The organism is Bacillus cereus group sp. MG9, from assembly GCF_040459995.1.
GTDB lineage: Bacteria > Bacillota > Bacilli > Bacillales > Bacillaceae_G > Bacillus_A > Bacillus_A mycoides.
In genome coordinates, this window is record NZ_JARVHC010000001.1 from 3,255,199 (window position 1) to 3,485,884 (window position 230,686).

Genomic DNA, 230,686 nt, shown 5'->3' on the forward strand with positions numbered 1-230,686 from the left:
CACTGTAAACTGTGTCGCCTTCTTGTACATCAACCTTTTTCGCACCTAATAAGTATCCTTCATGACCTTTTACGGAGATAGTGACTTGTTTCGATTGCGGTTTCGGTACTGGTACTGGTTTTGGTGGTTCAGGAGTTGGTACTACCGGAGTCGGTATCGTTTTCTCCTCTTTATTCGGATCTTCCTTTTGCTCCTGCTTTGGTGTTTCTTTTGGCTGATTAACAACCTTTGCTTCTTCTTTTACTTCTGGTGCTTTCGGCTGCTGTGGTTTCTCTTCTTGTACTTTTTGTTGCTCTGGTTGTTTATTTGCAGCAGGCTGTTCCTTTGGTTTCTCTTCTTTCTTTACTTCAGGTTGTTCCTGCGCTTTTTCTTCTTTCGGTTTCTCTTCTACTTTTTGTTCCTGTTTATCTTTCTGCTCTTCTTGTGGTTTTTGTTCCGGTTCAGCTTGCTTCTCTTCCGGTTTCGGTACATCTTTTTGTTCTTCCTGTTTCGCTACTTCTTTTTGCTCTTCTTGCTTCGGTTCTGCCTTCTTCTCAGGTTTTACAGCCGTTTCTTCACATCCGGCTAATAATCCCAATGAAAGAACTAAAGAAATGAACCATTTCATCTTACTCATGCTGTCCCTCACCTTTCATATTAAAGTGAAACTTTAATGAGTGGAGATTTTGTTCATCCCCACTCATTATTAGCCCTCACTTTTATAATAAAATTAGGAGCAAATGATTGCTCCTAATTTTTGTTAAGCTGCTTTACGTCTCCATAATACATATGCAGAAGCGATACATAATACACCCATACCTACTTGTGTAGCTGCACTATGAGAAGATGCTCCTGTTTGTGGTAATTGATTCTTATTCTTGTTTGTTTCTTTATTAACTCGTTCGTTATCTACAACAACTTTTAGATTTTCATCTTTTGGTTGTTTTTGTAACTCTTCTTGTTGTTTCGGCTGTTCTACAACTTCTTTTTCTTCTACAGTTGTCTCTGGCTCTACAATTGGTTTCGTATCAATTTCATTCTCTACTACATTTGACCAATCATAAATCGATTTTCCAAGATCTTTAAACTGAAGTAACGCTAAAAATGCTTGCTCTGTAGCCATTCCGCTACCTTTTTGATCACTTGGTAACCATTTAAACTCACCATTTGGAAGCTGGTATGACATTAAATTTTGTACTGCTTTATTAAGACGATCGTGATCTACATCTTTAACTAGCGATAGTCCAATAATTGCTTGTGCAGTACTATTAGAATTCTCTTGTCCATCAGCGGTAAAACCACCATTACCTAGCTGCTGCTTGTATAAATAATCAACAGCTTTTTGAATAGCTGGCTTTACATCTGCTTGATCTTGATAAGGAGCTAATGCTGCTAATACCATACTTGTTACATCAACGTTACTAGCACTTTCTTTACTACTTGAACTATCATATGTCCAGCCACCGTCTGTATGCTGCGCTTGTAAAAGTGCTTGTACTAAAGCAGCTCGATTCCATTTTGCTTCGGCCGGAATCTCATATTTCTTTGTATCTAATGCAAGTAATGTAAATGCGTATCCTGTAACAGAATTCACTTTATCTGATTCAAATAAATTTTGTACTAAATTTTGTCCCTCTACCTTTGTAGGATCAACATTCATTGCATTCATCATAATAATCGTTCTAGCTAAATCTGTTGCTGAAAAACGATTTAAACGCTTCTTAACCTTTTCAGCTACTGGCTTAACATAGTTTATTTTCGTTTCAAGCGGAACATTTACACCTGAACGAGCAAGTCCAATCGCAACCCAATCACTACCAATTCCATCTTGTAACATCTTTTCTGATGTTTTAGAAATCGCTTCGTTTAATTGTGCTGCTGGAATTTCAACTTTCTCTTCCTTTGGTTGTTCTGTTACTTTATCTTCTGGTTTACCATCTGGTTTTTCTGTTTTCGGTTCCTCTGGTTTACCATCTGGCTTTTCTGTTTTCGGTTCTTCTGGTTTACCATCTGGCTTTTCTGTTTTCGGTTCTTCTGGCTTACCATCTGGCTTTTCTGTTTTCGGTTCTTCTGGTTTACCATCTGGCTTTTCTGTTTTCGGTTCCTCTGGTTTTGGCTCTTCTACAGTTTTACAAGTGCCAAATTTATCTAACGTTTGTTGCAACGTTTGTTGACTCATATTGCTCCAGTCTGCAACGTAACGAAATGCAACAACATCCCCAGACTCTAATTTATAACTATCCGCCCCAACTTCTGCAGATTTATCATTTACATCATACAACCAACCGCTCGTTGCTCCGGCCATTAATCCATCGATGCCCTTTATATACGTTCCAAATGACATACTTTCAGATGTTACTTTGTCACCCATAACTTTTTGTAACAAACTAAAAGCTGTTTCTCCATCTTCAATGGAAACTTCTTTCGGACATAACATAATTCCTTTTTGTGATTCACCAATAATTGCAAGTTTCGCTGTCTTTCCTTCAGCAAACGTAATATGTACTGTATTCGCAAAAGAAACAAATACAAGTGCCACTGCCATTAATGATGTAAGCAGCCATTTCTTTAACATTGCCATCCCAAAATTCCCTCCCTTTACTAACATTCACACAAAAAAAGACCCTTTAAGGGTATGCGGTTGACACTCTCTTTTTGTAAGTGTCGAACAAAAATGTACAACACCTCCTACCCGCATTATTCGCGGCTATATTTGTATAGGAAAAATAATTTCGTTTATGAACGCACCATTGTGATAACATTCACTTTTCTAGGCAAAATTTAATCCCTTTTCAAGTTATCCCGCTATTCGCCGAGCAGTAAGACCCCCACCTCAAATTCAGCGAAAGCAAAGAAGTTAAGTGGGGATCAACTGCCCGTAAATGCCCGATTGGTGAAGGCTAATAATCAGTGTGGATGAACAAAATCCCCACTGATTAAAGTTTCACTTTATCGTAAATCGATAAACCTATACATTCTGTAATTTTTAAATTCTGTATTATTTTACTATTGACAAAGAATTTTGTCCATGCTTTATCGGATTTATTTTCTAAGAATAATAGCTTAATAGCCTTCCATTATTAGAAGTCATCCCTCACTATGTAAGCTTTTATCACTAACTATAATTCCATCTTCATCTACATAAACATATTCATTCGGTTTCCATTCGACTTCACCAAATTGCAATGAAATATTTCGCTCTCCTTTTCCTTCTTTTACACTTCTATTTGGCATCGTCCCTAACGCTAAAATACCAATATTAATATTTTTTAATTCACTAGAATCGCGAACATATCCATTTACAATAATCCCTGCCAACTTTCTTTCTTCCGCAATAGCTGCCAAATTATCACCGAGTAACGCACAATTTTTAGAAGCTCCGCCATCAACAACTAATACCGTTCCTTCTGGTAATGTTTGCAATCCTTCCTTCACTAGTACATTATCATCCTTCACTTTTACCGTTGCGATTTTCCCATAGAATTGTTTTTTCTTCCCGAAAGACCGAAAAGACTGGCGACATATTTGTAATTCCTTTTCAAATTCATCACATAGATCCGTAGTTTTCCACATCTCTTTCCCTCTTTTCTTTTCCTTTTATATTACATATTCTTGGATTTTTTTCGTTTCCCTGTCTAATGCTGCAAGAATTTGTATGTGCAGAAAAAGGATAGAAAAACTATTGCCTTAAGAAGCCACCTTTATTATAATCTATTTCACAGATAAATTTCAGAATATTTAAAATTAACCAGGTGAAAAAGGAGGGGTTTTATGCAATTACAGACCGAGGTAAAAAAACAGCCGAGTAAACGAAAGTTTAAAATGCCTGACGCGTACGTACTACTATTTTTTATCGCCTTACTTTGTGCCATTGCTACATATTTCGTTCCTGCTGGAGAATTTAAAAGAGTTACAAACGGTACTGTTACAACGACAATACCAGGAAGTTATCATTCTGTTCCACAATCGCCGGTAGGGTTTGTTTCTTTTTTTACCGCTATTGAAAAAGGAATGACACTTGCTGCTCCTATCATCTTCTTAATTTTATTTACAGGTGGAGCTATTGCGATTCTTGAAAAAACAGGTGCTCTTGACGGTTTAATCTATCATGTGATTAACAAATTTCGTAATCAGCAATTACTTTTCATTTGCATTGTCGCCGCACTCTTTTCTATTCTCGGCACGACTGGCATTATCGTTAACTCAGTTATTGGCTTTATCCCCATCGGCATCATCGTTGCGCGCACATTAAAATGGGACGCTATCGTCGGCGTAGCAATTATTTATTTAGGCACTTATGCTGGTTTTAATGCTACTATTTTATCTCCCTCACCTTTAGGCATTTCACAAAAAATCGCAGAACTCCCGATGTTTTCAGGAATTGGTTTACGTACGGCAATTTATATCTCTTTTTTAATTGCTACCATTTTGTATATTAATTGGTATGTAAAACGCTTAAAAAAATCGAATAAAGGAAGCATACTCGGAGATAACTGGTTTCCAAGTAATGCTCTTTCAAGTGAGAAAGAAACAGAGAAAACAGAAGTTCCTTGGACAATACGTCATAAATTAATTTTACTCGTTTCGGCTTTATCATTAATTGCATTTTTAATAGGCGCTTTTCGTCTACATTGGACGGACGCAGAAATGACCGCTACTTTTATATTCATAGCAATTACAGCGGGAGTAATAGGTGGTATGAAAGCAAACGATATCGCTTCTACTTTTCTAGCAGGCTGCCAAAATCTCATATACGGTGCTTTGATCGTCGGAATGGCTCGTTGTATTTCAGTCATTTTAGAACAAGGCAAATTACTTGATACAATCGTTAATCAACTCGCACAGTCTCTCGAAGGACATAGCCCTGTATTTGGCGTTCTCGGCATGTATGTAAGTAGTGCCGCATTACATTTCCTCATTTCATCCGGGACAGGAGAATCTGTTATTTTCATTCCGATATTAGCTCCATTAGCCGATTTCATGCATATTACACGCCAAGTTACAGTACAGGCTGTTATGCTTGGAGAAGGTGTAGTGAACTGCCTCAATCCAACTTCTGGTGTTTTAATGGGCGTTCTCGCAGCGAGCTTCATTTCTTATGGAAAATGGATTCGCTTCATGGCTCCACTTGCATTCATTTGGTTTATCATCGGACTTATTTTTCTTATTGTTGGTGTGAATATTGAATGGGGACCGTATTAAAAGACTCTTATTATACTTAACTTGATAAAATATCTATCCTATTCTCCAATCCTATAAAAATCACTTATTCTAGTATAGATATAAACAGGGATTGATCATAGTGATCAATCCCTTCTCTCAAAGCAAAATACCTTTAAATATTTTAATTCCAAATTTTATTTACCCATTCTGGATGATCAATAAAAGGATTGCGATTATGTTGATATTTTGTAAAAATCACTTCATTACGCTTTCGCTCTAAATCATCTACCGGGTCTTGTTCATTCCATTTTAGTAAAACGGATAGTTTACCCATGTATGGATCTTTATTGTTATTCACCTTTTCATTTAATTCTAAGTCTATTTCGCCGTTGTCTCCTTCATAACGAACAGCCATGTAAAATAGCATTCTAGCGATATCTCCTTTTACACTATCACGAGGTTCCCAAGAATCACTATCGTACTTACATTCTGTCGCTTCTGAATGATTCACACCACCATTATCAAAATCCAGATTTCCACGTGAGCTATTTACAGATACATCCGTCGCTCTTAAATGATGCAAATCTGTTCCAGCTCCTGCAGTCGTTCCAAAATCACCGTGAGATTTTGCCCAAACATGCTCTCGGTTCCAATTATCAACTCCTGAACCATTCGTAAGTTTCCCTTGCGAACGCCCAGTATATAAGAGTAGCACATTGTTTTTATTATTTGGATCTTCATCAGTATCTCTTAGTGCTTCCCAAACCGCACTGTATGATAACTTTGTATGATCATCAATAATATTATGAAGTTCCTTCTTTAATTCTAAACCCATTTTTCCTATTGCATTATTATAATATGTATCGTCATAGCTTTTTACAATAATCTCTTGTGGTGATGCAGAAGCTACTTCACCGTGTATGATATCTGTGAATGATAGAGATGCAGTACCTAAAATAAAAAATGAAGATAGTGTAACCATAGCAAGCCTTGTATTTCTAAACTTCATATACCCATTTCCCCTTTAAAATATAATTTGAAGCTATTAACTAAAAAATGCTTTCTAGCCCCCAAAAACTTTTAGAAAGCCATACCCATCCTTTTCTTTTTATTTAATACAAAACTCTATTGAGTCTGTATTATTTCCACACTTTTTGTTTATCTACTTTTCACAAGGAATATCCTTCTCTAGTAAAGATTATTAAAATATTCTTTACAATTAAAAAGTAGTTTAATGTTAACTTATAAATTTCAATTTTTTTATGCAATTATGCATATTTGATAAATCGTTCGACTTTTCTTTTTTCTATGACTGTCTTTATTTTTTGTGTAAAACCCTTCTTCCTCTGTAGAATAAGTACAAAAATAGATTGGATACCATGTAAGGCACCAATCTATTTTAATTAAAGAAACTTTGGTAATTCTGAGTTCACAACACATTGTGAAGTAATGATAACATTTTTATATTGAGACAGAACTACTACTATTTATTTGGTATCGAATCTATATACTTTTTAACTACTTCATATACATATTCTTGATTTGCCGCCGCTGTATTTGGATTGTATTTTCCGCCGTTTGTTTTATTGTTAGATAATACTCGAATCCCTAAAAATGGTACGTCATAAGCTTTTGCGATTTGCGCTGCTGCTGCACCTTCCATTTCTTCTACAGATGTACCGTATTTTGTATGGAACCATTTAATTCTATCAACTTCATTATTCCAAACGTCTGCTGAACCTATAGTACCTTCGACCACTTTACCTTTTGTATATTTATCTTTTACTGCATTAGCTGCTGCAAGTAAATCCTTATCTCCCTCGTAGTATCGGATTTTCTCAGCATTTGGATCTTCTCCTGCACTCCCTTCAGAAGCCATCAGGTCCATAGATATCCATTTTTCCGGTTCAATTCCTTGGTTCTCATTCATATTTGTTGTTTTTAGTGAACCTATATTCGCGACTTGTTTTCCTAACACAATATCAAATACATTTAAATTAGGATCATGTCCACCTGATGTTCCTTGGTTAATAATCGCTATAGGCTTATATTTTTCAATAGCCACTGCTGTAGCGGCTGCTGTATTTTCCATTCCTTTACCTGTTTTCGCAACGATTACAGGATAATTGTCTACAGTTCCTTTATAAAATACGAAACTCCCAGATTTTTCTTCTTTCACATTTTTTAACCTTTTTGCAAATTTTTCAGCTTCTATTGGCATTGGACCTTGAATTAAGATAGGGTTTTGAGTGCTTTTTGCCTCTGCTGCTTGTTTTGGACTAGCATTACATCCTGCAAGTATTGAGAATGATAATGCGATAGTAGTTGCTAGGGCACCATATTTTTTCAACAGATTTTTCTTCATAAATAATCTCTCCTCTTTCTCTTGTTGTTTTCTATACTCGATGTTTTGGTCCAAAGAAAAAAGCTCTAGAAATTGTAGAAAAATCTCTACTTTCTAGAACTACGGTAGTCAAAGTTAATTAAGCAAAAGATGAGGCCAATGCTAAATTATAGAACGGTAGCGGCTCAATACAGAAAGCGACCGAATACTTTAACCCGTAGTCCAGTTCTTTCATTGGGAACTAGGTAGAAACGCTCGGACCATATTACCGAGTATATACGAGTGATGTTATTTAAAATTATTATATTGGTAATATAACAAACTTTTAGTGTATACGCAATCTAAAAGTGAACATTTTTAATAAAAATAATAAAAATGTTCGTTTTTACAACCTAAATAGTTAGTATTTATCATTCCTAAATGGATAACGACGCTAAAAAACTCACAACCCATATACTAAACTAGATTAACCTACAACAACCGATCTTTTACAGACAATTACTCTACCTTTTCAGCGTTTGAGGCATTTACTACTACATAATTCGGTATTGTCGCAACGAGTTGTATTAAATGTTGATACATACTAATTTGCATCATTTCATTCGCCTTTTCAGCATTTCCAAACATTTGATACGCCTGCGCAATTAGATCTTCCTCTGGAAAGTTAGGACGTATGGTTTCGCCAAGTAATTGAAGCACCTCATTTGGTCTATTGAGTATAAGATAGCAAGTTGCTTTAAACGATACCGCCTCTTTCACAAGAGAAACATCTACACTTTCTCCCTGCACTCGGCTAAAGAGATACATTGCCTCTTCTAAAATTTCAATTCTTCTATCCATATCCTCTGTTAACATGTGGTGATTAATAAAAAGTAGCCCCATTTGAATTAATAATGGAAAACAAGAATAATATTTTTTTGTCACTTCCCTGCACTCCATCATTACTTCATCAAACGGTTCTTCACTAAAAGCTTCCGCTAGTCTATGATATAAATTTTTATTATCTTCCTGTTCCATTTGCAGTGTATAACAGATTAATTCATCTATACTTATGTTAAAGTACGATGCTAACAGTGGCAAAAATGTAATATCCGGATAACTCTGCCCAGTCTCCCATTTGGAAACAGATGCTTTCGTAATACCGATATACGCCGCTAACTCTTCCTGTGTAATTCCTTTTTCTTTTCTCTTATCCGCAATGATTTTATGAATATGAATTTCTCTCACTGTATCACCTCATACTTTTATTATATGTACTTTATTTCACACAAAATATAGATTTAAAGTCGACTTTCGTTAACAAAATCAACTGTTAGGAAACATCTCTCTAAAATAAAAGAAGCTCCAAATTTTATTATATTTAGGTCATAGATATTAAACTTAATAAAATCAAAGGCAGGAACATATTTGATATGTTCCTGCCTTTGATTTGTGGGGTACCGATACATAGCCATCTAGCTAAGATTTTGAAGTGCTTCAAAATCAAAAATTTCATCTCACCACAGTTTTCTATGAGAATCCAGTGAACAGCTTATTTACATAATTTTCGAAAGTGGAAGTTATTTTTCTTAAATAATAATATATTTTTCTTGAAAATTAGAAGTAACGCCTCCTACGTGAACATCTGTAATATTATTAAAATCAGTTGATACATTTACAATAATCTCTGAAGGCTGATCCATTACATATCCTTGCTCAAAAGTGAAGATATTATGTTTTTTTAAATTTTTATTTTGTTTTATTAAATAACATGCTAGTGCTGCATTTGATGTACCAGTGGCACTTTCTTCTGGAACATTAAACAAAGGTGCAAAGTTTCTGCAATGAGCTGTAGAATTATATAGTGTTTCCAGTGTAAATACATGATAACCAATTACATTATATTTCTTACTTATTTCAGCAATCCTCTTCATATCAGGAATAATCTTTAACAGGTCTGAAAGTTTTCTGACAGGTATAATAATATCGTGTAAACCTGTAGATACGATTTGAATAGGCATATCAGGTATTAGTTGTTCTTCATCTAGATTTAAAGATTCAGTAATTTCTTTACAAGGAAGTGTTGTAAGGAAATCAGGGAGATTTTGTTGTAAAGATATCATTTTATTTTCGTCAATTTTTACGTTAAGCATCCCCGCTTTAGTCTTTATTGTATACACTTTTGAATTTATTTCTTTCATTTGGGCTAATAAGGAAAAAGTAGCAATTGTAGCATGTCCACATATAGCAACTTCTTCATTTGGTGTAAAATATTTAATTTCGTAATCTGAATTTACAGAAGGAAGTACAAAGGCAGTTTCGGAGAAATTTAGTTTGTTTGCAATAGCTTGCATATCTTTTGTTGTAAGATCCTTTGTGTCTAAAACAACCCCAGCTGGATTCCCACCTTTTGTATTTTTAGTGAAGGCGTTTAACATATATGTTTTAATCTTCAATCCAATCACTTCTTTCCCTTTTTTACCAGTATATCATGTTGTAGATATAAAAAGTGGCATGTACATTCCATACATCCCTAATTAACATAACGTCCTATTATCGGAACTCAATGTATTTAGAAAACTATTAAAAGTCCTTCAGATTGTTTAACTGGAGGACTTAAGTGATTTTGAGTTGCAAGAGGTTTTATTTTTTCTCACTAATTTTAAGCCGTTTTGCATTTATGAAAAATGCGCTTCCAATTGTGAATATAACGGAAGAGATATACATTGTTATCCCTGAGTATTTATTATCAAACATTGTAATATTAAGTAAATTAATGAACATCATCAATATAAGTGATATGTACAATCCATTAATATATTTCACTTATGCCCCCCCTTTACTTTTTTTCTTTTTCATCTCTTTTTTTCGGTAACTCCTATGTGATAAATAGTGGTTTCTAAAAGTATTATTTAGAATATCCTTTTCCCCTATTTTACCATTTGAGAGAGGTGATATGTTGTTTGTTTTCGGTTGAATATTGTATACATACTCATACTCGGTTAACATAACGTCTCATTATTGGTAGCAAGGAAAAAGAAGAACCCTGCTCTCACAAGGGAACCTTCCTTTTTAGTTCTATGAATCTATACATTTTTTTATACATTCCTATCCTGGCACGGTTTTAGGGTTCTTGATTGTTACTGGATTAGCCAAAAAACTGTATAAAATCTTGCATGCTCTTAGCGTGGGGGTTTTCCAAAATACTGGCATCCCCCAATATGTGCTTTCTTATGGGTATTTCTTGAATCCTCATTAAAACACTTTCCCGTCCTTTGTCTATCTTTAAAAGTAACTCTGCTTGTTTATTTAAAGTCCTTGAAACGAGGCATTGTACTCCTCCTAAAGCCAAACAAATGATTAAAATTACACATCCATATTATACTGATTAAACTAAAAATTCAATCTCTTTTTATTTCATTCATTATGTAAATAAAAAAGGATAATCCGCCCTCATAATGGACTAATTATCCTATAAATCTTTATCTAAATTTAATAAAATTAGAACTTCTTTTCCTATGTATACTTATTTCGTTATTTCACCAAACTGCGCTCTCGTCACTTTCGCCAAGTCATCAACTTTAAGCTCAATTTGTACTCCAATTTTCCCGCCACTTACAATGATCGTTTCAAGCGATTGAGCACTCGCATCAATACATGTAGAAAATAACTTCTTCATTCCTACTGGTGAACAACCGCCGCGAATATACCCTGAAACTTTCGTAATATCTTTAACAGGAATCATTTCTATCTTCTTTTCACCGACCGCCTTTGCGGCTGCTTTTAAATTTAGTTCCTCATCTACTGGGATAATGAACACATGATAATCCTTACTATTCCCTTGAGCGACAAGTGTTTTATATACCTCTCTCACTTCTCTACCAATTTTCCCAGCAACTGATACGCCATCAATTTTCCCATCGTCCGGATCATATGACATCATCGAATATTCAATTTTTTCTTTATCTAATATTCGCATCGCATTTGTTTTATCTTTTTTCATAGTGTTCTCCTTAAAAAGTTATTTCATATTATTAAGTTTTCTTTTATTATACACTCTTTTCAATTTCTCCTACATAACTTCACGTATTCTTCAAAACTGAAAATATTGATATTTCCAAATTCATCTGATATAATTTGGAAAAACTTATGTTAAGGAGAGATTTGCAATGCGAACTTTTAATACTTCTTTCCAACTTCATCATCATACGTAACGCCGTGTATCCGAAGAAAAATTTTTCTTCGTGGGTACAGGGCTTTTCCTGTTGACCCACGAAGCGTTCATAAAGCTATGTGGGTATTTCTATACCTGCATAGCTTTTTTTAATTTAAAAGAGGAGTGATTATGGTGGAAATGAAAAATGTAAAAGGAACAAAAGACTATTTACCAGAGGAACAAGTATTGCGAAACAAAATTAAAAGAGCGTGTGAAGATACATTTGAACGATATGGCTGTAAACCGTTAGAGACACCAACATTAAATATGTATGAACTTATGTCTTACAAATACGGTGGTGGTGATGAAATTTTAAAAGAAATATATACACTTAAGGATCAAGGAAAACGCGAGCTTGCCTTACGTTACGATTTAACAATTCCATTCGCCAAAGTTGTCGCGATGAATCCAAGTATCCGCCTTCCTTTTAAACGATATGAAATTGGAAAAGTATTTCGAGACGGTCCGATTAAACAAGGGAGATTTCGTGAATTCATTCAATGTGATGTTGATATAGTTGGTGTAGAGTCTGTCATGGCAGAAGCTGAACTCATGAGCATGGCGTTTGACCTATTCCGAACGTTAAACTTAGAAGTAACAATTCAATATAATAATCGAAAATTATTAAATGGTATTCTCCAGTCTATTAACATCCCTACCGAATTAACGAGTGACGTAATTTTATCATTGGATAAAATCGAAAAGATTGGGATTGATGGTGTACGAAAAGATGTATTGGAGCGCGGGATTACTGTAGAAATGGCCGATACAATATGTAATACTGTTTTATCTTGCCTAAAGCTCCCTATAGCCGACTTTAAAGACACTTTCAATAATACACTTGTTACCGATGGAGTAAACGAATTGCAACAATTACAGCAATACTTACTCGCTCTCGGAATAAATGAAAACACGCTATTCAATCCGTTTTTAGCAAGAGGACTCACAATGTATACAGGCACTGTGTATGAAATCTTTCTACAAGACGGCACGATTACATCCAGTATCGGTAGCGGTGGTCGTTACGATAATATTATCGGCGCATTCCGTGGTGATAATATGAACTATCCAACTGTAGGGATTTCATTCGGTTTAGATGTTATTTATACAGCTCTATCACAGAAAGAAACAACATCATCTAAAGCGGATCTATTTATCATCCCACTTGGGACAGAATTACAATGCTTACAAATTGCAAAGCAATTACGTAACACTACTTCCTTAAAAGTTGAACTCGAACTAGCAGGACGTAAATTGAAACGTGCCCTTAATTATGCAAATAAAGAAAATATCCCGTATGTGCTAATAATTGGTGAAGAGGAACTATCTACAGAAACAGTTGTATTGCGTAATATGAAGGAAGGTACTGAAGTGAAGATTCCCCTCTCTTCCTTGGAAAATAACACATTTAATAACTATATATAATAAGCGCCACCCTCATTTGGGTGGTTTTTCTAGTGCATAAATAAAGAGTCATTCAGTTTACATAATATAATTATTGATTTCTATAAATGTAATTTTCAACCATATACAAAAAAAGAGGGCAGATATGCATCTCCCTCTTTTTTCTAACTCTTTTTATTATTATTCTTGTTCTTGCTCGTCCATAATCTTCTCGAACGCCGCAGATACTTTTTCAAATTCCTCGTCATTCTCTATGTATGAGAATTCATTATCTTCTTCTACTTTTAAAAAGAAGATATCAATGTCTTCCTCAGTTTCTGTTTGAATGTCTTCTACAAAGGCAACTGCAATGTATTCTGCACCTTCGACATCCATCGCTCCAAGTACTTCAACTTCCTGTTCTTCATTATTCTCATCGGTAAGACTAAAAATTTCGCCTACTTCAATTGCTTCCATATTCATTCTCCTCCTATCATACTCTAAAAAATAAAACGTTCAAATTGCACACTTACTAACATATCTTTCCATAAAAAAGTTGAATTCATACAGAAAGAACAACAAATTCTTGCTGATTCAGCAAAAGTATTCAACTATAAGGATATCATTTATGAATAGGAATGAACATATTTTAAATGAGATAATTGGATTAATTAATTTAAAATCCTTCTTTAGATTTCCGAAAGACCTCCATGTTCCATAATGATTCTTTCATATAGGCAGCTGGAATACCACCTTTCAATCTGTAAGTAAATACTAAAATAGCACCTCCTATCCTGATTCCTTTCCGTACGTTTTTAGGTTGAGAGATAAATCCTTCTATATACACTAAAGAGACTTATGCAGCAATTCCAATACATCTTTCATCGCAAAAGGACCGTCTTTTTTTACATGCTCAGCGAATTCAGAAACGAGACGTAATGTTTTCACACTTTCGATTGGATGATCTCCTGACGCACTTTCAGCAGAAAGCATAACAGCATTCGTTCCGTCCAATACAGCTTGAAATACATCTGTCACCTCAGCTCTTGTAGGAATAGAATGATCTACCATAGATTGAAGCATTTGTGTCGCTGTAATGACATATGTATTCGTTCGATTGCACTCACGAATCATCATTTTTTGCAAAAGCGGAATAAATTGATACGGCAATTCCACACCTAAATCTCCCCTTGCGATCATAATGCCATCCGCTTCTTTGCATATGTCTTGAAAATTCTCGATTGCTTCCATCGTTTCTATTTTTGCAATTAATTTAGGAGATGTTTCTTTATGTTCATGTATAAAACTTCGTATTTCCTTTATATGACTAGGTTTTCGAACGAAAGAACACGCAATAAAATCAACTTCCTCTTCTAGAAGAAATTGAATATCTTTTTTATCTTTCTCCGTAATAGCTGGCAAACTAACAATTGTACCTGGTAAGTTCACCCCTTTATGAGAGGAAATATTGCCACCTGTTTTTATTCTCGTTTCTATTTTTTCCGAACTTATCTTTTCAACGATTAACTCAACTTCTCCATCATTAATAAGAATTCTACTTCCAACTTTCACGTCATTCGCGATCCCTACATAATCAACACTTGCTTCTTCTTTATTCCCTTGAACTGGATTGGTATGTAAAGTAAATAACTCCCCTGCTTCAAGTGTAATTTGTTCCTCTTTCATTTCACCCAATCTTATTTTAGGACCTTGTACATCCCCTAGAATTTTAATAGAATCGTCTAACGATTTTACTAAACGAATGATGTCTTTATGACTTTCATGCGTACCATGTGATAAATTTAACCGAACAATTTTCATACCATTGTTTATTAACTGCGCTAACGTTTCTTCATTATTACTCGCTGGCCCAATTGTACAAACTCGATCAATTGTCATGTCCCCACCATCCTTTTTTAAATGTTTCCCATAAAATAAAAAGAAGATTCTTTTTATAGGAAAGACCGTGTAACTAAGGGTGCAAAGAGGTTTTATATGAAGAGAATATTTTGCTGAAGAAATAGCTTGAATTTAACTTTTTGTGCCCAACATTTTGACTCAATCGTTATTGTTAGTTTCGTTGCAATGGGGTACTACTAATAATAAATCTTGTTTACATACGAACGTTAGATTGGGATATCGAAAACGACCTATGGAGGAACCACAATGACTACTCTTCGAAAAAAAATAATGGGACTAACATTAGCGGGAACGGTAGCACTATTTACATTAGCAACAGGAATCATAATGAACGATAATGAGGTAAAAGCTGAGGTAAAAAAAGCAGGAAAGCAACCTAAAAATGTGATTTTCATGGTTATAGATGGGACAAGTTCTTCTGCTACAACATTAGCCCGGTGGTACAAAGGTTCACCTCTTGCGCTAGATCAAATTGTATCCGGAGGTGTTCGTACATACTCAGCAGAATCGGCTATTACGGACTCTGCACCAGCAGCCACAGCTTTAGCGACAGGAAATAAATCAAATTCAGGCTACGTGGGCGTATTACCTTCTGTTGTGAATTCACCTGGCTTAGAACCAGTGAAAGAAGAATGCAAGTTTCGTCCAGTTGCCAACGTCTTAGAAGGCGCAAAACGTTCCGGCCGCGCGACAGGAATCATTGCTACATCAGAAATTCAACATGCTACTCCGGCTAGTTTCTCTGCCCACCACGTTAACCGTAAAAATTTTGAAATACTTGGTGAACAGCAAGTTTATCAAAATATAGAAGTTGTATTAGGTGGTGGAAAAGCAGCACTTCAGCCTACGACAAGCAACGGAATTCGTAAAGACAACGAAGATTTAGTAAAAGTGATTCAAGACAAAGGGTATGACTTTGTCGAAACAAAAGATGCGTTATTAAACTCCAAATCAAATAAAATCTGGGGTTCTTTCTCTAATACTGCCCTTGCGTTCGATATGGATCGTAGAATAACTAATCCTAAGCAGCCAACTCTTTCCCAGATGACGAGAAAAGCAATTCAAACATTATCAAAAGATAAAGATGGTTTCTTCTTATTTGTAGAAGGTAGTAAGGCAGATTGGGCAGCACATGCAAATGACCCAATCGGGATGATTAGCGATGTATTGGCATTTGATGATGCAGTTACAGAAGCATTAGAATTTGCGAAGAAAGACGGTAACACTATGGTCATTGTATTAGCGGATCATGGTAATAGCGGTATTTCCATTGGCAACAGCAATACCACAAAAGGATATGATACCACACCAGTATCAGCTTACATTGCCCCACTGAAAAAGGCGAAAATGACACTTGAGGGTGCTACAAATAAACTAAAAGATGATTTATCTAATATAAAAGAGGTCGCTGCACTTTACGGTTTAGACGACCTAACTGAGGATGAAAGAGAAAAATTAAACGCTGCACATAAGAAAGCTGATGTAGGTCCAATCCTTACTAAATTATTGGCCAACCGTGCGAACATCGGTTTTACAACTGGTGGTCATACGGGTGAAGATGTATTCTTATACTCTTACGGTCCTCAAAAGCCATACGGTTTAGTCCAAAATACAGACATTGCGAAAATAATGGCCAAAGCAATGGGCTTTCAATTAGGAGAATTATCTAAGAAATTATTCTTAGATGCTGAAACATCCTTTAAACAAATTGGTGCAACTGTAACGATTGACAAAAAAGATGTACGAAACCCGGTGCTTGTAGTAAAACGCAATAATACGGAGGCCAAATTGTTTGTTAATAAAAACATTATCTGTATCGGTGGAAAAGACCATGAATTAGGAAGTGTTGTTGTAGAAAGCAACGGGAAATTCTATGTACCTGAAAAAGCAATTCAACTATTCACTAAGTATTCTCGCTAAATTTAAAAACAGACATAAAAAAACGCTATCCTTTCTATAGAAAGGGTAGCGTTTTTTTCGTTATATGGATACAAATTTATCTTATTAAATCCATTCAACAATAGTATCCATAGTTTGTCTTGTTTTATTAAATTGTGGTTCTCCTTTACGGTATCCAAATGCAACCATAACTGACACCTCAAGATTATCATCTTTTAAAATTCCTTCTTGACGAAGTAAAGAATCTACTTTTTCTTTATCGAATCCTTCCATTGGACAAGAATCAATACCGATTTGAGCTGCACTAGTCATCATATTAGCTAAAGCAATATAAGATTGCTTTGATGACCAATCAAATACAGCACGTTCGGAGTCTAACAATTTAAAATCCGATTCTTGGAATTTTTTGAAGAATTCATATCTCATTTGTTGGGCTTCTTCAGGCAATCCAATAATATCTTTCATCATGTGCTGAATATACTCTGCATCATAGTGCATATCTTTGATGTTTCTTGAAAGAACAATGACAAAATGACTTGCTGTTGAAAGCTGCCCACCTGCTCCCCATGAATATGGTAATAGTTTTTCTCTTAATTCTTTATTTTGAACCACAATAAATTTCCAAGGCTCATATCCAAAAGAAGAAGGAGATAATCTTCCTGTTTCTAAAATAAATTTAAAATCATCTTCTGAAATTTTCTTCATAGGATCAAATTCTTTACATGCATGTCTAAAGTTAAAAGCCTCAATAATTTTTTGTTTTGTATTTTGTTTTGTGTTAGTCATAAAAGATCCCCTTTTCATTAAATTATTATTTAACCAAATTATATTTTTAAAGTAACAATGATACAAGTACGCACATTTATGTGCTATAGTATCAAAAAAGATACTATTGTTAAGGGAGAGTCTTTTTATGATTAGTTCAAAAGAAGATGATGTAAATTATCCATTTTTAAATAAATATTCTTGTCCAGTAGAAGCTATCGTCGAGGTTATTGGCGGGAAATGGAAAGGTGTTATTCTTTATCATTTATTAGATGGTAAGAAACGATTTAATGAATTAAAAAGATTAAAACCTAATATCACCCAAAGAATGTTAACACTTCAACTTAGAGAACTTGAAGCAGATGGCATCGTACATCGGGAGGTATATCGTGAAGTGCCCCCTAAAGTAGAATATTCGTTAACTGGACTTGGCGAGTCATTACGTCCAATTATCCTTTTAATGATGGAATGGGCGACTAATAATATGGAGCAGGTTTTGGAAAGTAGAAATAACACTAAATAGTATTTAAAACCTGTAATTAGCCATTACAAACAACTCAAAAAAGATTGCCTCTTAGTATACAGGCGATTTTTTTTGAGTAGTTGCGATAGGTAAGACTTTGAAGTTATCTCCATCTTTTCCCCCGCTTAACACTGTACGTGCGACTTTCATCGCATACAGCGTCCCATCTTATTCTTCTATACTAAAGCAACTAGATTACAAACAATGTTGTACTCACCAACGTATTAATTCCCCTTTCTTACGAAAGGTCACATCATCTTACTCGATCCTGTGAGTTACATCTAATTGATTTAGTTTTCAAAGAACAAGACTAGGGACTATCCCTCCACATTCGTTACATGCTTCGTCGGTACTGTGTCCCCACCTTCACAAGAATGAAGCAATTTCGGTTCGTTAGAACCTTATTGCCTCTGTCCGCTAGTAGGCGTTGGTGACAGTTTCTTCCTTACCACGTTCCGATTGACCTAGCTATACATATATCCTTAGGTGCTTGCTTTAAGCCTGTTATCTTTACATCCTCATCGTTAGATGTTCCGAATTTCACATCCTTTACTCTTACTTTCCGGTAGATAACGTCGTCATTGACGACATACACATTTCTAATGTATTAATAATTTAGACCCGTACATTCGCAAGTTCGCCAGTCCGTTAGGACATTCTCACCATAGATATTTTGTAGCATCCCGACCTATCCATTACCCTATGATTTCTCACTTAGGTTTTGTTCAGCCAACTTCACCTAGCTTCATACAATTTGTGACTACTATCACGCCTTGCATGTAGGAGTATCAGATAAGTAGTTTCAGCTCAACCTGACGGCTTTCATTCCTACTTTCAGTCAATCAGTTGTTGTTATCAAATTGATAACCCTCCTATTTCGTGTTTGCACACTTATGAGGAAACGTGTCGCACAAAGGATTATTTTGGTCAGATTCTGGAAAAGTGTTAATATTCTTCATAAAGGAGGTCTACTGATGAAAAATTTATGGAAGAAAGTTTCTTTAATTGCTTTCATAGTAATTGTCCTTTTAATAATTTTATATTTTTATGATATGTCACTTTTCTGGAACCAACCCATCGCTATCAAGCTAATATTTTTAATTACCCCCATAACGAAAATTTTATACATCGTTGACTATTGATAATGATAGGTTATGTTAATAAAAATTGTATGGGTGATATATCATAAGTATTTGTATTTCAAGTTATAAATTGTTATGATAAACTGGTTAATTTAGGGAAATGAAGGAGGAACATGGATTTAATCAAAGAAGTGACTTTATTAAGATATCAATTTAGACTTATGCAAAGTATGATTCAGTCAGATGAATTCCCATTTTATAGATTTGTTATAGATTATGAATTTGAAGAAGAACAAGTAAATGCTTTAATAAAAATTTTAATTGCATTTCATGATCGATTAACTAGAGAAGAAGTTTCGATTTTTGTCCAAAATGATCATTTATTTTCTAAATTTAAACTTCCTTTAGATATGCTATACAGCCCAAAAAAACCTAATTTAGATGAGTTTAAACTATATATCACTAAGATTTTTCATCAAGAATTTGAATTGAAATACTTGTTATTAAGTTAAAAAAAACAATGTATTTTTGTGAATGTCTGTGATTATCTTTTAGAGCAATTACAAATTAGTAATAAAGTTTGATTATGTGAATAAAAAGCCCCTTCAGATATTCTAAAGGAATTTTAATAGGATTCTAGATAGATTGAATGCTGATAACATTGATTATGTAAATATATAAAGGTAACAGAAATAATTATTAAACGGCTAGATGAGGCATCGCTATAAAGCTAAGGTTTTGCACTATCCATAAAGCAAAAAAGGCGTTATCCTTTCTGTAGAATTATAGGAAAGGATGGCGTTTTTTATGTCTGTTTCTGTGTCTGACGAATTAAAACTATTTGCTCAAGAGATTCAAAGTTTTTTATCTCCAAATACCTTACGGGATCTTGCTAGAGATGTTGGTTTTGTACAAAGAACCAGTAAATACCAAGCAAAAGATTTAGTAGCTTTATGTGTATGGGTGAGCCAAAATGTAGCTATGACTTCTTTAACTCAGTTATCTAGCTGTTTAGAAGCATCAACAGAAGTACTCATCAGTCCTGAGGGACTGAATCAACGGTTTAATAAGGCGGCCGTCCAACTTTTACAACACCTACTAGCCGAACTACTAAGCAAAAAATTGGCCGCATCTATGCCGATTTCTTCTCCATACACTTCTGTTTTCAAGCGTATTCGTATTTTAGATTCAACTGCATTTCAACTCCCGGATGTATTTTCATCGGTTTATCCAGGTGCAGGAGGATGCAGCCATACAGCTGGGATAAAAATTCAACTTGAGTATGATTTGCTAAGTGGACAGTTCCTTCATATTCATACAGGTCCAGGTAAACAACATGATCGCACTTACGGCTCTCTGTGTGCCCCAACTGTGACAGCGAATGATTTATGTATCCGAGATTTAGGTTATTTTCATTTAAAAGACCTTCAATATATCCAAGATAAAGAGGCCTACTATATCTCTCGTATCAAGTCGAATACACGTATTTATCAAAAAAATCCTAACCCTGATTATTTTCAAGATGGAAGAGTTAAGAAAGGTACAGAGTATATACAGATAGATATGGAGACGTTAATGAACTCCCTTCAACCAGGACAAACATGTGAAATAGCTGATGCTTATGTAGGAATGATTGATAAAGTGCCAGCTCGTGTAATTGTTCATCGATTAACAAAACAACAGCAACAAAAACGATTACAAGATCAAGCTGTAAGAGAAAAAAAGAAAGGAATGAAGTATTCTCCTCGTAGTAAACGACTCAGTGGTATCAATGTATACATGACAAACACCCCTACAGATATTGTCCCGATGGGACAGGTACATGATTGGTATTCTTTACGTTGGCAAATCGAGATTTTATTTAAAACATGGAATTCATTCTTTCATATTCATCATTGTAAAAAGATAAAACCAGAACGATTGGAATGCCATTTGTATGGACAACTGATTGCCATTCTACTCTGTTCTTCTACCATGTTTCAAATGCGGCAATTACTTCTTATGAAGAAGAAACGAGAACTGAGTGAATATAAGGCCATATATATGATTAAAGATTATTTTCTTCTTCTTTTCCAAGCTATACAGAAAGACACCCAAGAGCTATCAAAGATTTTAATTCGCCTGTTCAACCTCTTACAGCAAAACGGGAGAAAATCTCATCAATATGAGAAGAAAACAGTCTTTGATATATTAGGTGTCGTTTACAATTGTACCATGTCTGATAATCAAGCCGCTTAATTCAAAAAAGTGAAACCCGTTAGGGTTTATTTCGTATGCAAATCTTTCAATCACCTACACTTGCCCTTTAGAAAAAAGAAACAATCTCGCCTGAAATTGACTTTGCATAAGCTTAGGTTTTAAAGTACCCCCTGAACGAAAATTTTGTGTTTTTTATAGCACCGGAGTAGTTCTGTTGCAAAGTTTTCTAAATGAGAATACACTCTAGAAAAAAGAGTAAGGAGAATCACAAATGCGATATTTTAAAGGGAAACAGTTCAAGAAAAATATTATTTTTGTAGCCGTGGGCTACTACTGTCGTTTTTCTTTAAGCTATCATAATGTATCTGAACCTTTGAGAGAGCGTGGAATATCGATTCATCCAACAACGATTATGCGTTGGGTTCATGAATATGGGAATTTAATCTATCAAATTTGGAGAACGAAAAACAAAAAGGTACAATCGTCGTGGAAATTAGATGAGACTTATATAAAAGGAAAAGGAAAATGGTGTTATTTATATCGTGCGATCGATAAAGATGGATACACATTGGATATTCAACTCCGAAAAACACAAGATCCTCAGGCGGCATATGCCTTTATGAAAGGGTTAGTAAAAACGTTTGGAAAGCCAACAGTTCTCATAACAGATAAGGCACCCGCATTACTTTGTGCGTTCAAGAAATTAATGGAAAATGACTTCTGTAAACATACGACTCATTGCACAATCAAATATTTAAATAATCTTATAGAACAGGACCATCGGCATGTGAAGCGTTGTTTTTCCAAATCCGCAGGATTTCAAAGTATTCGTTATGTTTCACGTACGATAAAAGAAATCGAAACCGTTCATGCCCTATATAAACAAAGGCGAAGACTTCAAACAGACTCTGCCTTTTCGGTGTATCATGAATTGCAACAATTACTAGTAGTTACATAATCTTTCCTCATACTGTCATGTTTCTGTTTATCTCTTAGGAAACTTTGCAACAGAACCCATACAAGTATATCACTCTAGCTAAATGAGGAAAGCCCTGCAGGGGATGCAGGGCAGTACTAAGATCATCGAGTTGTCGATTCTATAAGAACTTCTTGGAATGTAATAAGTTTAACACATAATTTTAAAAAACTTTATATAAGAATGTTACGAAATTTTGAATAAAAAAATGTGAAAAAAAGTTGATAATCCATAGAAGTTATCAGGACTTATGTTTACAATAGTGCTCTTATAAAGGTAATAGGACAAGCTTTCTCTCGTCGGAATATTCAGGGATTACATAAAATGAAAGTGCTAGGTGACCTCCACCAATAAAAGTGTTCCTGGATATTCCGATGCACTTAGATTAGAAAGGTAGATATTTATGGGTAGAGTGTCTTCATACAATAATATATGCTTGTCCAGTTTAAACATGAAAAGTTTTTTAACAAAATAGTTATTTTAATTAAAAGAGCAGCTAGCAAAAGCTAACTGCTTGTTGAAAAAAGAATCCCCTCCAGGTTATTTACTGCCAGAGTTTCAAGAAATAAATGATTAAATTAATTTAACTTTTCAATTGCAATTGAAGCATTTACATTTGTTTGTGTTCCACCTGCCAAAGTCTGCAAAGTAACCGCAGCAGCGGAAGTATGATTGTGAAGGGTAAGAACATCACCTGCGGCTAAAGTGAGGAATGTTTGCCCGTTGTTTGGCTGAGTTCCTGCACCTGATCCATAAACTGCGTTGGTAACTGGAGCACCATTTAAAAATAGCGTAAATTGATTAGGCTCAACTCCTGATACAGAAAAAGAAATCTTATAATCTCCTGCATTAATAACCATAATCTGAGAAGTTCCAGGAGTATGAGTAAAACCAGGTGTCATTAAACCATTTGAATTAAAAAGAATAGGTGCTTCTAAGGCAACAACTTGAGCTGCTGTATTGAAAACATAAGCATAATGAGATAACCCAGATACTGTAAGTCCGGTAGGGCCAGTAGCTCCAGCAGGTCCTGGTAATCCGGTAGGCCCAGTAGGCCCTGGAGGTCCACCAGAAGGCCCTATTGCTCCCGTTATTCCAGTAGGGCCAGTAGCTCCAGCAGTTCCTGGCAATCCGGTAGGTCCAGTAGGCCCCGGAGGTCCACCAGAAGGCCCGGTTGCTCCTGTTATTCCAGTAGGCCCTGGAGGTCCACCAGAAGGTCCAGTTACTCCCGTTATTCCGGTAGGTCCAGTAGGCCCCGGAGGTCCACCAGAAGGCCCGGTTGCTCCCGTTATTCCGGTAGGTCCAGTAGGCCCCGGAGGTCCACCAGAAGGTCCGGTTGCACCTGTTATTCCAGTAGGTCCAGTAGGCCCTGGAGGTCCACCAGAAGGTCCGGTTGCTCCCGTTGTTCCGGTAGGTCCAGTAGGCCCCGGAGGTCCACCAGAAGGTCCGGTTGCTCCCGTTATTCCGGTAGGTCCAGTAGGCCCTGGAGGTCCACCAGAAGGTCCGGTTGCTCCCGTTATTCCGGTAGGTCCAGTAGGCCCCGGAGGTCCACCAGAAGGTCCAGTTGCTCCCGTTATTCCGGTAGGTCCAGTAGGCCCCGGAGGTCCACCAGAAGGTCCAGTTGCTCCCGTTATTCCGGTAGGTCCAGTAGGCCCCGGAGGTCCACCAGAAGGTCCAGTTGCTCCCGTTATTCCGGTAGGTCCAGTAGGCCCCGGAGGTCCACCAGAAGGTCCAGTTGCTCCCGTTATTCCGGTAGGTCCAGTAGGCCCCGGAGGTCCACCAGAAGGTCCAGTTGCTCCCGTTATTCCAGTAGGTCCAGTAGGCCCTATTTGAGGCAAAGGAAATACACATGGAAATGGGATGTGACATTTCTTTTTAAATTTACTCATTTTTACACCTCCCTTATAAATTAACTAACCAATTTATATTTATACTTTAACAACTTATGAGTAAACAACCACACGGGTGTAAGGAAAAAACCTATAAAAATCACATGAAAGGTTTTAAGAGCAAGCCTCTATTTCACATTCCATACCAAAAAGAGCACCATATATAAGTGCTCTTCGGACCAAAACTCTTAATGTAAAAGAGTATGTGATATCATATGTAATTTTTTCATGGGCGTGAAGTATTGAAACAAAAATGCTATTTAATCACTAAGTTATCGAGATGAAAAATAGTGCACAAAGTTTTTTGTGCACCACTATATATAAACTATGTCTTGTCTTGTTAATATATGTCCACCTCATAAAATCGTGAACAGATTAAAGTGGAATTTAAAAAGAGCGCTTTCCAAGGCACTCTCTGACCAAAACTTATATTGAAAAAGAATACACATGATATTGTATGCATGTTGTTTAGGTAGGTGCAGTTTTATGACAAAATCGTTATTTGGATAATTCCACATCGCTATCAAGCTAATAAAAAGAAATGCTCCTAAAATGAAAAAATACGCTATTCTTTCTGTAGAATCATAGGAAAGGATGGCGTTTTTTATGTCTGTTTCTGTGTCTGACGAATTACAACTATTTGCTCAAGAGATTCAAAGTTTTTTATCTCCAAATACCTTACGGGATCTTGCTAGAGATGTTGGTTTTGTACGACGAACCAGTAAGTACCAAGCAAAAGATTTAGTAGCTTTATGTGTATGGGTGAGCCAAAATGTAGCTATGACTTCTTTAACTCAGTTATCTAGCTGTTTAGAAGCATCAACAGAAGTACTCATCAGTCCTGAGGGACTGAATCAACGGTTTAATAAAGCGGCCGTTCAACTTTTACAACACCTACTAGCCGAACTACTAAGCAAAAAATTGGCCGCATCTATGCCGATTTCTTCTCCATACACTTCTGTTTTCAAGCGTATTCGTATTTTAGATTCAACTGCATTTCAACTCCCGGATGTATTTTCATCGGTTTATCCAGGTGCAGGAGGATGCAGCCATACAGCTGGGATAAAAATTCAACTTGAGTATGATTTGTTAAGTGGACAGTTCCTTCATATTCATACAGGTCCAGGTAAACAACATGATCGCACTTACGGCTCTCTGTGTGCCCCAACTGTGACAGCGAATGATTTATGTATCCGAGATTTGGGTTATTTTCATTTAAAAGACCTTCAATATATACAAGATAAAGAGGCCTACTATATCTCTCATAACAAGTCGAATACACGTATTTATCAAAAAAATCCTAACCCTGATTATTTTCAAGATGGAAGAATTAAGAAAGGTACAGAGTATATACAGATAGATATGGAGACGTTAATGAACTCCCTTCAACCAGGACAAACATGTGAAATAGCTGATGCTTATGTAGGAATGATTGATAAAGTGCCAGCTCGTGTAATTGTTCATCGATTAACAAAACAACAGCAACAAAAACGATTACAAGATCAAGCTGTAAGAGAAAAAAAGAAAGGAATGAAGTATTCTCCTCGTAGTAAACGACTCAGTGGTATCAATGTATACATGACAAACACTCCTACAGATAGTGTCCCGATGGGACAGGTACATGACTGGTATTCTTTGCGTTGGCAAATCGAAATTTTATTTAAAACGTGGAAGTCATTCTTTCAAATTCATCATTGTAAAAAGATAAAACCAGAACGATTGGAGTGCCATTTATATGGTCAATTGATTGCCATTCTACTCTGTTCTTCTATCATGTTTCAAATGCGCCAATTGCTCCTCGTGAAGAAAAAACGAGAGCTTAGTGAGTATAAAGCTATATATATGATTAAAGACTATTTTCTTCTTCTATTCCAAACTATACAAAACATACTAAGATTAGTAGTGCAGACCAAGGCATTGGTTCGCACTACTATTTTTTATATAGTAGAAGTGAAGAGAAGGTCGTGGGTGTTTTGGGATCCTGAATCCGTATACAAAACTGACCTTCTTCACTTACCTTATTTGAATCAGTTTTTAGTATGTTGGTCTTCGAGATCGTGTATAAGAAATGAGAATCGATAAGTGTAAGTTGAAGACTTCAATTCCACCTGAGGAGGAGCTATATGAAACACGTTATTGCATTTGATGTCAGTATGGGTAAAAGTTATATGGTAATTTATAATGTACAAAAACAATGTGTATTCGAAAGTGAAATCAAGCATACTAAGCCTGATTTTAAAAAGCTACAAGAAAAGATACATAAGCTTACAGATGAAACCGGAGAATCACCTGAAATTGTGTTCGAATCAACAGGAATCTATTCCAGACAGCTAGAACGATTTATGCAAAATAACCAGTATACATATTGTTTATTAAACCCACTAGAAGCCAAAATACAATGTGATTCCTTGCGGATTCATAAGACAGACCGAAGCGACGCACACCGATTAGCTCTCACTCATTTTACAGTTACCCGAAGGGTATCTACCGGAACTGATAATTTATTCTATCAGTTAAAATCTCTTTCTAGATTATATAGTGAACTGGATGGTGAATTATCAATAATTCGCGGCCGTATGCATAAAGTAATCCAATTAACATTTCCAGAATTGGAAAGAATATTTACTAGTAGATCTGATTTGTTTTTAAATTTTGTTCAACTATTTCCCCACCCAGATTGTGTTTTAGGTCTTTCTAAAACCATTATAAAAAATCGTATTCGTGCCAACACCAATAAAAAAATATCAAATATTACGGCGGAGAAAAAAGCGATTCAGATACTTGAAATAGCGGAAATTTGCTATCCTGCTGTTTCTCAGAACGATGTTCTGTGTGACCAGCTCAAATTATACGCAAGGCGCTATCAAGAGCTTCTTCACCAAAAAGAAAGCTGTATTAGCAAGATGGTGTATGTAGCTGAGCAACGTGAAGAATACGATGTCATTCGCAGTCTTCCTGGGATTGGACCGAATACTGCAGTACGCTTGATGGCTGAAATAGGAGATATTACTCGTTTTAACAATAACAAGCAACTCAATGCATTTGCTGGTATTGATATACGCCGTTTTCAATCAGGTAAAACCTTTTTTAAAGATAAAATCAATAAACGTGGAAATAAACATTTGCGGAAGCTCCTTTTCCTCATCATCCAGAACATGATTAAACAACGACGTTACGGACAAAATCATATTGTTGAGTATTACGATAAATTAAAAACGCAACCTTATAACAAGTGTCATAAAGTTGCGTCCATTGCATGTGTAAATAAATTATTGAAGCTTCTCTTCTATCTCATTACACATAATATGCACTATGATTATCGGTTAACCGCCTGAAACCATAGTTTCATCCAGCATACCATATCTTCCCCCTAGTAAAAAATGGACACATATTAGGGGTATTTGATTTGTATTCTAATTGGCTTAAAATCTCTAGCATTTAATCAATTATAACTCTAAAAAACAGTTGACTAATCGTAAGAAAAACACCCAAGAGCTATCAAAGGTGTTACTTCGCCTGTTCAATCTCCTACAGCAAAACGGGCGGAAATCTCATCGATATGAGAAAAAAACGGTCTTTGATATATTAGGTGTCGTGTACAATTGTACCATGTCTGATAATCAAGTCGCTTAATTTAAAAAAGTGAAACCCGTTAGGGTTTATTTCGTATGCAAATCTTTCAATCGCCTACACTTGCCCCTTAGAAAAAAGAAATAATCTCGCCTAAAATTGACTTTGCATAATCTTAGCTTGATAGCGATGTGGAACCAACCCTAAATTACATTTAAAAATAAGCCCCTCTTGAATAAAATTCAACATTCCGTCAATACTGTACATGACATTAGATTTTCTCCTTGTTCCGTATTTCATAATTTGAGCAATTGATTGTAACTGCTGAATGCCTTCTTCTTCATTATGTTCTCCCTGAACAATTGCTGACGAACAATATAATGGTTGAACAGCCACTGTATGGAGACTCTTCCGCTAAATAAAATTGTGCGACCATTGGAAGTTCTTCTCGTTTACATATTTCTAGGATTTTCTGCGATACTGGTGCAATTTCTTCATCATAAACTTCCTCTTTATCGTACATCTCAATTCATTCTCCTTTTCTACAAAATGAAATTTTTGTAGAAAATAATGAACTTTAAAAACTACTAAATTGCAAATATAAATACAAGGGAGCGTTTTATATGACTTCCTATCAAAAAATATCTTTAATAGTTATCACTCTTTTTTATCATTGGGATGTTCCTTTCAAATGAAGTCTTTATTTCTTAACACCCACCGAAAATGAACAGTAACTAAAAAGATTTAGATAGAATACGGTGAACCCCATATTCTATCTAAACAAACTAAAAAGGCCTACTCACACGAGTAGGCTTTTGAAACTATGAAAGCTTCGTCAATAACTGATTTAAATCTTTTTTCGTTTTCGCCGTTAATGACTTCATTTTATTAACATCTATCTTTTCTTTTTCCGCTCTTATAATTAATGGATACAAACTTTGTTCAATTGTTTTGTATTCAGTTGGATGTGATGCTTCTATATCTTTTTCAATTACATCCCACTTCTCATTAATTTGTTTTCCAAGTTTATTTACTGTTTCTAATTTAGGATTTGCAGCTAATTGCTTATCTAGGCTTTCAATTAATGTAACGACTTCTTTTACATTTGCTTTCACAGCGACGTTTTTCTTCGGATCTTTCGTTGTCTTTCCGTTATTGTTTGTACTTGTGCTTTGATCTGTTGTTTTCCCGCTAGTAGTTTGATCATTCGTTTTTCCTGTCGTTTCTTTATCTGTTGTTTTTCCATTTTGGTTTTGAGTTGACGTTTTGCCGTTACTTTCTGTTCCTGATGATTCCTTTGTATTTTTTGCATCCTTATCTGTTTTTTCATTCGAAGAAGTATTTGTGTCTTTTTCACTATCTTTCGTTGTTTTTGACGCTTCATCTGCACTTGTCATTTTTGATTGCTCTTCATTTTGTGCAGTTGCTGGATCCTTCTTCGCTTCATCTTTATCTGTGAAGGTACTACAAGCTGCCATTGTAAGCATTGTACCAATTGCTACTGATGCGATAGCGACCTTTTTCATTTTCATAAAAATCCCCCTATGTTTACAATTTTATCCTTCTCTTTACGATTCTATTTCCCCTTAAAAAATCCCTTTTCATACGAATCACTATCTTTCCGACAGTAATCTTCATAATAATACGTACAAAAAACGATAAATTCATTTTAATATTCGAGTTTTTTCTACTACATTTCCCTCCTCTGTAGCAAAAGAAAAAGAGTATGTTGTCACATGAAGATTTACAATCTACAAATGACAACATACTCCCCTATCAATTTTTTATCTTTCTTGACATTTTATTTATACAAAAAACAAAATAATTACTAATTTTTTTATTTCTCAACAATTGTTAACATAATATTTTTATGAATAACCACCGTTCGAATGAATGACTTGCCCAGTAACCCACTTCGCTTCTTCACTTACTAAAAAAGCAATTAAGCGTGCCGCATCCACCGGTTCTCCAACTCTTCCTTGCGGGAATTTCCATACTAAATGATGCTGTAATTCCTCTGTAATCCATCCTGTATTCGTTGGTCCTGGATCAACAGCATTGACTGTAATCCCCTTCTCCATAGCAATTGGTGCAACTGACTTTGTAAATGCTTCTATTGCTCCTTTCGTTGCTACGTATGCTAGTTCATCTGGCATCGGGCCTAATGACTGCCCAGAAGTAAGATTTATAATACTTCCACTCGTTTTAAGTGAAAAATGTTTAATAAATAATGAACTTAATAGCATAGGAGCACGAACATTAACCGTATAATGTTTATCTAGCTGTTCTACATCTAACTCTTCAATTTTCGTAGGAGTAGAATACGCCGCATTATTAATAAGAATAGATGGATCCCCTAAACGTTCTGATACCATATACAATACACGATTAGGCGAATAAGACTGCGATAAGTTGATTTCTGCCATTTCACATCGAACGCCGTAACTTTCAATTTCCTTTTTCAACAAAAAGGGCTCTTGATCATTCATTCCCCATGGCATCGCTTTATCATACCGAGGCCAGTACGTGAAAAAAATGTCTATCCCATTTTGAGCAAGCACCTTGCATACAGCTGCACCAATTCCATTCAGACGAGTTGCCCCTGTTACAATTGCTATTTTCTTCACCTTTTCTCCTCCATCTATGGATAAATCCCCTGCACGAATACAGAGGATCTACCTTTTTAATTAATATTTGACAATATACGCTCAGCGCCTAATTTTAAAATTTTAATAAAGATATAATTTACAATCGTAAACATTACAAATAAAACGATAAACATAATCCAAAGTCCTACTTGAAGGAAGAAGTATAATACACTTACACCCGCTACAATAACTAAAGCTATTAAAATATTAGCTAAAAAATTCCACAAAGTTGTATATCGACTTTTAAATAATTTCTGTTCTGTATCCCAATGAATATCTGCAGTTTGTGCATCCCAGCGTGTACCGATTAAATTAATTAACAATAAACCGTTCGCACTTAGTAAGAACCAAAGTATCATGAAGACTGGCGAAATACCTGCTACAAATGCCATTGTAATACCGAATACTCCTAAAATGACTACATTAATTAACCAGGCCGTTATCGCTTTCGCAAAAAAGATATCCGAAGCCTTTACTGGTAAGTAACGATTAACAAACCAAGAGCTTCCATCTCGTGAGAATGACGTTGTTGCAATAACGTTACTCCCCATTAAAAATAAGGATGCACAAAGGCCAACACCAATTGCGAAACCTGCTGATTCTGGATTATCAATATATTCCATAATCCATTTTAAATTTCCATCTTGTACAAACAAAACAAAGAACAGCATAATTGGCATAACGAAAGTTTGCACAATACAGTTTAAGAAAAATTGTGGTGTACGGAATAACGTTTTAAATTCTTTTTTCACATATGCTTTTAAATGAGAACTTTGTACTGTTGATTTCTGTAAACCTTCTGCTGAAATTACCTCTTTCTTTGCTGTACTCGTTGAAAGTCCAATAACCCCTTTTAAATATGTACGCTCTGCAATGTAATAAAACAAACCGAAAAATGCGATAGAAATAAGAATGTATATTAGTACGTATAATATTCCCTTCCACGATGCATTTTCTACTAATCCCATTGCACCAAAATATGTAGTTGGAAAATAATTTGTCATTTGTATGAAAAGGGAGGATTGATTATTTGTAAGATAATTCGCAACTGAATCTCCAGCTCCAGATACTGCACTTTTATTTCTCCATTGCATAAATACATTGATTCCGACGATAAATAGTATACTTACGATTCCAATAAATATACTTCCTCGATCTTTATTTTTCGCTATATTCGTATACCTCATAATAATTGTCATAATTAACGAAGCTAAAACTAGCGGAATGATCGGGAAGAATAAGTAAATGACAATCATATAAATGTAATATGTAATGAAAGCACCACTCTTTAAACCGTAAGTAATAAAGATAGGCAATAAAATAAACGAGCTCATTACGTATTGTGTAATTAACACTGTAAAGAACTTTGCCGAAATAATTCGCGCTGGTTTTAACGGTAACGGTAGCAACATTTCAACATCATTACTATAGTAAAACACTGTTAAAATGTTCATAATACTCATCAAAAATACCCATATACTAGCAACTGCTAATCCCATCGCAATAACAATTCCTGGATCCTGTCCGAGGTGTATCATTCCTTCATATATTCCATGGGTCATCGAACCGAATATTAAAAAACCTACAAATAAAATGGCTGCAAATGAAAATAAATACGCCCATCTTTTCTTTTTATCTGTTATGAAATCTGCATAATTTAATTTCAATAATACTTTCGTTAACGTCCAAATTTTACTCATTGCCCGTCATCTCCAAGAACATTTTTTCAAGTGATTCATTGGATTCAAAATGATCTCTCATTTCATTTAAATTCCCTTTAAACTGAAGATTTCCCTTATTAATAATCGCGACGCGGTCACATATTTTTTCAGCTACTTCTAATACGTGTGTCGAGAAAAATACAATCTTCCCTTTATCAGCATGTTCTCTCATCATTTCTTTTAAAATATATGCAGATTTCGGATCAAGACCTGTTAACGGTTCATCTAAAATCCACACATCTGGTTCATGTACGAGCACACCGATAATAACAATCTTTTGTCTCATACCGTGTGAATAACTTTGAATTTGATCAGATAAAGCATTGTACAGATCAAACTTCTTCGCTAATGACTCTATTCGTTCTTGTCTTACTTCCTTCGGTACTTCATACATATCAGCCATAAAGTTTAAATATTCAATCCCTTTTAATCGTAAAAACATATCCGGGCTATCTGGAACATAGCCAAATGTTTTCTTCGCTTCCATCGGATTTTTCATAATATCTTTACCGTTGATTGTAATGATTCCTTTGTCCACCCCATGAATACCAGTAATCATCTTAATTGTCGTTGATTTACCCGCACCATTCGGTCCTAAAAACCCAAAGATTTCTCCGCTCGGTACAGATAAACTTAAATCTTTTACTGCATAGGTAGATCCATTATAACTTTTTGACACATTCAAAATTTCGATCATTACATCCAATCCTTTCCTTAATTACCAATTAACTATATTAACATTATAGCATAATTATATTTTTAGATTTTTACATTTTTCAGTTTTTTTAACCTTTAAAATAAATATAAACTCCTAATCCAACGATTAAAACAACGGCTAGTATTATATAAATCATCGTAAGTCGTTTAATATTTCCTTTTGTCGCTTTACTATAATTCGCATCACCATTTCGCCCGATTAACACCGTTCCAATTACAGTAATAACTACAAGTAATATAACGATCATTATCCCAGTTAACATTTCGTCCTCCCCCTTCTTACATCCATTTTACGATATTTCCCTTTTTATTTTACAGAATATTTAACCTTTTTTACTATTATTATGAAATAAATCGCAAAACTATTATTACTATGAATTTCCATATGTGATATATTTATAACATATAGTGATTTATCCCGCATTAACTGGCAGTAATACTCCCACCTCAAAATTCGCCTGGAGCAAAGAAGTTAGGTGGGAGCCCTGCTGCCCGTAAACGCCCGATTGGTGAAGGCTAATAATCAGCGGAGGATGAACACCCCCCACTGATTAAAGTTTCACTTTATTTCTAACATCGAAAGGAGAATCTATCATGAAAACGACTTGGATAAAATATTTAGGATTTCTCGGTTTCTTTGGGTTTCTCGGATTTTTTTATGAAAAAGGATTGTTTACTATGTTTTGTTTTTTCTCCTTTTTCACGACGTATAGAAAAGTTCATCACGATGAGCTTTTTGAACAAATCGTCAATAAATCTTGCCGCAACGCCTTTATCGTTACGTTATTAACTACCGCTATCATTATCTTTATTGAAATGTTATTTCCGAATCCTACACTACAAGAGATTGATATTGCTCTTATTTTCAGCACACTCATTCTTACATTCGGATTCTCTATCTTCTTTTACGATAAACCAGTTGATGAAATGGAAGATGCACCATGGCGTTCGTAACGAAGATAAAAGAATACCGTGCCAAAGTACATATGACGCAGGAAGATTTAGCGAAAAAGGTTGGTGTACGTCGTGAAACGATTAGCCATCTTGAAAAAGGAAAGTATAACCCTTCCTTACAGCTTGCTCACGATATAGCGAGGGCACTACATAGTACGATTGATGAGGTTTTTATTTTTGAGGATTAATAAAGAGCACCAAGTTTAATATATAATACTGAATCGTGAGCGGAAAACATATCAACAAAACCACAGCCTAGATGCATAGTGCTCTCCTTTCAAATTTGATAGGTTCTTCTCTTATCTAGTTTACTTTTTACACATTAAAAAAGAGCGAATCTACATTCGCTCTTTTCCACATATTTATGGCGTAAAGCTTATCATCCAACCTAACATAAATCCAAATACAGCAAACAGTAACATAAAAACAAATAAACTACATGCCCACAATGCATATTTTCGACTTTTGCTTTTTGTGAGCATGCCTACGACTGAACACATCAATCCAGCTCCAACTATTTCTCGAAAACCTTCGCCTATAAATATTTCTTGAATAAGCAATGTAATGTTCAAATACAATAACGCTAGAAAGGCAATAATTAATGAAATAATACCCATCCACGTTTCCTGTTTATAAATATGACTCTTTCTTTTTTTTAAGAATGCCAATTCCATAATCTCGCTTCACCTACTTTCAAGTTTCTAACTTTTTCATGGCTCATCAATTTTTCAACTTCTCCTTTAGGTCCAGTTACAACTGCCCCGTATGTTTTTATCCCATTTTTTTCAAGGAAAGAAATACGCTTTGACAACTCTAATGTTTTCGCTCTAGATAGCTTCACCGCTAAATCTTCATGCTTCCGTAATGACTTTAACACATCAATAAATTGTTCCTCATGAGGTGAGTCACTTAAAAAAGGACCACTTGGACTTGAAATCATATCTGCTGGAAAACCGATTGGGGCAACATACTGACCCTCATCATTCTTTTGCTTCTCCTCTAATCCTGTATTCACGGCATACCAAACAATATCAATAGTAGGAAACGTATCCGTTACCTCTTGTACACTTAATAATTCTCTAAAAGATACATATGCTTCTACAACAGATTCTTGTGGAAGACCTTTTAATACCTGAGCTTCCTCGCTACTATTATAAGACACATTATAATTATTAGGATGAGATAATACCTCGTTATCTATATATGGGACTTCCGGAATTTTTTCATCTGTTGTATATTCACGGCTTACTTTCGTTGCTCTACTTAATAAATAATCTGTTTTCTCTTCTCCTATTCGAATATCTTTCTTTCCTACCCTTTTATACAAATCAAAATGCAATTGTAAACTAAGCGGTAACAATGTTTGCTCCATGTCCCTTTCTTTCATAAATACATTAGGTTCTGTTACACTTAATGTTTGATTTACTACATTCCGTATCTCCATCGCGTTTGTAGGTGCCAATGTATAATATAAAAGTGTAGATATATATAAAATAGGTTGAATAAGTAATAAAAAAGTAAATACAATCAACACATTCGTAATTCGAGCTCTTTTTTTACCTATTTTCAACACTTGCTGCTGTTTTCCATCAGGAAGTGAATCTGGTCTTTGATGAAGAGCTTCTTGTAACAATTCTTTATAATCATCTTGTTCAGAATGAGGTTTATCATTTGTCATTTTGACTCTTTTCCTCCTTTAACAATTCTTTTAATCTCTTTCTCCCACGAAATATGTGACTTTTATAAGTATTTACCTTTAAATCTAATACAGTAGCACCCTCTTCGTACGTTAATTGATGTACGTCACATAATAAAATAGCTTGTGCCTCTACCACTGGTAAAGTATGAATAATCTGAATTAATTTTTCATAACTATTTTTTGCGACTACATACTCTTCTGTAGATTCCCCTGCTTGTATTGTCTCTAATTCCTCCGTTCCTACAAAAGATACTTTTTTCTCTTTCCTTACAAAATCAATAAACGTATGATATGCCACTTTAAAAAGCCATGATTTTACCTTTTGGTTTTCATAGTCTTCTAGATAAAGATACGCCCGATAAAAAGTCTCCTGCATCAAGTCCTCCGCTACGTGATGGCTACGAGAAAGGGAAAATAAATACCGGTACACATCGTTTATATAAACCTTATATATTTCTTCAATTTCCATCCCCCTCCTCCTTTCATATATAACACGAATAAGCGTGTTATAAAGTTGCATTATTTTTCCTTTTTATATTTTTTATTTATTAAAAAAGAAATAACATTTATACATTTTAATAACTATTTACAATTATAAACAAAATATGAGATGTTATAACTGTAAATTCCTAAAAAAAGAAAAGCGACAAAATGCAATCTTCACACCAGAACCACATAAAAAATACCGGTATCCTTCCCATGAAGAATACCAGTACTTTTCATTTATCACCCATACAAAACCGCATGAAATACACCTAACAGTAAGTATTGATCCGCTATATAATCCTCATCATATACATCCATCTCGATATAATACATATCTTCCTCAAGACGAATATTCCAATCTGCGATTACATAGCCGTTTCGTAATAATTTTCCAAGCCCAATTGAAGTTTTGTGAACAACATATTCTTCTGTCTTATATGTAAAAGTAAATAAGAAATTTGCATCTAATAACTTTCCGTCACATACAAGTATTTCATGCTCTGCATCATTATTATCGATGTACGTTACTAAAATCCTTCTTTGACGCTGCCTACTTACATCCTTTGCAATGACGCGAATATTGTTCTTACTATCCTTTATTTCATAAATGATATTACTACCGACTTTCGGAATGAAGTCTAGCACTTTCATCAACGTATTTTTATAATAGCCCCGTACTGCGCCTACTCCTTCGCTTCCATTGTAAACCTCTATTGAAGTCGTATCCGCTTTACTATCACACAGTCGTTTATAAGAAAGCTGCATCATTCGCTCTCCTCTTAAGTACTGATCAAACGTCACAGGATATCCTATCGCGCGCAGCTCCTTATTGAGCTCATTCAAATAACGTTGAACGCTCTCTACTAATACTGTAGTCGATATACGCTCTTGAAGTTCAAATTGCTGCCAACTGGAAGCAACTCTCCACTGATCTTCCTCTTCATATACGAATCCGAGAATTACTTCCTCACGGTCACTCGTTTCATAATTCAACTGTTCGTTCTTCCCATGTTGCACTTGTTCCATCCACTGTCCTAAATAAATGCCGAGCTCTGCGACCTTCATACATGACTTCTGAAAAAATACGCTGTCACTCGCGCGAATTGTTAAATCCCCTTCAATAAAGCCATTTGCATAAGCGGCATACCGTGGCTCATCCTTCTGCGGGATAGCCTTGTCTAACTCAAATAAAAACATTAACATCCTTCACTCACCTCTAGTTGTTACACAGCTCATACATGACATCGCATCACTCTGAGAAACTATGTATATATGAATATTTAATTATCGCATTATAACACGTGAATGACCTTAGTATAGTAGCGCTATTTTTGCTTCGCGAACTCCCTCATAATAGAATAACTATCCTTTTATTATTTTTTTCTTGACTTAGAGTTCACTCTAATTATTATAATCAACTCATAGTTCATTCACAATAAAATCAATTGGATAAAATTCAGGAGGGATCGGAAAAGCTAAAATCAAAAGTGGCTGACATTAACGCAGACCTGAATGTTGTCATTCGAACCTTTGATTTATCTGTTAATACAATTGTACATTAAGGTACTAATTAAATAAAAACCTACGATTTCCTGTACGTTAAGAAGTCAGTGATTCTTGCATTATTTTACTTTCTCTTAATAGTCGTAAAGCTTCTATAATTTATTTAGTACATATAAAAAAGACGGAATCATAAAATCAGCAAATTAGAAAATAAAACAGGATGGGAGTCAGTTATTATGGAGCAATCAAATAAAGCGTTTAGCCAGGCATTAGTAAAATCGTTAAGAGGAGAACGAGGACATCTTCCCATCAAGAATGCTTTGTCGGATATAGACGTGGCGCTTGCGGGAAAACGCAGAGAGGAACTGCCTTATTCTATTTATCAATTAGTGAAACACATGACCTATTGGCAAGATTTTCTCTTATTATCCGCTCAGGGGAAGAAGCCTGCATTGCCTGCCCATGTAAAAGAGAGCTGGCCTGAAGAAGAATGCCCTGGCAGTGAGGAAGAGTGGCAACAGATTATTCAGTATTTTCTTCAAGGGATTGAACAGGCATGCACGATCGCCCAAACTGTTCAATTGGACAAAACATTGGAGGAATGGCCTGATGAAACCCCTGGCGGTGTTCTACGGAATATTGCATCTCATAACTCCTACCATTTAGGAGAAATTGTGCTGATTCGCAGATTATTTAGTGCTTGGCCACCGCCAACAGGCGGATATCCGGTCTAAACAAGGAAAGGGTTCCACCTCATGCCCATTAACTTAAGATTTTGAATTACCCCAGAACGAAATTTTTACCGAATTTACGATACGGGAAAGCCCACGCAGGACTTTAGTCCGTCTTTAGACGTGGGATGGAAGCATCGTTTTTGCATAGCAAAACATGGTATAATTTATTTATAGTCATGCAAAAGACTCTAAAACGACTGTTCTCTGAAAACAGAATACATATGAGGTTGGGGTAGCAAATTCTTCTACTCCGTAAAATGTATTAAGTCGTCATGCAAAAGACGTAAAAACATGTGAGAACCAACAATCTGTACGGTATGGTCACAGTACCGTAGCCCACGAACCTATATGGTCTGTTGTGGGAGTGGTGATGGCACACCGCAATCTTGCACGTCAGCGATACCAGAAATGGACTTCGCCTTTGGTAGCAAGAATCCCACTGACGTTAGTCAGCTGGCCCCTTTAGGGGTGGGAGTGTCAACACTTTACAGTTATTTATGAGAATTAAATTCATTTTTTTCATTACTGGGGAACAAACATTTTTTAAACTTGATGGAGATAGGGTATAAAAATACAAATTTCATCTCCGAAAAAAATAAAAAGAACGATTGCTTGGATCCTAAGAGGCAATCGTTTTTTTTAGCTGTTTGTAATGACCAATTACAAACAGCTAAATATATTATTTAGTGTTATTTCTGTTTTCCAAAACCTTCTCCACATTAATCCTCAATTTCAATTCCAGCTTGTTTAAATGGTTCTAATTTTATTTCTGTTTTCTTTCAGTAAAATTGTTTTGACTTGGTGCCATCTTTTTTGTCTCATATCTTAGTATATGAAATTATATGCACGATTTTCAAATACATCTACCGTAACTTACAATATATCAAATATTCGACAAATCTTAACAAGATTAAAATGAGACTACCTTTTCTTCCGCAATTTCTAAAATTTGTAGCAGGTTCTCCACTTCATAGGTCGGCTTAACGCCTGCCGTATTTTCTTTCAGACTCGGATTATACCAACACGTATCAATACCGTAATCTTCTCCGCCTTTCATATCAGAAGTTAGCGAATCTCCAACCATTAGTACACTTGATTTATCCGTAATCCCAAACTTCTCAAAAGCATAATCAAAAATCTCACGCGCTGGTTTTTGATGGCCGACTTCTTCAGAAATAATAATATGATCAAAGAAGTTACATAAAGGGGAATTTCCAATTCTAGATTGTTGCACTTTTGTATATCCATTCGTAATGATACCTAACTTGCAATCTTGAAGGTTCTCACATAATTGCACTGCACCATCTATAAGATGTACTTCTTTTCCTAAGTTTTCAAGGTATACGTCACTAAAATGCTGCGCGTCTACTTCTATATTATGAAGAGCAAATAATTGTCTAAATCGATCTACCGCTAATTCACTTAGCGTAATCATTTTATTCTCTAAATCTCTCCATAATCCATTACTAATCTCTTTATAACTTGCAAGATAATCATTATATCCTGTAGGCATGCCAAATTGTACAAACGCGTTATGTAATGCGTTTCTTTCTGTTTCAGGGAAATCTAATAATGTATCGTCTACGTCGAATAGTATTACTTTGTATTTCATGATGTTCGCCTCAATTCCTATATTCTCATAGCTTAATTATAGCAACAATAATAAAAGGAGGCTAATCCAATCAGCCTCCCTTCTTCTTATTTATCTTCTAGCAATAACACTTTCATTTCCTCTAACGATTCTTTCGTAAAGCCAAGAGCTTTTTCAGCGTATGCTTCCACTGATCCATATTGCTTTTTAACTTCATCAATCGCAGCTTGTAAATACTCAGCACGTGCTTCAAACATTGCACCTAATATTGCTCTACTTTCGTCGTTCTGTAATTTCGCACCTAAAAAGGCCATCATTTTTTCATTTAACTTTTCACGGAAACCGTTACTTAGTAAGTAGTCTTCCATTACTGTTTTTTCCGGTACACCTAGTAAAAGTAATAATAATGCTGAGCCAAATCCTGTACGGTCTTTTCCAGCTGTACAGTGGTTTACTAACGGTAAGTTTTCCGGGTTTTGCGCCAGTTTTAAGAAGCTCACGAATGCTTCATTACCACTTACGAAATCTTGATTCATTTTCACAAGATACTCGCCTGGTTTCCCTAACATAGAAAGGTCACCAACTTGGAAAAATTCATTTATATTCAAGTCTTTCGCCAAGTCTTGCATAACTGGTAAGCACACTTGACGAGCACCTGTAACACTTGGGTTCGGCTTATGCTTCACTTCAAAATCTGTACGGTAGTCACAAATTAATTTTAAGCTAGACTTCTGTAAATACTCGATATCCCATTCTGTTAATCCTGCTAATTCTTCAGAACGATACAATTTACCCCATTTTACTTTACGGCCTTCAGTCGTTTCATATCCTCCCATATCACGGAAGTTAAACGCACCTTGTAATGGTAATCTACGCTCAGCTACTGTCACTGCTTGTCCATTACTTCCTACTAACCTAAAATATGGACGCTCATTTTCACTCGGGTTTTCAATTGTACATGCTGAATCCCCACTTACTGTTACAAGTAATTCTCCATTTTCTTCAATATGATCTGGTGAAGTACTCCAATAAATACGAACTTCTTCTATATTATTTTCCCACTTTATATGTAATGTATTATCTTCATTTCGTTCTACAGTTGCTTGTAGCCAATTTCTTTGTTGCTTCATACTTTCACCAACGCTTTCTTCGTATAGTCTAATCCTTCTCTATTGTATTATAGGAAAGCTTACTTTGTCGTTTCGATTTTTCTTTTTATCTTACAAACATGCAAAAAGTTCTTTTATTTGTTCATAAGTTGTACACGGATTCCCGCTAAATGAGTTCGAGAGAGTAAGCCATCCATCCTTCTAAAACCTTCTCACATATCGCTCAGTAGAGCTCAGCTGCTGACATCCGTTCTTTTCAAAGACATCCTTCATCCACTCGTTTTGTACATTTGTCTCGCCAATATAATAAGATGCACCTATTTCTTTTAAGACAAACATTGCCCCTGTAAAGAATGCTGCTTCATACCCTTTATTTCGCATATTTGGAGCGACTGCGAAATACATAAGTTTTCCTTCTTCTAACGTACCTCTTTCAATATGCGGGATTACAATTCCTATTGGCTCTTCATTTGCAATCGCTGTTAAACAATGTTCTTTCCATTGCCCACCTATTTCTTGTAGCATCGTATTTACAAATTGATCAAAATCGATTTGTTCTCCCGTCACTTCATTCCACAGTGAATAAAAAGCAGCTTCGCCTATCTCTTCAATAAGCTTAAAATCAATTTCACTTTCTATATCTTCTACTTCATATATATCCTTAAATACAATCATGTTTTCAGTAATATATTCAAATGAATACGTTTCGAAATATTTCTTATACACATCATAATTTGGGCTTTTTGAAGAAATCTCAAATTGCAATTCTTCTATTCCATCTTTTTCAGCTTCAGCAACGCAATATTGCATTATCTCTTCTAATTGCGCTTCTGTAAAAACCTCTGCATCATTTTCTTTTATCATTATAGAAGAAGCATTTCTTCTTATTTTAAAATGTTTTTCTAACTGTTCTATAGTCATCATATACTTCCCTCATCTATGTCATACTCGAATTTCTACTTGTTCTCCTTGCATGAGCAGGATTGTCCTTGAATATATAGAATACTAGAAAACATCGCATCTTTAAAGTGCGGAGGAGGTTCTCCATTGGATATTACAGCATTGCAACAACAGTTAGAGCTTATACAACAAAATGACTATACGCAACTGCAACATATAGATATTAATGAGTTAACGCTCAATATGCTTCAGTATATCGGAACAACTGATAGTTACGTTCGTTACCAACTTATATATAAATGTTTTGCACATTTCATTCATCATGAATTCCTTATGGATGATCAGTTGAAATTACTTCTACAAACTTGTTTAAGTGATGAGTATTTATATTGTGACATCCACTCCCCACTTACGGATGGGGTTTTCACACGTTCTTATACTGTTTCGTTAATTGCATTAATACTCCAATTCGCTAACTCGCACTACTTTTTTACAGAGGAGGATATCGAAGAAATAAAAAACAAACTCATTACATACACAAACTTAGAAATGGATTTTCGAGGCTATATTGAAAATAAAGGATGGGCTCATTGTCTTGCCCACGTATCTGATGCCTTTTCTGAAATTGTTCACAATTCCTATACGACCTTTGAATGGTACGAGGAATTAATTCATTGTTTATTAAATAAAATTTTCATCCCATCGGATCTTTTTCATAATAATGAAGATGAACGAATTGTTACACCGTTACTATCTATGCTATATCATGACTTCCCGCAAGATGAGTTAATTTCAATTATTTATAAAAAAATAAAAAGGCTTCCTCAAATTAGAAAACGCCTTTCCCTTAATGAGTATTGTATTTTATGCGCAAACATTAAAATCTTTTTACGCACATTATTTTTTAGAACAAAAGATGATCATAACTTAGCATTTACAGCACGTAAAACAGAAAAAATGTTAAAAGAACTGCCTAATTATTATTAAATATAAGGAGAAGACATATGGGCTATATTGAAGACATGAGAAATCTAGTAGGAAATCATCCACTCATTTTAATCGGATCACACGCCATTATATTAAATGAGAAAAATGAAATATTACTGCAGCTCCGTACAGATTTTAATCGCTGGGGCATTATTGGTGGCGCCTTAGAATATAACGAAACGTTAGAAGACGCTTTACAACGAGAAGTATATGAAGAAACTGGACTTATCATTAAAAATCCAGAACTATTCCGTACATACTCAGGACCTGATTTCTTTCAAATCTATCCAAACGGTGATCAAGTACATGGTGTACTCGTTGTTTATATTTGCCGAGAATTCCACGGTGAGCTTGTATGCGATCAAACGGAATCGAAAGAACTGCGCTTCTTTTCACTTGATGAATTACCTAGTAATCTCCCTCCTGTTATTGAGAGAATTATTAAGGCGTTTCAGCGCTCCAATTAAAAACATTACATATTAAAACAACCTCATTTCCCGTTATTATAACGAGAAATGAGGTTGTTTTATTTCACTGTAAATCCTAATTATTACCTTAATAGTTAGATTGTTATCTCAATCTGGTTTCCTTCAGGATCACTTACTACACTTTCATAGTAACCATCCCCTGTAGTACGTGGGCCGTTTAACACAGGGTATCCTGCTTCTCTTAATGTATTAGTTAATTCATTCACTTTTTCTTTACTACCTACAGAAAAAGCAATATGCGCATATCCTATTGTTTGTGTTTGTGTATTATCGTCTATCCCTACTTGCCTCATAAGTTCTAGACGCGCACCACCTTCAAAAGTTATGAAATAAGATTCAAACTGCTTTTTCGGATTGTGATATAAGCTATTTTCTTCACCATTAAAGTACTGTTTATAGAAATCACGCATTCCTTCTAAATCATTCACCCAAATTGCTACATGTTCAATTTTCATAATCGACACCTTTTCTTTTATGTTATTCAACCGACAATTGGATGCTTCATTGCCAGCACATTTAATTTTCTTTATTTGTTCTAGTAATCATAAGATCAAGCCCAAGGCTTTTTAACCCAAATAAATAATCTTCTTTCCAATTACTCACTGTTATTTTCGGAATATGTTCTTCTGGAATGTACTGCGGACAACTTTTTACAATTTGCTCTATTACGAATTGATTCACTTCATCATCACAGAAGATAAACGCATGCGGGTTAATAATAGCTATACATGTAGCTATTAAACGAGTAATAGCATCTATATTATATTTCTCTGGATTATTTGCATCGTTAACTTCGTCTCCACTTCTTAAAGCTTGTAAGAAATTTTTATTATCGTACTGCGGAACGAAAGATATCTCTCCTGAGAAAAAGGTGCTTCCTCGCACTACATCTCCATTTATCATAATCCCTGCCCCTGGGCCATTTTGACCTGAATACAAATACACAAGAGATGAATTGTCGTTATTTCCAGTGCTTTTATAATAACCAAGCACTGCTGCATTCATATCGTTTTCTATTACTACAGGTATTGAAAACAGATCCTCCAAGTGACTTTTTAAATTAAAGTTTTGGAACTTTTCATAACCAGGAATATAGAAAATACGACCATTATCAACCGAACCAGGCACACCAATTGATATAGAGCTGATTTTCGGAAATGTAGCTATAAGACTTTCTATATGTTCTGTTAATAAATGTACGCCCGTATCCATCAATACACTTGAAGTACTTCCTTGTTCTTTTACTTCCCCTAAACAGTTGAAAATTGTATAGTTTGTCTCATTTTTTTCTAAAAATATCGCTAAACCTAACATATATTCCGGATTATACGCATATCGTTTCGCTCTTCTTCCGCCACTTGAATCATCTAAACCGACTAAAGTGACTTCACCGTCTTGTTTCATATTTTCTATAAATTTACTTATCGTTGGAAAACTAATTTCTAATGTATTACTAAGCTCAACTTTCGTCGCACTTCCTTGCTCTAGAAGAGCTGTACGAATGCCGCGAAGGATCGTCTCTTTAATCGATTTTTGAGTAACAAATTGTTCACTCAAATCGCTCACCACCTTAATCAACATACTTATTAAACTCTTTTAATAAGTTGCGTTGACAATATATCATACATCATTTTCTAAAGCAATAGAGATGATATATTTCCGCTGCATGCCATTCTTATTTAACTCGATGTATTCTCTCTCGTAATAGACGATACAATTCCAGACAAAAGAACAAATAATAAAACAGCTAGCAAGGCATTACGTATTCCGAATGCTTCCCCAAGTATCCCTAAAAATGGCGGTCCGACTAAAAAGGCTGTATAACCAATGATAGAAACTGCAGCAACATTAGAAGTCGCATTTTCACGGTCATCTCCAGCAGCTGACAGACCAATTGGGAACCCTAGCGCTGCACCAATCCCCCACAGTACTACACCAAATGCTAGAAAATACGAATTACTCCCAAATATTACGATTGAAATTCCTAGAATCGCCATCATAATGGTGGCACGTACGACAGCGACACGACCGAATCGATCAAGGAAATAGCTGCTACACATACGAGTTAACGTCATTGCTAATACAAAAATTGTGTACATAATAGAACCTGCCACTATACTTTGCTCGTGTCCATCTACCATCACGATAGGTAGCCAATCATTTGCACTACCTTCTGCAAATGCCATTCCGAGTACAAAAAGACCAATTAAAAGCACCTTTTTTTCCACACGTAAGGTCGTATGCTTCTCTCTCCTTTTGTTCCGCGATTTCTCCTTCTTTCCTGTTCCATGCGGAAGAAAACGATACACCATACATACAAGTAATACAAACACGACCGAAATCGCAAGAAACTGATACAGAATCGGGATGTGAAGCGACGCTGCGACAGAACCACTGAGCGCGCCTACTAAAGTTCCTACACTAAAAAAGCCATGGAATTTCGGAAGAAGAGTTGTTCCTAATTTCTGCTCAATGGAAGAACCTTCTACATTCAATGCGACTTCCGCCAATCCGTAGCCTACTCCAAATACTAGTAAGCTACTAAAAGCCCCCATACTAGAAACAAAATAAATATTTATACCTAAACAAATCAATCCAACAATCATAAAAAACATACTGCCTATAATAACGTCTCTAGCTCCCTTACAGTCAATGAAGCGGCTTGCACTCAGTAAACCAATTATTGAACCGACAGATAGTCCGAATAAAACCCAGCCCATTTCTGCATTTGACACTGCTAACATATCTCGAGTAGCTGCTGTTCTTGAAATCCATGTAGCAAACGCGACACCTGGCAAAGCAAATAAGAGAAAAAGAGCATTTCGAGAGGCACGTAATGTCTTTGTATGATTGTCCGCACTATATTTCTCCATATGAAACACCTTTCACATTGTCTATACGATAATTTACGAACTAGTGAAAACGCCCTTTATTCGTCTATCGTTTTAATAACTTTAGCTGGATTACCACCAACTACTACATTATGAGGTACATCTTTTGTCACAACTGCCCCTGAAGCAATTACAGCGTTGTCTCCAATTGAAATACCAGGGTTAATTATAGCTCCCCCGCCAACCCAAACATTGTTACCTATCTTTACCGGCTTTCCATATTCTTTGCCAGAGTTCCGCTCTACCGGATGCAACGGATGCGTAGCAGTATAAATGTGTACACCAGGTGCAAACATACAATTATCACCGATTCGTACTTCACAAACGTCCAAAATCACACAATTAAAATTTGCGAAAAAGCTCTTTCCAACATGGATATTGTAGCCGTAATCACAACGAAAATCAGGATTAATTTGGGCTTTCCCATCAACTGAAGAACCTAAAAGCTGATTTAATAACGTAAAACGTTGTTCATCTCCTGTCTCCATCACCTCGTTATAAAGGCGTGTTAAACGTTTTGCCTCCACCCTATCAGCCACTAATTCTTCGTCATCCGCAATATACATTTCTCCCGCTAACATCTTTTCTTTCTCTGTTTTCATCCAATCATCTCCCTCGTTATAGAATGAATTACACTTATTAAACAACTTTAATAAGTGACTTTAATTATACTTATTAAACACATTTAATAAGTATCCCTATATTAGCATATTTTTTAATATGTGCAACTAATAAGTTTTGAAAGGAAATGTGAACTCCTTACTTCACCTAACGAAATGACGAAGAAATAATTAAAATTTATATCGGAAAATAAGGGAACACTCAGCGTTCCCTCTCAAATCCAATTCGTTTTTTTATTTCCGCTAAATTTACCTTTGCGATAGCTCGTGCCCTCTCAGCACCTCTCTCTAACGCTTCATATAATAAATGTGGCTCATTCATATACATCTCATATTTCTCACGAGGTCCGGCTAATTCACGGTCTACAACGCGAAACAACTCTTTTTTCACATCGCCCCATCCAATGCCAGTTTCATACTTTTCACGCATTGACTGCATTTCATCTTCTGCCGCAAATTCTTTATATATCGTAAATAACGTTTCTAGCTCTTTCAGTTCATTTGGAAGTGAAGAATCGGTTTTGATTTTAAATATTAACTTTCGTAGCTTTTCTTGCTCTGCAAATAACGGGATCACATTTCCGTAACTTTTACTCATTTTTCTTCCATCAAGACCAGGTAATATTGCACCTTCTTCTTGTATGACATACTCCGGAAGTGTAAATGTCGTGCCGAATGTATGATTAAAATACGTCGCAATATCACGCGCAATTTCAATATGCTGAATTTGGTCTTTTCCAACTGGTACATGAGTAGCTTGAAATAGTAATATGTCAGCTGCCATTAAAATCGGATACGTATATAATCCCATATTCACACCTGCATCAATTTCTAATCCCGCTTCTTTATTTTGCTCTACCTTCGCTTTATACGCATGGGCACGGTTCATAAGCCCTTTCGGAGTTAGACAAGCTAATATCCAAGCTAATTCTAGAATTTCCGGCACTTCCGTTTGTCGGTAAAAAATAACGTCTTCGCTAAGTCCAAGTGATAACCAAGTAGCTGCTACCTCTTTCGTATAACTACTGAACTTTGCTGGATCATGCACAGCATTTAACGCATGATAATCAGCTATAAAGTACAATGCTTTTCCCTCATTATTTTTTGACATTTGCAATGCAGGTTTAATTGCACCAATATAATTTCCTAAATGCGGATAACCTGTCGGCTTAATTCCTGTTAACATTATTTTCCCACTCATACTAACTCCTCCTTTCTCAAAATAAAAAACAAAAAGAGCCTCTCATCCTTAAAAAAGGACGAGAGACTCCCGCGGTACCACCTTTATTAGCTATCATTAGCTCACTTCATACTTCGATAACGTGAAGTAACCGTCTTTACCTACTCATTTCAGTTAGAAGCTCCAGAGCCCATTCCATATTCATCCCTTACTGATTCCCACCACATATCAGCTCTCTGAAAAGTTTTGAACATGTACTCTTCTCTTTCATTGCTTTTTCGTTTTTTACAGTTTATCACATTCCCTTTCCAATTAAACCCTAATTTTCTGTTTTATATAGCAGGAATTTCCACCTTGATTGTCTAATAATATATAGGTTTGCAGAAATACTTGAAACAACTTTGGAGGTTTTTTCATGGTAAAATATATATCCATTTTAGGTTCAACAGGATCCATTGGCACATCTGCATTAGATGTCGTTTCCGCTCATCCTGAACATTTTAAAATCGTCGGTTTAACCGCGAATTATAATATCGATCTTCTCGAAAAACAAATCGAATCGTTTCAGCCTCGTATTGTAAGCGTAGCGACAAAAGAATTAGCGGATACATTACGTTCTCGTATTTCAACAAATACAAAAATTACATATGGAACTGATGGTTTACTTGAAGTATCTACCCATCCTGATACAAATCTTGTATTAAGTTCAGTTGTCGGTGTTTCAGGTTTACTCCCAACAATTGAAGCATTAAAGGCGAAGAAAGATATCGCTATCGCTAACAAAGAAACTTTAGTTGCAGCTGGACATATTGTCACCGAACTAGCGAAACAAAACGGATGCCGCCTAATTCCAGTTGATAGTGAACATTCAGCCATTTTCCAATGTTTAAATGGGGAAAATAATAAGGAAATCGAAAAATTAATTGTTACAGCTTCTGGCGGCGCTTTTCGTGATAAAACACGTGAAGAAATGAAAACATTACAAGCGAAGGATGCTTTAAAACACCCAAACTGGTTAATGGGCGCAAAACTAACGATAGATTCTGCCACGTTAATGAATAAAGGGTTTGAAGTGATGGAAGCTAAGTGGCTATTCGATATTCCTTATGAAAAAATTGATGTTATGATTCATAAAGAAAGTATCATCCACTCTTTAGTGGAATTTATTGATGGATCAGTCATGGCACAGCTCGGTGCTCCTGATATGAGAATGCCGATTCAATATGCGTTTCACTACCCTACTCGACTACCTTCATCCTATGAAAGATTAAATTTATTAGAAATTGGTAGTTTGCATTTTGAAAAACCAAATTTAGAGAAGTTCCCCTGTCTACAATATGCATTTGAATGTGGAAAAATTGGAGGTACAACTCCAGCCGTATTAAATGCAGCGAACGAAATTGCAAATGCACTATTTCTTAAAAATGAAATTGCATTTTTCGATATCGAAAAAACAATTTACAATACAGTTGAAGCTCATCATAACGTAAAAGATCCTTCACTCGATGATATATTAGAAGCTGATCAATGGGCACGCCAATACGCAAATCAATTGTTAATGAAAAAGAGCTAAAACAGGTTTCTCTGTTTTAGCTCTTTTTTCACGTATTCAACTTCACAAATCTATAACCGTGCGTAACTAAAACTTTTAATATCGCATACCCTGGAATTGCTAAAATAATCCCCATAATTCCAAATAAATTTCCCGCAGTTAAAATGATAAATATAATAGTAATCGGGTGAATATCTAACTTTTTCCCCATGACTTGCGGAGAAATAAATTTACCTTCTGCTAATTGTACAATCATCATAACGATAATTACTTTTAACACCATTGATGGCGAGTCGATAAATGCGATAATTAAAGCTGGTGTAATTGCAATGATTGGTCCTACGTACGGAACGATATTTACAATCATCGCTAAAATAGCAAGTAGTACCGCATATTTAATACCAATAATAAGATAACCGATTAATAGCATAATACCGATAAATAAACTAACAATAATTTGCCCTCTAATATACGAACTAATCGCATAATGCATATCATCTAGTATTCTCTTCGCAGCTGGTTGTCTTTGCTCAGATATAAACTTTAAAAAATGATTCGGTAATTGCTCACCATCTTTTAAAAGATAGAACAAAATAAATGGAACCATTACAAATGTTAAAACAACTTCAGTAATTGTACTTAAAAATCCAGTTACATTTCCTGTTACTGATGATAATGATTTTGTAAAGTTCATTGTAGAATCTTTTACGATATTAGCAAAATCAATATTTAAACTTTCCTGCATTCTACCAATTACATTACTTTCTCCAAATTTACGTGCTGCCCTTTCGATTTCATGCCCGAAATATGGCAAGTTATCTATTAAAGCATTTACTTGATCTTTAATAATTGGAATAACCGTGACCGCAAGAAAAACAAATAATCCAAGAACAATTATATATATCGAGGCAATTGACACAATTCTCGACACACCTTTTCTTTCTAAAAGAGAAACGAATGGATGCAATATATAAAATAGTACTCCCGCTAATAATACTGGGAAAAAGATTGTTTTTAAAAATACGACGAACGGTGTAAAGACGAATGATATTTTTGTAAGTAATAATATATTTACAAACAGCAACGCGAATCCAAGTAGTACAGCTAAATAATTTTGTTCTTTAAAAAACTTTTTCAACTTATCTCTTTTTCTTATATTTACTTTCTCCAAGTGTACCACCTCTCTAATTAGGAAAAGCCCTAAAAGGGCTTTATAAAACAATCAGTAATAGCCTTTATTTTCTTGCAACTTTTACTACAAATGATACAATAAGAATTAACACAATTGCACCTAATAATGCTGGTACGACATGAATCCCACCAAACGATGGCCCAAAAGATCCAAATAATCTACTACCTAACCAAGCTCCTAGTAAACCAGCAATTATATTTCCAAACATACCAGCTGGAAAATTTTTACCCGTTATAGAACTAGCAATTATACCTATAATAGCACCAACTATTAATGTAATAATCCATCCCATTTTTAGTCCCTCATTTCTATTATAGTTTGTATTATCAAATACAAGAGTAGCTAAACTCTTATATAAGATTACGTATTTATCTACGCTAACCATATCCTACTATAGAAATATACCTACGAACATTTTATGTATGGAGATACATATATTATATGCAAAAAAGAAAAAAATTGTCAAACTTACCCACAAATCAATTATATTAATATATCATATTTAAAGGAGGCGTTATTATCTATGATTCATAAATTACTTCCCACTTCTTATGAAGTAGCATCATCCATTTTAAATGTTCAAATTCCAGCTTATAAAATTGAAGCAGACTTTTTAAACAGTACTGCAATACCTCGTTTATATGATACTGTAAACGATATTCAAAATTGTGATGAAACATTCTATGGATATTTCTCTGAAAATAAACTCGTCGGCTTTATTTCTTTTATACAAGAAGAAGAACTAATCGATATCCACAGATTAGTTGTATCGCCCGATTTTTTTCAAAAAGGAATCGCAACGAAACTGCTACTTTATATATTTAACATGTTCTCGTCTTCAATGACATACATTGTACAAACAGGTAAAGCCAATACTCCAGCTCTCGCATTATATAAAAAACACAGCTTCATTGAAGTAACAGATACAACACTACCTGATGGCATGATTCTTACGCAACTTAAAAGACAGAAAACACAAAATAGTTTGACTTAATTATTTATTTATGTTATTTTTTACTTTATACAACCTTTTGCTGAGTCCAAATTTTGGAGCGGGGGAACCATTTTTGTAGCTATGCTACTTGGGGCGAATCTTTTTCAAGTAGGGAAACTCTCACTTCCCGAGTCCGACAGCTAACCTCGTAAGCGTAATGGGAGAGGAAGGTGCTTTTTGCCTATGTTACACACTTTGCCTCCTTAGTTATAAATATGGAATCGATATCAATCAGAAAACTATATTTATAGAAAAGGAGACTGGTACAATGTTACGTTTATCAGATCACGCAATAAAAATGATGGAGCAAAGACTTCGACTCGAACAACACCGCACATATCAAGCAAATAAAGTTGTAGATAACTTACATCACAAATACTTCTTTCAGCATATTTTTCAGCCAAAAAGATAAGCAATAGCTCAATAAAAATACAGAGTACACCTTTTTCAGTGTACTCTGTATTTTTAATTACTTCCTCACCTTAATAATAAAAGTTGTCGGCAACATTCTAGCTTTATATAAAGAATAATATTTTATAGAAGGCTCTGCTATGTCTCCATTAAATATAATAGACGGTTCAGGTTCTTCTATTCTCTCAATTGTAAATCCTGCTTTATTTAACTCATTTATGTATGTACTCATTTTTCTCTTATATAATGTCGCTTGTACTTCTTCCCCTTTAAATGTTTCAAACGTAATAGGAGTTTCTTCATGATACGAAGACTTTAAAACAATTTCTTCTGTACCATACTGTAAGTTTGAATATACCGGATGCTCCCAACTAAAAATAAAACTTCCTCCTGGCTTTAAATACGAATAAATCAGTTCCAATGTTTTTCTTAAATTAGACGTCCATCCTAATGCATAGATGGAATACACTATATCAAAATGCTCTGTCGGTATATTTACTTCTTCTTCCATTGCCCCGCGTATTAACTTTGGATTCCAATGCTTTAACGTTTCATTTGCTGTTTCAATTTGCGTCTCTGAAAGATCGAGTCCCCATAACTCTTTCGCACCGCGCTCTGCCATATATCGCAAAGAATGTCCACTACCACATCCGATATCAAGAATACTTTTATTCTCAATGGAATCAAATAAATGGATCTCGTCTTCTGAGGCCGTATACGGTCCATATTTAGGTAAACAATCTACTTGAAAAAAATGAGGTGCTACTACGTCCCAACACTTTCTATTTAGCTCTAGCATTTTTGTTTGTTCCATCACTTTTACATTCCCCTCTCTTTTTTCTTCCCCCTATACGAATTAACCGTTATAACCTGATCTTCCTTTTCTTTTAGCTCGATAATTTTTCACTTTTGCGATTGTACCACAAGCTCTGCCTTCTTCCCCTCCTGCATACATGCCACACCATCTTTTACTTCCATTACGAGAATGGTCGTAAAAGACCCAGCGGCAATCCGGACATGCTTTTAATCGCCCCCATTGTTTTTGATTAATAGCCTTCAAAATAATTTGTAACATCTTCGTATACAAATTATTTTCTCCTATCGGTTCATATGTGATATCTTCCATATTTTCTGCCACACATACTCGGAATGAGTACTTCTCAAACCACTTTTGCAACATTCCCTGCTCTTCAACAGCACTACGAATATCCTCTCTAAATTGCTTTAATTCGTCCAAGGTATGAAACGCAAGCTCTTCGTTCCAATATTTCTCCCTAAATGTTATAACATCATCTATCATCTGAAACTGATCTATAGGATTTCTTGTATCATTTGGTATTCTCCATGTATTTAAAAACTCCCTAATTATTTCAAGTTGGTTAGGAGCCTCTTGGTTTTGACTCAAAGGTATTCACCATCTTTCTAAAATTTACTTTTTTCTGACTTTATGTATAATTATAATATAAAATAGTTAACCAGTAATTGATTTTAATGGTTACATACCTAGGAGGAGTTCTATGAAAAATTTCTCAATGCCAATACGTTTTATGCTCATTTCTTCATTCTTTATGTCTTTTGGATATTTTGCGGTATATGCATTTCTAGCTATTTATCTATTAAATTTTCTCCACTTTTCAGCCGTGCAAGTAGGAACAGTTTTAACGGTTATGACAATTACATCAAGAGTTATCCCTTTATTCTCAGGATTAATCGCTGACAAAATAGGCTATATCCTTATGATGATAGCCGGATTGCTTTTAAGAGGAATCGGATTTATTTTCTTAGGAATATGCTCAGATTTCTATACAATTTCTATTTCCTCCGCTCTCATCGGATTCGGGACTGCATTTTACGAACCTGCTGCTCGCGCCATATTCGGTTCACAACCAGCTCATTTGAGAAAAAATTTATTTACATACTTAAACCTTAGTTTTAATTGCGGTGCGATAATCGGACCAATTGCAGGAGGTTTCCTACTCTTTTTAGATCCGATATACGCTTTCGCACTAACTGGCTCTCTTATGCTATTATTTGCTCTTATCTTTTATTTTCTTAAAAACCACTTCCAAGTTTCTACTGAAAACACGTCAATTACATTAGGGATACAAGCCATCTTACAAAATAAAATCTTTCTATTATTTTCATTTATTATGATTTTCTTCTACATTATGTTTACTCAGCTTACTGTCGCACTCCCACTTCATATGAAAAACATTAGTCATAGTAACCAGCTCGCTACTTTAGTTATTACAATAAATGCTATAACAGGCGTCATGTTTATGGTGTTATTCCGAAAGCTATTTCATAAATACAACACACTTTCTATTATTAAATACGGTGTTTTATTAATGGGAATTTCCTTTTTACTCATTCCTTTATTTCAACACCCTTATTGGCTATTTCTTTGTGTGATTTTATTTACAATAGGTGAAACGCTCGTATTACCTAACGCTGACATTGTTATTGCAAATTATAGTAACGAATCGTATACAGCTACTTATTTTGGGTTTTATCAATTATCACTCGCATTTGGTTTTATCATTGGTAATTATACCGGTACATGGTTTACATCGAACTTAAACGGAATGTATGCACCATGGCTTATTTTCGGCGGAATAGGACTTATTGGTTTTATTTCACTCCATATTTTAAATATTAAAAAAGAGAGCTCTAAAGAGGATATATACCTATGTAATGCGACGAAACATCTTTAACACATTACAATTGAGATGGTACCTTTAGACAAGAAGCCTATAATAAAAAATTCGACCATCATATGTGACGGTCGAATTTTTTTATTCTTCATATTCAAGATGATTATGTCTTTTACAGCCAAATAAATAGCAAGCCCCTATATAATCAGTTTCAAATTCTAACCCTGGAACATATCCAGATTTGATACGTTCTATCATTTTTTTATAACAATTATTCTCTTCTGTATATTCCTCAATTAACTCTTTCTTATCTTTTTCTGTCCAATTTTCTTCTACTTCTTCATTCTGAACATCTTCTATTTCTGCTGTTTTCGCTTCAATAGATTCTCGTATGACTTCATTTATACGGGAGAAATTATTAGCTTTATATAGAGCATAAACAAATCTACCAATCCAATTGGGACTTTTCCAGTATTCTTTGTATCCCTTTTCGAACCATTCAATTGCTTCTTTATAGCAATGCAACTCAACATATAAATCTGCTACATTAATTTCTCCTACAAAATCATCAGATTTCCTGTTAAAAGCATCTAACTTCTCTTTCGCTTCTGTCGTTCGCCCTAAATCAATTAAACATTTTACATAGTTATACATTATATAGTCCGAATCCCCTACAACTCGCAAGAAAAATTCCGAAGCTTTTTCCAGCTCTCCAAGATTATAATGAGCTACAGCTACATTGTGATATGCTTCATTGGATGGTTGAATCGAAATAGATTTTTGTAATGCTTCTTTCGCTTCTGCCCACTTTTTTTGTTTCATGTAAATTTCCCCTAAGATGTTATAAGGAAAGTATGAGGAAGGATTCAACTTAACAACTTCTTTTATTAATTCCAGAGCTTTATCATCATTCTCTTCCTCATAAAAGTACATCCAAGCAAGATTATTGAGAGATTGTACACCTCTAGATTCATGTACTGCTTAATGAAACAGTTCCATTGCTTCCACATATTTATTTTGTTCAAATATTTCAATTGCCCTCTCGTTAATGTTCAAGTAACTACCTCCGAAGTGAATGAATCCATCTATTCCCTATCATCATTTTAATATGTAAAAATTGTAATTTCTATAAAAATAAGATTGCTTCGTATTAAGCTCTTTCTCCTGTCTACATTTCATCATATATTTGGATATCCAATTCGTAATGATTTTATCAACACCGCTTTGTAAAGAAAATAAATACCTACTGTAAAAATACTGATTCTCAACAATAAGTAAACTTTTCAATCTCCCTTAAATTGGATATATAACCTATTTAAATTTACATATTATGGTACAATAAAAAAGTGCTAGCTAAACATTTACGTTCCACACTAGCAGTCTAGCAATACCAAAATCAAAAATCACTTGAAATTGGGGGATGTTATGAAAAAGAAATTAATTGTTCTTCTATTCATCGGAATCATTTTATCCGGATGTTCAACTATAGTAGAAAATTCTTTAGAAACCGGAAGCGGCAGTATTGAATTATTAACACCAACGATTACAACAAAAGATAATGAATTAGAAATTAAGACTGAAGGTATTGATGAAAATAAAGTAACTTTTATTTATGTTGCCAATAAAAAAGTATTGGAACAAAAAATAAATAATGGTGAATCCTACAAACTTAACATTAAAGATATCGAGCACGCTCATAGGACAGACTACAAGCCAAGAGTTCAACTTTTGCAAACGAAAGATGATAACGAAGATGGAGACATGGCAACCTTTAAACAAGTTAGATATACAGTTAAAAAAAAGTAGTTTTATAGTTATTTCATTTAAATATAACAACCGAAAATATACTTTTAACAGAGGGTAAATATAAGAGGTGCTAATATGAAAAGACGATGGATTTTTTGGTGGATTGGTAACATATTTCGGATTACCATTTTTGGGATATTGGCAGCTATCATTTGGCTAAGAGAGGTTGATGGTGCTGGTGTTACTCAAACACCTGAGCTGAAATTAATAGCATTTATCGTTTTATTAATTGCATTTATATTACCACTAATTATTCAAGTTGTATGGTTAATTGTTAATCTGAGAAAAAGCAGAAAAAAATAACGCAGAAAAAAAGAGAGGAATCCTTTTCAATATAGATTCCTCTCTTTTTTCTATGGGGATTATGCCGTGCTTTTAAAGCTGCACTACTCCCTTTTCTTTACAATGCATGTTCATCTTTCTTCTTCAACAATGCTCTCTTTTTCATCGCCTTCGTTAAATATCCACCTTTAAACGAACGGATTTCATAAGAAGACATAAACGCTTTCGGTGCAATTTCATTAATAATTTCTAACAGTTCTTTTTCTCTAGAACGCTTTGCAACGATATCTAAGCGATAACGTATAGAATTTATTCCTTCACCTTCAAATACTGTAACGCCAAATCCAAAATGGCGTAATTCATTTACTAATTCATTACAACGGTCTAGCAAACTAACTTGATACGTAATATATCCAATTGCTAATTTATTTTCTATATAACCGCCTAATAATAGTCCCGCACTAAAGCCGATGACATAGGCAACAATGTTCATCCAATTTGATAAATCTTGAAACACAATACCTAAACTGACAATATAAATTGCTCCTTCTAACAATCCTACACCTGCAGCGGATCTTGTTTGATTCTTTACAAGCAAAATCGTACGGATTGTTAAAGTTGGAACGTAAATAATTTGAAGCACAAAAATAAGTAAAGCTTGTAACATTGGTATCCACCTCTTTCGCAAATTCTTTTGTCATGATAACATACATAAGCTTTAGAAATCGATGGGTTTTTTAATTTTTTTTAATTTTTTTTCATACTATTGAAATGCCCCAAAAATAAGCGTATTATGTTTGGCGTAAATTCGATAAGTACCAGTAAATCATTCGTATTATATCATTTATTTTTAAACGCAAAAAAGGAACCTGATTAGGTCCCTTTCATCAGAGCTCTATGTTTTTCGAAGCTTGTTCTCTTTGCTTCTCTTCTTCTTTTACTAGCTGCATATTTGCATAGGCTAAATTCGCAATCATTAAAAAGTGTCCACCCAATATTCCAGTACCAAATGCCCACATTTCCATTTCATGCTCAATTTCAAACATAATGATAGCCCCTAATATTGCGGCTGCAAATCGGTTTAGAACTCCTAATCCAGGAGCCTTTTCTTTCATCACGATACTTCTTCCTAATTTCTCCACTCTGCGAGCTAATAGCCAAAGACAATATGTGCTAACTGCTAAACCAATACCGAACCCTGTCACTTGTTTCCCAAACGGAGTAACCGCCCACATTAGTAGTAAACCACTAAAGATCGTATACAATTGTAATCGATATACACGTAAGGCTACTTGAATCAAAATATCCGCTCCTAATTTCACATTTTATTATGTGTCAGAAGAAAAGCAGCAACTTACACAGTTGCTGCTTTCTCTTGTTCTTGTTCCATTTTTTGAATTTCAACACGTTTAATTTGATAAGCATCTTTTTCTAACACTTTAAATTCATAGCCTTCTGCTTCAACGTATTGTCCTTCTTCGATTTCATGATTTTGCATCATAATCCATCCACCGATTGTATCCACATCGTCTTCTTCAATGTGTAATCCAAACAAATCTTTTACTTCTGAGATAAGCACTTTTCCATCAACAATTTTATGATACTCGTTCACATGTTGAATTGGTGGTGCTTCATCTTCATCATATTCATCACGAATTTCGCCGACGATTTCCTCCAATATATCTTCAAGCGTTACAATTCCAGCTGTTCCTCCGTACTCATCATATAAAACAGCCATTGGAATTCGCTTCTTCTGCATTTGCAGTAATAAATCATGAATTGGAGTCGTTTCCATAACTTCAATAATCGGACGCATATACGTGCGAATCGATGATAAATCTTCTTGATCGTTGTTCATATATCGAATAAAGAAATCTTTTACGTTGACCATACCGATAATATCATCTTTATCTTCTCCAAAAATCGGATAACGTGTGTATCGTTCATTTTGGATTACTTTCATGTGTTCTTCTACTGAATCTTCAAGATAGAAACCAACGATTTCTGTACGCGGTACCATTATCTCTTTCGCGATGCGATTATCAAATTCAAAGATATTATTTACATACTTGTATTCAGCTTGATTAATTTCGCCACTTTCATAGCTATCTGAAAGAATAAGACGTAATTCTTCTTCTGTATGAGCTACTTCATGTTCAGAAGCTGGTTTCAAACCGAATAAACCAGTTATAACACGAGCTGAACCGTTCAATACCCAAATAAATGGATACATGATTTTATAGAACATCATTAACGGAGTTGCCAATAACAACGTTACTTTTTCAGCCTTTTGAATTGCCAGCGTTTTCGGAGCTAATTCCCCTACTACAACGTGTAAATATGTCATTAGCATAAAAGCAAGACCAAAAGTTAATACTGATGAGATAGAGGGATTTACGTTCCATTTCTCAAATAACGGGTGTAATAACTTTTCGATTGTCGGTTCACCTAACCAACCAAGTCCCATCGCTGTAACTGTAATACCTAATTGACAAGCAGATAAATATTCGTCTAAATTTGTTGTTACTTTTTTCGCTGCTAACGCACCGCGTTTCCCTTCCGCAACAAGCTGATCAATGCGACTTGAACGTATCTTAACAATCGCAAACTCTGCTGCTACGAAAAATCCAGTAAATGCGATTAAAATCGCAACCATGACTAAATTAAATATTTCCAATGAATCCCCTTAGTTAAAAAACTAAGGTGTCCACCTCCTGTATACTATAATGTTTTCTTATTTGTTCGTTAGAAAACATAGCCCGATACAAAAATTAAAGAGGTCGGATTTCACTTATTCTATAATAATAGAGCAAGTGCCTGTATTAAAGCTGTCGTTTGACCTGATAAAGATTTCGATATTTTTTCACGTTGTGAATCAGTCAATTCATCTAAAAGAGGCTTTAACTCCGTTAGCTCTGCTTCTAATCTATGAATATGGTCTGTCACTTCATTCACTTGTTTCGAAACGTGTTCATTGATACCGAGCAGCTTCTTCTCCTCGATCTTCTCTTTAATCTCACAAAGCGGCATATGCATTTCTTTGCACTTCTCAATAAATTGTAATGTCTCAAATGCTGTTTCGTCGTAATAGCGATAATTAGATTGAGATCGCTCCGCTTTTAAGATACCTAGATTCGTATAATAATCAATCGTTCGTTTCGACACGTGAGCCATGAGAGCCAACTGTCCGATTCGATACACCTTCCCAACGATCTTCCCCCCTTGTTTATATTACTATTATCATACAATACATAAACTGTACAGTCAAACGTGATGGTTATCATTCACAAATTATACAAATTTCTAAATTTCATCCTTTATTAATAAAAACAATTAATCTATAACTATACAGCTTTTTCCTTTCAACCTTTCTTATTTAACAGCATACCTTACTAATAACGATTGCTTGTATAGGAGGAGATTAATATTAAAAAAACTATCATTTCTCATTTTTATAATGAAGAATACCTACTTCCATGGTGGCTTATGCATCATACAAAAATATTTGATCACGGCATATTAATTAATAGAGGTTCTACTGATCGTTCCGTAGAGATTTGTAAATTATTCGCACCCCACTGGGAAGTGCGAGATTCCAGATTTCTTGAGTTTGATCCAACAAATACTGATATTGAAGTGATGGGAATTGAAAGAGAAATTTCAGGTTGGAAAATCGTTTTAAATACTACTGAATTCTTTTGTTGTAATAATACAGAAGAGTTTTTCTCATCTCTTCATGCACTAGGACAAAATATGTATGCGATTAGAATGATTTTAATGATAGATAGCCATAAGTACAATTATTCAAAGCCAAGATACTCTATCCCATTAGTAGAACAACGATACCACGGCGTCTTCCCTTATAACCCAAAACTCGGATGTGCCTGGAGATTTATTCACAATCATCTAGATGGTGCATATTTACCTGGTAGACATTATTCGCGGCACGGGAATATAGTTTATGACTATCCTTCATTTATTTTAAAATTTTATTTTAGCCCTTGGAATGAACAGTCAAAGGCAAGAAAATTACAAATTACACCTACCCTTTCAAAAATAGGTGTTCAAATGGGACTCCAAACACATTACGGTCAATCTCCTGAAGAACTGGAAACACGTTTTTTAGAGCTTAGTAACGTAACTCAAGACCTCCGTAATAATCCTGAATATCAAGAATTATTTCCAAAGTTTAAACCATAATGTTTTTTGCATGGTCATCACCTCACACCATTTCATCCGCTTAATCAAAAACAATCTCATTTGCATAAAATATGAATACTGTATATATTATAAATTTTTATTTTAGGAGGAAAAAATGAAAGCTGTTATTCTTGCTGGTGGATACGGTACAAGAATTGGGGAAGAAACACATTTAAAACCAAAACCTATGATTGAGATTGGAACAAAACCTATTCTATGGCACATTATGAGTTTGTTTAGCCATTATGGGATCACTGAGTTTATTATTTGCTTAGGCTATAAAGGATATGCAATTAAAGAGTTTTTTCTAAATTACAACTTACACATGTCAGATTTCACAATACATTTAAGCGATAACACAATTACTAGCCATTCTCATCCTATAGAACCATGGAAAGTTACATTAATTGATACTGGTCTAAATACCGAAACAGGTGGACGAGTTAAAAAGATAAAAAATTATGTTGGAGACGAACCTTTCTGTCTCACTTATGGTGATGGATTAAGTAATGTAAATATAAAAGAACTTATTGCATTTCATAAAAAACACGGAAAAATGGCTACTGTTACAGCCGTACAACCTCCTGGTAGATTTGGTTCTCTCGTTTTAGATAAACAATCTGTCACATCCTTTCAAGAAAAACCACTAGGTGATGGTGGATGGGTTAACGGTGGATTTTTTGTTTTAAATCATGATATTTTCAATTACATTAGTGGAGATAAGTCTGTTTTTGAAACCGAAACTTTAGTTCAGTTAGTAAACAAAAATGAACTGGCAGCATTTCAGCATACTGGTTTTTGGCATCCGATGGATACATTGCGCGATAAAAATAAATTAGTCGAGCTATGGGAAAATAATGACGCTCCATGGAAGGTCTGGTAATATGACTTCATCATCTTTTTGGAATAAGAAAAAAGTATTTATTACAGGACATACTGGCTTTAAAGGCTCATGGCTCACCCTTTTTTTAACTTCTTTAGGCGTAGAAGTAATCGGCTACTCTTCTCACCCTCCCTCAACTCCTAACCTTTTTGAACAATGTAACGCAGCAAAAGAGTGCATTACAATTGAAGGAGACATTACAGATTACGATTCTTTATTCCATGCCATAAAACAGCACAAACCTGATATGATATTTCATTTAGCAGCTCAACCAATCGTCACCACTTCATACAAAGATCCTATTGATACATTTAAAACAAACGTCTTAGGCACTGTTCACATATTAGAAGCAGCAAAGTACGTCGAAAGCGTACGTCTCATTATTAATGTTACGAGTGATAAATGTTATGCGAATGATGGGAGCGGTAATCGAGCATTTGTAGAATCCGACCGTTTAGGGGGCTATGATCCATACAGTGCTAGTAAAGCTTGCGCTGAATTAGTTGCAACATCATATCAAAAATCTTTTTTTCACACGAACACCCTTTCACTCGCCTCAGTAAGAGCAGGCAATGTCATCGGTGGTGGTGATTGGGCAGAAAATCGCTTATTCCCAGATATCATTCGTGCATATTTACAAGACCGTCCTTTAAGTATTCGAAACAAAAATGCTATCCGACCGTGGCAACATGTTTTGGATCCTTTACATGGATATATCCTTTTAGCTGAGAAACTTTGGAAGCATAAAGAGTATGCAGAAGCATGGAATTTCGGACCAATTAACGAGGCTAACAGAACCGTCCATGATGTCATTCAATCTATAATAAAATTATGGAATCAACCACTAACAATCCTTTCCCCTCATACAAATACTCTTTATGAATCACCTATTTTAACACTTGATAGTACAAAAGCAGTAAATAAACTCGGTTGGACTCCTAAATTATCAACAGATCATTCTATCGCTTGGACTGTTGATTGGTACAAAAAATATGCATCTGGTGAAAATATGGAATCTTTCACGCGACAACAAATCGATGCATTCAAAAATTTATAAGGGGGCTATAAAATGGAACAAAAAAAATGCCGTTTTTGCCACTCATTACTAACAAATACTTTTTTAGATTTAGGCGTTTCTCCTCTCGCTAACTCATTTGTAGTTCCAGAACACTCATATAAAATGGAGCCATTTTATCCGCTGCACACGTTTGTTTGTAACTCTTGTTTACTTGTACAATTAGATGAATTTGAATCTCCCCACAATATTTTTCATGATTATTTATACTTTAGCTCTTATTCCTCCAGTTGGCTACTACACGCTAAACAATATGTAGAAATGGCGATTAAGCGTTTCAACTTAACAAACCATTCGAAAGTGATTGAAATCGCAAGTAACGACGGGTACTTATTACAATACTTTCAAAAAGAAAATATCAAAACGTTAGGAATTGAACCAGCAAAAAATGTAGCAGAAATCGCTATCCAAAAAGGAATTCCTACTGAAGTGAATTTTTTCAGCAATGACTTAGCAAAAAAATTACCACAAGCTGATTTAATCGTCGCAAATAACGTATTAGCACACGTTCCAAACTTGCATGATTTTGTTGCCGGTTTAAAAACATTATTAAAACAAGATGGCACGATAACAATTGAATTCCCGCACTTATTGAACCTCATATCCTTTAAACAGTTTGACACAATCTATCATGAGCACTTCTCTTACTTCTCTCTTATAAGTCTTCAAAAAGTTTTAGCGCATCATCATTTACAAATTGTCGAGGTAGAAGAACTTGCAACGCACGGTGGTTCATTGCGTATTTTTGTAAACCATCACAGTGACTCATCCACTATCCATTCCAGTGTTACAAATATAATCCAAAAAGAAATAGATCACGGGCTAGATACTTTAGATTGCTATCTCCTTTTTTCTAAACGCATAGAACAATTGAAAATAAGTATTTTAAAGTTTTTTATCAAAGCAAAAGCTTTAAACAAACAAATTATCGGTTACGGTGCTCCCGCTAAAGGAAACACCCTTTTAAATTATTGCGGGATAGGAAAAGAATTTCTAGCTTATACAGTAGATAAAAACCCTCACAAACAAAATCTCCTTCTACCAGGTACCCGCATTCCAATAAAATCTCCAGAAGAAATTAAACGTACAAAACCCGATTACATTCTCATACTTCCTTGGAATTTAAAAGATGAAATTATGAAAGAATGCTCTTTCATTCGTGAATGGGGCGGCAAATTTTTAGTAACGATTCCAGAAGTTGAGGTGATTGAGCCATGAAAAAAATCCTTGTAACAGGCGGTAGTGGATGGATTGGTAAATATGTTGTAAATTCTCTTATACAAAAGGGCTATGAGGTGCACGCCACTTACAATACAAATAAGCCTTCTCACCTTTCTTGCCATTGGCATAAAGTAAACTTACTTTGCGATGAAGAAGTAAAAAAACTCATTTACGACATTAAACCTAGTCATCTCATTCATTTAGCTTGGGAAGCAGTGCCGCCAGCGTGTTATGTATCTATTAATAATTACTATTGGCTTACGTGCAGTATCTCATTGATTCAACACTTCACATCATGCGGTGGAAAGCGAGTCATTGTTGCAGGTACTGGCGCAGAGTATGAATGGTTTAACGGCGTATTATTTGAAGATTCACCGCTTCTTTCCTATAAAACCCCGTATTCATTATGTAAAAACACACTACATTCCTGGCTACAATCATACGCTGGGCAAACCAGCCTCAGCGTATGTTGGGGACGAATTTTTCATATGTATGGCCCTCACGAACAAGGAAATCGGCTCGTTTCTAACATTATCACTTCTTTATTAAAAAATGAGGAAGCACTATGTACACATGGAAAACAATCAAGAGATTTCCTCCATGTGGGTGACGTCGCTGATGCTCTCGTAACAGTATTAGAACGCAATGTTACAGGCACAATCAATATCGCTTCTGGTCAATCTGTACAAATTAAAGAATTAGCTTCTATCATTGCTAAAAAGATAGGAAAAGAACATTTAATTAAATTAGGTGCGATCCCTTTCTCTAAAGATGAACCTTTATTTGTCGGCGTTAATGTAGAACGTTTAAAAACTGAAGTAAACTGGAAACCAACATACGATCTAAATACAGGAATTGAAGAAACAATTTTATGGTGGGAATCATTTATACAAAAACATACCGATATGCATCACTAAAACGTAAATCCTTCGTTCCTCTCGCTAAATCCCTATACCATTCTTCTAATTTTTCGGGTGTAATAATATGATGCGTTCCCATTCCCCCATGCTTACTAGCTTCAGAAAGAGTCGGACCAATTTGTAATTTTCTCTTTCTCATCGCATCGTTCCACGGACTAAATCCAAACCATAATATGCAAGCAAGAGGCGGATAAATCATAGATTCATGCGCGGATAAATGTCTTCCAACCGTATAACTTCCGTGTTCATGATTATGAATAAATCTACCTCTTCTCCATAACGCCCAATCTTCTGGTAAATAACCGTGAAATCGCTGTTTCATTAAAGGTATTCCAAAGTTAAGGTCCGGATAATTATAGTTAAGATTATCGACCATAATAAGCCCTTCCAGCCAATACATCCTCCCTCCCAATTCATTTAGTGATTTCCAAAACTGATTCTTATCTTGCACACAAAGAAACTCAGTCGTATTTAAAATCATTTTCCAACCTTCTACTTCTTGTTCCGCCCTCATCACTTCATGATCTGTCGCTATTGCATCAAACTCTGGATTTGTAGAATCTCGCACTTCCCAATGCGGTGCGAATTTTTTACAAATTTCAACCGAACGATCTGTAGAACCTTTATTAATTAAAATACCATGATCAAACAGTTTCGTATGATGCACAAGCCACCACGGCAATAAATACTCTTCGTTATAAAAATGAGAAATAACGGTTGTAGTAATGTAAATCTCCTCCTCTTTCTCTATTAATCTACTTTTTCATCCTACTCTTAATATACTTATCAGTTATGTAATTGGTTTCTTTTATTTTAAAAATATGTTTTTCTACCATATACTATGCTTTCTTAGACAACCACCATTTTCTAAAGAATCAACTCCGTACAATAACCATCCCAATAAACTGAAAATTGAGTTATAATATCATTATAAAATTATGAAGGAGGAATGCGCTCATGTACTACAACACTTCATTCGAAAACGACCAACCTGTAGGCCGTCTATAAACTAAGACGGGCATTCATATAATAAAGTGAAACTTTAATCAGTGGGGGGCTTTATTCCCCACTGATTATTGGTTGAACCAATCGGGCATATACGGGCAGTTGATCCCCCGCCTAACTTCTTTGCTTTCGCTGAACTTTGAGGTAGGGGTCTTACTGCCCGTTAATGCGGGACACATACACTTTGCCTCGTCTTAGGGAACTCATAATACCCTAAAAATAGACGGAGGTAGTTTACATGAAACAAACAATTTTAGGAGCTATATGTTTATCACTAGCAGCAAGTATTTGGGGCGGTATGTACGTCGTTAGTAAATACGTACTCGACTTTATTCCGCCACTTACACTCGTTTGGCTACGCTTTATTATCGCTTTTGTTGTTTTATATGCGATTTTGAAAACAACTGAAAAAAAGCAAAAGAAAAAAGTAACCATACACAAAAAAGATTGGCTATTATTCGCTTGGATTGGATTCATCGGGTATTTCATTTCGATCACATGTCAATTTATCGGAACGAAATTATCCGATGCTCATACAGGCTCCTTAGTGACATCAGCTACACCTGCATTTATGGTTATATTTGCAGCGCTCCTTTTAAAAGAGAAACTAACTGCTCGTAGACTTTTATCAACTATAATAGCGACAATCGGTGTCATTATCGTTATCGGATGGGATATTGAAATCGGCTCCTATTTTATCGGTACAATCATTTTAGTTGGAGCCGCTATTACGTGGGCTTTACTATCCATTTATGTAAAAATCGCTTCCGCTCGATTTTCATCTTTAATTATTACAACGTACGCAATATTCTTTTCACTCTTTTTCATTACACCGTGCATGGTATGGGAACTCCAATCAAGTCCTATTGAACATATAAACATGTACGTATTATTAGGCGTACTCTATTTAGGAATTGTCTCAACCGCAGGTGCATTTTTTCTTTGGAATAAAGGATTAGAATTAATGGATGCTAGCATCGGTTCATTATTTTTCTTCTTCCAACCGATCGTAGGATCATTACTTGGCTGGCTCCTGTTAAATGAGACGTTAAACAGTAACTTTTTCATTGGTGGTATCCTTATTATATGCAGTGTTATAATTACTACTTTTGAAAAGCAAAAATAGTATAAAAAAACAGGCAGAGACTTAGTCTCTGCCTGTTCGCATAATTGGGTCTTGGTCGTGAAAACCGATGCAGATTGGTATATTACTTTGTAATCCACTGCATGCACTTATAAAACTACACACCGTTCTTGCGATTAAATATAAAGTAATACCTACAGCCTTTTTATCTGAATCAAAGCCATTTTCACCATAAATATCAGCTAACTCTCCTAAAGATGGTCCTTCTATTTCATCCGTCCAATCACTTACCCAATCCTCATCTTCTTCTTCAAGAAACATATAATCGTCACAAATATAAAACTGACTATCCCACTCATTATCAAGATCATACTCAAAATAAATCGCCTTTGCTTCTTCACTTTCAGCAATTTCTAACGCTTCTTTCAAACCTATCCTCATACTTTCCTTGTATGAATCTAATGGAATCAATTTAATGCGCTCCGCATCCTCACTTGACGCTAGTGTGCGACAAACATCATAATACTTCAATTCTATTTGAGATACTGATAACAAAAATACATCTTCCTGCATTTCCTCTAAATACTGAAAAATATCCACACTATTACAACTCCCTACACTTTACGCAGTCCAATGCGCTGGACGAGACAACATTTCCGGTAATTTCGTATGTCTGTCCCCTTTCGCCGCATTAATTTGAACTTGCGTAAGAAAAACACTATTTGTAAAATCTGTCCCGCGAATGTCTGCATCTCGCAAGTCTGCTCCGATGAGATCCGCTCCCCTTAAATTTGCATCTCGTAAATTAGCCGCAATAAGATACGCCCCTCTTAAATTTGCTCCTTGTAAATCTTTCTTTTTCAGATTCGCTCCCATAAGGTCTGCACCTCGGTGACTGATTCGTTTCTTACGTGCATCATTCATTTCTTTCCAAACTAATTCACTCGTCTCTAAAAGGAGAATGTTCACTTCTGCACGGTGTAATGGCACATTTACTTCCATTAACTCATCTGGACTTAAATTAGAAAGACGCTCAGTCTCTTCAATTGCTTCCTTCAGCTCTTTATGAATTGTCTGCGTCGCCTTTAATAGAATAGCCTCATTCAAATACCAAAGCATTTCATGAAGTTGATGCATTACCGGAAAAGCATCATACATTTTTCTCGCATGCTGAGCATCTTTCCGCCAATCAATTCCTTTAAACGTAACTTGAGAAATCTTTTGTCCAGCACCGAAACATTCAAACACTGTACAACCTTTATACCCTTTTCCTCTAAGATCTCTATGTATACTACATTTATAATCTGATTGTAAATTTGTACAAGGTTTACCACCATCTTTATTCACCGCAAAATCTATTGACGCTGCGAACGGTAATGCTACACAACATAAACCAAAACACTTTTCACAATCTGCTTTTAAACTATTGTGATTTGTATCCTCTTCTACATGAAAATAATCGTTATTATTAGTCAAAATATATACCCCCTGTTGTCTTTTGACTATTTCATAATATTCCAACTACAATAAATAATCAATTTTAAAATAAATAGACTTATTTCATTTCAAACAACAACATAATCCTTTTATTTCTTTTCATTTAAAAAGGACATCCACTACAATGTTAATTATAATTAAATTATGAACTTTCGAATAACAAGGAGGATTACTATGGCATTAGAAATGAAAACAAACTGTCAAATTTGCGACCATTCCCTTCAGCCCGATTCTGAAGCATACATATGCGTGTATGAATGTACATTTTGTGCACCATGTACAGAGGAAAGGCAAAATGTTTGCCCAAACTGCGGTGGAGAGTTAGTACGCAGGCCGAAAAAGAAATAATAAAAAGGCAAAAACGAACAGGAATATGTTCATTTTTGCCTTTTTATTTAACTATTAAAATTACTTCTATTATTGATTCAAATGATTTTTAACTGCTCTTATAACCAATTCATGATCTACTTCTGGTGGTAATCCTGAGACTGTTATCATTCCAATAACCCCTACATTTTTTATTTGGATAGGAAAGCATCCACCAAACGCAGCATATTCCGAGCCATCTAAACGGTATTTTTCATGATATGGAACTCCGCTTATTTCACTTTCTATCTGCATATAATACGAGCTATGATTATGCAGGGAAACGACCCGTTTTTTACGCTCAATCCATTTCGTATTTTCCTCAGTTGTCCCCGTCATCTTGAAATGAAATAATTGCACACCATTTTTGGCTATATCAACAGCAATCAATTTCCCCTCTCGCTTTGCTGTTTCAACGATATATAAACCTAATTGCAAGGCATCTTCATTTGTAAAAGAGGAAAATTGAAGTGTTTCCTCCTCTATTAATATTTGTTTACTTATTTCACTCAAATTTGAAGTACTCATATCTTTAACCTCCCTAATTGTCTTATACCACATTGGCATTTTTTAGAATTACCAGATTCTATAGTACCGTAACGCTTGTTTTCTTCTTACTGGTGCTATTATGAATTATATTTAACACATTAAAAATGTATGTACTTTAAAGTGCTATAGGTACTAAACATTTAGTACAGGAATTGTCTATTTCTGTGATTAATTAGAATATATTAAGGTGTTTGCATTTTTGCCTTGCTACAATGCACTTGCGAAAAGATACTATATTTTACTTATGTGAATACAAAAAAAGCAAAGCGCCCAAGCTTTGCTTCTTACAAAATCCCTTTTAACTTTTCATAAATTAACTTCGCTAAATACGCATAGCCTTCTGCTCCAAAGTGTAATCCATCTTTTTCTTCATCTTCTACAAATTTTTTATAATGCTGTTCTTGAATCATTTCAGCATACAAATTTAAAAAATGACTTCTTGTTTCTTTCGCCACTTCCTCAACCACGTCTGCATATTGGCCGAGTACTTCATCCGTTCTATTATGTTGCCTTGCTTCATCAACCGGTGCAGGACTAATAAGTAATACTTTTTCTGGTGAGATCGCACTTACAATTCCCTCTAAATTTTCTTTGTATGACTGTAATGGAACTGGATCAAATAACACCGAATCATTCGTACCGATAAAAACTGTTACAAAGTCTGGTTCATGCGATAATACATCCTCTTCAATCCTTTGTAGTGCATCGAGCGTATTATCACCCGGAACACCCGCATTAACCACTTTCCAATTTGGAAACATCTCTTGCAAACGTGGTGTTAATCTCGGTGTTCCATCAAAAAACATTTCATCAGCTGTAATACTATCGCCAAAGCATACTAACGTTTTCATTAATCTAGCACTCCTTTTACGTATGAAACAACTTTCCTTCTATCGCTTTCATATATCTTTCAGCAGAACGTTCCACTGCCTCATTTGCATTTTCTTTTACTACTCGGTGAAAAGCATTATATAAACGATTAAATTGTAACGGTTTCACTCGATTCGCCATTTCCTCAACTTTTCTCGCCGGTAATGGAATTAAGTTTGGATAGCTGTACATGAAGCTCACCCACTGTTGATCCGCTACAACTTGAATGATATCACCTGTTAATAATATACCTTTCCCATCATTTCCTTCTTCCCAATGTAATACAGAACCGCCACTAAAATGTCCTCCGAGACGATGCACAGTAATTCCATCTGCTAATTGTAAAGACTCACCAGTCCAATAAATAATACGACTACTCGGGCGCATAACCCACTCTTTATCGTCTTCGTGTATATAAATTGGTACATCAAATGTTTCTGCCCATTCTACTTGCGTTGAATAATAATGCGGATGGGATAGTGCAATCGCATCTAATCCGCCCCACTCTTTTACCTTCTCAATTGTCCTGTCATCTAAATAAGTAATACAATCCCATAACAAACGATATGACTCTGTTTTTACTACAAATGCCGTTTGACCGATCGCAAATTCTGGTTTTGTCGTAATACTATAAAGCCCATTTTCTTCTTCTATAATTTCATTTTTATATGTATCACTCGTTTGCAAGTTTTCTAAACTCGTCCAAGACTGCCCTTTCGGATTAACATATTGTCTCTCCTCATCACAAATAACACAACTTACCGGTTCTTCCACACTCGCTGCATACTGCACGCCACACGTTGTACAAACGAAATTATTCATAGTCATTCCCCTATCCCTTTAATTTTTTATTAAGCTGATATTTGTTGATAGTTTTCTGCTTTTTTATTTTCGATTACTAAACCTATTAGAGTCAGTAAATAGACAGCTGTAACTGACAATGGAATTACAATAAGTCCATTGTCTGCAAAAAGAATCCCGCAAACTGACGTCACAAATACGGTTCCTACTGACAATACACCATAACTTTTACTTTCATAAATCCATACATATGGTAAAAAATGAACACCTATTAACATTGCTACTACAAAAGGTAACCATTCTGGAAATTGAAAATATGCAAGTAATACAAACGGAATATTCAATACATTTATCCCACCAATTACTCCAGCTAAAGTCCCTAGCGGATTTCCTTTCGCAAACATGTCAATTTTTAATATAGCAGCTAACATTAAGCCGAAAGGAAACACACAGCCCATACCAATTAAATATACCCACACAACTTGCTTTTCTGAAAGAAGAACACCCGTTACACTCGCTACAATCCAAAATAAAAGACCAGCTATTATAACAGGAAATCCCTTCTTCGTTCTTTGTGCTAAATCTCGTTTTGCTTCTGCTATGTTCATTTCACTATCTCCCCCAAACTATTTGTACTATAAAGCCGGCTCAATTTCGTTCATCCAATAACGCCAAGCTACTAAGTAATCTTCTAAATCTTTCGGGTGGTGTCTCAAACATGTATCTATACGCAAATATAATCCTATGACTATTTCCTCGTATAGATCTCGATTTTTTTTAAGAAATACACATTGTTTCATCACATAATCGATCGCTTCTTTTGTTACATCTTCCGGAGTTGAACAGAACGCATAAATTAAATCATATAAAGGATCTCCTAAAATAGGTAACGGATCAATTACCCCATGTAACCTATTCTCTCGAAATATAAAATTATGAAATCCGAAATCACCATGTAATAAAAATGGCTGATTTACTCCGGCGTCCCTATTTGCTAGTTTAAGAACAATTCTATAATCTTCCTCACTTATGTAACGTCTTACATTTTCATAAGCTTCCATCACATTTGCCGTTAAAAATTCATTCCAAGATTGAACCGGACTTTCTTTCCATCCCCAACCTTCTGCCCCTGGAACTATTTTATACTTATTGATAACTTCTTTTACAAGTGTACGAAGCGTACTTCGTTTATATCCTTGTTTACACAAAGTATTACCTTCAAGGAAAGAATACACGAAATATGTATGTAAAGGTTCCTTATACAAAAGCTTTGAAAATAAACTATTCTCCTCATAAAATGAGAGAAAATTAGCTTCTTCACGTATTACTTCCGCTTCATTCAGCTTTACTACATATTTTTCGTCCAACAAATATACAGTACTTGTCGTTCCTCCGTTCAACGCTTTTACGCTATTTGGATCATGTGAAATAACTTTCTCCTTAACTAGTTGTGCAGCAATTATTGAAATGTCCATTCTCTCACCCTTTAATTCCGAAGATTCCCCTCAATTCAAAAGACAACTTTACTATTATTTGACAAACGAATAGGAAACCCCTTCCAAAATCTTAATATAACAAAAAATCATTTACTTTTATATTTCAAAAATAAGGAAATACTAACAACAACGTTACATACATATTAGGAGGACAATATGAAACCTGAATTTTTAAAAGCAGTACATGATGCCATTGGAAGTGTCGAACACATTCATATAGAAGAAAGCGGTGCCGACAGCTTACTTATCCATCATGATGATGCACAGCAATTACAACAAGTCGCTAAAACGTTAGAAAACAACAATTTCCGCTCTGCTTTAAGAACAACTGGAGATGCTTCGTATATTGAAGTGTTGAACAGATAATGAAAGTCTGGATGTATTCCGGGCTTTCTTTTTTTATCCCGCTATTTGCCGTGCAGTAAGACCTCCACCTCAAAATTCAGCGGAAGCAAAGAAGTTAGGTGGGGGATCAACTGCCCGTAAAAGCCCGATTGGTGAGGGCTGATAATCAGTGGGGGATGAACAAAACCCCCACTGATTAAAGCTTCACTTTATATTGAAATTTCAAACTCTTTCACATATACCGCTGTTCCCGCAATATCTATTTGTAACTTCTCATTTTCTACATCTTTCGTTACATAAACCGTTACACGACCATCTTTATTTATTTCCTGTCCTTGCTCAACGATTAACTCCAGTTCATGGTCAAAATCTTTCTCCAAATACGTCGCATAATACGCTCCCATTACACCTGAAGCTGTTCCTGTCGCTGGATCTTCAATCGTTCCAGAATAAGGTGATGAAAAATGACGACCGTGCATTTGCACCTGTTCATCATAAGTTTCTAGACAAACTGGATGGATAGAAGCCTTAGGTATTTCTTTTAATACCGATGGAAACGCCTCATTTTTAGGTTTCATTCTTTCACATGCATCTAGATTTTTAATCGGTACAATTACAGTCCAGTTCCCCGTACTTCCATATACAATTGGTACACTTGCATCTAAATCAGTTACTTCTAACCCGATACTATGAGCTAATTCTTCTTTTGAACCTGCAAAATCTTTAAACTGAGGTGCTGCCTGCCTCATTTTAATAAAGGTTTCTCCATTTTCATTTGCACCTATTTGTATTGGTAAAATACCTGCCTTCGTTTCAATCGTAAGGTTTGTTTTTTCTTCTAATAAACCTCTTTCACGCAAGGCATATATAGTGCCAACTGTCCCATGACCACATAAATCCATTTCAAACCCTGGTGTAAAATAGCGCATTCTTATATCTGCTACTTCTGAAGAAAGAACGAAAGATGTTTCGTTAAATCCAACTTTTTCAGCAATACGCTGCATGTCCTCTTCCGTTAATCCATCCGCCTCTAATACAATACCTGCTGGATTTCCCATATTTGGTTTATTCGTAAATGCGTCGTAATGAAATACGTTTATAGTCTTCATTTTTTATCCCCTTATTTGTTCGTTTCATTATTTTTATAATAAATAAGAAAATCTGCCCACTTACCATTCCCCATAGAAAATGCCTCTCTCGTACATTCAAATGAAAAACCAGCTCTTTCTGCAAGACGAATAGATGGCTCATTATCGATATGTATATGTAATTCGATTCTATGAAATTGAAGGCCATTAAAAAATAACGGCAGCGCAGCTATTACACTTTCTGCTCCGTATCCATTTTTCCAATGTTGATTATGAATAGAGTAACCCATCATCGCCCATTGATAGTCCATACGTAAAATTTTTATAAGTTCTAGCTTTCCAATATTGGCGCCATCTTCTTTCTGAAAAATACCTAGAACGTACATTTCATCCCGTCTTGCCGCCTCATCAAATCCTCTTATCCATTCCGTAAACCATTCTTTCGTTGAAGACAACATGTCATGATAGCCATCATCGTATTTATATTGAGATGGTAACCTCTTATTGAATCCATCTAACCAACTTTCATAATCCTCTTTTTGAAATGGACGAATAATCAGTCTCTCTGTCTCTACTTGTAATAGTGGCAGCTTCATTTATATCTCTTCCTTTAATTGTTAATTGAATATTCTTTATTATCTTACACAAAATACAAAATCTAGTAAATCATTATGTTTTTTATAAACAAAAATCCAGTTATGCTTTTTACATAACTGGATTCTTCATTATTTAATAACCTTTTATTTCACAAGAAAAACATCCCTTAATTCCCTCTTCAACACTTTCCCTAAAGCGTTTTTCGGTAATTCGTCCATAAATACAACTTCTGGTATTTTATAGCTTGCTAGTTTTTCTTTACAATGCTGAATAATCTCTTCTTCTGTTAAAGACGTTTGAATATCCTTTACAATGTAAGCTGTTGGAACCTCCCCCCAAAAGTCATTTGGAATCCCAACTACTGCAACTTCTAAAACACCATTTATTTCATGAATTACATCTTCTACTTGATCTGGATATACGTTGTCACCACCGCGTACGATAACGTCTTTATATCTTCCCATAATATGTAGAAACCCATCATCATCTATCATACCGGCATCACCCATGTTAAACCAATTATCTTTTACTACCTTCTTTGTTGCCTCTTCATTATTCCAATATCCTTTAAACATGTACGGGCTTTTCACGTGAATCTCTCCAACTTTATTTGTTGTTAGCTCATCACCTGTTTCTGGATGAACAATTTTCAGCTCTACATGTTTCAAAGTTTTCCCTACAGAAGACATTTTTTCTTTTCCCATATTTGGATGCCAAGAAGTTACTACCCAACCTTCTGTACTCCCATAACCTTGCACCATATAAATACCTTTTTCCATATATTTTTGAATGAGTGTTTCTGGCACCTTTGTACCACCACTTTGCGCTACTTTAAAGGCCGAAATGTTGCGCTCTTTTTTATCTAATTCATCAAGCATGTAACTATAAACAGCTGGGAACGCAAGCATTGTAGTAATTTTCTCTTCTTCAATCTTATCCCAAATAAGAGTAGGATTCGAATCAGCTAAAAAGACCATCGTAACGCCATGATAAATACAATTTAAAATAGAAAGCACGCCACTCATATGAAACAATGGGTGCACTGATAAAAAGCGTTCACCTGCTGGAATTTCTCTTTGCCCCGCAATTTCAGTAAAATAATGGTGTAAGTTTTTATGACCAATTACACATGCTTTTGCCTGTCCAGTCGTTCCTGAAGTAAATAAGTAAATGGCATCATCATCTTCATGAACTTCCACATTCGGCTCTGTTATTGGCTGTTCCTTTAATTTTAATTCAAATGAGCCAAATCCTTCTTTTGTCGTCTCAATTACATAAGGAATTTCTTTAACTGCATTAATCTTTAATACAACTTCACTAAATTCATCATCAATAACTAATACTTTTAATCTCGCTTCTTTTACAATCGATTCTAATTCATAAGCAGTAAGCTGATGATTAAGCGGAATAAATACCGCTCCAATTTTTAAGCTTGCCATCATAACGCTTGGAAACGGATGATTATTTTCGCATAGAATTCCTATACGATCCCCTCTTTTCACACCGGTATGTAACAAATAATGTGCAAGCTGATTTACTCGTTCATTATACTGCTGAAACGAATACTTTTTCTCTCCACCGATAAGCGCTTCCAAATTTGGTGACTGCATTGCTCTTTTTTGTAATAATTGTCGCATCGTTCTCAAGTAAAACTCCCCTTTATATATGTTAGGGTTTTTATTTTACCAGATTAATTATTAATTTACTAAAGATTAAACTTAGTGAATTTAAATAAAGTGAATCTTTAGTCGATGTGAGGTGTTCATCCCCACTGATTATTAGTCCACACCTTACGGGCGGTTAATGCGGGATAAACAAAAATAGCCATCTACTTAACAAGTAAATGGCTATTTCTCCTTATATATTAGAAAACTCCTTATTCATCACATATTTCACATACTCAGGTGCACTTTTGTCAATCTCTTCATCACTGATTTCATATTCCGCACCATATAAATAAAATGATGGTATAAATTCCATTCCTGTATATAAGCTCGTAGCGTGGAATGGTTTCGTTAATTCATTCATTGTAATTCCGCTATTTTTATAGTCTTTTTCTAACCCACCTATAGAAATAGCTACACCAAATTCTTTCCCCTTCACTTTATCCCCTTTTGATCCGTAGGCAAATCCATATGTTAATACATCATCGAACCATTTTTTTAATAATGGTGGTGAGCTATACCAGTAGAGTGGAAATTGGAATATATATCGGTCGTGCTCTACTAACAGCTTTTGTTCTTCTTCAATATTAAATTCCCAATTTGGTGCCACTTTATATAATTCATGCACCGTTATTTCATCTGGATATTTCTCAAGTTCTTCTACCCATCTTTTATTAATTCGAGACTTTTCAATATCAGGATGTGCTACAATTACAAGTGTTTTCATATATTTTCTTCCCCCTTATAAATAATTCAAACGCTTTAGTATTAGTATGAATGAGTCACATATAATTGAAAAGTACGTACTTTAAAGTGCTATAGGAACCTTAAAGTACCTTTGGAGGTGTTATATGAATCAAAATGATAATTGCCCAATCGCAACGACACTCGACGTGATCGGTGGAAAATGGAAAATTCATATTTTATGTGTTTTGGCGGATGGAAAAATGCGAACAAATGAAATAAAACGAGAAATTCCAAACATTACACAAAAAGTTCTCACACAGCAACTTCGGCAACTTGAGGCTGATGGGATTATCCATCGTACTGTATATCAAGAAGTACCACCAAAGGTTGAGTACACAATAAGCGAACATGGAAAATCTTTAATGCAAATTATGGATGAACTATTTGAATGGGGAAAAGACCATCAAATGAAAAGATTACATGACTAGAAAAGTACTATAAATTTTGTTTAATTCTCTACGTTCATATTTCGTGTTTTTATAAAGTTTATTTTTATTTTCTTTAGGCTAACTTGTTTTCTTAGATTGATGGACGTGACCCCACATCCATCAATCTAAAAAGATATAATTAGAAAAATGAAATCCCTATAAAGTTTCGCATATAAACACTGCTCCCCCTCATTAAACGCTCGCCCTATTTTTTCGAATTTCAATTGTATGTAAGCTATAAAGGAGCACCCCTAAACTGAGAATTTTTTCATTATTAGACGCCTTAGAACCTAATGTAATAGTAGGTACATTTAAGCCCATGAACCTTTCACTCCATTCTATAGGCATATATCCTTGCTTACCGATTGCTAATATACGCCCATCTATTGTACTAAGAGTACTTTGAATAAAATCAAACTCTACTTCTATATCGGACAATTTTGTAGCCTTATCAGTCAGCAAAGTACCACGTATCATAGTAAATCCTTGTATCATTTTTTCTTTAAACATACCAATCTGATTATAATTCGAATCATAGATTACCCAATCATATCCGTCCACTTCAGTATGAAAATATGCTAGAATTTTCCCGCTACTCGTTTCTAATGCATATACATCTTTATTATGTAAAAAAGGTATTACTGAAAAAAGAATGTTAGATGAAACTATCTTTGTTCCTGCAACATATCCGCCATCAGGATGATATAAACCATATTGCTTGTTCCGCTTAGGTAATTCTAATACGACAAAAGTCTCAACATCCCAAAACGTCATATTACTTTTCACCGTATTCTTTTGTATCAAATTCCCTTTTCTTAACTGCCAAAATCCAATTCCAAAAAAGATAGAAGAAGCGATAACAAAAAAGATAATCTGCCCCCAATTAATATATCCCCAATCGTCATATACAGTGCATAAAGCGAGAATAAAAATACCCGCTCCAATTAACAGCTTAAACTTCCCTTTTCGCTTATAGTAATCAAATAATTCCATTTCTATATCTTCACCCCTTACTTCTGTTCTCTAACTATTAATATATCAAAAACATAGAATGCTCTCTATCCAAAAGTATGAGTTTCTCTACCTAGGTTATTTGTTACTCTTCATAATTATCAACTAAACAAATTTTATTGCTGTCAATTGAGTTTTCATAAAATTTGTACATAAAGAACAGATAACTTAGCGAACATAAAAGCCTTTTACCAACAAACTAAGATGAAATGTTATAATATATGTAAAAGTCATTTTTTTTTGAAATTACGTAAAGTGATGTTCAAGATTATTAGTATGTTAGAAATTCCAAATAATTATAACGTCACCCGTTCAAATATTAATAGAGGTGAAATCATTGAAAAATCAATATATAGAAACACTTGTCGAAATCATGTTAAAGCATATACCCAATACAGCTGAAAAATCGATGTTATTTGCATTTTACAATGGGGTTGTCACGACGTATAGTTACTTTCATTATGAATCTATGGAAGTATTTGAACATGGCTCAGAAGGGCTTCCATCTAATGAAATTATGGACAATATTCAAAGAGTACGTCATACTGGGAAATCAAACTGGACTGCATTTGTTTTAACTGTCAAAACAAATGGTTTATATGAAGTTGATTATTATGATGATTTAAATCCTACTTTAGAGTGCAGTTCTGCACTACTTTTGCTTGCATACAGCCATTATCATATTGAACCAACCTCTGATTTTGGTAAATCACAACTACAAAGCGCTATTAAAGCAGAAAGTTTTAAGAAAACGTTAAACTACGCGTGTATGAGGAATGACATAGAAACAGTTAAAGAAAAGTTAGTAAACATTAAATTATCTGCATTAAATAAAAAAGGACCTGATAGAAAAACGCCACTTCACATTGCTTGTTTAAATGACAACATTGATATAGTTACATTACTAGTGGAAGCAGGAGCAAATCTGAAGATTAAATATCATGGAGAAACACCTTTTTCCCTAGCATGCGGAAAAGGTAACGTAGAAATTATTAAATACTTAATTTCTAGAGGTGAAAATGCAAATGAAATAATGGTCGGAAAAGTCACTCCTCTTCATTTAATTAGTAAGTCTGGTAATCAAGAAATTGTTCATTATATTTTAGAGCGTATTACAAATATAAATGCGGTGACAAGCAGAAAAAGTTCAGCTCTCCACTACGCAGTGGATGATAACAATCTTGAAGCAGCAAAGGTTTTAATAGACAACAGTATTGATATGGAATTACTAGAAGAATACAAAAGGAGTGCATTAAGTCTTGCTTGCGACCGCAATAAACCAGAGATGGTAGCGCTGTTGTTAGAAAATGGAGCTAATATCCATAGTACAGGACAAGGAAAGGTTACACCGTTACATAGTGCATGTGAACGAGGCTTTATTGAAGTGGTTCGAGTGTTACTACATCATCAACCGAACTTACATGCGAAAGCAACATTATACAGTATGCCAAAGAATCAAAAATTAATAGAAACCCCCATAGAAACCGCTAAACGCCTTGGATACGATGAGATAGTCGACCTTTTGAGTTCAAACTTATGAGAAAGAATGAAAACGAAAGCAACATTTTTATATTTTAGAGTTAATACCATATCACTATCAAACTAATAAAAAAGATACTCCTTAAAAGTAAAAAACGCTATTCTCTCTGTAAATACGTAGGAAAGAATAGCACTTTTTATTTTGAAATAGAAGTCAGCATTTAAACTAAACATGCTAATATTGATTTTGTGCGATTGTCAGTTACCTCATAATAAATTTCTAACCCTTTCCGAGTACCTGTAACGACCTTTGTAGCTTTTAGTTTAGATAAATGTTGACTAATTGTACTTTGAGGCATTTGTAATGTTTCATACATTGTCGTTACGTTAATAGGACCTTTTGCAAGCATTATTTTTACTAATGATAAACGGACAGGATGTGCTAATACCTTCAATACTTCAGTGATTTCTTCATACATTTCTTTCATATTTTTTCTCCCCTTTTATATAACTATTAATGATATCCATATATATAATTCGAAAGGATATACGATTTTATGTCCGTCATTTTAAAAAAATGTTAAAAAATATCTTCAGATGGAAGGAATCTCCCCTCCGTTCAATATTCTATAGATTTTTCTTTCACTAAATATTATGTGGTAGGAGCTTTCCTTACTGAGACCCTCTGCCATTGTTCTCTTGCTGATGTCCATTATTCCCTTGGGACCCTCTGCCGTTGTTCCCTTGCTGATTCCCATTATTCCCTTGCGATTCTCTTCCGTTGTTCCCTTGCCCATTCCCATTATTCCCTTGCGATTCTCTTCCGTTGTTCCCTTGCCCATTCCCATTATTCCCTTGCGATTCTCTTCCGTTGTTCCCTTGCCCATTCCCATTATTCCCTTGCGATTCTCTTCCGTTGTTCCCTTGCCCATTCCCATTATTCCCTTGCGATTCTCTTCCGTTGTTCCCTTGCCCATTCCCATTATTCCCTTGCGATTCTCTTCCTTTATTCCCTTGCTGATTCCCATTATTCCCTTTTGATTCTCTTCCGTTGTTCCCTTGCTGGTTTCCATTATTCCCTTGCGATTCTCTTCCGTTGTTTCCTTGCTGGTTTCCACTATTCCCTTGGGACCCTCTTCCGTTGTTTTCTTGCCCATTTCCATTATTTCCTTGTGACTCTCTTCCGTTGTTTCCTTGCCCATTTCCATTATTTCCTTGTGATCCTCTTCCGTTGTTCTCTTGCTGATTCCCATTATTTCCTTGTGATCCTCTTCCGTTGTTCTCTTGCTGATTCCCATTATTTTCTTTTATTTGCTTCGGTTGTTGTTCCTTAGATTGCTTTTGTTCTATATGCTCTTTCTTCTCGTTGCTTTCTTCTTTTACAGGAGATGCGTCCGATGATGCATCAGAAGATGACTTTTGTTGTTCTTGATTAGACGGAGGTGCAGGTGGAGTAAGCGATTTTTGCTTCTCATTCTCTTGTTTTATATAAACGCCCGTTCCAATCCCTGCTTTCTTGGCATCCTCCCGCATTTGCATCGTACTGCTTTGATATTCAACTGTAATATGTTTTATCTCATACTCTTTCTTTAATTCTTGCATAGCCTTTTCCAACTGAGGTTCTAACGACTTGTCCTTTGTAACAGCTGTTAGCATAACTTGCTTATCATTCGTTAAGTACTTATCCTTTTGACTCTGCTTTATAATAGTACGTATTACGTCTTGCAGATGCTTATTTTCCCACCCTTTCATTTCTTTTAAAATACGCCTTCCATCATCATTACAAGCCCGCAAATCTATAACACGAAGATCTTCCGTTACGCTCGCCTCTAAACTTGGATTTATATCAACTGAGACATAAGCAAACACTTTTTCTTCCGGTTGATTGTAGAAAAACAGCAATACGCATAGAAAACCAGCAACAATTACTGTTGTAGGCTTTAAGAAAGGTGGCATTGAAAAACGCGGTGCTCTTTGCTCTTGTTCGTTAAACGAGATTTCCTCTCCAATCATGTAAGAGTGTACTTTTCTTTTAAACGTAATAAACTCTCCATTTGGAGTTAAAACAACTACGTTATGTTTCTTTATATCCATCACAATTCCTTTATTCATCATGCTTCTCCCCTCTTATATAATCCAGAATATATGTATAGTTGTTTGCAAAGATAATACACATCGCAATAATGTATTTTCGATGTCGCTCCAACGTTTTACGACTTACCCTAACACGTGGTTCAATATGTTTAAGGGGTAACTTTTTCTTTCGGAACAGCTCTTCCATCATTTTCTCGTCTTTTATAATAATCTTTACAATTTCTATTAAGTGCTCACGCGTATCACGATGCTTAGGGGATTCCTTAGCAAGCTCTGAAAATGTGATTTTAAACTCAGCTAGCACACTTTGAAAATGAAGAATTTCCTCCTTACGGTTACTATTTTCCATCTCTTTCATATACTCCGTAAGCGATACTTGTATTTCTAATATTTCCTCTTGCTTATCTTCTTTTAAAAAGACAAGATTATGCTTAGACTCCTTGCGTATATAGTCAATTACATCTCTTTTTATAAGAAGATCAGCAAACGCTAGAAAAGATTTTCCTTTTTTATATGAATACTGTTCAATTGCTTCGTTAAACGCAAACAATCCAATACTATATTCATCATCCTGTTCTGTAATGTACCTGCGGCAGACAGACGAGATTGATTTTCTAATAAACGGCTGATACTGTACGATAAAAGCTTCCTTATCTCCTCCGTTGTTTTGTATGTTAAATACGATATCTTCTATTTTCGTTTTTTTTAAGATTTTCATTACTAAACTCAACACTAGTAATCTCCCTGCCTCCTTCTGCTTCAAATAGCAAAATGGCCACTAAACAAGTGACCATTTAACCACATTTTCTTAGTACTTTTCTTTGGGCTTGTCTTCTTGCTGGTGCTCATATTTTTCGAGGCCGACTTTTTATATGACTATTTTTTCCACTTGTACTAAAGTGAAGTCTGTATTTTGTATTACTTTCTTGTTTTCTTTTGCAATACCACTTGTTCTTCTTGCTCTTTTCTATTTTAGCTGCAATCTTTGAATAACTCTTCGCTATATTTTTGGTAATTTTAGCTTTTTCTTTCATTTGTTTTCTTCTACTTATATATATTCGAAGGAACAAATAATTTTATGGGGGTCAAAAAAATATTTTTTATAAAATAGTTATTTTTTCAAAAATAAAAACCATCAATTGGAAGAAACTCGTTATAACTCCTCCTTATGGTAATTCCTTTGTAAACCTTTTTATTTAAATGTATAATTGTATTAAAAGTCTAAAATTTCAGAATAGGAGGGCAGCGTCATGAAAAGTTTTGGTACGTTAGTAATCTCTACCGTCATTTCAGCAGGCTTAGTGTATTATAATATCGATTCCTTTTATAATAAATTTACATCCGGGAATACATATTACTGGGTAAACGGTATCCTAGCTGCTGGATTCCTTATATCCTTAATTATCAACATAAAAGATATCATCAAGAAAAACTACACAACTTCTGAATCAAATTAAGGAGCCTATTATGGTTCCTTTTTCTATGCAAAATAAAAAAGCAGCTGTTAAGCTACTTTGAATTCTTCTTATCCCCAAATGAAATGATATATATATTCTCCCGTTACACGTTCATTAATTCCAGCGATCCTAGCGAATCTCATTAAGTCCGCCCCTTGAAGAAAATACACCGAGATCGTGACTGGTACTTGTGACCACATGAATTGATAAAGCTCATTCACTCTCTGATTCGTCGAAACGATTAAATCATTTACAGGTCCATGATTCCATGCAGAGGTTTGAACTGAAGTGAACGGAAGGTCTTTCCCATTTACCACTATTCTTACCACACTTTGAGTTATGTCCACAACAATCACCTCCACCATTATAAAAATTAGACCTGTTTCTATACTCATATTCTTGATTAATAATAAATGTTTAAGGCAAACCCCTATTTTCATTTCTACTCAAAAACAATTTATTTGATAAAATAAAAAAGCAGCGGATTCGCTGCTTTAAAATCTACATAACTCCCTTTTCTTTTGCTCTCTCATAAAAAACCGTGCGGCTTACACCTGTAACTTCACATATCTTCTTTACTGTAAACTTGTTTTCCTTTCGGTTTGCAAGCAGATCTAAAGCATGTTCCATATTAGGATTATCATCATCGTACTTCTTAGGGCGCCCTTTATAAACACCACGCTCTTTAGCTAGTTCAATACCTTCTCGTTGCCGCATTCGAATTAGGTCACGTTCTAACTGATTAACACCAGCCATTACAGTGAGTAGGAAAGTGCTGTATGGATTATCGCTTGTAGTATCAAGCCAATTGTCTTTTAACGACTTAATAGAAGCGCCTTTTTCTTTAATTGTTTCTATGATACATTTCATTCGCTAGATTGATAAGCATTTCAAATGCCATCCCACGGTTTCCGAGTCCCATTGTTATTCCTCGCTTTCTATTAGTTGCGATAGGTAAGACTTTGAAGTTATCTCCATCTTTTCCCCCGCTTAGCACTGTACGTGCGACTTTCATCGCATACAGCGCCCCATCTTATCCTTTTATACTAAAGTAACTAGATTACAAGCTTTACGGAGTTTGTTTATTTTCTTCAATTGTTTATCGTTCAATTGAAGAATTCTCATATATGTTCTAATCGTCTCGTCATTTGTAGCGTGAATCAATCTGTGGACAAATTCATGTACAATAATCAGGTTATTAAACTCGTCAGTTCCTCCCATACCTTTCGGTATTTTATGGTGACAGTGCACATCTTCAGCTATTAAGAAGATTCCGATGACAGCGCATTTACCATTTTGCATGGAATACCTGGATATTCTGTTATCTGTATACTCCATGCTTTGTCCTTTATTGGAGGATAGCAACATCTTTTGCATTTCATTGGCAATGTTACCTTTTAGGCTTTTGATGAGTTTTTGTCTTCCTTGCTTAGTATAATTGCATATGTCTTGACTAAAACTTTGAGGGAATCGTGTTTGTATGTCCGCTAGTGGATATACATGATTGCCTGCTATTTCAAAGGTTCTATAATTGTTCCTATGAGTTCTTTTGTATAATGCATTCGCATTGGTAGGAACCTTATATTTCCCTATTGATTTTAGACGATTAAACAAAGTTTTCGAGAGACGAAAGGCTATTTCAGCAAAGTCTATAGTTACATGTGTTGCAATTTTGTAATAATTTTTTATACCAAGCACATAAGAGTTATAGTCCTGTACTGTTTTCCCTGATGGGCTTTTTTGAATTGCTTTAATCCTTGTCTTTGCTTTTTCAAGGATATCCTTTTTCTTTTTCTCGCTTACATGTGTGTTTGCCACATATCTTTCGCGCTTTTTAACAGATTTGATAGAGAACCCCAGAAAATCGGAAGATTTTCTTTTTAGGTTAGTTATAGTCGATTTTTCATTAGATATATTAAGGTTTAATTGATTTTTAAGATAACCTTCTACTGCATGGAATATTTTGATTGCAGATTGATGATTGTTAGTAAATATTTTAAAATCATCTGCGTATCTAACGATATGCATTTTCTTCAATTTTGTTTTTATCAGCAATGGATTTTTGGTTGCTGTTGTGTATGGTCTTCTTGTTTTAATATTCTCCCATTGCCTAGATATCCACCAATCCAAATCGTTTAATACAACATTACTAAGTAATGGGCTTAGGATTCCTCCTTGCGGAGTTCCTTTTGTAGGAATACCTTTTCCTTTGATTGGTGCTTTTAACATTTTAGAGATAATTGTCAGCACCCTTTTATCAGTTATGCCTATGTTGTATAGTTGTTTTAATAACTTGGAATGGTTCACATTGTCAAAGAAACCTTGTATATCAATGTCTACTACGTGACTAAATCTTCCTCTGTTTATCAGATATTGACACCTAGCCATTGCATGGTGTGTTGACCTGTTAGGTCTGAATCCATATGAATGCTTGTGGAATTTTGCCTCGCATATTGGTTCTAGAACCTGTTTGAACATTTGTTGAATCAATCTATCTCTCATTGTAGGGATTCCTAATGGGCGTTTCTTCCCATTAGGTTTAGGTATTTCTACCCTACGTACCGTATTTGGTTTGTAATTTGTGAGAGTTTTTCTAATATCGTCAACGAAGGAATTTACATCTTCCATTTTATAATGGTCGATTGTGATACCATCTGTTCCTTCAGTTTTAGAACCACTGTTAGCCTTTATACTTCTATATGCCAATAGAATATTTTCTTTTGATATGATGTATTTATATAGATTTACACCTTTAGTAGCGTTATTTTCACTACGTTGGTATAAATCATCGAACACTTTTTGTATATCGTAATATTCTGCATGTCGTAATGTTGTACTCACCGATGTATTATTTCCCCTTTCTTACGAAAAGTCCCATCATCTTACTCGATCCTGTGAGTTACATCTAGTTAATTTAGTTTTCAAAGAACAAGACTAGGGACTATCCCTCCACATTCGTTACATGCTTCGTCGGTACTTTGTCCCCACCTTCACAAGAATGAAGCAATTTCGGTTCGTTAGAACCTTATATGCATCTGTCCGCTAGTAGGCGTTGGTGACAGTTTCTTGCTTACCACGTTCCGATTGACTTAGCTATACATATATCCTTAGGTGCTTGCTTTAAGCCTGTTATCTTTACACCCTCATCGTTAGATGTTCCGAATTTCGTATCCTTTACTCTTACTTTTCGGTAGATAACGTCATCATTGACGACATACAAATTTCTATTGTATTAATAATTTAGACCCGTACATTCGCAAGTTCGCCAGTCCGTTATTTTAGACATTCTCACCATAGATATTTTGTAGCATCCCGACCTATCCATTACCATATGATTTCTCACTTAGGTTTTGTTCAGCCGACTTCACCTAGCTTCATACAATTTGTGACTACTATCACGCCTTGCATGTAGGAGTATTAGATAAGTAGTTTCAGCTCAACCTGACGGCTTTCATTCCTACTTTCAGTCAAACAGTTGTTGTTATCAAATTAATAACCCTCCTACTTCGTGTTTGCACACTTATGAGGAAACGTGTCGCACAAAGGATTATTTTGTTAAAAAATTGATTCTAATTTATAACCTCTATCTTTTTCCTTCATTTCCCATTAAAATTGAGTAAAACTATTTTGAAAACATAGGAGAAAGCTATGAAGCATAACCTCAATCTATGGTCCTTTATATGCTCTTTGATTTGCGTTGGACTATTCCGTTTATATTTTGAAATTCCACTTGAATTATTCAAATTTTTCACGGATTCATTACACATTCACCCTTTATTTATATTACTAGTTTTAACAATAGGAACTTTTTTTGCTGGCATTATAGGATTTTCTAAGATGAATAATTGGATTGCGATGCTTAGGAGTGTAGCAACAGTCTTACTAACATTGTTATTATCAGTGTTTTTAATACTAACTTTGATTGTGGGTTATGCATTAAGTTAAACGTAGTTTTTTATGAGTAAAACTCAATATTCCGTCAATAATATAGATGACATTAGATTTTTCTCCTTGTTCCCCCTTGGAGATGAGCAGTTAGTTTTTGCTAACTGCTCTTTTATTTATAACGAAGATAAGATTCTTTAGAATGATTCTTCTTTATTTCTCAATATAAGGAGCCTTGGATTTTCATTAAAACTCCTGTAGTATATGAACAAAGAGTAAGGTAAGAGTTACTCTTTGCCATTTTAGGAGAGGTTCTGTTGGAGACAACAGGACCTTTTTTCGTAAAGAGATGGTTTTGTTTAATTTCTCACCACTAACCACAAAAAATATCTTATAATCGTTATATACTAAATTAAAATAATGGATTAGGAGTAGATCAAATGCCAGTTACACTAGAACTTATTCTTTTCATTCTTCTAGCAATTAGCGCTATTGGCTATTTAGTAAAAGAATTTCAAAAAACTAGGAAAAGAACACTTGGAATTTCACTAGAATTCTTGGTTCTTTTCTGTTCAATATGGAGAATATCGACTATCATAATCTGATTTGTAAAACATGAATTCCTTCGAATAAAAATCAATATTATGTCCATAATGTTGATAGGCTGTATGCCAAAATCCATTTAGTTTGCTCTGTATCTCCTTGTATTGAGCAGTTAGTTTTTGCTAGCTGCTCTTTTATTTATGAAAAAAGATAAAATTTTTTATAATGATTCTTCTTTATTTCTCAATATAAGGATCCTTGGATTTTCATTAAAACTCCTGTAGTATATAAACAAAGAGTAAGGTAAGAGTTACTCTTTGCCATTTTAGGAAAGGTTCTGTTGGAAACAGCGGAACCTTTTTTCGTGATTTAAAGGTACTAAGACAAAATGAAATATTTACCATGAAAGTAATTGTTAAATATTTTACGCTTATACAGTATAATGGGATAGTTATTGTGTATTGGCATTAAGAGGAGCGTCCTGATTAAGCGCTTCTCTTTTTTTATAAAATAGCTCCAAATTACTTGGACACATTTACCAGTTTATTCAACACAAATATCATGTTAAAATCCCTTGTGAATACGACATAACTCAACTTGGTGAAGCCCTGTAATATTTCCTATAGGGCTTCTTTTTTTACAAGCAGTTATTTCATTACGCTGACTATCTTGTTGTGCAAAATAACGATTTTGTTCACTTTTTTGATACATTTATAAAACATTCATATGTTATCTTCAGTAAGTTCTATTTCCTTTATAATATTGTGTGAAGTATACCAACGAACGAAGCCTAAAAAACTCTAATGAAGTGATGAAAAAAACCTAATTTCTCTACAAAACATTGAGAAATTAGGCTTTTTAATAGAAAAAGTAGCATTTATAAACAATGAATACAATTTAACTCTTCAATTCTATTTTCATAGATTCATATATTCTTCTAAAGTCAGTTTTTCCTTATATATATTTTCAGCAATATCTCCTACATAGCGAATATGCCAAGGTTCATATGCATAACCCGTAATACTTTCCTTCCCCTTAGGATAACGAATGATAAACCCTGCACGATGCGCGTTTTCTTTCAGCCATTTTCCTTCCTTCGTATTCGCAAAGGATAGCTCTAGTTCATTGTTCGCACTTTTAGAAGAAACATCCATCGTTAACCCTGTTTGATGTTCGCTATGCCCTGGCTTTGCAGAGAAGCGATCCGTATGCTCTTGCCCTTTCTTTTTAACATTGTTGGCATACAGACCTTTTTGATACTCATAGGAACGAAATCCTGAAACAGCATTCAACTGGATCCCATCTTGCTTAGCTAAAAGGAATAGTTTTTCTAACGCTTCCGCTGCTTCTTTACGAAGATGACTCTTTTCTACCGTTCCACTAAATGAGAACGGTACATTTGGTACAACTAAATCCTCTGGCATATAGTCTTCGGGTAAACCATATTCCTTATTTACTACAGCCTGTATACTAGCAAAGGAACTTGCTATCTTATTTGAAGTCCCATTTTGCTTACTATTTTTTTCTTTATTTATGGAGTTTTCACTAGTTTCATGGTTTGTCTTATATGGTTCTTTACCAATAGATATATTGGTGTAAATGATAAAGATACCTAGCATTACTACTATACAAGTTAAGGTTCCTACTAATTTAAGTCTCATCATTCATTTCCTTCCTGCAACTCCTACTGTTACTCATTCATCATACTTCAACCATATCAAATCCATATTAATTCCCTGTGAACTTTTCTTCATAACGCATTCCTTAATAGATTGATAGTATATCTTCCCTTTCTTTTGGCACCCTTAAAATATCAGCTCTATTTATACATGTAGAAAAATAATCTAAAGATTTGTATAATAAGATAAGAAGTGCAGCATTCTATTATAGAAAGGTCTTGGTATAATGCTAGGTATTGATGTCAAAAAAACAAAAGAAGAGTTAATTATTTCATGGCAATTTGCGGAGGTCACGATTCCATTACGTGATGTGATTGAGGTTACCGAAGATGCTACCTATGCGGGTGTTGAAGAACCAAGTGCAATCCGTATCGGAACAGCATATGGGACAACTGATCGTATATTAATTAAAACTGTAAAACAAAATTATGTATTATTTACTACGAATAAAGTGTCGATTTTAAACGCAATTCACGCGTAACAATGAGTAGATAAACGCGCTTAAACAAAGTTCAAGTGAAATAAAAAGGTGCAAAGTCATAGAATTGACTTCGCACCTTTTTTAAAACAATCTATATGAATGAAAATTCCCTTTAACATTTCAGTAAGGCCAAAGCCACTTCTGTCACACCATACTACTTTATGTCCCATTTATCTAAATTGAAGAGATAACGCTCTCTTTTTTTGATAAAATTATCTCTATAATGATAGCAGGAAAGGATTTGTTGCTTTATCACGGCAGAAAAAACACAGTTTGTAAAAAAAGAGCATTATATCCCCCAGTTCTCTATGAGACCTTTTGAAATAGCTAAGGGATTTTGTCTCACAGTGAATTTAGAAGCTGACACTTTGGAAGCTAAGGAAAAGAAAACAGGGAATTATTACAACAACTCAAAAATAAGCAAATAGATTAAAATACTGTAAATAGGACTAAATTATTAACATAAAAAATAAGCACATCTTGTAAAAAAACAGATGTGCTTATTTTTTAATTTTTATGCATTTTTACGTTTTAGGAAAATCACTCCACCAACAATTAACAATAATGCACCTGCAGCCATAGAGATCCAGCTTGTAAGGTCAGCGCCTGTTTGCGGTAACCATCCAATTTTAGATTGAATTTCTTTCTTAGGTTGTGGTTGCTCTTTTACTTGCTCTTTAGGTTGCTCTGATGTTGGAGTATTTTTATCTTGATTCGGCTGTTCTGGTTTTGGTTGTTCCGGTTTTACTTCTTTAAATTTCACCGTTTGACCCTTATCTTCGATGTCAACGTGAATAGCAACCAAGACATTATCTTGATACAATTCTTCAAACACTACCACTTCTTTACCTTGTAATGCAGATGCATTAAATGTGAAATCGAGTGTGATAGAACCATTTTTTTCTTTTGCAGTAAACTTAGATTCTACTGTTACTTCTTTATCATCAACTAATAATGGTTTTTTTGTTGCTTTATCCATTAGTTTGCCTTTTACAACGTACTCTTTACCCACGATTAAGTCTTTGTATTCCACTTTATCTTGGATTGTTACAGATTTAGAAGCGTCTAACTCTTTAGAACCATCAGCTTTGTTTGTAGCAGTTGTTTTAATGGAAGGCTCTACAAATCGAACTGTTTGACCTACATCGTTAATGTCAGCGTGAGTTGCAATTACTTGACCTTCATGCAATAAGTCTTCAAACACAACTACTTCTCTTCCTTGCTGTTCAGCACCAACGAAAGTAAAGTCTAATGTTACAAAACCATTCTTTTCTTTTGCAATGAACTTAGTCTCTGCTGTTATTTCTTTACCATCAATTAATAATGGTTTGTTAATAGCTTTGTTCATTAATTTACCTTTTACAGTGTACTCTTTACCAACAACTAAGTTAGTATACTCTACTTTATCTTGAATAGTGATAGAATCCTTTGAATGAATCTCTTTTCCATCATCAGCTTTGTTTGTAGCAGTTGTTTTTACTGATGGCTTAACGAACTTAACTGTTTGACCTTTATCATTGATATCAGCATGTGTAGTAACAACTTTTCCGTCTTTCAGTAACTCTTCGAATACTACTACTTCTTTTTCTTCTAAACCAGTTGCATCAAAAGTGAAATCTAGTGTAATAGAACCGTTTGCTTCTTTTGGTGTAAACTTAGTTTCAGCAGTTACTTCTTTACCATTTACAACTAATGGTTTATTAGTCTCTTTATCCATTAATTTACCTTTTAAAGTGTACTCTTTACCTACTTGTAGGTCTTTGTATTCCACTTTATCTTGGATTGTTACAGACTTAGAAGTGTGCATTTCTTTTGTACCATCGGTTTTATCAGTAGCTGTTGTTTTTACTGATGGAATCTTTTCATCTTTGACAATATGTTTAATGATTTGACCATTCTCTTTGATCTCAAAAGAGAATATTTCTTCATTCAATACATAACCTTTTGGTGCAACAGTTTCTTTATATGTGTATTTTCCAAATGGTAACTTTTCAAACTTCGCGATACCTTTATCGTCTGTTTTCCCTTTAACTACTTCTTTTCCTGCTTCATTATAAATAGTAAACTCTGCATTCGGAAGCTTATTGTTTCCATCAGCTACATCAACTTTTGTAATTTCTAGATCACCTTTGATAAGATGATTAACTGCTAATAGCTCAATAATTTTCCCGTGTTCCTTTATTTCGAACACAATTGGTTCTGTAATAAGAACGTAACCATTTGGAGAAGCCTTTTCTACAAATGAATATTTACCATACGCTAAATCTTTGACGTTAACTTCACCATTTTTATCTGTCTTATATTCCCCAATTACTTTCCCGCTTGCATCTTTTAGCTCGAATACTGCACCTTCTAATTTTTTACTGATATCTTCATTATCTACTTTTAGTAATTTCACACTACCTTTCACTTCTGTATTTTCCACTGTAAAAGTAAGTGTTCTATTGTGCTCTTTAATTTCAAAAGGATACTTTGTTTTATTTCCAATATATCCATTAGGTGTTTTTGTCTCTAAGAAATAATATTTACCATACGTAAGACCATCAACATTTGCAATTCCATTTTCTTTTGTTACTACTTTTTTCACTTCTTTTCCATCTTCAGTAAAGACCGTGAATTCAACATTAGGTAACATCTTACCTGAATCACTAAGTTTTTTTATTTCGATGTTACCTTTTACTTTGTTGTTTACTACTTGAACAGCTCCTATTTCCCCTGTCTTAACTTCAATAGTTTGTGGTTTATCACCTGAGACATAACCTGTTGGTGCTTTAATTTCTTTTACTGTGTAGGTACCAATTGGTAGGTTATTTAATTCTGCAGTACCATCAGCACCCGTCGTGATTTTTCCAACTGATTCATTATTTGCATTAAAGACTTCAAATACTGCACCAGCTAATATTTCTCCATTTTCCCCAACCTTTTTAATTTTTAAAGAACCAGCAGCTTCCCAATTTACTGCAAGGTCACTACTAAGCTTTTCCTCATTTCTTTCTAGTAGCACTGTAGCATTCTGAACAGTATCAGTACCGCGATAAGCAATTGCTTGAACTTTAGTTACATTTGCAGCAACACTTAGATTAAATTCACCTGTTTTTGTATCTTTAGGAATTTGGATACGGAATTTTTCCCCAAGTGAAAGCTGATCTTTCACTTCTCCATTTTCACTAACAATTTTAACTCCATTAGGTGCATTTTTCGCTACTACTTTATAAGAACCACTCTTAGCATTTGTTTGTACTGTGTATAGGTTTGTTTCAAAAAACTCACCCTTTAATTCTGCCTTTTGCTTTTCAGCAGGAATCACATTCATAAAAATATCTTGAGTATCTTCACTTGTATTTGCAGCATTAATAATTGTCTTAGCCGCTTTTTCAACATTTTTATTTTCATGCTTTAATTCATTTACATCAAGTTGACCTAATGCATTCCAAACCGCAAGCTGAGTTGCATAATGTGCTTCATTCTTATTAGCTACCCCCAGTTGTTCTATACTTTTTTGTGGGAAACCATTTAATAGAACCCTATATACTACATTATCTGTTTTCCCCATTTCAGGAAGATCTTCACCATTTGGTGATTTTAAGCCAAGAGTTAAACAATAAGCAATTTGACCGCTTGAATTTTTAATAATTTCAGTTCGAATGTACTTACCTAAACTGTTGCTATAACTCCAGTTCATTGAATACTTTTCGTGCGTCATAACCTCCGCATTTGCCTTCGGTAGAAACACATTAAAGAATAATGCTAGTACTGATAATAATGCAAAAACTCTTTTAACAACTCTTCTCCCCAATTTTAAAACCTCCCTAGATAAAATGAACCCGATGTATTATTCAAATATTTAAAATAATCACAACGAAGATATTTCATATTATAAGACATAAAGTTACAAATATTATATTATTTTTACAAATTATTTATTTTCTCAACAACCACTATAAATTATAATATTAAAACATTCCGTTTCACAAAATTAACAATATTAGGATACCTTAACAAAATAAGAAACTTGGTAAAATACTAGAATAACGGTAGTTGGAGTACGGAAACGATTCTTGGCATGAAGGACCACTACAAAGATATTTTAATATGTAAACAAATATTTTCAGATTGAATATATGTATTAATAATGAAATTTTATTGCATTTACACCTGCAATGTTTATATAAAAGATAGTAAATTATGTTTTTATAGGATTTTTTCTATTAGTTTACTGGAAATTTGCATTATTATGTGACAATAAATATCATTGTATTTAATATAAAATGATATAAAAAAAAGGGTACGTAGATAATTATTAGAACTTTCAGTTAATTAATTAACTCTACTAAAATTAGTATTAAGAATATTAGTAAAAAAGTAACAACGTTATTACTAAGTTCGAATATTGGTCTAAGTACCCTAGCATCTCAATGGTAACCTCTTGAATACTTTTACGTTTTTAAATAAATTAAAATAACAAAAAAGTAATAATTTTTAATTTTTTTCTTTGTAATTTAATAAGTTACATGTTAATATGGCGAAGGTTATAAAATGGATTTCGCCATACACAATGTTTTTTCGGAATATTCACTCCAGAGAAACGTAACTATTTCAGTAATTTGCTTCATCTTTTACCTATACAAGGGCTACTTTCAATTTTTTTGTTCATAAGTAAAAGTAACTTTTTATTCTATCTTCCTCATCGATTTTAATATAAATGGTAAAAAAGCACTTTTTCAAGTGCCCTTCCTTTTCTTTTTTAAAGATAGAAAATCTAATAAAATCAAACACCTAGATTAAACACATACATAATCCTACTTACAAACTCTCAGAGAGGTATAAACTATGGGAATTCCTACACTATTATTAAATACATTTATTATTATTATTTGTATCCTTAGTTACCAAGTATTTTGGCTAGAACATAAAGAAAAAATGGCATGTAATAATATATTAATTTCTGTACTTTCCTCCATTGCAATTATTTTTTGTATGACTTTTCCTTTTCATTTACACGCTGGGTTCATTTATGATTTACGTTTTATTCCCATTATATTAGTTTTTCTATATGGAAATACAAAGAGCATTATTTGTATTGGAGTTTTATATCTTTCTTATAGATTTTACTTAGGTGGAAGCGGAGTCTTCCCATCATTTATTATCTTTACTGTTATTTCTGTTATTACAATCATGTTTCGTTACTTGTCACCTACTTATTTCAAGGAAAAGAAGATATTATTAAGTATTCTACTTATTTTGATATGTACAACTTCCCTTTCTATCTGCGGTATTGTAACGCAAATAAATACAGGTGGTAAAATTGACTCTACTCTCATTGAATTTTTATTCAATTATATAATCATAAATATTTTCACAGTATTATTATCAGTTTATTTAATAGAAGGAATGATCGAGAAATATAAAATAAAAGAAAGAATGCAAAGAGCAGAAAAATTTTATATAGCTAGCGAACTAGCTGCATCGATCGCGCATGAAATTCATAATCCACTGACCACGGTACGTGGATTCACTCAATTACTAAATGAAGATGAGAGTGCTAAGATGTCTCAAGATAAGTACTTAGAAATTATGTTACTTGAAATGCAGCAAATACAATCTACTATTAATAACTATTTATCTTTAACCAAACCACAAAACATTATAAAAGAGGAACTAGATATTAATTACATATTAAATCAAGTGAAAGATAATATTTCACCACTCGCTCTTTCATATAATGTTGAAATAAAACAGCATATTACAACAGATTCCCTTTACATAAATGCTAATACTGAAAAATTAAAAATATGTCTAACCAACATCATACAAAATGGAATTGAGGCTATGAAAAATGGTGGCGTATTACAAATAAATATACAAAAAATAAAAGATAATATTGTAATTGATATTATTGATACAGGAATAGGAATGTCTTCCCAACAAATAAAACGTATTGCCTTGCCATTTTATTCAACAACAGAAAAAGGTACTGGGCTTGGTACTATGATTGCGTACAGTATTATTAAAGAATTAAACGGAGATATAGAGATAGAAAGTGAACTAGGAAAAGGAACACACTTTTCTATCACTATCCCCTGCTAATATAATAGAAGATTTATTTAAATGATATTATTTTGTAGCTAATATAACCATATAAAAAGAAGACGTAACTATTCGTCCTCTTTTTATATGGTTCTGGTGCAAAAATGTTAGTTAGAAACATAGAGTAGCAATTTCACAATTTATTCACAAGTACCGTTAAGCGCAAGTTTACGTTAAGTATGCTATTTGCATAATAATGTTTTCAAGAAAAAAGTAGCTGTACTTTTGTGCAGCTACCTTTTTATGCAATAAATCAGTAATAGATATTCGAGCTGCAATAAATGCCCCTTTTATACTTTGAAATGTAATTTGCAAACTACAATTTGACATAATTCTAATAGTATGGGATGTATATTTCTCCATAAAAGCAACTTATTTTTATCTCTTTTAAACAATTTATCATATTATTTCCATCTAATTAGGCACAGAAACGTTTTGCAAAATCTTACTACTTTTAGGAAAAACGTTTTTAGGGTACATTTTAAAATAGCTCTTTTTCTTTGAAATGTTTCTGTGCTTAATATTTAAAATATCTTATGTCAAAATTTTCCGCAACAAATATGTTAAATGATTCATAATTATATATAATATGGAATATTAAAGTTAAATATTCCGTATTATACTCTATTAAATATAGCGTATTTAATTTATTAGTAATTAATTTATTAGTCTAAGTATGAATTATAAAGTATGTTCGTTTAAAATTGTCACAATATAATTTTATATTCGACGTTTTTAATTACTCGTGAAACATTTGCAAATGTTTTAACCGTTATGTATAAGGTAAATATCCCCTCTAAATATAAGATTTACTTAATTTAGATTCTTTCTCTCATAGTCGTAACGTCGAAAAAAGTCGAATTTTTATATTTTTTCTTTATTTTCTAGTTGTAAACGTTTTATTTTCATGTTACCATCTTAATCAAACATTAGATGGTAATAAAACTTAAAGTATTTCTTTCCCTTAGAGACATATAAACGTTCGGTAATACCATGAAAATAAGGCCAAAGAAATATGAGTTACCTGATAAAAGATTTAATAGGATTTTTACCACTTAAATTATCTGTTAATTCAGAATATAACACTTTAACATTTTGTCCCTAAACAAAATTTAAATTTTAGTGTGGTAAACTCAAAAAGCTAAATCACCCGCCAAAATTAATAAATGATATATCCTGTTATATCTAGCGATCAGTCATGAGAAATAGATTTCTTCCTAAGAAAACTTAACCCATTAATAAAAAGTGTCTAAATTTCTATCTTTATTACCATCTATTGTTGATAACATATTTACCAACTATAAAAAAGAACCTATTGAAGGTTCTTTTTATTATAATCATTAGCACTTCAATTATTGATAATCATTGGTGTTGAATCTTTATTCCCTCACCTTATATAGTTTTCTTTTATTAACACTTGAAGACTTATTGAGGTACGGTTCTGATTTTAATTTTTTTTTTGTTTTTAAGCGACTAATTTCCGAATGATGGGCCATCCACATTTTTATATCTAATAAAGAAAGAATTATGTCTGTTTCAAGTGACATTTTGCTTACCTCCTTCTCTCTTATGGGTTATGTAGATAATATATCTCTTGAATCTGGAGCCTTTAGAACACATAATGGATACCCTAAAAAATGGACTTTATTTTATCTTTATCTTATCTTTACCTTATCTTTAAATTTTTCTATTAAACTTAGCATTTAGAAAAAAATTTTCGAGTCTAAAAAAGCTGGGAAATAGAGAATTATTGAATTTTTTTAATAACCAGCCACCATTGAAAATAGGGTTTCTTGTAAAAGGAGGAGTAATATTTGAAGAATAAGAGAAAAGTACAAACTATTATATTATTCTTTATTAGTATTTTAGGGTTAGGAACAATAATCGGGATACTATATTTTAATGACAAAACCAATACTCAAAAAAATAAAGCGTTTGCTACCGAGGAACGTTTATTGCAATATGAGCCCATCATGAAAAAAGAATTAGAAAAATATAATTTGGGAGAAAAAACAGCAATTTTACTAGGAATTATGTACCACGAGAGTAGGGGTGAGGGCAACGACCCTATGCAATCTTCCGAATCACTTGGATTAAAGCCAAATGAAATCCAAGAGATAAACTTGAGCATTAAACAAGGGGTAAAGCACTTTGTTCAAATGTATAGATATGGAGAAGAAAAAGGTGTTAGCATGGATACAATTATTCAAAGCTATAATATGGGGCCAGGCTATATTGATTTTATTGCCAATCAAGAAGCTAAACAACACTCGGAAGATACAGCTAAACAGTTTTCTAAGTTGAAAGTTGATCAGAATCCAGCTACATACACTTGTGGTGGAAATAAACAAAATTTTAGATATCCATATTGTTACGGTGATTTCACATATACAACAAAAGTGAATGAAAAAGCAAAACTTATTGAAGAACGCCTCCAAAAAAATTAAAATTTTATATATTTGTTTGAAGTAGTTTTCCATTTACTTTTATATGGTTTTTCATCAACTTTTATCCCCTCTTACCATCTAAATGTATATATACAACTATCGTATCATATTTCAATTTAAATACGGCTCTAGTTACATATTTCGCAAGAAATCTATCCAGAATATAAATAAAATCACCATTTTACATGAAATAGTATCCACTTAGCGAATTCATTAGGCATAAAAATAAATGTAGATTCAATAAAAAGAGAGTACCCTCGCTATTGGTGCTCTCAATGTGAATTGGGGTTTATCCTGAGCATTGAATAGGACACGAAGAACTCGTCCTGTTACATAATATTATGCTTGTCCATATTATAATGTGCAATAAAAAAAGCACCCTCGCCCAGGCGCCAAGAGATACATATACGTTGAGGTAACTAACACGTTAGAAAAGGCCCTTCCATATCATTGTATGATTATCAATTATCTTTATACCTAGCAGACTCATTAAATACGTTTAATGTATCATTTCTATTAGTTTAACCATGCCTAATGTCATCCAATTCATGGTTAGTATTCTAAATAGACCAACGATGTATTATAATACTTTATATATCCAAGGAGGTTTACTATGCTTAATTTTCATAAAACATTCCCCATCTTAGGATTCTTTTGGTTTTTATATAGTTTTATCGGCATCATCTTTTTATTACTATTCCTTAGCGTGTAGTAACAACGCGTATAAATATATGTTTAATGTGTGATTTCTATTATCGGCTTTGTTAACTAACACTTAAATTATTTTAACAGCCTTTTGTTTAATTCCCACAAAGCTGTTTTGTTACTATCCCATTTTAAAAGCGTTACGGCTTCCTCAAAGCACAACCATTTATACTTAAAGTGTTCTTTAGATAATTTAATATTTTTTGTAGGAACTTTAACTCCAAAAGAAAATTCTTTTATTACATAAACATCTTCTCCCCAAAGAAATTCACCAACTACATCCTCTACTGGTAGTGAAGACACAGAATCTAGTTTTATATATGGACATTCTCTTATAATACCAGCCTCTTCAAACGCTTCCCGTTTTGCTGATTCAATAGGAGTCTCACCAGCTATTCCTTGCCAATAACCATAATCACTTCGATTAAAAATGGCATATTGAATGGAATCATCAGTTTTTATATAAGGAAATATCAATACTTGATACGGCGCTCTCATTGCTTAACCTCCTCTCGAAAAAATATGAACAATTTATTCACTAACTTGCTATTTTAGTAAATAAAGAGCCAACATCAAAATTCTACATTAATAATGCAGGTTTATGGTATCGGCTCTCCATTTTTTAAGAATTTTATTTTTCATAAATAGGTTTACTCTTAACGTGATAAAAACCTGCTTATTTCTTATTTAATTTGCTTAGCGTGTTTTTTTTCGAAATGCTGGCTGTATCACATGTTGACTAACCAGTCCAAATAGTCCCTAAAACGGTCGTTTAAGGAACTTTATTTATATCTATCAAAACTGACTGAAATATGTTTAAAATTCAGTTCAAAAACTCATTACCAAAAACAAAGTTTTATATCAAACATCAAATACCGTTTATGGAACACTCTTAATGTACGGAAAACCAAGTTTTTTAAATAAAAAGTTCCTTAGCGTACGAAATTCGCGTTATGTTGGCGGGACCCCATCGCCATCAAGTTAAGGTTTTGAAGTACCCCCTAAACGAAAAAATTCTTTCTCTATAGGGGCACCATACATGCCCATCAACTTAAAAATGAAAACAAAGTGTACTTTCATTTTGTGGAGGTAAAGCATTCCTAAAATAGAAGCATACTCTTAATAATATGCATACCAAATAAACCCTAACGGGTTTCCTTTTTTAAATTATGCAACTTTCTTTTGTTTTTTCAACCCATTATACTCATAAACAACACCCATAATATCAAAAACAGTCTTCTTCTCATATCGATGAGATTTTCTCCCGTTCTTCTGTAGGAGGTGGAACAGGCTGATTAGGATCTTTGTTATTTCTTGGATGTTTTGTTGTATGGCTTGATACAACCTTGATAAGTGATCTTGAATCATTCCAATTGCTTTATATTCACTTAATTCTTGTTTCTTCTTTTGTAAAATTAATTGTCGCATCTTAAACATAGTAGAAGAACATAGAAAAATGGCAATGAGTTTTCCATAAACATGGCATTCTAATCGCTCTTGTTTAATATGTTGCCAATGATGAATTTGAAATAAGGATTTCCAAGTTTTAAAAATGATTTCAATTTGCCAGCGGAGAGAGTAAAAATTATGGATTTGTTCCATCGGAGCAATCTCCCAAGGTGTATTGGTAACATATAGGTTCATGCCAGCTAATCGTTTGCTTTTTTCCGAATATGTAATCCCTTTTTTACTTTCTGTGTACACTTGTTTTTTCATACGCTTACGAAGTTGTTTTTCTGTTAATCGATACATAATCACCCGAGTGAATAGTTTTTTATCCTTTCCAATATAAGCTTCTTTTATTTCATAGGACTGTCCTGGTTTTAAGGTATCCATGATGTGCTCTAAATCAACTTTGATGTACTGAGATTGTTTTTTTATTGTTCCGTTTCGAAAGTATTCAGGAAATTCATTTTTGACATATACCCTATTGTTTAATTTGAGTCGCGATATATAGTACACACCACGTTGATCCATTTGATCTAAATCATCCAGTGAATAATAGCCTAAATCCCGGATACATAGGTCCCCAGGGCGTAATGTTGATAAACACTCTGTTCCAAAGGTTTTATCATTATTTTTCCCTGGTTCCACTTGGAAATTTAAAAACTGACCACTATGTAAATCATATTCTAACTGGATTTTTATACCCGCTGTTTGTGCACAACCACCTGATCCAGGATATACATTGGCCAAGTGTTTTGGTACGTGAAAAATGGTTGCATCTAAAATACGAATTCGCTGAAAATAGGTAAGTGAAGCACTTGGAATTGCTGACTTTCCACAAACTTTATTTTTTAATAATGTGGAGAAAATATGTTTCAAAAAGAACACTGCCTTTTTATTAAAGCGCTTATTTAGTCCTTCAGGACTCATAAGAGTTCCTGTTGATGCATGTAGCTGACTACACAATCGGACTAATGAATTACTCGCTACTCGTTGACTAATCCAGACACATATAGTAGCTAAATCATACCCTGAAAATTTACGTTTTCGCTTTACAAAACCTAGCTCTCTAGCGAGATTTTCCAAAAATGAAGGGGTAAGATGTTCATATAATTCTTCAGCAAATAATTGTAATTCGTCAGAAATTGATAGATACATACAAAAACGCCATCCTTTCCTATGATTCTACAGAAAGAATAGCGTATTTTTTGGTTCTGGTGCAAAGGTAATGGAAAAGAAAATATAACATATATATTTCTAGCATAATGGTAGGATAATCCTGGTTCCTCATCATTTCTACTAAATTACGAAAAATTAAGTTGTACCGTACCAACGTACAGTTAACAAAATAATATCTTGCTGATAATGCTTCCATTTGAACAAATTTTCCTTTTCCATACCGATCACACATCTTTTGTAGAGTAATAGTATCAGCATATCCCAGTTTAAGAGTTTACTTACAAAATATTTAGAATTTTTTCGCAGGAATCCTCCGAAATATAATACAGACTTTAAATATTTTCATTTATAATTCTCTATTTGTCTATACTTTTCATATCGCTGTTGTATAAGCTCTTCCGAGGATAATAGTATCAATTTTTTTAGAGATGATTCGATTACAGATTCAATCATTTTTGCCTGTGATTTTATATCATTTTGTGCTCCACCTTTAATTTCAGGAATGATTTCATCAATAATTCCTAAATGTTTTAAATCTTTTGCTGAAATTTTCATATGTTCAGCAGCTTCTGGAGCATACTTAGCGTCCTTCCATAGGATAGATGCTGCTCCTTCTGGCGAAATTACCGAGTACCATGAATACTCTAACATATGGATATGGTTACCGACACTAAGGCCAAGAGCTCCACCACTTGATGCCTCTCCAATTACAATACAAACAATTGGCACTTTAAGTGTAGCCATTTCAAATAGATTTCGAGCTATCGCTTCAGAAATTCCACGTTCTTCAGACCCTTTCCCTGGATAGGCGCCTATTGTATCAATAAATGTAATAATAGGGCGATTAAATTTATCAGCTTGTTTCATAAGTCTTAGCGCTTTTCTATAACCTTCTGGATGTGCCATTCCAAAATTTCTTTCTATACTTTCCTTTGTATTTCTACCTCTTTGATGACCAATAACCGTAACGGGCATCCCTTTAAATTTTGCAATACCACCTATCATTGCTTTATCATCACCATATAATCGATCACCATGAAGTTCGAGAAAGTTTGTAAACAATAAAGGTATATAGTCCAATGTCGTGGGCCGGTTACGTAGCCTTGCAATTTGAACTCGTTGAAAAGGTGTAATATTAGAATAAATTTTATCTTGCATTTTATTTAAACGTTTTTCTAATACATGAATTTCTGGCGATAAATCTACATTATTTTCTTTCATAATTTTCTTTAATTCATCAAATTTCTCTTTTAATTCAATAATAGGACGTTCAAAATCCAAACTCATTTTACCCTCCAAATGTTATGATTTACCTCACTCTAATCAAAAGGCTTAGAAATAGAATCAATAAATAAATCAAAACCATCCACAACTATTTTTTGTTCTGATTCTGATAAATTATTGAGAATACTTTGATAAAATGTAATGGATTGCTCTCTTAAGCAATTAACAGTTATGTGACCTTTTTCTGTGAGGTGCAGAAAAAGTTCTCTTCTATTTTTTTCATTTACTTCACGATAAACAAGCCCCTTTTTTACTAACTTATCTACCAATCTACTTACAGTTGAAGTCTCTAATCTAAGTTTATTGGATAGTTGCCAAACAGTTAATTTTTCCACCTCTAGTTCCTCTAACGCCATCATTTGAGAAGTTGGTAAAGGTTTTTCAAATGGTCCATTGGGCAAATTTTGAGATTCAAAAACCCCAGTTATTATAATCATTTTCTTAATATCTGTTCTTAGTTTTAAGGCATCTTCTCTTTTCAAAAAGGTCACCCTCCTACAACTAATGTATCATACATCAATTGTATTATACATGAATATGATTTTTTCACAAGCTTAACGTAAGCCAATATTACAACATGGACGAGATATTTCTTCTTGTTAAAATGGTATAAGTGGATTGTTTTCTACAAATGGCAGAAGATCAATTATGTATCAGGGGCCTTTATGGGGTACCGCTCATCGCAATCAAGCTAAGAAAATAAAACTACCATAAAAACGAAAATTTGTGACAACTTGCAACAAAAAACTCATAATTTTTGGGGGAATTCTAAATTCTTAAGTTGATGGGCATGGGGCACCATATCAAAAAAGAAAATTGTAAGTTTAGACACATTTTAGATACAAAATAACCGATTCCTTATACGTTAAGGGACCGGTTATTTATTTTCCTACTTTTTTAGGGAGGTTTTTCTCGTAATGGTCTTAAATGATTGATTTAAGGTTATAAACTTAAATCATAAATAAAAGATAGAGTAAAAACTATATAAGAAATAAATGTAACGAAAACAAGAAAACATATAAACTGAGCATTAGATACATATTGTTCTATTCTTTTTTTCATTTTAATTAGTATTATTTTTCAGATGTGAAGTATCAATTTGAATTTCACCTTTCCAAGATCCAATTACTTTTCCAATTCTATTTATATTTACATCTAAAGTAAGGGGCTGTTTAAAATCGTCTTTTCCTCCAGTAACTATAACAAATGTAGCAGCACCTTCGGGTTTATCATTATCACGAATGCCTATATCATTTAATTTTTTACCTGCTGCCATAAGTTCAAAAGGAAGACGGTCATCTGAATCATGGATAAATGATAGTCTCCCTTCATGTTTAATCTCAGGGTTTTCCTCTTGTTGCCCATTAATTTTACCATCACTTTCGAGCTCTAATCCTGATGTATCAAATTCAAATGGTACTAAACTTCCGTCAGCTTTTTCCATTCTATAATGAACTGATATACGTGAATCTGCGATATATAATTCTTTGAAATGTACAGTAATACCTTGATCTGTAATTTTTTCATCAATAGAAATATATTTACCATTCTTCATCATATCTTGTGTGACACCATTTTCATCTTGTATTCCTTCATTTACAACTTTATCATTTGTAATTGCATCAGAAAAATATGAGGCAACATTTGTAGCCGCTACTTGTACTTGTGGAATCATTGCTGTTGTGAAAAGTGCTGCTGCAGCTACTGCTGTATACATGAAACGTTTTGATTTTTTACTCATGTTTGTAAAGAGTCCCTTCTTCTGTTGTTTTTTGTGATTTATATTAGAAACATTGTCTAGCTCGGAACGACTTTCAAATGTTTTCCATGCTTGTTCTATATCAATTTTGATTTCTTGTGGTGAATTTGCAGATTCTTCATCTAGCATTACGTTTTCCCATTGATTTAATTTACTGATTTCTACTAATAAATCTTGGCATGCTTCACATGTATCTAGGTGCTTTGTGAATTCCTTTCTTATATCATGAGAAAGTTCTCCATCAATATATGTTTGAATAAATCCGATATCATAACATTTCATTTGTTATGCCTCCTCCATTTGTTTATAAATCTTACGAAATTTCATTTTGGCTCGGACCAATAATGTTCCAATAGAAGATATTTCAATTTGAAGTATTTCTGCAATTTCTTTATATTGGAAGCCAGAGAATTTCATTAGTAAAAGGGTTCGTTCTCGATCATTCATTTTATTTAGTATCGTTTGTACCTTTGTAATTTCTTCTTTTCTTATCCAATCATCGTCTAATGATGAAACATTTTGTACTTCATGGTATTGTATTTCTTTATCAATCTTCGCTTGTTGCCTTTTTTCAGATCGCAAATGGTTATAAGCTACATAAGTAGAAGATTTAATCAACCATCCAGGTATGTTTTCAATTACTTTCCAGTCGCTACGATATAATTGTAAAAACACTTCTTGTGCTAACTCTTCAGCGATAGATTGATCTTTAACAATCCATATAATCTGTTTCACAGCATAAGCATAGTACTGCTTAAATAAATCTTCAAAAGGCATATCAGAAGCATGACTTTCTTCATTTTCTATGGTTAACATGTTAGTTTAAACCTCACTTTCAATTTGATGCCTGTATTATAGAGAAACCAGAAAAACGGATTTTGTGACAGTTTTTCTGGTTATTTTTTTATTATGTACTAAAAAAAGCATTCATCTGATTAAAAGATAAATGCCAAAAGGGAAATGAAAACATAAAACTATAACTCTTGCAGTAGTTTTCTATTAATGGGGTACCGCCACATCGCTATCAAGCTAATAAAAATAAATGCAACAACAAAAAATTGCATGATAAACATAAAAAATAAGTCAGATACCGATGTGGTGAGACCCCATAAAGAAAAGACACCCTAAGGTGCCTTCCTCCGACTTGAACCACTTTAATTTAATAATATGTATTGGACATTAAGTAAACACGTCCTATAAAACAGAATCATTTATTTTCAACAGATTGTTAGTGTACAAATACAAGAGAATCGAGATCGTTTGTTTGGTTTGGCTAGATTAAAGCAACGCCACACCACACCTATATGGTTGAAATGTGTTACGCCTTCTAATCGGAGAATCAGCTTTATAGAACGTGTCCACAATTTATATTTTACTACATGTAATATTTATTTTATGTAATTTTTACAAATATGTATAATTACATAAAATTCACGAGAAAAAGAGAGTATACTTTGATATTGTGTAATAAAGATAAGGCCCACCTACGGAAATAGGTGGGTTTTTTGTTGGGCATTACTATCTCATTGCACAAAAGGGAATTTGCATTAAAATAATATCATATTCTTAGAGTTCTTATATTGAGAAAAAAGACACTCTTATGAGTGCCCCTTTTTTTAGTAACCGAATCCGCCCCAACAACTACATCCTATAATGATTAACAGGATGAATAGAACGATCAGTAAAGCAAATCCGCCACCTAACTGTCTACGCTTAAAGACTAAAGTTACCTTTAGCCCTCCAAGACTCGCTACGAGCGAATGGCTAGTTCTTACTCGACGGGAATCCCACCCGTTATATGATACGACCTAGGCTTGGCCGCACACCTGCCTCGTTAGTTAATATGAAAATGAAACCCAATGTCTTTCAGGCGAAAGTATAATCTTGGTTTGGAAATATACAACTGTTTGGACATAAAAAAGACCATCGAAATGATGGTCTTGCAGACTGTAGACAAATGCATAAAATAACGGATGAACATTTCTCTGAACACTTACTTTACTTCTTTCATAAATAGTCTAACGTTTTCAGCGATTTCTTTGAATTTGGTATGGTGTAAATAATGTGATCCATCCATGGTTACTACTTTTCCATGTACCGAGTCTTTGATCTGCCCTTCATGCAGAGGTATCCATCCTGCTACATCTTCACTATTCGCTTGTACAAAGAGAAGAAGTGGAAGATATTTAGGGAAGATTAAACCTTGAGCCCCTTTAAAATTAGACGAAATATGGTCCATCTCATTCAAGGTTGTGTCATTATACATGTTTTTATTCGAAATCATTTTCATTTGCTCTACGGTTTTTTCATCAAATGCCAGTCCAGCATAGGGGTCAGCACTGATTTTCATAGCCAATCTTAAGAGGCCTGATTTTTTGAGATATGCAAACGTTTTTAATGGGAAATTGATATCCATACCCGGTTGTGTTGCAACACTGCTATCGATTCCGACAAATGCAGTCACCTCGTTTGGATATTTGTTCACATAATCAATTCCATAAATACCTGTAATGGAGTGGCCCATGAGCATGTATCTGTTAATATTAAGCTGCTGTAGAGCTTCATGAACTTCACTTACCATATTCTCCGTGGTTCGCTCTTTTACAGTTTCATCACTTAATCCATAACCGAAAGGCTCTACCGCAACAACTTTGTAAAATGGAGATAATTCATCGATAAGAAGCTTAAAATCAAGCCCTGGAGTAGCTGTTCCATAACCAGGCAGGAGCACGATCGTTTCCTCGCCCTCGCCTTGAATTAACACATTCATGTTTTTCCCGTCTACAGATACGTGCTGCCCGTAGGGCACTATTCGTTTTTGCTCCGAATGACTACTCATCACATTTACGATATAAACAATACCTAAAAAAAGTACAATGGCTAGAACGATTGCTCCTATGATTTTAAGTAAGATGTTTCGCACTTTCTTTATTTTCATTCCGCTCAGCGTTTTCTTTTCCTCTTGTTGTGTCACTGTCATCTTCTCCTGTCCTGATCTGTTTGCCTTCCTTCATGTGCCTGTAATGAAAACTTAACCAATGAAGATGTACTCACCATGACGACAATATGAACTGAATATGAACTGCCCAAAAAAATGCTACGGCTCTATATGCAAGTAAGCTTGCATATGAGTCGTAGCATAGAGAATGAATCTAACTAATCTGTTGGTGTAGTGATTGGCAAGGTGACAATGAAGGTCGTTCCTTGACCAGGTTCACTTTTCACTCGGATGTCACCTTGATGAAGCGACACGATCTGTTTAACGATAGCGAGTCCCATACCACTTCCGTCATACTTACGACTGTGGGAACGATCGGCCTTAAAAAAACGATCGAATATACGCTTCTGGTCGTCAAGGTGAATACCAATACCAGTGTCGGATATTAGGATTGTCACGTTTTTGATATCTTGTTTGATGCTTACGTTAATCACGCCGGCATCCTCGGAAAATTTGATGCTATTTCTGAGGATATTCGTCCATACCTGATTTAACAGGTCATGATCAGCCGTTACTTTAACTGTCTGTAAATCAAGCTCGAAATGTATATCGCGAGCAGACCATTGTGGCTGGAGCGCCACGATTATCCGTCGGATTTGTTCATCGAGGCTGAGTGTGACGAGCCGCAGTTGCTTTGACTGCGATTCAAGAAAACTCAGCTTTAGCAGGTTATCGCTCATTTTGGACATCCTTTTCGCTTCAGCGATGATAATATCAAGATAACGGCTTCGTTCGTATTCTGAAAGGTCAACTTGCTTAAGCACTAGAGCATAACCGGATATCGAAGTGAGCGGAGACTGAACCTCGTGCGACACGTTCGTTACGAATTCCCTGCGCATCTGCTCAAGTTGCTGCAGATCGTGCATCATTTCTTCGAAGCTGCGAGCCAAAGTACCCAGCTCACTCGTTTGCTTAATATTCAACTTGACGTTGAAATCTCCAGATGCTATCCGCTTGGTCGCTTTTGTCAGCTTTTTTATCGGTCTTACCAGGAATACAGAGGCAACTAGAATCAATAAGCTTCCTGCAATCAACGAACATGTTGCAAAGACCAATGCCCACTTTGTGACAAAAGAGGCTGAAGGAGGGGCGAGCGCTTCCAAAAATATCGCTTTCGTTCCCATTTCCGTTTTCAACGGCAACCCTAAGAGGACCGTGGCAATACCATTAGGAGTGTCCTGAACAACACCTCCATCTAATACTTTCTTTAGTTGCTCCATCGTCACAGGCGCAGGTTTGTGTCCGTGAAGTTTACCGTAAGACTTGAACTGACCCGTTGCTTCGTAAATTCGAATATAATAAGAATCGAGCTGCTTCATTTCACTTACGAACAAGTCCGCTTCACGTAACGGAAAGGTCTTGTAAATCCGGACGATGTCTTGGCCAAAGTTACGTAAGTTGATTTGAGCGTTTTCGTTCAATTTATCTTCGAATATCCAAGTTGACACAAAAAAAGAAATGATCGTGCCCCCGATGATGGAGACTAAAAATGTCAGGACAACACGTATATATAAGGATCTGATCATTCATAAACCTCAAGCCGATACCCAAGCCCGCGCACCGTTTCGATCCGAAAATCGTGTGTTGTCGCGAACCGTTCACGCAGCCGTTTAATATGTACGTCTACCGTTCGATCATCTCCGGCGTAATCGATACCCCAAATCTGATCGATCAACTGCACGCGCGTATAGACTTGTCCGGGTGTTCCAGCGAGCTTATACAGCAATTCGAACTCCTTTAGCGGCAACGTAAGCGACTCCGTCCCTTTCATCACCTTATAGGTCTGTCGATCAAGGATGACGTTCCCTAAATGGATCGTCTGCGTGGAGCCAATCTTGTATCGTTTGAGTAGTGCCCTAACACGAACCGTCAACTCTAACGGATCGAATGGTTTGGTTAAATAATCGTCCGTCCCAAGTTCGAAACCTTTCACTTTCTCCCATGTTTCTCCTCTCGCAGTCAGCATAAGTAAAGGTAGATCAGGATTGGCTCTTCGGAGCTCCTTGCTTAACGTCCAACCATCCATAATCGGCATCATAATGTCAAGTACGACAAGATCGACATTCGTTGAGATGTAGACGGCCAGTGCTTCCTTGCCGTCCGCTGCTTCAGCTGTTGCGAATCCGTCGTTGCGTAGAAATAAACAGACGAGTTCGCGAATGTTCGCATCGTCGTCAGCAACTAGTATAGTAGGCATCGGTTCCCTCTTTTCCCTGTTTTCCACCGCATTATTTCAAGCAATCATTATACTATAAATTAACACGTATGTTGATTAACCAAAGTAATACAGTTTCTTGATTTATCGACCTGTAGAATTCAAGTGTTTCTTTCAAACTAATTTGCCACTCAATTGACAAGGCTTCACAAAGAAACAGGCGTGTGAAACCTGCAAATGACAAGCGTTTATTTTGTCTTTTGGCCTTGTGCACGAAGAAATTTCAGCAAAGCATAGGCAATTATAGCTGTGAATAACTGATTGAACAACGCATTGGATGTTGTGCCAAACAATACGGGAACGTTCAAATTCAGCTAAATCCAGCGGAAAAATGATTGTCGGGTAAAGAACTGGCGCGGTATCAGTTATGACCCGTTTCCAGCCCCTCCCCATAAGAACTGCTCGTGAGGTTTTCCCTCAAGCAGCTCACCCCATAAACTTCATCAAAAGGGTTATGAGACCTATCAAATGGCAGGCACTTTCATCGGTATCCCTCTGCACTTTTGAGAGAATGGACTTTCCAGTCCCAGTAGAGCCCCAGTACACCATAGAGATATTCATTACTCCATCTCTGCCATCCGATGCTACGCTTTCGTCGCCGTTTCCTTCTCGTCAGCAGTGTACGGATTTTCATCTCCGTATAGTCACGCACTTCGCTAAATGCTCCGCTGGAATTTCCAACCCGAAAGTAGTTCACCCATCCTCTTAGTACGGCATTGATTTGTTTTACTAAATCTTGTGCTGGTTTAGCTCCTGCGTTTTGAATGAGTTCGCGGATTCTTGCTTTCACTGCCGTACGGGCTTTCTTCTTTGGGATCATGCATATGAAGTATCGGGTCTTATTTCGGTTCAGTACTCGCCTGAAATCAAATCCGAGAAATGCAAAAGACTCTCCCTGTAAGACATCGACCATCCGTGTTTTCTCAAGATTCAGTTCAACCCCCAAAGGCTCCAATTGTTCCTGCAGTCGTCGCAGTGCCAGTTCAGCCCACCCCCGTTTACTGGAGTGCCCACTTACGGTGATAACCATATCATCGGCAAATCGGTGATAGTTCACAGCTTCATAGTTGCCATTCGTCGTTTTACGCCGAATGGCATCAAATGTCCAATCTACCTCATTCAAGTAGATGTTTGCCGCGAGTGGTGAGAACGGCCCCCCTTGCGGGACTCCAATCTTTCCTGCGGCTTTTACCACCTGTTTTACTAGGTGCATAACTTGGTGGTCTTGGACACGATTTGCGATTTTCCTCAGTAGGATGTTATGCCGGATTGTATCAAAGTAACGTGACAAATCAACATCAATGACTGTGGTCATACGACGCAGCACACTACGTCGTACTTCTGCCAGCGCTTGATGCGGGGAGCGTTTTGGTCGGAATCCGTAGGAATTTGGGCAGAAATCAGCCTCAAAGATAGCTTCCAATATGAGTTTTAGCGCTCCTTGGACCACACGGTCCCGTATACACGGGATTTGCAGTGTCCGCATTTTGCCGTTTGCTTTTGGGATTTCTACTTTACGATTAGCTTGTGGTTGATATGTTCCAGCCTGCAGTTCTGCTTGGATGTTCTTTAAAAACGGTATAACTCCCTCTAGTTCTATATCAGCGAAACTTTGACCGTCGATACCTGGGGCACCGCCGTTTTTCCTCGCATGCTGATATGCTTCATGGAGGGTTATTAGTTTGGTAATGTGGGAAAATAGTCCCCAAAACCGATGCGTAGGTTCAGACTTCGCCTTTTGATAGATTCGTCGCCTTAGTTCCTGCAAAGTAATAGGTGTTTTTGTCATGGCACCCTTGCCTCCTTTGGTCGTACGAAATATTTACAGGTTCGGACCCTTCCCTCCCCGCGCGTTTTGCTGCACGCAGATCTCTGGTACTACGATCCGTTCCGTCACCCTGACACCTACCATTCTCACTTCCCGATCGCGGTTATAGAGACGGTCTCCTCGATGAGGTTTCTTCATCGGGTGTCGAGGGCTTCTCCAGTTTCCACATTATCTTTCTCTCCATGTCGCCGCTGATACCCCGCCGGTGAGAACTGCCGTTCCAGACTCGTTTCGGTCAGTTCTTGCTGCTTTCGCACGTTATCGACCGTCTCAGCCACCGGAATTGCGTGTAACGAGGCTACGTCTACGTTCACTGTACGTTACAACCTGGAGATTTGCCCACATGCCTTTTGCATGTGATGTCAGAGGGCTTCGCCATGTCGTTTTCACTTCATGGCGCCTCTCAGGCTACGGGAGTGGAGTCTATTCTCCCGATTGGACTTTCACCAACTAGATAATGTGTCCTTATCTGGACACGCCAATTGCCCAGCGCGATTTGTACATGGCGGCGATTCCTTCGGACAGATAGATTGATAGAACGCATATTCCCCAAACTACTCCAGTAATTACACCATCTGAAATAACACGTCCCATACCCACTAATTATTTTTCATCAAATGCGTAAATGGCGTATCAACTTTGATTGCACATTCGTTCCAAATCATTACTTGTTAATTTAAGTGAATTCCACCATAAAGATTCATATAGGTTTAGTAATTAGTCAAAGTTATTAGGGTGTTCTGTCGTACAATTTATATATCACTATATAATTACCTCCTGATTTTTGTATATTATAGTTCTACATCAACACATAATATATAACTTTTTCTCATTGCTTATTGAACTAATCTGCTCCGTTCAAGAAGAACCCTATCAGTTTAAATAACTCAGATTTTGGCAAAATTAAATTGATTCAAATGATACCCACCTTTTAGTAATCTCAGAAAATCTCTTAGTCGCGAGTGAGGTTGGTTTTCTTATAGCTAATCCAATAGTTCGATAGCTATCACTTTCAAGTGGAATGGCTGCAAAAGAAATTTTTGATGTCGGTATAATCATTTCTGGCAATATACTAATTCCTAGATTATTCTCCACCATGGAGATCACTGAGTATTCATTCATATTTTCGAATCTAATATTGGGGCTAACTTTATTCTCCCTAAATATTTTTTGAATATCATCATAACACTGATATGTTGGCATAATAAAAGGTACATTTTCTATTTGTTGCATTGATACTTGGTTTTCCTTACATAATGGGGATTGGTTAGATACAACACATAAAAGTCGATCCCTCTTCAATTGTACGATTTCAAAGGATTTTTCAAAGGATTCAAAGTAAGTATCATTATTAATAAATCCACAATCTAATCTCCCGTTTTGTAACCAATTCTCAACCTCAGCATAGTTTCCTTCCAGTAATTCGATTTCAATATTTGGAAACTTTTCCTCCATTTTTTTAAGAATACCAGGAATCCAGTTTTTAGAAATACTCGAAAAAACCCCCACTCTTACTGTTCCTTTTTGGAACCCATTGATAGCGGCTACTTCCTGCTTCAGCATGTTGTTATAGTATAAAATTTTCCGAACGGTAATTAAAAGCTCCTCTGCATTTTTGGTCAATGTTAAAGTAGAGTGATTACGAATAAATAAAGGAAAGGAAAACTCTTTTTCCAAACTGCTAATTGCATGACTTACAGCAGATTGGGTGAAACCTAACACTTCTGCAGCTTTTGTAAAACTATTGAGTTCTGCCACTTTGTTAAATATTTCATATTTTGTTAAAGTCACTATGGTCCTCCTCATGAATTTTATTCATGTCTCCATTATATTTCTTCGTTTTATTTAATGCCATTACCAACATACAATAAGTGCATGCTCTATTATATGACCCTTGACAAGGGATGTATTTTTTATGGAAGGATGAAGTGAAATGCAAAAAATTTTAGTTACAGGTGCTGCAGGTAAGATTGGCCAGGATGTTACAAGATTCCTAGATAAGCAAGGGAATTACCAGTTACGGCTAGCAGATATTAACTTATCTGCTTTAGAAACTTTTAAAGATACAAATCATGAAATCATATATTTAGATGTTTCTGATTTAGCTGCTTGTCAAGAATTTACGAAAGGTATAGATATAGTTATACACTTGGCAGGTAATCCTTCGCCAAATGCTGATTTTTATGGCTCCTTATTAGAAAATCATATAAAGGGAACCTATAATATTTTTAGAGCTGCTAGTGATAATAATGTATCCAAAGTGATAGTTGCTTCCAGTGCTCAAACAATTGAAGGCTATCCTTTGGATTATCAACCACATGCTTATTCACCCACGAGACCCAAAAATATGTACGGGGTGAGTAAGTGTTTTGCAGAGGCTGTTGCTTCTTATTTTGCCTATGAAGAAGGGTTACAAAGTCTTGCTATTCGTATAGGTGCATATGATGATTATAATCCATATGGTAAACCACTAACAGCTAGAGATATGAGTGCATACTTAAGCCCAGAAGATTTTATGGACCTTCTCTTAAAGTCGATGACGGCAAAGAACTTACCTCCATTTTCAATTTTACATGGTGTATCTAACAACAGGTTTAAACGAATTGATATTGAAGGAACAAGAAAGTTAGTTGGTTATAGCCCAAGTTCTGATGCTTTTGTACTAAGTGGTATTAAGTTTTTTGATTCTTGATAAAGGCATATCTAGAAAAGAGATTATATTATTGTTATTTAGCTTTTATTTGTTCTATTTTCAATAGCTACAGTTTCTATAATCATAAATATTCCAATTTCCCCAGATAGAGCACACTATTCTTCTGTCTCATTTGTGGAACAACTCTATTGTCACCACTAGTTCCACAGATGTTCTTTTCCTTTTCAACATAATGGGGTAGCACCCCATGGCTATCAACCTAAAATTTTATAGTATCCCCAAAACGAGAAAATTGGCATCTCCAGATAAAAATATACATTTTTTGTTTTTGAGATACTAGTTTCATTAGCTTGATGGGCATATTGGTGAAACCCCGAAATGGACATTTTGGTAGGCAATTCTTCTTCTCTTAAAATAACCTTAAATATATTATAGATTTAAGAATATCAGAAAAATAAATGATATAATTTTCTAAAACATCCTGAATAAAGTTGATTTTAGAAAAGGAGTAGAGGGGAAATGTTTCAGAAGCTCAAATTTTATTTAATCAGTCTTGTAATTAGTTCAATGTTAGGTGGAATTATCATAGGTGCTAATTTCTTGGTCCATAACATCTACTATTTAGTTGTAGGTAAAGAGTTTCATTTTAATATGTGGTCTTCCATTATTATATTTAGTATCGTATTTATTTCGGGTTTCTCGTATATGTTGAAAAAGGGTCCAGATATACTTGTTAATGATTAAACCAATAGTAATTATCGTAGGCGCTACCATGATCTGGTTGGCGTCTTGTTTGTTGTTAAGGAAAGATAACAAAACAAAATTCCCTTAATCACAAGGCTTTAAAAGTAACCTATCCATAGTGATATTAAAGTTACTACTAACAGGGCAAGAAGAAATGTGATATTTCGAATCCACTTTTGTATATCATCAAAATACCGTTCTATAAATGCAACGTTGATATAAAACATGAAAAATACAACAAAGAAGGTAAAGTTACCAAATTTATCATTCAATTTTTCATTAGTAAATGTGCTTACATGAAGGAATAGTAAAGCAAAAGTTACTAAGAATAACTCAAATAGCCTTTTTTTACTCACGCCACCACCACCCTACAGTAATTTCCTTTCGTTCTATTTTATCTGAACGTAGTGTGTAGCAGACTATGAATATTATACTTATGTAAAAAAAGGCTAACAATTCAAGATTATTAGCCTTAATCGCGCCTTTTAAAAGAATAACTCAATACAACAAATGACTGATTCTTCAACTTGCAATATATTCTCCTTTAATTACAAAAAACGAACCTCGAATTGTTCCAGCAAGTTTAGACTTCTGTCTAGCAAACTTAAACTTCTCTACTAACTCCGTTGGTATCTCCATTCCCTCAGAAAGCTTAAATCCAACAGCCCGCTTCTTTGGGTTATCCAGCGTATACATGACGTTGACTGCAAGACCATCCTCATAGAAGACATAGGCAAATTTAATATTTCCCACTTGAAAACACGATGTTTCTAAAGGTTTTGCCGCAAACTCAATATCACGTTCTTCTTTCAAAATGCGGTTCACATAATCAAGAGTCTTCTCGCTTTCACTAGCTGGTACAACCGTAAATTCATGCTTATATTTATTCATAAAGTAACGTGCTTCATGAGCACGTAAACCAGCAAGTGCTTCTGCTACAGGTGAAGACTCCATGCCAGCTGTAGTTACGTTTTTAAAATCAACGATATCGGACAATTCCATCTCTCCTTTTAATACTTTACTTCCTAACAACTGGAATCCATATTTCACCAAATACTAAGCCGTTTCGCTGCCCCATCTCAACTGTTGTATTTGGCCCACCAACATAGGCAAAATCTTTTACTTCTGCTAATGCTTGACCAAATGCAATACCAGTAAGCTTATTACTTAGCTCCTCAGCTGTATTGCCTTCACCTTTAACTACTAGGTATTCTCCCCTCGGAAACTGGATAACTCTAGATTCTTCTTGTATCGTTGCCTCTGTCATGACACCAGCGTAATACATCATCTTGTTATTCACCGCTTCACTCACAGAAAAAATGTAATCATTTGTAGCTAAAGCTTTTAAAGTGTCCAACCTTCCATCTTGTTCGACGGCCAGCCAAAAGTCTGCCTTTTCCTTGTTTATGCCCGCAAAGTCTGTATAGTGGCTCTTAAGTTCAGTTCCAATACCTAACACGATAAAGCTATCTTTTTCTTCTATTGTATAATTTTTCATATTTAAAACCTTCCTCACTTTTAAATTAATCAAACGATTTATCTTTTCACTTGATGAGTTTATAATATCTTTAAATCATGTCAAAAAATGATACTGTTTAGGAGACCAACATGAAAAAAGTTGAACGGATTAATACGATCATGCGCTATATTAACAACCGCTCCCACTTTACAATTTCTGAAATCATACGAGAATTTAACATCTCACGATCGACAGCTATTAGAGACATTAGAGAAATTGAAGCCATGGGGATGCCGCTCGTCGCTGAAGTTGGCAGGGATGGAGGATATTTTGTCATGCATAACTCTATCTTGCCCGTTGTTCGCTTTACTGATAATGAGGTCAAAGCTCTTTTTATTGCCTTTATGGCCACAAGAAATCAACAACTTCCCTATCTAAAGAGTCGTCAGTCTTTAGCCGAAAAACTACTAGGACTCATCTCAGAAATCCAGCAGGATGACCTTGTTCTTTTAAATCAAATCTTGCTTTTTGAAGGGACTAACCCTCATAATCCTGACCTACTTGAGCTTTCTGACCTCCCCCATCCTATGTTAGAAAAACTCATCCAAATCCTTCTTTTAGATAGCCATTTATTGATTACCGTACAAGAAGAGGAGGAAACCAAGTCTTATCCAATTTATCTACTGCACCTTTATCAAGAAAAAAGCCATTGGATAATTGAAGGCTTTGACATAAAAGAAGAAAAAAAGAAGATGTTTCTTGTCGATCATCTCATTAATGTCGAACCCTATACGACGAAAAATAGATTAAGTAAGAAAAAAATTTCAGAAAAACTAAGTAAGAGGGACGAAGCAATCAACCTTGTACTTGAACTTGGTCCAAAAGCGATTACCCAGTTCAAAAAATACCATCCTATAAAAATTTCTATTTCCTATACAAATCCTTACCAATCCACAGCCATTCTAAAAACTTTTATCAATGTTAACAATCTCGATGAATTGATAGAAATAACAAATTGGCTACTTTTCCTAGGTAAAGATATCAAAATCAGGGAAGTTCCTGAAGAAGTGTTAGAAGGTTTAAAAGAGAGATTATGTTTATACTGCCCATAAGCAGTGGCCAGTTAAACCCAAAATAATATTGAGTTTGACTAGATGCCAGTTACCTCTATTTAAATACCTAGTAAAAACATTTTATTCGCTACCGCTACTTTAAACGCTCTTCTAAGAATAATGCCAACACAAAAAAAGACATGAACTAATCTTTGTTCATGTCTTTTTATATTAGAGTTTAACCCTCATAAAACAGCTTGTTTAAAATTCGAATATGGACTTATCTTATCCATAATCTCTTTCATTCTTTTTTCATATCCCACTATTTTAGCACTTGAACTAACAATAGCGAATTAGAATAATGACTTAATACTTGCTAGGACAGTAAGTATACCTACAACAATGACAAACACATTGCTCATTTTCCCTCTGTATTTAGCTAGTACTGGTACTTTACGAATCGCATACATTGGTAATAGACATAAGATAGCAGCAACTAACGGACCGCTAAGGGCATCAATGATTCCAAGAATACTTGGATTTGCATAAGCAACATACCAACATGTTAATACGACAAAAGTAAGGATCACTGTCTTAATTGTTTTTTCTTCTAAATTTTTCCCGCGTGTTTTACCAAACTTCATAATCACGTCACGCATTACCTCATATGCTCCTATATAATGGCCAAGGAAGGACTTAGTTATAGCCACAAAAGCAATGATAGGAGCTGCAATAGTGATTACTGGTGAATTAAGCTCATTAGCAAGATACGATAGAATTGATAGGTTTTGTTCTTTAGCCATCATAAGATCTTTTGGAGTTAAACTCAGTGCACTACTCCAAACAAAGAACATAACTACTACGAAAGTCATGATATAACAAACTTTTTGTATTTGAGCACATTTGGCATCAGTAGCTTCTATTCCATAGGTAGCTCTCTGCTTTATAACAAATGACGAAATAAGAGGAGAATGATTAAATGAAAATACTATGATTGGTAGTATCATCAATAGCACCCCAAAATACCCTGTTCCTGTTGAAGCAGTAGTAGCACTTGAAAAACTAAGCATTGACGTATTCCACTGTGGAATTAAAGATATTGAAATAAAAAGTAAAGAAGCAATAAACGGATATACTAGCATGCTCATTATCTTTACAATGATATCTTGACCAAAATTTAGTATAGCGATAAGACCGAGTACTAATACAAGCGATAAAATGGCCCTTGGAGGCTCCGGCATGTGCAATTGATGCACGATAAAACTACTTGCAGTATTTGTAAGTGCAACCGAATACATCAGCACGATCGTATAAATTGAAACGAAATATACTATGTTAAAAATTATACTTGCCTTATTTCCGAAATACTCTCTTATTGTGCCTGTAATCCCCTCATCAGCAGAATTAGAAGCGTATATCATTTTAGCAAGTGCCCTATGTGAATAATACATAACAGGAAATGCAAGTATCGTAATTAACAGTAATGATAATAAACCACCTGAACCTGCATTAATAGGTAAAAAGAGTACTCCTGCACCAATTGCTGTTCCAAAAAGGCTCAATGCCCAAGTAGTATCTTGTTTATGCCACTTTTTAGGATCTAGATATTTCTCATTTTTCACTGCATTATTTTCAGCTTGAAATTCTATTTTTTTTGCAGTATTCCCATTCATATAATAAATCCCCCTTGTATCCTATTCTTACGTCTCTTTTTAGGCTTAAGAATATAGACCATTCTTAAAAAATGAACCGCTTACTAGATGCACCATATTGTAAACGATTCCACCTAAAGCTGTCTCTCTTAATGTGCGAGGCATTTATCCTCCAACCCTATACTTACCATTGATGATATTGTTTACACCAGCTAATACGATGTCCGCTGCTACTAAACTATTTTGAAGAAATTCCCCTTCTGGTCACACACCTTTCTGTAATTAATCGTTTCAGTCTGTCCAATTTTAAAATGTTTGATATTTTCTTCGTAGGTAATCGGTTACCTCTCGACGCCCTCATTATAACGTTTATATTTGCGAGTCTAATATTTTTTTATTTTTAGAAAGACAGAATAAACAGAATTATGAATAGATAATAAATTACAATTGGTATGTAGCAATTGTGTCTATTTTTTGAAACTGTATTAGTTAATAGAAAAGTAAACATAATACAGAGTTCCTTTCGTTAACACATTGATTATATTAGGAACTCGTTATAAAGATACTTATATTTCCCTTTGCTTTCACATCTTATCTTTGACATGAAGCTGTTGTAATAAATAATACACATTGATTTAAAGGAATAAATTTAGAAAACATAAAATTATTCTCATGAATTTTTATTATATATAACGAATTAATATTCATTTTTCAGAAAAGAAGAACTTTTCAAAAGGAGCCTACGCACCTTATATAATGGTTATCATGTTAAGCCTGTTAAAAGAATTACACCATAAGTTTCCATTTACTATATGTAATATTTATTAAGTGTAGTTTTTTCTAAATATGCATAATTACATATTTAGAAAAAGAGAGTATACTTTCGAATTGTGTAATAAAGATATAGCCCACCTACGGAAACAGGTGGGCTTTTCATGTATAAAAATTGCATTTATTATATGGCAATTAGAATTGAGATCAAAATATTACCTCTTCCCTTTTAACTCTCTCAGTCTGCTTTTTCTCAACGTCTGAGCCTACTTACGTACCAACTACATAACCAGTAAGAATACTAACAATTATAGCAATAACTAAGATTAATGTGATTTAAATCCACTTTCCCATATATATATTATTCCAGAAGATTTAGTTGCCATTGTGCACCGAACTGGTGGTGTTACCCTAACTGACGTTTAAATGCTTTGCCGGCGAAGAAGTAAGCGATAACCATAATGCCCACACACCAAGCAAGTGCAATCCAAATATCGTTGCCAACAGTCCCTTCATATAAGAGGGCACGAATCGCATTCACGATTGAAGTCACAGGCTGGTTTTCAGCGAACGCACGAACAATTTTTGGCATAGTTTCGGTAGGAACAAAGGCCGAACTAATAAAGGGCAGAAAAATTAGTGGGTACGAGTAGGCTGTCGCCCCTTCCATAGACTTCGCTGTCAACCCAGGAATGATAGCCAACCATGTCAGCGCCAGCGTAAACATCCCGAGTATTCCAGTTACCGCGAGCCAATCCAGAATATTAGCACTGGAACGGAAGCCCATTAAGAGCGCAACAAGAATAACCACCACGATAGTAAGCACATTAGCAACAAGTGATGTTAATACGTGAGCCCATAATACCGACGAACGCTTGATAGGCATAGTAATGAAACGTGCCATCAGCCCGCTCTTTACATCCGTAAACAACCGTACGGAAGTGTAAGCGACACCGGATGCGATAGCCATCAGCAAGATTCCCGGCAATAAATAATTGACGTAGTTATCCGTTCCTGTCTTTATGGCGCCGCCAAATACGTAGACAAACAACAGCATCATCATAATCGGCGTAATCGCTACCGTAATAATTGTATCCGGACTGCGCATAATGTTGCGCATTAAACGCCCTAATAATACCCCTGTTTTGCTCTTCATTTACATCTCCTCCTTTTTGCCAATGATCGCAAGGAAAATTTCTTCCAATGTCGGCTGCTTCTCGATATACTCCACTTTTGTTGGCGGGAACATCTCTTTAAGTTCTGTAAGAGTACCAGTCGTAATAATTTTTCCGCCATGCAAGATAGCGATACGGTCCGCCAGTTGTTCGGCTTCCTCGAGGTACTGGGTCGTGAGCAAGATGGTTGTGCCGCCGCCGGCAAGTTCCTTGACGGTATCCCACACTTCAATACGCGCTTCGGGGTCAAGCCCTGTCGTCGGTTCATCGAGAAAAATGACTGCTGGCGCCCCAATCAAACTCATCGCGATGTCAAGCCGGCGCTTCATCCCACCTGAATACTGGTCTGCCCTCTGGTTGGCTGCATCAGTCAGACTAAATCTTGCAAGCAAATTATCAGCGACTTGAGCAGGACTAGAAACTCCACGCAAATTGGCAATCATTATCAAGTTTTCTCTCCCCGTGAGCATTCCGTCTAAAGCTGCAAACTGCCCTGTCAGACTGATACTTTGACGAACATGATCCGGTTGACGCTGAACGTCAAAACCACAAATACCTACTTCGCCGCCATCTTGCTTCATCAGCGTCGAGAGGATATTGACTATCGTCGTCTTGCCCGCTCCATTTGAGCCCAGCAGTGCGAAAATTTCGCCACGCTGCACTTCAAAATCTACCCCTTTTAACACTTCCTTATCTTTAAAGGATTTTTTTAATCCTTTTACAGAAATCGCTGTATTGGTCATACTTTTTTCCTCCTTAAAAAATGTTTTGTAAAGATAGACTGCCTACACCCTCTATTTAGTATTACTGATAATCTGTATTACTTAGTACTGATTTAAAAATATAACTGAATAGCAATGGCGTCAATTCACATTTGTAACCAGCTAATCAGTCGGTATTACCTGTTGCATTTATTTTTTTCTCAATTGTTTCATGATACTTTCATTCAAATCTTCACGATACTTGGAAACATAAGTTTTAGCATTTGCCACTAGTTCGTCAGCAAAGGATGCCACGTCCTCCCCGGTGATTTCAAGCACTTGTCTGCCTTCCGCCGCACCGGCTTCAAACAAATCGATTAATTCATACTGTATGTGTAGCATATCCATCCCGTTACCAGCTGAGAAATTCCACATGTAGTTTTGAATTTTCTTAAACACAAACTGATAGTCCTCTGGCAGAGCTCCAACCCGTGCCATCATCATTTTGTACTCTTTTTTATCACCAATTAATTTTTTGAACATTTCCAACATATTATTTTTCCTCCTTTTTTATAAAGCAGAACAAGAAACTCCCAAAATATCGGCCGAATATTTAATCTTATGAGGCTAGTTTGACTTCAAGACGTTAATTTTTGATGATACAAAATCCCATTTTCTCCAAAACAATTCAAGCTCCTGACGGCCATCCTCATTTAGTGAATAAAACTTGCGAGGCGGCCCCATGTCTGACGGTTTCTTTTCAATATTCACAAGTTTTTTCTTCTCTAATCGCACAAGGATGGTATAGACCGTTCCTTCCACGACTTCAGTAAACCCAAGCTCATTAAGGTGGCGGGTAATCTCATAGCCATAAGTTTCACGGCGGCTAATGATTTCCAGAACACATCCTTCCAGCGAACCTTTCAGCATTTCAGTTAAATTTTCCATATTCTGATCCTCCTTTACCCCCTATTCTGTCTGACTTATATTCAGTATCACAGAGTACTAAGGCTAATTTTTACTGAATAGCTTTTGAGAAACCTCACTATTCAGTATTACTTATTACAACTACATTGTATGACTAAGTAGATGGAATGTCAACTCGATTTTTAAATTTTTTCTTAAATCCGCTTTTGCCTATTGGATACTGAATATATTTTTAAAAACTACGCTATTCAGTATTACTCATTACCACTACATTGTATGACTATGTAAATAGAATGTCAACTCGATTTTTAAATTTTTTCTTAAATCCGCTATTATCTATTGGATACTGCCTATTTTCTTCTTAAGAAACCTCACCACATACCTATCCAGCTAAGAAAAGGAAATACCCAAAACAAAAATTCCGCATTTTTATTTTGGGCGTTATAATATTCCGAAGTTAATGAATGTAGATAGCTCTCCTTATTAAAAAGACGGATCATTTTTTTGTTCTTCTACTAATGCACCTGTGCATCTAATACATGAGCTTGTGAATACATACAAACTCTTTATAAAGTCAACTCTACATATAGGACATCCTTTTTGTTACGATAACATCATATTCATATCTTCTGCTGCGGTTGTAATTAGTTTTAAACCGAATGTCTCTTGTAATACATCAAGCACACCAGGTGAAATAAATTCAGGTGCCTTTGGACCAATGCGAATATCTTGAATACCAAGACTAAATAGCCCAAGTAAAATGGCAACCGCTTTTTGTTCAAACCATGATAGAACAATACTCACTGGCAATTCATTCACTTCACATTGAAAAGCATCAGCTAAAGCGGCCGCTATTTTCACTGTAGAAATTGAATTATTACATTGTCCTAAGTCAATGTAACGTGGAATCTCCGTACCGGGCACAACACCATAACTCACATCATTAAAACGGAATTTCCCGCAAGAAGTTGTTAAAATAACCGTTTCTGGCGGAAGCGACGTTGCTAATTCACGATAATATTCTCCGCATTTTCCCGGAGCATCACAACCTGCGATGACAAAGAAACGCTTAATCTTTCCTTCTTTTACTGCATTAATAATTTCCGGAGCTAATGATAATACTGTATTATGATGAAACCCTGTTACTAACTGCTCATCCGACTCCATATGTACTTCTGGAAGTTCAAGCGCTTTTTGAATCAATGGTGCAAAATCATCATTTTCAATTTTTTGTACACCCTCTAAACCTGCAATATCATATGAAAAGAATCGATCAGAGTATGATCCTTTAATTGGCATAACACAGTTCGTTGTAGCTAATATGGCACCTGTAAATTTTTCGAAAAGGCGTCGTTGATCATACCATGCCTTACCGATGTTTCCTTTTAAATGTTTATATTTTTTCAGTTGTGGATATCCGTGTGCTGGTAGCATTTCAGAATGCGTATAAATGTTAATTTCTTTTCCTTCTGTTTGCTTTAATAACTCTTCTAATGCAAATAAATTATGACCAGTAACTACAATTGCCTTACCTTCTACATGGTTCTGCGTAATTTGAACAGGCTCCGGAACACCAAAGTGATTCGTATGTGCCTCATCTAATAACTCCATTACTCGTAAAGCCGATTTCCCTACTTTCATAGCCATATCAATATGTTCTTGTTCATTAAAGTTAGAATTTGTTAATGTCATATATAGCGCTTCTTGAGTTGTAGCATCTACAAATGCATCTGTATACCCTAGCTGCGCAGCATGCGTACGATAAGCAGCTATTCCTTTTAATCCAAACACAATCGTATCTTGTAAACTTGCAATTGTTTCATTCTTACCACAAACACCCATCACTTTACATCCGCCTGTTGGCGTTTGTTCACATTGATAACAAAACATATCATCCCACCCTCTCCCAATCATTCATTACAAATCAAGCATAATACCCATTAGGAAAAAAGGATGTGATATCAATCACAATAATATATATAAATTTGTGACAGTTCATATTGTTGACATAATATTTTTACTGACACTAAAAAACATACAGAAAAATGGACACCTTTGTTGATGCCTTCAAATAGCTAGATAATTGATTTAGAGAACTATTAGCAACTAATAAGCATACAAAAACACTATTCTTTCTATCATTCAACAGAAAGAATAGCGTTTTTTCATTTTGAAGAACTATCAATTTTTTGATTAAAGATTTTATAGGAAACCTCTTTATTTACAATACATTTACACCATCTTAACATTTTTTACATTATTTATATGATATATTTATATAGAAACTACTTAAGAAATTTCATGTACATTGTTATCTTTATGATCTCTTATTTAATTGATAAGAGGTCATGTTATATTTTTATAACAGGGGTGAATTAGGATGACTGAAACATTAAAGACACTTATAATGCTTGATGTTACTTACGTTGTTATAGCAATTATGACGGTACTGGTATTTGTATACTTGGAATTAAAATCTCAGTAACTTATGCAGGCGTAATTGATAGCTTCGCATTTAAATATAGCTAGAAGAAAGCGAGGAGGAAATTGTTTCTCCTCGCTTTTATATTCCCACAGTTTCTTATTTCAACAAATCCAATGTATGTAAAAGTAATCCTCTGTCCCCTACTTCTCCATGACCAGGCACTACTAAGTTCATATTTCCATATCGGTTCAACACATTCTCAATCGATATCGACCATTCATTTACATATGCATCAGCAACATTCCCTAAATCTTTAGCTTCCGCAGATTTCACTAAACAGCCTCCAGCTAAAATGTTGTATTGCGGTAACCATACGACAATATTATCTTCTGTATGCCCTTTCCCTGGATAGAACGTTTCTACTTTTATATTTCCAAACTTCAAATTTGTAATTGTTTGTAAGTCTCCAAGTGGCTCCTCATATCCATTTTTCTTTGCTAGTTCCGCAGTTAATGCTGTACTATGCGCTTTAATGCCTCTTTCTTTCAACATTTTTATCCCGCCAATTCGATCAGCATGCGCATGTGTAATAATGACATCCGTTACGCGCTTCTGAAATTTCTTTTCTACCATCTCTATTAGTTCCTTCGTTAACTTATCATCCCAAGAAGAATCGACAAGCACTAACCCTTTAGAAGTGTTAAGAACTAGACCGTTCGATGGAACTGCTACTCCATTAAAATAACCTAACTCAGTATGAACCCATACATTTTTGTTTAACTGAGAAATTGAAATAGTTCCTGTCTCATTTTTTATTACTTTTTGCTCTAGCTTTTGTTCCGCTTTCACAGAAGAAATTGTGCTAACAAATTGAATTGTTCCTAGTAAACTAACACATACCCCTACTTTTAATAATATATTCTTTTTCATTTTCTCCACCCTTTCTTTCAAACTAAATAGTTATTTCCTATATTAGACAATTCGTCTCAAATGTTTGTTCCATCTTTTTTTACATATTTTTCATACCATTAATAAAAAGCGCACAAAATTTTGTGCGCTTTTTAACTTTTCTTTTACCATTCACGTTTTTTATTAATCATCATTTTTTCTTCAAACGCCTTCTCTAAATCAATTTCTAACTTGTTTGCTAAATCACATACATTCCAAATTACATCAAACATTTCTAAGCCAATCTCTCTTTTCGAATCTTGTATTTTATCACGCTTTAATATAACTTCCGCTAATTCACCTAATTCCGCCATCGCATACATCGTACGTTCTTCAATTGTTGTATCTTGAAATCCTTTTTCTTTACTGAAACTCGATACATATTGCTGGAATTCCGAAATATTCATATGTAATCTCCCTTCATCGTAAATATCTCATTTTTAATAAACTTAAAATCAAAAATGTATTTTGTTAAATTATAACATTCATACTATAATTTATTTATAGCCCTTTAACGGAGGTGTTCTCAATGACTCTCTTCGCTTCGCCATCATTATTCATACTAGCCATCATTTCATTTGCACTAGCTTATTTCATCGGAGTAAAACAATACACTTGGCTCTTATCAGGATTCAATGAACGCCGTGTACCTGACAAAGTGAAGTTATCAAAAATAGTTGGTCTTTATAATTTAATTGCTGGTGTTATTGCCACAATTGGCAGTGTCTTCATTACTCCTAATGTTAAAATTATATTTCCCATCATTATTATTGGCCACGTTATAATCGCTGCTTATGTAAATACACGTATGGTTCAGTAAAAAAAGACCATCCAATTGGATGATCTTTTTTATAACTTATCAACATATTGCTTCGCTTCTAACAATGAAAATCCAAAAGCCTCTCTTACTCTCTTAATTGCTGTAACTGTTTTTCCTTCTTCCACAAGCTGGCGTAATTCTTTATTAATTTCAGGTTCTCTATCTACAATTCCCATTTCTTTCGAAATTAATTGTAATCTATCTTCCATCCTCTTTAAACGCGTATCTGTTTTCTTTTCGATTTTATTTAATTTTTCAGCGAGATACATAAATCCAAAGGCCGCTATCGGTATGACAATCCAAAATTCCAAGACTGTTCCTCCTCACTAGCATTGTTTTATTTAAGTAACTTATGTAAATTTTACCACAAGACACATTTAATGTATAATAGTAATATGCAACATTGTTGATAAAGTAAAACTTTAATCAGTGGGGGTTTTGTTCGTCCCCCACTGATTATTAGTCTTCACCAATCGGGCGTTTACGGGCAGCCCGACTCCCACCTAACTTCTTTGCCCAGTCGAATTTTGAGGTGGGAGTTTTACTACCCGTTAATGCGGGATAAAACCTTTTATTTTAGGGGGACACTTTATGAAAAGATTTTTTAAGACGTTACTACAATTTGTAGTTCTTTCAATTGCACTACATTTGTTATTTGATATAGTTGGTTGGCTTGTTTTCAATGCACCAATTAAAAACAAACAAATCTTTATTTCCTTTATAACAGCCTCATGGCTTATGTACATGTACAGAGATAAATTTTTTAAAGCATTTACTTCGAATTAACTTAAACTAAGAAAACACTTCATCGATAAAAGATGAAGTGTTTTCCTTTTCTCTCTATTTACTACTGTATAATAAAGTTAATATTCTGTTTTTAAAAGAAAGGAGTCACTATGAACTTAAAAAGTAACAATATATATGAGAAAATGAACCAATATTCTGTTTCAGGGTTAAGCTTTGCCATTATACGTGACGGTAAACTTGATGAAGCTACTGCTTTCGGAACACTTGAATCTGGAACAACTAGAACTGTCACTACGAATTCCATATTCAATTCTTGTTCTATTAGCAAATTCATCACTTCAATGCTTGTACTAACGTTATCAGATCAAGGAATCGTACATTTAGATGAAGACGTAAATGATAGACTCACATCTTGGAACATCCCTACCAATCTATTTACTTTACAGAAAAAAGTCACGCTGCGAAACTTATTAAGTCACCAATCTGGAATCATTGATCCTCCCAATAGTTTTGAACATTATACACTTGCACAAGGACTACCTAAAATGGATGAGCTCCTTGCTGGTAAAACATTATATTGCCCAGTACCTATAGAAGTAACTTATGCACCAGAAAGCCAATTCCACTACTCTGACGCAAATTTTTGTATTATCGAACAACTACTTGAAGATATTACTGGAAAATCGTTCAACCTTTTACTTGAAGAATTTATTTTTCAGCCACTACAAATGAAAAATAGTACACTCTTCTCTCCCGAAGACATAGATAAAACCGATGCTTTTGCTTGCGGGCATAATAAAGATGGAACTGTAACAAATGAGAAGTATCCATTTTATCCATTCGCAGCTGCTTCAGGCATTTGGACAACACCAACTGACTTATCAACTTTAATTATTGAAATCATTCATTCCTTACAGGGAAATAGCAAGCTGGAACTTTCTCAAAAAACAGTACAAGATATGATTTCTCCTCAAGGATGCACCAAATGGACTGGATTAGGTGTTTTTCTAGAGTATTCTAATGAAGACTTACAAATTCATTCACTTGGCTGGGGTGTTGGATTTCAATGTATGATGGTATGTAATCCATACCGAGGTAATGGCGCTGTTATTATGACGAACTCGGATTTAGGTGTTCATCAAAGGGATGGGATTATTGGTGAGATTTTAAAAATGTTATCCTTATAATTAACGAAATAAAACAAAGAAAGAAGCTGATTCTCCCAGCTTCTTTCTTTATATAACATTTTTCACCACAATTTTAATATGTTCTGGTGCGATAATTTCAGTTATACTTTCTTGGAAATCTTCATGCAGCAGTTCTTCAATATGTTCTAACTGCACTTCGACATGTGTGCATTCTAAATTATGTATGTTTAATAGTGCATAATGATCTTTCTTCTTAATTACTAAATATTGATTTTCTTCTGTTATGAGTACAGAACCTAATCGTATTCCTAGTAGACGTTGATCATCAAACTTCACAATTTTCTCCCCTTTCCAACTGCGAATGTAATTACTATACAAAAAACCTAATTTAAGGAAAAGAATCTTATATAGACTATATCATAATTTACTAAAATATAAATATCATATTTTCTTTCAATAGAAATCCCCGTTTTTTTATATATTTCGATACAAAAAACTTTCTCAACAAAAAAATTATAATTTTCAGTTTTTTATTTCATGAAAATCTATTATACTAAAGCTAATAAACGTTTGAAATGTTTGACCTCTCCTAATTCATGTACATATGGATGATCAGTAGCTGTTGCTACTGATCTATTTTTTGATTTCAGAAAGCAAATACACCGCATCCTTTCCTACACCACAAATAAGCGCAGAACCCCTTTGAGATTGCCACGGCAGTCCAATATAATACAATCCTCTTACTGGACTCATTCCCTTTGTATGATTAGGAAATCCATTCATATTCACTGCCTTTTCTATTTCAATCCATTTATAATCTTGAACAAAACCAGTTGACCATATAATACTTTGTGCACTATACGTGCCACCATTCTGAAACATAATATTATTTCCTGATGCACTTACCACTTTTCCCTGTAGTTTTATTGCTTCACTACGAATAAGTTCCTTACCTTCAAAACCAAAAATGGGATCCTTTCGCTTCTGAAACCACCTTCCTCTCTTTGTATGTATTTCAGCATACAATAAACCCATTTTTTCTAACCAATTAAAAATGCTTTTTCTAAAAAGATATAACGGTAAAAAGGTTAACGGATGACTTATAGCCATTGTAACTTCATGAGTTTTTGCAAGTTCTACTGCTATTTGCATGCCTGAATTCCCACCACCTACTACAAGTACTTTTCCCTTTGGAATTTGTAATGGTGATTTATATTGTGATGAATGTATTTGAAAAATATGTGATGAAAGATGTTGTGAAAATGAGGGGATGAATGGTTGCTGAAAACCACCTGATGCGATAATAACTTTTTTCGATTGTAAAATTTCTGTAGGAGTGTGTAATTCAAATATTTCTTTCTCTTTTCTTATTTTTAAAACTTGAGTCTGTAATTGTACCGGCAATTGAAAATACCTTGCATATTCTTCTAAATAAATTGCAATTTCATCTTTACATGGAAATCCACTCCCTTCTCCTTTTAATATCATACCTGGTAAACTACTATATTCCCTTGGTGTGAAGAGCTGCAAAGAATCATAGCGGTCTCTCCAAGAATCGCCAATTCGGTTTCCCGCCTCAAGTAATAAGAAACTATATCCTTCCTGCTTCAAGTAGTATCCCATTGTTAATCCAGCTTGACCAGCTCCCACGATAATTATATCTTTCATTCCAATTCCTCCTTCTCACAAACACATGAATACATGTTCATATGTTCATGCGTTTCCATAATCATAACATTTTATTTTTTTATAATTCAATATCTATCCAAAATAAAAAAGAGCAGTTCACTATAAAGTAAACTCCCCTTAATATGTATCATCTCGTTACTCATTAATATTTCAATTGTCCCCAAAGGATCTAACGGCCCATACACACTATCACCTAAATTTATTATCATTTCGAATATCTTTTAATACCGCCTTTAAAGCGTGACTATTCCCATGAATATCTGAAATCATCGCTATTTTTCTCTTCATTGTAACCCCTACTTTGATAAATTATTTATAACACCTCAATTTCTAAACCCTTTCCTCATAAAATGTAATTCTATTTGAGAACGGATCAATCACAGTTAATTCAATTGTATCCCAAGATGTTCTCTCTATATCAGGTTTTGAATACGCATAATCTTTACTTGATAAAATAGCATAATAACTTTTTAAATCCTCTATTTTCACACGAATTGCACCGCCTGGTGAAGCATCCCCGTGATGTTCAGATAAAGTGAAACTTTAATCAGTGGGGGGGTGTCCTTCCCCCACTGATTATTAGTTGAACCAATCGGGCATTTACGGGCAGTTATCTCCCACCTAACTTCCTCGCATTCGCCAAATTTTGAGGTGGGAGTCTTACTGCCCGTTAATGCGGGATAGATGTATTACAGTATCATTTAACGAAATTTGCATATATAATGGCATATTTTCCTCATACCGATGTTCCCAATCCAGTTTAAATCCTAAAAAATTAAAGTAAAATAACTGAGCCTTTACAATATCAAAAATTCTAAATATAGGTGTAATCATTTATAATCCCCTCCTATTTATAAACATCCGCCGCCAATTCCCGCAAAACATCTACATTCATCACTTCAAAACAACCACTGCTTTTCTTTATAATTTCTTTATCACAAAAAACATTTAATGTACGTAATAAATGCCGATAACTCGTCCCTAACAATTCAGCTATTTCCGTTAAATTCCCACTAAACACAATTCTATTTCCGTGCTGAACCGCCCGTTCCCCTGCTGCTAACATGTAACTCGCAAGTCGATTTTCAAGTGGATACAGTAAATTAATTGTACTATTTTTTGAAAGTCGATTTAATTTATGGGCTAAAGAACCGCAAATACATCTCAAAAATTTCGCATCATGAAATAATTGGTTTCTCACTTTCCCTAAAGGTAGCCCAACACAATACGAATCTGCCATCACTTGTACGTTTGAAGCAGTCTTTTGAGAATGAATTAACTCCACATCTCCTAGTAACTGCAAACTATCATAAAAACATAATAATACCGATTTCCCGTTACTTAATGTGTTAAACGCTTTCGCTTTTCCTTCAACAAAGAAATATAAATAATCTATCTCTTCGTTTTCTCTGCAAATGAACTCATTCTTTTTAAAAAATATAAGTTCCATATATGGTTTCATATCACTACTAAAAAATGAATCAATATTATTTTGTTTCATATACTCTGCTAATTTATTAGAATTACATACTTTCTTCATAGTCCCCCACCTTTACAACTCATCCCAATTGTAAACAAAATTTTCTTCTTCCACTATGACATATGTCATAGTAATACACAATTTCAGCATGATACAGTCATTACAAATATGAAATATAAAGGGGCTATTACATTGTATAACTTTCTTTCTGTCTTTATTGGTGTGCTCATTGCCGTTATGCTTCCATTGAATGGGATTTTATCTGAGTTAATTGGCAAGTACACAGCGAGCGTTGTCATTCACCTTGTCGGTTTAATTGCAGTTATTTTCGTTTTAATCCTTAACAAAAATAAAATCCATTTTGATAAAGGTATTCCACTTTTTTTATATAGTGCTGGGGCAATTGGAGTATTCACTGTTCTTTTTAATAATATAAGTTTCTCTGCTCTTGGTGCCTCTATTACAATTGCATTAAGCTTACTTGGTCAATCCATCGCTTCCATAGTTATTGATCATTTCGGTTTATTAGGAATGAAAGTTTCGAAGTTTGATAAGAAAAAATTAATTGGATTATTATTCATCTCTTCTGGAATTATAGTCATGACAATTTATTAATGGAGGCAAGAAAATGTTATATATTTGTATCGCTATTTCAGCTGGTGTTTCTATCGTTGTTGCTAGAATTATTAACGCGAATTTAGCAAAGGAAATTGGAAATTGGGAAGGCACATTTTTCAATTATATTACTGGATTATTTTTCTCCATGTTATTTTTAATTTTCAGTTCAGATTCGTTGTATATTTCTAGTCATACGTTACAATCCATACCTATCGCTGTATACTTAGGCGGATTAGTAGGCGTTATCGTCATCTCGTTATCAAACTATATTACTCCTAAAATATCAGCATTTTATTTAACATTACTCATCTTTATCGGACAATTGTTTACGGGGACTATCATCGATTTCTTCCTGTCACACGAACTATCAACCGGAAAAATTATCGGTGGAATTCTCGTATTAATAGGGCTCACTTACAATTTACTCGTTGATCGCCCTATAAAAACCGTGAAGCATAACCACGTTCAACTATAATACTTTACGCTTACCTATCATATATTAATAGAAAAGCTCTTCACATGAAGCCATAGAGAGGAGAATACCCTATTAAGAAAATCATTTTATTGATAGGTAGCGCATTGATTGTTTTTGGAACCGTATGGTTTTTAAACTCTGGAAAATCTATTCAAGATCTCTATACAGCAAGTAAACCAAAGAAGAAAGCTACTATTATTTCAACTCAAAGAGACCCAAATGCACCTCCTGTTTTTTTAGGAAAGCAGGAAATAAAAGATATACATGTAGAGTCGCTTAAGACAAAAAAATCTATCTTCCTTACAAAAACAGATGAATTAAAAACATTCATTAACAGTATGGATACAGCAAAAAAAGGCGATTTAACGCTAGATGAAGAAGGTTCTGATTTAGTAGATTGTAACATGTGGATTACTTTCCAAGATGGAACTTATAAACAATATTTAATTTGGATAGTAGATAACAACAGTAGTGAAGTTATGATTGCCCATCAAAACACTCCTGATGACGTAGACCTTACTTATTATCAATTAAATGAAGGTAATTCAAAAAAAGTATATAACTTATTTAAAAAGGTTATTTAATAGAAAAAGTCATGAGCTACTAGGCCCATGACTTTTTCTATTTATATATATTCAGGGAACACTTTACAACTCTTTTCCTGCTCTATATCATGTCCAAAGAAAACAATTGGGTTCTCTTTCCTAACAACTTCTTTTAAACGTTTAATTGAAGATAAAGCTAATTCCGAATCAAATCCAGCGAACGGCACTTCATCTTCAAAATTTTCTTTCGTATACGATGCATCGATCGTTAATAACACTGGGCCAGAGTTCTCTGTCTCAATGAATAGTGACTGATGCCCCGGAGTATGTCCTGGTGTATACAATAATTGAACTCCTGGTACGACTTCATAATCCCCTTCAATGATTTTGTAGTTTAAATTTGGCAAGATACATTCTTTCATATATTCTTCACTATGTTGTGCCGCCTCGTATTCAGCACGCTGCACAATAATCGGTGTATTTATAAAAGCACCATTTCCTCCTGCATGATCAAAATGTAAGTGAGAACTAATAATATACAGAAGGTCTTCTGGCTCATATCCAACGCGTTTTAAAATATTTACGATTCTATCTTCTTCAGTCATTTTCGGTAAAATCTGCCCTTCAACAAATGTACCGTTAAAAAGACCTTCATTATTAATCGCACTTTCTGGCATACCTGTATCTACTAAAATAGGTCCTTCTTCAGTCTCCAAAAGATAACACCAAACCGGTAAGTCTAATAATTTTCCTGGTGTTAATGTACTGTTAACAGACGAATGATCCAACATACAACGACCTGCTGGGACGAAATAAAGCTTCTTTACTGTCATTATGTATCCACCTTTACAAATAATTTAAGATAAAACAATACTATATTTCGCTTATGAGAAATAAACTCCTTCTCACCTTTCATTATTTCAACTATTATCTTTTCAATTGTTCACAACTTTTCATTCCAAATCCAGTGATACTGGAAAGCCTATGCAGAAATCCAATCCTCCTTTAAGTATATAAGATAAAAGTATCACTTTTTCTTATAATAACACTTCCATTCTCTGAAAACAGAATATATTTTATATTTTCAGAGAATGAATTAAGTCGTCGAAACCAAGACGTTAAAACGAATTTTGGACATAAAATAACCGACTACCTACATGTTTTAAAAAAGGAGTCGGCTATTTTGCTTATTTATTATTGATTTGCATGCTCTTTATATGTGATGAGCGAAAATTCCCAAGATTAATATGCTACTTTAGTTTCCATGCTTTTTCACTGAAATACTTCCGTTATGTGTGTTTAATTTAATTTGATTTTCTCCCTTCCCAATAACTGCATTTCCATTATATTTATTCAGGATATTCGCTTTTCCATTGTCGACAGAGACATTAAATTGAACATTAGTTGGTTCTTTTTCAGTTTCAATATTAATCTTGCCATTGTGAGTCGTAAAATTGAGATTTCGATCAAGTTCATTTGTTTTAAGAGAAAGACTTCCGTTTTTAGATTGCCCTTCTAGTTCACCTTCAACATGATCTAGCATTATTCGTCCATTATTCGATTTCACATGAATATTTTGCGCCGTTATATCTTTAAATTCCATACTTCCATTATTTGTTTCCGCATTAATTTTTTGCGAATTGATCTCTCTTAATTCAACACGCCCATTGCTTGTATTGATATCAAAATGCGTTGTATTTTGTTGTTTTGCAGAAACGTAACCATTGTTATTGGAAATTTTTAATGAATCATATTGTTTTTCAGGCAGATAGACATTTAATGTTAATGGGACCAATACTTCAGAAATGTTGAAGTTGAAGTTGAACCAACTCTGTTGTTTTTCTTTGTAAGAAATGAGAAGCGTTGAATCTTTTTCATCCGTAGCTAATGTTCTTTTTATGTTAGGATTAACTTCCCCATCTAATGTTACTTTCATATTACTTTCTGTTGTAGGATTGATGTTAACACGCACGTTATTCGTATCGATAATGACGCTTGACACATTATTATTGTTAATGACCTTTTCTTCTGAAATTGGTACTGTGGCAATTGAACGATAAGTGAATAGACTTCCTACAATCCCAATAATGAAAATAATACCTGCAATGATTGAAAGTTTCTTTTTATTTATCATGCTTAAAACCACCTTTTACTAGTGCTATATTGAACTTTAAATAACGAACAAATCCATTCTTTGCTAGCTTCGTTAAAAATAACATAGCAATTACAATGAAATATCCAAGTCCACAAAGTGCTAAAGAAACGAAAAGATTAAATAGCAAGAATGTATTTGGATGTATAATAGTGTCAACTATAACAAGTAATGGTGAACCTAAAAATGAGATTCCTAGAACCCATCCTGAAAAAATCAATGCCGCTAATGTAATTGCAGGTCCAAGCACGATTAACAAATTGAAAAAACCTAATCCAATTACTGCCCAAATTGCCCGAAAAACATTCCCTGTTGTTGCACTCGCTGTTACTTTCTCAATATGATAACCTGCTAATAACTCTTTGGCGATTTGAGCTGGCGAACCTAATGAAGCTGTAATTTCTTCTTCAGTTTTTCCTTCCTCTAATCCGAAAGTAAAATGTTCTTCATAATCTTTTAAAATATCTGCACGTTCTTTTTCAGATAATCTTTTTAGAGATACGTTTAATTGTTGTAAAAATTTATCTTTCGTCATTACGTACACCTTCTTTTATTAATTGATTGACACCTTGTGAGAACTCATTCCATTCCTCCAAAAGTTGGTACAAATACGTTCTACCTTTATCCGTCAGTTTATAATACTTCCTTGAAGGCCCTTCTGAAGACTCCTGTAAATACGTTGTAAAATATTCTTCTTTAGTTAATCTACGAAGTAGAGGATAAACAGACCCTTCTGATATTTCAATTTGATTGGAAATACTTCGAACTAATTCATACCCATAACGGTCTTGCTTATCAAGTAAGACAAGAACACAAAGTTCTAAAACTCCTTTTTTAAATTGTACATTCAATATTCATTCACCCTATTCTAATTGGCATCTACTACTATTTATTATTTAGTACTGTTTTATAATAAGTAACTACAAGTATAATATAACACTTGGTATTATTCATTGCAAGGTACACTGGAAAAATAAGTATATCTTTCATCCGACGCTTATAAAATCAAAACGATGGCTCCTCTCCATTTACAAAGTTCTAAATGAGGCTGAAACCAGCCTTTAACAAAATGGAAAGGACTCAACTTTTTTACATAATGACACTTTACCTACTATAATAAAAGAGAAAAAGACTCTTACTTTAATGGAGGGAATAAAAATGAAAGCAATTGGTTTACATGAATACTTACCTATTGAAGAAGAAAACAGTTTAATTGATATTGAAGTTGAAAGACCTGTTGCCACAGGAAGAGATATACTTGTAAAGATTAACGCTATTTCCGTTAATCCAGTTGATACAAAAGTTCGATCTCCGAAAGATAAAAAAGAAGATATAGCAAAAATACTTGGCTGGGATGCTAGTGGTATTGTCGTACAAACTGGCGATGGTTGTACGTTATTTAAAGAAGGCGATGAAGTGTTTTACGCTGGAAGCATTACAAGGCAAGGTACATACAGTGAATACCATTTAGTTGATGAAAGAATTGTTGGTAAAAAACCAAAGACGTTAAGTGATGCTGAATCTGCAGCACTTCCTTTAACAGCCATTACCGCATGGGAAGGTTTGTTTGAACGTTTAGGGATTGATTATAATAAGAAAGATGAAAATTCATTTAAAAACATTTTAATTATCGGCGGAGCTGGTGGTGTTGGCTCGATTGCTATTCAGTTAGCTAAATGGGCTGGACTAAACGTAATCGCAACCGCATCCCGCAACGAAACTATACACTGGGTGGAAAAATTCGGTGCCGATTATATAGTTAATCATCACCAACCTTTAAAAGATCAAATATTAGAATTTGGGCTAAAAGATGTAGATTATATCTTCTGCTTAAACAATACTGATCAACATTGGCACGCGATGGGTGACATCATTAAACCACAAGGGAAAATTTGCTCTATCGTAGAAAATGAACACCCTCTTGAGATGGGAATTTTAAAAAGTAAAAGTGCCACATTCGTTTGGGAGTTTATGTTTACAAAAGCGATGTATGAAACTGGTGATATGAGTACGCAGCACGAACTATTAAATAAAGTAAGCGAACTATTAGATGAAGGCATTTTAAAGACTACATTAAATGAAACATTCACACCAATTAACGCTGAAAACATAAAGAAAGCACATGCACAACTTGAAAGTGGGCGTACAATTGGAAAGATCGTTGTAGAGAAATTTTAATAATAAAAAGTCCGATTTCTAAACGGGAAATCGGACTTTTTACTATCTTTATTTACTTGAAATCTCTTGATCATTTGGAACATCTAACGGAGGTCGTTTCCCTATTCCGAAAGCATAGAAACTAATTGTTACGATAGCTAAGAAAACAATACCTACAATTAGTGAAATACGTGTATCATCGTTAAACCACATTCCGATTAATACCATAATTAAAAAGGCAATTGTTAAATAGTTTGTAACAGGAGCAAATGGCATTTTGAACGGATGGTCTTTCATCTCTGCTCCCTTTTCTTTTCTAAAACGAATTTGACTAATTAAAATGACAAACCATGGTACCATACCAGGAAGTACACTCGCACTATATACATATACGAATAAGTTTTTTGGTGCAATATAACTTAAAACAACACCAACCGCTAAACCGATAATTACACCAACTGTACCGAATAAAGGTACACCGTTATTAGAGATCTTCGTAAAGTATTTCGGTGCTTGTCCATTTACACCTAGTGTATAAAGCATACGTCCAGCACTATAAATACCACTGTTACAGCCAGACATTGCGGCTGTAATAACAACGAAGTTAATAAGTCCCGCAGCTGCCGTAATACCAACTTTCGCAAAAGTTGCTACGAACGGACTACCAATTGAACTTAATTGATCCCAAGGATAAACAGTTACAATAACGAAAATAGCACCAATATAGAAAATTAAAATACGCCAAATTGTACTTTGAATTGCTCTAGTAAGTGTCTTCTTCGGATCTTTCGCTTCACCAGCAGTAATCCCGATTAATTCCACACCTTGATACGCTCCAACTACAAGTGATAATGCAAAGAAGAATCCTGAAAAACCACCTGTAAAGAAACCGCCATTTACCCAGAGGTTAGATATGCCAATCGCTTCTCCGCCGTTACCAATTCCAAAGAAAATAAGTCCAAATCCCGCAATAATCATTAATAGAATCGTAACGATTTTGATCATCGCAAACCAAAATTCAAATTCACCAAATGACTTAACAGAAATTAAGTTGGCCGCACCAAGAATAACCATCGCGATAATACCAGGTATCCAAGCCGGTAAATCCGGGAACCAATATTTCATATACGCTCCAACTGCGATAATCTCTGACATCCCAACAATAACCCACTGGAACCAGTTACTCCACGCTGTCATATAACCAGCTAACGGATGAATATATTTGTGACCAAATGTCGCAAATGAACCTGTACTCGGCTCCATATACAACATTTCTCCCATGGCACGCATAATGAAGAAGATGAAAACACCTGCGATTGCATATGCAAGCATTACTGACGGACCTGTCCATTTAATCGTGCTGGCTGACCCCATAAACAAACCAACACCAATTGTTCCGCCTAAAGCAATCATTTGAATATGACGTGCTTCTAAACCTCGTTTCAATTCTTTGTTTGCCACTTCATTTCCCCCTCTTAGATGATTCATAGCCGCATTTAAAGTAAGATGGTGTACCCTAATTCCTGTTTGGCCCTGAAAATGATGAAACAAACGTCATCTTAGACTAACTTTAAAGCTATCCTAAAATCTCATTTTGCCTCTTATAAAATTTCCAAAACCCCTCATCTTCCTATTTTCTATAAAATTTAAAATTGCTCACTTCATATTAATTCATTTATCTGAAAAGTTCAATTATTTTTTCAGTAAATTATTATATATTAGTTTGATTAATTTTTAACTAAATTAACAATAAAATACATCTATTCAATATGATTCCGGTATAAATATTATTACAATATAAATAACCGAGGAGATCCTATCTACCTCGGTTTCATACTTTATATACTTCACTCTTTATAGTTTGTACTGTAATTGCTTACACATGCGATTAACGTATCACGCAGAAATTTAATATATTAGTAGAACTACAAAGTCACTAACTTCTACTTCTCTTAATTATCCCATTATCACAGCTGAAAATTCTCTTTCCCATCTCCTACTTTAAGAAAAATATAACCGCACTTAAAACAATCAACAATACACCGGAAAGAGGAAAACTCTTCTCCTCAGCTTTTATCTTTTCCTTAATAATACCTTTAATTTTTGTCTTTATATCCTCTGGGCATTTTCTAAATAAAATATTAGTTGTATGTAATGGTCTATTCAATATTCGAATTTTAACAGGAGATCCTGATAAATATATATTATTTTTATCCAATGTAAATTCTATGTTCGCTTCGGTTAACCCGTCTTTCACTAATATACTCACTCGGCTAGAAGGTAGATTAAATACCGTATAATCGTTAAAAGCGAGCCCTCTAATCTCGAAATGTGAGTATATAAGAATAAAAGTTATCAGCAACAAACATAGTATCAATATGATTTTTGTTAACGAAAGTTGCTCTAATACGTAGGAAGATGTTGTCATATAAGCACAAAAGAATGCCATTAAATTACAAAGATAGTGGTTTAAAATGAAAGTATTTCTTACAACTATAATAAGTCCAGAAATGATTAGTAGAGCACATACTAGATTCATTAACATATTTTCACCCTCCCTAAAAACTATAACTATACAATTTTGTTATATTTTAACATCAATTACATATTCATACCTATAGTTATTTTCATAAAATATAAAAGAGTCTCATTAAAAAATGAGACTCTTTTACAATTTCATATTCAAATCATTTTTGAAGTTTGTTTACCTAAAATAAACACTTTAGTAAATACCATCATGATAACTACTATAGCCAGAAAATAAAGCGGCATCACCATTAACGAGCCCGTATGAAGCTGACTCATTCCCCAAATTGTCATCGTTACAATTACATAGTAGCCTAAGCTAAACAATGCTCCAGCTGTACCAATGACATCTTGAAAATCTACTAATGCTAAACTTAAACAGTTAGGCAATGCTACCCCAATTCCTAATAGCAATATAAACATCGCTACTAAAAATCCAATCATATATATTATGTTTGGATTTGATCCAAATGAATTAATAACAGTTAAGAAGATAGCTCCCCCTGTCATTACAAGACAACCGATATATATAATTTTCTCTGGTTTATAAGTAGCAAGTAACCGCTTTGAAACTTTCGCCCCAATAATAGAAGCGGAAGCAACAACAATTCCTAGAAATCCGTACATACTAGGCGATAACTGAAAGTATTCAATAAAGATAAACGGCGCTTCTGCATAGTAGCTAAATAAAACACCATTTGCTCCTCCAATTAATAATCCATACGTTACTACTTTCGGATTTGTAATCAACTTTTTCGCTACGGAAAACACATTTATTTTATCCGTTACTGATTCCGTTTTTGTTTCCGGAAGAGAAACAAACGTATATAACAAAATCCCAACACTCATAACAACTAAACTTAAAAATACTATTTTAAATCCAAACATTTGATCAAGAAAGCCCCCCATTAGTGGACCTATCGCTGGTGTAAAAGCAATGACTGCCGAAATTTGAGCAAACATAACATGACGTTTATGCCCCTCTACACTTTCACGAAGAATCGTTTGTGTCACAACTGAACCAGCACTTGCTCCAAATGCTTGAATAAAACGACTAAACAATAAAAATTCAATAGAATTTGCAATATAGCATAAGAAACTTCCAGCGCCATATACTACAATTCCAAATAACATTGCCGGGCGACGACCAATTATATCTGATAACCATCCAATAAAAAATACACCTAAAGCAAATCCAGCAAAATAAACACTAAGCGTTAACTGTACCTCATTATTACTTACGTGCAACGCCTTTGAAATATCCGGTAAAGACGGTGTGTAAATTGTTTCACTAATTTGTGGAAATGCCACCAGAATGATCATTAACCAAAGTGATGGTACTGAGACTTTTTTCACTTTTAATACCCTCCTATAACTTTGAAAATCTCAGAAATGAATAGACTTTCCTTAGCTATGGAACAGGAGGGGCCATTATAGAAATTCGATCATAAAACAACAAAGAAAACACCTCAATTACGCATGTTAATACTTATAGGAGGGTAATATTAACATTGATTTTAAAATATAGTCTTTCAATTATATGATAGGTTGTGTTCGTTTTCTAGTGTTCATAATCTGAATATTTGTTAGTAGACGAATATCCTTTCAATTCTCTTGGAAAATTAATACGATTTGAAAAGCGCAACTAAACAACTGAAACGCCCCTTCAATTGTTAAAATCATTCTCACAATTGAAGGGGCGTTTTTTTATTGCTACATTTTCACTGATTGTTCTTTTTGATAGATAATTTCACCATCAATAATTGTTGTTTCTACTTTTAAATCTTTAATTTGGTTTGGATTGACACTTAAAATGCTGTCATTTAATATAACTAAATCCGCCAGTTTTCCGACCTCTATGCTTCCTTTTATCTCTTCTTCAAAACTCGCATAAGCACCATTCCATGTGTATAGTTTAATAGCTTCCATTACGCTTATAGATTGATTAGCACCAACCTCTATTCCAGACTTAGTTTTTCTATTGACAGCAACATGAATTCCTAATAAAGGATTATAGTCAGTAACTGGTGCATCCGAACTACCTGCTGCAATGATGCCACGATCAATAAAATCACGAGCAGCGTACATGTGATTAACACGATCACCATAGTGCTCTACATATATCTCTCCAAATTCATATGGAAATGGAGGATTTGGAATAGGAATCATCTCGAGTTTTTTCATTCTCTCTTGTAAATCTGGTGAAGAAATTCCCGCATGCTCGATTCGATGACGGTGATTTTTTCTTGGTGATTCCTCTAGCGCCTTTTCTACACAATTTAAATACATTTCAATAGCTTTATCACCTTGTGCATGTACAGTGATTTGATAGCCTTTTTTATGTGCTTCACCTAAAACTTGATAGATTTCTTCCTCACTATAATAAAGAATACCATAATTGTTAGAGTCACTAGAATATGACTTACGAGTTGCAATTGTAGGACCCGTGCTGCTTCCATCTGTAAACAATTTAGCTGGTCCAACTTTAAATCTCTCATCTCCGGTACCAGTTACCACACCAGCTTCGACCATTTTATTAACAAATTCATGGGAGTTATTTATTTGACATATCATTGCATATATTCGGACACGAATATCCCTACTCTTCACAGCTCGTTGTAGTAAACGAAAACTCTCCGGTCCATCTCCACCTGCGTCATGTATACTTGTTATGCCAGCTGCAACGAAATGATCTGATGCAATTTTCACAGCCTTCATCATTTCACTTTCTGTATAACTTGCAACCTCGCTCATACTCATATTTGCTGCTTCAATTAACTTTCCTGTAAGCCTTCCTGCCTGATTCTTTTCAATAACTCCCCCATTCGTATCCGGTGTGTTCTCGTTAATTTGCGCAATTTCTAATGCTTTGCTATTCACCACGCTTATGTGGTGACAAGTACGAGTTATAATAATAGGGTGTTCAACTGAAATTCCATCCAACTCAGTAATTGTTGGATAACGCTTTTCCTTCACAGCGGTTTCATTAAAGCCCCAAGCACGTATCCATTCACCTTTTGGCGTTTCTAAGGCCTTCTTTTTCAGATCATCTAATAAAGCATCGATAGAATCAATATGTTCAGCTTTACAACTGACAGCCAACTGATTTAGTCCATGAGAAATGATGTGAAGATGCGAATCAATGAATCCAGGAAGAAGCGTTTTCCCTTGCAGGTCAATTACATCCGTATTTTCTCCTATAAAACTCTTAACCTCCTGATTTGAGCCAACAACTACGATATGATTATCTTTTATTGCTACAGCTTCGACTACTGCATTCTTTTGGTCTACTGTAATAACTTCTCCATTTATCAATACAACATCAGCTTTCATAAACTCAACCCTTTCGGAATTACTCTTTTCGAGTAATTCATTCAGTATTTAAAGTTACATCTCCTAATAGGCTCATCCGCTTTTCAACAAGATTTATCAATAATTAATTAAAGTTGAGCTAAAGTGAAACTTTAATCAGTGGGGGGGTTTTTGTTCATCCCCCACTGATTATTAGTTGAACCAATCGGGCTTTTACGGGCAGTTGATCTCCCACCTAACTTCTTTGCTCCAGCCGCATTTTGAGGTGGGAGTTTTACTGCCCGTTAATGCGGGATAAACATTCTTTCATTGTTTTAACGATAAAAGTAAAGTCTTCCTCTGTGATGCTTAATGGAGGTGCAAGCTGCAAAATATTATTGTAACCTGCGACAGTGTCACCATTTTTACCAATAATTAGACCTTTTTCTTTACAAGCATTGATGACTTTGTTCATCTTTTCAATGGAAGCCGGTTCTTTTGTTTGCTTATCTTCCACTAGTTCAATACCTAAAAGAAGGCCCTTTCCGCGAACATCTCCTACGTTTGGATGCTCTTTTACATCCTCTAGCTCATATAACAGTCGTTCACCCAATTCTTTGGAACGTTCAATGAGTTTCTCATTCTCCATAATTTCTAAATTCTTCAAAGCTAAAGCGCAAGCAGCAGGATTTCCTCCGAACGTATTTACATGGCGGAAGCGATCATAATCATCACTACCTACGAATGCCTCATAAACCTCTCGTCTAACTGCTGTTGCTGACAAAGGAAGATACGCACTTGTAATACCTTTTGCCATTGTTATGATATCTGGTTTGACGCCATAATTCATAAATCCAAACGGCTTCCCTGTTCGTCCAAATCCACATATAACTTCATCACAAATGAGCAACGCACCGTGCTTCTCGCAAATTTCTTTTACTTTTTCCATATATCCATCAGGAGGCATTAAAATTCCGCCCCCGGTAATAATTGGCTCCATAATCACACCGGCTACTGTTTGGCTTAACTCCCATGTCATGACACGATCGATTTCATTAGCACTTGCCAGTGTATGAACATCATCTGGATTTCGATACGTATCCGGCGGTGCTACATGCAGGAATCCTTGCCCAAGTGGTTCATATTTATACTTTCGCTGTGCTTGACCTGTTGCTGCAAGAGCCCCCATTGTGTTACCGTGGTAAGCACGATAGCGTGAAATAAACTTATAGCGTCCATGATCACCTTTTTGTTGATGATATTGACGAGCAATTTTAAACGCTGTTTCATTCGCTTCCGATCCACTGTTAGAAAAGAAAATAACGTATTCATCATCAAGCCATTCATTCAATTTTTCTGCTAATTTAATAGCAGGAACATGACTTTGAGTCAGAGGGAAATACGGCATTTCTTCAAGCTGCTCAAACGCCGCTCTTGCAAGCTCTTTTCGACCATACCCAACATTCACGCACCAAAGACCGGACATACCGTCTAAATAACGGTTTCCATCAATATCCGTCACCCATGCCCCTTCTGCTTTTGTGATAATTAAATTCGTTGGACTAGGGGCTGCTCCTCTCATCGCATGCCAAAGGTACTTTTCATCTGTTTTTTTCAAACTTTGTGTTTGCTCCGTCGCTTGCACAATCACCAGCTCCATTCTATCTTTTTATGGTTTTACATCACTCTTTCAATAACGAGCCATAAGCATTTTCTTGCGAGTATAGAATTCTACGCCATCTTTTCCATTTGCATGGAGATCACCATAGAAAGATTTCTTATAACCTGAGAACGGGAAGAATGCCATTGGAGCAGGAACTCCAAGATTAACCCCAAGCATACCTGCATCAATTTCTTCACGGAATTCACGAATAGCTTTCGCGCTATTTGTGTACAGACATGCACCATTTGCGAATGGCGATGCATTAGCAACATGAATCGCTTCCATCAAGTCTTTTACGCGTACAATAGAAAGAACCGGTGCGAAAATTTCATCTTGCCAGATTTTCATTTCCTGTGTCACATTGTCAAAAATCGTTGGGCCAACAAAATAACCTTGGCTGTTTGCTACATCGTCTTCACGTCCGTCACGAATAAGTGTCGCTCCCTGCTCTACACCGGATTGAATGTATCCGAGTGTCCGCTCTTTATGTCCTTCACGAATAACAGGACCAAGGAAAACACCTTCTTCCAGACCATTACCAATCGTAATTGCATTAGCCTCTTGAAGCAGTCTATTAACGAGCTCATCTGCAACGTCTTCTTCCACGACAACAACAGCCGCTGCCATGCATCGTTCACCAGCTGAACCGAAGGCAGCACTTGTAATTTCTTTCACTGTAGAACTAAGGTCCGCATCTTTTAATACGATCGAATGATTTTTTGCCCCTGCAAGAGCTTGTACACGTTTACCGTTAGCTGCTGCTGTTTTATATATATACTCAGCCACAGGTTGAGAACCAACGAAAGATACAGCTTTCACATCCTCATTGTCAAGAATGCCGTTAACGACGTCATGTGCACCATGCACAATATTTAGTACTCCATCTGGAAGACCTGCTTCTTTAAACAGTTCAGCTATGCGATTAGCCAATAGCGGTGTTCTTTCAGATGGTTTTAATACAAATGTATTCCCGCATGCAATCGCGAGTGGAAACATCCAGCATGGCACCATCATCGGAAAGTTAAATGGCGTTATTCCTGCGATTACTCCGATCGGATAACGATACATCCCTGATTCAACACCAGTAGCAATATCGGGAAGTTGCTCTCCCATCATTAAAGTGGGTGCGCCTGCGGCAAATTCAACACATTCAATCCCCCGCTGCACTTCACCGTATGCTTCCTTATAACTTTTTCCGTTTTCCAAGGTTACGAGTTTAGCTAACTCTTCCCAGTTTTCAATCAATAGCTGTTGATAGCGAAATAGAATCCGAGCACGCCGAGGCACAGCGACCTTTCTCCATGTTTTGAATGCTTCTTTCGCAGTTGCTACAGCTCTATCTAAATCTTCTTTAGTCGAAAGAGGCACACGAGCAATAATCTCTCCTGTTGCTGGATTTGGTACATCTTCAACTTGCTTACTTGTGGATTCTATCCATTGTCCGCCAATATAATTTTTCAACGTTTGTACATTTTTCATTACTACCATGGTGAAGCCTCCTATTTTAAGATAACCGTCCTATGTTATCGCCCCTAAAAAGAAAGCGCATTCATTTGACGGTATGTAAACTTATTTACATACATTTCTTCAACATTATTAATCTTATTCATTGAATACGCAGGAGCAGTCATCTGCTTAGCATTTGTCCACTCCCCAGTTCACATTATTTCAGATGGATCTCATGGTTCATCTTATAATTCTTTTTCAAAAATACTGAGCAATCCCATTCACAAACAAGGTCCTTAGCCAAGGAAACGATCCAGTCCTTTGTAATATGATACTTTTCCCCATCAACAGTAATAAACACTTCACCATCTGTCACATAGAAAACTTCCTGCTCTTCTACATGCCACGTTCCTTTATTCGGTTCGCCTACCCATGGTTCCCATGCGTTGGCACCTAGTTGCTCTGCTTCTTCTGCTGTAAGTTTTTTCGCAAAAAACATGACAATCCTCTCTCTTTCTCTTTCTTATTGGTAATTTTGAAGGAATAAGTCTATAAATCTACTGTCTTAACATTTGTATTTTTTAAACGTTTAAACTCTTTTTTCATAAAGTATATGGCAATGAGAACACCTGGAATTTCTGCAGCAGGAGCAGCGTACCATACACCTTCTACACCCCAGTATTTCGGGAAAATAAATAGAAACGGTAACATGAACAACAATATTTTGCTTACACTAATAAACGTTGCGGACCAGTTTCTCTCTTGTGATTCGAAATAACCAGAGATAAGCAGGCTAACTGCACTAAGCGTAAACAAACAATTGAATATAACTGTCGTCCAAATGCCAAGTTTCTGCAATTCAGGATTACCACCGGAAAAAAATGACACAATTGGATCTGCAAAAATGACTAGTATGGCTGTCACGATCACAAAGAAGGAAACTGTAAAAATGAGTCCCATCTTAATTGCTTGTTTCACACGATCAAGGTTGCCCGCACCGTAATTATAACTAATAATCGGTTGAAGTCCTGTCATCCCACCGAGCGCTGCTAAGGCGAGGAGATTTGTAATGTAACCGTTTTGAATCGTGAAAGCTGCAACGTGCAGACCACCACCGTAGCTTTGCAGTAAGTTGTTGGTGAAAATAATTGCAATAAACATCATGAACTGACTCGAGAAAGATGCAAAGCCCGTCCAAACCACTTCACCAATCTTCTTGAGATTAATCATCATATCTTTCATTTTTGGCTTAAGTTTTGTTTTACCAAACCAGAAATAAAAGATTAGGAGAACAGGAATCGATTGTGAAATCGTATTAGCCCATGAAGAACCCATCATCCCCATGTCATACTTCACTACCATAATCCATTCCATAGTCCCAGCAACAACCGCTGCGACTAACCAACTGTTCATTGATAATATAGGCTTTTCATCAATATTAGCTAAAATACTTAATACAACGGCCAATATCGTTAATGGCAACGAAATCCATAGCAGTCGGCTATATTGCACCGCATACGGAAGTGCTTCATCACTTGCTCCGAATAAAATCATAATATCATTTTCAAAGACCAACCCAAGTATAGCTAACAAAGAAGACAGGAAAAGAGTAAACCATAAAGTTTGTCCCATAATACTTCTAGCTTCTTCGATTTTCCCTTTCCCCAGTCGAAGTGAAATGACCGCTCCGGCTCCCACACCTAAAAGAACACCAATCATACGGGTAATAACCATGACCGTAAATCCAATTCCGATCCCTTCGACTTCCAGCTCCTGAAAGCCACTGACGAAATAGCCATCAACAACCGATACAACTCCTAAAATTACGTTAGCCATAATTCCCGCCAAAGCAAACCGTAAATATAGTAACGGAATACTTTTGGTTCCTAGCACTGAATCATCCACCGGCTTATTCATTACTTCTGGTTGCTCTATTTTTGATGACGGACCGTTGTCCACTATTTTCATGAGCATATCCCCTTACAAATAATTTATATAGCACGTTTTGCTCAATTAATTCGCATACCACCCTACCGGATTTGCATGCTGGTGGATATTGATTTGCTTCGTTTCCATAAAGTGCTCCAGTCCGGCAACACCTAACGCTCTGCCGATGCCACTTTGCTTATACCCTCCCCAAGGGCCTTCAACATAAGCGAGATGATAACTATTAATCCAAGTAATTCCCGCACGTAATTTACTAATGACACGTTTTGCTCGGTCCATATCTTCAGTAAATACAGCACCGGCTAATCCATAAATGGAATCATTCGCTTTTTGGATGGCATCTTCCTCATCTTTAAATTTCTGTACAACAAGAACTGGACCAAAAATCTCTTCCTTCACAATACACATATTCTCATTTACATCAGCAAAGATTGTTGGTGCAATGAAAAACCCTCGACCAAGCCCATTTTCTGTTAAGCGCTTACCACCACAAACTAATTTTGCACCTTCTTCGATTCCTCTCTGAATATAATGTAAAACTTCATTCATATGAGACTCGTTTGTGAGAGCTCCCATTTCAATATTCTCACTTTCCCCGTTGCCAACTACAATTTTGTTCGCACGCTCGGCCAATCTTTCAACAAACTTATCATAAATAGTCTCTTGTACAAGTAAACGAGATGCAGCTGAACAAACTTGCCCAGCATTGTGGAAAATACCAAACATCGCATTATCGACTGCGGTTTCAAAATCCACATCGTCGAACACAATAAGTGGAGATTTACCACCTAGTTCAAGTGTGATTTTTTTCATATTTCCTGCAGCTGCGCGCATAATACTTTGACCTGTTTTTGTTCCACCAGTAAAGGCAATTTTGTCGACATCATGGCTCTCTGCAAGCTCATTCCCAACCTTTGAACCAGGTCCCAATACTAAGTTTGCTACTCCATCCGGAAGTCCAACCTCTTCGATAATTTCAAATAATTTGAATACGCTTACAGGAGTGACGTCAGCAGGCTTAATTACAATTGTATTCCCTGCGGCAAGTGCAGGAGCAATTTGCCAAACAGCTAACATAAGCGGGAAATTCCAAGGTACAATAAGTCCACAAACACCAATCGGTTCATGAATAATAATCGTTTCTGAAGCATCATCACGAGTGTAAGATTCCTTTTTCATACCTTTAATCAAGTCAGCATAATAGCGGAAGCATTGAATCGATACAGGAATATCTACATAGGTTGTTGCACGGATAACCTTACCGTTATTTGCAGTTTCCAAACGGGCAATTTCAGCTGTATTCTCTTCAAGACGGTCTGCAATCTTATATAGATAGTCAGCTCTTTCATCAGCCGATAAATCCGACCAGATCCCGCTATCAAACGCTTTACGAGCCGCCTTAATTGCTATCTTCGCATCATCTGCTGATCCATGAGCAGACGTTGCGATAACCGCTCCGGTTGCAGGATTGATAATGTTTCGTCTAGCACCCGATAATGCTTCTACCCATTTCCCGTCAATGAACATGTTAATTTTCATAAACACCTCTCCTTTACGCGATAATATCTACCAGTTTGAAACCAATATGTGCTATATTGACCAGCATCGTTTTCTGATTATAGAATGGGAATGATTTGAGGCGTTCTTTTTCAAATCGATATCCACCTGCACTCCCCGTAACGATCCATTGTGCCAATAACTTACCAAACAATGTCGAGAGAGACGCGCCATGCCCCGTATAACCCGTTGCAAAATATGCGCCTTCTTTGGATCTACCGATAACGGGGAACGTATCAATTGTAACCCCGATAAATCCACCCCACCTGTAATCAATCTTGCTTCCTTCTAGTTTTGGCATTATTTTAACCATGGCATCGTAAACATTTTGATAAACAGCATCACCTAAGTTTGGACGAATATCGCCACCGCCAAATATGATCCGATTATCTGGTGTACGCCTGAAATAGTAAAGGAAACTGCTTGTATCAAAAACCATGCGATCTTTAGGAATGACGCTATTCACCAATGATTCTGGAAGCTGTTCAGTACCAATAATACGTGCCGAAATTGGCAGTACGCCTTTATTCAATTCAGCCATAATTTTTCCGGAGTAACCATCTGTAGCCACAATAATGTCTTTCGCTGTAACAGTACCTTTTTCTGTAATAACTTTCACACTATTTCGGCCGTACTCAATAGATAGTGCTTTCGAATGCTCAAAGATTTTTGCACCGATCGATTTAGCTGCTTCTCCCAAACCAATTGCATAGTTCAGTGGTTGGAACGAGTAACTCGAGTCGTCGACTAAGCAACCATAATATTGCGGGGAATCAATTTCTTGATGCAACTGACTTCGATTAAGCACGCTACATTCATATCCAAAATTTTTGTTTAAGTATTCACTTTCAAGTTTCAACCCTTCAAAATGCTTGGCTTTGTAAGCCGCCACAATGTGACCTGTCTTTCTGAAGTTACAGTTAATTTGATGCTCGTCAATAATGTTTTTAACTAATTCAACACTAAGCAGAGAAAGATCGTTAAGCTGCCTCGCCTCTTCGGCACCATACTTCTTGGCAAGCTCCTGCATCGTTGACTTATAGCCTGGCAATACCATCCCGCCGTTGCGACCGCTTGCGCCATATCCGATTGTTTCCTGCTCAAGGACAATGACACTCTTCCCTAACTTTTGCAAATGATATGCAGAAGAAAGACCTGTGAAACCTGCGCCAATAATGACAACATCCGCCTCTTCATTTCCTTCAAGAGGTTTTCCTTTGTCATATCTGTTTGCAGTCGCTGTCCATAGTGAGAGTGTATCCATATGATCCATCTTATCCATAGCTAATCCTTCTCCTTTCGTGACATGTATGTTACAATACAGTCAAAAATATTCTTAATATTCAAAATTATTAAGTTAATAATATGACTTGGAGTTCCCTCCAAGTCAATAGCCATTTGAGAGTTTTTTGAATTCATTTTGTGAAAAAAGTGGAGTAACTCCACTTTTTTAATCAGGGGGTACATCTATGAAAATTGGTACATTTGCGAAGCTTTTTCATGTTACGACTGATACCGTTCGTTATTACATTGAACTAGGATTATTAATACCAGACAAAAAAAACACTCAGTATCAAATGAACCAATTGTGTTTCGACGACATGTCTTTTATTACTGAGCTGAAAAAATTTCATTTTTCATTGATAGAAATCCAACGAATTTTATCATATCGGCGTGTCACAAACTTCTCGGACCATGAGGATATCGACTACTACAACAACTCGCTCATTGATAAAAAGGACGAGCTAACCAAGAAAAAAGAAGACATATCAAAAGCTATCCAATTGATTGAAAAAGCGGTTCAAACTAGCTCGCCTTCATCCAAAGAAGAAAGTATTACAGGAATCCCGCTTGACTTTGTAAATTTTCTCTATTGTCCGAAATGCCGCATTCCACTTGAAATGAAAGATGTAACGATTAAAAAAGTCTACATTCACACGGGGAGTTTAACTTGTAGCTGTGGATACGAAGCAGCTATCGAGGAGGGTATTATCATTACCGCGAACTTGTATGAGACGTCTCCTTATCCATCTTATTTTTACGATAAAGAAACGATTAAAGAGATCAATCCCAAAATGATTAACTTATTTGAAAAAAGTAATTTTCGATTTCAAAAAGTTCTACAAAATATAGATTTGAAAAACAAATTAATTGTGGAAACAAACGTTGATGCTTTTGTATCACTACCCAAATATATCGATGTTCTTGAACCAAGCGCAAACTATGTATTCAGTGGCTATTCGCTTGCAATGCTCAAGAAGGTGAGAAATAGAATTGAGCGTATGAATCCGAAGCCACGCGTCCTTTATATTTTGAATTCCGATTTAAATCTACCATTGAAACCGCTTAGCATCGATGTTTTTGTGGATAGTTTTACAATAACTGATTTTTCACTGCTCAACCCAGAGTTCCCAAGTCATGTTCTAAAAAACTATTTACATAACAGTTCAACAATTGTCGGTGGATACTCGTATTATGATAACTCGGCCAAATCCTTGAAAAATATTTCAGCCTTATACCCAAATTCCCATGAGCATATTTTACATCCAAAATACTTAGAAGAAAATTTATCAGTTAACGGATTTCAAATCATGCAAAATGAAAATATCGGTTACTGTACAGATCCAGGACCTTATTTCGATTATCATGTAAGAGACGAAAAATTCCATATGCTCATGTATTTGGCTAATACGAAACAATAGCACAAAAAGCGCCATCACAAGTGACGGCGCTTTTTCTATGTAAGAGCTACTAGAAGGTACCCTTCTAGCCTACTCCCATTTATAAGTCCAAAACTGTTCAAGTTGCAGCCATTTTAATGTTGCTGCGTCTTTGTTTTTTATTTTTGCATGCGTTTCTTCTAGCATCGCTTCCGTTTGTGAACGATGCGCGCCTAGTGCAGCTAATTTATGTTCAAATACTTCACTAATATTATTTACAACATCCGGTTCACCGAGTACTGCTTCGCGATTTCTCGTAATCGCAACCGCATGAATGGCTGGACGTTCTTCTTTTGGCATACGTGATACAGCGCGAACTACAGCGCGGCCAAATGCATCATGATCCGGATGTACGCCGTGTTCTGGATAAAATGTAATAATTCGAGATGGATTTACTTCTTGAATAATCGCTTCGATTTTATCGGCAACAAAATCAACATCTTCAAATTCTAACGTTTTATCATGGAAACCGAGCATTCTTAAATCTTGAATCCCCATCGCTTCACATGCATCTTTTAATTCTTTTTCACGTATATTTGGAATCGTTTCACGGTTAGCAAATACGTTTTTCCCCATGTTACGTCCCATTTGTCCAAGAGTACCACATGCGTACGTTACAGGTACTCCTTGATCTGTTAATAAGCGAATTGTTCCTCCCGCAGCAAATGCTTCATCATCTGGATGCGGAAATACAACAAGTACATGTCTCTCCATAAGTTTCCCTCCTTCTTACTTAAATGGCGTTAAGCTTAGCTCAAGCGCTACCGCTAAGCGGCCTTGGTTATCATGCCCTGCTAGTAATAAACGCTCTTTATCGTCTACTTCCCAGTGCGTAATGCCTTCTGCATATACCCAGCCATGATCCATTTTCAAACCAACTCGGTATGGGTTTGTTCCAGTTATTTTCCCACGCTCAAAGCGAATAATTGCATTTCGAATGAATGCTCCTACTGTCATCATCTTTTCATTAAAGTGTGACGCATACGCTCCATTCGTCGTTTCTAAATGAATATATACATCTTTATTTACAAAACGTTCAATTTCATTTTGAATAAGAGAACTATCTTTTACTATTTCCATCGGAATTCACCTCTTTAAACCATTTTACGCAAAAATAATGTAAATTGCTATCTCTATATTAGAGGACAACGCCCACTTTTCCTAATAATTTGCACTGTGTTTTTTATATTTTTTATCCCGCATTAACGGATAGTAAGATTCCCACCCCAAAATCCAGCGAACACACGTCAGCTAGGTGGGAAATCAACTATCCGTAAATGCCCGATTGGTGAAGACTAATAATCAGTGGGGGATGAACAAAAACCCCCACTGATTAAAGTTTCACTTTATATGATATGTAAAAATCACATTTTTTCCTTCACATTGTTAAATAGTTTTCTTTCTTTTTTGAATTTGCTACAATATATTTTATCCCGTATTAATACAGCGAGATACATTTCGACAATTGAATACATACTTTAAAGAAGGTGACATGATTGGAACAATCAGCACATGAAGTAGCAAATTGGCAATATTATTTTACAATTGCCGTATTTTTAGTCACGTACGGTTTTATTATTTCTGAGAAATTGAATCGTGCTGTAATCGCACTATTCGGTGCTGCTATTATGATTATTTTTGGAATTGTAGATTTACATACTGCTTTCACATCGCATATTCAATGGGAAACGATTACCCTTTTAATTGGGATGATGATTCTCGTACATATTACGAGTCAATCAGGCGTATTTGAATTTGTAGCCATAAAAGCAGCAAAAGCAGCTGGCGGAAAACCAATCCGCATTTTATTATTACTATCCCTATTAACTGCTGTCGGTTCTGCATTTTTGGACAACGTAACAACCGTATTATTAATCGTACCTGTTACACTATCCATTACACGTATTTTAAAAGTAAATCCTGTTCCTTATTTAATTTCAGAAGTACTATTTTCAAATATAGGCGGAACAGCAACATTAATTGGTGACCCGCCGAACATTATGATTGGATCAGCTAATAAGCATTTAGACTTTAATGCCTTTTTACTAAACTTAGCTCCAATCGTAATCATTATTTCTATCGTTACACTTGGCATTATTTACTTCATGTATCGCAACAAACTAAAAACAACGCCTGAGCAAATCGAAAAGCTAATGGCATTAAATGAAAAAGATTATATTAAAGATCAGAGCCTCCTTTTAAAATCCATTACGATTTTAGGACTAACTATTTTAGGCTTTGTACTTCATTCTATTATTCATGTAGACGCTGCCGTTATTGCGATGACAGGTGCTACACTTCTTATGTTAATCGGTGTGAAAGAACATGATATTGAAGATGTATTTGCCCACGTTGAATGGGTAACAATTTTCTTCTTCGCTGGACTATTCGTTCTCGTTGGCGGATTAATTGATATCGGACTTATTTCTTCACTCGCAAAAGAAGTACTCGACGTAACAAATGGCGATATCGGTTTCGCTGCTATACTTATCTTATGGGTATCTGGCATCGCATCTGCGACAATTGATAACATCCCATTTGTCGCAACGATGATCCCACTTATTCAAGATTTAGCTACAGGACTCGGACTATCTGTCGATTCTCCGCAAATTGAAGTACTATGGTGGGCGTTATCACTTGGAGCTTGCCTAGGAGGCAACGGAACATTAATTGGAGCATCAGCAAACGTAGTCGTTGCTGGTATTGCAAAACGTGAAGGACATGGGTTCTCTTATATGGACTTCTTAAAAATCGGTTTCCCCTTAACGATCATTGCGCTATTGTTATCACATGCTTACATTTATTTACGTTATTTAATGTAGAAGTTGTATTGCATGAAATTATATCGGCGATTTTTAAAATATATCGATCGTTTCTCCGAATATATCAGCGATTTTCTAAATATATCGGCGATTCGACAACGAATATCGACTTGTCGACAAATAACGACAGTAAAACAGGTATACAGCACTACGCCGCATACCTGTTTTCATCACCAAAATATACCTATAATTGCTAATCCACCTAAAATCATACCACCAATTTGTCCAATGATTGCCGGTGATAATTGAACACCTTTTCTCACTTCAACAACTGGTCTTTCGTGCCTTAGTTGCTGCACTTCACTTTGAAGTTGATGTACACTTCCGTGTAGTTCTTTAATTAGTTCTTTTAATTCAGCGACCTCTTCGTTTACTGGCTTACTTTTTTCTAAGTTCATCTCGCATAACTCCTTATAAATTCAATCAGCTCACTGTAAAATTTCGCCAATTACCGTTATATCTCCTGCATACTACATATATAATATGGAATGTACCTTTATTAACAAGACCCTTTTAAGAACAAATTTAGATATTTTAGAAAGACACCTTTCATTAGTCCTTTATATATATAAAGGACTAATATATTCAACAACTCTATTCTTTATAGTTTCTTTTTCATACAAAAAGCTTCACTAAAATTTAGCAGGTGTACCTTGATGAAAATACATTTGCCATCTTCCTTCTCTAAATTTCCATATCGAACTACGTAACGAGTGTTAATTATTCATTTCATTGAATATTCGATAAGTAGTTAATGCTACATCTTTGGATAATGGATGTACTTCAAAATCACTCAAAGTCATTTTTACCACACCAATTCCATTTTTATCGATATCCTCATTTTTATATAAAACTTTACCAGAACTCCCAAACTCAAAAAAATCAGCGGCAAGTATCTTTTTAAGCTCCTTTTGAGATGTGCGAACCCCTGGTTTAAGTAATCGTTCCTCTAGCTGATATAAACACTCTCTTAATGAAGATAAACCTTCCATTAGTACACTCCTCTGCTCGTAATTACCTAAATATTACAACTTTTCACTCTACACTACACAATTATTCTGTATGTTTTTGCTAGTTCTGCAGCTCTATCCATTCATCTCGCAATATCCCCATAATCATACGATCAAAACACTTTCCGTCTCTTTGAACTGCTTCCCTCATACATCCTTCCATCTGAAAACCCATCTTTTTATATAGTGCAATGGCAGATTTATTATACGAAATAACATCGAGACCGATGCGGTGTAAATTCAATTCATAGAAAGCATACTTTAGAATAAGGTGTATTGTTTCCCTTCCATATCCCTTCCCTCTATCATTCGCATCTCCTATACCAATTGCTAATAAACCTGTTCTGTTATTCCACTCTATGCCGTGAATTGCAACAAAACCAATTAAGCGATCATCTTGAACTGTTCTTAACATGAAAGAAACACTATTCGATCTCCGTCCCTTTAATAGCCCATCACTCGCTATTTCATGTAACGATTGCGGGAATGCCAAGTCTGTATCTACATTTCTTAAGTACTCACTATCCTCTTGCCACATAGCCATTACTTCAGCATCTGCTTCTCTAATAGCTGATAATTTAATAGTTTTATTTTGAAAAAGATTCATCGTCATCTAAAACTCCCCTTTTTTAAATAGCGGGGACAATAATTCTAGCCTATTCATCCCCTTGTTCCATAAACTGTTTTTTTAACGGGATACTTACAATAAGCGCTGACATTGGCACATCTCCTCTACATTAAATTAACTTCATTTTACATTTTTTTGTTTTTTTAAACAAACCAATTATAGTTCTCTATTATTTAGAACTATAGTATACTTAATTATTCTTCAGATTATTCAATCAAAATAAGAACTCGCAGAAGGTGAAATAATGTTTTATGTAAAACAACTACTCTATTTTACTTACGAACAAGCATTATCTTGCTTATTCCCAGTCGTCATTTTTTTAACACTAGCCCTTTCAAAAATCATTTCTATCCCAGGGTTATATCGCTATGATCTCATACTCATTGTATGTCTTCTTATGCAATATATAATGTATAAAACAGGACTTGAAACGAAAGACGAACTAAAAGTAATTACTGTCTTCCACCTCATCGGCCTTTTGCTAGAAATATATAAAGTACATTTCGGTTCATGGAGTTACCCCGAAGAGGCGTATTCGAAGATTTTGGGAGTTCCGCTTTACAGTGGTTTTATGTATGCAAGTGTTGCAAGTTACATATGCCAAGCGTGGAGAAGATTGCATTTACAAATGCATCATTGGCCGAAAGCTATTTTTACAATACCTCTAGGAGCAATGATTTACTTTAATTTTTTTACACATCATTTTCTATATGACTTTAGATGGGTATTAACTTTAATTTTATTCATTGTTTTCTTTCGCACATTTGTGGAATTCTCAGTACAAGACTTTACATATAAAATGCCGCTCGTACTCTCATTCTTCCTTATAGGATTCTTTATTTGGATTGCAGAGAACATCGCAACATTTTTTGGAGCGTGGCAATATCCAAACCAACGAGAAGCGTGGAACCTCGTTCACCTTAGCAAAATTAGCTCATGGTTTTTATTAGTTGTCATTAGCATTATGATTGTTACGCAGCTCAAACATTTGAAGGAGTCGAAAAGATAATGCTAATTATGTAAAAACATTAAAATAACAACTTATCTTCCTTCCTTACCCAATAAAAAATCCACTCTGTAAAAACAGTTAGCCCATCACTCATTAGAGAGTGATGGGCCTTTTTTATTAATATTTTTTAAACTGTTCTCATCAAAGAGGCTATAGGTTCATCATAATTTACAAGCGCATAAGCAGTTGCACATTATGAACTACTACTAGCAGAAGAGGTTGCTGCAGATGAAGCGGCGATCGTTGCCATCATAGCTGCCTGTTGTGCCTGTATGAGGACTTCTATCATTGTTTGTAAACCTGCGTTGGTAGCTTTACTCTCCTCACCTTTTTGACTTACAAACAGTTGAATAGCAATAAGAATATTCGTATCTGTATGCCAACGGAATAATTTCTCCCCCTGCAATTTTTCAATCAATGCTTTAATAGAATGAATCTCTTTTTCTCCATCCTCAAGTAACGCTAGTAGCCCGATAGCTGGATAATGCATCTGTTTCACTTTTACCTTTTCTTGTTTTAACAACTTCCATATGTTTGTGCATTTTGCAACTAATATTTCTTCACGGACATCCTTCTTTAGTGAAAGAATATGACTTGAAAATTGAAGATCATTCCCTTTACGCAAACCAGCTTTCGCTAGTTTCTGATAAAGACGTTCTACTCGGTCCATAAGTGTTTCTACATTCTCTGATTGTCCTGCTAGTAAAACCGCGAGCGGATAATCATTTGTACCTGTAAGAAAGAGATGATCCTTTTTCATGCGTTTATATACTTGTATCGAACGCTGAATGTGCGTACCTTGCTGTCCACGTTCTTCTGTTAAAAGCACAGCTGCTGCGAGATAAGTAAATATACTCCGGCTAAAGCCACCAGCGACCAATTGTTCATATAAATCTAAAAACCTCCGAAAAGCTTCCTTGTAATCTGTAAAGTGAATATCTAATGTTGCGGACACCACAAAGCGATGATAAGACTTTAAGTATGAAAACATCCCTACCTGATTCTTAATATAACTACTAATTTCTAAAAAACGTCCGAGATCAAACAGTTTATCACTACCTGCATACATAGCAGCAATCATCATACCTGTTCGAGAATCACTCGTTTTCCATTTTAGTTCTCCCTTTAACTGTGCATATGTATGTGTGTATTGCTCTAACTTTTGTTCCAATGTAATCATAGTATTCCCCCATTTCTCTAGTTCTTCTCTTTTATTATACGTATATTCCATATTTAGGAATACCCTATTTCATACAGATTTTGCAACCTTATACTTTTTTCTATATTATTTTCAATATTTTTCCATAAAATGATACAAAAAAATAATAACTACCATAAAATTTAGGATGTTTCTTTATCCTAATTGGTTGGTTTTCTTTCCTTCTTCATCAGCATCACGATGATTAGCGTTCATAATCCTTAATCCTTCAAGAAGTTCAACAACAAAAAAGGATAGATAATAAATTATCTACCCTTTTTTGTCTATATATTATTTAACATTACACCTGTATTGTGAAAAATAAGGTTGTAATTACTTACACCTCAATTTCGTCAAAACATCTGTGATTTCATTTTTTATATGCAATTAAACTTTACCCAAAACTAAAGAGCCTTAATAATACGTTCCATCGCCTTCATTTGCCCAATATGGTCTGCTTCATGATAAAGCATCATACCGTAAAGCTCTCCAACTGTTTCCAACCCTAAAAATGGCTCTGGAAGTTTATTTTCAAATGCTTCTGCTGGAATTTCTTGAATGCGCTTCGCTTGTTCTTTTAATTGAACCGTTAACACTTCTAATGATGGCCCTTCTGTTTTCCATTTAGATGGTCTTGAACCATATCCAAACATACCTGGATATTCAGTTGGTAATTGTTTAAATTCTTTTCCAAACATGAAAACTTCTGCTGCCGTTAACACATGACCGATATGCCAGCGAATTGTATTGTTAAAGCCCTCCGGCTGCGTATCCGCAGTTTTATCATCTAACGTTTCCATAAATTGAAGTAATGCCCCACGCGTTATTTCAAATTGTTTTAAACCAATTATTCTATTCATTTTATCGTCTCCTTTTTTATGTACAATTTATTATGAACTAAGAATGTTCTACTTATTAAAGTTTCACCTTGTTTAATCTATCAGAAACAATTAAGAAAAACATCTAATATGCTTACTGAAAACAATAAAAAAGGACCACTCCTCATAAATATAGAAATACTTACTGCACAAATATTACAGTAAACAAAAGAGGAGTGTAATTACATGTTAGATGTTTTAAAACAACAATATAATCTTATTAGTTCTACAAGGGAAAATCTATTTACATTTTTGGAAGAAATTCCACAAGAAAAATTGCACAGTACGGTTCCTAATTTCGGAAGCGGTAGCATTATGAAGACGCATATTCATGTAGCCGATTGCTATCGATACTGGCTTGGAACATTCGCATTTAACCAAAAACGAGCAGATTTCTCATTTGCTAGCGATTATGAAATTGAACATGCAGATGTCACAAAAGTCCGTGCTAGATTTAAGATAGTAGATGAGACTGTACAACGCTTTTTAGATGAATACAATGACCGGTGGCTCGAAAATATAGCAAATGAAGTGAACTGGCAAAAAGAACCTTGGAGCACAACTCCACTATGGCTTTTAACTCATACGGAGACACATGAATTTCATCATAAAGGCCAAATTGTATCAATGACTCGTCACCTTGGATATACTCCTCCTGACACAGACCTTAGTTAATTCAATTGTTCTAACAAATGAATTACTATAACTGTCGTTAGCATTGTTTATGTATACGGAAAGGCTCTTCATTCTTTTTGATATTGTTTATAGTTTTGCAAATTTTTTTACGGCACAAACTTGTATTATATTTTAATTATGTTTGTGTCGTGTTCTTATTAATTAGTTTCATATCCATAAAAAATATATTAATATGTTTCCTTTTATTATTTCAGTTACCTAATCAATAAGAGGTTCTTTCTTTTTATTATGACTTTATACACGATAAATACGAAAATTCCGAAAATAAAAGTTGAAAATGCTGGTAACACTTTATCATTTGGCACGTACACACTCCAAAAAGAATTAAGAAGCGCATGAAAAATTAGACACATAAAAATACTTTTAGTTGCGTTAAAAATTGTAGTTAATAAGAAAGATACGGCAATTGTCGTAATTATAAAGGCTATAAAATCCCTTTGAGTTTGATTTGTGCCTGGAATAAACCATAACGGCCAGTGCCAAATAGCCCATATAACACTCACAATAACCGTACTAAAAAATGCCGAATTTTTTTCTGAAGGGCAGGTTGTAAAAATCCTCTCCATCCAATTTCTTCAAGACCACCACCAACGATCATTGTTGGAAAACTAAGTAATGCCACGTATAATGGTTTTTGCATCGTTGCTCCACCAAATATCGTTGGAAGATAACAGCTAATAAAAGCTAGAACAACGATTAGAACATACCATACAAAGTGATGCCTAGGATTAACAATATTTTTAATAAACACTCTGAACTCTTCTTTTGATCCATATTTTTTCTTTAAACTAATTGCAACGATTGCCGGCATGATTCCCCCGAAAACAAATAATATCATCGCTAGCGGTGTACCAAATGTCGTAATGTTTAATTTTATTAAGCTAATTAATAGCCCCCATAGTATCCATGTAAATATAAAAGTTCGTATTACATATCGTTTAATCTCATTCCCCATTTACTTGCCTCTTTTATTTTAATTAGAGCATAAATTTAGAGATATGAAAATCACTTATGCTAAATTATTCCAAAACATTAAAGGAACCTCCCTACTCTATCAGGCTTTTCTGGATAAGCCGACTCCTACCTACTTTGCTTCGGTCAAGGTTCGAAGTTGGAGTCTCACTATCCGTTAATACGGGATAAACAAACAAAAAGAAGGAGCATGTTTTGAGAACCAATCAAAACATGCTCTTGTAAAGTGACAATAACGTTATTTAATTCTTGTTTAACTACGGTGCAAATTAGTGGGAAAGGCTTATTTTCCACTAAAAATATTTATAAAAAATTCATGTTCATTTAAAAGTGGAATGAAAAGCAATAATAATAGTATTATCAAAAAAATTGTTGATACATTTTGTTGTGTATAAAACTTTTATTATTTGTTTTAGGTATACCATACCATTATAAAATTCATGTAACATCAAAGTAAGATACATACTTTTCAAACGATACACAAAATAAAACTCTTCTTCAATGTATATCAAAAATATTTATATACTCTATCACCAACCTTAAGGAGAAATTTATAATGAGATTAGAGAGTGAAAGAATTTATTTAAGGCCCCTTTGCGAGCTAGATGCGCCCATTATATTAGAAAGTACAATGGATGAAGAAATAAGATATATGACTGGAACCAAGCCTACTTTTTCATTGGAGCAAATTAAAGCACATATAGATAATATAAATAATGATTCAAATCGCTATGATTTCGCTATTTGTTTAAACAGCACTGACGAAATGATTGGAGAGTTATCGATTTTAGATATCGATGAGGAGAACCAAAGAGCTGGATTCAGAATATCTATGCTTTCTATTTCATTAACAGGGAAAGGCTACGGAACTGAAGCTATGAAAATAGTTTTAAGATTTGTTTTTGAACAACTCACATTCAATCGTTTACAGTTAGAAGTATTTAGCCATAATTTACGTGGAATTAGAGCTTATGAAAAGGTTGGGTTTGTAAAAGAAGGAACCTTACGTCAATCCTTATTTTATAATGATACGTACTCGGATGAAATTATTATGGCAATACTTAAAAATGATTATAAAAATATGCTATAAAGAACCGATACTTGTTTCATCCAAGTATCGGTTCTCTCTATACAAAAGTGCCATTTTTTCTTACATATAAAACAAATATTTCTCCACTTAATTCCTTGCAAAAGACTCCCTCGTCACCTCAATAAATTGCTGCAGTGGCGCTGTCATCCATTTATCTTTATGCCAAGCAATTTGCGTATAGATCGGAGTGATTGTATTCTTTAAGACTAATTCCTTTATCGTTCCCTCTCGTATATCTTTTTCTACTACTATTGCTGGCAAAACTGCTATACCTAAATCTGCTATAACGCATTGTTTAATTGCCTCGACACTAACAAATTCAATCTTATTTGCTGGGTATACATCTTCCGCACGGAATAACTCTTCAAATAAAGTCCGATACGAGCAACCTAGTTCTGTTAGTAAAAGTGTTTCGCTTTCTAAATCTTTTGTAGAAACGGAAGGTTGTTCAAGTAAACGATGCGTAGGAGCAGCTACTACTTTTAATTCTTCTTTCATAAGTGGCTCCACATGTAAAACATCCTCTGTTTTACATTCGTCCAAAATAAATACAAGATCTACTTTCCCCTCCATCAATTGTTCCTTCGCATCTTTATTGGAATGTGCAGGTTTAAATATAAGCTTTATTTGGGGAAATTGTGCTTTAAATTTCTTTAATATAGATGGAAGCCTATATGTACATTGACTTTCTTGTGCACCGATTATTAACGTACCCGCTATTTCCTCATCATCTTTCACAGCCATTTTCGCTTCGTTACTGAGTGCAATCATCTTATCAGCATATAGTTGAAACTTCCTGCCTGCTTCAGTTAAGAAAAGACGTTTTCCTAATCTTTCAAATAATGGCGTACCGAGCTCAGCCTCTAACGTTTTAATTTGCGCCGTTACGCTCGATTGTGCAAAGTTTAATTTCTTCGCAGTTTGTGTAAAGTTCAAAGTCTCTGCAGCTATTTTAAATGTAATTAATTGTTTTATCTCCATTTATCATCCCTCTTTTCAATCGATATTTCCGATTGATTTTATCGAAATAATCCTCTTTGCCTATTGATATTTGTATTGTATGATAAAGAACATCGACAAACAATATAAATGGAGGTATTCCATATGAAAGCACTTTGTTTCGAAGCATTCGGAGACGCTGATGTACTACAATATAAAGAAATACCTGATCCAATCATACATCCAAATGAAATTCTTGTTCGCATGCAAGCAATCGGTTTAAATTTCGCTGATATTTATAGACGCCGCGGCGATTATCATCTCGCTGGTAACCCGCCTTATATATTAGGCTATGAAGGCGCTGGTATTGTTGAAAAAGTAGGAGCTAACGTTACTACTATCAATCCCGGGGACCACATTGCATTTGCTGACGTTCCATTCTCAAATGCAGAATTAGTTGCCGTTCCATCTGAAAAAGCAATTACACTTCCAGACTCTATTTCTTTTGAAACAGCCGCTTCTGTCTTATTACAAGGATTAACAGCACATTATTTAACGAAAGATAGCTATCAAATAAAACAGGGTGATATAGCTTTAGTACATGCCGCAGCTGGTGGTGTTGGTCAGCTTCTCATCCAAATGATTAAACTACAGGGCGGAACAGTAATCGGTCTTACATCATCAAAAGAAAAAGCACAAGTAGCTACGTTAGCTGGTGCTGATCACGTATTTTTATATACTGAAGCATGGCATACGAAAGTACTTGAATTAACTAATGGTGCCGGAGTAAATGTTGTGTATGAATCCGTAGGTTCTACATTAGAAGAAAGCTTTAAAGCGACTAAAATTGGTGGTACTGTCGTATTTTACGGAATGGCTGGCGGTAATCCAACGCCTGTAGATCCACGTATGCTTATGGATACTTCAAAGACTTTAACCGGCGGAGATCTCTGGAATGTGCTTACGACTCACGAAGAGCGAAAAGAGCGTTCCTCTCAATTATTCGAATGGATTACAACTGGAAAACTAAACATTGCAAGTCCTACTACATTCTCTTTACAAGATGGTGCTCTTGCACATGAATTATTAGAGAGCCGAAAAAGTACTGGGAAGATTTTATTAACCCCATAATTTACAAAATAAGAAAGGGAAGCTAGATTTTCTAGCTTCCCTTTCTTATTTCTATTTGAGATATAATTATATTTCCACACTTTCTTTCCCTTTTGCAACATAACTCATATCTCCAACAGACTCGACTGTGTATGTTCCATCTTGATATACAATCTTCGTCACACTAGCATTTTCCACTCCAAGTTTTGTTTTACTACTGTCTAACATTTCTATTAAGGCAGTAATCAAAAGCCCATGAACGACAACTAGAACGTTGCCACCTCCATTTTTAGCAGCTTCTTCACTAATTTTATCAATCTCTGTTTTTATGCGAGTAGAAAATAATTCCCAATCTTCCGCCTGTTTCGTAGGGTCTGCTGCTCTAATAAGATTAATCACTTCTTGAATAGAAAACTTCATGAGTTCTTCTGGAGATGCAACGCCCGCAGCTTTTCCAACCACATCCCACATATTTTCAAGTTTTTCACCTTCAAAAACACCAAAATTTAATTCTCGTAAATTTTTCCTTTGCTCAAGTTTTAAGGTGGATTGCTCACTATATTTTAATACTAAATTAGCAGTTTCAATCGCTCGACCGCTATCACTACTATACGCATTCGCAAAATGAACATCTTTTAATCCCGTTCCTAAATTAGAGGCAACTTCCACACCTTTTTCTACTAACGGAGAGTCTGCCCAACCTTGCGCGCGATGATTCGCATTTAATATTGTTTTACCGTGTCTTGTAACATATAACGTAACTACATTCTCATTGCTATCTGTTTCTCGATTCTTCATCATATTCTCCCCCTTTACATTTCTATATCAATTTTACCATCTCAATTATTCATTGAGCAAAATATACGTAAGTAGATCTGCTTAATAAAAAAAGCTATCTTTCTGTATATCCCTACAAAAAGATAGCATCTTTTATGATTACATTTCTTAATCGATTCTCCTACTCAGCAAAAGCACTCGAATATTGTACAATTCCTTCTACACCTTGAAGAGCATTCTCTCTAAGTTCCATCGCCATAAACACTTCATCAGGTACTTCAAATGGTGCTTTTATATTCCACTCACTTGCTTTCTTAAAGCCAAATTTCGGATAGTACTCTGGATGTCCTAATACTACAACTGACCCGTATCCTAATTCTTTCGCTTTTTCTAAAGCAGCCGTGATAAGCTTTCCACCAATTCCTTTCTTCTGATGGCTTGGTGCTACTGAAACTGGTGCAAGTGCTAATGAATCTACAGTAGTCCCATCTTGTTCTATTGTAATTTTCGATAACATAATATGCCCGACTATTTCCTCATCTACTGCAACGATTGATAATTCAGGAATAAACGCGTCACATTCTCTAATACGTTTTACAAGTTCATGTTCCTTTTTATCACTAAATTCTTCATTTAAAAATGCCTCTTTTACAACTTCTTCTGTCTTTCTATAATCATTTTTTTGTTCTTGTCTAATCGTTACCATTCTATATTATCCTCTATTCTTTCTTATTTCTTTTTCAATTTTACGAAGCGCTTTTTTCGATCCGCGCTCAATATCGTGTTGCATTTTTCTTTCTTTATAATCAACAAATAGTGTATTTAAATCATATCCTTCTGGGTATAATTCTTTCGCCGCTACCTCTAAAGTAATACGTTTCACATTCACTTCAACGAATTCACCGTTATAATATACAACGACATTATAGAAATTATCTTTTTCCTTATATACAATCCCGAAATCGTTATGATCTAACAAATTCACACGGTCGCCGATTTTATATTCATAGTCATTTTCTCTTTTTTCTTGCACCATTTTCGGTTTTCTAATCTTACTTTCATTCACTTTTTCTATAGCGTATTCTTTATTTCCCATATACTCTTTCGCTCTTTGCAGTACATGTTCTCTCACATTCATTTTATTCGCAATCCAAAGTGCATTACTTTCACCTGATTTACCGATCACTAATTTATAAAGTGGCTCTAGTGTTTCACTATTAAATTGCATTGCTGCGTTCATAAAATCATCGTGCATTTCTGAAAAGCGTTTAATTTCACCGTAATGCGTACTCGCAATTGTAATACATCCCGCAAGATAAAATTCTTCTAAAATAGATATCGCAAGCGCCGCACCTTCATTCGGTTCTGTACCGCTTCCTATTTCGTCAAATAACAGTAACGTATTATTATTTGACATCCTCATAATTTCAGAAAGATTTTTCATATGAGATGAAAATGTACTTAGTGCATTTTCGATACTTTGGTTATCACCAATGTCTACAAATACATTTTCGAAAATAGCAATTTCCGTTTCTTTATCTCCAGCGATGTGAAGGCCTGACATTGTCGCTAATGTTAACAATCCAATTGTTTTTAGCACAATTGTTTTCCCGCCTGCATTCGGCCCAGTAATAATTAAACTACGGTATTCTTGACCGATTTCAAAGTTTAATGGTACTACTTTTCCACTTAAAAGCGGATGCTTACAATTCATTAAATGAATGTAGCCATGATCGTTTAATTTCGGCTCTATTCCATCGATTGATTTACTAAACTTCGCTTTCGCAAATACCATATCATATTGGCTAATTAGTTCCATATTAATTTTTATATGATAAATATTTTCTAATACCATTCCTGATAAAGTCGCTAAAATTTGATACTCTTCCATCGCTTCTTCTGCTTTCCAACTTGCGAGTTCCGTATTTAACTTTGTAACCGTATGCGGTTCTATAAATACAGTTGAACCTTTAGCGGAAGCTTCAACTATACTTCCCGCAACTTGATTTTTATAAGAAGATTTAATTGGAATCGTATACCTATCGTCCTTCTTACTAATAAAGAATTCCTGAATATATTTCTTATTTGCACTACTATTTAAAAACTTCGTTAAACGTTCTTTTATTTTTCCGTCTACAGAATCAATGTTATTTCGAATTCGTTTTAACTCTTTACTCGCAGCTGCATCAATGCTATTTCCTTTAATTGAAAAGTTAATTTCCTCTTCAATACTTTTATATTCAGTCATTGAATTCGCATAAGAAGCTAATACTGGCGCAAAAAATTCTTTATCTAACATAAAATTTTTAATCTTTCTACAGCCACGTAAAAAGTCTGAAACACTTACTAACTCTGCTGGATCTAAAATCATCCCTTTTTCTAATTTTTGAATTGTACTAGCGATATTAGAAATTCCGAAGAAAGGCACATGCCCTTCTGCATCTACTATAGCTCGTGCTTCTGTCGTTTCATTCAAGCGATTCCTCACTACTTTTATACTCGTACTCGGCTCTAATTTATTTAATAGTTCTTTACCTAATCCACTTACACAATAAGATTTCACTATATCCTTTAATTCGTTATATTGTAACTTTTCAAAAGTCATCGTATTCATTTTGTTTCTCCTCACTATGATTGGTTTTTATCATCAATGAAGATACCTACTCATTAGATTCCAATGAGTTCTACATTATTCAATTATCATTTTTATACATTAAAAACATATACAAAAAAGCTGCGGGGATACCGCAGCTTTTACATTTACAAGGCATGTGTAATAACATATGAGAAAATAAGCCATAAAAACAGATGGCAATCCCCTTATTACACGCTTTATAAAGTATTGTAGGTATCTTCATAGGTTTCGAAATAAATGCATGACAAAATTAGGGGTATGATATACATAAAAATCCCCTGGTCTTATCCGATTTATTTCATTAAATTTTTCCTATTTAGTACCTACCACACTCACAAAAAGCACCTCTCATTAATTTATATTTTATGTTCATTGAAATCTAATTTATTGAAATCATCATACTATATGTTTTGTAATAAGTAAAGATGTCAGACTTTTGCCCTTCACACCTGAGGAAGGACAATTTTTTCGGATAATGCTTTTTTCACTTTGTAGACTGTAAAACTTTCATATAATCAACCTTTTTCTCAAGGGTCTTTTTCGCATCTTCAGCCGTTACTATATAATCTACAGCAATATTTTGTAATACATCTTTATTAGTATTTGGCAGCTGAATCGTTATATCTTCTACACTACTTTTACTATTTTCAATCGTTTTATTAAATTCCTGAATACTTCTTGCAACCTCCGCTAATGTTTCCATATGTACAGGATTATTTACATCTAAAACAGTATTACTTCTAAAAACTACCGTATAATACTGCTGTAAATTTTTCTTCGCTATTTCTTTCTCAGCATTCTTATCGGAAACATTATCCCCAGTCTGCATTTGATCAAAAGTAAGTATAGTGTTATTCTCTTTTTCTCCATAGTATGTATTAAATTTCTTTTGTAAATCATATGTTTTCTTTTTCATTTTATAATTGTCATTATTTACTTCTGGAGAGATTTGTCCATCAAAATAAAGTTGAAATTGCAAATGCGGTTCATCGACTTGCTGCACAGAAGCTATCCGCCCCTTTGGACCAAGGAAATCCTTTCCGTTATCCAGTGTTTCAACTCCGTTTAATTTAACAGACATACCATATTCCGCTTTTGTATAATTTTGTGCTTTTTGTTCAATTTCTTCATCCGATATATCACATGATGTTAATAGTAATAAACTAAAAACTATGCTATATTTCATTTTTGTTTTTTTCATATCGCCTCTCCTTTTGCTACTACTTCCTATACAGAAATACCCTTAAAAATTTTAAATTACGATTTATATAAAGAACTTCCTCTAATAACCGCTACATCAAATTGTCTTCGCTGACTTGAATAATAAAAACTCATCATCTTGCTTTAGAAAAAACTAATAACCACAAGTGTAAAAACACCCATTTGTTATTACTTTACACTTATAGTGTATTTTTACACTATAATCATTTTATCGTAAAGCAAATATAACATCTATTAAAATCACGTTAAAAACATACTAATATTTAGTTCTATAGCAATCACAGTACGGTTTTTATCGTATCCAATTTTAAAGTAGCAACTTTAATTTCGTTGCGAAAAATTTAAATAAGCGCCTCCGCTATTGCGAATGTCATTTACTTTCCCTAATACATTTAATAATTATGACAAGCAATCATAGGAGGTTACTATATGAGCAAAGAAAATATTATTTTACATGGACCTGCTCTTGAACCAAATTTAATTGGCCCCACACTACCACCAATTCCACCATTTACATTCCCAACCGGACCTACTGGAATCACAGGACCTACCGGTGCGACAGGTTTTACTGGAATTGGAATAACTGGTCCCACTGGGATTACAGGACCTACTGGAATTGGAATAACTGGTCCTACTGGTGTTACAGGAATTACTGGAATCGGAATAACTGGACCTACCGGCGCTACAGGAATCGGAATAACCGGTCCCACTGGAGCGACCGGTTTAGGAATTCTCCCGGTATTTGGAACAATAACTTCTGAAGTAGGTATCGGTTTTTCAGCAGTAGTTAATACAAATGTTAATTTGACAATTCCAGGACCTGTTAGTGGAACTACTCTAACCCCAGTAGACAACTCCATTACAATTGATACCACTGGTGTGTACTCTATATCTTTTTCAATTGTATTTGTGATACAAGCTATTTCGTCTAGTATATTAAACCTTACAATAAATGATTCCATTCAATTCGCCATTGAAACACGAGTTGGTGGTGGTTCTGGGGTAAGAACTACATCCGCTAGAACTGATCTATTACCTTTAAACCAAGGAGATGTCCTTCGAGTACGAATAAGAGAAGCCACGGGTGACATTATTTATTCCAATGCATCTCTTGTTGTTTCAAAAGTCGACTAGTTCATTTATTAAAATAAAGATTTAGGAATGATAACAATGTAAAAAGAAGAGGAAACTTATATTTCAGTCTACCTCTTCTTTTCATCACCAATTTACTGCTGAACATATATGGAAACTGAGCCTCCACTTACATAGAACTGCCCCCATCCGTCCTTATTAATTGTTACAGTATTTATTTGATTACCCGTAATATCGTACCATACTTCCCCAGCGTTATTCTTTCCAACATCCATCCACTTTGATCCTCCTGGTCCGTCCGAGAGTAATGTCGCTAAACCAGAATTAGCATGTACACCATCGCCTTCTCTTGTCCAGCCAATCACATCTGGATGGTCTAAATAATCACGCTGCGTACCATATGCAAAGTTTTTTCGTGCCGTCAAAATTGGATCAATTTTATCTTTTAACGCTGGAATTTCATAACTACTATTTCCGCTTGTCCCATAGTAATCACCATAGAAAACTGAAGGATAGCCCTCTGCACGAGTTAAAATAAATGCATATGCCAGCGGCTTAAACCACGGACTTACTACAGATTCCAATGACTGCCCAGGCTGAGAATCATGATTCTCAACGAGAGTAACTGCGAGTGCAGGGTGATTTTTCATTACTGTTCCATTTAAAATATTTCTCATATCATAATTCCCATTTCCTGTTGAAGCATAATGAAAATTGTAATGAAGCGGTGCATCAAATACAGATTGATTATAATTGACTTTCGCTAAATAATTGTTTAAAGCCTGAACATCATTTTGCCAATATTCAGCTACTGTAAACATTTCTTTCCCCGTTTGCTGTCTGGCATGATTTACCCAATCGCGTAAATATTCATGATCAATATGTTTAACAGCGTCCAAACGAAAGCCATCTAAATTTAATTCATTCGCATACCATGTTCCCCAATTTTTCATCTCATTCGCAACATCAGGATGATCAAAATCAAGATCTGCATACATCAAATAATCATAATTTCCATTTTCGCTAGACACTTCCCAATCCCACGCTTTATCTACACCCCTAAATTTATAAATTCGATTTAATTTCCTTCCTTCATCCCAATCCGTTCCGTCAAAATGATACCATTTCCATTTGAAATTAGAATAAGCATCTCCGCGACCTGGAAAATTAAACCCCGTCCATGCACTAATTTGATAATCACCTGATACTTCAATATTTCGATTGTTACGGTCTACCTCAACAACTGTTACGGTTTCAGTATAATCAGCCCCACCTTTATGATTCATAACTACATCACCGTATACGTCGATGTTTTGCTTATGTAATGCGTCAATTGCAGATTTCAACTGTGCTTTTGTCCCATATTTCGTCCGCACCGTTCCTTTTTGATTGAACTCCCCTAAATCATATAAATCATAGGCCCCATACCCTACATCATTTTGCGAAGTCCCTTTATATGCAGGTGGTATCCATACAGATGTGATTCCTTTATGAGCTAAACTTTCAGCATCGGAACGCAAACGATTCCAATGATTCCCATCATTCGGAGCGTACCACTCAAAATACTGCATTAATGTTCCATTGTTCACTGTTGCTGCTTCTGCCTTATTTCCCTCATATATATTAGGAAAAAGCAAAATAAACAATAAACAGACTACCGTAATCCTTTTCAACATATTTACACCATCCCCTTCAAGAAAACGTTTGCATAATTTATTAAAGTTATTATAATATTCGTTCTACAGTTAGTAAAGTAACAATCTTTTAATCTCTCACATTATTTTTCAAAATATGAATTCAACTATTCCACAAGTACCCCATATAGTTTAAAATTCACATCGGATTCAAAATTGTTTACAATTTATCTATAAAAGCATAACGGAGGGATTTCTATGACCGACTTTCAAAAACAATTTTTCGCAAGATTAAATATAGAAGAAAAACACAAAGTTTCATTTGAAGATTTACCTAACATTATGTACGCAATGGTACAAACTGTCCCTTTTGAAAACTTAAATATTCTCGAAAACAACTTTAAAGAAATATCAAAAAAAAATCTAAAAGAAAAAATTTTAATAAACAACCGTGGCGGCCTTTGTTATGAATTGAATCCGGCTATGTATTACTTCCTTAAAGACTCTAAATTCGATGTCCATCTCGTTTCAGGAACAGTTTATAACGCTGCAAATTCTATATGGGCTGTAGATTCAGGGCATATCGCAACTGTTTTACAACATCATAATGAACTTTACTTAATTGAAGTAGGTTTCGGATCATATTTACCCCTTTCCCCTGTTCCTTTCTCAGGTGAGATCGTTCATTCTGTAACAGGCGACTATCGTATTCGTAAAGAAACGACTGAAAAAGGTAATTATATTTTAGAAATGCGTAAAAGCAATGAGTTTCTAGATCAATCTTCTACTGATGATTGGACAGTAGGTTATGCATTTTACTTGGAAGAAGTGGATGAAACGAAAGCAAATGCAGCACAAAAAATTATTGTTGAACATGAAGGTTCACCATTTAACAAAGTACCTCTTGTTGTAAAACTTACTCATGACGGGCACGCATCATTAACAAAAGATAGCCTTACAGTAACGAAAAATAGAAATAAAACAAAAGAAACAATTACAAAAGAGCAATATACAAACCTCCTTCATTCAACGTTCGGCATTACATTATAACTTTTAAAGCCTCGCCATTTCCGGCAAGGCTTTTCATTTTCCAGCAGGGATTTTTTGCAATTTGTTGTATTTCATAGTTATATAGGAATATAACTACATATTTAGAAAGGAAATGATTATGACTGAACTTAAAGATCGACTACAAGTAGCTGATAAAGAAAAATGGGATTTAACGGATATTTATCATACAATTGAAGATTGGGAAAGCGATTTTCATAAAATTGAAGTATTAACGAATGAATTACACAAGTTTAATGGAAATATTCACGATGGCAATAATTTATTAGCTTATTTAACAAAGAGTGAAGAAATATCTAGCATAATATCTTTAATGTTCGCTTATGCACGATTACAATCTGATCTTGATACACGCGATACTGACGCTCAATCCCTTGTCGATAAAGTATCACAATTACATGTGAAAGTAAGTGCGGCTAAATCTTTCTTTTCCCCATTCTTACTTAGTGTAGATGAAAACACATTACATTCTTACATAGAAGAAACCGAAGGCTTACACTATTATAAAGAAGACTTATTTGAGCTATACCGTTATAAAAAACACGTTTTGAATAAAGACCAAGAAGAGATTTTATCACAAATGGGTGAAGCACTCTCCTCCCCGCAGCATACATTTGGCATGTTAAATAATGCAGATATAATTTTTGGTGAAGTGACTACTGATGATGGAGAAAAAGTAAACTTAACACGTGGAATGTATTCAAAGCTAATAGAAGATGAGAATCGTGAGAATCGTGAAGAAGCCTATAAAGCTTATTACAAACCATACGTTCAATTAAAGAATTCTATCGCTTCTACTTTGTCCGCAGCTATTAAAAACAATGTTACTGTCTCAAAGCTACGAAAATATCCATCAGCTTTAGAAAAATCATTATTTGGCGACATGGTTCCGAAAGAAGTATATGAAAATTTAATTGAGACAACGAAAAAAAACATTCAATCATTACATACGTATAATGAACTTAGAAAAGAAAAATTAAATGTAGATGAACTACGACAATACGACTTGAGTGTTGATTTAGTAAAAGGTGTAAAACAAGACATTCCATACGACGAAGCGTTTGATATAATGATCGCGTCACTAGCTCCTTTAGGTAAAGAATATATCGAAACATTAAAAAACTTTAAAGATAAACGCTATATAGACGTAAGAGAAACACCAGGAAAACGTTCTGGCGCTTATAACTTTGGTGTATACGGTGTTCATCCTTTCATTCTTTTAAATCATCATGATGATTTAAATAGCCTTTTCACCCTTACTCATGAATGCGGGCACGGTATGCATACGCATTACTCACACGGATACCAACCAAGAATTTCTGCACACTATTCCATTTTTGTTGCAGAAGTCGCTTCTACAGTCAATGAAGTGTTATTAATTCATTATTTATTAAAAGAAGCAAAAGAAACGAACGTACGTAATCATTTAATTAACTACTTTATCGATAGCTTTAAAGGTACTTTCTTTACACAAATCATGTTTGCAGAATTTGAAAAAATCACACATGAAATGGCCGAACAAGGTAAACCATTAAATGCCAAAGTCTTTAGTGAAATTTACGAAAACTTATTTAGAGAATATAATGGCGACTCCCTCGTATTTGACGAAGAAGTAAAATATGGCTGGTCTAGAATCCCTCATTTCTACCGTCCATTTTACGTATACAAATACGCAACTGGATTCGCTTCTGCCATTCAAATCGCCGATAAATTATTAAGCGGTGATCCAAATGCTCAGAAAAACTATATTGAATTCCTTAAAGGCGGAAGTTCTGACTATCCATTAAACCTACTGAAAAAAGCTGGCGTTGATTTAACTACACCAGAACCGATTGAAAGTGCACTAAATCGTTTTAGCTCACTTGTTGAAGAGTTTTCAGCATTATAAAAAGCATGCAGAGTATATACTCTGCATGCTTTTTTCATTTCGGTTACTTTATGCTAAATGTTGCTGTGTCACACAGTGAATCATACCACCATACGCAAACAGTTCATTTACATAAACACCGACAATTCTTCTTCCTGGAAACTGCCCTTCAATGATTTGAAGTCCTAACTTATCATGTTCATCACCATATATAGGAACTAATACAACTTCATTTCCAATATAAAAGTTCAAATACGAGCCCTTACAGTCTGCTTCTTTTACCACTTTTCTTGTCACCGGTACTGGGATGAGCTGAAATGGATTTCCATCTATATTTCTCGCTTGTCTCAATTCTTGATAATGCTTTTCGTACGCCTCCAAAAGGTATGATTCGCTTTCCCCGAAAGGATCATATTCATAAAGAATTGTATTTTCAGTTACAAAACGCGCTGCCCCATCAATATGGTAATCTGTATCTTCATCATAATTATCCTCTCCGCGAATACCAGTTATCCATATAAAATTCGTTACTCCCAAATACTTCGTTAACTCTATTTCAATCTCTTCCTGATTTAGTGTAGGATTTCGATTTTCATTTATAATAGAAGTTTTTGCCGCCATTAAGGTGCCATTTCCATTTATCTCTATTCCTCCACCTTCTATACAGACACTAGAATTAACTTTTGGAATGCTATACATTCCACTTATTTTTTCCGGAATAACAGCATCATTTTCATACGGATATTTATCCCCCCAACCATTAAATACCCAGTGTGTTAAACAGAGATTGCCTTCCTTATCTTTTACAAAGATCGGTCCATTATCTCTTATCCAAACATCATCCGTTTCTTCAATTAAAAAATCAATTTTATCCATATCTACATTCGCTTCAGTTAACTTCGATTGTACATGTACTTTTTCTTCCTCATCAAATACAACAATATGCACATTCTCTCCGTAATGAAGCTCCTTTGACATCGTTACCCAAATATCATCTAGCTTAGATCTGTAACCTTCGCCTCTATGAGCCTTATCATGAGGCCATTGGAGCCATGTCCCCTCATGATTTTCCCACTCAGCAGGCATATAAAACAAACTATTTTCTATATTTCTCATACGTGTTCACCCCTTCTTCGAATGTAAGTTCAGTCTAAACTTTGACATCGTGTTAAGGTCAACAGGAATATCTTCATTTACTTGTAACTATTTCATACGCGGATTCTTTATTTTCCCTTGTGATACACTACTTCTCCTTGTAAAACCGTCACTAAAACTTTCGCATTCGGAATCTTATCGGCACTCATTTTAGTAATATCTTCATTTAGTAATACCATATCGGCTGATTTACCTACTTCAATTGAACCAGTAATATTATCAAGACCTAATGCTTTGGCGGGCTTAATTGTATATGCATCAATAGCTGCGTATACATCAGACAAGCCCTTTTCATCAATACTTAGTGCATTCGAAATCGTCACAAGTGGATTTAGTTCATTTACATCCCAATCACTACTAAGTGATACGTTTGCTCCTGTTTTCCAAATGCGTCCTAACGGCATAATTCGTTTCATCTGTTGATTTGTAAAATACGCACTTGCCCAGCTTTGTTTAGGATCTTCTGCAAAATCATGACCTACTTGGAAATCAGCGCTAATACCTAACTTAGCAAAACGATTTATATCACTATCTTCTACCATTTCCACATGTGTAAGCGTATAAGGTTGATTCGCCCCTTCTTTTTTCGCTGCTTCAATTGCATTTAAACTTTCTCTTACTCCGCCATCTCCAATTGTGTGGATGAGTGCACCGTAACCAATTTTATTGAGTTCACTCAACCACCACTTCATTTTTTCTTCTGGAATATAGTTCAAACCGTACGGTGTTCCTTTAAACCACTCAAATTTATATTTTTCTAGTATTTTAGCTGTGCTGTTAATGCTAATTCCATCACTATACATCTTCACTTGATTAATAAGCATTCGAGATGATACATCATCACGCTTAATTTTTTTGAAATACTCCATTTGCTCTGCTTCATTTAAGTTCGGATATACCCACGGACGAAGTACTACTCGCGACGTTAACTTTTTCTCATCATTAACTTTATTCCAAACATCTAACCAGCCTCGTTTCCAATAAAGACGTCCATCGCCGACTGTAGTAATACCATTCTTCGCAACCTCATCTAAACCGTCTAACAAACCTTCATAATTTTTTTCAAAGAGATTGGGCTGGGAATTCCATGCTTTTTCCATCACGATATCCCCTGCTGTATCATACAGAAGCCCGAAAGGTTCTCCTGTTTCTGGATCCCGGATGATTCTTCCGCCTTGCGGATCTTTCGTCTCTTTATTTATTCCCGCTACTTCCAATGCTTTTGAGTTAACCCATACAGAATGAGAAGTTCTTTCCATAATTAATACAGGGTTATTAGGAAATAACTCATCAAGAACTTGTAATGGCGTTTGTTGTTCAGATTTTTCGTCCATATCTTTTAACAGCTCTTCCAAACTAAATCCTGTTCCGCTTATCCATTCGCCATCTTTCACATCTTTTTTACAAGCCTTTAAATACGAGCGTTGTTCTTGCAGCGCAGCATCTGGCGAGACACTACAATTCCCTGCTGCTGGTGATTTCGCCTCAAATATATGATTGTGATTGTCCACAAAACCAGGAAGAATAAAACGTCCTTGTAAATCCACCACTTTCGTATCTTCATTTATAAATCCTTCTACATCTTTGTTTGAACCAACAAATGTAATTTTCCCTTCTTTAACGGCTACAGCCTCTACAATGTCTTGCTTGTCATTTGAAGTATAGATTGTACCATTTTTAAACACTACATTTTTTGGCAACTGATTTGGTAGAACGAAGCTACCATTCTCACCTTCTCCTACTCCAGGAGTACACGCTGAAACCCATGTCATACTTAGAATCAGACAAATAATCATGATTGTTCTTTTCATATTCTTTCTCCTTTTTATTATGATGAATTACTTACATAAATAGAATAAGGATTGACATAATGTTAATGTCAATCCTTATTCTCAGTCTATTTTCATAACTAAAAAACAAATTTGTGTCACATACTCCTCTACTAAACAATCACATTCAGGTCCCTTTATGTAGACCTCATATGGTGAACCATCTATTACATAACCATTTCTTTCAATCCATTTTTCTAACGCAATATAAGCGTAGCCTATATAGTCATAACTTCCATAATGCATAGTAGTAACGATTTGATGTGGATTTAATTTTTTTATTTCATATTCTTGTACTACATCTTTATTGTTCCCATGCATAACCGGAATCCTTAATTCAACATCACTTTCATTTGGAATATACTCTTCATCATAAAAGACCGTAGAGGGCGAACCGACCATTTGTAAGTTATGCTTTTGTACTTTTTCATATAAGTCATAAAAATAATCATCCATATCATCTATATTTATTTGCAGTCTTTGAGCAATTACTGTTATTTCATTTCTCATTCCAATAAATATATCGTAATTTCTATGACAAGCAGTATTTAAAGCATGATTCATATTTACCATTTCATTCATTTCTGAAATAACCTGTAAATTTTGTTTCACCTCATGAGACAACTCTATAATTTGTGATTGCATATGTTTAATAAATGAATCTTGATCTGATGATTGAAGAATTATTTTAATTTTCGGTAAAGGAAACTTATACTCCCTTAGCTTTTTAATTTTCAGCGCTATTTCAAGCTGCCCTTGCTCATAATATCTATACCCATTTTCCGTGTTCACATATGCTGGTTTTAATATATCCTCTTTGTCATAATGCCTTAGCATCCGTGTACTCATTTTACAAATCCGCGAAAACTCAGTAATTGTATACATATAAATACCCCTTGAATACATTTTCTTATATATAAGCTTATTTATTAAAACCAATCAAATATTTTTCTGATTGAAGAACCTTCATTCTGATCGTTCAGCCTTTTCATTTTTGAAGGTAACAAATGACTAGGACAATACCACGTTAAACAATTCATCGCGCCTCCCATTGTCGATATTTCTCCTACATGACTTTGAATAACTTGTTTCTCAGTATGCTGTTGAATATATCGTAAAACTTCCTCATCTTTAGCTAATCCAAACTTAGGAACGTAAAGCGTATCACATGTTTCTAACATATTTATATACAAACCTTTTGCTGACGCTATCTCTTCATCGTATTGACCCTTCTCTGTATATGACGAAGGAACAACTATAAATTCAGCCTCTGGCATTTGCTCTTGAATAATCTCTTGAACCTTATATCTAAATTCATGATCCCCTAAAAAATCACTAATAAACATTGTATGTTCATCAATAAATTTAACCATCCCGTCTGCGTGTGCAAGTACATCTCCCTCTTCAGCAGGAATAATAATAACCCGACTCACATCTAAATCCCATTCCAGTTGCTCTATAATTTCTTCTTCCGTCCAATCATAATTATCATCAAATATGCGTTCCGTTAATATAACGGTATCTTTTTTATTCCAAATAAGATTTCCACCGTCTAATATCAATGGAGATGTCACATATTCAAAGTCGTTTTTTTTCAACCATTTATTAAATTGTTGATCTAAATATCGTCCTTGATCTTTCGGTAAGTAATTTGGTTGATATTTGAATTTAACTAGATGATTTGTTACAACTGGTGCAACATCTCTTAGCCAAATATCATCATACTCAAAAAAGTTTGTATGAAAGTCTTGCTCTTCAACAGATAAAGATATAAGTTGATCGGTAAATGCTTTATTTTCATTTAAGTATTCATTAAAATAAATAATGTCTTCATAAAATGGTCGATAATATTCATTCGATTCATCTGGTATTGCAGTAAAAATAATGCCACTATGTTTTTGTTCCATATTACTTACCTCGCTTTTTAATAATGATTGAATAACTGTTTTCAATAAGCTAACTATTCCCCAATTCATTTCTCTTTTCATTACAATTTTTGAAACGTGCACATTTCATGAATGGATTATAGCACGGAGAAATATTATATATTTATATAAAAAATATAAAGCCGTCGTTAAGCCATAAACTGACTCTTGACAAGATTTTTAAATTTTAATCGCCGTACACAATGACGAATTAGATGATTTTTTTATCAAGATTCAAATCCATTACTTCTAACAGGGCGTTTTGATTATATAAATTCACTAAATGTGTTTCTACCCCTATGCAAATCCCTTCTAGCGGAAGATCGTTTGGATCCTGACCAAATGGATCCTCAATTTCAACCCCTATTGCTTCAATCCCTATAAATGCAAAACTTATGAACGTAGTTGCAAGTACTGTAAACCATCCAAGACTATCAACAAGACCAATCGATAAAGTCCCGCAAAATATGAGCAGTAAAATTTTAATATGAGCAAAATATGCAAAAGGAATAGGCGTTGTTTTGATCCGATCACATCCACCCACAGCCGTAAGCAGAGTATTCAAATCAGCTTCCATATTAATTATTGCATTTGGGTGAATTTGACCCGTTTTCAAACCTTTTGATAGTATAGTTTTTAACATAAAAACTATACTAATCGGTAAATGAATAGACTCAGCCAACATTTCTTTTTCCTTCTCAGAACAAATATCAAACAATGCTTTTATTTCGGATAAATCTTTTTCGTCTCTCAAATGTCCTTTCGCTATCTTTGGAAAAGCAATTAACAAATGTAAAAATTTTAATTTTTCCTGATCCGTCTTTTTCCCTTCAGACTCCCAATAACATAAAAAACTAACTGCCAAATTTCTAGTACAAGCACCAACCGTGCCAAATAACTTTCTACCTTCCCAATACCTATCATAGGCAGTGTTAGTACGAAAAACTAACAGTAGACCTAAAGCTCCTCCAACAATTACCCAAGGAGTTTGATTAATTTTTATTTCTACATAATAATAATTAATCACAGTTACTATCGTTGAAATACATATATATAATAAAATTTGCGGGAAAATATCTCTTACAACTGTTCCCTTTAATGTAAATATTTGATGTAAACTATTTTGATTATTGTAATGAACCATATTTACAAAAACCTCTTTCCTTATTAACCTTTTATTCTTTTAAATTATGAAAGTATACAATTAAATAGTAGAATCATAAACCCTATTATTATAAAACTGGTTAAGATTATTTCTTTCAATACTATTACTCCTTTTTACCAAAAGATAAAACATCTTTTTTGATTTAAACAACAAACGTTCACTCTTCTAAATCACGACGCATTATTTTAGAATTTGCAATGAATAAAGCACTAATTAATACAAGAATCGCGCAAGCATATATCAATGAATCCATTGGACTATCATGGTCTATAATAATTAGACGAACAATAGCCGTAATACCTATATATATAAAATAACGTAATGGAAAATGAAAGTTCATTTGAAAATACTTTATAATCATTACGATGAATTCAAAATATAAAAAGAATACGACAATGCTATCAATTAAATGATAACTAGATTCCTCACTATTTAATTTAAGTTCTTGTATAAATTGAATGACTTCTTTCATAAGAAACACACTTAAAACAATTCCCAAACAGATCAAAGCTACATTTATAATGTACTGTAGAACGATAGGGAAAAACGAAAATACTCTTTTTAAATTCTTTAACACAAACATTTTTCTCCTTTTCCATATAAAACAATAATGACAATATACTTTTATTTAATTATCGTTACATTAAAATTATACATTCCGCTCTTGTTACAGATATTAAAACAAGACAAAATAAGTAAAGATAGCTTTTCACCTATTTTGTCTATAAAGCAACATAACGAAACTATAATCGATTACTTCAATTGAATCGGTTGTTGCTGTGTCACACAATGAATCATTCCGCCATTTTTATAAAGCTCTCTCACATCAATTCCCACTACTTTACGATCCGGGTATAATTTCTGAATCGTATCGTTTGCGATTTTGTCATTTGGATCATTATAGTTAGGCACCAATATAACTGTATTCCCAACATAATAATTGATATACGACCCCTTATAATCTAGAGTTTTTCCACCTTCTAAAGTAACTTTATCTTTACTAAGCGGTAAGTATTCGTACTTATATTTCTGTCCTGAAGCATTTTTTGCATCTAACAATTTATCCATATCTTTGTTTGACAAGCCCCATTCAGCCAAGTCATCTTCTGCCATCGTTACGATTGTAGATTTATCATGGAATTTAGCAAATCCATCAATATGAAAATCAGTAATATCTAAATTAGGCACTCCATCTAACCAAATAAAGTTTGTCACCCCAAGGTCACTTATATATTTTTCAATTTCCGCTTCTGATAAATCAGGATTTCTATTTTTATTCGTTACTGCGCTTCGAGTTAATAAAGCAGTCCCATTGCTGTCTAATTCAATTGCGCCACCTTCAAGGACAAATTTCCCCCAATCAATTCTTTCAATCCCTAATTGTTTACTAACATTCTCACGTATACGGGCATCATTTTTATATGGAGTTTTCTTTCCCCAACCATTAAATGCTGGATCTAATATTTTCAGATTTTTATTATTGTCATAAACAAAAATCGGTCCACTATCTCTTGCCCACACATCATCAGTAGGAGCGATAAAGAAATCAACTTTATCCATATTCAGCCCTTTATCTATTAAAAGCTTATTGATTCGCTCTTTCTCTTCCTCATCATATGCAACAATGTGGACTTTTTCACCCTCAGTTAAAGCACTTGCCATCTTAATCCAAATAGGTTCAACTTCTTGTTTATACTCTTGACCATATGTGTATTCATGAGGCCATTGTAGCCATGTACCTTCATGTTTATCTTTTTCATCCGGCATCGTATATTTTCCAGCGTTTTTCTGTACCTCTACTTTTTTATCCTCTTTCTCTTTCCCTTTGGCATTTTCATTATTCCCTTCAAAAGAACATCCACTAATAATCGTTGTAGATAATGTAGCTATTAAACAAAACTTTACTATTTTTTTCATTTTTCAACCTCCTGTTCATGTCTACAATACTGTAAGGCTTAACATAGTGTGAAGCTCAAGCTTTTTCATCAATGTAAAAATTACCAATTATTCTTCCGCATGATAATCACATAATTTCAATACAAATAGATGACATTCACAAAATACACTTCCTATATTTAACATCCATATCATTTAACTTCCTTCATAAATTTATTCTAATACTAATCCCCTCTCATACATGCTTGTTCACTAAATAAAAAAATCGGTATTGATAATTTTATATCAATACCGATTTTTAAATAATTATTTTTCTTCTATTAAATCATTCGCTAATTTCCTAAACTCTTGATTAAATGTATCATTCATACCATTTTGTACGTTAGAGAATAATATTACAAACGTTCTTTTATCCCAGTTAAAATTATTAAAAGTGTTCCAGCCAGCTAATACACCGTGGTTATGATAATAATCTGGGTAAATATAGAAGCTAAATCCATATTTTCTCGCAGGTGATACTGTAAACATATCTGATACGCTTTGTTTAGAAATCAGCTTTCCATCCATAATAGCCTCATCTAATCTTTTCATATCTTCAACGGTCGTATACATTTCACCACAACCATACAGCCAGTTCATTTTTAAGCGGGGTGCAGCTATTAACTCATTATCTTTTTTCGTGTAACCTTCTGCTAAGAAAATATCTTCAGGGAGAGTTGCACCCATACCAGATTCATTCATTTCAACAGGAGTAAAAATGTTTTCTTTCACATATTCAGCAAGCGGTTTATTCGATATCTTTTCTACAATATACGCAAGTACCATATAATTATAATCTGTATATTTCCATCCTGTCCCTGCAGGAAATTGCAACTTTTGCGCTCCAATCCACGTTACTAACTTTAAACGTGATGCCGCATCAACACTACCTTGTCCCTGATCTGGTAACCCGGACGTATGTGTTAACAAATTTCGTAACGTAATGTTTTTATCTGCTGGAAACGATGGAATATACTTATTTACATTGTCTTCAATATTCAATTTCCCTTTTTCTCTTAGCTGTAATATAGATATTGCAACTACTGTTTTCGTTATGGAACCGATGCGATATTTTGTTCTTGGCGTTGTTAAAACTTTATCTTTTATATTCGCATACCCGTAGCCTTTTCGTAAAACCACATTATTTTTATCCGTTACGAGAACCGTCCCGTTAAATCCTTTATCTTTTAAATATTGATCGAGTTTCGTTGCTGCAATATCATAACGTTTTTGCTGATTCGCATCAACTTTCGGTTGAACATTTCCAACTTTATCCTCAAAATTTGAAAATGCCTTCAAACTGTATTTCTTTTCTTTATTTGCATGTATGAGTGCAGCGACACTCCCACAAAAAATAGCAAAAACAAAGAAAGCGATTAACCATTTCTTAAACATATGGGAACCCTCTTTTATCTAGTTTCACTTTATACTTTTCCATTCTATTCTATATCTTTTAGTTTTTAAATATCTTATAATCTATCTACTCTATTATTCCTCATAGTAAACTAGATTCCTTTTTCTAACGTTCAAATTTTAACTACTCTCTATTGTAGTTCTTTTTTACAAAATTTCCACCTTACAATCGGATACATCCAACTTTAATTTTAATTTTTTATGTAACATTCGTTACACATTAACAAGAATGGAGGCGTTAATTTGAAAAAGACCGATAAGCGCAATCGTTTAGATGATATGATGTTTCATTATCGAGTAACAAAAAACAATATAGTTTCAATTGAATATTACGGAAAACAGATTATAATTTTAAAAGGAAATGATGCTGAAAAATTTTTAAACAAAATAAATCGGGCAAGTAACGAAAAAGAAAAACAGCTTATTATGGCTAAAATTACAGGTAATTTCAAAAGAGGAAATGAGCGTTAATGAAAACGAATCTCATTTATAACTTGATTATACAACATATTAAAAAAGAAATGTCACTCCCACGACATTTCTTTAGATTTTCTTCATAAAAGATTTACATTTTTAATATTCGTTTACTTTTACATAAACTCACTGCTGAAACGCTTAGTAATGCAGCTATCCCCATCCATGCATATGTGTAGCCTTTTCCATCTACTATATAACCAAACAAAGCAGGCGCAAAGATAATAGCAATTTGATTAAGCGTAAGCGCAAAGCTCACTGTTACGCCTACCAATTCCTCACTTGCAGACTCAGCAACTTCAACCATAAAAAGACTAAACCAACCGATCGCAAAGAACCCTAGCAGTCCGCTCATCACAAACAATGCCTCAAGTGTCATTGTGTTTATACTCATTACAACAACTAAAATTAAGCAAAAAGAAATACATACAGTTATTAATAAAGGTGTACGACGATCACCTTTGTAATATGTATCACTTATTGTAGCTAATATAATTCGCCCAATCATTCCTGCAACTAGCATAACTGAAAATACTTTCCCTGCTCCAATAGGTGTTATCGATTTTTCAATGACTAAAAATTTTATAAAATGTCCGACTAATATCATTTGTAAAGAAATCATGCAAATACCTGTAATAAAAATTGGATACAGCTCTTTTTTACATATTACCTTTTTTAACTGCATCCAAAAAGAAATACTTACATTTTCTTGGCTCGTGTGTTCTCGTACGTACGATTCCTTATAAAATATGAAAAACAATAACCCGCCTATTATACATATAGTTGCAATTACATTTATCGTATAAGCTAAACTAAATTTAATTGTAAGCAAAGGGATCGTTACTCCTGCTAATGCCCCGCCAATAGGTATACCAGCTTGCCGTATTCCCATAGCTAATCCGCGCATTTCTTTCGGAAACCATTTCAAGATTACTTTACTTCCCCCTGGCTGAGATACGCTATAAAAAGTTCCTATTAAAAGAAGGACAAATAATAACCCAATAAAGCCCCTTGCCATATGAGCAAGTAAAAGCGCCCCGCCAAGTAATACAGTGCTCGCTCCAATTAATATTCTTTCGTTATATCGATCAAGTAACCTTCCGGCAAAAAGCATACAAAACAGCGGACCAATATTTACAGAACTTATTAACAACCCAACCTGCATATTCGAAAGTACATATTTCTGTTTCCAAAATAAAGCGAGTACCCCTACTCCATATGTTATAAGTGTTGCACTTGCCTGTGCTACCGTTGCCAAAGTTAACATGATCCATTTATTAGAACTACTGTACTTTTCAATTTTTTCTTCACTTATCAACGTTATCTCCCCCATATCCCTTTCATTGTATGAAGGTTCTGATATCATGTAAAATAAGTGTTAATAATAGAATCCATCAAAAAAATTGATACCTTTTTCGGGGTGATAATAAATAGACATAAAAGATTTAACGGTTTTTTACGAAGTTGCGACAGTAGGAAATATATCTCATGCTGCTAAAAACTTAAACTATGTACAATCAGGTGTAACGATGCGTATAAAACAACTAGAAATTGAGTTAGGTGTGCCTTTATTTTATCGAAATGGAAAAGGCGTTACTTTAACTTCTAACGGAGAAATTTTATTAACATATGCAAAACAAATCATCGATCAATCCATTCAAGCTGTCCAAAGTAACGGAACCGAGCCAAAAGGCACGTTAAAAATCGGGTGTACAGAATCGACAACAGCCGTTCGTCTCCCGCCTATATTAACGACCTATTATGAAAAGTATCCAGAAGTTGAATTGATTCTAGAAACAAATACGACAGACCAATTAACTCAGCTCGTTTTAGAGCGAAAACTAGACGGGGCTCTTATCGCTGGAAATATTCAGCATACTGAACTTCATACACTTTCATTTCGAGAAGAAGAACTCGTTCTCATTAGCAAGACTCCTCTATCTTCCTTTAAAACAATAGAAGAACTGAATTTACTCGCTTTTAGTCAAAGTTGTTATTACAGAAAACTATTAGAAAACTGGCTTCAAGAAGAAGGGATTTCACCTAAAAGAATACTAGAGTTCGGAACAATTGAAGCAATACTTGCATGTGTAAAATCAGGTATGGGTACGGCTATTATGCTGAAATCTATTATTCCAGATTACGAACATGGTTTATCTTTAAATACATTACCAAATCACTTTAGAAAGGTTCCTACTACTTTTATTATTCGAAAAGATATTTTCCACTCAGCTGCCTTGCAAAAATTTATGGAGATGATCAACAATGCGTGAAAAAAAAATACGCGGAATGAAACGAAAAACAAAAACTCTTATAAAAAGAATTGAAGACTCTACTAAAGCATTTCCGTCTACTTTCTATAACGATGAATACTGGCATATGCCTTTACCAGGCTCTCAAGCTTTTATCGATTCTAGTACAACACCTAGGAAAGTAAAGCGATTGTGCATTCAAACCCTGTTAAATCAAGCGAATCAATTAATGACAATGAAACCGAACGATACAAATACATATCGAGTCGTTGTTATGATCAAAATAGCAAGCTTATGGAACTCACAAATCATCATATTTAAAAACGATGACTACTTTCAAAATTTTTTCAATAGAGATAATGAATTTCAAAAATGGATTCCCCTCTCCAATGCTTCCGACTTCGGGCATGAATGGAAAATATCAATTTCTAACAGCATCCAAACATTGCATTTCCAAGAGATAATTCATGATGAAGATGGATTTTATGATGAAGGAGAACTTTTGTTTATAGGAGAGTTATCATAAAAGGGGAACTGTCAAATGAAAAACTTCCCTTTTTCCACTAAACAACATCGCTATATAATGAATTTAACATTTCACTATATAGGAGGTTTTCATATGGTAATCCCTAAATATCCTGAAGTCCCACATCTTACGAAAAAACAAATTGAAGAAATAACCGAAATCGCTTTCCTAAAAGAATCAACACCACAACAGTGTGATGCAATTTTCGTTTTCGGTGGTTCCCATCCTGGTAATTGGCAAACTCCTTTACATGCTTATCAACAAGGTTTAGGTGCACAAATTATCGTCACAGGTGGTACTAGTTTACATGGAATGAAACATCCAAACTGGAATTAAGGAATAATGTAAAAAAAACTGCTTATTTAAACAGTTTTTTCACATTATTTCTTATTATATTTTAGACAATACATTTTCTTGGAAAGTACGTTCTTCTTGATCTTCATATCCTGTTGAAACAACTTCTTGAATATCATCATGGTTAAATAAATATGTGAAATCTGGATTCATATAGCCTTCTGGATAAGGACACCCCATATAATCGAACTTCCTTACCTCATCCGTTTCTACTTGTTGTTTCCTCCCAAAAATCATGAGTTTCTTTGTACCTTCTTTTAAAATTACAATAGAACCTATAGGAAAAAGTTGCGAATTCATTGTCTTTTCTCCTTTCTTGTAAGTTTAGGTTTCTTTTGAGAATAGGGTATATTTACATGTCCCGAAGCAGCCGTGGATTGTCTCCTTTCCTTCCTTGACAATCTAGGCTTCTTTTGAGAATGTAATTTTTTTAAATGTCCTGAAGCAATACATTGTTTTTTGAAATCAAAGTGAAAATACAAATGTGTACTTAGCGCTAGGAAAACAACTGAAATAAATGAAAAAATAACGATTAGCACAATCGCCATAGCTTTTTGGCTCAAAATCCCAATAATAACTTGACCAATCATATAACCTAAACCCGAAAAATATACAATTTTAGGAATTTTCACATCTTGATCAGTTGTCCCCCTTAAGCGGGCTGTAAAATATTTAATCCAGAATAATTCAGATTTATAAACAATTAAACTATATGCAATAAGCGATAGAATAAAAAATAAAGGTGACTCTATTTTTACGAATTCGTAAGCTAACTTTTGCACAGCTATAAAACTACAAAATGAAATACTTAACGAAACAAATCCAGAATATAGTAAATGTTGCAATTGAGGCTGCCGAGGCTTATAAAAGGAAACCCAAATCCCCCATAGATTACATATCACATAAAATGGTAAAGCTACGTAAGAGTATATATTGTACGGTGGAAATATGAATAAAATGATAAGTAGCATAAAATTCATGATAACCCACACAAAGGCCCCTACAACATTCCTTATATCAAATGGTATTAATATTCGCATACAATCAACTATGTTGTTTCCATTATATTTGTCCATTATGCATCCCATCCATTTCATTCCTCTTCAAATCAACATATACCCATATATACGCTCCAGATATACTAAACACAACAGCCAATAAAGAAAAGACTAAAATTAAGACCGTCGCTAAACCATTTTGTGATAATGTACCTACACATATCTGTCCAATAATATATCCCAATCCTGATAAATAAACAATTGGAGAAATTTTTATATTGTCATTTTCTTCATTGTTTAATCGCCTTAAAAAACTTTTCATTCCAATAGAAATTAATTTATAAATTGTAAAAATGTAAAGCACAAAAGTAACAATAAAAAACAGAGGTGTTTCAATTTTAATAAAGGTATATGCAATCTTTTGAATCACTATAAAGCTTCCAAAAGAAAAAGTTATTCCCATAAATCCATTATATAAAATGTGTACCAACCTTGGCTCATTTGGTTTACAAAAAAATACCCATACCCCCCATATATTAGCAGTAAAAAGAAAAGGGAAAATTATATATAAGTATATAGTAAAGGTTGGAGGAAATAAAAATGGGGTTAAAATCATAAAATTAATAACTACCCACACCATAACGACACTCGATCTTACACTGTCAGGCATCAATTTCTGAATAATTTGTTCTGTGCTTTTTCCGTGGTATTTTTCCATATTAATCTCCCAAAAACTAAAAAATTTTATCTAAAGCTGCTCCGATTCCAGATTTAACTCTATCTTTTATCGAATCCTGTGTACCATCATGATTCCAATCAGCTTTGTTAAATTTGATTCCATCAGTTTATATATTAATTTCTATAAAAACAACCAAGCTTATTTCATTCCAATAAAGGTTCCATTTGTTGCATCACTAATAAGAAATAATGTAAAAAAAAACTGCTTGTTAAAACAGTTTTTTTACATTATTTCTTATTATATTTTAGACAATACATTTTCTTGGAAAGTACGCTCTTCCTGATCTTCATATCCAGTTGAAACAACTTCTTGAATATCATCATGATTAAATAAATAAGTGAAATCTGGATTAATATAGCCTTCTGGATAAGGACATCCCATATAATCGAATTTTCTTACCTCATCCGTTTCTACTTGTTGTTTCCGCCCAAAAATCATGATTTTCTTTGTACCTTCTTTTAAAATTACAATAGAGCCTATAGGAAAAAGTTGCGAATTCATTGTATGGCCTCCTCCTTATTAATTGTTTTTTTTAAGAATTTAAGGAATCTAGCTTGGTTTCCCGCTTCTTTAAATCAATATATACACATATGTATACGCCATATATACTAGACACAACAGCCAATAAAGAAAAGACTAAAATTAAGACCGTCGCTAAAGCATTTTGTGATAATGTACCTACACATATCTGTCCAATAATATATCCCAATCCTGATAAATAAACAATTGGAGAAATTTTTATATTGTCATTTTCTTCATTGTTTAATCGCCTTAAAAAACTTTTCATTCCAATAGAAATTAATTTATAAATTGTAAAAATGTAAAGCACAAAAGTAACAATAAAAAACAGAGGTGTTTCAATTTTAATAAAGGTATATGCAATCTTTTGAATCACTATAAAGCTTCCAAAAGAAAAAGTTATTCCCATAAATCCATTATATAAAATGTGTACCAACCTTGGCTCATTTGGTTTACAAAAAAATACCCATCCCCCCCATATATTAGCAGTCAAAAGAAAAGGTAAAATTATATATAAGTATATAGTAAAGGTTGGAGGAAATAAAAATGGGGTTAAAATCATAAAATTAATAACTACCCACACCATAATGACACTCGATCTAACACTGTAAGGCATCAATTTCCGAATAATTTGTTCTGTGCTTTTTCCGTGGTATTTTTCCATATTAATCTCCCAAAAACTAAAAAATTTTATCTAAAGTTGCTCCGATTCCAGATTTAACTCTATCTTTTATCGAATCCTGTTTACCATCATGATTCCAATCACCTTTGTTAAACTTAATTCCATCTGTTATTATACTAGCTCCTATAGAAACACCAAAGCCAAAACAAGCTCCAACAACAGTTCCGATTGGACCTCCAAAAACAGTTCCAACAGCTGCACCTACTTGAGCTCCCGCAAAGGCACTTACAGCAGTTGTACCAACCCCAATTGCTGCATCACCAATAATATCACCAGCTATCTTATTTTTTGACGCTTTATTTTCAATATTTTCCTTTGTATCATTAATTACATCCCACCCTATAGCTGCATAGCCTAAAGCATTTGTTTTTAATTTCAATGAGTCTTTAAGAAATCCTTTTGGTGATAAAACATGCCTTTTTACATCGTCTATTTGCTTTACTTCGGCTAAAGGTAATTTTGTACGCCTTATCACATTAAGTCCATTTTTATCCTTTAGTACGGTGCGATTTTGAAATCTTACCATTTCTTTTCCTTTTCTATCTGTGTAGGGTGTTACACGCAAGCCTTTATTATGTAAAGATGCCAATTTGTAGGCAGCTGCACCTTCCGTTACGGTACCCAGTAAAGTAAATGAAGACCCTGCAGGGTTATCTTTCCAATCACCAATATCGCCACCAAACGGTGCAAACCAATTTATATCAATTGCTTCTTCTCCAAATGAAACTTCTTGTTGATCAGCCTTCTTAAAACGATCAGCAGCTTTTCTTAATGAATCACTATGTTCTTTTAAAACGGTCGTTATAGTAGCTAACATGGATCCTGCGTATTGGGATTGATTTAACACAGCATCTCTTCCAGATATTTGGAAAGGTAGATCAAATAACTGCTGATTGATACGTTGATATGTTTCAGATAGCTCATGAGCTGTTTGTTCTATATTAGAAGCCAGTTTCCTTAAATGGTCAGGAGTAACCTTAATTTCACCGCTCACCTTGTTTCACCGCCTAATGATTTAAGATAAAGTACCATTTTCTTTATCTCTTCAGTAATTGTAAAGGTATCAAGGCAAATAAAATTCGTTTGTGTTTGCTCATTATCTAAAACTTTTTGGATTAGCCAATATTGGTTTTGACTATATAAAAACTGAATACAGTCTGTAGACCATGAGTCCTTTATATAATAATGAACTTGAACAGTATTTAACTCTTCACGATTATGTATAATGTTTGCTAACTCTAAGGAAGCTTCATTATCTAAGTAAAGTTTCAAGTAATCTACTAATTGCTTGTTTGATTGATTTAAAATGTTTTCTTTATATGCAGAAGAAGGGATTTTAAATGTATAATTTGGACGAGAAAAAGTATTTTTAGGCTGTAATGCTTGATATATAAATTGCCAAGCTACATCTGGTGTCCCGCATTCTTTAAATGTACATTGTTTATCACCGTTATCATCTGTTATTACATTTTGTATAACTTTTTTTTCACTAAAATAGAAAATGTTTTTTTCTAAAGCGCTGTTTTTACTTATCTGTACTTCAATAACAAATCCTGTAGTTAAACAAATGCGAAAATATTCTAAAAGTTGTTTGTTGCATAATGTTTCATCTTCTTTTATTATGAGCAGTTCTTCGTTTGTCCAATTCTCGTGCATTACATCTAATTCTTTGTCTATTTCTTCATCTGACCAATTTTCAAAGGGGTTCTCAATTCCAATCATAGTTTCACGGTCAAACATACCAGTTAATACATATACTTCTTTATTTGATAAAATAAGAGGTTCAATAGTCAAATAGTCCCACTCCCTAGCGTAATATGTAATCCCTAAGAAATATAATACAATAAAAAAATGGTCCAATCTAGTAATAGTCAACACTTATAACTAAAAACTAAAAAAATTCTAATAACAACAAAAAGAAAGGGAATTAATTTACATATATTTTTATAATAATAATGGCTCTTCACTAAACAATTTTATTTTGTAAGCTAAAAAAATAGAAGTATCGTCCTATATAAGACAATACTTCCTTAGTTACTTAAAAATCACATAATAAATTACCCATTACTTCTTCAAGCACTACATCTGGATTTACTACCTCTTTTTCCAAACGCCATCCTATAAAGCCATCTGGTCTAATCAATGCAGCACCTCCATGCCCTATCCCATATAGTTCACTCAAAACATCTTTTTGAGCAACAAAGTCTCCACTTAAACCAACACGATACACTTTTATATTTACTCCTAATTTAGATGAAACGTCACGTGCAGCTTCAGTCCAAGTACTAGGCTCTGCTCCAGTAAGTAACACAAAGTTGCTACCAAATAGATCAAGTATAGAAACTTCTTTTCCTTCATAAGTTCCCCAAAAATGTGGCGCACGCGTTCCCGGGCGTCCGTTCAAATCAACTATATTCATTCTATGCGGTGTGTTACATTCGTCTATAATTGCTTCTGAGCAATACTGATAACCAGCAGTGACAGCTAAACTATCCATATTACTCAAATTACCTTCCTCTCTATTCGCAGCACGAAATAATATACTACTCGCATGGTCCGTCGTTAATTTTGCAACTGGATATCTCTCGTCATGATACGTTTCTAACAATTTTGGATTTGCTTTACCTTTTATAACCGCAGCCAATTTCCAAGCTAAATTATGTGCATCTTGTATTCCTGTATTGGAACCGAATCCTCCTGTTGGCGGCATAATATGTGCCGAGTCGCCAACTAAAAAGATGCGATTGTCCTGAAATTTTACCGCTGTACTTTCACTCGCTTCCCACGGCAAAACACTTACTATTTCTGGCTTAATATCCGTACTTCCAATTGCAGTTTGAATAATTTGTTTACAGCGTTCTATAGAGAAATCCTCTGGTCGCTCCCCTTTTACTGGATCATAAGCTACATGATAAATCCATTTACTTTCGTTATCGACTGGAATAAGCGCACCAATTACTTCTGGATGAAGTATCATAGTAAAACCGAATGCGTCTCCTTTAATACATTCACTCAAATCCGCTTCAAAATATATGTTCATATAATAACCACCGATTGTACCACGGCCCTCGGTTAAAATACCTAACTGTTCACGTATTTTACTTTTCGCTCCATCTGCTGCAATTACATAATCACAATGAATCATGCTCTCTTCTTTCGTTTTACGATTTCGAATCGTTGCTATTACTCCGTTTCCATTTTGCTCATAAGAAACTAGTTCATGATAAAAAGATAGCTTCCCGCCTAATCTCTGTGCTTCTTGTAACATCATCTCCTCTAAAGTAATTTGATAACAAGCAGTTTGTTTTGATGGGCTAATCTCTTCCACTTTACGAAATAAATTTTCGCTATTTTCATACTGCGCCGCCCTTATTTGTTCCAACTCTTCATGCTTTACCTCAGCTATTGTTTGAACTGCAATTCTCCCGTGACAATTCTCTAATGCTTTACCAGCTAATCTAATTCCTTTTTCTAGACCCAGTTCTCGGAATAATTCCATTGTGCGAAATGTAATTCCACCCGCTTTCGGATGAATCGCAGTAGACGGATGCCTTTCAATAAGTACATAATCAATGTTATGTTTCGCAAGAAATAATGCAGACGATAATCCTGATAATCCCCCTCCAACAATTAAAACTGGTACATGTTTCGATTCCATACATTTTCCCTCCACATATATTCTTCTGAGCTCAGTGACATAAATATAATCAAAAAACCAACAAAAATATAGACTTATATTTCATTTTGAATTATCATATAGATAGATTACGCCCCAAATTACTTTTATCCTTTCATACATCTACAAGTCACTTAATTTGTGTGTGTATGAAAGGATAAAAAAGAAGGCTTTACTTTGAACTATTCTCTGATATAGACATCAAAAATAATAAAAACATTATAAGCGGTCGTAACCTTGTAAATTATACAAGGTTACGACCGCTTATTTTATTGTTAAATGGCTACCCTTTATCCTCGGCAGACATCGTATTGTTAAATCATTTTCTACCTTTCAACTCCATTATTTTCTATTCCCTATAATAACTACTCCATTATTTTCAATACGTAAAAATGGATTCGTCTCGATTTTCTTTCTCAATATTGCAGCTCATACAACATTCATGTAGCATTACCGTATCGATGTAATGGTTCATCATCTTAAACCTTTCGACTAATTATTGGAGGTATAGTGATTGAAATGAATAAACAAGAACAATTAAATGTTATTAAAGAAGATTTTATTAATTGTCAAAAAGTATTAGTGGCAATTGGTGACGAAACACGTCAAGCTATTTTGTTAGTTCTAATGAAAACAGAATGTCAAACTGGATTACGTGTTGGCGAAATCACTAAACAAACACACCTTTCTCGACCAGCAGTATCACATCACCTTAAGATTTTACGAGAAGCTGGTATTATTTTAATGCGTAAAGAAGGTACAAAGAACTTTTATTATATTGACATACGTACCAAATTAGGATTATTAAAAAATCTTGTATTAGATATTGAGAAGCTACTGCAAAACTTTTATTGAAATTTGGAGGTATAAGAAATGAGAGCAATGGTGATTGATAAGTATGGGAAAGTTCCAATGCGCATGACTGAGATGCCCACCCCTGAAATAAATCAGTATGAGGTGCTCGCAGAAATTCATGCAGCTAGCATTAACCCAATTGATTTTAAAATACGCGATGGAAAAGTGAAGTTGTTACTTAAATATAAAATGCCCCTTATTCTTGGTAATGACTTTTCTGGTGTCATTGTAAAAGTCGGAACAAAGGTGACTCAATTTAAAGTTGGTGATGAAATATATGCACGTCCAAGAAAAGATAAGATCGGTACTTTTGCGGAATATATAGCCATTCATGAAGATGATATAGCCTTAAAACCGAAAAATTTAACTTTTGAGGAAGCGGCGTCGATTCCACTCGTTGGCTTAACATCATATCAAGCACTACATGACATCATGCAATTACAAAAAGGACAAAAGATTTTGATTCACGCTGGATCCGGCGGTGTTGGTACTTTCGCAATTCAGTTAGCAAAAATAATGGGTGCCACTGTTGCAACAACCGCTAGTGAAGCTGGTGAAAATTTAGTAAAGTCTCTTGGCGCAGATGAAATTATTAATTACAAAAAAGAAAAGTTTGAAGATATACTGAAAAATTATGATGCGGTATTTGATACACTTGGCGGTACAACACTTGAAAAATCATTCGATATTATAAAAAGCGAAGGGAACATTGTTTCCGTTTCAGGAATGCCGAATGCTCGCTTCGGTAAAGAATTTGGTTCAGGATTTTTCAAAACACTCTTATTTTCATTAGCAAGCAAAAAACTTACTGCACTTGAAAAAAAGCATAATGCTCAATATTCGTTTTTGTTTATGAAACCAAGCGGAGATCAATTACGTATAATTGCAAAGTATATTGAATCTGGACAAATCAAACCTATAATCGATCGCATTTTCCCTTTTGAAGATACTCAAAAAGCAATGGAATATTCAGAGTCTGGAAGAGCAAAAGGAAAGATAATTGTAAAAATCAAATAATAATAAAACTCCATTTTTTTAAAATGGAGTTTTATTATTTGCTGTTAAATAGACATAGTGCAATGAAGTCCTTACAATAGATTTCAAGGGGAAATATCATATTATACTTTTAGCTAATTTTACAAAGAATACATACGTACAAATACATAATAAAAAAATAAACAAGGAGGAGATAAAATGACTAAAAATAATGAAGCAGGTTGGAATTTAGATAATAGTTATACGACTTTACCACAATCATTTTATACAGAAATCCCCCCAACTCCTGTACACTCACCGGAGTTAATTAAACTAAATAATTCTTTAGCAATATCTCTTGGCTTTAATCCTGAGGAACTAAAAAAGGACGCTGAAATCGCCATTTTAGCTGGTAATACTATTCCAGAAGGAGCTCATCCACTAGCTCAAGCGTATGCTGGGCACCAATTTGGTCATTTCAACATGTTAGGAGATGGTCGTGCCCTTTTAATTGGAGAACAAATTACTCCTTCAGGCGAACGGTTTGATATTCAATTGAAAGGTTCCGGTCCAACTCCATATTCACGCCGCGGTGATGGTCGTGCTGCACTCGGTCCAATGCTACGTGAGTATATTATTAGTGAAGCGATGTACGCGCTTGATATTCCAACTACTCGCAGTTTAGCAGTAGTCTCAACTGGCGAATCAATCTATCGCGAAACGAAGTTACCTGGAGCTATTTTAACTAGAGTTGCAAGCAGTCATATACGCGTTGGAACATTCCAATACGCCGCAGCTCGAGGCTCAATCGAAGATCTCAAAGCTTTAGCTGATTATACGATAAAAAGACATTATCCAGAGGTTGAATCTACTGAAAATCCATATGTCGCACTACTACAAGAAGTCATTAAGAGACAAGCAAGCCTTATCGCAAAATGGCAACTCGTTGGCTTCATTCACGGCGTAATGAACACTGACAATATAACGATTAGCGGTGAAACGATTGATTACGGTCCATGTGCCTTTATGGATAGTTATAATCAAGGAACAGTATTTAGCTCTATTGACACACAAGGCCGTTATGCATACGGAAATCAACCATATATGGCTGCATGGGATCTCGCACGTTTAGCTGAATCTTTAATACCGATACTACATGAAGATGAAGAAGAAGCACTAAAAATTGCACAAGATGAAATTTCAAAGTTTAGCGTGCAGTACGAAAACAATTGGTTCCTCGGAATAAAGAAGAAATTAGGACTATTTAGCAATGAAGAGCAAGATCAATCCCTTATTGAGAAACTTTTAAAAGCAATGGAAAAATATAAAGCAGATTATACAAATACATTCCGTGCATTAACTGACAATATATTAGAAAATGCACCTTTATTTGAAAGTCCTGAATTTAAAGAATGGTACGAGCTATGGCAATCTCGGTTAGAAAGACAAAAAGAATCGAAAGATGATGCATACAAATTAATGAAAAATAACAACCCAGTAATCATCCCTCGCAACCACAGAGTAGAAGAAGCACTAGAAGCAGCTGTTAAAGATGGAGACTATAGCGTAATGGAGAAACTTCTTCAAGCTTTAGCAAATCCTTATGAATATTCTCAAGAACAAGCGGATTACTGCATGCCTCCAGCGCCGTCGAATCGCCCTTATAGGACTTTTTGCGGGACGTGATTTAGAGCACTAAGACTGTTTTTCTGCTCCTAATTGTATTATTTATTAGTGTAATTCCCACTAAATTCAAGTACACGATTCGTTATTTTCCATAAAGGAACATTATAAGTAGAAAAGGTGTTTTCGTATAAAAACACCTTTTCTACTTTTTTCTCCATCTTGTGAAAAAAAAACGTAATTTAATACTCTAGTTTGCGTTTCTTTTATGTATTACATATCGTTAGCATATTCTATGTGATTACAGTTGTATATTATCACCTCTATCAATTTCCTCCCATGCGAAAAAGATACATACACCAAACAAGCTGTCACGAACAAAGGAGAGCTCCTTACTTCCTACCTATTTCTTTCCTAATGCGTTAACTTGGTAACTGTTCTATTAAAATTCTTCTATTCAATCTTCATTTTTTCTTATTATATTCAGGTACATCGATAAGGAACAACTATTCTCGAATATAAAAATCCAGCTATTGTACAAATGTTGATAAAAAATAAAGGAGAAGAGAATGAATCCATTTTAATATAACTAATGAGAATTTGTATGTTCCAATATCTTCACTATATTCCTCAACAATCTTTTATTAAAATTCATTACAATAGTTTAAAATTATGACGGATTACTTTCAACATAATGTGAAGGTAGCTCTAACAACAAAAAACTGGCTTGTAAACCTTTAATGTTTACAAGCCAGTAAATAATATCAACTAAAGCTAGCACTCTTAAAATAATACTTTAGAGTTGTCTTCCCTCTAAGTATACTAACTCAGGTCTCGTTGGAGACCACCCTTCTCCGTGAGTCGATTGTAACTTATTGACGACAGTATTTGCGGTTGCTGTTTGTTGAATCTTTGGAGTAGTATTTATCGTAAAAACTGTAATACCTGTAACAGCTAAACTCATTACCATTAAACTCAGTTTCTTCATTATTTTAACGCCCCTTTAGCTAAATTTGTTTTTCTTGCTTCAAGACTTAAACAAAAATATTCACTAGACGTTTTATAATCACATACCTCATATAACCTAGCTGCCATCACCTCAGCATATTCTTCTACATAATAAGAAAGATTCTCTTCTTTGAAATAAGAAATCCCTGTAACAATTACCCTTTTTAATTCCTCGATAGTCACATTATTATTTAATGCTTTTAAAATATTGAAATGATGTGTATATTCTTCATTCTCTACTTCTAAACAAAGTTCCAATCCTTTTTCAATAAGGATAGAAGATACATTTGTTTCACCTAACTTAGAATATTCCCTAGCTTGTAAAAAAACAGCTTTGAAATGATTAGGTATTTTCTCTGTTACTTCTGATAAGTGACGGATAGCTAATTCAGAAAGGTTTTGATTTGCATATAGCCACCCTAAGTTGTGCCGCACGAATGAAATTAATCTTTCTTCATTATTTTTTTGTAATAAATTTAATGCAGAATTTAAATGTTCCTCGGCCTGTTCAAACTGTTTTAGAGATACACAACTCATTCCAATAGTATTTTCGCAAGAAGCAGTATTACTTTCATAACCTTGGTGTTTAGAGAAGATATCTTTTGAAATAGTTGCATAGTGAACAGCTAAAAGTGGTTCATTATTATTATGATAGAATAAGGCTAACTTAGATTGAAATTCAGCTTGTTCAATTTCTTCTGGAACGTCTTTCAAAAGAAACTCTGCTTTTTCATAATATTTTTTCGCTTCTTTATAATCTTTAATTATAGTAGCATATACCGCTTTACAAAAATTGTAATAATAAGATAAGAAACCATCCGTCGGAATTTTAAAAGAATCTATTTCGTCAAAGCTTCTCTTTGTGATACTAAATCTATCAACAAGCGTTTTATAACGAAAATCTAGTAAGAAATAATATAATAAATTTTGTTCTTGCAACATTTTATTTGATTCTTGTTTCAAAACATCAATATTTTTATCAATTTCTTGTTTTAAATTAGTTGCTTTTGACAATTGTTGTTGTAACATTGCTTGATACCATTCATTAAGTTGCTTTGTAACCTGTTCGCTTCCCTTCACTGGAATGTTCATAAGATCCCCCTTTTTCGAATATTCTCACATAAATAATAACAAATAGATATTAAGATATAAATATCTCATTAATATTTCTCAACATTTATTTAACATTAAATCCATTAAATTAATCACATGCTGTAAATTTTTTAAAACACTAAAGAAAATTGCCCCCATAAATACAGCGTCTAAATCACTATAAAAATCTATAAATACAATATATTAACACTTTATAAATGTGTATTCACACTCCACCATTATTTTAAACACCCTTCTTCATCAACCCTGCAATCCCCCTGCTCCCTTCACTCCCAACTTTCTCAAGTTCTTCTATAACTAATTCTCTTCTCTCCACAGAATGATTTTGACTTAACTTCGCTTTCCCTTCTATTTTATTTATCTTTATTCTGAACCCAACTATTCCCCTACTTAATCCTTCCATATAATTCGGATCTACATTATTCAGTGAGTACGTGCTCTTTGGATTTTCATATTTATGTACTAAATCTTGAAGAGAATCTATTAATTCCTGTTCATCTTCAACAATTTCTAACTCCCCATATACATGCACCGCAACATAGTTCCATGTTGGTACTGCTTTATTTGTTTCATACCATGACGGAGAGATGTAACTATGTGGCCCTTGAAAAATAGCTAACACTTGTTGATTTCCACTATCTTTCCACTGCTCATTTGGACGTGCAAAATGCCCGGATAAAGTAAGTGTTTCCCTATTTAACAATAACGGTAAATGCGTTGCGTACAGTGCTCCGTTATGTTGAGAAAATAAAGTTGCAAAGCTATTTTGTTCAATCATTTCGTACTTCGTCTCTTCATCTTGTATAGTGAAATGTTTTGGTATGTACATAAGCTCCCTCTTTTCTTATCTTCTTATTTCCCATTATATTTACGAGATTTATTATTGGGCAGGGACAGATGATAATTGTTTTATAAGGTCAGTGCATATAGTAAAACCTTTGTTTCAAAAATAATAGGTGGCATTATATGATTTCTGCCACCTTAGTCAATTTTTTTATTTATACAAACTCCCTTATTCAACGATCCTTCATAGCTTTTTCTAATACATATTCAATAAATTCCGTTTTACCTAAGCTATAATTTAAGCGATTTTCCGCCGTTTCTGCTAATTCTTTCTTTAGCTTTCCATATTCAATAACAACGTTTGGATTTCCACGAAGATACTCACGAAACGCTACATGTCTTCTTAACTCTTCACTATTCTTATCGCATACATATAAATGATGTTCCATCCAAATTGTATTCTTCCCGTCCCTCGGAACATATTGACCCTTTCTCCCAAAAGCCTCTCTCCCCTTAAAACTCCACTCTTCTTGATGAAAATAACCTACCTGTTCAAGTCTCTTTATTACTTTTGGAAAAACATCATAATCTTCTATTACAACATCGACATCTAATATCGGTTTAGAAGCAAGGCCTTTAACAGATGTACTCCCAACGTGCTCTATAGAAAAAATGAGTTCTCCCATTACGTTATTAATCAACGTCTGTAATTTACAAAATTCACTTTCCCATTGTGTATTATATTTCTCAACAGTAATAAATTGTTTCAATTGACCACCCTTCTCAAATCACTTTTATAACCTCTGAATATGCGTATCCTTAAAATCAGTTTCATACCTCAATCCATACCCAAGCATTCGATCCATTCCAATATGTGCTGTCCATATTAAACCAATCATTAAAATCGTATCCATCTTTAAATAGACCCCTATTAAAACAAGTAATATTGATATGATATATGTGTGAAATAGATTATAAATTTGTGCACCGATACGTTTGTTAATAGCGTACGCCACCATTGCTAAATCAGGTGCAAAAAGTAATACAATAAATAATAACCAACTAAATCCACATAATCCATATATATAAATTGCAGCTAATAAGACCACCAATCCTTCAAAGTGTATAATTCGTTTCTCCAAACTTCATCATTCCTTATCTGTTAGCTTGAAAATTTTATTCGGATTTAAAATATTTTGCGGATCAAGAGCTTTCTTTATTTTCTCCATTACCAATAATGCCGCACCATGTTCTTCTTCTTGATACTTCTGCTTTCCTATTCCAACGCCATGCTCTCCTGTACAAGTTCCGCCACGCTTAAGAGCATACAGTACAATACTTTCATTTATTTCATCCGCTTTTTTCACTTCATCTTTATCATTTGGATCAATCATTAAGAGCACGTGAAAATTCCCGTCTCCTACATGGCCAAGAATACCACCAACAAGGCCCACCTTATCTAACGTCTCTTTCGCATTTTGAATCGCGCCAGCTAACTCTGAAATTGGCACACATACATCTGTACTCATTAGCTTTTTGCCAGGGTAACTATGAACGTAAGAATAAGCTAAGTTATGTCTTGCATCCCATAATTTATTTCTTGCCGCAGTTTCAGTTTCAAAAGCAACTTCTTTACATTTATGATCAAAAACAATTTCCTTCGTAAACTCGATATCTTGCGTTAGCCCTGCTTCATTTCCGTGAAACTCTAAAAACAGTGTTGGTTCTTCTCTGTAATTTGTTTCATTGTAATGATTTACTTGTTTCATAGATAATTCATCAACAAGTTCTATTCTCGCAATTGGAATACCAGCTTGTAGTATATTAATAACAGCTTCTACTGCATCATTTATAGTTGGAAACAATGCTCTCGCAGCCATAACATGTTCTGGTATGCCGTATACTTTTAATGTTAGCTCTGTAAAGCATCCAAGCGTACCCTCTGATCCTACGAAAATACCATTTAGATGATAACCTGATGATGACTTCGCCGCTAAATTGCCAGTATGTATCACTTGCCCATCAGCAAGCACCACTTCTAAATCACGAACTTGATCACGCATTACGCCATACTTAACCGCTGTCGTTCCGCTCGCATTCGTAGCAGCCATGCCTCCTAACGTTGCATCTGCACCTGGATCTACACTAAAAAACAAACCGTACTTTTTCAATTCTTTATTGAGCTGAGAACGAGTCACTCCTGGTTGTACTTTCACAAGAAAATCTTTCTCTCTTATTTCAAGTATTTTGTTCATTAATGAAAAATCAACTGTAATCCCCTTTTCATAAGGAATTATATGACCTTCTAAACTAGAACCTACTCCAAATGGAATGACAGGTTTTTTATGCTCACTCGCTATTTTCATTATTGCTCTAACCTCTTCCATCGTTTTCGGAAAAACAACTACATCAGGTAAACTACTATTATGGTAAGATTCATCTTTACTATGTAACTCTCTTACTGTCTTATTAACCACTACTTGATCTTCAGGAAGTACATCCTTTAATTCATTTACTAAACGCTCAATTGTTATTTCCATTACATACTCTCCTTTTATATTATTTACTCTACATTAATTATACCATTTTTATACAAAATAATTAGAATAGTTAAATTTATGAAATTTTATATACAAAAAAGAACTTGCAGTATTCCCTACAAGTTCTTTTTTAAAACTATATTTTAGACGATTTTTTCAATAAAATCATAAACCAAACTAAAGTAAATGCCATCATAGAATGAGAGAACCCTACAATATAAGTTAACCCTTTAAAGTCCGCTCCATTTAGTTGAAGAAGTCCTCTCGCTGCCAGCGATCCTAACATTAAAGTTAATGCGATATTATGTAAAATAAACCAGTTATTAAATCCTTTCACTTCATGAAACGCGAATACTTTCGCTAATCCTAAAGCAATTAAAAAGAAGAAAAAGCCAAGTACTAACGTATGCGTATGCAAAAGATTTAATAAAGTAGAGCCTAAAATCCCTTTATATTTCCCATACTCCCTAGCAAATATTCCTGACAATAAACCGATAATCAAATAAGTAAACGATGCATTATATAATTTCTTCATTATGTACCTCCTTGAGTAGAATGTGTAGTGTGTCATATTTAGTAATAATGATAGTCATATAGTAAAAACTCCTAGTTTCCTAGGAGTCATTGTATAAGTATCTCACTCTTTACAATCAATCCTAATTATAAAATATCCTTTTATACAAAACAATCGAACTTTATGTGAACAGTAACTCTCAATTAAAATAACTTGCACTTTTATTTCGCACAATCCATACTAATTGTTATAACTTTTAAAGGTGGTGCAATAGATTGATAGTTCTTGAAACTGAAAGACTCACTCTTCGCTGGCTCGATGTAAAAGATGCTCCGTTTATTCTTGAATTAGTAAATGATCCTGCATGGATTCAATTTATTGGTGATAAAGGCATTAAAAACTTAGAAGATGCAAAAAAATACATCTTAAACGGACCCGTCGATATGTACAATAAAATGGGCTTTGGTCTTTACTTAGTTGAACGAAAAGAAGATCTCACTCCACTTGGTATGTGCGGCCTTATTAAAAGAGATTCATTAGAAGATGTTGATATCGGCTTTGCTTTTTTAGAAAAATTCCGTTCAAAAGGGTACGGCTATGAATCAGCTGCTGCAGTAATCGAATACGGTGTACAAAAGCTCGGACTGAAACGAATTGTAGCAATTACTTCTATAGATAATGTTGCTTCAGGCACGCTGTTAGAAAAAGTAGGATTGCGATTCGAAAAAATAATTTCAGACTCAGGAGAAGATCTAAAATTATTCGGGTATAACGCATAACAAAAAAGGGTCGCCATTCATGGCGACCCTTTTTTTCACTTCACTTCTACCGTATAATTCCCTGTTCCACCACCATACTGGTATACATGTAAATAGTACTTCCCTGGATACGTATAGTAACTACCTACTAATTTATTTCCTTGTTGCTGTGCATACGTAACATAATTATTTAAATCTGCTTCTGAATAAAGAACCCAGTTTACTCCGATATTATTTTCCTTCGTTACATTAATTTGAAGGTTTTTCGCAGTTTCTATATTTATTTCAAAGTAATCACTCGTATCACCGTTTCCTAAACTAGCACGTAAAACTTGATTTAACTGCAGTTTATTTGCCGTTTGGAATGAATTATTTGGCTCTTTTTCTACACTGTTATCTTCTTTCTTTTGAACCGTTACACTTGTTGTAGCAGTATTAGTTAACCCTTTATCGTCTGTTACTGTTAATTTCGCTGTATACGTCCCTTCTTTTGTATAAACGTGAGTTGGATTTTGTTCATTACTTACAGTACCATCACCAAGCTCCCATTTATAAGAAATAATTTTCCCATCTTCATCTTTTGATCCATCGCTTTTAAACGAGATCGCTTCATTCGTATGTCCGCTATACGGACCATTTATAACCGCGACCGGCGCTTTATTCACTGCACCTTCTTCTGTATTAATACCGTGGAACACAACATCATATTCAAATTGCCCTGATGCATTCACACGATAATTCACAAAGTATGCTGTTACAGTTTTATAGCCTGTCCATTCTTTTGCACTTAAACGTTTTAACGTATCATTAACGTTTTGCGTAATTGTTTTCCAGTCTTCATTTTCTCCTTTTGCAGCAGTACCTGTATACGTTCCTTGCAGTGTAAATGTATTAAAGAATTGTGATTTATTTTTCTTTACTGATACATTACTTAATTTTGCTTCCGCTGTAATTTCTGCGGCAATATCTGAAACTGGTTTCGGTGCATGAGTTGCTAAATAATCATCTGACACTAACGGAACATTATATTTCTCACGGTTGTCTACTAACATTTGCATATAGTCTTGATACTCTTTATTTAAATTCGCATCTTTACTTAAAGCAGAGCGATATGCATCATATGCTGTTACATCATTTTTCCTAATAAGATCATGAACTTTATCAAACATATCGTATCTCTTATTGTACATATACGATTGTAAAGCAAAGGAATAATTATAGAAATCCCACGTTCCATACTTTGCATTTAACGTTCGCTCTGCGGTATAACGTTCTGCTGGATTCGAAGATAGTCCTCCTATAATACTCTTTCTTGGAACGACATTGTCCGTTCTCGTTGCACCTGCAAAAAACTCAGCATTCCCTTCTTCAAACCAAGATAATCTCTCATTCTCATACATCTTACCTTGTCCCCAAAGTCCTGGCACTTCATATCTACCTTGTAAATAATGCGTGAATTCATGTCGGAACAATTCTTCTAAACTATAAATACTTTCTTCTGGCGTACGTTCATAAGTAAAGAACGTACCTGTTCCTTCTATATAAAGACCGCCGTTATTCGTTTCATACCCGTACAATTGACGATTAAATTGATATTCAGCCGGGCTATTATAAATAACCATCGTTAATACATCATCTGGATTTCCTTTTTCTAACGGTTGGTCACTTTCAACCGTACGATGGAATTGTGCCTTCACTTCTTTTGCTGCCCAATATAAACGTTTAACTTTCTCCTCAGTCACTTTATCTCCCGCTTTTAAAACAATTGCACCATCATCAAACGTATACGTTTTCGGCAAATACTTTTTCTTCCCATCTTCTCGTATTTGATCTAAATTAACAACGTTACCGTTTGCATCTTTCCCGCCATAATTCGTCGTAATTTGCTCAGCTGCTACGAAATATTGCTCACCTAAATAAGGATAGATTTTCATCGCATCTGTTACAACTTGTAATCCTTTTGTCCCTGTACTATGGAATGTGCCGAGTCTACCTGTATAATAAATTCCATTATTAATAAGCCATCCGTTTTTCTCTGTAATCGTTCCCATTAACGCGAATCTACTTAATTCATTAATATAGCTATCTATTTTTTGGTACCATACTGTATCTTTCGGTGCTTTTCTCGTATCGTACAAATACGATTGAATATCGTAATCAACACCTTGCATAATATCGTAAATCGCATTTCCAGCTGAAAGATTATCTACCAATGTAGAAAAATTATCATTATATTGCTTAAAAATCTTTGCAGCCGATGTTATCGTTTCCACATCACTCGAAGCATTTCCTATTAATTTCCCATATGATGATACAACTTTATTTTGTTCTAACGTACCGAGTTTGAAATTTGGATTGTTCGCAATCGTTTTTAATGCAGGTAAGCACTTGTCATGATAGCTACGTTCATTTAGTTTACTTAATTCTGTATTATAAAACCCTAAATAAAACCCTGATCGCAAAACTTCCACTAATGTCTCAATCCCTTTTGAATCGTCTTGCGTATAAGCCTGTCCTTGCTGCTTCAATTTATCAATAATTGCCTGCATCCTACTATCATTTTGATAGAATGCAAGACTGTCTTTATTAAACTGAAATAGCCCCGTAATTTGCTCCCAATCGATTGTTACAAGTAAATCTACTAATTGTTGATTGCTTAATTGATTTAATTCAGCAATTGTATAAGTTTTTGCTACAGCTAATTGCTTACTTTCCTTTTTTACTTCAGGCGGTCTTTGCGATAAATCAGCAAATTGTAGCCTTTTCTCAAAAGACTTGCTTTCTAATACTTTCGATGAATGAGCTAATTCTTCCACGGGCAGTTGTACACCAACCGGCTCCATTTTTAGCACATTTCGATATGAAACTTGCTCTCCCTTAGTATCTTCCGCCAATATGCTTCCTTGAAAACTCCCTAACATTAAACTAGCAAAACTTACCCCTACTAAAACTTTTTTTGAATAGCCTTTCATGCTCTCCCCTACCTTACATTTTTTAGTGTCCCGCTCCATTATTTTACTATTCTGACTATTTATTCTGTATTGAGAAAAAAGAAGGGAACGTTCACACATGTATCCATTCAAAGCGAAAATAACACTTGACTTCACATGTGATTTATGTCAAAAAAGGATAGATAATAGCGAAATTCCTGCTACATCTATCCTCTATTTCAACACTATGATTTTAACTTTATAAACGTAATTTCCGGCAATGTTTGCATATGCTGAATAAATGCATTCTTTTCTTCTGACGATATATTTTTCAATTGCATTCCTACCTTATAAACTATTTCTGTATCTTGCTGTAAGGCTTCAACTTCATATGAAAGTATTGGAATACCTTTCACTCGTAGCGTCTCTACTATTTGTTGTACCGCTTCGTGTTTATTTATACACATTTGCACCGTTATATTTTGCGGAAATAAAAATTGCACCTTAAAAATACGACTTACAATCTCTAAACCAATCAAAACGAGAATCATCGCTCCAATCCCTACAACATACATACCTGCTCCAATTGCTAGCCCTATTCCTGCTGTAGCCCATAAACCAGCCGCTGTCGTTAATCCTTTCACTGCCTGCTTTTGAATAATGATTGTACCTGCACCTAAAAATCCAACTCCACTAACAACTTGCGCTGCAATCCGGCTCGGATCAAGAGCCATATGTTCTTCAAACACAATATCCGAAAAAGCATATTTCGAAACGACCATTATTAAAGCACTCCCTACGGCTACTAGGAAATGTGTTTTTAATCCCGCTTCTTTTGAGCGAATTTCCCTTTCAATTCCAATTATTGCGCCTAATAAACCGGCAACACCGATTCGTATAATAAAATCAATATGTAAGCTCACGGGCATTTCCCCCTTTCATTCATTATAGATAGATAAAACAAAAATTATCACAAACATCCGTTTATCGATATAAAAGCATTTCATTAAAATATACTTAATATCTCAACTTATTTATGTTAATATTTTAAATATTAACATAAATAAAACAACCTACTTCTCATACAAAAAAACTTTAAAGTTCAACGTCTAACTTATTTTCAGTTAAAAATGGTATATGAGTTGCATGAAATGAGGTTGAGAAAATCAGGAAACGCTTTCATTTTATATCATAATTTTTGTGAAATAAAACATAAATAAAAGGAGCTTACTAACAATGAACGTCTCTTTACTTACACCTACTACTGATTTACAAGAAGAATACTTAGATTTTTATAACGAATGGAAAGATAGCGGTGAAACGATGATTCCATGGGTTATTTCAAAAAATCCTTCTAATTTCACGGCAATGATTCAAGAATTACACGACGCACATAACGGAATAAATATTCCTGAAACTTGGGTACCAGATTCTACTTATTGGCTTGTTACAAATGAAAATAAAATTGTAGGAGCTGTTAATATTCGTCATAGTTTGACGGAGCATTTATTTAATGCTGGAGGCCATATCGGTTATGGTATTCGCCCTTCTGAAAGAAGAAAAGGTTATGCTACAAAGTTACTAGAGTTATCATTAGAAAAAACGAAAGAATTAAACATCACGAAAGCACTTGTCGTTTGCGACGAAGTGAATACTGCTTCAGAGAAAACGATTTTACATAACGGCGGTCTCCGTGATGATGATTTCACTGAAGAAGATGGGAATGTTGTGAGAAGGTATTGGATTGAGCTCTAAATAATCAAAAACAAGCCAGAAAGTGATTAAACACTTTCTGGCTCCTTTTTCCTTTTATACTGCTTCTATTTCAAACTGCACTGTAATACCACTTGGATCTACTACAGTAAATCCATTTGTAGTTTCATTTATTTCATGTTGTTTTTCTATTAATCTTTCTTTCACTTCATCTAACGCTTCTTTATGCGGTAGTACTATCGTATACACTTTTAGTCCAGTTGCATGTGCTGGTGGATGTGGATTATTTACCCCGTTCCACGTATTTGCACCAATATGGTGATGATACCCTCCTGCCGAAATAAATAAGCAATCATCTTCACGCTGTTGTACTTCAAAACCTACTGTATCTACATAAAACTCATGTGACTTTTCTACATCAGCTATTCGTAAATGGACGTGCCCAACGACAGTGTCAGCAGGTAATCCATCAAACTCATAATTAACGAGCGTTGCCAGTTCTTTTAAATCTAGTGGCGTACTTCCCCCTGGCCCTTCTCCCCATTGACCTCGAGGGCGATCTGCATAAATCTCGATACCATTCCCCTCTAAATCTTGTAAATAAAACGCCTCACTATACGTATGATCACTTGCACTATTAAATCTTGAAATTGGCAAAATTTCATTTGAATATGTATAACGTCCTTCTTGCTCAGCCGGACTATCAATTACCTTTTTATTGCGAATAACACCAAATAGTGCCGAAGCAAAAGCTTCACGAGTCGGAACTAAAAAGGCAACGTGATATATACCCGTCGTACGCGGTTCTTGTAGCGCTGCATCTTCCAACTGCTCAAGAACAAGTAACGTATTCTTACCACCTTTTCCTGTTAAATATGCTTTATTCCCCTCTTCCTTACTTACCTCTAACCCTACTACATTCTCATAAAAAGCAATTTGACGCTCTAAATCTTTTACTTTAAATTCGACATGACCAATACGTGTTTTCGGATGAATTTGTACCATGAATAACTTCCTCTCCTAATCCTTTATTTCAAAACAAACTAACATCGCCGTTACTATGAAGGATACAACTAAAAACACACTATGTAAATAAGAAAAATCAGAATTCATAGTTTTTTAAGAAGGCCATTAATGACAAAAAGCCATCTCCTCTGAAATTCAGAAGAGATGGCTTCAATTATAGAAACTATAAATATTTTACTTTCTTATCCTTTAACTACATATTTATTTCATCTTATGTACTTCAGCAACTAACTTTCCGCCTTGAATACCCATATAAAGCTTAACAGGAGCATCATTCGTATTTTCAAATACTAAGTCTAAATATGGATAAGCAATTGTTGCATCTCTTCCCTGAGGGACATAACCTACTGTTTTAGAATGTGTAGTTCTCTCTACCATTTTCAAACCAGCTTGATCTGCTGCATTGTATAGCGTTGATGATGTTTGACAAACGCCACCACCATAACCATCTACTAATTTACCATCTACAATTTCTTTACCTAATTGATATCCTTTATCTGGCGTTGTATCACCGATTAATGCATTAAAAGAGAAACTGTCTCCTTTTGCTAATACAACTCCATTTATGCTCGCTGCCGACAAACGAATATTCTCAATACGGCCACCTGCTGATCCACCTAAATTCGTTTCATATCTACCAATTACCGTGCCACTTCCTTGCGCATCACTTAATGTTGCGGTAGGCTTTTTCTCAACGATAGGTAACTGATATGAAGAATCCCACATACCAACGTTTAATAATTTATCTACTAATTCTTTTTCCATTAATTCAAAAGAAGGCTTTCCTTCTTGCCATGATCCATCAGGAGCTATACGTGAAGGAACCATCTTTTTGTCAACGCTTTTCCCAACTTCACCTGCAACCTTCGTTACCGATTTTTTGAATTTCGCCTCATCTTCAAAATAACCTAAGCTCGATAAGTCTATTTTTTTCACTTCAGTACCAGTACGCCCATCCACTAAGCTAATTGAATCCTGTACATCAGCCTTAGCCTCTACAACGTTCCCACCAAAATCACTTACTAATGCCACATCACTTACTTTTGTGCCACAACCACTTACTACAGCTACACATAGCACCCCTACTAATATACCCTTTATTTTTCGGAACAATATACTCTCTCCTTTTCCCCAACATTATTTCTTATGTAATATTTCATTTTTATGTATGTTTTGTTACAATCATTTTACAATATATTTAGAAAATGTTACAAGTTGTTTTTTACTCTATTAAAACTACTCTTTTCTTTTGTAAATGTCTATACATATTTATATAAATTTTCGAGTTTGATAAGATTGTAACTTTTATGTAACCTATCTCTATCCAGTATATACCATTCAACAGATGAAATACAAATGTAAAACCCTTTCATTTCACCTCTCTATTCACCTGCATGCTTCAGAAACCGTAATACCGCTTTCTCATATGTGATCATTATTAACAACTTAAACCGAGCTTTTATCGGTAAAAACAATCATTCACTTCAGGTATATAGGTATTTGCCGTGCCACTACTCCGCTTTTGCACATACATTATGATGAATTTAACCTATTATAAAGAAATGGAGGATGTTTTTATGTATCCCTACAATCCTTATGATCCATATAACCAATATGGTTACCAACCTCAGTATGATTTACAGGCACAATACCAACAATATATAGATCAAACAGAACAAGTTAATCCATATGATCAAAATCGACAATTTCAACTTCCAATCTCTTTCCCTGGTACTGGAAACCGTCAATTAGAAAGACGAGTAAATGAGCTTGAGCAAAGAGTACGTCAACTAGAAAACACAGTTGAGCGTCATACGCGTAGATTAAACCGCTTAAATCAGCGTTTACGTACAGTAGAAAATAGGCTAAATATTCCATTTTCAGCATTAGAAGACGGATTTTAATTTCGAAAATAACAAATATATAAGGAAGGGGCTCCCCCTTCCTTATATAAATTGACGAAAGTTTTTTCCATCTCTATACTGATAAGAGTTAATGAAATGAAACAAGGTGATAAATATGGATTTTGAAATAAATTTTCTTTCCTTTTATGTAGTACAAGTAGAAGGAAAAGGTGAAGCAGTTGATAAACGCTATAAACATTTTCAAACATTAGACGCTGAAGAGTATGAAGATAGCTCTTTAAAAGAATTTTTGAATGGTGAATTATTAAAAATTTCAAAGCGAAAAGTAGAACGTCACGCAAAAACAGAACAAGCCCCAACAAAGATCGGTCGCTTTATTGTAGAAGAAGGTCATGAACTCGATTCAAACCCTCATTACAACTTATTTAATCGTATTCGTTTTGCAGAAACAAAAGAAAACTTCAAAGATATGAGCGAACCTCTCGTTTATACATACCTTGACACAAGCGCTGTACGTGGTGGTGTATTTTTAATCGCTCAAGCAAAACTACGCAAATACTTTGATGATCCATTCGTATTCGTAATGAAATGTGACTTCGAACCAAAAGTCGCTTCCATTTCTGATGAATCAACACTTATTCGTAACGTTGAAATGGCCATCACAACAAAGAATATGAAATCTATCCAATATCCATACATGCCTGAAGAAGGTATGGTGGAGCCTGGCGAACTAAAAATACACCAAGCATCACACGCCCGCTACTTTGAAGACTTCTTAAAATTCGTCGAATACGAACGCTCTATGCCTGAAATTATGAAAACACAAGTAATGGACATGGTATACGACCAAATTGAAGATGTATTTGAAGAAGGTACTGAAGAACGTGAACAGTTCGACCAAGCGATGGAAGTATGGGCTGCCAGTCCGAAACGCGAAATTATGGAACAATTTTCAACAGAAGAAGTAATGGAAGCTACCGCTCAAATCGTCGAGCACGCCCCTGAAGTGGAATTAAAGCTAAAAGCAGATCATATCTCTGTGAAGGCTTTGCTTGCTGATTTCGGAGACCTAATACATATTGCAAAGGTAAACGACCGATATGTATTAATGATTGAGGCTGATACACTTACGTTTGAGAAAGGCTTCTCTCCCATTGAGTTTTTGAAGCCGGATGAATTACAAGACGTAATTGAGCGGATTGAGAATAAACAGCAGTATTCTTATGATCCGAATGGGATCGAATAAATGCTTCCATATACCTATTTTTACTGAGCTCTATTAACAAGCGCTCTTTTATTTGGGACATAGTTGACATTTATACTAAAAACCGATTCTACTAAGAATCGGTTTTTCTTCTTTATAACAAATATGCTTATTTTTAAAAAATATTTTTGCTCCAAGATGACATTTCTTGTAGAATCAAGCAGATTCCTTCCTTGTTGTACAAGCGTATTTCCATGAGAGACATCTACTTCAATATTTCTAGTTGACCAAGTCCTTCTATAAGTTTTTGGTGTTTTTCCTTTTAGTCATTATGTATGTTGTTAAAATGAAAATTTCACTTCACTACCTCAAATTTATTGTACTCGTAAAAAGATAATTGAAAACGATATTCTGGATGCTCTCTCACCCAATCGTAAGCTTCTTCTAAAATATCCATTTTGTTTTGTAAGTCATTAAGTTCACTACATTCGTCCCTTTTCTGTTTGCACAGAGGGCAGAATCCATTCACTATTTCGGCACTCGTCGCCCTAATAGTTTTACTTTCTAAGTCAACTACTAGACGAAGAAGAAGAGAATGCTCTTCTTTTGTAGTCACCGTCATTTCAGCGATCCCATCCTCATTCCAAAAGACCCCGTTTAATTCCATCTTTACGGTGACGTCTTTGATATCCAAGTCTATCACTATCACACCTCCCTTGTATAAAACTCTTATCTTATTCTTCGATTTTAATCTTTAATACACCACGATTTAAAGATATATTAAGCTTTTTCCAATTCTTCTTCTTTGCTATGAAAGGAAGTGTAATTAGTGCAAATAGTGTGGTAAATATTATCAAAAAAACTAAAACGGTTAAAATGTTAAAGATTACTTCCATTAAACTACACTCTTTTCTATGTATATCCGTACTAAAAACAATAAAATACTCCATTCCTAATACGGGACAAGCCGTGAATTTTCCAACTAAACTTCAGCAACTTAATCCTGAAGTCTAGTTGTACATATGAATAAAATAAATTTTATTACTAACTTTCTTCTACTACTTTCTCCATCTCAGCCAAATACCTAAGCTGCCGCTCCGCTTTTCTCACCGCAGTAGGAAAGTGTTTTTTCAGAAGTTCTACTGCTGATTCACTTATATAATATCTTTCCGTTATACTTTCCCACGTGTCACTACTTTCAAATGCACTCCATACAAAAGGACGCTCTGTATTTTTTCTCAGTTCTTTAAACACCCATTTCCGCATCCTTTTTTTCGCTTTTTCTGTTAGTTTTCCGTTCTTTACAAGTTCAAGCTCACCATGTCTCTTGTATCGCTTGTTAATATCTCTCTCGCCATATACTTTCAGAAAGATATTTGCTGTATTCTCAGCATCTGCTAAAGCCCGGTGCTGCTTCCCTTCCCACGTTAAGCCGAGCTGATCCACTGCAAATTGTAAACTTGGTGTATGCTCAAATAATTCTTCATACGCCTGAAAAACAAATTTTTGCACATCAAATCTGCTCTCTTTTTCCATACATGGGCATTCTACACCGTATAATGTACAATCTTGAGATAGAAAACGGTAATCTTCTTTTCCCCATGAAACAAATATTGAATCTTCTCCGATGAACTGAATAAATTTCTCTATAATTTGAGGGAAATTCCCTACACCTATTAAATCTTTCTTTGTAATTCCAGTTAATTTTGTTGTATGACGAGTTAATGGGGCACTTGGTTTTACTAACTCTGAAAATTCTCCAATAACCTTCATTGTACTCACATCTATTTTTACAGCTCCAATATCAACTATTTCTGACGGATCTTCTGATTTATACGGCCTAAAATTCCTTTCAATATCAAACACAATGAAGTGTGTAGCGTTTTTCAATTTATTTACCTCTTTCTAAATTCCTTTTCACACACATACTTTATTTTCAGTATTTATTTATTAATGCACTTTATGCATGAAAAACTTCGCATAAAAATCAAAAATTCAGTCTTATTATTACATGTACATAGGAGGATATTCAATAAAAACGCAAAAAAAAAGAAGGGCAAGCCCTTCTTTTTTTCATAATTACTTCTTGTTTACGTTTGTAGCTTGAGGTCCACGGTTACCTTGTTCTACTTCGAAAGTAACTTCTTGACCTTCTTCTAAAGATTTGAAGCCGTCGCCTTGGATAGCTGAGAAATGAACGAATACGTCTTCTCCGCCTTCAACCTCGATGAAACCGAAACCTTTTTCTGCGTTAAACCATTTTACTTTACCGTTTTGCATTTAAAAAATCCTCCTACAATGTACCTATATGTACATATTCATTTTCAACCACTTTACAATAATACATCATATATTAAAAAACTGCAACCCCAGAGGAGATTTAACATTGCTATCCTCCTCGGAAGTTACAGCTCATTTAAATCTCTATATTATTAAAAGTAAAATGGTTTAAAGTAACTATATCATACCAATATAATAAAAGTAAAGTTTTTTTAAAGTTATACAGCTTTTTTTTTCCACTGCATCGTTTTTAATTCACCTGATCCAGCTACAACATAGCCTTCTTTTTCATTAACAATGCGCCAACCATGCCCTTTAACCGAATCACATACTGTAACAATTCCTTCTTCAAGAAGCACACGGCAAACAGTGCTAATTCCCGCCTTATTTTGCGTTGACGTTGTATATAACACATGTTGATCCACACTTAAATCTAAATAACTACTCGCTTTTTGTTCACTTTGACATGTATGCCAGCCTATTTTATCACTTTCGATACTCTCATTTATTCTGCAAAAAGAAATATTTCCGCTAATCCCCTTGCACGATCCACTTGCCGCTACTAAATAGGAATTATGTATAGTCAACGCAGAAATCATCTGATTCATCGCTATTTTAATCCTTTTTAATTTACGTGTCTCTAAATCAAAAAGCCAAACACCACCATATTTAGTATGTATTTTCGTACCGATAAATAAGTAATGTTTATATAAAAATAATGATCGAATAGATGGTGCCTCACTACCGTAATTAAGAAATGGCTGAATAGTCTCCCATGTGGAACCAAAATTATTAGAATGATACAGTGTTTTATCTCCATGAGCAATTACTGTTCCATTCTCATTACTACATACATTCCAGCTCGTTGCTTTCGTTGGAAAGCGCTGGATCGTCCACGTTTCTCCACCATTCATACTACGAATAAAAACTCCTTCGTCTCCTACTCCGTAAACTACGTTACCTTCACTATGTAAATCTCGAATTCGTTTTTGGAAACCAGTTAAAGCCTGTTTACATTCTCCATCTTTTTCAATGAATAAACCATTATATGTAGTAGCTAACAAAAGCTTTCCATCTCTTAACTTTGTAATAGCAGTTGCACTTAACATTGTTTCCACGTTGACACTCCCGTTCCTAGAACTTCTCGGCAAAAGCAATTGCAAAATCACTGCATTTTTCAACGTCTTCTTTATCTTCTGGAGCTAATTCAATTTTCAATCCTTCTTGTACAAGTTCTGCCCCACATTTTACAAGACGTTCTTCAAATATCGTTACCGCTTCACAAAACAGTTCATACGCCGTATCACCTGATCCAAAAACAGCCACTTTTTTACCCGTCAAATCTATATTTTCTAACTCATCATGGAAATCTTCCGCTTCAAATGGTAATTCACCATCACCCCACGTATAAGATCCTAAAATGATTCCATCATAAGCTAATAATTCTTCAGCATCCATACCTTCCATCTCTTGCAATACTACTTCATGATCAAAGGCATCTAAACTTACTTTAATTAAATCAGCAATACTCTCTGTATTCCCTGACATACTTGCATACGCTATTAAAATTTTCGCCACTTCGGCATCCCCCTCTTACAATAATTGATTCTCATTCTCATTATATTAATAATGATAATCAATTTCAATTATATTTTTTGCTATTTTATTTTATTCCATAAAAAAAAGAACAGATGACTATACAATCATCTGTTCTTTTTTTTTACTTTTTAAAAATACCAAAGGGTTTTCCAACTGGTAATACAACTTTTCCGAAGTGTGTATTTAACACAGCTGCTGCTGAACCATAGAAAGATAATAATGAAATACATAGTTCAGAATACGCTGCTAAATTATGCATTGCGTGCGGCATAACACCTAAAGTACTTAATGAAAGACCGATAAATAAGAAATCAATAAGGACGAAAATCATAAATAATACTTTATGTGTTTCCATTGCACCAATTGTCATAAAGATCGTGAAAATCAAGTATCCGATAAAGGCTACACCGAGCTGTTTTGAATCTGCAGTTTGGGCTAATTTTTCGCCAAATACTCCAAGTTGAATTAACCAAGTCATTCCAACACCTAACCAAAATAGGCCGTACGCACCAAATGCTGTTGTACCGAACGTATTGTTGTGCTTTGCATCGTGAATGCATGCAAAGATTTGTGCAAATCCTCCTAAAAAGATTGCCCATGGTAATACAAGTGAAACGCCATCTGTTAAGCCTAACTTTTGAGACGATGCTACAAGTGTTACCATCGCTAATCCAAATAGACCGATTCCAGATGGATCTGCTGTTGTCATTTTCACATGATGTGTAGTAGTTTGATTGCTCATATAAACCTCCTGATTATAAACATACTCGAATACAATACTTAAATCAGAAGGCTATGTCAATGGTTTTTTTTGTATGTTGTCAGACCTTATATTCCATAATAATCAAATACACATTTGGCCACATCATAAGGTTTTACATTTAAATTTGGCAACTCATTTACCGGCATCCATAAAGGAATATAACTCCCTCTATCTTTCAGCTCGAACTCCTCGCCTTAACCACTTCCGAAAACTCCACCTATAATATGGGCATTATAATAATACTCCGTACCTTTATACTCCACCTTTGCAATCAGATGCTCCACTTGTATATGTACCCCTAATTCTTCATAAACCTCTCGCTTCGTTGCTTCTTCAGGCGTTTCTCCTTCTTCAATTCCCCCGCCTGGAAAAACAAAATACATCTCACCTTCTCGAACACGTTTTATAAGAGCGATTTTACCTCCTTGTATAATTATAGCTGCACCGCGATTTCCTCTCACTTTATTACCTCAACACCAATCGCAACTGTTCCCCATTCTTTTTCTTGTTCTTTCGTATATATTCCGTATGTACTTTCTAACATTTCTTTTATACTAAGTTCTTCACAATCAAATAATTTTTTATCAATTTGTTCGTACATTGCTTTAAAGCTTTCGTATCGTTTTATCTCCGTTACTTTTACAGCCATCGTTTCTGCTGTCGTAAGGTTCGTAAATACAATTTCATCGTCTTGTTTTATAAGTTGACGTTTTTTATCGTATAAGCGTACTTCATATACTTTTTTTCCTAATTGAATCGACTGAAAAGGTTTATTATATAATCCCATTTCGTATCTCATACATTTCACTCCCTTTTATTCATCTTGCCTACTAACATTTTTGCACATTACCCTTTCATACAACATAGTTCGCCTTACTTCACCTTGCATATAATGTTCCATATCCATTACTTTCTTTAGAGAGGATGCTAAAATTGGTATGTTATATTTAAATCAAAAACCTGAATATACTAAATATGATATCGGTGATTATACTTACAGTAAAGTAGGCCCTATTATTTTTTCTTGGAATGATGAAACAAAATTAAAAATAGGTAAGTTTTGTTCATTAGGAGAAGAAGTCGTTTTCGTACTTGGCGGTGAACATCGTGCTGATTGGATAACAACCTATCCATTTAATGTCCTCTTCGAAGAAGGAGCACACATTACTGGTCATCCTTCTTCAAAAGGTGATATCGTAGTCGGCAATGATGTATGGATTGGTTATCAATCCTGCATTTTATCTGGTGTTACAATTGGTAACGGGGCCATTATCGGGGCCAAGAGTGTTGTTACAAAAGACGTACCTCCATATGCAATCGTCGCTGGTAATCCTGCCAAACTAGTTCGATATCGTTTCCCGCAAGAAATCATTGAAAAACTAGAAAACCTTGCATGGTGGGACTGGGACATTTCCGTTATAAAAGGAGCTATTCCATTTCTACTCTCCAACAAAGTCAACGAATTTTTCACTTCTCCCGAAGAAGAAGCTACTTGATCGTAGAGTAGAAAACTGAAACAGATTAAATTTTCTTTAGGGATGGCTTTGCCATCCCTTTTCTGTTTCAGCTTCCCCTCATCAAACCGTACGTGAGGTTTTCCCTCATACGGCTTTCCGATGTTCTTCCTTCTTTGGCGTTCAGTTTTGTTCTATCCTCCTACTTTCACGAGTGCATATGTTGTTTTCTTCATCAAGTCCTTGATACGACCATGTTTCTTTCGAACATTTCTTTTCTTATTCCAAAAAAGGTTAAGTCGTTCTAGGACGTACCAGTCTATTTTACAGAGCCACTTCTGTCCAATTGAAGATAAGCTATAATAATTCTTGAATCCTTGCAGAATTCTATTTAAACCTTTCACCATCTCTTCCAATTGTAAATACAGTTTGTTCCTCGGCTCTGTGTATCTTTTAATGCGTTCCCGCATTTTCCTCATGGCTTTCTGGCTCGGAATATGTGCCATCACATGCACTTTCTTCCCGCCTTTCACATGTTTAGGGTATTTTCGGTGGTGAAATCCTAGAAAATCAAATCCCTCGTTTCCATCCCACGTATTCACTAGCTTCGACTTTTCTGTATGGATTGTAAGTTCTAACTTATTCATAATGGATTGTAGTATCCGAATACTCTCTAATGCTTGTTGTTTTGTTTGACATACGATGACAAAGTCATCCGCATATCGAATTAGTTCCCCCAAATGTTTACACTTCTTTTCCCAAATGGTATCCATATAGTTTAAATATATATTAGAAAGTAATGGAGATATCACGCCACCTTGTGGTGTACCTAATGTCGTTTCATGAAATTGCGCATGTTCCATGATTCCCGCTTTCAACCATTTTCTAATGAGTTTTAACACTCTTCGGTCACTGATTCTTCTTTCTACAAGCCTCATTAATTTGTCATGATTAATATTGTCAAAGTATCCTTGTATGTCTACATCTACAATCCAATGAGATGTTTTACTCGCTTTCCGTATCTTCGATATCGCTTGATGTGCGTTTCGTTTCGGGCGAAACCCATACGAACAGTCTTGAAAATCGGCTTCGAAGATAGGTTCTATCACCAATTTCGTTGCCATTTGTACAACCCTATCCTTGATCGTGGGAATTCCAAGCGGTCTTTGTTTTCCATCACCTTTTGGAATATACATTCTTCTTACAGCTTGTGGATGGTATGATTTACTTTTCAATTCTATATATAATTCATTGAGAAAGTTTCGTTCTCCATATTGATACACGATTTCTTCAATCGTCTGTCCATCAATTCCACCGCTTCCTTGATTTCGTTTTACCCTTCTCCATGCTTCAGCCAATATGTCAGGACGATATATTTTGTCATACAACGCGTGAAACCTACGACTTGAACTTTCTTTGGCACAAAGATATAAAGTCTTCCAAAGTTCTTGAGCTTTTACATCAGTGTAGTTAGCTAGTTTTCCAGCATTCACTCACTCTTACCTCCTTCCAACTTATGAACAAAGTAGAGGTCCTTCCCTACATAACGTTGTGTTGTCGTTATGATATTCAGTACTATGACCTCCTCCGACTCCCTCTTTACAGTCCACCATTTCGTATATGCTTATAGGTTTCCTCTCTCCTTTCTGAAAGAAAGGGCAAAGGAGGGGCTCCCCAGTTCCAGACACTACTTTCTCAACATACCGCCCTCCGTACCCCGAGGGATTCTTCGATGTCGTATTTCCAAGTTCTTTACATCTTCCATGGTCTTCGCCCATATTCACCAGGCTCGACTTCCCTTTGTCCTATTTCTAGGTTGCTTTTAACGAGGCGGCAAGGTTCACTTTATGTTACGGTCTGTTGATTCGCTCGCACTTCTAGTAAAAGTTACTTTGTCACAGGGCTTCAACCTTAGGATTTCTCCACCAGCTGCCTGTCAGCTACTAGGCGACTTGGCTCTTACCTAGGCTGGACTTTCACCAGCAAGCAGTGCCCAGCTTAGCTGGGCACGCTAAACAAAAAGAGCATCCTATTCTTTCAGGATGCTCTTTTTGTGTTTATTTTTTATTTATTCGCAACTGATTACACGGAGAACAGTGAAGTGGAATTTTGTCTAAACAATTAAAGTTTGTTTCACAAATTTGTTCTATCGTTGGAACAAATGGAATGACAACTATGTTACTATCTATTATTTGTGTAACAGGTGGCAATACTGTGCCTACTTGATGTTCGAAGCGAATACTCGCTTGATTAATATAATTTCCTGAACCACTTGGTGCACTCTGAACTGTTACTTGGAACGAAACTGTCCGTGCTTCACCTGGATTTAAACTTCCTATAAGAAACCCTGATACTGGGCTTACATTTGGCACTGGCGTATTATCAACAGTTACACTTCCAGGAACAAATTGAACACTACTATCTAACATATCTTGAAAACGAATATTTTGTATCGCTGTATCTCCCGTATTTGTAATAACTGTCGTAAACGTAATAACATCGCCTATCGTTGCTGATTGAAGATCTGCCGTTTTTACGACTGTTGTTGAAACATTTTGAGGAATAAACGGGATAACAACTGTATTACTATCGCCTTCAACTACTACTGGCGGCTCATTAGGATTTACAGTTGCAAGCCCATTCGCTGTAGCAGTATTTGTTACTAAGTTATTTATTTGCCCTCCTGTTATTACAACTTGGAAATTAATAATTGCTGCATCATTCGGCTGAAAATCACCTAAAAGGATACCAGTATTCGGATTGGCAAATGGAAAAGGTACATCATTTACCGTTACCGTGCCATTTATAAATAACGTATTTGGGTCAATGATGTCTGTTAAAATAATATTCGTCACAGGAACTGTACTATCATTTATAACAGCAATTCCGTAAGTGACAACATCTCCTACCATTGCTACTTCAAAGTTTGCTCCTTTTGCAACAAATAAGATTGCAGTATTTACCGTTACAATAACTGTATTACTCGTGTCCATCACTGTAACTGGCGGTTCCCCTGGTACTAAAATATATTCTGCCGATGCCCCAGCAACGTTCACTACTGTACCACCATCTGGAAAACTTGTAATTGTAGCTTCATATGTTACAATCGCCGTTTCACCTACTGGGATATCTGGTATCGTAAATCCAATCTGTGGATTTAACCCCGGCTGTGGTATTCCATTTATCGTTACACTATTTGGGACAAAATCAGCTTCCTGAGATAACACGTCTATAAATTGAACATTCATCGCATCAGCCGTACCAGTATTTAATATACGAACAGTATACGTTACCGTTTCTCCTACTCCAACAATTGGATGATCTACTTCTTTTAACATATCTAAACTACCTCTATTTACTGGAGTTACTGTCGTATTACTCGAACTCGTAATTGTAAACGGTAGTTCTCCTGGAATAAGTTCAAAACTACCCGTTACACGCGCCGAATTCATAATGCTATTAGAAGGCGGGATTGAGATTACAGTTACTTCAAACGTTATGAGTACACTAGCTCCTACTGGGAGATCCGGTAATGAAAAGCCTACAAAAGGATCTAAACCTACTTGCGGAATCCCATTTATCTGTACACTCCCTGGAACGAATTCTAAACTAGGTGATGGAACGTCAATAAATTGCACATTTGTCGCTGTTACCGTTCCTGTATTTGTAACTTGCACACTATACGTTAACGTATCTCCTAATCGTGTCGCCTGTTTGTTGACAGTTTTTATAACATTGAATCGCCCTCTATTTACCCTTGTTATTGTCGTATTACTCGGCTCTGTTACTACAACTGGTGGTTCTCCTGGTACTAAAGTAAAACTTCCTGTTATATTTGCAACATTCGCTATCGTTCCTGAAGATGGAATATTTGTCACTGTCGCTTGGAACGTCACTATAGTCGTATTGCCAACAAGTATATCGCCAATTCCAAACCCAGTAATCGGATTCAAACCAGGTTGCGGAGTTCCATTTACCGTTACACTATTTGGGACAAGTGACGCTCCTGCTGAAATCGTATCAATAAACTGAACATTGTTAGCTGTTACTGTTCCTGTATTCGTTATTTGCACTGTATACGTTAATACATCGCCAACGAGAGTCGCAGCCCTGTTCACCTGTTTTATAACATTAAATCGTCCTCTATTTACAGTTGTGAGTGTTGTATTGCTTGGTTGGTTTACTATAACTGGTGGTTCTCCTGGTACTAAAGTAAAACTTCCAGTCACATTTGCCGTATTGGCAATCGTTCCATTTGATGGAACACTGACAACTGTTACTTGGAATATGACTTCTACACTTTCCCCTGGATTTATATCTGGAAGCGAGAATCCATTATTAGGATTGAATCCAGGTTGTAACACACCGTCTATCGTTACACTGTTCGGTATGAATGTTATAGAGGAAGGTAATACATCACTATATTGAACATTCGTCGCTGTCACCGTTCCCGTATTTTGAACTACTGTGGTATATGTGATTGTATCTCCTACTGCAACAACCGGCTGACTTACTGATTTTAAAACATTCAAACCAGATTCATTTATTTTCGTTAATGTCGTGTTACTTGTCGTTGTTTCAGTTATAGGCGGCTCTGTTTCACTTACAGCAAATGTAGCCGTAACATCCACAAAGTTAACTACTGTTCCACCTTGAGGTATGCTCGTTACCATTTCTTGGTATGTGACAAGTACAAAATCATCTACAGGTATATCTGGAACTGTAAAGCCTATGAACGGATCTAATCCTGGTGCCGGCACCCCGTTTATGCTCACACTTCCCGGTACAAATGCTACACCGGCGGAAGTAGTATCGATAAACTTAACATTGGTCGCTGCCACTGTGCCGAAATTAAAGATTAATACATCATACGTTAAAATTTCTCCTACAGTGGCTACTTCTTTATCTACTAATTTTAATGGAAAAATCGAAGCTATATTAATTGTCGTAACGACTAAATTCGTTAATATCGTTTCCGTAATCGGTGGTTCCTGAGGATTTGGTTGTGAAGTAAATGTAACGTCTGCATCATTTAATATGACTTCATTATCTGGAATTTCTGTAATCGTCACTTGGAACGTTACCTCAATACTTCCACCATTAATTAATAATGGGGTAACTGTAAATCCTATTTCTGGATTTAAACCAAGTTGCTGCACCCCACCTATCGTTACACTATCTTCTACAAATGTCGTTCCTTCTGGTATGACATCTTGGAAGAATACATCTGTAACAGGTATAATTCCTACGTTTGAAATTAGCACGGTATACGTTAATACATCCCCAACCGCTCCAGTTGCAACGTCAACTGTTTTTGTTGCTGTTACTTCACCAGGAGGAGGTAACGGTATCGTAACTACTGTCGTATTACTTGTATTCGTCGTTGTTACAGGGGGCTGTAAAGGATTTAATAAAAAAGTGGCTGTTGCAGATGCGGTGTTTAGTACGGCTCCGCGCGTGGATGGCGCAACTACTGTTACTTGGAACGTTACAGTCAATGATGTTCCAGCAGCAATATTAGGAAGCGTAAAACCTATATTTGGATCAAATCCAGGTTGAGGTGTTCCATTTATTACTACACTATTTGCTACAAATGTTGTTTCTGGAGCAATTGGATCAAGGAAAGAAACATTCATCGCTGTTACCGTTCCATTATTTCTAATGACAACAGAATACGTGTAAGTTTCTCCAAGTGCAGCTTGTTGTACAGATGAAGATTTTTGTATATTTAACTGTGCCGTATTTACCTGTGTCACTACAAAATTACTATTCGTAACAGTCGTTATAGGAGGTCCTGCCGGATTTATAAGAAAACTTGCAGTAACGTTCGATTGGTTTCTTATATTTCCACCGCTCGGAACGCTTGTCACTGTAACTTGAAACGTAATCGTAGCCGTTTGCCCGACCGGAATATTTGGTACTGGGAAACCTGCCATAGGATCCGCGCCTTGCTGTACGACTCCGTTTATTGTCACACTATTTGCTACAAACGCAGTACCAGACGGAATTGGATCTTGAAAAATAATATTCGTTGCAGGAACAGTTCCTGTATTTTGAATAAGAATCGTATACGTTAACGTATCTCCTACTCCTGCTTGTGGTGTATTTACACTCTTCATTACATTAAGTGATCCTACATTCACTCGCGTCACAACAATATTACTAATCGTTACAATTGTAATTGGTGGCTGCAAAGGACTTACTTGGAAATCAGCAGTTACATTCGCATTATTCGGAAGTACCCTGTTCGCTGGCACACTTGTGATTAACACTTGGAAAGTGACAGTTACCATCCCTCCTACTGGAATATTAGCAAGCGGAAATCCAGTTGTCGGATCTAAACCAGGTTGAGATATCCCGTTTATTGTTACACTATTCGCAACAAACGTTGTTCCAGATGGAATCGGATCAAGGAATGATACATTTGTCGCTGCTACTGTTCCACTATTTTGTATACGAACTGTATACGTTAACGTATCTCCTACACCGGCTTCACTAGCACTTACGCTCTTCATTACATTTAGCCCTGAAGAATTCACAACTGTCATAACAGTATTACTTGGTACTGTTACAGTAATTGGTGGCTCTGTTGGATTTACAAGGAAATCTCCAGTTACATTCGCATTATTTACGACATTATTTCCTTGGGGAATTTCATCAATTAATACTTCAAACGAAACAGTTACACTTGCGCCAGTAGGCAAATTATTTAGTGGAAATCCAAGTTCTGGATCTGCTCCTTCTTGTAAAACACCATTAACTAATACACTGTTTTCAATAAATAATGTCCCTTGCGGAATTGAATCTTGGAAAAATACATTTGTCGCTGGTACACTACCTGCATTTATGATTTCGATTGTATATACTAAAACATCCCCTACCGTTGCAACATCCGTATTGACTGATTTCACAACTTCAAAATCCCCCGATTGTACAGTTGTGTTAACAATGTTACTAGGAACATTAATTGTTACTGGTGGTTCGCTCGGATTCACTTGAAAACTTGCTGTTACATTTGCTTGATTTAAAATATCTTCATTTGGCGGATCCTGCTCAATTAATACTTCAAATGTAACTACAACTGTCTGAGCCGCAGGGATATTCGGAAGAGAAAATCCTAAATTTGGATTTAGTCCACTTTGTGGTGTTCCATTAATTGTTACAGAGTTTGCAACGAAAGAAACCGCTGAAGAAGTAGTGTCTTGGAAAAATACATTTGTTAACGGAACGTTACCTGTATTTTGGACGGCAATCGTGTATGTTAAAGTATCACCTACTGCCGCTTGAGCTGTATTTACTTCTTTTATTACATTTAAACCACCTGTATTAACTTGTGTTACAACGGTATTCGTTTGCCTATTAATCGTTACTGGCGGTTGATTCGGAATAACGACGAAATTAGCAGCTACATTACCCCGATTCGCAATCGTGCCTCCTGATGGGGTAGATGTAACTCGCACTTGAAAAGTCACCGTTCTACTTCCACCTGGAGATATATTCGCTACCGTAAACCCAGTCGCTGGATTTGCCCCAGGTTGCGAAACTCCATCAACAGTTACACTATTTGGTATAAAAGTCGTTCCAATTGGGGTTGGATCTTGAAAAATAACGTTCGTCGCCAGTACATTTCCTGTATTTTCAATTGTAACGGTATACGTAAGAACGTCATTAATTGTCGCAAAAGCTCTATCTACTGTTTTTCTCGTTCTTATATCGGCTATATTTATTGTAGTAAATACTGTATTACTTGTCGCTTGGCCTGAAACCGGTTGTTGACCAGGAACCGGAATAAAGTTAAACGTTGCACTTGCACGGTTCGGAATTGGATTTACAAGAGGATTAGATGTCACTCGAACTTGAAAGCGTACTACAGTCGTTTGCGAAGCATTAATACTTCCAAGATTAATACTACTTGCTGGATTCGCTCCTGGTCGAGCTACTCCATTTACCGTAACACTATTTGTTACAAACGTTGTTCCAGCAGGTATACTATCAACAAAAATCACATTATTTGCAGCGACATTCCCATTATTCGTCACATTAACTGTGTACGTTAATACATCATTAAGTGTTGCCGTCTGTAAATCTACAGATTTTTGCAAACTTACATTTGCGCGATTTACCGTCGTCTGTACTGTATTTGAAGAAGCTGTACTTGTGATAGGAGGACTTCCAACAAAAGGACGGAATTGGTATGACACCATTGCACGATTTGGAATAGGGTTTGGGTTCGGGAACGATGTTATTCGAACTTGAAATGTAACAATTCTTTGCGTGTTATTTGGGATTGTACCTAAATTAATTCCATTCGCTGGATTCGCACTCGGTTGTGTTACTCCACCTACCGTTACACTCCCTGCTACAAATGTCGTTCCGTTCGGAATACTATCTTGTAATACAACGTTTTCTGCACTTCCTGTTCCTGTGTTCGGGACCGTAATCGTATAGGTGAGAGTATCCCCTACCCCTGCAACTGTTCTATTAACCGATTTAACAGGATTAATAATTGGACCTGTCGCATCAATTTGAACACCAAAACCAGCTGCAGCGTATCCATCTCCATTTGTGACAAAGCGAACAGTTGCTGACGTTTGATTGTTTACTAAAGAAGATGAGGCATCTACATTCGTAATATCCCACCCTTGTCTTCGGACCGCTAAAGCTATCCCTAACGGCTGATTCAAATCTCCAAATGTGCCGCTCGTATCTAGATTGCCACTATCATTACAAATTTGTGATTGAAAGAAATTATTCGCGGGGTTTCTCGGTCCGAATAATGCGACTGTAGCATTTGCATTCGGTCCAAAGCGAAGCTGATCTCCAACAATGTTAGAATCACCTTCTTGAGCAGTTACGAGCACTCTTCCTGTAACAGCTCCTGTTGCCGGAGTAGCAAACCCTGAAATAGTAGCATCAACTGGCGGGGATGAAGCATCGATAATTTCTTGACCTGCATATACTGACAAATTCCGAAGTGGTAAACTTGCATTTTGATAAACTACCTCAAGCGTCCAGCCAGCTGAACGACTGATTGTTGGATCAGCTGAAGTTCTTGCAGCTGGCACGGCACCTGTTGTATATGTGCCTGCCCCACCTGCACTTACAAGATTCGTTACATTAGCAGAGCGAGCATAATAAAACTGGTTTCCTACCGAACCTTGCTGCGCAGTTGCAGGATCTGGTGCAACAGAAAATGTTCCTGCTGGTGTTGTAAATGAAATATTATCATTTAAAAATGCTGTAACATCCTCTGTATCGGTCCGGTATGTGCCGGCCCATACTAGTTCTGCGTATAAAACACTACTCCCTGCTGGAAGGTTCAAAATTGCACTTGAAGAATTTAATGGCCAGTCATTCGTTGTTCCTGCCGGGAATCCAGGTACTTGAAGCGATGTATTTATCGTTGTAAACACATCAATCGTGCCGAAGTTATTGTTTGGTGCAGGTGATGTAGGACTTAGTCCCAACGTGTTCCCAGTGAACGTGAC

Annotated in this window: 215 protein-coding genes, 16 pseudogenes, 2 riboswitches and 1 other annotated feature (2 of these 234 running past the window's edge); of the genes and pseudogenes, 67 read left to right on the forward strand and 164 right to left on the reverse strand. The window is 35.0% G+C overall.

The window, feature by feature from the left end:
• From QCI77_RS16695 to rraA, 3 genes are all read right to left on the reverse strand, one after another.
• A protein-coding gene (locus QCI77_RS16695) for a DUF4430 domain-containing protein (RefSeq protein ID WP_353825253.1) crosses the window boundary here: on the reverse strand, window positions 1-616 show its 5' portion. Its footprint begins 206 nt before the window's first position; only the first 616 of its 822 coding nucleotides appear in the window; its start codon is at window positions 614-616; its stop codon lies off the left edge, out of view.
• 123 nt (window positions 617-739) lie between these two features.
• Window positions 740-2,560: a DUF4430 domain-containing protein gene (locus QCI77_RS16700; RefSeq protein WP_002192771.1), complete on the reverse strand. Its 1,821-nt coding sequence runs from the start codon at window positions 2,558-2,560 to the stop codon at window positions 740-742.
• A 506-nt stretch (window positions 2,561-3,066) separates the two neighbouring features.
• The gene (rraA, locus tag QCI77_RS16705; protein WP_353825254.1) at window positions 3,067-3,552 is read right to left on the reverse strand and encodes a ribonuclease E activity regulator RraA; all 486 of its coding nucleotides are present in this window, start codon (window positions 3,550-3,552) and stop codon (window positions 3,067-3,069) included.
• Between the two features lie 198 nt (window positions 3,553-3,750).
• Here rraA and QCI77_RS16710 point away from each other — a divergent pair, with 198 nt between their 5' ends.
• The gene (locus QCI77_RS16710; RefSeq protein WP_353825255.1) at window positions 3,751-5,181 is read left to right on the forward strand and encodes a YfcC family protein; all 1,431 of its coding nucleotides are present in this window, start codon (window positions 3,751-3,753) and stop codon (window positions 5,179-5,181) included.
• A 142-nt stretch (window positions 5,182-5,323) separates the two neighbouring features.
• Here QCI77_RS16710 and QCI77_RS16715 read toward each other — a convergent pair whose 3' ends face one another.
• From QCI77_RS16715 to ybaK, 6 genes and pseudogenes are all read right to left on the reverse strand, one after another.
• Window positions 5,324-6,151 carry an endonuclease I family protein gene (locus tag QCI77_RS16715; protein WP_002033283.1) on the reverse strand — a complete coding sequence of 276 codons (828 nt, stop codon included), beginning with the start codon at window positions 6,149-6,151 and terminating at the stop codon, window positions 5,324-5,326.
• Between the two features lie 474 nt (window positions 6,152-6,625).
• Window positions 6,626-7,507 carry a 5'-methylthioadenosine/S-adenosylhomocysteine nucleosidase gene (locus QCI77_RS16720; RefSeq protein ID WP_002190177.1) on the reverse strand — a complete coding sequence of 294 codons (882 nt, stop codon included), beginning with the start codon at window positions 7,505-7,507 and terminating at the stop codon, window positions 6,626-6,628.
• 177 nt (window positions 7,508-7,684) lie between these two features.
• A riboswitch (purine riboswitch) is annotated at window positions 7,685-7,788 on the reverse strand.
• Window positions 7,789-7,987: 199 nt separating this feature from the next.
• Window positions 7,988-8,713, reverse strand: a pseudogene (locus QCI77_RS16725) (helix-turn-helix domain-containing protein); the annotation flags it as partial.
• A gap of 341 nt (window positions 8,714-9,054) precedes the next feature.
• Complete coding sequence (locus QCI77_RS16730) at window positions 9,055-9,921, reverse strand: PhzF family phenazine biosynthesis protein (protein WP_113770844.1); 867 nt, start codon at window positions 9,919-9,921, stop codon at window positions 9,055-9,057.
• A 187-nt stretch (window positions 9,922-10,108) separates the two neighbouring features.
• On the reverse strand, window positions 10,109-10,291 hold the full coding sequence (locus QCI77_RS16735; protein WP_000875167.1) for a hypothetical protein: 183 nt from the start codon (window positions 10,289-10,291) through the stop codon (window positions 10,109-10,111).
• 700 nt (window positions 10,292-10,991) lie between these two features.
• On the reverse strand, window positions 10,992-11,468 hold the full coding sequence (gene ybaK / locus QCI77_RS16740) for a Cys-tRNA(Pro) deacylase (protein ID WP_002142510.1): 477 nt from the start codon (window positions 11,466-11,468) through the stop codon (window positions 10,992-10,994).
• 342 nt (window positions 11,469-11,810) lie between these two features.
• On the opposite strand from ybaK, the gene QCI77_RS16745 reads away from it, so the two are divergent.
• The gene (locus tag QCI77_RS16745; RefSeq protein ID WP_113770840.1) at window positions 11,811-13,106 is read left to right on the forward strand and encodes a histidine--tRNA ligase; all 1,296 of its coding nucleotides are present in this window, start codon (window positions 11,811-11,813) and stop codon (window positions 13,104-13,106) included.
• Window positions 13,107-13,265: 159 nt separating this feature from the next.
• Here QCI77_RS16745 and QCI77_RS16750 read toward each other — a convergent pair whose 3' ends face one another.
• Window positions 13,266-13,547: a DUF1292 domain-containing protein gene (locus tag QCI77_RS16750; RefSeq protein WP_002013967.1), complete on the reverse strand. Its 282-nt coding sequence runs from the start codon at window positions 13,545-13,547 to the stop codon at window positions 13,266-13,268.
• A 363-nt stretch (window positions 13,548-13,910) separates the two neighbouring features.
• Window positions 13,911-14,963 (reverse strand): pyruvate kinase, encoded by a 1,053-nt coding sequence (locus QCI77_RS16755; RefSeq protein ID WP_113770841.1) that lies wholly within the window; start codon window positions 14,961-14,963, stop codon window positions 13,911-13,913.
• Window positions 14,964-15,230: 267 nt separating this feature from the next.
• Between QCI77_RS16755 and QCI77_RS16760 the strand changes: the two genes are divergently transcribed.
• The gene (locus tag QCI77_RS16760; RefSeq protein WP_113770842.1) at window positions 15,231-16,904 is read left to right on the forward strand and encodes an alkaline phosphatase; all 1,674 of its coding nucleotides are present in this window, start codon (window positions 15,231-15,233) and stop codon (window positions 16,902-16,904) included.
• 84 nt (window positions 16,905-16,988) lie between these two features.
• Here QCI77_RS16760 and QCI77_RS16765 read toward each other — a convergent pair whose 3' ends face one another.
• On the reverse strand, window positions 16,989-17,669 hold the full coding sequence (locus tag QCI77_RS16765; protein WP_016100992.1) for an NAD(P)H-dependent oxidoreductase: 681 nt from the start codon (window positions 17,667-17,669) through the stop codon (window positions 16,989-16,991).
• A gap of 127 nt (window positions 17,670-17,796) precedes the next feature.
• On the opposite strand from QCI77_RS16765, the gene QCI77_RS16770 reads away from it, so the two are divergent.
• The 4 genes and pseudogenes from QCI77_RS16770 (at window position 17,797) to QCI77_RS16785 (ending at window position 22,410) form a co-directional block, all read left to right on the forward strand.
• Complete coding sequence (locus QCI77_RS16770) at window positions 17,797-18,171, forward strand: winged helix-turn-helix transcriptional regulator (protein ID WP_113770843.1); 375 nt, start codon at window positions 17,797-17,799, stop codon at window positions 18,169-18,171.
• 1,255 nt (window positions 18,172-19,426) lie between these two features.
• Window positions 19,427-19,837, forward strand: a pseudogene (locus QCI77_RS16775) (DUF1878 family protein).
• Window positions 19,838-20,060: 223 nt separating this feature from the next.
• Window positions 20,061-21,491: an IS4 family transposase gene (locus QCI77_RS16780; RefSeq protein ID WP_353825785.1), complete on the forward strand. Its 1,431-nt coding sequence runs from the start codon at window positions 20,061-20,063 to the stop codon at window positions 21,489-21,491.
• A gap of 232 nt (window positions 21,492-21,723) precedes the next feature.
• Complete coding sequence (locus QCI77_RS16785) at window positions 21,724-22,410, forward strand: IS6 family transposase (protein ID WP_113771042.1); 687 nt, start codon at window positions 21,724-21,726, stop codon at window positions 22,408-22,410.
• A gap of 596 nt (window positions 22,411-23,006) precedes the next feature.
• Here QCI77_RS16785 and QCI77_RS16790 read toward each other — a convergent pair.
• A complete protein-coding gene (locus QCI77_RS16790) occupies window positions 23,007-24,317 on the reverse strand; it encodes a BclA C-terminal domain-containing protein (RefSeq protein WP_353825256.1) in 1,311 nt (436 codons plus the stop codon).
• Window positions 24,318-24,923: 606 nt separating this feature from the next.
• On the opposite strand from QCI77_RS16790, the gene QCI77_RS16795 reads away from it, so the two are divergent.
• From QCI77_RS16795 to QCI77_RS16805, 3 genes and pseudogenes are all read left to right on the forward strand, one after another.
• Window positions 24,924-26,399 carry an IS4 family transposase gene (locus QCI77_RS16795; RefSeq protein ID WP_353825257.1) on the forward strand — a complete coding sequence of 492 codons (1,476 nt, stop codon included), beginning with the start codon at window positions 24,924-24,926 and terminating at the stop codon, window positions 26,397-26,399.
• Window positions 26,400-26,440: 41 nt separating this feature from the next.
• The gene (locus tag QCI77_RS16800; protein WP_353825258.1) at window positions 26,441-27,652 is read left to right on the forward strand and encodes an IS110 family RNA-guided transposase; all 1,212 of its coding nucleotides are present in this window, start codon (window positions 26,441-26,443) and stop codon (window positions 27,650-27,652) included.
• A 142-nt stretch (window positions 27,653-27,794) separates the two neighbouring features.
• Window positions 27,795-27,950: pseudogene (locus QCI77_RS16805) on the forward strand (IS4 family transposase); the annotation flags it as partial.
• A gap of 90 nt (window positions 27,951-28,040) precedes the next feature.
• Here QCI77_RS16805 and QCI77_RS16810 read toward each other — a convergent pair.
• From QCI77_RS16810 to QCI77_RS16840, 7 genes are all read right to left on the reverse strand, one after another.
• Complete coding sequence (locus QCI77_RS16810; RefSeq protein WP_353825259.1) at window positions 28,041-28,283, reverse strand: hypothetical protein; 243 nt, start codon at window positions 28,281-28,283, stop codon at window positions 28,041-28,043.
• Window positions 28,231-28,410: a hypothetical protein gene (locus QCI77_RS16815; protein WP_002190183.1), complete on the reverse strand. Its 180-nt coding sequence runs from the start codon at window positions 28,408-28,410 to the stop codon at window positions 28,231-28,233. The genes QCI77_RS16810 and QCI77_RS16815 overlap by 53 nt, the downstream gene beginning before the upstream one ends.
• 298 nt (window positions 28,411-28,708) lie before the next feature.
• Window positions 28,709-29,419 carry a hypothetical protein gene (locus QCI77_RS16820; RefSeq protein ID WP_113770446.1) on the reverse strand — a complete coding sequence of 237 codons (711 nt, stop codon included), beginning with the start codon at window positions 29,417-29,419 and terminating at the stop codon, window positions 28,709-28,711.
• A 336-nt stretch (window positions 29,420-29,755) separates the two neighbouring features.
• The gene (locus QCI77_RS16825) at window positions 29,756-30,514 is read right to left on the reverse strand and encodes an SDR family oxidoreductase (protein WP_002185366.1); all 759 of its coding nucleotides are present in this window, start codon (window positions 30,512-30,514) and stop codon (window positions 29,756-29,758) included.
• Window positions 30,515-30,570: 56 nt separating this feature from the next.
• Window positions 30,571-32,235, reverse strand: coding sequence for a putative ABC transporter permease subunit (locus tag QCI77_RS16830; protein ID WP_353825260.1), 1,665 nt, complete (start codon window positions 32,233-32,235; stop codon window positions 30,571-30,573).
• On the reverse strand, window positions 32,228-32,953 hold the full coding sequence (locus QCI77_RS16835; RefSeq protein WP_113770444.1) for an ABC transporter ATP-binding protein: 726 nt from the start codon (window positions 32,951-32,953) through the stop codon (window positions 32,228-32,230). The genes QCI77_RS16830 and QCI77_RS16835 overlap by 8 nt, the downstream gene beginning before the upstream one ends.
• A gap of 88 nt (window positions 32,954-33,041) precedes the next feature.
• Complete coding sequence (locus QCI77_RS16840; RefSeq protein ID WP_002142517.1) at window positions 33,042-33,236, reverse strand: hypothetical protein; 195 nt, start codon at window positions 33,234-33,236, stop codon at window positions 33,042-33,044.
• Window positions 33,237-33,567: 331 nt separating this feature from the next.
• Between QCI77_RS16840 and QCI77_RS16845 the strand changes: the two genes are divergently transcribed.
• Window positions 33,568-33,927, forward strand: coding sequence for a DUF3796 domain-containing protein (locus tag QCI77_RS16845; RefSeq protein WP_002084411.1), 360 nt, complete (start codon window positions 33,568-33,570; stop codon window positions 33,925-33,927).
• Window positions 33,915-34,115 carry a helix-turn-helix transcriptional regulator gene (locus QCI77_RS16850; protein WP_002084410.1) on the forward strand — a complete coding sequence of 67 codons (201 nt, stop codon included), beginning with the start codon at window positions 33,915-33,917 and terminating at the stop codon, window positions 34,113-34,115. The genes QCI77_RS16845 and QCI77_RS16850 overlap by 13 nt, the downstream gene beginning before the upstream one ends.
• A gap of 174 nt (window positions 34,116-34,289) precedes the next feature.
• Here the strand turns inward: QCI77_RS16850 and QCI77_RS16855 are convergent, their stop codons facing one another.
• The 4 genes from QCI77_RS16855 to QCI77_RS16870 form a co-directional block, all read right to left on the reverse strand.
• Complete coding sequence (locus tag QCI77_RS16855; RefSeq protein WP_002128289.1) at window positions 34,290-34,601, reverse strand: hypothetical protein; 312 nt, start codon at window positions 34,599-34,601, stop codon at window positions 34,290-34,292.
• Window positions 34,583-35,605 carry an anti-sigma factor gene (locus QCI77_RS16860; protein ID WP_012261290.1) on the reverse strand — a complete coding sequence of 341 codons (1,023 nt, stop codon included), beginning with the start codon at window positions 35,603-35,605 and terminating at the stop codon, window positions 34,583-34,585. Before QCI77_RS16860 ends, QCI77_RS16855 begins: the two co-directional genes overlap by 19 nt.
• A complete protein-coding gene (locus tag QCI77_RS16865) occupies window positions 35,595-36,095 on the reverse strand; it encodes a sigma-70 family RNA polymerase sigma factor (RefSeq protein ID WP_002013989.1) in 501 nt (166 codons plus the stop codon). Before QCI77_RS16865 ends, QCI77_RS16860 begins: the two co-directional genes overlap by 11 nt.
• Window positions 36,096-36,352: 257 nt before the next feature.
• Window positions 36,353-37,315: a tubby C-terminal domain-like protein gene (locus QCI77_RS16870; protein ID WP_113770442.1), complete on the reverse strand. Its 963-nt coding sequence runs from the start codon at window positions 37,313-37,315 to the stop codon at window positions 36,353-36,355.
• A 536-nt stretch (window positions 37,316-37,851) separates the two neighbouring features.
• Here QCI77_RS16870 and QCI77_RS16875 point away from each other — a divergent pair.
• On the forward strand, window positions 37,852-38,349 hold the full coding sequence (locus QCI77_RS16875) for a DinB family protein (protein ID WP_002142520.1): 498 nt from the start codon (window positions 37,852-37,854) through the stop codon (window positions 38,347-38,349).
• Window positions 38,350-39,259: 910 nt separating this feature from the next.
• Here QCI77_RS16875 and QCI77_RS16880 read toward each other — a convergent pair.
• The 3 genes from QCI77_RS16880 to QCI77_RS16890 all read right to left on the reverse strand — a co-directional run bounded on the left by QCI77_RS16880 (window position 39,260) and on the right by QCI77_RS16890 (window position 41,973).
• A complete protein-coding gene (locus QCI77_RS16880; protein ID WP_193652975.1) occupies window positions 39,260-39,961 on the reverse strand; it encodes a YjjG family noncanonical pyrimidine nucleotidase in 702 nt (233 codons plus the stop codon).
• An 86-nt stretch (window positions 39,962-40,047) separates the two neighbouring features.
• A complete protein-coding gene (locus QCI77_RS16885; protein ID WP_113770440.1) occupies window positions 40,048-41,070 on the reverse strand; it encodes a tyrosine-protein phosphatase in 1,023 nt (340 codons plus the stop codon).
• Between the two features lie 180 nt (window positions 41,071-41,250).
• The gene (locus QCI77_RS16890; protein ID WP_353825261.1) at window positions 41,251-41,973 is read right to left on the reverse strand and encodes a GNAT family N-acetyltransferase; all 723 of its coding nucleotides are present in this window, start codon (window positions 41,971-41,973) and stop codon (window positions 41,251-41,253) included.
• Between the two features lie 123 nt (window positions 41,974-42,096).
• Between QCI77_RS16890 and QCI77_RS16895 the strand changes: the two genes are divergently transcribed.
• Both QCI77_RS16895 and QCI77_RS16900 read left to right on the forward strand, forming a co-directional pair.
• Window positions 42,097-42,936, forward strand: coding sequence for a DUF2785 domain-containing protein (locus tag QCI77_RS16895; RefSeq protein ID WP_113770438.1), 840 nt, complete (start codon window positions 42,097-42,099; stop codon window positions 42,934-42,936).
• A 17-nt stretch (window positions 42,937-42,953) separates the two neighbouring features.
• Complete coding sequence (locus QCI77_RS16900) at window positions 42,954-43,403, forward strand: NUDIX hydrolase (RefSeq protein ID WP_113770437.1); 450 nt, start codon at window positions 42,954-42,956, stop codon at window positions 43,401-43,403.
• A 95-nt stretch (window positions 43,404-43,498) separates the two neighbouring features.
• Here QCI77_RS16900 and QCI77_RS16905 read toward each other — a convergent pair whose 3' ends face one another.
• The 5 genes from QCI77_RS16905 to QCI77_RS16925 form a co-directional block, all read right to left on the reverse strand.
• Window positions 43,499-43,879 carry a VOC family protein gene (locus QCI77_RS16905; RefSeq protein ID WP_113770436.1) on the reverse strand — a complete coding sequence of 127 codons (381 nt, stop codon included), beginning with the start codon at window positions 43,877-43,879 and terminating at the stop codon, window positions 43,499-43,501.
• A gap of 61 nt (window positions 43,880-43,940) precedes the next feature.
• On the reverse strand, window positions 43,941-44,981 hold the full coding sequence (locus tag QCI77_RS16910; RefSeq protein WP_113770435.1) for an ROK family transcriptional regulator: 1,041 nt from the start codon (window positions 44,979-44,981) through the stop codon (window positions 43,941-43,943).
• 122 nt (window positions 44,982-45,103) lie between these two features.
• A complete protein-coding gene (locus QCI77_RS16915; RefSeq protein ID WP_113770434.1) occupies window positions 45,104-46,297 on the reverse strand; it encodes an MFS transporter in 1,194 nt (397 codons plus the stop codon).
• A gap of 56 nt (window positions 46,298-46,353) precedes the next feature.
• Window positions 46,354-46,917, reverse strand: coding sequence for a maltose O-acetyltransferase (locus QCI77_RS16920; RefSeq protein ID WP_113770433.1), 564 nt, complete (start codon window positions 46,915-46,917; stop codon window positions 46,354-46,356).
• Between the two features lie 220 nt (window positions 46,918-47,137).
• A complete protein-coding gene (locus QCI77_RS16925; RefSeq protein ID WP_113770432.1) occupies window positions 47,138-48,136 on the reverse strand; it encodes a tryptophan--tRNA ligase in 999 nt (332 codons plus the stop codon).
• Window positions 48,137-48,187: 51 nt separating this feature from the next.
• Window positions 48,188-48,395: a binding site (T-box leader), on the reverse strand.
• A gap of 135 nt (window positions 48,396-48,530) precedes the next feature.
• On the opposite strand from QCI77_RS16925, the gene QCI77_RS16930 reads away from it, so the two are divergent.
• Window positions 48,531-49,688, forward strand: a complete 1,158-nt coding sequence (locus tag QCI77_RS16930) for a 1-deoxy-D-xylulose-5-phosphate reductoisomerase (protein WP_061689138.1) — start codon at window positions 48,531-48,533, stop codon at window positions 49,686-49,688.
• A 28-nt stretch (window positions 49,689-49,716) separates the two neighbouring features.
• Here QCI77_RS16930 and QCI77_RS16935 read toward each other — a convergent pair whose 3' ends face one another.
• Together QCI77_RS16935 and QCI77_RS16940 are read right to left on the reverse strand one after the other, a co-directional pair.
• Window positions 49,717-50,838, reverse strand: a complete 1,122-nt coding sequence (locus QCI77_RS16935; RefSeq protein WP_002033358.1) for an AI-2E family transporter — start codon at window positions 50,836-50,838, stop codon at window positions 49,717-49,719.
• Window positions 50,839-50,902: 64 nt separating this feature from the next.
• Window positions 50,903-51,151: a GlsB/YeaQ/YmgE family stress response membrane protein gene (locus QCI77_RS16940; RefSeq protein WP_002014007.1), complete on the reverse strand. Its 249-nt coding sequence runs from the start codon at window positions 51,149-51,151 to the stop codon at window positions 50,903-50,905.
• Between the two features lie 231 nt (window positions 51,152-51,382).
• Here QCI77_RS16940 and QCI77_RS16945 point away from each other — a divergent pair, with 231 nt between their 5' ends.
• Window positions 51,383-51,853, forward strand: coding sequence for a GNAT family N-acetyltransferase (locus tag QCI77_RS16945; RefSeq protein WP_016100973.1), 471 nt, complete (start codon window positions 51,383-51,385; stop codon window positions 51,851-51,853).
• 28 nt (window positions 51,854-51,881) lie between these two features.
• Window positions 51,882-52,024, forward strand: a riboswitch (cyclic di-AMP (ydaO/yuaA leader).
• A gap of 97 nt (window positions 52,025-52,121) precedes the next feature.
• The gene (locus QCI77_RS16950) at window positions 52,122-52,265 is read left to right on the forward strand and encodes a hypothetical protein (protein ID WP_000945246.1); all 144 of its coding nucleotides are present in this window, start codon (window positions 52,122-52,124) and stop codon (window positions 52,263-52,265) included.
• A gap of 57 nt (window positions 52,266-52,322) precedes the next feature.
• On the opposite strand, the gene QCI77_RS16955 is transcribed toward QCI77_RS16950, so the two are convergent.
• Entirely contained in the window at window positions 52,323-53,078 is a 756-nt protein-coding gene (locus QCI77_RS16955) for a class I SAM-dependent methyltransferase (protein WP_113770447.1), read from the reverse strand.
• 42 nt (window positions 53,079-53,120) lie between these two features.
• A complete protein-coding gene (locus QCI77_RS16960) occupies window positions 53,121-53,675 on the reverse strand; it encodes a CGNR zinc finger domain-containing protein (protein WP_429687609.1) in 555 nt (184 codons plus the stop codon).
• A gap of 106 nt (window positions 53,676-53,781) precedes the next feature.
• On the opposite strand from QCI77_RS16960, the gene QCI77_RS16965 reads away from it, so the two are divergent.
• Window positions 53,782-54,978 (forward strand): MDR family MFS transporter, encoded by a 1,197-nt coding sequence (locus QCI77_RS16965; RefSeq protein ID WP_113770430.1) that lies wholly within the window; start codon window positions 53,782-53,784, stop codon window positions 54,976-54,978.
• A gap of 81 nt (window positions 54,979-55,059) precedes the next feature.
• Here the strand turns inward: QCI77_RS16965 and QCI77_RS16970 are convergent.
• Window positions 55,060-55,974: pseudogene (locus QCI77_RS16970) on the reverse strand (tetratricopeptide repeat protein).
• Window positions 55,975-56,343: 369 nt separating this feature from the next.
• Between QCI77_RS16970 and QCI77_RS16975 the strand changes: the two are divergent.
• Together QCI77_RS16975 and QCI77_RS16980 are read left to right on the forward strand one after the other, a co-directional pair.
• Window positions 56,344-56,724, forward strand: coding sequence for a hypothetical protein (locus QCI77_RS16975; RefSeq protein WP_044443295.1), 381 nt, complete (start codon window positions 56,344-56,346; stop codon window positions 56,722-56,724).
• 75 nt (window positions 56,725-56,799) lie between these two features.
• Window positions 56,800-57,027: a DUF3923 family protein gene (locus QCI77_RS16980; protein WP_353825262.1), complete on the forward strand. Its 228-nt coding sequence runs from the start codon at window positions 56,800-56,802 to the stop codon at window positions 57,025-57,027.
• A 97-nt stretch (window positions 57,028-57,124) separates the two neighbouring features.
• Here the strand turns inward: QCI77_RS16980 and QCI77_RS16985 are convergent, their stop codons facing one another.
• The 4 genes from QCI77_RS16985 to QCI77_RS17000 all read right to left on the reverse strand — a co-directional run bounded on the left by QCI77_RS16985 (window position 57,125) and on the right by QCI77_RS17000 (window position 60,180).
• Window positions 57,125-57,673: a DUF2179 domain-containing protein gene (locus tag QCI77_RS16985; protein WP_060750669.1), complete on the reverse strand. Its 549-nt coding sequence runs from the start codon at window positions 57,671-57,673 to the stop codon at window positions 57,125-57,127.
• 220 nt (window positions 57,674-57,893) lie between these two features.
• Window positions 57,894-58,307 carry an ATP synthase subunit I gene (locus QCI77_RS16990; RefSeq protein ID WP_113770428.1) on the reverse strand — a complete coding sequence of 138 codons (414 nt, stop codon included), beginning with the start codon at window positions 58,305-58,307 and terminating at the stop codon, window positions 57,894-57,896.
• Window positions 58,308-58,360: 53 nt separating this feature from the next.
• Window positions 58,361-59,683 (reverse strand): hemolysin family protein, encoded by a 1,323-nt coding sequence (locus tag QCI77_RS16995; RefSeq protein WP_002142537.1) that lies wholly within the window; start codon window positions 59,681-59,683, stop codon window positions 58,361-58,363.
• Between the two features lie 119 nt (window positions 59,684-59,802).
• Complete coding sequence (locus tag QCI77_RS17000; protein ID WP_353825263.1) at window positions 59,803-60,180, reverse strand: MerR family transcriptional regulator; 378 nt, start codon at window positions 60,178-60,180, stop codon at window positions 59,803-59,805.
• Window positions 60,181-60,432: 252 nt separating this feature from the next.
• Here QCI77_RS17000 and QCI77_RS17005 point away from each other — a divergent pair, with 252 nt between their 5' ends.
• From QCI77_RS17005 to QCI77_RS17025, 5 genes are all read left to right on the forward strand, one after another.
• On the forward strand, window positions 60,433-61,206 hold the full coding sequence (locus tag QCI77_RS17005; RefSeq protein WP_078176817.1) for a glycosyltransferase family 2 protein: 774 nt from the start codon (window positions 60,433-60,435) through the stop codon (window positions 61,204-61,206).
• Between the two features lie 115 nt (window positions 61,207-61,321).
• Window positions 61,322-62,089, forward strand: a complete 768-nt coding sequence (rfbF, locus tag QCI77_RS17010) for a glucose-1-phosphate cytidylyltransferase (RefSeq protein WP_063217574.1) — start codon at window positions 61,322-61,324, stop codon at window positions 62,087-62,089.
• Between the two features lies 1 nt (window position 62,090).
• A complete protein-coding gene (rfbG, locus tag QCI77_RS17015; RefSeq protein WP_078176816.1) occupies window positions 62,091-63,146 on the forward strand; it encodes a CDP-glucose 4,6-dehydratase in 1,056 nt (351 codons plus the stop codon).
• A 12-nt stretch (window positions 63,147-63,158) separates the two neighbouring features.
• On the forward strand, window positions 63,159-64,382 hold the full coding sequence (locus QCI77_RS17020) for a methyltransferase domain-containing protein (RefSeq protein WP_353825264.1): 1,224 nt from the start codon (window positions 63,159-63,161) through the stop codon (window positions 64,380-64,382).
• Window positions 64,379-65,302 (forward strand): NAD-dependent epimerase/dehydratase family protein, encoded by a 924-nt coding sequence (locus QCI77_RS17025; RefSeq protein WP_033709311.1) that lies wholly within the window; start codon window positions 64,379-64,381, stop codon window positions 65,300-65,302. The genes QCI77_RS17020 and QCI77_RS17025 overlap by 4 nt, the downstream gene beginning before the upstream one ends.
• On the opposite strand, the gene QCI77_RS17030 is transcribed toward QCI77_RS17025, so the two are convergent.
• Complete coding sequence (locus tag QCI77_RS17030; RefSeq protein ID WP_193652996.1) at window positions 65,271-66,056, reverse strand: glycosyltransferase family 2 protein; 786 nt, start codon at window positions 66,054-66,056, stop codon at window positions 65,271-65,273. The two genes, QCI77_RS17025 and QCI77_RS17030, sit on opposite strands and share 32 nt — an antisense overlap.
• Window positions 66,057-66,548: 492 nt before the next feature.
• Between QCI77_RS17030 and QCI77_RS17035 the strand changes: the two genes are divergently transcribed.
• The gene (locus QCI77_RS17035; protein WP_326997155.1) at window positions 66,549-67,436 is read left to right on the forward strand and encodes a DMT family transporter; all 888 of its coding nucleotides are present in this window, start codon (window positions 66,549-66,551) and stop codon (window positions 67,434-67,436) included.
• Between the two features lie 21 nt (window positions 67,437-67,457).
• Here QCI77_RS17035 and QCI77_RS17040 read toward each other — a convergent pair whose 3' ends face one another.
• Window positions 67,458-67,994 (reverse strand): hypothetical protein, encoded by a 537-nt coding sequence (locus tag QCI77_RS17040; protein WP_353825265.1) that lies wholly within the window; start codon window positions 67,992-67,994, stop codon window positions 67,458-67,460.
• Between the two features lie 21 nt (window positions 67,995-68,015).
• The gene (locus QCI77_RS17045; RefSeq protein ID WP_353825266.1) at window positions 68,016-68,870 is read right to left on the reverse strand and encodes a pentapeptide repeat-containing protein; all 855 of its coding nucleotides are present in this window, start codon (window positions 68,868-68,870) and stop codon (window positions 68,016-68,018) included.
• A gap of 195 nt (window positions 68,871-69,065) precedes the next feature.
• On the opposite strand from QCI77_RS17045, the gene QCI77_RS17050 reads away from it, so the two are divergent.
• The gene (locus QCI77_RS17050) at window positions 69,066-69,239 is read left to right on the forward strand and encodes a DUF1272 domain-containing protein (RefSeq protein WP_001162783.1); all 174 of its coding nucleotides are present in this window, start codon (window positions 69,066-69,068) and stop codon (window positions 69,237-69,239) included.
• A gap of 69 nt (window positions 69,240-69,308) precedes the next feature.
• Here QCI77_RS17050 and QCI77_RS17055 read toward each other — a convergent pair whose 3' ends face one another.
• From QCI77_RS17055 to QCI77_RS17075, 5 genes are all read right to left on the reverse strand, one after another.
• On the reverse strand, window positions 69,309-69,785 hold the full coding sequence (locus tag QCI77_RS17055; protein WP_002033314.1) for a heme-degrading domain-containing protein: 477 nt from the start codon (window positions 69,783-69,785) through the stop codon (window positions 69,309-69,311).
• A gap of 305 nt (window positions 69,786-70,090) precedes the next feature.
• Entirely contained in the window at window positions 70,091-70,657 is a 567-nt protein-coding gene (locus QCI77_RS17060; protein WP_353825267.1) for an SGNH/GDSL hydrolase family protein, read from the reverse strand.
• Window positions 70,658-70,673: 16 nt separating this feature from the next.
• On the reverse strand, window positions 70,674-71,498 hold the full coding sequence (locus QCI77_RS17065; protein ID WP_353825268.1) for an MBL fold metallo-hydrolase: 825 nt from the start codon (window positions 71,496-71,498) through the stop codon (window positions 70,674-70,676).
• 29 nt (window positions 71,499-71,527) lie between these two features.
• Complete coding sequence (locus QCI77_RS17070; RefSeq protein WP_353825269.1) at window positions 71,528-72,085, reverse strand: DUF7010 family protein; 558 nt, start codon at window positions 72,083-72,085, stop codon at window positions 71,528-71,530.
• A gap of 27 nt (window positions 72,086-72,112) precedes the next feature.
• Window positions 72,113-72,952 carry a phosphotransferase family protein gene (locus QCI77_RS17075; protein WP_353825270.1) on the reverse strand — a complete coding sequence of 280 codons (840 nt, stop codon included), beginning with the start codon at window positions 72,950-72,952 and terminating at the stop codon, window positions 72,113-72,115.
• A 177-nt stretch (window positions 72,953-73,129) separates the two neighbouring features.
• Here QCI77_RS17075 and QCI77_RS17080 point away from each other — a divergent pair, with 177 nt between their 5' ends.
• Window positions 73,130-73,339 carry a hypothetical protein gene (locus tag QCI77_RS17080; protein ID WP_044443258.1) on the forward strand — a complete coding sequence of 70 codons (210 nt, stop codon included), beginning with the start codon at window positions 73,130-73,132 and terminating at the stop codon, window positions 73,337-73,339.
• Window positions 73,340-73,527: 188 nt separating this feature from the next.
• On the opposite strand, the gene QCI77_RS17085 is transcribed toward QCI77_RS17080, so the two are convergent.
• The 4 genes from QCI77_RS17085 to QCI77_RS17100 all read right to left on the reverse strand — a co-directional run bounded on the left by QCI77_RS17085 (window position 73,528) and on the right by QCI77_RS17100 (window position 77,394).
• Window positions 73,528-74,427, reverse strand: a complete 900-nt coding sequence (locus QCI77_RS17085) for a PhzF family phenazine biosynthesis protein (RefSeq protein ID WP_353825271.1) — start codon at window positions 74,425-74,427, stop codon at window positions 73,528-73,530.
• A gap of 11 nt (window positions 74,428-74,438) precedes the next feature.
• Window positions 74,439-75,002, reverse strand: a complete 564-nt coding sequence (locus QCI77_RS17090) for a GNAT family N-acetyltransferase (RefSeq protein ID WP_353825272.1) — start codon at window positions 75,000-75,002, stop codon at window positions 74,439-74,441.
• 144 nt (window positions 75,003-75,146) lie between these two features.
• Window positions 75,147-76,649 carry a class I adenylate-forming enzyme family protein gene (locus QCI77_RS17095; RefSeq protein WP_353825273.1) on the reverse strand — a complete coding sequence of 501 codons (1,503 nt, stop codon included), beginning with the start codon at window positions 76,647-76,649 and terminating at the stop codon, window positions 75,147-75,149.
• 211 nt (window positions 76,650-76,860) lie between these two features.
• Complete coding sequence (locus QCI77_RS17100) at window positions 76,861-77,394, reverse strand: NAD(P)H-dependent oxidoreductase (protein WP_353825274.1); 534 nt, start codon at window positions 77,392-77,394, stop codon at window positions 76,861-76,863.
• Window positions 77,395-77,518: 124 nt separating this feature from the next.
• Between QCI77_RS17100 and QCI77_RS17105 the strand changes: the two genes are divergently transcribed.
• Window positions 77,519-77,842 carry a winged helix-turn-helix transcriptional regulator gene (locus tag QCI77_RS17105; protein WP_002167925.1) on the forward strand — a complete coding sequence of 108 codons (324 nt, stop codon included), beginning with the start codon at window positions 77,519-77,521 and terminating at the stop codon, window positions 77,840-77,842.
• Window positions 77,843-78,034: 192 nt separating this feature from the next.
• Here QCI77_RS17105 and QCI77_RS17110 read toward each other — a convergent pair whose 3' ends face one another.
• A complete protein-coding gene (locus QCI77_RS17110) occupies window positions 78,035-78,835 on the reverse strand; it encodes an ABC transporter ATP-binding protein (RefSeq protein ID WP_353825275.1) in 801 nt (266 codons plus the stop codon).
• Between the two features lie 355 nt (window positions 78,836-79,190).
• On the opposite strand from QCI77_RS17110, the gene QCI77_RS17115 reads away from it, so the two are divergent.
• The gene (locus QCI77_RS17115) at window positions 79,191-80,393 is read left to right on the forward strand and encodes an ankyrin repeat domain-containing protein (RefSeq protein ID WP_044443245.1); all 1,203 of its coding nucleotides are present in this window, start codon (window positions 79,191-79,193) and stop codon (window positions 80,391-80,393) included.
• A gap of 160 nt (window positions 80,394-80,553) precedes the next feature.
• Here the strand turns inward: QCI77_RS17115 and QCI77_RS17120 are convergent, their stop codons facing one another.
• The 3 genes from QCI77_RS17120 to sigI all read right to left on the reverse strand — a co-directional run bounded on the left by QCI77_RS17120 (window position 80,554) and on the right by sigI (window position 83,159).
• Window positions 80,554-80,820 carry an ArsR/SmtB family transcription factor gene (locus QCI77_RS17120; RefSeq protein ID WP_002167922.1) on the reverse strand — a complete coding sequence of 89 codons (267 nt, stop codon included), beginning with the start codon at window positions 80,818-80,820 and terminating at the stop codon, window positions 80,554-80,556.
• Window positions 80,821-81,004: 184 nt separating this feature from the next.
• Window positions 81,005-82,444 carry an anti-sigma factor domain-containing protein gene (locus tag QCI77_RS17125; protein WP_353825276.1) on the reverse strand — a complete coding sequence of 480 codons (1,440 nt, stop codon included), beginning with the start codon at window positions 82,442-82,444 and terminating at the stop codon, window positions 81,005-81,007.
• On the reverse strand, window positions 82,437-83,159 hold the full coding sequence (sigI, locus tag QCI77_RS17130; protein ID WP_002128341.1) for an RNA polymerase sigma factor SigI: 723 nt from the start codon (window positions 83,157-83,159) through the stop codon (window positions 82,437-82,439). The genes QCI77_RS17125 and sigI overlap by 8 nt, the downstream gene beginning before the upstream one ends.
• 517 nt (window positions 83,160-83,676) lie before the next feature.
• Between sigI and QCI77_RS17135 the strand changes: the two genes are divergently transcribed.
• Window positions 83,677-83,883 (forward strand): hypothetical protein, encoded by a 207-nt coding sequence (locus QCI77_RS17135; protein WP_000834521.1) that lies wholly within the window; start codon window positions 83,677-83,679, stop codon window positions 83,881-83,883.
• A 68-nt stretch (window positions 83,884-83,951) separates the two neighbouring features.
• Here QCI77_RS17135 and QCI77_RS17140 read toward each other — a convergent pair whose 3' ends face one another.
• The 4 genes and pseudogenes from QCI77_RS17140 to ltrA (QCI77_RS17155) form a co-directional block, all read right to left on the reverse strand.
• Window positions 83,952-84,323: a hypothetical protein gene (locus QCI77_RS17140; RefSeq protein WP_002165354.1), complete on the reverse strand. Its 372-nt coding sequence runs from the start codon at window positions 84,321-84,323 to the stop codon at window positions 83,952-83,954.
• A 61-nt stretch (window positions 84,324-84,384) separates the two neighbouring features.
• Window positions 84,385-84,744, reverse strand: a pseudogene (locus tag QCI77_RS17145) (recombinase family protein); the annotation flags it as partial.
• Window positions 84,737-84,805, reverse strand: a pseudogene (locus QCI77_RS17150) (Holliday junction resolvase RecU); the annotation flags it as partial. The pseudogenes QCI77_RS17145 and QCI77_RS17150, both read right to left, overlap by 8 nt.
• 119 nt (window positions 84,806-84,924) lie before the next feature.
• The gene (ltrA, locus tag QCI77_RS17155) at window positions 84,925-86,724 is read right to left on the reverse strand and encodes a group II intron reverse transcriptase/maturase (RefSeq protein WP_193653901.1); all 1,800 of its coding nucleotides are present in this window, start codon (window positions 86,722-86,724) and stop codon (window positions 84,925-84,927) included.
• An 807-nt stretch (window positions 86,725-87,531) separates the two neighbouring features.
• On the opposite strand from ltrA (QCI77_RS17155), the gene QCI77_RS17160 reads away from it, so the two are divergent.
• Window positions 87,532-87,828, forward strand: coding sequence for a hypothetical protein (locus QCI77_RS17160; protein WP_113769655.1), 297 nt, complete (start codon window positions 87,532-87,534; stop codon window positions 87,826-87,828).
• A 1,047-nt stretch (window positions 87,829-88,875) separates the two neighbouring features.
• Here QCI77_RS17160 and QCI77_RS17165 read toward each other — a convergent pair.
• Both QCI77_RS17165 and QCI77_RS17170 read right to left on the reverse strand, forming a co-directional pair.
• Window positions 88,876-89,022 carry a hypothetical protein gene (locus QCI77_RS17165; protein WP_193652950.1) on the reverse strand — a complete coding sequence of 49 codons (147 nt, stop codon included), beginning with the start codon at window positions 89,020-89,022 and terminating at the stop codon, window positions 88,876-88,878.
• Window positions 89,023-89,228: 206 nt separating this feature from the next.
• Window positions 89,229-89,972, reverse strand: a complete 744-nt coding sequence (locus tag QCI77_RS17170) for a M15 family metallopeptidase (protein WP_033709884.1) — start codon at window positions 89,970-89,972, stop codon at window positions 89,229-89,231.
• Between the two features lie 244 nt (window positions 89,973-90,216).
• Between QCI77_RS17170 and QCI77_RS17175 the strand changes: the two genes are divergently transcribed.
• Complete coding sequence (locus tag QCI77_RS17175; RefSeq protein WP_002128348.1) at window positions 90,217-90,471, forward strand: SunI/YnzG family protein; 255 nt, start codon at window positions 90,217-90,219, stop codon at window positions 90,469-90,471.
• A gap of 514 nt (window positions 90,472-90,985) precedes the next feature.
• Here QCI77_RS17175 and QCI77_RS17180 read toward each other — a convergent pair.
• Window positions 90,986-94,267, reverse strand: a complete 3,282-nt coding sequence (locus QCI77_RS17180) for a VaFE repeat-containing surface-anchored protein (RefSeq protein ID WP_113769653.1) — start codon at window positions 94,265-94,267, stop codon at window positions 90,986-90,988.
• Window positions 94,268-95,301: 1,034 nt separating this feature from the next.
• On the opposite strand from QCI77_RS17180, the gene QCI77_RS17185 reads away from it, so the two are divergent.
• On the forward strand, window positions 95,302-96,558 hold the full coding sequence (locus QCI77_RS17185) for an ATP-binding protein (RefSeq protein WP_016100949.1): 1,257 nt from the start codon (window positions 95,302-95,304) through the stop codon (window positions 96,556-96,558).
• Window positions 96,559-96,726: 168 nt separating this feature from the next.
• On the opposite strand, the gene QCI77_RS17190 is transcribed toward QCI77_RS17185, so the two are convergent.
• Window positions 96,727-96,921: a hypothetical protein gene (locus tag QCI77_RS17190; RefSeq protein ID WP_033732005.1), complete on the reverse strand. Its 195-nt coding sequence runs from the start codon at window positions 96,919-96,921 to the stop codon at window positions 96,727-96,729.
• A gap of 1,016 nt (window positions 96,922-97,937) precedes the next feature.
• Window positions 97,938-98,105: a hypothetical protein gene (locus QCI77_RS17195; protein ID WP_353825277.1), complete on the reverse strand. Its 168-nt coding sequence runs from the start codon at window positions 98,103-98,105 to the stop codon at window positions 97,938-97,940.
• A gap of 267 nt (window positions 98,106-98,372) precedes the next feature.
• On the opposite strand from QCI77_RS17195, the gene QCI77_RS17200 reads away from it, so the two are divergent.
• Window positions 98,373-99,005 carry a lysozyme family protein gene (locus QCI77_RS17200; protein ID WP_002035240.1) on the forward strand — a complete coding sequence of 211 codons (633 nt, stop codon included), beginning with the start codon at window positions 98,373-98,375 and terminating at the stop codon, window positions 99,003-99,005.
• Between the two features lie 780 nt (window positions 99,006-99,785).
• On the opposite strand, the gene QCI77_RS17205 is transcribed toward QCI77_RS17200, so the two are convergent.
• The 14 genes and pseudogenes from QCI77_RS17205 to QCI77_RS17270 all read right to left on the reverse strand — a co-directional run bounded on the left by QCI77_RS17205 (window position 99,786) and on the right by QCI77_RS17270 (window position 114,210).
• Complete coding sequence (locus QCI77_RS17205; protein ID WP_113769652.1) at window positions 99,786-100,208, reverse strand: NUDIX hydrolase; 423 nt, start codon at window positions 100,206-100,208, stop codon at window positions 99,786-99,788.
• A gap of 669 nt (window positions 100,209-100,877) precedes the next feature.
• The gene (locus tag QCI77_RS17210; RefSeq protein ID WP_353825278.1) at window positions 100,878-102,314 is read right to left on the reverse strand and encodes an IS4 family transposase; all 1,437 of its coding nucleotides are present in this window, start codon (window positions 102,312-102,314) and stop codon (window positions 100,878-100,880) included.
• Between the two features lie 121 nt (window positions 102,315-102,435).
• Window positions 102,436-102,554 (reverse strand): annotated as a pseudogene (locus QCI77_RS17215) (IS6 family transposase); the annotation flags it as partial.
• 123 nt (window positions 102,555-102,677) lie between these two features.
• Complete coding sequence (locus QCI77_RS17220; RefSeq protein WP_113769650.1) at window positions 102,678-103,622, reverse strand: acetyl-CoA carboxylase carboxyltransferase subunit alpha; 945 nt, start codon at window positions 103,620-103,622, stop codon at window positions 102,678-102,680.
• A 32-nt stretch (window positions 103,623-103,654) separates the two neighbouring features.
• Entirely contained in the window at window positions 103,655-104,101 is a 447-nt protein-coding gene (locus tag QCI77_RS17225) for a MarR family winged helix-turn-helix transcriptional regulator (RefSeq protein WP_113769649.1), read from the reverse strand.
• A 581-nt stretch (window positions 104,102-104,682) separates the two neighbouring features.
• The gene (locus tag QCI77_RS17230) at window positions 104,683-105,660 is read right to left on the reverse strand and encodes a DUF4179 domain-containing protein (RefSeq protein WP_113769648.1); all 978 of its coding nucleotides are present in this window, start codon (window positions 105,658-105,660) and stop codon (window positions 104,683-104,685) included.
• A 3-nt stretch (window positions 105,661-105,663) separates the two neighbouring features.
• On the reverse strand, window positions 105,664-106,194 hold the full coding sequence (locus tag QCI77_RS17235; protein WP_002016748.1) for an RNA polymerase sigma factor SigX: 531 nt from the start codon (window positions 106,192-106,194) through the stop codon (window positions 105,664-105,666).
• 800 nt (window positions 106,195-106,994) lie between these two features.
• Window positions 106,995-107,078 (reverse strand): annotated as a pseudogene (locus QCI77_RS17240) (YjcZ family sporulation protein); the annotation flags it as partial.
• A gap of 293 nt (window positions 107,079-107,371) precedes the next feature.
• Window positions 107,372-108,352 (reverse strand): alpha/beta hydrolase, encoded by a 981-nt coding sequence (locus tag QCI77_RS17245; RefSeq protein ID WP_016100944.1) that lies wholly within the window; start codon window positions 108,350-108,352, stop codon window positions 107,372-107,374.
• 182 nt (window positions 108,353-108,534) lie between these two features.
• Window positions 108,535-109,902 (reverse strand): sensor histidine kinase, encoded by a 1,368-nt coding sequence (locus QCI77_RS17250; RefSeq protein ID WP_113769647.1) that lies wholly within the window; start codon window positions 109,900-109,902, stop codon window positions 108,535-108,537.
• Window positions 109,899-110,573 carry a response regulator transcription factor gene (locus QCI77_RS17255; RefSeq protein ID WP_002142571.1) on the reverse strand — a complete coding sequence of 225 codons (675 nt, stop codon included), beginning with the start codon at window positions 110,571-110,573 and terminating at the stop codon, window positions 109,899-109,901. The genes QCI77_RS17250 and QCI77_RS17255 overlap by 4 nt, the downstream gene beginning before the upstream one ends.
• Window positions 110,574-111,072: 499 nt before the next feature.
• The gene (gene ltrA / locus QCI77_RS17260; RefSeq protein ID WP_113736055.1) at window positions 111,073-112,380 is read right to left on the reverse strand and encodes a group II intron reverse transcriptase/maturase; all 1,308 of its coding nucleotides are present in this window, start codon (window positions 112,378-112,380) and stop codon (window positions 111,073-111,075) included.
• A 549-nt stretch (window positions 112,381-112,929) separates the two neighbouring features.
• Window positions 112,930-113,175: pseudogene (locus tag QCI77_RS17265) on the reverse strand (GNAT family N-acetyltransferase); the annotation flags it as partial.
• A 147-nt stretch (window positions 113,176-113,322) separates the two neighbouring features.
• On the reverse strand, window positions 113,323-114,210 hold the full coding sequence (locus QCI77_RS17270) for a LysR family transcriptional regulator (RefSeq protein ID WP_113736053.1): 888 nt from the start codon (window positions 114,208-114,210) through the stop codon (window positions 113,323-113,325).
• A gap of 142 nt (window positions 114,211-114,352) precedes the next feature.
• On the opposite strand from QCI77_RS17270, the gene QCI77_RS17275 reads away from it, so the two are divergent.
• Together QCI77_RS17275 and QCI77_RS17280 are read left to right on the forward strand one after the other, a co-directional pair.
• A complete protein-coding gene (locus QCI77_RS17275) occupies window positions 114,353-115,111 on the forward strand; it encodes an NAD-dependent epimerase/dehydratase family protein (RefSeq protein ID WP_002014092.1) in 759 nt (252 codons plus the stop codon).
• Between the two features lie 480 nt (window positions 115,112-115,591).
• Window positions 115,592-115,816 carry a hypothetical protein gene (locus QCI77_RS17280; protein WP_078181419.1) on the forward strand — a complete coding sequence of 75 codons (225 nt, stop codon included), beginning with the start codon at window positions 115,592-115,594 and terminating at the stop codon, window positions 115,814-115,816.
• Window positions 115,817-115,914: 98 nt separating this feature from the next.
• On the opposite strand, the gene QCI77_RS17285 is transcribed toward QCI77_RS17280, so the two are convergent.
• From QCI77_RS17285 to QCI77_RS17295, 3 genes are all read right to left on the reverse strand, one after another.
• A complete protein-coding gene (locus tag QCI77_RS17285) occupies window positions 115,915-116,172 on the reverse strand; it encodes a DUF3963 domain-containing protein (RefSeq protein ID WP_078174087.1) in 258 nt (85 codons plus the stop codon).
• Between the two features lie 166 nt (window positions 116,173-116,338).
• Entirely contained in the window at window positions 116,339-116,848 is a 510-nt protein-coding gene (locus QCI77_RS17290) for a hypothetical protein (RefSeq protein WP_044438796.1), read from the reverse strand.
• Window positions 116,835-117,314, reverse strand: coding sequence for a GyrI-like domain-containing protein (locus QCI77_RS17295; protein ID WP_016091906.1), 480 nt, complete (start codon window positions 117,312-117,314; stop codon window positions 116,835-116,837). The genes QCI77_RS17290 and QCI77_RS17295 overlap by 14 nt, the downstream gene beginning before the upstream one ends.
• Window positions 117,315-117,424: 110 nt before the next feature.
• Here QCI77_RS17295 and QCI77_RS17300 point away from each other — a divergent pair, with 110 nt between their 5' ends.
• Window positions 117,425-118,387, forward strand: coding sequence for a helix-turn-helix transcriptional regulator (locus QCI77_RS17300; RefSeq protein ID WP_113735462.1), 963 nt, complete (start codon window positions 117,425-117,427; stop codon window positions 118,385-118,387).
• Window positions 118,388-118,680: 293 nt separating this feature from the next.
• On the opposite strand, the gene QCI77_RS17305 is transcribed toward QCI77_RS17300, so the two are convergent.
• The 8 genes from QCI77_RS17305 to QCI77_RS17340 form a co-directional block, all read right to left on the reverse strand.
• Window positions 118,681-120,000 (reverse strand): aromatic amino acid transport family protein, encoded by a 1,320-nt coding sequence (locus tag QCI77_RS17305; protein WP_113769646.1) that lies wholly within the window; start codon window positions 119,998-120,000, stop codon window positions 118,681-118,683.
• A 1,156-nt stretch (window positions 120,001-121,156) separates the two neighbouring features.
• Window positions 121,157-121,906 carry an ABC transporter permease gene (locus QCI77_RS17310; protein ID WP_113769645.1) on the reverse strand — a complete coding sequence of 250 codons (750 nt, stop codon included), beginning with the start codon at window positions 121,904-121,906 and terminating at the stop codon, window positions 121,157-121,159.
• On the reverse strand, window positions 121,907-122,668 hold the full coding sequence (locus tag QCI77_RS17315; RefSeq protein WP_113769644.1) for an ABC transporter ATP-binding protein: 762 nt from the start codon (window positions 122,666-122,668) through the stop codon (window positions 121,907-121,909).
• Between the two features lie 168 nt (window positions 122,669-122,836).
• On the reverse strand, window positions 122,837-123,178 hold the full coding sequence (locus tag QCI77_RS17320; RefSeq protein WP_002014108.1) for a DUF1048 domain-containing protein: 342 nt from the start codon (window positions 123,176-123,178) through the stop codon (window positions 122,837-122,839).
• Between the two features lie 75 nt (window positions 123,179-123,253).
• Window positions 123,254-123,574 carry a PadR family transcriptional regulator gene (locus QCI77_RS17325; protein WP_002128372.1) on the reverse strand — a complete coding sequence of 107 codons (321 nt, stop codon included), beginning with the start codon at window positions 123,572-123,574 and terminating at the stop codon, window positions 123,254-123,256.
• A 582-nt stretch (window positions 123,575-124,156) separates the two neighbouring features.
• Window positions 124,157-125,443 carry a hydroxylamine reductase gene (gene hcp / locus QCI77_RS17330; protein WP_353825279.1) on the reverse strand — a complete coding sequence of 429 codons (1,287 nt, stop codon included), beginning with the start codon at window positions 125,441-125,443 and terminating at the stop codon, window positions 124,157-124,159.
• Between the two features lie 691 nt (window positions 125,444-126,134).
• Complete coding sequence (gene bla2 / locus QCI77_RS17335) at window positions 126,135-126,908, reverse strand: BcII family subclass B1 metallo-beta-lactamase (RefSeq protein WP_060749107.1); 774 nt, start codon at window positions 126,906-126,908, stop codon at window positions 126,135-126,137.
• A gap of 143 nt (window positions 126,909-127,051) precedes the next feature.
• Complete coding sequence (locus QCI77_RS17340) at window positions 127,052-127,333, reverse strand: MazG nucleotide pyrophosphohydrolase domain-containing protein (RefSeq protein ID WP_012261329.1); 282 nt, start codon at window positions 127,331-127,333, stop codon at window positions 127,052-127,054.
• Window positions 127,334-127,455: 122 nt separating this feature from the next.
• Here QCI77_RS17340 and QCI77_RS17345 point away from each other — a divergent pair, with 122 nt between their 5' ends.
• Entirely contained in the window at window positions 127,456-127,746 is a 291-nt protein-coding gene (locus QCI77_RS17345; protein WP_002190266.1) for a DUF3784 domain-containing protein, read from the forward strand.
• Between the two features lie 29 nt (window positions 127,747-127,775).
• On the opposite strand, the gene QCI77_RS17350 is transcribed toward QCI77_RS17345, so the two are convergent.
• Entirely contained in the window at window positions 127,776-128,057 is a 282-nt protein-coding gene (locus tag QCI77_RS17350; RefSeq protein WP_002128376.1) for a hypothetical protein, read from the reverse strand.
• A gap of 280 nt (window positions 128,058-128,337) precedes the next feature.
• On the opposite strand from QCI77_RS17350, the gene QCI77_RS17355 reads away from it, so the two are divergent.
• Both QCI77_RS17355 and QCI77_RS17360 read left to right on the forward strand, forming a co-directional pair.
• Window positions 128,338-128,532, forward strand: a complete 195-nt coding sequence (locus QCI77_RS17355) for a hypothetical protein (RefSeq protein WP_002087600.1) — start codon at window positions 128,338-128,340, stop codon at window positions 128,530-128,532.
• A gap of 110 nt (window positions 128,533-128,642) precedes the next feature.
• Complete coding sequence (locus QCI77_RS17360; protein WP_353825280.1) at window positions 128,643-129,680, forward strand: serine hydrolase domain-containing protein; 1,038 nt, start codon at window positions 128,643-128,645, stop codon at window positions 129,678-129,680.
• A gap of 48 nt (window positions 129,681-129,728) precedes the next feature.
• On the opposite strand, the gene QCI77_RS17365 is transcribed toward QCI77_RS17360, so the two are convergent.
• The 5 genes and pseudogenes from QCI77_RS17365 to yeiL all read right to left on the reverse strand — a co-directional run bounded on the left by QCI77_RS17365 (window position 129,729) and on the right by yeiL (window position 132,870).
• A complete protein-coding gene (locus tag QCI77_RS17365; protein ID WP_002087603.1) occupies window positions 129,729-129,977 on the reverse strand; it encodes a hypothetical protein in 249 nt (82 codons plus the stop codon).
• A 297-nt stretch (window positions 129,978-130,274) separates the two neighbouring features.
• Complete coding sequence (locus tag QCI77_RS17370; protein ID WP_113769642.1) at window positions 130,275-131,309, reverse strand: flavin-containing monooxygenase; 1,035 nt, start codon at window positions 131,307-131,309, stop codon at window positions 130,275-130,277.
• A 131-nt stretch (window positions 131,310-131,440) separates the two neighbouring features.
• Window positions 131,441-131,618, reverse strand: a pseudogene (locus QCI77_RS17375) (metallophosphoesterase family protein); the annotation flags it as partial.
• A gap of 42 nt (window positions 131,619-131,660) precedes the next feature.
• Window positions 131,661-132,164: pseudogene (locus tag QCI77_RS17380) on the reverse strand (glyoxalase superfamily protein).
• Between the two features lie 13 nt (window positions 132,165-132,177).
• A complete protein-coding gene (gene yeiL, locus QCI77_RS17385; protein ID WP_088032329.1) occupies window positions 132,178-132,870 on the reverse strand; it encodes a transcriptional regulator YeiL in 693 nt (230 codons plus the stop codon).
• A 108-nt stretch (window positions 132,871-132,978) separates the two neighbouring features.
• On the opposite strand from yeiL, the gene QCI77_RS17390 reads away from it, so the two are divergent.
• The 3 genes from QCI77_RS17390 to QCI77_RS17400 all read left to right on the forward strand — a co-directional run bounded on the left by QCI77_RS17390 (window position 132,979) and on the right by QCI77_RS17400 (window position 134,487).
• Complete coding sequence (locus QCI77_RS17390) at window positions 132,979-133,425, forward strand: DMT family transporter (protein ID WP_060749110.1); 447 nt, start codon at window positions 132,979-132,981, stop codon at window positions 133,423-133,425.
• A gap of 13 nt (window positions 133,426-133,438) precedes the next feature.
• Window positions 133,439-133,903 carry a DMT family transporter gene (locus QCI77_RS17395; protein ID WP_113769641.1) on the forward strand — a complete coding sequence of 155 codons (465 nt, stop codon included), beginning with the start codon at window positions 133,439-133,441 and terminating at the stop codon, window positions 133,901-133,903.
• 104 nt (window positions 133,904-134,007) lie between these two features.
• Window positions 134,008-134,487, forward strand: a complete 480-nt coding sequence (locus tag QCI77_RS17400; RefSeq protein ID WP_002128384.1) for a hypothetical protein — start codon at window positions 134,008-134,010, stop codon at window positions 134,485-134,487.
• 41 nt (window positions 134,488-134,528) lie between these two features.
• Here the strand turns inward: QCI77_RS17400 and aiiA are convergent, their stop codons facing one another.
• The 4 genes from aiiA to QCI77_RS17420 form a co-directional block, all read right to left on the reverse strand.
• Window positions 134,529-135,281 (reverse strand): quorum-quenching N-acyl homoserine lactonase AiiA, encoded by a 753-nt coding sequence (gene aiiA, locus QCI77_RS17405; protein WP_113769640.1) that lies wholly within the window; start codon window positions 135,279-135,281, stop codon window positions 134,529-134,531.
• A gap of 422 nt (window positions 135,282-135,703) precedes the next feature.
• Window positions 135,704-136,582 (reverse strand): DUF4097 family beta strand repeat-containing protein, encoded by an 879-nt coding sequence (locus QCI77_RS17410; protein WP_341025412.1) that lies wholly within the window; start codon window positions 136,580-136,582, stop codon window positions 135,704-135,706.
• On the reverse strand, window positions 136,572-137,135 hold the full coding sequence (locus tag QCI77_RS17415; protein ID WP_113769638.1) for an HAAS signaling domain-containing protein: 564 nt from the start codon (window positions 137,133-137,135) through the stop codon (window positions 136,572-136,574). Before QCI77_RS17415 ends, QCI77_RS17410 begins: the two co-directional genes overlap by 11 nt.
• Complete coding sequence (locus tag QCI77_RS17420; RefSeq protein ID WP_002165328.1) at window positions 137,122-137,451, reverse strand: PadR family transcriptional regulator; 330 nt, start codon at window positions 137,449-137,451, stop codon at window positions 137,122-137,124. The genes QCI77_RS17415 and QCI77_RS17420 overlap by 14 nt, the downstream gene beginning before the upstream one ends.
• 307 nt (window positions 137,452-137,758) lie before the next feature.
• Between QCI77_RS17420 and QCI77_RS17425 the strand changes: the two genes are divergently transcribed.
• The gene (locus QCI77_RS17425) at window positions 137,759-138,778 is read left to right on the forward strand and encodes a zinc-binding alcohol dehydrogenase family protein (RefSeq protein ID WP_002087621.1); all 1,020 of its coding nucleotides are present in this window, start codon (window positions 137,759-137,761) and stop codon (window positions 138,776-138,778) included.
• A gap of 48 nt (window positions 138,779-138,826) precedes the next feature.
• Here the strand turns inward: QCI77_RS17425 and QCI77_RS17430 are convergent, their stop codons facing one another.
• The 10 genes from QCI77_RS17430 to QCI77_RS17475 form a co-directional block, all read right to left on the reverse strand.
• Entirely contained in the window at window positions 138,827-140,218 is a 1,392-nt protein-coding gene (locus tag QCI77_RS17430; protein ID WP_113735949.1) for an amino acid permease, read from the reverse strand.
• A gap of 535 nt (window positions 140,219-140,753) precedes the next feature.
• Complete coding sequence (locus QCI77_RS17435) at window positions 140,754-141,302, reverse strand: hypothetical protein (RefSeq protein ID WP_353825281.1); 549 nt, start codon at window positions 141,300-141,302, stop codon at window positions 140,754-140,756.
• A gap of 137 nt (window positions 141,303-141,439) precedes the next feature.
• Entirely contained in the window at window positions 141,440-142,639 is a 1,200-nt protein-coding gene (locus QCI77_RS17440; RefSeq protein ID WP_353825282.1) for a multidrug effflux MFS transporter, read from the reverse strand.
• A 357-nt stretch (window positions 142,640-142,996) separates the two neighbouring features.
• Window positions 142,997-144,616, reverse strand: a complete 1,620-nt coding sequence (locus QCI77_RS17445) for an amidohydrolase (RefSeq protein ID WP_113769635.1) — start codon at window positions 144,614-144,616, stop codon at window positions 142,997-142,999.
• 253 nt (window positions 144,617-144,869) lie between these two features.
• Window positions 144,870-146,234: an aspartate aminotransferase family protein gene (locus QCI77_RS17450; protein ID WP_215588380.1), complete on the reverse strand. Its 1,365-nt coding sequence runs from the start codon at window positions 146,232-146,234 to the stop codon at window positions 144,870-144,872.
• 30 nt (window positions 146,235-146,264) lie between these two features.
• A complete protein-coding gene (locus QCI77_RS17455; RefSeq protein ID WP_353825283.1) occupies window positions 146,265-147,725 on the reverse strand; it encodes a CoA-acylating methylmalonate-semialdehyde dehydrogenase in 1,461 nt (486 codons plus the stop codon).
• A gap of 175 nt (window positions 147,726-147,900) precedes the next feature.
• Complete coding sequence (locus QCI77_RS17460) at window positions 147,901-148,182, reverse strand: cupin domain-containing protein (RefSeq protein WP_113769633.1); 282 nt, start codon at window positions 148,180-148,182, stop codon at window positions 147,901-147,903.
• Window positions 148,183-148,232: 50 nt separating this feature from the next.
• Entirely contained in the window at window positions 148,233-149,651 is a 1,419-nt protein-coding gene (locus tag QCI77_RS17465; protein ID WP_113735944.1) for an MATE family efflux transporter, read from the reverse strand.
• Between the two features lie 45 nt (window positions 149,652-149,696).
• Window positions 149,697-151,169, reverse strand: a complete 1,473-nt coding sequence (locus QCI77_RS17470; RefSeq protein WP_113769632.1) for an aldehyde dehydrogenase family protein — start codon at window positions 151,167-151,169, stop codon at window positions 149,697-149,699.
• A 13-nt stretch (window positions 151,170-151,182) separates the two neighbouring features.
• Complete coding sequence (locus QCI77_RS17475; protein WP_002033464.1) at window positions 151,183-152,469, reverse strand: NAD(P)/FAD-dependent oxidoreductase; 1,287 nt, start codon at window positions 152,467-152,469, stop codon at window positions 151,183-151,185.
• A gap of 187 nt (window positions 152,470-152,656) precedes the next feature.
• Here QCI77_RS17475 and QCI77_RS17480 point away from each other — a divergent pair, with 187 nt between their 5' ends.
• Window positions 152,657-153,889 (forward strand): MerR family transcriptional regulator, encoded by a 1,233-nt coding sequence (locus tag QCI77_RS17480; RefSeq protein WP_044438868.1) that lies wholly within the window; start codon window positions 152,657-152,659, stop codon window positions 153,887-153,889.
• Window positions 153,890-153,958: 69 nt separating this feature from the next.
• Here QCI77_RS17480 and bshB2 read toward each other — a convergent pair whose 3' ends face one another.
• Entirely contained in the window at window positions 153,959-154,621 is a 663-nt protein-coding gene (bshB2, locus tag QCI77_RS17485; protein ID WP_000439465.1) for a bacillithiol biosynthesis deacetylase BshB2, read from the reverse strand.
• A 15-nt stretch (window positions 154,622-154,636) separates the two neighbouring features.
• Window positions 154,637-154,987 (reverse strand): YojF family protein, encoded by a 351-nt coding sequence (locus tag QCI77_RS17490; protein ID WP_000407039.1) that lies wholly within the window; start codon window positions 154,985-154,987, stop codon window positions 154,637-154,639.
• Between the two features lie 416 nt (window positions 154,988-155,403).
• Between QCI77_RS17490 and QCI77_RS17495 the strand changes: the two genes are divergently transcribed.
• Window positions 155,404-156,729 (forward strand): ArsB/NhaD family transporter, encoded by a 1,326-nt coding sequence (locus tag QCI77_RS17495; protein WP_002014220.1) that lies wholly within the window; start codon window positions 155,404-155,406, stop codon window positions 156,727-156,729.
• Between the two features lie 170 nt (window positions 156,730-156,899).
• Here QCI77_RS17495 and QCI77_RS17500 read toward each other — a convergent pair whose 3' ends face one another.
• From QCI77_RS17500 to QCI77_RS17510, 3 genes and pseudogenes are all read right to left on the reverse strand, one after another.
• Complete coding sequence (locus tag QCI77_RS17500) at window positions 156,900-157,127, reverse strand: coiled-coil domain-containing protein (RefSeq protein ID WP_002111012.1); 228 nt, start codon at window positions 157,125-157,127, stop codon at window positions 156,900-156,902.
• Between the two features lie 234 nt (window positions 157,128-157,361).
• Window positions 157,362-157,721: pseudogene (locus tag QCI77_RS17505) on the reverse strand (nuclear transport factor 2 family protein).
• A gap of 79 nt (window positions 157,722-157,800) precedes the next feature.
• Entirely contained in the window at window positions 157,801-158,352 is a 552-nt protein-coding gene (locus QCI77_RS17510) for a GNAT family N-acetyltransferase (RefSeq protein WP_061675389.1), read from the reverse strand.
• A gap of 259 nt (window positions 158,353-158,611) precedes the next feature.
• Between QCI77_RS17510 and QCI77_RS17515 the strand changes: the two genes are divergently transcribed.
• A complete protein-coding gene (locus QCI77_RS17515; RefSeq protein WP_353825284.1) occupies window positions 158,612-159,376 on the forward strand; it encodes a DUF817 domain-containing protein in 765 nt (254 codons plus the stop codon).
• Between the two features lie 193 nt (window positions 159,377-159,569).
• On the opposite strand, the gene QCI77_RS17520 is transcribed toward QCI77_RS17515, so the two are convergent.
• Window positions 159,570-160,607, reverse strand: coding sequence for a DUF4003 domain-containing protein (locus QCI77_RS17520; protein WP_353825285.1), 1,038 nt, complete (start codon window positions 160,605-160,607; stop codon window positions 159,570-159,572).
• Window positions 160,608-160,978: 371 nt separating this feature from the next.
• Window positions 160,979-161,434, reverse strand: a complete 456-nt coding sequence (locus tag QCI77_RS17525) for a DinB family protein (protein WP_002033453.1) — start codon at window positions 161,432-161,434, stop codon at window positions 160,979-160,981.
• 204 nt (window positions 161,435-161,638) lie between these two features.
• On the opposite strand from QCI77_RS17525, the gene QCI77_RS17530 reads away from it, so the two are divergent.
• Window positions 161,639-162,127: a DinB family protein gene (locus tag QCI77_RS17530; RefSeq protein WP_353825286.1), complete on the forward strand. Its 489-nt coding sequence runs from the start codon at window positions 161,639-161,641 to the stop codon at window positions 162,125-162,127.
• A 215-nt stretch (window positions 162,128-162,342) separates the two neighbouring features.
• Here QCI77_RS17530 and QCI77_RS17535 read toward each other — a convergent pair.
• Window positions 162,343-163,103 (reverse strand): annotated as a pseudogene (locus tag QCI77_RS17535) (CPBP family intramembrane glutamic endopeptidase).
• Window positions 163,104-163,676: 573 nt separating this feature from the next.
• Between QCI77_RS17535 and QCI77_RS17540 the strand changes: the two are divergent.
• Window positions 163,677-164,210, forward strand: coding sequence for a GNAT family N-acetyltransferase (locus tag QCI77_RS17540; protein ID WP_002190291.1), 534 nt, complete (start codon window positions 163,677-163,679; stop codon window positions 164,208-164,210).
• Window positions 164,211-164,297: 87 nt separating this feature from the next.
• Here the strand turns inward: QCI77_RS17540 and QCI77_RS17545 are convergent, their stop codons facing one another.
• Complete coding sequence (locus tag QCI77_RS17545) at window positions 164,298-165,191, reverse strand: LysR family transcriptional regulator (RefSeq protein ID WP_353825287.1); 894 nt, start codon at window positions 165,189-165,191, stop codon at window positions 164,298-164,300.
• A gap of 123 nt (window positions 165,192-165,314) precedes the next feature.
• On the opposite strand from QCI77_RS17545, the gene QCI77_RS17550 reads away from it, so the two are divergent.
• Window positions 165,315-166,280 carry a quinone oxidoreductase family protein gene (locus QCI77_RS17550; RefSeq protein WP_353825288.1) on the forward strand — a complete coding sequence of 322 codons (966 nt, stop codon included), beginning with the start codon at window positions 165,315-165,317 and terminating at the stop codon, window positions 166,278-166,280.
• Between the two features lie 66 nt (window positions 166,281-166,346).
• Here the strand turns inward: QCI77_RS17550 and QCI77_RS17555 are convergent, their stop codons facing one another.
• The 4 genes from QCI77_RS17555 to QCI77_RS17570 all read right to left on the reverse strand — a co-directional run bounded on the left by QCI77_RS17555 (window position 166,347) and on the right by QCI77_RS17570 (window position 170,872).
• On the reverse strand, window positions 166,347-167,057 hold the full coding sequence (locus QCI77_RS17555; RefSeq protein ID WP_353825289.1) for a histidine phosphatase family protein: 711 nt from the start codon (window positions 167,055-167,057) through the stop codon (window positions 166,347-166,349).
• Window positions 167,058-167,217: 160 nt separating this feature from the next.
• Window positions 167,218-167,742 (reverse strand): GNAT family N-acetyltransferase, encoded by a 525-nt coding sequence (locus QCI77_RS17560; protein ID WP_353825290.1) that lies wholly within the window; start codon window positions 167,740-167,742, stop codon window positions 167,218-167,220.
• Window positions 167,743-167,748: 6 nt separating this feature from the next.
• Window positions 167,749-169,650, reverse strand: coding sequence for an endonuclease MutS2 (locus QCI77_RS17565; RefSeq protein WP_002033444.1), 1,902 nt, complete (start codon window positions 169,648-169,650; stop codon window positions 167,749-167,751).
• A gap of 505 nt (window positions 169,651-170,155) precedes the next feature.
• Complete coding sequence (locus tag QCI77_RS17570) at window positions 170,156-170,872, reverse strand: hypothetical protein (RefSeq protein WP_002142611.1); 717 nt, start codon at window positions 170,870-170,872, stop codon at window positions 170,156-170,158.
• Window positions 170,873-171,321: 449 nt separating this feature from the next.
• Here QCI77_RS17570 and QCI77_RS17575 point away from each other — a divergent pair, with 449 nt between their 5' ends.
• The gene (locus tag QCI77_RS17575) at window positions 171,322-172,026 is read left to right on the forward strand and encodes an exosporium leader peptide-containing protein (protein WP_353825291.1); all 705 of its coding nucleotides are present in this window, start codon (window positions 171,322-171,324) and stop codon (window positions 172,024-172,026) included.
• A gap of 92 nt (window positions 172,027-172,118) precedes the next feature.
• On the opposite strand, the gene amyS is transcribed toward QCI77_RS17575, so the two are convergent.
• Complete coding sequence (amyS, locus tag QCI77_RS17580) at window positions 172,119-173,660, reverse strand: alpha-amylase (RefSeq protein ID WP_353825292.1); 1,542 nt, start codon at window positions 173,658-173,660, stop codon at window positions 172,119-172,121.
• A gap of 216 nt (window positions 173,661-173,876) precedes the next feature.
• Between amyS and QCI77_RS17585 the strand changes: the two genes are divergently transcribed.
• A complete protein-coding gene (locus QCI77_RS17585; RefSeq protein WP_353825293.1) occupies window positions 173,877-174,668 on the forward strand; it encodes an arylamine N-acetyltransferase family protein in 792 nt (263 codons plus the stop codon).
• Between the two features lie 118 nt (window positions 174,669-174,786).
• On the forward strand, window positions 174,787-176,574 hold the full coding sequence (gene pepF / locus QCI77_RS17590; RefSeq protein ID WP_113769623.1) for an oligoendopeptidase F: 1,788 nt from the start codon (window positions 174,787-174,789) through the stop codon (window positions 176,572-176,574).
• A gap of 48 nt (window positions 176,575-176,622) precedes the next feature.
• Here pepF and QCI77_RS17595 read toward each other — a convergent pair whose 3' ends face one another.
• From QCI77_RS17595 to QCI77_RS17630, 8 genes are all read right to left on the reverse strand, one after another.
• Window positions 176,623-177,669: an agmatine deiminase family protein gene (locus QCI77_RS17595; protein ID WP_113769622.1), complete on the reverse strand. Its 1,047-nt coding sequence runs from the start codon at window positions 177,667-177,669 to the stop codon at window positions 176,623-176,625.
• A 107-nt stretch (window positions 177,670-177,776) separates the two neighbouring features.
• Window positions 177,777-179,519 carry an amidohydrolase gene (locus QCI77_RS17600; protein ID WP_113769621.1) on the reverse strand — a complete coding sequence of 581 codons (1,743 nt, stop codon included), beginning with the start codon at window positions 179,517-179,519 and terminating at the stop codon, window positions 177,777-177,779.
• An 81-nt stretch (window positions 179,520-179,600) separates the two neighbouring features.
• Window positions 179,601-180,422: a MerR family transcriptional regulator gene (locus tag QCI77_RS17605; RefSeq protein WP_353825294.1), complete on the reverse strand. Its 822-nt coding sequence runs from the start codon at window positions 180,420-180,422 to the stop codon at window positions 179,601-179,603.
• Between the two features lie 44 nt (window positions 180,423-180,466).
• On the reverse strand, window positions 180,467-181,444 hold the full coding sequence (locus QCI77_RS17610; RefSeq protein ID WP_002128426.1) for an agmatine deiminase family protein: 978 nt from the start codon (window positions 181,442-181,444) through the stop codon (window positions 180,467-180,469).
• Window positions 181,445-181,673: 229 nt separating this feature from the next.
• Window positions 181,674-182,606 (reverse strand): bestrophin family protein, encoded by a 933-nt coding sequence (locus QCI77_RS17615; RefSeq protein ID WP_113769620.1) that lies wholly within the window; start codon window positions 182,604-182,606, stop codon window positions 181,674-181,676.
• 178 nt (window positions 182,607-182,784) lie between these two features.
• Window positions 182,785-183,204, reverse strand: a complete 420-nt coding sequence (gene psiE / locus QCI77_RS17620) for a phosphate-starvation-inducible protein PsiE (protein ID WP_002165314.1) — start codon at window positions 183,202-183,204, stop codon at window positions 182,785-182,787.
• Between the two features lie 176 nt (window positions 183,205-183,380).
• Window positions 183,381-184,544: an agmatine deiminase family protein gene (locus QCI77_RS17625; protein ID WP_002142629.1), complete on the reverse strand. Its 1,164-nt coding sequence runs from the start codon at window positions 184,542-184,544 to the stop codon at window positions 183,381-183,383.
• A gap of 285 nt (window positions 184,545-184,829) precedes the next feature.
• The gene (locus tag QCI77_RS17630) at window positions 184,830-185,957 is read right to left on the reverse strand and encodes a serine hydrolase domain-containing protein (RefSeq protein ID WP_353825295.1); all 1,128 of its coding nucleotides are present in this window, start codon (window positions 185,955-185,957) and stop codon (window positions 184,830-184,832) included.
• 261 nt (window positions 185,958-186,218) lie between these two features.
• Here QCI77_RS17630 and QCI77_RS17635 point away from each other — a divergent pair, with 261 nt between their 5' ends.
• Entirely contained in the window at window positions 186,219-186,446 is a 228-nt protein-coding gene (locus QCI77_RS17635) for a hypothetical protein (RefSeq protein ID WP_000750526.1), read from the forward strand.
• Window positions 186,447-186,540: 94 nt separating this feature from the next.
• Here the strand turns inward: QCI77_RS17635 and QCI77_RS17640 are convergent, their stop codons facing one another.
• Window positions 186,541-187,767: an MFS transporter gene (locus QCI77_RS17640; protein ID WP_113769619.1), complete on the reverse strand. Its 1,227-nt coding sequence runs from the start codon at window positions 187,765-187,767 to the stop codon at window positions 186,541-186,543.
• A gap of 112 nt (window positions 187,768-187,879) precedes the next feature.
• Here QCI77_RS17640 and QCI77_RS17645 point away from each other — a divergent pair, with 112 nt between their 5' ends.
• The 3 genes and pseudogenes from QCI77_RS17645 to QCI77_RS17655 form a co-directional block, all read left to right on the forward strand.
• Window positions 187,880-188,722 (forward strand): LysR family transcriptional regulator, encoded by an 843-nt coding sequence (locus QCI77_RS17645; protein ID WP_113769618.1) that lies wholly within the window; start codon window positions 187,880-187,882, stop codon window positions 188,720-188,722.
• Entirely contained in the window at window positions 188,715-189,227 is a 513-nt protein-coding gene (locus QCI77_RS17650; protein ID WP_002137617.1) for a DUF3916 domain-containing protein, read from the forward strand. Before QCI77_RS17645 ends, QCI77_RS17650 begins: the two co-directional genes overlap by 8 nt.
• A 93-nt stretch (window positions 189,228-189,320) precedes the next feature.
• Window positions 189,321-189,560: pseudogene (locus QCI77_RS17655) on the forward strand (hypothetical protein); the annotation flags it as partial.
• A 57-nt stretch (window positions 189,561-189,617) separates the two neighbouring features.
• Here QCI77_RS17655 and QCI77_RS17660 read toward each other — a convergent pair.
• The 9 genes and pseudogenes from QCI77_RS17660 to QCI77_RS17700 form a co-directional block, all read right to left on the reverse strand.
• Window positions 189,618-189,881 carry a DUF4176 domain-containing protein gene (locus tag QCI77_RS17660; protein ID WP_001088077.1) on the reverse strand — a complete coding sequence of 88 codons (264 nt, stop codon included), beginning with the start codon at window positions 189,879-189,881 and terminating at the stop codon, window positions 189,618-189,620.
• Window positions 189,878-190,669 carry a hypothetical protein gene (locus tag QCI77_RS17665; protein ID WP_353825296.1) on the reverse strand — a complete coding sequence of 264 codons (792 nt, stop codon included), beginning with the start codon at window positions 190,667-190,669 and terminating at the stop codon, window positions 189,878-189,880. Before QCI77_RS17665 ends, QCI77_RS17660 begins: the two co-directional genes overlap by 4 nt.
• The gene (locus QCI77_RS17670) at window positions 190,644-191,297 is read right to left on the reverse strand and encodes a hypothetical protein (protein ID WP_113769617.1); all 654 of its coding nucleotides are present in this window, start codon (window positions 191,295-191,297) and stop codon (window positions 190,644-190,646) included. The genes QCI77_RS17665 and QCI77_RS17670 overlap by 26 nt, the downstream gene beginning before the upstream one ends.
• A 16-nt stretch (window positions 191,298-191,313) precedes the next feature.
• Window positions 191,314-191,424, reverse strand: a pseudogene (locus tag QCI77_RS17675) (WXG100 family type VII secretion target); the annotation flags it as partial.
• A 131-nt stretch (window positions 191,425-191,555) separates the two neighbouring features.
• Complete coding sequence (locus QCI77_RS17680; RefSeq protein WP_088031121.1) at window positions 191,556-191,819, reverse strand: DUF4176 domain-containing protein; 264 nt, start codon at window positions 191,817-191,819, stop codon at window positions 191,556-191,558.
• A gap of 31 nt (window positions 191,820-191,850) precedes the next feature.
• A complete protein-coding gene (locus QCI77_RS17685) occupies window positions 191,851-192,501 on the reverse strand; it encodes a hypothetical protein (protein WP_113769616.1) in 651 nt (216 codons plus the stop codon).
• Window positions 192,502-192,517: 16 nt separating this feature from the next.
• The gene (locus QCI77_RS17690; RefSeq protein WP_353825297.1) at window positions 192,518-193,513 is read right to left on the reverse strand and encodes a WXG100 family type VII secretion target; all 996 of its coding nucleotides are present in this window, start codon (window positions 193,511-193,513) and stop codon (window positions 192,518-192,520) included.
• Window positions 193,510-194,313, reverse strand: coding sequence for a hypothetical protein (locus tag QCI77_RS17695; RefSeq protein ID WP_088031011.1), 804 nt, complete (start codon window positions 194,311-194,313; stop codon window positions 193,510-193,512). The genes QCI77_RS17690 and QCI77_RS17695 overlap by 4 nt, the downstream gene beginning before the upstream one ends.
• Before the next feature lie 244 nt (window positions 194,314-194,557).
• Window positions 194,558-196,177, reverse strand: coding sequence for an FAD-dependent oxidoreductase (locus QCI77_RS17700; RefSeq protein ID WP_353825298.1), 1,620 nt, complete (start codon window positions 196,175-196,177; stop codon window positions 194,558-194,560).
• Between the two features lie 528 nt (window positions 196,178-196,705).
• On the opposite strand from QCI77_RS17700, the gene QCI77_RS17705 reads away from it, so the two are divergent.
• From QCI77_RS17705 to QCI77_RS17715, 3 genes are all read left to right on the forward strand, one after another.
• Window positions 196,706-197,050: an ArsR/SmtB family transcription factor gene (locus tag QCI77_RS17705; RefSeq protein WP_002033417.1), complete on the forward strand. Its 345-nt coding sequence runs from the start codon at window positions 196,706-196,708 to the stop codon at window positions 197,048-197,050.
• Window positions 197,051-197,068: 18 nt separating this feature from the next.
• Window positions 197,069-198,067, forward strand: a complete 999-nt coding sequence (locus tag QCI77_RS17710; RefSeq protein WP_113709615.1) for an NADP-dependent oxidoreductase — start codon at window positions 197,069-197,071, stop codon at window positions 198,065-198,067.
• A gap of 177 nt (window positions 198,068-198,244) precedes the next feature.
• Window positions 198,245-199,711: a protein adenylyltransferase SelO gene (locus QCI77_RS17715; protein ID WP_353825299.1), complete on the forward strand. Its 1,467-nt coding sequence runs from the start codon at window positions 198,245-198,247 to the stop codon at window positions 199,709-199,711.
• Window positions 199,712-200,444: 733 nt separating this feature from the next.
• Here the strand turns inward: QCI77_RS17715 and QCI77_RS17720 are convergent.
• From QCI77_RS17720 to QCI77_RS17750, 7 genes are all read right to left on the reverse strand, one after another.
• Window positions 200,445-200,636 (reverse strand): Phr family secreted Rap phosphatase inhibitor, encoded by a 192-nt coding sequence (locus tag QCI77_RS17720; RefSeq protein ID WP_002165311.1) that lies wholly within the window; start codon window positions 200,634-200,636, stop codon window positions 200,445-200,447.
• Window positions 200,636-201,748: a response regulator aspartate phosphatase gene (locus QCI77_RS17725; protein ID WP_353825300.1), complete on the reverse strand. Its 1,113-nt coding sequence runs from the start codon at window positions 201,746-201,748 to the stop codon at window positions 200,636-200,638. The genes QCI77_RS17720 and QCI77_RS17725 overlap by 1 nt, the downstream gene beginning before the upstream one ends.
• A gap of 244 nt (window positions 201,749-201,992) precedes the next feature.
• Window positions 201,993-202,598 carry an FMN-binding negative transcriptional regulator gene (locus tag QCI77_RS17730; RefSeq protein ID WP_353825301.1) on the reverse strand — a complete coding sequence of 202 codons (606 nt, stop codon included), beginning with the start codon at window positions 202,596-202,598 and terminating at the stop codon, window positions 201,993-201,995.
• A 187-nt stretch (window positions 202,599-202,785) separates the two neighbouring features.
• Window positions 202,786-203,322, reverse strand: coding sequence for a GrpB family protein (locus QCI77_RS17735; protein ID WP_201064911.1), 537 nt, complete (start codon window positions 203,320-203,322; stop codon window positions 202,786-202,788).
• A 24-nt stretch (window positions 203,323-203,346) separates the two neighbouring features.
• Window positions 203,347-203,694, reverse strand: coding sequence for a DUF4260 domain-containing protein (locus QCI77_RS17740; protein ID WP_353825302.1), 348 nt, complete (start codon window positions 203,692-203,694; stop codon window positions 203,347-203,349).
• A gap of 6 nt (window positions 203,695-203,700) precedes the next feature.
• Complete coding sequence (locus tag QCI77_RS17745) at window positions 203,701-205,092, reverse strand: FAD-binding oxidoreductase (RefSeq protein ID WP_353825303.1); 1,392 nt, start codon at window positions 205,090-205,092, stop codon at window positions 203,701-203,703.
• 136 nt (window positions 205,093-205,228) lie between these two features.
• Entirely contained in the window at window positions 205,229-205,627 is a 399-nt protein-coding gene (locus QCI77_RS17750; RefSeq protein ID WP_002033617.1) for a DUF2871 family protein, read from the reverse strand.
• A gap of 254 nt (window positions 205,628-205,881) precedes the next feature.
• Between QCI77_RS17750 and QCI77_RS17755 the strand changes: the two genes are divergently transcribed.
• A complete protein-coding gene (locus QCI77_RS17755; protein ID WP_002137638.1) occupies window positions 205,882-206,385 on the forward strand; it encodes a GNAT family N-acetyltransferase in 504 nt (167 codons plus the stop codon).
• A gap of 35 nt (window positions 206,386-206,420) precedes the next feature.
• On the opposite strand, the gene colA is transcribed toward QCI77_RS17755, so the two are convergent.
• Complete coding sequence (colA, locus tag QCI77_RS17760; RefSeq protein ID WP_149190808.1) at window positions 206,421-209,336, reverse strand: collagenase ColA; 2,916 nt, start codon at window positions 209,334-209,336, stop codon at window positions 206,421-206,423.
• 203 nt (window positions 209,337-209,539) lie between these two features.
• A complete protein-coding gene (locus QCI77_RS17765; protein WP_002066498.1) occupies window positions 209,540-210,217 on the reverse strand; it encodes an MgtC/SapB family protein in 678 nt (225 codons plus the stop codon).
• A 313-nt stretch (window positions 210,218-210,530) separates the two neighbouring features.
• Between QCI77_RS17765 and QCI77_RS17770 the strand changes: the two genes are divergently transcribed.
• Window positions 210,531-211,049: a GNAT family N-acetyltransferase gene (locus QCI77_RS17770; protein WP_002033611.1), complete on the forward strand. Its 519-nt coding sequence runs from the start codon at window positions 210,531-210,533 to the stop codon at window positions 211,047-211,049.
• Window positions 211,050-211,103: 54 nt separating this feature from the next.
• Here QCI77_RS17770 and QCI77_RS17775 read toward each other — a convergent pair whose 3' ends face one another.
• Complete coding sequence (locus QCI77_RS17775) at window positions 211,104-212,012, reverse strand: VOC family protein (protein ID WP_088031026.1); 909 nt, start codon at window positions 212,010-212,012, stop codon at window positions 211,104-211,106.
• A 222-nt stretch (window positions 212,013-212,234) separates the two neighbouring features.
• The gene (locus QCI77_RS17780) at window positions 212,235-213,146 is read right to left on the reverse strand and encodes a VanW family protein (RefSeq protein WP_002033606.1); all 912 of its coding nucleotides are present in this window, start codon (window positions 213,144-213,146) and stop codon (window positions 212,235-212,237) included.
• Window positions 213,147-213,610: 464 nt separating this feature from the next.
• Here QCI77_RS17780 and QCI77_RS17785 point away from each other — a divergent pair, with 464 nt between their 5' ends.
• Both QCI77_RS17785 and QCI77_RS17790 read left to right on the forward strand, forming a co-directional pair.
• A complete protein-coding gene (locus QCI77_RS17785) occupies window positions 213,611-213,937 on the forward strand; it encodes a hypothetical protein (protein ID WP_002087720.1) in 327 nt (108 codons plus the stop codon).
• A 115-nt stretch (window positions 213,938-214,052) separates the two neighbouring features.
• The gene (locus QCI77_RS17790; protein WP_002014380.1) at window positions 214,053-215,144 is read left to right on the forward strand and encodes a DUF3900 domain-containing protein; all 1,092 of its coding nucleotides are present in this window, start codon (window positions 214,053-214,055) and stop codon (window positions 215,142-215,144) included.
• Window positions 215,145-215,457: 313 nt separating this feature from the next.
• Here QCI77_RS17790 and QCI77_RS17795 read toward each other — a convergent pair whose 3' ends face one another.
• The 8 genes and pseudogenes from QCI77_RS17795 to QCI77_RS17830 form a co-directional block, all read right to left on the reverse strand.
• A complete protein-coding gene (locus QCI77_RS17795; protein WP_033709368.1) occupies window positions 215,458-215,805 on the reverse strand; it encodes a hypothetical protein in 348 nt (115 codons plus the stop codon).
• Window positions 215,806-216,146: 341 nt separating this feature from the next.
• Window positions 216,147-216,992, reverse strand: a complete 846-nt coding sequence (locus QCI77_RS17800; protein ID WP_033709367.1) for an exonuclease — start codon at window positions 216,990-216,992, stop codon at window positions 216,147-216,149.
• Between the two features lie 189 nt (window positions 216,993-217,181).
• Window positions 217,182-217,382 carry a cold shock-like protein CspB gene (gene cspB, locus QCI77_RS17805; protein WP_001179147.1) on the reverse strand — a complete coding sequence of 67 codons (201 nt, stop codon included), beginning with the start codon at window positions 217,380-217,382 and terminating at the stop codon, window positions 217,182-217,184.
• Between the two features lie 218 nt (window positions 217,383-217,600).
• Entirely contained in the window at window positions 217,601-218,500 is a 900-nt protein-coding gene (locus QCI77_RS17810; RefSeq protein WP_353825304.1) for a WD40/YVTN/BNR-like repeat-containing protein, read from the reverse strand.
• A 16-nt stretch (window positions 218,501-218,516) separates the two neighbouring features.
• Window positions 218,517-218,960 (reverse strand): flavodoxin, encoded by a 444-nt coding sequence (locus QCI77_RS17815; RefSeq protein ID WP_001062757.1) that lies wholly within the window; start codon window positions 218,958-218,960, stop codon window positions 218,517-218,519.
• Between the two features lie 142 nt (window positions 218,961-219,102).
• Window positions 219,103-219,723 carry an acetate uptake transporter gene (locus QCI77_RS17820; RefSeq protein WP_000070943.1) on the reverse strand — a complete coding sequence of 207 codons (621 nt, stop codon included), beginning with the start codon at window positions 219,721-219,723 and terminating at the stop codon, window positions 219,103-219,105.
• Between the two features lie 86 nt (window positions 219,724-219,809).
• Window positions 219,810-220,205 (reverse strand): annotated as a pseudogene (locus QCI77_RS17825) (NUDIX hydrolase).
• Window positions 220,202-220,543, reverse strand: a complete 342-nt coding sequence (locus QCI77_RS17830; protein ID WP_002128458.1) for an ASCH domain-containing protein — start codon at window positions 220,541-220,543, stop codon at window positions 220,202-220,204. Before QCI77_RS17830 ends, QCI77_RS17825 begins: the two are co-directional and overlap by 4 nt.
• A 139-nt stretch (window positions 220,544-220,682) precedes the next feature.
• Between QCI77_RS17830 and QCI77_RS17835 the strand changes: the two genes are divergently transcribed.
• Window positions 220,683-221,240 carry a CatB-related O-acetyltransferase gene (locus tag QCI77_RS17835; RefSeq protein ID WP_113769604.1) on the forward strand — a complete coding sequence of 186 codons (558 nt, stop codon included), beginning with the start codon at window positions 220,683-220,685 and terminating at the stop codon, window positions 221,238-221,240.
• 152 nt (window positions 221,241-221,392) lie between these two features.
• Here the strand turns inward: QCI77_RS17835 and ltrA (QCI77_RS17840) are convergent, their stop codons facing one another.
• Both ltrA (QCI77_RS17840) and QCI77_RS17845 read right to left on the reverse strand, forming a co-directional pair.
• Window positions 221,393-222,691: a group II intron reverse transcriptase/maturase gene (ltrA, locus tag QCI77_RS17840; protein ID WP_088031616.1), complete on the reverse strand. Its 1,299-nt coding sequence runs from the start codon at window positions 222,689-222,691 to the stop codon at window positions 221,393-221,395.
• A gap of 564 nt (window positions 222,692-223,255) precedes the next feature.
• Window positions 223,256-230,686, reverse strand: the 3' portion of a protein-coding gene (locus QCI77_RS17845) for a DUF7507 domain-containing protein (RefSeq protein ID WP_353825305.1). Its footprint extends 42 nt past the window's final position; only the last 7,431 of its 7,473 coding nucleotides appear in the window; its start codon lies off the right edge, out of view; it ends in the stop codon at window positions 223,256-223,258.

Bases quoted from the DNA above. Each gene is read 5' to 3' on its own strand.
- bshB2 (WP_000439465.1), bottom strand. From the start codon at position 154,621: ATGGAGAGACATGTACTTGTTGTATTTCCGCATCCAGATGATGAAGCA.
- QCI77_RS17575 (WP_353825291.1), top strand. From the start codon at position 171,322: ATGAGCAAAGAAAATATTATTTTACATGGACCTGCTCTTGAACCAAAT.
- QCI77_RS17790 (WP_002014380.1), top strand. From the start codon at position 214,053: ATGGATTTTGAAATAAATTTTCTTTCCTTTTATGTAGTACAAGTAGAA.
- QCI77_RS17050 (WP_001162783.1), top strand. From the start codon at position 69,066: ATGGCATTAGAAATGAAAACAAACTGTCAAATTTGCGACCATTCCCTT.
- QCI77_RS17520 (WP_353825285.1), bottom strand. From the start codon at position 160,607: ATGGAATATACGTATAATAAAAGAGAAGAACTAGAGAAATGGGGGAAT.
- QCI77_RS17140 (WP_002165354.1), bottom strand. From the start codon at position 84,323: ATGAAAATAGGGGTTTGCCTTAAACATTTATTATTAATCAAGAATATG.
- QCI77_RS17630 (WP_353825295.1), bottom strand. From the start codon at position 185,957: ATGTTTAAGAAATGGTTAATCGCTTTCTTTGTTTTTGCTATTTTTTGT.
- QCI77_RS16755 (WP_113770841.1), bottom strand. From the start codon at position 14,963: ATGACAATTGATCGAGTTTGTACAATTGGGCCAGCGAGTAATAATGAA.
- QCI77_RS17135 (WP_000834521.1), top strand. From the start codon at position 83,677: ATGAAAAGTTTTGGTACGTTAGTAATCTCTACCGTCATTTCAGCAGGC.
- QCI77_RS16800 (WP_353825258.1), top strand. From the start codon at position 26,441: ATGAAACACGTTATTGCATTTGATGTCAGTATGGGTAAAAGTTATATG.
- QCI77_RS17660 (WP_001088077.1), bottom strand. From the start codon at position 189,881: ATGAATTCGCAACTTTTTCCTATAGGTTCTATTGTAATTTTAAAAGAA.
- QCI77_RS17190 (WP_033732005.1), bottom strand. From the start codon at position 96,921: ATGGAGAAATATACATCCCATACTATTAGAATTATGTCAAATTGTAGT.
- QCI77_RS17195 (WP_353825277.1), bottom strand. From the start codon at position 98,105: ATGTCACTTGAAACAGACATAATTCTTTCTTTATTAGATATAAAAATG.
- ltrA (WP_113736055.1), bottom strand. From the start codon at position 112,380: ATGACAAAAACACCTATTACTTTGCAGGAACTAAGGCGACGAATCTAT.
- QCI77_RS17745 (WP_353825303.1), bottom strand. From the start codon at position 205,092: ATGGAAATAACAATTGAGCGTTTAGTAAATGAATTAAAGGATGTACTT.
- QCI77_RS16885 (WP_113770440.1), bottom strand. From the start codon at position 41,070: ATGAAGCAACAAAGAAATTGGCTACAAGCAACTGTAGAACGAAATGAA.
- QCI77_RS17320 (WP_002014108.1), bottom strand. From the start codon at position 123,178: ATGTTGGAAATGTTCAAAAAATTAATTGGTGATAAAAAAGAGTACAAA.
- QCI77_RS16720 (WP_002190177.1), bottom strand. From the start codon at position 7,507: ATGAAGAAAAATCTGTTGAAAAAATATGGTGCCCTAGCAACTACTATC.
- QCI77_RS16785 (WP_113771042.1), top strand. From the start codon at position 21,724: ATGCGATATTTTAAAGGGAAACAGTTCAAGAAAAATATTATTTTTGTA.
- QCI77_RS17570 (WP_002142611.1), bottom strand. From the start codon at position 170,872: ATGAAAAAAACAAAAATGAAATATAGCATAGTTTTTAGTTTATTACTA.
- QCI77_RS16710 (WP_353825255.1), top strand. From the start codon at position 3,751: ATGCAATTACAGACCGAGGTAAAAAAACAGCCGAGTAAACGAAAGTTT.
- QCI77_RS16845 (WP_002084411.1), top strand. From the start codon at position 33,568: ATGAAAACGACTTGGATAAAATATTTAGGATTTCTCGGTTTCTTTGGG.
- QCI77_RS17100 (WP_353825274.1), bottom strand. From the start codon at position 77,394: ATGAAAACACTTGTAATTGTAGCACATCCTGATATTGAAAAGTCTCGA.
- QCI77_RS17425 (WP_002087621.1), top strand. From the start codon at position 137,759: ATGAAAGCAATTGGTTTACATGAATACTTACCTATTGAAGAAGAAAAC.
- QCI77_RS17715 (WP_353825299.1), top strand. From the start codon at position 198,245: ATGACTAAAAATAATGAAGCAGGTTGGAATTTAGATAATAGTTATACG.
- QCI77_RS16945 (WP_016100973.1), top strand. From the start codon at position 51,383: ATGATTCATAAATTACTTCCCACTTCTTATGAAGTAGCATCATCCATT.
- QCI77_RS17370 (WP_113769642.1), bottom strand. From the start codon at position 131,309: ATGAAAGATATAATTATCGTGGGAGCTGGTCAAGCTGGATTAACAATG.
- QCI77_RS17105 (WP_002167925.1), top strand. From the start codon at position 77,519: ATGAATCAAAATGATAATTGCCCAATCGCAACGACACTCGACGTGATC.
- QCI77_RS17020 (WP_353825264.1), top strand. From the start codon at position 63,159: ATGGAACAAAAAAAATGCCGTTTTTGCCACTCATTACTAACAAATACT.
- QCI77_RS16875 (WP_002142520.1), top strand. From the start codon at position 37,852: ATGGAGCAATCAAATAAAGCGTTTAGCCAGGCATTAGTAAAATCGTTA.
- QCI77_RS17235 (WP_002016748.1), bottom strand. From the start codon at position 106,194: ATGTTAACCATAGAAAATGAAGAAAGTCATGCTTCTGATATGCCTTTT.
- QCI77_RS16855 (WP_002128289.1), bottom strand. From the start codon at position 34,601: ATGGAATTGGCATTCTTAAAAAAAAGAAAGAGTCATATTTATAAACAG.
- QCI77_RS17540 (WP_002190291.1), top strand. From the start codon at position 163,677: ATGAGATTAGAGAGTGAAAGAATTTATTTAAGGCCCCTTTGCGAGCTA.
- ybaK (WP_002142510.1), bottom strand. From the start codon at position 11,468: ATGAAAAAAGATAAAACAAATGCGATGCGAATATTAGATAAAGAAAAA.
- QCI77_RS17070 (WP_353825269.1), bottom strand. From the start codon at position 72,085: ATGAACATAGCAGAAGCAAAACGAGATTTAGCACAAAGAACGAAGAAG.
- QCI77_RS17310 (WP_113769645.1), bottom strand. From the start codon at position 121,906: ATGAAGAGCAAAACAGGGGTATTATTAGGGCGTTTAATGCGCAACATT.
- QCI77_RS17160 (WP_113769655.1), top strand. From the start codon at position 87,532: ATGAAGCATAACCTCAATCTATGGTCCTTTATATGCTCTTTGATTTGC.
- QCI77_RS17315 (WP_113769644.1), bottom strand. From the start codon at position 122,668: ATGACCAATACAGCGATTTCTGTAAAAGGATTAAAAAAATCCTTTAAA.
- QCI77_RS17820 (WP_000070943.1), bottom strand. From the start codon at position 219,723: ATGAGCAATCAAACTACTACACATCATGTGAAAATGACAACAGCAGAT.
- amyS (WP_353825292.1), bottom strand. From the start codon at position 173,660: ATGTTGAAAAGGATTACGGTAGTCTGTTTATTGTTTATTTTGCTTTTT.
- QCI77_RS17625 (WP_002142629.1), bottom strand. From the start codon at position 184,544: ATGAAAAAAATAGTAAAGTTTTGTTTAATAGCTACATTATCTACAACG.
- QCI77_RS17250 (WP_113769647.1), bottom strand. From the start codon at position 109,902: ATGATCAGATCCTTATATATACGTGTTGTCCTGACATTTTTAGTCTCC.
- QCI77_RS16790 (WP_353825256.1), bottom strand. From the start codon at position 24,317: ATGAGTAAATTTAAAAAGAAATGTCACATCCCATTTCCATGTGTATTT.
- QCI77_RS17775 (WP_088031026.1), bottom strand. From the start codon at position 212,012: ATGGTACAAATTCATCCGAAAACACGTATTGGTCATGTCGAATTTAAA.
- QCI77_RS17345 (WP_002190266.1), top strand. From the start codon at position 127,456: ATGACTCTCTTCGCTTCGCCATCATTATTCATACTAGCCATCATTTCA.
- QCI77_RS16880 (WP_193652975.1), bottom strand. From the start codon at position 39,961: ATGAAATACAAAGTAATACTATTCGACGTAGACGATACATTATTAGAT.
- cspB (WP_001179147.1), bottom strand. From the start codon at position 217,382: ATGCAAAACGGTAAAGTAAAATGGTTTAACGCAGAAAAAGGTTTCGGT.
- QCI77_RS17295 (WP_016091906.1), bottom strand. From the start codon at position 117,314: ATGAAAAATTATACAATAGAAGAAAAAGATAGCTTTATCGTGTTAGGT.
- QCI77_RS16835 (WP_113770444.1), bottom strand. From the start codon at position 32,953: ATGATCGAAATTTTGAATGTGTCAAAAAGTTATAATGGATCTACCTAT.
- QCI77_RS17230 (WP_113769648.1), bottom strand. From the start codon at position 105,660: ATGAAATGTTATGATATCGGATTTATTCAAACATATATTGATGGAGAA.
- QCI77_RS16820 (WP_113770446.1), bottom strand. From the start codon at position 29,419: ATGAAAATGAAAAAGGTCGCTATCGCATCAGTAGCAATTGGTACAATG.
- QCI77_RS16700 (WP_002192771.1), bottom strand. From the start codon at position 2,560: ATGGCAATGTTAAAGAAATGGCTGCTTACATCATTAATGGCAGTGGCA.
- QCI77_RS17730 (WP_353825301.1), bottom strand. From the start codon at position 202,598: ATGTACATACCAAAACATTTCACTATACAAGATGAAGAGACGAAGTAC.
- QCI77_RS17455 (WP_353825283.1), bottom strand. From the start codon at position 147,725: ATGGTAGTAATGAAAAATGTACAAACGTTGAAAAATTATATTGGCGGA.
- QCI77_RS17415 (WP_113769638.1), bottom strand. From the start codon at position 137,135: ATGACGAAAGATAAATTTTTACAACAATTAAACGTATCTCTAAAAAGA.
- QCI77_RS17555 (WP_353825289.1), bottom strand. From the start codon at position 167,057: ATGAAGAATCGAGAAACAGATAGCAATGAGAATGTAGTTACGTTATAT.
- QCI77_RS17470 (WP_113769632.1), bottom strand. From the start codon at position 151,169: ATGAAAATTAACATGTTCATTGACGGGAAATGGGTAGAAGCATTATCG.
- QCI77_RS17205 (WP_113769652.1), bottom strand. From the start codon at position 100,208: ATGAGAGCGCCGTATCAAGTATTGATATTTCCTTATATAAAAACTGAT.
- QCI77_RS16965 (WP_113770430.1), top strand. From the start codon at position 53,782: ATGAAAAATTTCTCAATGCCAATACGTTTTATGCTCATTTCTTCATTC.
- QCI77_RS16925 (WP_113770432.1), bottom strand. From the start codon at position 48,136: ATGAGTGGGAAAATAATGTTAACAGGAATTAAGCCGACAGGTTATCCG.
- QCI77_RS17025 (WP_033709311.1), top strand. From the start codon at position 64,379: ATGAAAAAAATCCTTGTAACAGGCGGTAGTGGATGGATTGGTAAATAT.
- QCI77_RS17785 (WP_002087720.1), top strand. From the start codon at position 213,611: ATGTATCCCTACAATCCTTATGATCCATATAACCAATATGGTTACCAA.
- QCI77_RS17725 (WP_353825300.1), bottom strand. From the start codon at position 201,748: ATGAACATTCCAGTGAAGGGAAGCGAACAGGTTACAAAGCAACTTAAT.
- QCI77_RS16815 (WP_002190183.1), bottom strand. From the start codon at position 28,410: ATGTACGATAAAGAGGAAGTTTATGATGAAGAAATTGCACCAGTATCG.
- QCI77_RS17465 (WP_113735944.1), bottom strand. From the start codon at position 149,651: ATGAAAATAGTGGACAACGGTCCGTCATCAAAAATAGAGCAACCAGAA.
- bla2 (WP_060749107.1), bottom strand. From the start codon at position 126,908: ATGAAAAAGAATATATTATTAAAAGTAGGGGTATGTGTTAGTTTACTA.
- QCI77_RS17680 (WP_088031121.1), bottom strand. From the start codon at position 191,819: ATGAATTCGCAACTTTTTCCTATAGGCTCTATTGTAATTTTAAAAGAA.
- hcp (WP_353825279.1), bottom strand. From the start codon at position 125,443: ATGTTTTGTTATCAATGTGAACAAACGCCAACAGGCGGATGTAAAGTG.
- QCI77_RS16850 (WP_002084410.1), top strand. From the start codon at position 33,915: ATGGCGTTCGTAACGAAGATAAAAGAATACCGTGCCAAAGTACATATG.
- QCI77_RS17700 (WP_353825298.1), bottom strand. From the start codon at position 196,177: ATGGAATCGAAACATGTACCAGTTTTAATTGTTGGAGGGGGATTATCA.
- QCI77_RS17125 (WP_353825276.1), bottom strand. From the start codon at position 82,444: ATGAATAAAGGAATTGTGATGGATATAAAGAAACATAACGTAGTTGTT.
- QCI77_RS17560 (WP_353825290.1), bottom strand. From the start codon at position 167,742: ATGGTAACGATTAGACAAGAACAAAAAAATGATTATAGAAAGACAGAA.
- QCI77_RS17445 (WP_113769635.1), bottom strand. From the start codon at position 144,616: ATGAAAGCTGATGTTGTATTGATAAATGGAGAAGTTATTACAGTAGAC.
- QCI77_RS17670 (WP_113769617.1), bottom strand. From the start codon at position 191,297: ATGGAAAAATACCACGGAAAAAGCACAGAACAAATTATTCAGAAATTG.
- colA (WP_149190808.1), bottom strand. From the start codon at position 209,336: ATGAAAGGCTATTCAAAAAAAGTTTTAGTAGGGGTAAGTTTTGCTAGT.
- QCI77_RS16830 (WP_353825260.1), bottom strand. From the start codon at position 32,235: ATGAGTAAAATTTGGACGTTAACGAAAGTATTATTGAAATTAAATTAT.
- QCI77_RS17530 (WP_353825286.1), top strand. From the start codon at position 161,639: ATGTTAGATGTTTTAAAACAACAATATAATCTTATTAGTTCTACAAGG.
- QCI77_RS17410 (WP_341025412.1), bottom strand. From the start codon at position 136,582: ATGATAAATAAAAAGAAACTTTCAATCATTGCAGGTATTATTTTCATT.
- QCI77_RS16940 (WP_002014007.1), bottom strand. From the start codon at position 51,151: ATGGGATGGATTATTACATTAATAGTTGGTGCTATTATAGGTATAATT.
- QCI77_RS17090 (WP_353825272.1), bottom strand. From the start codon at position 75,002: ATGAAGCTGCCACTATTACAAGTAGAGACAGAGAGACTGATTATTCGT.
- QCI77_RS17060 (WP_353825267.1), bottom strand. From the start codon at position 70,657: ATGAAAACGTTAGTATGCTTTGGCGATAGTATTACAGCTGATGAAATG.
- QCI77_RS17170 (WP_033709884.1), bottom strand. From the start codon at position 89,972: ATGAGACTTAAATTAGTAGGAACCTTAACTTGTATAGTAGTAATGCTA.
- QCI77_RS17325 (WP_002128372.1), bottom strand. From the start codon at position 123,574: ATGGAAAATTTAACTGAAATGCTGAAAGGTTCGCTGGAAGGATGTGTT.
- QCI77_RS17390 (WP_060749110.1), top strand. From the start codon at position 132,979: ATGAAATATAAAGGGGCTATTACATTGTATAACTTTCTTTCTGTCTTT.
- QCI77_RS16760 (WP_113770842.1), top strand. From the start codon at position 15,231: ATGACTACTCTTCGAAAAAAAATAATGGGACTAACATTAGCGGGAACG.
- QCI77_RS17595 (WP_113769622.1), bottom strand. From the start codon at position 177,669: ATGAGAAATATAGAAAATAGTTTGTTTTATATGCCTGCTGAGTGGGAA.
- QCI77_RS16840 (WP_002142517.1), bottom strand. From the start codon at position 33,236: ATGTTAACTGGGATAATGATCGTTATATTACTTGTAGTTATTACTGTA.
- QCI77_RS17770 (WP_002033611.1), top strand. From the start codon at position 210,531: ATGAACGTCTCTTTACTTACACCTACTACTGATTTACAAGAAGAATAC.
- QCI77_RS17615 (WP_113769620.1), bottom strand. From the start codon at position 182,606: ATGGTTCATTACAATAATCAAAATAGTTTACATCAAATATTTACATTA.
- QCI77_RS16950 (WP_000945246.1), top strand. From the start codon at position 52,122: ATGTTACGTTTATCAGATCACGCAATAAAAATGATGGAGCAAAGACTT.
- QCI77_RS16765 (WP_016100992.1), bottom strand. From the start codon at position 17,669: ATGACTAACACAAAACAAAATACAAAACAAAAAATTATTGAGGCTTTT.
- QCI77_RS17525 (WP_002033453.1), bottom strand. From the start codon at position 161,434: ATGAATAGAATAATTGGTTTAAAACAATTTGAAATAACGCGTGGGGCA.
- QCI77_RS17080 (WP_044443258.1), top strand. From the start codon at position 73,130: ATGAAACCTGAATTTTTAAAAGCAGTACATGATGCCATTGGAAGTGTC.
- QCI77_RS17435 (WP_353825281.1), bottom strand. From the start codon at position 141,302: ATGTTAATGAATCTAGTATGTGCTCTACTAATCATTTCTGGACTTATT.
- QCI77_RS17605 (WP_353825294.1), bottom strand. From the start codon at position 180,422: ATGTATACAATTACTGAGTTTTCGCGGATTTGTAAAATGAGTACACGG.
- QCI77_RS17835 (WP_113769604.1), top strand. From the start codon at position 220,683: ATGTTATATTTAAATCAAAAACCTGAATATACTAAATATGATATCGGT.
- QCI77_RS16860 (WP_012261290.1), bottom strand. From the start codon at position 35,605: ATGACAAATGATAAACCTCATTCTGAACAAGATGATTATAAAGAATTG.
- rfbF (WP_063217574.1), top strand. From the start codon at position 61,322: ATGAAAGCTGTTATTCTTGCTGGTGGATACGGTACAAGAATTGGGGAA.
- QCI77_RS17075 (WP_353825270.1), bottom strand. From the start codon at position 72,952: ATGGACATTTCAATAATTGCTGCACAACTAGTTAAGGAGAAAGTTATT.
- aiiA (WP_113769640.1), bottom strand. From the start codon at position 135,281: ATGACAGTAAAGAAGCTTTATTTCGTCCCAGCAGGTCGTTGTATGTTG.
- yeiL (WP_088032329.1), bottom strand. From the start codon at position 132,870: ATGAAGAAAGTATGTAATTCTAATAAATTAGCAGAGTATATGAAACAA.
- QCI77_RS17450 (WP_215588380.1), bottom strand. From the start codon at position 146,234: ATGGAGCTGGTGATTGTGCAAGCGACGGAGCAAACACAAAGTTTGAAA.
- QCI77_RS17210 (WP_353825278.1), bottom strand. From the start codon at position 102,314: ATGTATCTATCAATTTCTGACGAATTACAATTATTTGCTGAAGAATTA.
- QCI77_RS17515 (WP_353825284.1), top strand. From the start codon at position 158,612: ATGTTTTATGTAAAACAACTACTCTATTTTACTTACGAACAAGCATTA.
- QCI77_RS17830 (WP_002128458.1), bottom strand. From the start codon at position 220,543: ATGAGATACGAAATGGGATTATATAATAAACCTTTTCAGTCGATTCAA.
- QCI77_RS16870 (WP_113770442.1), bottom strand. From the start codon at position 37,315: ATGTTAATGTTTTTATTTGAGTTAGACAAGGCTATCCCGCAGAAGGAT.
- QCI77_RS16745 (WP_113770840.1), top strand. From the start codon at position 11,811: ATGGTGGAAATGAAAAATGTAAAAGGAACAAAAGACTATTTACCAGAG.
- QCI77_RS17220 (WP_113769650.1), bottom strand. From the start codon at position 103,622: ATGAGTTTGGATTTTGAACGTCCTATTATTGAATTAAAAGAGAAATTT.
- QCI77_RS17565 (WP_002033444.1), bottom strand. From the start codon at position 169,650: ATGAATACGATGACTTTTGAAAAGTTACAATATAACGAATTAAAGGAT.
- QCI77_RS16905 (WP_113770436.1), bottom strand. From the start codon at position 43,879: ATGAAAATTGAACATGTAGCAATTTGGGTGAATGATTTAGAAGGAATG.
- QCI77_RS17500 (WP_002111012.1), bottom strand. From the start codon at position 157,127: ATGAACTTAGAAAAAAGTAAGCCAGTAAACGAAGAGGTCGCTGAATTA.
- QCI77_RS17750 (WP_002033617.1), bottom strand. From the start codon at position 205,627: ATGAAGAAATTATATAATGCATCGTTTACTTATTTGATTATCGGTTTA.
- QCI77_RS17305 (WP_113769646.1), bottom strand. From the start codon at position 120,000: ATGAATGGGAATACTGCAAAAAAAATAGAATTTCAAGCTGAAAATAAT.
- QCI77_RS17185 (WP_016100949.1), top strand. From the start codon at position 95,302: ATGGGAATTCCTACACTATTATTAAATACATTTATTATTATTATTTGT.
- QCI77_RS17165 (WP_193652950.1), bottom strand. From the start codon at position 89,022: ATGTATCAAAAAAGTGAACAAAATCGTTATTTTGCACAACAAGATAGT.
- QCI77_RS17710 (WP_113709615.1), top strand. From the start codon at position 197,069: ATGAGAGCAATGGTGATTGATAAGTATGGGAAAGTTCCAATGCGCATG.
- QCI77_RS17275 (WP_002014092.1), top strand. From the start codon at position 114,353: ATGCAAAAAATTTTAGTTACAGGTGCTGCAGGTAAGATTGGCCAGGAT.
- QCI77_RS17355 (WP_002087600.1), top strand. From the start codon at position 128,338: ATGAAAAGATTTTTTAAGACGTTACTACAATTTGTAGTTCTTTCAATT.
- QCI77_RS17490 (WP_000407039.1), bottom strand. From the start codon at position 154,987: ATGGAAATAGTAAAAGATAGTTCTCTTATTCAAAATGAAATTGAACGT.
- pepF (WP_113769623.1), top strand. From the start codon at position 174,787: ATGACTGAACTTAAAGATCGACTACAAGTAGCTGATAAAGAAAAATGG.
- QCI77_RS17475 (WP_002033464.1), bottom strand. From the start codon at position 152,469: ATGGATAAGATGGATCATATGGATACACTCTCACTATGGACAGCGACT.
- QCI77_RS16975 (WP_044443295.1), top strand. From the start codon at position 56,344: ATGAAAAAGAAATTAATTGTTCTTCTATTCATCGGAATCATTTTATCC.
- QCI77_RS16715 (WP_002033283.1), bottom strand. From the start codon at position 6,151: ATGAAGTTTAGAAATACAAGGCTTGCTATGGTTACACTATCTTCATTT.
- QCI77_RS17065 (WP_353825268.1), bottom strand. From the start codon at position 71,498: ATGAATAATTTCGTTTGTACAACGTGTGGCGTGCAGTATGCAGCGAGT.
- QCI77_RS16980 (WP_353825262.1), top strand. From the start codon at position 56,800: ATGAAAAGACGATGGATTTTTTGGTGGATTGGTAACATATTTCGGATT.
- QCI77_RS16795 (WP_353825257.1), top strand. From the start codon at position 24,924: ATGTCTGTTTCTGTGTCTGACGAATTACAACTATTTGCTCAAGAGATT.
- QCI77_RS16920 (WP_113770433.1), bottom strand. From the start codon at position 46,917: ATGAAAACAGAGAAAGAAAAGATGTTAGCGGGAGAAATGTATATTGCG.
- QCI77_RS17120 (WP_002167922.1), bottom strand. From the start codon at position 80,820: ATGAAAGAAATGTATGAAGAAATCACTGAAGTATTGAAGGTATTAGCA.
- QCI77_RS16955 (WP_113770447.1), bottom strand. From the start codon at position 53,078: ATGGAACAAACAAAAATGCTAGAGCTAAATAGAAAGTGTTGGGACGTA.
- QCI77_RS17665 (WP_353825296.1), bottom strand. From the start codon at position 190,669: ATGGGATGCATAATGGACAAATATAATGGAAACAACATAGTTGATTGT.
- QCI77_RS16985 (WP_060750669.1), bottom strand. From the start codon at position 57,673: ATGTTACAAGCTTTACTTATTTTTGTGCTTCAAATTATTTACGTTCCA.
- QCI77_RS17395 (WP_113769641.1), top strand. From the start codon at position 133,439: ATGTTATATATTTGTATCGCTATTTCAGCTGGTGTTTCTATCGTTGTT.
- QCI77_RS16890 (WP_353825261.1), bottom strand. From the start codon at position 41,973: ATGATGACTATAGAACAGTTAGAAAAACATTTTAAAATAAGAAGAAAT.
- QCI77_RS17650 (WP_002137617.1), top strand. From the start codon at position 188,715: ATGCGTGAAAAAAAAATACGCGGAATGAAACGAAAAACAAAAACTCTT.
- QCI77_RS17610 (WP_002128426.1), bottom strand. From the start codon at position 181,444: ATGGAACAAAAACATAGTGGCATTATTTTTACTGCAATACCAGATGAA.
- QCI77_RS17545 (WP_353825287.1), bottom strand. From the start codon at position 165,191: ATGGAGATAAAACAATTAATTACATTTAAAATAGCTGCAGAGACTTTG.
- QCI77_RS16750 (WP_002013967.1), bottom strand. From the start codon at position 13,547: ATGAATATGGAAGCAATTGAAGTAGGCGAAATTTTTAGTCTTACCGAT.
- QCI77_RS17460 (WP_113769633.1), bottom strand. From the start codon at position 148,182: ATGTTTTTTGCGAAAAAACTTACAGCAGAAGAAGCAGAGCAACTAGGT.
- QCI77_RS17035 (WP_326997155.1), top strand. From the start codon at position 66,549: ATGAAACAAACAATTTTAGGAGCTATATGTTTATCACTAGCAGCAAGT.
- QCI77_RS17585 (WP_353825293.1), top strand. From the start codon at position 173,877: ATGACCGACTTTCAAAAACAATTTTTCGCAAGATTAAATATAGAAGAA.
- QCI77_RS16770 (WP_113770843.1), top strand. From the start codon at position 17,797: ATGATTAGTTCAAAAGAAGATGATGTAAATTATCCATTTTTAAATAAA.
- rraA (WP_353825254.1), bottom strand. From the start codon at position 3,552: ATGTGGAAAACTACGGATCTATGTGATGAATTTGAAAAGGAATTACAA.
- QCI77_RS17000 (WP_353825263.1), bottom strand. From the start codon at position 60,180: ATGGCTCACGTGTCGAAACGAACGATTGATTATTATACGAATCTAGGT.
- QCI77_RS17720 (WP_002165311.1), bottom strand. From the start codon at position 200,636: ATGAAGAAACTGAGTTTAATGGTAATGAGTTTAGCTGTTACAGGTATT.
- QCI77_RS17300 (WP_113735462.1), top strand. From the start codon at position 117,425: ATGAAAAAAGTTGAACGGATTAATACGATCATGCGCTATATTAACAAC.
- rfbG (WP_078176816.1), top strand. From the start codon at position 62,091: ATGACTTCATCATCTTTTTGGAATAAGAAAAAAGTATTTATTACAGGA.
- QCI77_RS17480 (WP_044438868.1), top strand. From the start codon at position 152,657: ATGAAAATTGGTACATTTGCGAAGCTTTTTCATGTTACGACTGATACC.
- QCI77_RS17685 (WP_113769616.1), bottom strand. From the start codon at position 192,501: ATGGAAAAATACCACGGAAAAAGCACAGAACAAATTATTCGGAAATTG.
- QCI77_RS16915 (WP_113770434.1), bottom strand. From the start codon at position 46,297: ATGGAGAAATATAGTGCGGACAATCATACAAAGACATTACGTGCCTCT.
- QCI77_RS17280 (WP_078181419.1), top strand. From the start codon at position 115,592: ATGTTTCAGAAGCTCAAATTTTATTTAATCAGTCTTGTAATTAGTTCA.
- QCI77_RS17110 (WP_353825275.1), bottom strand. From the start codon at position 78,835: ATGGAATTATTTGATTACTATAAGCGAAAAGGGAAGTTTAAGCTGTTA.
- QCI77_RS17360 (WP_353825280.1), top strand. From the start codon at position 128,643: ATGAACTTAAAAAGTAACAATATATATGAGAAAATGAACCAATATTCT.
- QCI77_RS17340 (WP_012261329.1), bottom strand. From the start codon at position 127,333: ATGAATATTTCGGAATTCCAGCAATATGTATCGAGTTTCAGTAAAGAA.
- QCI77_RS16930 (WP_061689138.1), top strand. From the start codon at position 48,531: ATGGTAAAATATATATCCATTTTAGGTTCAACAGGATCCATTGGCACA.
- QCI77_RS17175 (WP_002128348.1), top strand. From the start codon at position 90,217: ATGCTAGGTATTGATGTCAAAAAAACAAAAGAAGAGTTAATTATTTCA.
- QCI77_RS17085 (WP_353825271.1), bottom strand. From the start codon at position 74,427: ATGAAGACTATAAACGTATTTCATTACGACGCATTTACGAATAAACCA.
- QCI77_RS17510 (WP_061675389.1), bottom strand. From the start codon at position 158,352: ATGACGATGAATCTTTTTCAAAATAAAACTATTAAATTATCAGCTATT.
- QCI77_RS16865 (WP_002013989.1), bottom strand. From the start codon at position 36,095: ATGGAAATTGAAGAAATATATAAGGTTTATATAAACGATGTGTACCGG.
- QCI77_RS17255 (WP_002142571.1), bottom strand. From the start codon at position 110,573: ATGCCTACTATACTAGTTGCTGACGACGATGCGAACATTCGCGAACTC.
- QCI77_RS17055 (WP_002033314.1), bottom strand. From the start codon at position 69,785: ATGAGTACTTCAAATTTGAGTGAAATAAGTAAACAAATATTAATAGAG.
- QCI77_RS17600 (WP_113769621.1), bottom strand. From the start codon at position 179,519: ATGAAAAGAACAATCATGATTATTTGTCTGATTCTAAGTATGACATGG.
- QCI77_RS16900 (WP_113770437.1), top strand. From the start codon at position 42,954: ATGGGCTATATTGAAGACATGAGAAATCTAGTAGGAAATCATCCACTC.
- QCI77_RS16780 (WP_353825785.1), top strand. From the start codon at position 20,061: ATGTCTGTTTCTGTGTCTGACGAATTAAAACTATTTGCTCAAGAGATT.
- QCI77_RS17550 (WP_353825288.1), top strand. From the start codon at position 165,315: ATGAAAGCACTTTGTTTCGAAGCATTCGGAGACGCTGATGTACTACAA.